This window comes from Cohnella baijiui (assembly GCF_020731285.1).
Classification (GTDB): Bacteria; Bacillota; Bacilli; order Paenibacillales; family Paenibacillaceae; genus Cohnella.
Map to the genome: position 1 here is coordinate 1 of NZ_JAJFOW010000007.1, position 224,916 is coordinate 224,916.

A 224,916-nucleotide genomic window follows, 5' to 3' on the forward strand; every position below is an offset into this window, starting at 1 on the left:
AAGCTGTTTCGGTGACATTTGCACGATATCCCCTTGGCTTAGGAGGCTGTTCTGGCGACATTCGCGCGATATCCCCTTGGCTCAGAAAGCTGTTTCGGTGACATTTGCACGATATCCCCTTGGCTTAGGAGGCTGTTCTGGCGACATTCGTGCGATATCCCCTTGGCTCAGGAAGCTGTTTTGGCGCCATTTGCAAGATATCCCCTTGGCTCAGGAGGCTGTTTTGGCGACATTTGCACAATATCCCCTTGGCTCAGGAAGCTGATCTGGTGACATTTGCACGATATCCCCTTGGCTCAGGGAACTGTTCTGGCTAAATTGGTACCCTGAGCGAAAGGGATAACGTCGCAAAGGGAGCGGAACACCTCGTGCTGAGTGAAAGGGATAGCGTCGCAAAGGGAGCGGAAGACCCCGATCCTGAGTGAGGGGGATAGTGTCAAAGGGAGTGGAACACGTCGTCCTGATCGAAAGGGATAACGTCGCAAAGGGAGCGGAACACCTCGATCCTGAGTGAAAGGGATAACGTCGTAAAGGGGGCAGAAGACCACGTTCCTGAGCGAGATTACGATAATCGCGACCGGGACGATCCTTGTGGCGCTCCCGATTGCAATCGTGATTCTGTTACTCCGGCGCTATCTCCTCTCCGGTTTGGAGACGGGGCTGCGAATGGTTGATCTCCCGACGTGCCGAAAGCCCCGCTCCTATGGTAGAATCGAACCTAGCGGCTTGCGAGCCGTCCGATCTGGCCAAAGGAGATATTCGTCATGGCAAGCAAATATTACGTCGTCTGGGAAGGCAAGCAGCCCGGCATCTATCGGAGCTGGCCGGAATGCCAAGCGCAGGTCAGCCAGCACGTAGACGCTAAATACAAATCCTTTCCGACGGAGTCCGAAGCCGAGCGGGCTTACCGCGAAGGATGGAAGAAGCATTGGGGCCAAGGCAAGAAAACGGGCGCCACACCGGCCGGCGGACGCGACGGGAAATCCGCGGCGGCGGGAAAGTCCCCGGCAGCGGCTTCCGCAGCGGAGATCGACTACGACAGCATCTCTGTGGACGTGGGAACTCGCGGCAATCCGGGCCCGGTCGAATACCGGGGCGTCGATACGCGGACGGGCGAAGTGATCTTTTCGTGCGGCCCCGTGAGCAAGGGGACGAACAATCTCGGCGAATTTCTCGCCATCGTGCACGCATTGGCTTACCTGTGCAAGCAGGGGAGCGCCAAGACCGTTTACAGCGACTCCCGCACCGCCCTCAAATGGGTGAAGCAAAAGGAAGTCGTCACCACGCTGCCGCGCGACGAATCGACGCGGGAGATCTGGTTGCTTGTCGACCGGGCGCTGAATTGGCTTCATGCGCATCCCTATCCGAACAAGGTGTTAAAATGGGAGACGGAGCGGTGGGGCGAAGTCAAAGCCGATTACGGCCGAAAATAAACCATCGTGCAAGATTTGTCACCCTGGGCATAAGCCCGTGGTGATTTTTCTCGGGCGGGAGAACGCGACGAGCGCAGCCGTCTTTGCCGCGGCAAGTCATCATTTCATCGATTTAGGTTACCTAAATGGCAGACCGACTGGCTCGAATGAAGTAGGAAGATGAAACATCAGCAAGGGGCAGGTATAGGGGAGGGCGTATGGATCCCCGGCGGTCGGCGCGTTTCAAGAGCCTTCCCGATACGCAATCAAAAAGGCCCTCGGCAGACGTCCCGTCTGCGGATGGGCCTTTTTCTTCCCGTATTCGGATGTATGCGAGCAGTCCGTACCGGCCAATGCGCGGCCCAAGTCGGGAAGCGCGTCCTCGGGACTCAGCTCAGGGTGGGCTCCGCCGGGCGGCGCTCGTTCATCGCTTGGCGGACCAGCTGCTGCTTGCGCCGGGAAACGGGCAGCCGGTTGTTCAAGCCGGGCCCTTCGCCGAAGCAGATGCAATCGCCTTCGATCTCGAGCACGCGATTTACGTTAACATAGCAATCGGACGAGATGCGCATGAACGCGGCATCTTGGGTAAGGCGGGTCGTTTCTTCGGCGGACATTCTCTTTTTGATGTTGTAATTCCGACCGTGGAAGCAGACCAATCCGTAAGCGCCTACGCGAAAGAAATAAGCCTCGTCGTGCGGCTCGAAGCTGTCGTACAAGCGCAATGCTACATCCATCTTTCCAAATCCCCCTCAGAAAGAAAGTTTGCTTGGTAGCGCTTTCATTATAACATAGTTCCTTGGAATCGCGAATGTTTTTTTTGTAGAAATGCACATCTTTTTTTGTAAACTCCACATTGACAATTATTTCTTGCTGGCTTAATTTTAGGTTATGTATTGCAAACGTTTGCAATTGGAGGAGACGGTGGGATGACGTGACGGGCGACCGAGACGACGAAGCGAGACGTGCGCCGCGCCCCGGCAGTCCTGACCTAGACATCGGCGGCGAAAACGGCAGCGTTCAAGAGGATGAATCGGGAAAAGCCGCGAGCGGCGGCGGAAACGACCGCAATGAGGAATGGTCGGATGCGGTCGCCGATGGAACGGGGCGGGCAGGAACTTCGGCAAATGCTGCCGACACTCCGGAAATCGCAGCGCAAGGTCATGAATCTTCCTGGGGTGTCGAGCCATGGGCGGAAGTCGGCATCAAAGCGATCGCGGAGACGCTCGGCATTTCGCCAAGCACCGTATCTCGCGCGCTGAACGGCAAATACGGCGTTCGGTCGCAGACGCGGGAGATGATCCTGGACAAAGCCAAGCAGCTCGGCTATGTTCCGAATCTGGGCGCCCAGCAGCTCGTCGGCAAGCGCAGCCGCCTCATCGGCTTGTTCCTGCCCGAGTTCGCCGGCGAGGCGAGCCAAGGCTTCATCGGGCTCATCCCCCCGCTCCAGCGGCTGCTTAACGAGCAGGGCCTGCACGCATTGATCTTTTCGATCCCGCACGCCGATTACGAACGGGGCCGATTCACGACATGCGTCATCTCGCGGGGGCTCGAAGGCTGCCTTTTGCTGTCCGGCTTTCCGGAGACGCACCCGATGATCGAGGAGGCGATCCGGCTGCGCGTCCCCTGCGTACACTTCGGCAACGCGATCGGTCCCCGGTGTTCTTCCGTCAGCTCGGACAACCGGGTAGGCGGCCTCCTTGCCGGACGATTGCTGCTGGAACTAGGTCACCGCCGCATCGGATTTATCGGCGGCCCGAAGGACTTGCGGATCAGCCGTGAGCGGCACGCCGGCTTTTTGGAAGCGTTCGGCGCTTTCGGACTTCAGTACGATCCCGCGTTGACGGCGAATGGCGACTTTTCCGGCCGCAGCGGTGCTGTGTGCGCCTCGGCGCTCTGGGACCGCAGCGGCGCGGGCGGGAGGCTGACGGCACTGTTCTGCGCCAACGATTTGATGGCCGCAGGCGCGATTATGGGGCTGGCGGAGCGTGGGATTCGCGTGCCGCGGGAGGTGTCGGTCATCGGCTACGACAACGATACGTTTTCCGCTTACTTGAACCCGCCGCTGACGACGGTGCATCACGATTCGGAGCCGATCGGACCAGTCGCGCTCCGGCTGCTGCTCGAAGTGCTCGAGGGAAAACCCGGCCGCCGCGTGACGCTGCTGCCGCAACTGATCGAACGCGCTTCGGCGGCTCGCATTCGGATTTGAATAGGAGAGGGGAGCAAGCCAGATGTCAGCTTTACAGACAGAACCGATTCTGCGAGCGGAGGGACTCGCGCGCAGCTTCGGGCGAGGCTCCGGCGCCGTCAAGGTGCTGAAGGGCGTCGACATCTCCATCCCGGCCGGACGGCTCATCGCCTTCAAGGGCCGTTCCGGGTCGGGCAAAACGACGCTGATCAACCTGCTCGGCGCGCTTGACCGGCCAACCGAAGGCTCCGTGACGTTCGCGGGGCGCGAAATGAGCGGGCTGTCGGACGGCGAGCGGGACACGATCCGGCGCAAGGAGATGGGCCTCATCTTCCAATCGTTCGCCTTGTTCCCGCTCATGTCCGCGTACGAAAACGTCGAATTCGTCCTGCGGATCAGCGGCTATCCCGCCAAAGACCGCAAGGACGCCGCGATCCGCGCGCTGGAGCAGGTCGGCCTCAAGCCCCGGATGCACCACCGTCCGTTCGAATTGTCGGGCGGCGAGCAGCAGCGGACCGCGATCGCCCGCGCGATCGCCCATCGGCCCAAGCTCGTGCTGGCCGACGAGCCGACGGCGGAGCTGGACTCGAAGACCGGGCTCCACATCATCAAGCTGTTTCGGGATCTCGTCCAGCAAAACGGCGTTTCGATCGTACTCACCACGCACGATCCGGCCATCATGGAGATCGTCGACCAAGTTTACGAACTGGAGGATGGACAAATTGTCTCAGCGCTCTAAACGCGTCGCCGCCGCGGCGCTCTCCATCGCGATCGGCGCGGCTCTCGCCGGATGCTCTCTGCTGCCCAAAGAAGAACCCGCCCTCGCGCCCCCGCTCGTCAAGCCGGCCAAGGAGAACTACCAGACCGTCAAGGTCCAGAAGGGCACGATCACCAACGCCATCACGCAGGTCGCGTCGTTCGAATCCGTACATACCGAAGTCGCCCAGTTTACCGGTACGGGAGGCCGCGTCGAGAAAATCCTGGTCAGGTCAGGCGACCAGGTCAAGAAAGGCGACCCGCTCGTCCAACTGGTCATGAACGACCTCGACCTGCAGGTGAAGGAGCAGGAGCTCGCCCTCGCGCGGGCGAAATACGCGCTGCGGCAGCAGCAAGGCAGCCATGGCGACGAGGATGCGCTCAAGATTGCGGGCCTTCAGGTGCAGGTGGAGCAAATCAAATACGACAGGTTGTACAGCCAATACAGCAACAAGTTCCTGAAGTCGGAAATGGAGGGCCAGGTCGTGTTCGTGGAGGATCTGAAGCCGGGCGATTACGTGGACACGTACCAGACACTCGTCGTCGTCGCGGATCCGACGCAACTGCAGCTCTCGGCCCGCGTCGACTCGGCCGACAGGGTGAAGGGCGTCGACGTCGGCTTCCCGGTCGAGGTGACGATCAACGACGGCGGCAAGCAGACCGCCCTCAAGGGCAAAGTCGTGCAGACGCCTTCGTCCGCGCCGCAGACGCTGAACAAGGATCTCGCGGAACGGTACAGCAAGACGCTGTACATCTCCGTCGACAAGCTGCCGGACAACGTCGAGATCGGGACGATGGCCGACATCAAGATTATCACCGAGCAAAAGGATAACGTCCTTAAAATCCCCCGCAGCGGGTTGCGGTCGTTCATGGGGCGCAACTTCGTCCGCGTGCTCGAAGACGGTAACAAGCTGCGCGAAATCGACGTGCAGCCGGGCATCTCGGCCTCGACGGAAGTGGAGATCGTGCAAGGACTCGCGGAAGGCGACAACGTCGTCCTGCAATAACGCAAACCGAATCAGGGAGGCTTTCCAGTGGCCTTATTCGTCATGATCCTGCGCAAAATGGTGCAGAACAAATGGCTCGTCATCAGCCTCTTCCTCGGGATGCTCATCTCCGTGGCGCTGGTGAGCAGCATGCCGATCTATTCGGAGGCGATCCTCTCCCGCATGCTCGTCAAGGAGCTGGAGACGATGCAAACGGAACGAAACGTCTATCCCGGCTCTTATTGGTCGAAGATCGCCTTCGACAACCAGACGACCGAACAGCGGCAGGCGATGCTTAAAGGACTCGACGATTTCATGCAAGGGCCGGCTGCATCGGGCTTCCATCTGCCCGTCCAGGCGGTCGTCCGGGAGCGGAGCACGCGCACCTTTACCGTGTTTCCCGAGAACGCCACCGACGAGGTCAAGAAAAACCAGAAGCGGACGGGCCGCTTCGCGACGGTCTCCGGCCTGCAGGACCATATCAAGCTGGTCGACGGCCGCATGCCCGCCAAGGAACCGGTGGACGGCGTCTACGAGGTGCTCGTCACCGAGAGCGGGCTGAACAACTTCCGGACGGTCCTCGGCAACATCCTCGACGTGGAGGACTCGAAAATTCAAGGCAAGATCAAAGTCAAGCCGGTCGGCGTGTTCGATAAGGCGTCGGACAACGACCCTTATTTCCGCGATCCCAGCCTGGGCGGGTTCAACAGCTCGATGCTCGTCGACGAGGCGCTGTTCGACCGCCAGTTCGTCGCGGCCGGGATCGTCCCGGTGACGACCGCAGGCTGGTACTTGCTGTTCGACTATTCGAAGATGGAGCTCCGGCTCGTCGACGATTACCTTCAGACGAGCAAGACGATCCAATCGGAAGTCAAGAAGCGCGTATCCGCGTTCCAGGTGGACTTCTCCGTCCCCGCGGAAAAGACAATTAATCAGTACTTGGACCGCGCCAAGCAGCTGCGCAAGCTGATGTGGTCGCTGAACGTGCCGGTGCTCATCATGCTCGGCTTCTATATGTTCATGGTCGCCAACCTGATCGCGAGCCGGCAGAAAAACGAGATCGCCGTCCTGCGCAGCCGCGGGGCCGCCCGCTGGCAGATCGTCGTCTCCTTCGCGGTGGAAGGGCTTCTGCTAAGCGGGATCGCACTGGCTGCCGGACCGCCTCTCGGCATGCTGCTCACCGAGGTGCTCGGCGCGTCGAACGGCTTTCTGTCCTTCGTTCAGCGCTCCGCGCTTCCGGTGCGCCTCACGGGGGAGTCGTACCGGTACGGAGCGGCGGCAGCCGCGGTGGCTTTTGTCATGCTGCTCGTGCCGGTGGCGCTCGCGACGCGCGCCACGATCGTCGGACACAAGCAGCAGATGGCCCGTTTGACCCGGATGCCGCTCTGGCACAAGCTGTTCCTCGACGTTATTGCGCTCGCACTCGCGATATACGGGCTGTATTCGTTCGACGCGCGCATGAAGGACCTGAAGAAGCTCGGCCTGTCGTCGGACGATTTGCGGATCGACCCGCTGCAGTTCGTCGTGCCCGCCCTCTTTATCGTCGGCGGAGGGCTGCTGCTTTTGCGGCTGTACCCGTACCTGCTGCGGCTCATCTACGCGATCGGCCGCAAATGGTGGAGCCCATCGATGTACGCCACGCTCATCCAGGTGGGGCGGTCGAACAGCCAGTACCAGTTTCTCATGGTGTTCCTCATCCTGACGATCGCGACCGGCGTCTTCAGCGCAAGCGCGGCACGGACGATCAACAACAACACGGAGGACCGGATCCGATACGGGAACGGCGCGGACTTCGTTCTAAAGACGGAATGGCCGAACGACAAGCCGATCGAAGCACCGGGCGGCATGGGGGGCATGGGAGGTCCTTCCCAAGCGAGCGCGCCGGTGCCGCAGACGATCCACTACCTGGAGCCGTCGTTCGAGCCGTACGAAAAGCTGCCGGGCGTCGAACAGGCGGCGAAAGTGTTCGTCAAGGACAAAGCGTCGTTCACGGCAGGTGAAGCCAGCGGCCTCGCGACGCTGGTCGGCATCGACACGGACGACTTCGGCAGGGCCGCCTGGTTCCGGGACGGACTGCTTCCGCACGGGCTGAACGACTACCTCAACCTGATCGCGGGCGATCCGAAGGCGGTGCTCGTCTCCAAATCGCTCGCGGACCAGAAGAAGGTGAAAGCCGGCGATACGATCTGGCTCGGATGGGAAGGCATCACCTCGCAGCCGTTCGTCATCTACGGCATCATCGAATACTTCCCGACGTTTAACCCGAATCCGCCGACCGGATCGGTCAGCGGGGGAGACGCCGAGTCCCAGTCGAACGCGCCGATGCTCGTCGTCGGACATTTGCCGCGCATCCAGTTCCAGCTCGGCCTCGAGCCGTACCAGGTATGGCTCAAGATGAAGCCGGGCTACGATCTGGCCGCCTTCTATCAGGCGATCCAGAAGAGCGATATCTCGCTGATGAGCCTCAAAAACACGACGTCCGACTGGAACAAGGCGAAGAACGATCCATTCCTCCTCGCGCTGAACGGCATTCTGACCCTCGGCTTCATCCTGTCGATCGTCGTCAGCTTCGTCGGCTTCCTGCTGTACTGGATCCTGTCGCTCCGCGGACGCACGCTGCAAAACGGCATCATGCGGGCCGTCGGCCTGTCCGTCCGCCACATGATCGGCATGCTCGTCATCGAGCAGCTGCTCACGTCGGGGGTCGCGGTCCTGATCGGCGTCATCGTTGGCAATCTGGCAAGCCGGCTTTACGTGCCGAATTTCCAGATCGCCTTCAATCCGAGCACGCTCGTGCCGCCGTTCCGGGTGCTGTTCGAGAACATGGACTTCGTCCGGCTGTACGCGACCGTCGGCGTCATGCTGCTCGCGGGCCTCGCCATCCTGGGCTACATGATCTCGCGCATCCGGATTCATCAAGCGCTGAAGCTGGGGGAGGACTGACCGATGATCCATTGCGACGGACTGGTCAAAATCTACAAGGCGGCGGACCTCGAGGTGTTCGCGCTGCAAGGGCTCGACCTGAACGTCGAGGACGGAGAGCTGATGGCGATCATCGGCAACAGCGGCAGCGGCAAATCGACGCTGCTCAACATGCTGGGCGGCCTCGACAAGCCCTCCGCAGGGACGCTCACCGTCGACGGCAAGGACATGCTGAAGATGACGGAGCGGGAGCTCGTACGCTACAAGCGGCAGAGCGTCGGCTTCGTCTGGCAGAACAACGCGCGCAACCTGATCCCGTACTTGACGGCGCTCGAAAACGTCGAGCTGCCGATCCTGCTGTCGGGCCGGCGCAAGCGGATGCGCGCGCTCGAGCTGCTGGAAGCGGTTGGGCTGATGCATCGGGCTCGCAACAAGCTCCACCAGCTGTCCGGCGGGGAGCAGCAGCGGGTCGCCATCGCGATCGCGCTCGCCAACCATCCGAAGCTGCTGCTCGCCGACGAGCCGACCGGATCGCTCGACTCCAAGATGGCCGACCAGATCCTCGATCTGTTCCGCGAGCTGAACCGCTCGCTCGGCATTACGATCGTCATCGTCACGCACGACCCGCATCTCGCTCGCAAGGTCGACCGGGTCGTCTCCATCCGCGACGGCAAAATCTCCTCCGAGATGCTGCGCAAAAAGTCGTACGCCGAAGAGCTGGAAGAGTTGGAGCGGGGGATCGCCCAGGAAGAGGAAACGCACGTGGAATATGCTATACTGGACAAAGCCGGACGCTTGCAGGTGCCCGCGGGCTATCTGGAGTCGATCGGCATTCAAAATACGAACAAAGTGAAAGTGGAGCTTGCGGAAGGGAAAATCGTGCTGACGGCCCCGGAGGAAGCTTCCTGATCGATTGCGGGGGGATGGCAGGATGGATTTGCGGTATCCGATCGGCGCGTTTGCGCACGAAGGGGACATTACCCCGGCGCAGCGGTCGCTCTGGATTCAAGACATCGCGGAACTGCCCGCGCGGCTGAACGAGGCGGTGCGGGGACTGGGAGACGCTCAGCTGGATACGCCTTACCGCGAAGGCGGCTGGACGGCGCGGCAAGTCGTGCACCATGTCGGCGACAGCCATATGAATAGCCTGATCCGCTTCAAGCTGGCGCTGACCGAAGACCTGCCGACGATTAAGCCGTACGAAGAGCAGCTGTGGGCGGAGCTGGCGGATACGCGGGCGCTGCCGATCGAGCCGTCGCTGACGCTCCTCGCCGCGCTGCATCTGCGCTGGGTCGCGCTGCTGGAATCGATGGGCGAGGCGGAATTCGCCCGTTCGTTTTACCACCCCGGCAGCGGCGAGACGATTCGCTTGGATCGCGCGCTAGGCACGTACGCTTGGCATGGCCGGCATCATACCGCGCATATTACGTCGCTGCGCGGCCGGATGGGCTGGTAAAAGCCCACCCGATCGGCGGCAGCCGTCCCGAACCGTCAGGCTTTTTCTGACGGCGGGACGGCTTTTTCATTTGGCGCCACAGCGGTTAAAATGAAGGGAACGAACTCGTAGCCGCCTTTTTTACTTGGGAGGGGCGAATCGAGTACAATGAAAGTCGGGCCGCTACGTTCCGGCGGCGTACCTTGGGTCCGCCTCGAACGGGACGGGCCCGGCCACAGGAAGGGAGCCGCATATGGACGGCGAATGGATTTGGACCCTGTCCGACATCATCTTGATCAATATCATCCTTAGCGGGGACAACGCGGTCGTCATCGCGCTGGCCAGCCGCAACTTGCCCGCTGATCATCAGAAAAAAGCGATCTTCTGGGGCACGTTCGGTGCCGTTTCGCTGCGCGTCGCGCTGACGTTCGTCGCCGTATGGCTGCTGAAGATCCCGCTCGTGCAGGCAGCGGGAGGCCTGCTCCTGCTGTACATAGCCTGGAAGCTGCTGCACGACGACCACGGCGGAGAGAACGTCCGGGGCGGCTCGACGCTGGCCGGCGCGGTCCGGACGATCGTCGTCGCGGACGTCGTCATGAGCCTGGACAACGTCGTGGCGGTGGCGGGCGCGGCCCGGGGCAACCTGGCGATGATTCTCGTCGGTCTCGCCGTCAGCGTGCCCCTCATCATCTGGTGCAGCCAGTTCCTTACGCGGTTGATGACGCGTTTTCCGATCCTCGTTTGGATCGGGGCGGGGCTGCTCGGATACTCCGCCGGCGAGATGCTGACTGGAGATCGGTATGCAGGCGAGCTGCTCGACGACGCGCTCGGAGACGTTTCCGAGGCGCTGCCGTTCGCGCTGGGCATCTTCTTCGTCGCGTATGGCGCGATAGCCGCGCTTTACGCCCGGCGCCACCTGCGCCGCAAACACAAATACTCACGCTGAACGCGTCATCGAAGGAGCGCATTACATTGAGCATGCCAGACGATATGCGGGAATGGGGCAAGATGCTGCTCACCTACAAGTTCGCATTGGACGAAGTGAGCACGAAGCTGAACATTTTGAACGAGGAACTTCATTTTATCCAAAATTACAACCCGATCGAACATATGAAGACGCGCATCAAATCCCCGGAGAGCATCCGGGACAAGCTGCTGCGCAAGGGAATGGACGTGACGATCGAAAACGCCCGGGCGCACATTCGGGACATCGCGGGCATCCGGGTCATCTGCTCGTTTTCCACGGACATCTACCGGATGGTCGAGATGATCAGCAAGCAGCACGACGTCGAGGTACTCGAAATCAAGGACTACGTCGCTTCGCCGAAGCCGAACGGCTACCAAAGCTTGCATCTCAACGTCCGGATACCCGTCTTTCTGACCGACCATCTGGAGCACGTACCCGTCGAAATTCAGATCCGGACGATCGCGATGGACTTCTGGGCGAGTCTGGAGCACAAAATCTACTACAAGTTCAACGAGCAGGTGCCGGGCGAGATCGGCAGCCAGCTGAAGGAAGCGGCGGATTTGATCTCCTCGCTGGACGAGCGTATGTTTTCGCTGAACGAGCAGGTGCAGAAATACCGGACCGACGAGGTCTAGATCACGATGGCTAGACGAGGGGAGTCGCCTATGCAGAGCAGGTATTCGGTGGACGAAGTGTGCGAAAAGTTCGGCGTAACCGCCCGGACCCTCCACTATTACGAGGAGATCGGGCTGCTTACGGACGTGCCGCGCACGGAAGGCGGTCACCGCTATTACGAAGGCCGTTCGCTCGCGCAGCTCGAGCAGGTCATCCGGATGAAGGAGCTGCTTGGCATCTCCCTGCAGGAGATCCGCATCCTCATGGAGATGGAGGACAAGCTCGAAGAGCTGCGCGAAGCGTATCGCCGGGGCCGGGAGCCGGAGGAGAAGACCGCGTTTCTTGACGAAGCGGCCCCGTTGCTGGAGGCGCAGATCGAGCGGATGTCCGCGCGGATCGCCAAGCTCGCCGAGCTGAAGGAAGGGTTCGAGCACCGGCTCGCCTGCGTCAACGAGCTGCGCGGCTGACGGGCGCGCCGCCGTTATTTTCTCATACGGAGCGGTAATATCCCATATGGCAACCGGCCTTTCGGCCCGATAAAATGAAAGCGTATGCGTCCGAACGGGCTGCACCACGACAATCGGATAGAAATGGGGAGACCATATGGGTAGCGGAGGTTCCGCCAGGAGACTGTGGTACCGCCGGCCGGCGGCGGACTGGGAGAAGGAGTCGCTGCCGCTCGGGAACGGACGGCTGGGCGCGATGGTGTTCGGCGGCATCGGGGAAGACCGGCTGTTGCTGAACGAGGATACGCTGTGGTCCGGCGAGCCGCGGCAGCTGAACGGGGACGCGGACGCGTTCGCCGCTTCGCTGGCCGAGGCCCGGCGGCTTGCGTTCGAAGGGCGGTACCGGCAGGCGCAGGACTTGGTCGAGCGCGATCTGCTCGGACCGTGGAACGAATCCTACATGCCGCTTGGCGCCTTGACGATGACCTGGCAGACGAACGGGGAGACGGAGGATTACGTCCGCGAGCTCGACCTCGATTCGGCGGTCGCGCGCGTGTCGTATCGCCAGGGCGGCGTCGATTACGTCAGGGAAGCGTTCATTTCGGCCCCGGATCAGGCGCTGATCGTCCGGCTGACCGCCGACCGCCCCGGCGCCCTGTCGCTCGGCATCGCCTTGGACAGCCTGCTGCGGCACGCGCCGGCGCCGTCCGACGAAGCCGCGCGCGTCTGGGGGATGGACGGGCGAAGTCCGATCCGCGTCAATCCGAATTACGTCGACGACGGCGATCCGGTCCTCTACGCGGAAGGTCGCGGGATGACGTTCGCCGTTCGCGTCGCCGTCGAGACACGCGGAGGCGCCGTCGCGATCGGGGACGGGCGCTGCGACGTCCGCTCGGCGGACGAGATCGTGCTGAAGCTCGCGGCGGCGACCAGCTTCGCGGGATACGACCAAGATCCCGCTTCGTCCGGCCGGGATCCGGGGCGCATCTGCGCCGAACGTCTGGCCGGACTCGCCGGTCGCCCTTACGAGGAGCTCCTCGCGCGCCATGTCGCCGACTACCGGGCGCTGTTCGAGCGGGTCGAGCTGCGGCTCGGCGCGCCGGACATCGCAGCGGAGCAGGCGGCCGTGCCGACGGACGAGCGTCTGCGCCGGGTGAAGGAAGGGTCCGAAGACCCCGCGCTGACGGCGCTGTATTTCGACTTCGGCCGATATCTGTTAATCGCGAGCTCCCGACCCGGCTCGCAGCCGGCCAATCTCCAGGGCATCTGGAGTCCGCTGCTGCGGCCGGCCTGGAGCAGCAACTGGACGGTCAACATCAACGCCGAAATGAACTATTGGCTCGCGGAATCTTGCGGCTTAAGCGAATGCCACGAGCCGCTGTTCGATCTGATCGACGACCTGCGCGAAGCCGGCGGCCGCGTGGCCGAGCGCCATTACGGGGCGCGCGGCTGGGCGGTCAACCACAACGTCGACCTGTGGCGCAACGCGAACGCCGTCGGCGGCAACGCGCAGTGGGCGTATTGGCCGATGGCGTCGGCGTGGCTTTGCTGGCATCTTTGGAACCGTTACGAGCATACGCTGGACGAGACGTTTTTGCGCGAGCGCGCGTATCCCGCGATGAAGGAAGCCGCGTTGTTTTACCTGGACTGGCTGGTGCGGGGGCCGGAAGGAGTGTGGGTGACCTGTCCTTCGACCTCGCCGGAGAACGACTTCCTCACGCCGGACGGCGAAGCCGCCAGCGTCAGCTATGCGTCGACGATGGACCTGACGCTCATCCGCGAGCTGTTCGGCCACGTCGCGGAGGCGTCCGAGCTGCTCGGGACGGATGCTGCGCTTCGGGAGGAGCTGGAAGCGCGGCTTCGGGAGCTGCCTCCTTTCCGGACGGGACGCCACGGGCAGCTGCAGGAGTGGATCCACGACTTCGAGGAGGCGGATCCGGGACATCGCCACGTCTCCCATCTGTACGGCCTTTACCCCGGCGATCAGTTCGTTACGGGCCGCGACGACGCGTTGGCGGAAGCGTGCAGGACATCGCTGCATCGTCGGCTCGCGAACGGCGGAGGCCATACGGGCTGGAGCTGCGCGTGGATCATCAATCTGTTCGCTCGGCTCGGCGACGGCGAAGCCGCCCACGACTACGTGTCGACGCTGCTTCGCAAGTCGACCTACGACAACCTTTGGGACGCGCATCCGCCGTTCCAGATCGACGGCAACTTCGGCGGCACGGCGGGCATCGCGGAAATGCTGCTCCAGAGCCACGGCGGGGAGCTGCGACTATTGCCCGCGCTGCCGGCGGCGTGGCCGGAAGGAAGCGCCGCCGGCTTGCGCGCCCGAGGCGGCTGGCAGGTCGAACTCGCGTGGCGCGACGGAACGCTGGCTTCCGCGGCGTTGACGTCGATCGCGGCGGAAGGGACGACCCGTCTCCGGGTCGCGTGGGCGGAGGCGTACGAGCTGCTCTGCGACGGGCGGCCGGCGGAAGGCGCGAGGATCGGCGAAGGCGTCGTCGAATGGCGGGCGGAGCCGTCGCGACGGTACGTCCTGCGACGGGTTTCGCCGGTCGGCGGCGAAGAATAGACTAGGGTCATAAAGGCTGAGGCGTCGAGCGGCGCGCAGCCTTTTTTCGTTCGGAGGCCCCTCCTAGTCTGGAGAGTTCTCTTCAAGCGTGTTATGATATCGCAATGACTTGGCCGCTGGTCGCATACATAGGCAAAGAGAGAGTCCAGGACTCCTACATAGGCGCATCGTCCGCCGAATCGGCGAAAGAAGGAGTTCAGGACTCCTACGTGGGAGCAATGTTAGCCGATTCGGGGTAAGAGGTAGTCCAGGGCTCCTTCATGGGTGCATCGCCTTCTTTTTGCGCACATGTGCAGGGTTTACGCAATCAAAATGGCAAAAGGCCCATGCACATTCGCATGGGCCTACTCGGATTCACGATTATCAGCTACATCGCATTGAATTATCGGCGCGCGGCGGCCGGCTCGATGCCGAGCGCCGCCAGCCGCGCGTCGAGCCGCGCCCGCAGCTCGACGCGCGCCGGCGACTCGACGAACGCGGCGTCGAGCGCCTGGCGCATCAAGTCCGCGAGCTCGGCCGCCGTGAAGCCGAACCGCTCGGCGAGCTCCCGGCATTCGCGCGTCATGTTCGTGCCGGACACGGTCGGATTGTCCGTGTTCACCGTGACGACAAGGCCGCGGTCGTAGTAATCCCGCAACGGGAAATCCGACCAGGACGCCACCGCCTTCGTCTGGATGTTGCTCGTCGGACACAGCTCGAGCGGAATGCGGCGCTCCCGGATCCACTCGAGCAGCTCCTGATCTTCGCGTAGGCGCACGCCATGGCCGATGCGTACCGCTCCGAGGCCGGCGACCGCTTCGCGAATACTGTCCGGGCCTGCGGCTTCGCCCGCGTGGATCGTAACCGGGAGACCGGCTTCGCGCGCCCGGGCGAACAACCCGCGGAATCCTACGGCGGGGAAGGCGCCCTCGTCTCCGGCCAGGTCTACGGCCACAAGCCCGCGGCCGTAATGGCGCAACGCGGCTTCGACGACCGGCAGGTTTGCCTCCTCCGAGTGGTGGCGCATGCAGACCGCGATCGCTCTCGCGACAGCCCCGGTCCTGCGCTCGCCTTGTTGAAGACCGGCGACGACCGCACCGATCGCGTCGTCCGCCGACAGGCCGCGCTTCGTATGGAGCAACGGGGCGAAGCGGACTTCGATGTAAAGGCAGTTGTGCGAGGCAGCCTGTTCGACAGCTTCGCGCGCGACCCGAGCAAGCGCTTCGCGCGTCTGCAAAAGCGGCAGTACGAAAGCGAACTTTGACAAATAATCCGGCAGGCTCGCGCACGATTCGTCTACCTGCATGTACGGCAGAAGCGAATCGGCGTCCTGGGCAGGCGAATCATATCCTTGCTCGGCGGCGAGCGCCAGCCACGTTTCCGGCTTGACGCAGCCGTCCAGATGCAGGTGCAGATCGACCTTCGGCAGTTTGAGCACCCAATCTTCCATGACGCTTGCCTCCTTTATCGGGAGCCCGCCGCGTCGTCGGGGGGCGTCTCCGTCAGCTTTTTTTCCATTTGGTCGCGATAAGACTCGGCAGCCGCGAGGCTGGCCCAACCCCGCTCCTCCAGGAACAAACGGTAGCGCAGGCGCTTCGCCGTCAGCTCGGCCCGCAAGCGGCTGCGGTCCCGCTCGTCGCTCGCGCAACCGATGAGGTCCTCCAACGTGACCATCTCCTTGCGCAGCTCCAGCTCCGGCGGCAGGGCGCCGGCGTTTTTCAACATTTTGAAGCCTAGGCGCAGTTCGTCCGGGACGGAGGCGAGCTCGTCCGGCGGCAAGGGCTTGCCCTTGCCGGGCAAATCGTCGAACGCGCCCTGCAGCTGAGCTTCGCGAATTCGCTGCTCGGCGATCGAGGCGGCGAAATGCATGCGACATCCGCTCCTTTCAGTCTTTTATAGATTGTAGCACGATTATTGCCTCGCGCAAGGAGGGAAACGGGAGGAACAAGCGCTAAAATGTCACGAAAAATAACATGCCGTAGCAATGATTGCGATTACAATAAAATCCTGTTGGAAGGCCCAGACAAAGTATTGATTTCTTTTGCGTTTTGATACACAATATGTTCAGCATAAGTCGTTTCAAGTTGATGCAGAATGTTAGATTGATGTAATTTGTTATGGCAAGGTACAATGGTTCGTTGGACAACTTGCCTTAGATCTCCCGAGGAGGGCCTTGTTTGAACGTCTATTTTAATCACGACGGGGGCGGCGACGATTTCGTCGCGCTGCTCCTGCTGCTGCAAATGCCCGATGTGAAGCTGACGGGCGTTTCCGTCATTCCGGCCGACGGCTATCTGGAGCCGTCCGTGCAGGCGAGCCGCAAGATCATCGACCGCTTCGGCCGGACGGACAAGCTCGATGTCGCCCGTTCGGATTCGCGCGGGAAGAACCCGTTCCCGCCCGCCTGGCGCATTATGTCCTTCTACGTCGACGCCCTGCCGATTCTGAACGAAGCTGAGCGCGTCATGACGCCGATCGCGGCTCTTCCGGCGCACCGCCATCTGATTCAAACGGTGCGGGAGACGGAAGGAAAGACGACGCTGGTCTTCACCGGGCCGCTGACCGACCTCGCCCGCGCGCTGGACGAAGCGCCCGATATCGAGGAGCGGATCGAGCGGCTTGTCTGGATGGGCGGCACGTTTCTGCCGAAGGGCAACGTCGAGGAGCCCGAGCACGACGGCACCGCCGAATGGAACGCCTACTGGGATCCGGAAGGCACGGCCCGCGTCTGGGCGAGCGGCATCCCGATCGATCTCGTCGCCCTGGAGAGCACCAATCGCGTGCCGCTTACGCTCGACGTTAGGGACGCCTGGGCCAAGCTCCGGCGCCACGCGGCGATCGATTTTATCGGTCAATGCTACGCGCTCGTTCCGCCTCTCGTATTCTTCGAGACGAATTCGACATATTATTTATGGGACGTGCTTACCGCGGCATTCGTCGGCAAGCCCGATCTCGTGAAGACGAAGACGGTGCGCAGCATCGTCCGGACGGACGGATTCGCCCAGGGCCGCACGCAGGTGGATCCGGACGGACGCCCGGTGAACCTGGTGTTCGACGTGGACCGAGACGGCTTCTTCGGATACATGACGGAGCTGCTGAAGCAAGCTTGACGACGGTTATCACGGAGCGCCGAAGCGGAAGCGGCGGCGCCCGTTGTGACAATTAGATGTTCGAACTTAACGAACACAAGGGGAGAGAACGTAACATGTACAAAAAAAGAATGAAGCCCGTCAGCGTGATGATGATCGTCATCATGGCCGCCATCCTGGTCCTGTCCGGCTGCGGCAAAAAAGCGAACAACGGCGGCGCAGGCGCTTCGGCCAGCCCGTCGGCCAGCGAATCCGCATCGCCTAGCGCGCCTGCTTCTCCGAGCGCGAGCGAGCCATCCAGTCCGGCTACCGGCGCAGGCAAAAAAGTCGGCATGGTCACCGACCTCGGCGGCGTCCACGACAAGTCGTTCAACCAACAAGCATGGGAAGCGCTCCAAAAGCTCAAAGAAGAAGACGGCGCATCCGTCAAATACCTAGAGAGCAAAAAGGACAGCGACTACATTCCGTTCCTGAGCAACTTCGTCAAAGACGGCTACGATCTGACGTGGGGGATCGGCTTCCTCTTCCAAGACGCGGCTACGCAGGTCGCCAAGCAAAACCCGAACGCCAAGTTCGCGCTCGTCGACACGAGCGTCGATCTGCCGAACGTCGAGTCCGTATTGTTTAAAGAAAACGAGGGCTCCTACCTGGTCGGCATCGTCGCCGGACTGACGACCAAGTCGAACAAGATCGGCTTCGTCGGCGGCATGAAGCTGCCGGTCATCCAGAAGTTCGAAGCGGGCTTCAAGGCGGGCGTCGCGGCCGTCAATCCGGACGCGAAGGTTACCGTGAACTACGTCGGCGATTTCAACAAGCCGGACCTCGGCAAACTGGCAGCCGCTTCGATGTACGACGCGGGCAACGATATCATCTTCGTCGCGGCCGGCGGCAGCGGCAACGGCGTCTTCACCGAAGCCAAGCAGCGCTTCAAATCGGGTAAGAAAGTATGGGTTATCGGGGTCGACAAGGACCAGTCGCTCGAATTCGGCAACGATGTCACGCTGACGTCGATGATGAAGAAAGTCGACGAAGCGGTCTACAAAGTATCCAAGGACGTGCTGAACGGGGAATTCCAAGGCGGCAAAGTCGTCGAGCTCGGCCTGGCCGAAGGCGGCGTCGGTCTGCCCAAGGACAACCCGAACGTCTCCGAGGATATTCTGAAAAAGGTCGATGAATATTCGCAGAAGATCATCAGCGGCGAGATCAAGGTTCCGACGACTCCGTAACCATCGCGCGCCGGCGTTCGAAGGGCGAGGCCGAAGGCCTTGCCCTTTCTTTGTGCCAGCCGTACGGAGGATTTCGCTCCTACCCCGTAGAATCATCAGAGGCAGGAGAGGAGATCCTACAGCCTTCATTTCGAACAGGAGCTGAATGAAATGGAACAATCGGTACCCGTTGTCGAACTGGCGGGGATCACGAAACGATTCCCCGGCATCGTCGCGAACGACGACATCAGCCTTGACCTCCGCAAAGGAGAGATCCACGCGCTGCTCGGAGAGAACGGGGCGGGCAAGTCGACGCTCATGAGCATCTTGTTCGGGCTGTACCAGCCGGACGAAGGGGAGATCCGCGTAAACGGCAAAGCCGTCAAAATCGACGGCGCGGGCAAAGCGATCGAACTGGGCATCGGCATGGTCCACCAGCACTTCAAGCTCGTCCAGCCGTTTACGGTCGCGGAGAACATCGTCCTCGGCGTAGAGCCGGTCCGGGGGCTGTCGATCCATCTGAAGCAAGCGAACGAAAAGGTGCGCGAGCTCAGCGCCCGATACGGCCTCAAGGTTGATCCGCTCGTCAAGGTGCAGGATATCTCGGTCGGGATGCAGCAGCGCGTCGAAATTCTGAAGACGCTGTATCGCGGAGCGGAGATTCTCATCTTCGACGAGCCTACTGCCGTCTTGACCGTACAGGAAATTCAGGAGCTGATGCAGATTTTGCGCCAGCTGGCCGGCGAGGGCAAGTCGATTATTCTCATTACGCACAAGCTGAAGGAAATCATGGAAGTGTCGGACCGGGTGACGATCATCCGACGGGGCAAAGTCGTCGGCACGGTTCGCACCGCCGAGACGAGCGAGAGCCAGCTGGCGGAAATGATGGTGGGCCGGCGCGTCTCGTTCGACGTAAACAAAGAGAAGCGGGAACCGGGGCCAGTCGTCCTCGAAGTGGAGAACCTCACCGTAGCCGGAGGAGAGCGCGGCACGCATGCGGTGGACGGCGTTTCCCTGCGCATTCGCGAAGGCGAGATTCTTGGCCTGGCCGGCGTCGACGGCAACGGCCAGCATGAACTGGTGGAGGCGCTTGCCGGCCTGCGGCCGGCGATCGGCGGCCGCATCGCGCTGAACGGTGCCGACGTGACCCGGCTGCCGACCAAGGCGCGCATCGAGGCGGGGCTGGCGAGCATCCCCGAGGACCGTCAGAAGCACGGGCTCGTCCTGGATTTCACGCTCAGCGAAAATATGGTTCTCGGCTCGACCGAGCGCCGGCGCTTTTTCGGCGGCGGTTTTTTGAAGGACAAAGAGATTGACGCCTACGCCAAAAAGCTGGTCGCGGACTTCGACGTCCGCTCGGCGGGCGTCCACAGCCGCGCCCGCTCGCTTTCCGGGGGCAACCAGCAAAAGGCGATCATCGCCCGCGAGCTGGAACGCCATCCGAAGCTGATCGTGGCGGTGCAGCCGACGCGCGGCCTCGATATCGGCGCCATCGAATTCGTTCACGAACGTCTGCTTCAGGCCCGGTCGGAGGGCAAGGCGATCCTGCTCATCTCCTACGAGCTGGACGAGCTGTACAAGCTCAGCGACCGGATCCAGGTCATCTCCGGCGGGCGGATCATGGGCGAGGTCGATCCGGAGCTGGGCGAGGACGACGACAAGATCGGCCTGATGATGGCCGGCCAAGCATCGAACGATCAAGGAGGCGGAGCAGCTTGAGCAAGTGGATCTCATCTCTGAATCAACCGACCGCGCTCGTCCCGGCCGTCGCGATCCTGTTCGGGCTCGTCTTCGGCGGCATCGTCATGCTGCTCGGCGGGTTCGATCCGATCGCCGCCTACGCCGCGCTCGTCCGCAAGGTGTTCGGCTCCTCGTACGACATCGGGGAGACGATCCGCACGATCACGCCGATCCTGTTCACGGGTCTTGCGGTCGGCTTCGCCTTCCGCGCGGGCGTGTTCAACATCGGCGCGGACGGACAATACATTATCGGCATGACGGCCGCCACCTTCGTCGGCATCAAGATCCACCTGCCGGCCTTCCTGCACGCGCCGCTGGCCGTGCTCGTCGGCATGATCTGCGGCGGGCTGTGGGGCGCGCTTTGCGGTTACTTGAAGGCCTATCGCGGCGTGCATGAGGTCATTTCGGCGATCATGCTCAACTGGATCGCCCTGTTTCTCTCCAACTATTTGCTGATGAAGTTCCTCGTCGAGGAAGGCCAGCAGAAGACGCCGAACATCGACGAGACGGCGTCCGTCTCGATCGGCTGGCTGTCGGAGGCGATGGGCGGCGCCCGGATGGACTGGGGGATCTGGATCGGTCTCATCAGCGTCGCGCTCTTCTACATCCTGCTCTGGCGGACCAAGCAAGGCTACGACCTGCGCGCGGTCGGCCATAACCCGGATGCGGCGCAGGCCGCGGGCATCAACGTCAAGACGACGTTTATGAAGACGATGATGATCTCCGGCATGTTCGCCGGGCTTGGCGGCGTCTTCTCCGTCCTCGGCGTGTTCCATTACCAGGTCGCGTCTGGCGCTTCCGAGGGCTACGGCTTCGACGGCATCGCCGTCGCGCTGCTCGGCGGCAACCATCCGGTGGGCATCCTGTTCGGGGCGATCCTGTTCGGCCTCCTCACCTACGGCTCGGCGGGCATGAACTTCGACGCCAACGTGCCGACGGAGATCGTCCGCATCGTCATCGGCAGCATCATCTTCTTCGTCGCTTCGCACAGCATCATTACGAAGCTGCTCAAGCCGATGCTCTCGCGTCGCTCGACGAACAAACGGAAGGGGGCGAGCGCGGATGGCAATGCTGGCTGATCTGATCAATTCGACGCTCGTCTTCTCCGCGGCGCTTATTTTCGCCGCATTGGGCGGCGTCTTCAGCGAACGCTCGGGCGTATTCAACATCGGCCTCGAAGGGATGATGACGGCCGGCGCATTCACGGCCGCGATCGGCACCTATTACGTGCAGGAGGCCGGGGGCTCCGGCGCCTCGCCGTGGATCGGCTTGCTGTGCGGCATCGGGGCCGGCACGCTGTTCGCGCTCCTGCACGCGTACGCAACCGTAACCGTCAAGGCGGATCAGACGATCGTCGGGGTCGTCATCAACATTTTGGCGCTGGCCGTCACCCTTTACCTCGTCAAGTTCATGTTCGAGGGGGCGGGGGACACGCCGCTGCTGGACGAGACCTTCTCGATGGCGGCGATTCCCGGCCTGGCGGACATTCCGTTCATCGGCCAAGCGTTCTTCAACAACTATCCGACGACCTATCTGGCGTACGTGCTCGTTCCGCTGAGCGCCTACCTGCTGTTCCGGACGCCGTTCGGCCTGCGCCTGCGCGCGGTCGGGGAGCATCCGGGCGCCGCGGACACGGTCGGCATCAACGTCACCAAATACCGGTATATCGGGGTGCTGATCAGCGGCGCACTCGCCGGATTGGGCGGCGCCACGATCGTGCTGACGACGACGAGCAACTTCGCGCACAACACGATTTCCGGGCAAGGCTTCATTGCCATCGCGGCGCTCATCTTCGGCCGTTGGAATCCGTACGGCGTCTTCGGCGCGGCGTTTTTCTTCGGCATGGCGCAGGCGGTCCGGATTTTCATCACGCAGTTCGAATTCGCGGCGCACATTCCGAACGAATTCCTTTATATGCTGCCGTACGTGCTGACGCTGCTCGTATTGGCCGGCGTCGTCGGTTCGGTCCGCGGACCGTCCGCGGCGGGCACGCCTTACGATCCATCCAAGCGATAGCGACCGCCGATTTCAGGCAAACGAACAAGACGCGCTCCGGCCGACCGGGGCGCGTCTTGCCGTTTCCGCCGGCGCCGACTTGAACATTTGCCCGGGGCTTGGTACGCTGTTGATACTTCGAGTAAGAGACGGAGCGTGGAGAAGACTCATGATTACCCGCACGGTTACGCCATCCGAGAGCGGCAAGCGGCTGCACCGCTACTTGCGCAATCTTATGCCGAACTTGCCGCTGGGGCAGATCTACAAGATGATCGACCAAGGGAAAGTCAAAATCAACGGCAAACGCAAAAATCAAAACTACGAGCTCGCCTCCGGCGACGAGCTGACGCTGTACCTCGAGGAGACACAGTACACCGAAGCCTCCATCGGGCAAAAAAAAGCCAAGTACGTCGGCGTCAATGCGAACATCGACGTCGTCTACGAGGACGACCAGCTGCTCGTCGCGGCAAAGCCGGCCGGCATGCTGACGCATCCCGACCAGACGGACCAGAAGGACACGCTCGTCAATCGGGTGCACGCTTATTTGTACAAGAAAGGCGAACTGGACAGCCCGATATTCATGCCGGCGACGGCTAACCGGCTGGACCGCAACACGAGCGGCCTCGTGCTCGTCGGCAAGACGGCGGGCATGCTGCATCAGCTCAATCAGTGGATTCAAAAACACGAGCTGGAGAAATATTACGTGACGATCGTCGAAGGCAAGCTCGTCGGCGAAGGGGAGCTAACCGGAGCGCTCGTTCGCGACGAGAAGGCGAACCGGACCCGGGTCGCCGGCGTGCGGGACGCGCAGGAAGACGCGAAGTCGGCGACGACGCGCTATCGGGCTTTGTCCAGCGAGAACGGGTATACGCTCGTCGAGGTGGAGCTCGTCAGCGGCCGGACGCACCAGATCCGCACGCATTTCCAGAGTATCGGCCACCCGCTGTTGGGCGACGTGAAGTATGGCGGCCGAATCTTCGCCGGCATCAACCACCAGCTGCTGCATGCCTGGCGCATCGTCCTGCCGGACGGCCGCGAGTTCCGCGCGCCGCTGCCGCCGCTTTTCCGCCGCACGTCGGACAAGCTCGACTTGCATGGCGTGTAACCTGCCGGCAACAGTGAAACGCAAAAAAAAGGGGTTGCCCCGCAAGAATGCTTCTTGCAGGGGCAACCCCTTTTTTGCATGACGCTGTCCGATCAGTCTCGTTAGAACAGGAAGGTATCCGGATCCGCCCCGAAGCGGCGGTCTTCGTTCAGCCCCTCGATCCGTCGAACCTCGTCTTCGGTCAGGCTGAAGTCGAACAGCTCGGCGTTCTCGGCGATCCGCCGCGGATTCGAGGACTTCGGAATCGTGACGACGCCTTGCTGCAGATCCCATCGCAGGACGATCTGGGCAGGCGTTTTGCCGTACTTGGCAGCCAGCTCCTGCAGAACGGGCTGATCCAGGTTCCCCTGCATGAGCGGGCTCCAAGCCTCGAGCTGGATGCCGTGATCCCGGCAATACGCGAGCGTGTCGCGTTGGGTGAGCAGCGGGTGGAATTCGATCTGGTTCACCATCGGGGCGAGGTCGCTGTGGCGGGCGAGCGTTTCGAGATGATGGACTTTGAAGTTGGACACGCCGATAGCCCGGACCTGGCCGTCCGCGTAGATCTTTTCGAGCGCCCGCCAAGTGTCGACGAATTTGTCCTTCCCCGGCCAATGGATCAGAAGCAGGTCGATGTAGTCGAGACCGAGGCGGCGCTTGCTCGCTTCGAACGCCGCGAGCGCTTGGTCGTAGCCCTGATCGTCGTTCCAGATCTTCGTCGTGACGAACAGCTCTTCCCGCGGGACGCCGCTTTCCTTGACGGCTTGGCCGACGCCCTCCTCGTTGCGGTAGATCATCGCGGTGTCGATGCTGCGGTAACCGGCGTCGATCGCGGCACGGACGGCGTTCACGACCTCCGCGTCGTTGCTCATTTTCCAGACGCCGAGACCGAGCCAGGGCATTTTTACGCCGTTTCGCAGCGTCGCTGCGGCTTGCAGGGATGTTGTCATGGGATCATCGCTCCTTGTCGGATGGGTTAAATGAACAAATCCAGCCATTCCTCGCGTTCGACGGGGCCGAAGTAGAAAGCGAGGTCGACGTCCGCCACCGCCGCCGCGATCGAGGCGCGATCGTAGCGCGCGCCGCGGAGGCGATCGGTCACGTCGGCGACTTCGCCCCGTCCGAAGAAGTCGCCGTAGACGGCCGCCTCGACGATCTTCCCTTCCTGCACGTTCAGCCGGACGTCGAAGGTGCCAGCCGCGAGGCGCTTCGCCTGGCGGACGTTAAACGCCGGAGACAGCCCGTAGTTCCATTCCCAGCTCCGGTACCGTTCGTCCGCCAGCCGGCGGACAGCCGCCCAGTCATCCTCGGTCAGCCGGTACTGCGGGACGGGAGAGGCGCCGGCGAAGATCGAGGCGAGCAGACGGGCTTTGAACGCGTCGATCGTCATCGGCTCGCGCAAAAATTCCGTGATATTCGCGACGCGGCTTCGGACGGACTTGGTCGCCTTCGATTCGAACTTGAGCGGATTGGCGTTCAACGCCGAAGAGACGTTTTCCATATGGGAGTCGAACAGCAGCGTGCCGTGGCTGAACATCCGGCCTTTGGTCGAGAACATGGCGTTGCCGGAAATTTTGCGTTCGCCGACCTGAATGTCGTTGCGGCCGGACAGCTCCGCCTCGACGCCCATTTCGCGCAGAGCCGCAACGACCGGTTCCGTGAATTTGCGGAAGTTGTGGAACGACTGGCCGTCGTCCTTCGTGATGAAGCTGAAGTTCAGGTTGCCGAGGTCGTGATAGACCGCGCCGCCGCCGGACAGCCGGCGAACGACCTGGATGTCGTGCTCCTCCACATACGACGCGTTGACCTCTTCGGCCGTGTTTTGATTTTTACCGATGATGATGGACGGACGGTTGATGTAGAACAGCAGGTAGGGCTCGTCGCCGGGCAGCCGGCGGAGCGTGTACTCCTCAAGCGCCAGGTTCAGCGCGGGATCGTGATTGTTGCCGTTGTCGATGAACAGCAAGTCGTTCTGGCCTCCTTCTACCGACGAGTCGAACATTCGGGGTTCGTTCTCTATTTTATGCCATTTGGGACGTGCGGACAAATTCGTCCAGTTCATATTCCGTTCATATTGGAAATGTAAAATAGAGCGCGTCGAAGGAACCCCGGCGGGTACGAGGGAGGATATGGAAATGTTTCTTGACGGCGTCCAGTATACTGAGTATACTCACAATACAAGCGCAAAGGAATGGAGATGAACCTTGGATGCTTAAGCTGTTTCGGCTGCTGAAGCCGTATCGCTGGCTGATCGCGCTCGTCATGGCGCTCATCCTGCTGCAGTCGCTTTCGGAACTGTATTTGCCGACGTTGATGGCGGATATCGTCAACATCGGGATTGTGGACCGTCAAGGCGACACGAACTATATTTTGAAAATCGGCGGATTTATGCTGCTGGTCACGCTGGGCGGGACGGCGGTGTCGATTCTCGCCAGCCTGTATTCGTCCAAAATCGCGGCGGGCTTCGGCCAAATCGCGCGGGCGAACGTTTTTTCCCAGGTCGAGAACTACTCGCTGCGCGAGTTCGACAAGATCGGTACCGCGTCGCTCATCACCCGGACGACGAACGACATCACCCAGGTGCAGCAAGTGCTGATCATGATGCTGCGGATGATGGTCATGGCGCCGATGATGTGCATCGGGGGCATCATTATGGCCGTGTCCAAGGACGCGACGCTGTCGCTCGTGCTCGTCGTGGCGATCCCGGTGCTGGTGCTCACGATCGTCGCGGTCGCGAGCAAGGGCATTCCGCTCTTCCGGGTTATCCAGAAGAAGCTGGACAAGCTGAATCTCGTGCTGCGGGAAAGCCTCACCGGCATCCGCGTCATTCGTTCGTTCAACCGGACGGAGCATGAGAAGAAGCGTTTCGTGGAGGCGAACAAGGATCTGACGGACACCTCGATCCGGGTCAATCAGATCATGGCCGCCCTCTGGCCGCTCATGATGCTGATCATGAACTTTTCCTCGATCGCCATCATTTGGTTCGGCGGCGAACGGATCGGCAGCGGCCATATGGCGGTCGGGGACTTGATGGCCTTCTTGCAATACGCCATGCAGATCATGTTCTCCATGCTGATGCTGTCGATGATGTTCGTCATGGTGCCGCGCGCTTCGGCTTCCGCCGTCCGGATCAACGAAGTGCTCGATCTGCCGCCGACGCTCGTCGACGCGCCTGACGCCCGGACGGAGATCGCGACGAGCGGACTGGTCGAATTCGACGACGTTACCTTCAGCTATCCCGGGGCCGAACAGCCGGCACTCTCCGGCATCACGTTTACGGCGCGTCCCGGCGAAGTGACGGCGATCATCGGAGGCACGGGCGCGGGCAAGTCGACGCTGCTCAATTTGATCCCGCGGTTTTACGACGCCGAGAGCGGCTCGGTCCGCATCGACGGCGTCGACGTGCGGGAACGCAAGCAGGAGGAGCTCCGCGCCCAGATTGGCCTCGTGCCGCAAAAAGCGGTGCTGTTCACCGGCACGATCGAGGACAACATCCGTTTCGGCAAGGAGGAGGCGACGGACGAAGAGATCCGGCATGCGGCCGATATCGCCCAGGCGACCGAGTTCATCTCGGGCATGGAAGACGGCTTCGCGTCGAGCATCGCCCAAGGCGGGACCAATGTGTCCGGCGGGCAGAAGCAGCGGCTCTCCATCGCCCGCGCGCTCGTACGGCGGCCGGACATTTATTTGTTCGACGACAGCTTCTCCGCGCTGGACTTCAAGACCGACGCCAAGCTGCGCGCGGCCTTGAAGGGCGAAACGCGGTCGTCGACCGTCATTATCGTCGCCCAGCGCGTCAGCACCGTCATGGATGCCGATCAGATCATCGTGCTGGACGAGGGACGCATCGCAGACATCGGCACGCATCACGAGCTGCTGAAATCTTCCGAGGTATATCGGGAGATCGTGTCTTCGCAGCTGTCGGAGGAGGAGATCGCATGAGCGGGCCATCGAACCAACAACGCGGGGCGGGCGGTCCGGGCAGAGGTCCGGGCGGCGGCGGCCCCGGCCGCGGTCCCGGCTTCGGTCCGCCGGGCATGATGGCGATGCCGGGACAGAAAGCCAAAAACTTCAAAGGCTCTTTCCGCCGGCTGCTGCAATATTTGAAGCCGTTCCGGTTCAAGCTGCTGGCCGTCTTCCTGACGGCGATCCTGAGCACCGTCTTCTCCATTCTGAGCCCGAAGATCATGGGCCATGCGACGACGTTGTTGTTCAAAGGCGTCGTAGCAAAAATGCAACATGTTCCGGGCGCCGCGATCGATTACCAGGGCATCTGGAACATCGTCGCGCTGTTGGCGGGCCTGTACCTGCTGAGCTCCGCGTTCGGGTACGTGCAGCAGTTCCTCATGGCGGGCGTCGCGCAGAAGACGGTCTACCGCCTGCGCAACGATGTGAACGACAAGCTGTCGCGGCTGCCGCTGAAGTTCTACGATTCCCGGACGCACGGCGAAATTCTGAGCCGCGTCGTCAACGACGTCGACAACATCAGCAACACGCTGCAGCAGAGCTTGACGCAACTCATCACCTCGGTCGTCACGCTGATCGGCGTCATCGTCATGATGCTGACGATCAGCCCGCTGCTGACGCTCATTCTCGTGCTGACGCTGCCGCTCAGCTTCCTCGTGATCAAGGCGATCGCGGGGCGGTCGCAAACGTACTTCAAAGGGCAGCAAAAGCATCTCGGCGAGCTGAACGGACATGTCGAGGAGATGTATACCGGGCACCAGATCGTTAAGGCGTTCGGCCACGAGAAAAAGGCGCTCGACAAGTTCGACACGATCAACAAGGAACTGTACGACGCCGGATGGCGGGCGCAGTTCGTGTCGGGCATCATCATGCCGCTCATGAGCCTCATCGGCAACATCGGCTACGTCGCGATCAGCGTCGTCGGCGGGGTGCTGGTGACGCGCGGCTCGATCAATATCGGGGACATCCAGGCGTTCATCCAGTATGCGCGACAGTTCACGATGCCGATCACGCAGACAGCGAACATCGCGAACATCATCCAGTCCACGATCGCTTCGGCAGAGCGGGTGTTCGAGCTGCTCGACGAGGAAGAGGAAGTGAAGGAAGCGAAGGAAGAGCTCGACTTGGCCCGCGCAAAAGGGAACGTGGCGTTCCGCGACGTCAGCTTCGGCTACAAGGCGGACGCGCCGCTGATCGAGCACATGAACATCGACGTGAAGGCCGGGCAGACGGTTGCCATCGTCGGACCGACGGGAGCGGGCAAGACGACGCTCGTCAACCTGCTCATGCGGTTCTACGAAGTGAACGACGGTGCGATTACCGTGGATGGCGTGGACATCACGCGGCTCAAGCGCGGCAATCTGCGCAGTCTGTTCGGAATGGTGCTGCAGGACACGTGGCTGTTCAACGGCACGATCCGGGACAATATCGCCTACGGTCGCGCCGGAGCGACGGAGGAGGAGATCGTCGAGGCGGCGCGCGCGGCGCACGCGGACCACTTTATCCGCACGCTGCCGGACGGGTACGACACGATCCTGAACGAGGAGGCGTCCAACCTCTCCCAAGGCCAGAAGCAGCTGCTCACGATCGCCCGCGCCATTCTGGCGGACCCGGCGATCCTCATCCTCGACGAAGCCACGAGCAGCGTCGATACACGAACCGAGGTGCAGATCCAAAAGGCGATGAACGCGCTCATGGAAAACCGCACGAGCTTCGTCATTGCGCACCGACTGTCTACGATTCGCGAGGCCGACCTGATCCTCGTCATGAACAAGGGCAGCGTCATCGAGAAGGGCACGCACGAAGAACTGCTGGCGCAGGAAGGATTTTATGCCGACCTGTACAACAGCCAGTTCTCCGACCGAGTCGCCCCGAACGCCGTTTAAGCGAAACCGCCGTCCGTCTCCGCAAGGAGGCGTGCGGCTTTTGTTTTTTGCGCTGCGGCGAGGCGTTCCGCTTTTCAAGGATGGGAACGCGGTGGTACACTGGTCACGTAGAGACCCGCCCGTCCGGCGGGTCGAGCTGCCGGGCCTTCGGCTCGGACAAGGGGGAAGAAGAAATGCGAACGGAAATGCTCCAAGCGCTGAAGCGGGAAAAGATCGTCGCCATCGTCCGGGGTATCTCGGATCGGCAGGCGGATGCCGTCGCCAAGGCGATGCATGACGGCGGCATTGCGTTTTTGGAAGTGACCTTGAATACGGAAGGCGCGCTCGGCATGATTTCCCGATTGCGCTCGGCGTACGAGGGGCGGATGCGTATCGGGGCGGGCACGGTGCTCGACTTGGGACAAGCCAAGGAAGCGGTCGCCGCCGGGGCCCAGTACCTCATTTCGCCGAACGTCGACGAAGAGGTCATTTACTACGGCGTCGAGCAGGGCGTCGACGTTTGGCCGGGCGCGATGACGCCGACGGAGATCGTGAACGCGTATAAAGCCGGCGCCTCGGCCGTCAAGCTGTTCCCGCTCGGGACGCTCGGGGTGAATTACCTCAAAGAGGTACGCGCCCCGCTCGACCACATTCCGCTGATCGCGACGGGCGGCGTCAACCTGCAGAACATCCGCACCGTCATCGAAGCGGGCGCGGTCGCCGTGGGACTGGGCAACAACCTGGTCAACAAAGCGTTGATCGAGGCGGGCGATTATGAAGGTCTGACGAAGCTGGCGTCCGACTTCGCGACCGAAGTCAAGCGCGCCTGAGCCCGCCGTTCGCAGCTTCCGGCGCAGCCGACCGGCATATACAAATAAGCCTGCTCCGCGATAAGCGGAGCAGGCCTTTTTGTATACGAAAACTCCCACTTCGACTGGGGGTTCAAGCTATGAGTAGTCATCCTTTGAACGCCATGATGATCGACTGAAGTTCAAAAGTATTCGATGATTAGAATACAATAGGCCCCCAGGGCGATAGATGATCGATTGTATTCGATTTTTAGCACACCATCCGCACCTTAGGGACTAAATGACGAAATGTAATCGATTTACCGTGTACAATCGCAATCAGCTAAAAGAAGATCAGAAGTCCGATCAATTCACGTTTGAAAGAACTGTTCGACCCGTTTGCGGGTGAGTCGGTGAAAAATGGCGTGTATTGAGGCCCCTTTTCAGGGGCTAGCCCGAGGCAACACGCGGTTGACAGTTCTACAGTTCGCCTTAGAGGCGCTTGCTAGCAGCATTGCCCTAATAGGGCTGATGGAAGCCACCGACTAAGCCGGTGGTTATGACTGGCATTCGCGTCTAGGCGGGCAACGATCGGCCAGACGGACGGCGCAGACCTCCACAGCTGCCGCCGATGTCAGCCTGTAAACGAGGGAGTCTCCTGTCGGCGCCAGAAGTCCGCAAAGCGGCCGTTCGACCGGAGCAGCTCCTGCGGACGTCCGAATTCGCGAATCTCCCCGTCCTCCAGGAAGGCGACGTAGTCGGCGTCCCGGATCGTGGAGAGCCGATGCGCGATGATGATCTTGGTGGCGTCACCGGCCCATTGCGAAAGGGTCGCCTGGAACAGCGCCTCGGTTTCCACATCCAAGGCGGAGGTGGGCTCGTCCAGAATCAAGATCGACGGCTTCCGCAAGATGGCGCGCGCAATGGCGATACGTTGCTTTTGTCCCTGGGACAGCTTGATGCCCTGCTCTCCGACCGGGGTCGCGAAGCCGTTGGGCAGCCGCTCGATGAATCCCAGCGACTGGGACAGCTCCGCCGCCCGTCGAAGCGCTTCAGGATCGGCATCGGACGCGCCGACGGCGATGTTGCCGGCGATCGTATCGTCGAATAGATAGACATCCTGGGCGACGGCCGCGAGGTGCTGGCGCAGGGAGTCAAGCGTGTATTCTCCAATGGCACGTCCGTTCAAGCGAATGGCGCCTCCGTCCGGCTCGTAAAAGCGGTACAGCAGCTTGACGATCGTGCTCTTGCCTCCGCCGCTCGGGCCGACAAGCGCAAGCGTCTTGCCGGCCGGAACGTCGAACGAGACGTTCCGCAGCACTTGGCGGTCAGACTCGTAGGCGAACGACACCCGATCGAACCGGATGCTCGCCGGCTGCGGGGCGAGCGCGATTCCCCGGTCGTCGTCCTCGGGCCGCCGCTCCATCAGCTCGAGCAGTTGCTCGGCGCCTGAGGAGACCCGCTGCAAGGAGCCGATAATGCCGACGATGCTCGCGAACGGCTCCGTCACCTTGTCGAGCAGCGCGAGGAAAGCGACGAGCGCCCCGGGGCCGATCTGACCCATCGCGATCAAGACCGCCCCCGCTCCCATGCCGACGAGGTAGCCGAGGCGCTCCGGGAGTACCCGAATCAGCTCGCGAAGCGCTTCCATTTTTTCGATCGAAATCCACAGCCGCGTCCCTTCCTCGCACACTTGTCCGAACTTCCCGATGACCGGCCGTTCCAGCCGGTTCATCTTGATCTCGCGAATGCCGCCCATCGCTTCGCCCATATGGCGGAACACCTCGCCGCCGTTCTCTTGCTCTTCGGCGATCAGCTGCTTGAACGCGCGGCGGCCGACCAGATTGCTGAGCACCTGCAGCGGTCCGATGCACAGCGCCGTCACGCCTAGCAACGGATTGACTGCGAATAAGTACACGCCGATCCCGAGGAAGGCGAAGGGGAGCGAGACGAGGCGGATGATGTCGAAGACGAGAAATTGCTTGAACACCTCGAGTTCGTTGAACAGCAAACGGTTGGCGTGAGCGCTGTGCCGGCCTTCGTGGTAGCCGAGCGAGAGGCGCAGCAGCCGATCGAGCGCCATTCGGCGCATCTCGAAAACGACCCGCGTGTTGACGATCTGATTGCAGACGCGGGAGAAGTAGTTCAGCGCGATGCCGAGCAGAACGAAGAGGAGGAGGGCCGCAATCAAGCCGATCAGCTCCGCGTTCGAGAGGGTCCGGTCCGTATTGTCGATGAGCCGCCGCGCCGTCTCGGCCAACAACAGGGAGACTGCTGTACCGCCGAGCTGAAGGAGCAGCACGAGTCCGTACAGATGCTTGTACCTTAAACACAGCCTCAAGAAAAAACGAAAGCCTTCGCGTTTCCATAACGACCGGATCGACCGGTTCGGTGGCATAGGCACGCTCCTGTCGTGGGAAGACACCCTGCTCCTTCCAAAGTTATCCAACATTATACGCGAACCGACCGATCTGTCAATCCCGATACCGAGGAAGAAAAGGCGACCCCGCATGCGCTGGGATCGCCTTGCTCTCACTTATATAGCTGCCGAAACTTCTCCGGCGGCAAGCCCGTCTTGCGCCGAAAGGTGGCGACGAAGTGACTCACATCGCGGAAGCCGACCTTGGCCGCGATCGACTTGACCGTTTCCTCGGGCGCAGCGATGAGCAGCTCCTTCGCTTTGCGGATGCGAAAGTGAACGAGGTAGCTGTAAGGCGATTGGGCGAACGTGCGCTGGAACAGCTCGTTCGTCGTGCTGGAGGGCATGCCGAGCACGGCCAGCATTTCGGAGAGGCCGATCTCCGGGTCGGCGTAATGACGGTCCATCCACGCAATCAAAGGACGAAGCTTCTCCGAAGCGTGAACGATCGAGGCTTGGTTATCGAAGCGGCCGTATTGGCGCAGCGTCAGCAAAAAACGGTAAGCGTCGGCGGAGCCGTTCAAGCCGAACAAATCGGAGTCCGACGCCATTCGTTCAAGCATCCCGTATACGAATCCGGCGAGCGGCGAGTCGGCCTCCCACTGGACGGCGCACGACTCCTGCAGGTCGAGCGCGCGCACCATCTCCGGCACGGCGGGGCCGCCGAACGTGAGGTAAGCCGTATGCCATCTGCCGCCTACGGGCGCGTAAGCGTGCGGGACGTGGGGCGAGAGCAGCAGACCGCTGCCTACGGGCAGAGCGTACGATTTGCCGGCGGCGGTGAACAACCCCTCTCCCTCTATCGTCTGCAGCCAGTGATAATACGGATAGCCCTCGGGGCGGGCCATGCGCCCCTCGTCCGGCATCGTGCCGATCGTCTCGACGAAAAGGGGGAGCCGGCGCTCCTGTCCCGGCGTCAGCGCGAAGCGGAGCAGGGAAGACATGCGTCATTCCTCCGATGATGTTTCGTTAGATTGTTATATTTCCATAGAGAATGTTTATATTTTACCGGAAAGTAGGCTCTATTAAAATAGAGATATCTTTATACGACAAGGAAGTGTCGGATCTTGATCAACGAGAAGCTCCCGAAGATTTGGTACGGCGGGGATTACAATCCTGAACAATGGGAAGCGGATACATGGGCCGAGGACGATCGCCTGTTCAAGCTGGCGGGCATCGACGTCGCGACGATCAACGTCTTCTCGTGGGCGCTGACTCAGCCGAGCGAGGAGGCGTACGATTTCGCCTTGCTGGACGAGACGATCGACCGCCTTCATGCGAACGGCGTTTCCGTCTGCCTGGCCACCGGAACGGGCGCACACCCGGCTTGGATGGCGAAACGCCATCCCGAGGTGACGCGCGTCGACTATCACGGCCGCAAGCGCAAGTTCGGCGGGCGTCACAACTCCTGTCCGAACAGTCCCGTATACCGGCATTACGCGCGGCTTCTCGCGGGCAAGCTGGCGGAGCGCTACAAAGATCATCCGGGGCTGCTGATTTGGCACGTTTCCAACGAGTACGGCGGATACTGCTACTGCGATAACTGCGCGGCCGCCTTCCGCGTTTGGCTGGAGCGGCGGTACGGCTCGCTCGAGGAGCTGAACCGCGCCTGGAACACCCGTTTCTGGGGCCATACGTTTTACGATTGGGACGAGATCGTGCCGCCGAACGAACTGAGCGAGGAGTGGGGCGGCAGCAATACGAACTTCCAGGGCATCTCGCTCGACTATCGGCGCTTTCAGTCCGCCAGCCTCCTCGACTGCTATAAGCTGGAGTACGACGCGATCAAAGCGCATACACCGCATGTGCCGGTCACGACGAACCTGATGGGCTTGTACCCGCAGCTGGACTACTTCGAATGGGCCAAGCATCTGGACGTCGTATCGTGGGACAACTATCCGTCGCTCACGACGCCCGTCAGTCTGACCGCGATGACGCACGATCTGATGCGCGGCCTGAAGCAGGGGCAGCCGTTTATGCTGATGGAGCAGACGCCGAGCCAACAGAACTGGCAGGCGTACAATTCGCTCAAACGGCCTGGCGTCATGCGGCTATGGAGCTACCAGGCCGTCGCGCGCGGCGCGGACACGGTGCTGTTCTTTCAGCTCCGCCGCTCGATCGGCGCCTGCGAGAAATACCACGGCGCGGTCATCGAACACGTCGGCCACGAGCATACCCGGGTATTTCGGGAAGCGGCCGCCCTCGGCACGGAGCTTGGGGCGCTGTCCGACCGACTGCTGGACGCCCGCTCGGCGGCGCGCGTCGCCATCGTCTTCGACTGGGAAAACCGGTGGGCGATCGAGCTTTCCAGCGGTCCGAGCGTCGCCCTGAACTACGTCGACGAGGTCCACAAATATTACGACGCGCTGTTCCGGCTGCGAATTCCGGTCGACATGGTCGGCGTCGAAGCCGATCTGAGCGGCTACGATATCGTAATCGCGCCCGTCCTGTACATGGTGAAGCCGGGGTTCGCTGCGAAGGCGGAGACGTTCACTGCGGCGGGCGGGACGTTCGTGACGACGTTCTTCAGCGGCATCGTCAACGAACGCGACATCGTCACGCTCGGCGGCTATCCGGGCGAGCTGCGCCGGCTTCTCGGCATCTGGGCCGAGGAGATCGACGCGCTGATGCCGGAGCAGCGCAACCGGATCGTGGTAAAGGGAGAACAGGGGGCGCTGCAAGGGACATACGAATGCGGCATCCTGTGCGATCTCATCCACGCCGAAGGCGCGGAAGTCGTCGCCGAATACGGCGACGACTTTTACCAAGGCATGCCGGCGGTCACGGTCAACCGATTCGGCCGCGGGGAAGCCTGGTACGTGGCGACGAGCCCGGACGCCGCGTTTCTGCGGGATTTCCTCGGCCGTCTTGCGGCCGGCAAAGGGCTGGAGCCGCTCGTGCGGGCGTCCGAAGGCGTCGAGGCGACGGTGCGGGTCAAGGAAGGGAAGCGGTACTTGTTCCTGCTGAACCACCTGCCCGAAGCCGCTACCGTGGAAGGCGTCGCGGAGGGCGTGGATCTGCTGACCGGGGAAACGGTCTCCGGCGCGCTCGCCGTGCCAGGACGGGGCGTTGCCATCGTCGCCCAAACGAACGCATAAAGATCGAATCGCAGACGGGATTTCAAACCGAAAGGAGCGAGTCGCTTGAGCAAGCGCAAATTCGTGTATACACCGCCGGAAAACGGCTATCCCGAATGGAATAACAATCCGGACATCTTTCAATTGAACCGCATGGACGCCCACGCGACGTTCATTACGCATGCCTCGCTGGAGGAGGCGCTCGCCGGCGAGCAGGAGAAGTCTTCGTCCTATATGTCCCTGAACGGGACCTGGAAGTTCTCTTGGGCGGAAAATCCCGACAAGAGGGTGCGGGGATTCGAATCGCCGGACTACGACTGCGGCGGTTGGGACGACATCCCCGTACCCGCCCACTGGCAAATGCACGGCTACGACTATCCGCAGTATACGAATATCCGGTATCCGTGGAGCGAGCGGGAGCCGATCGAGCCGCCGTTTGCCCCGACGGCGTACAACCCGGTCGGCGCGTACGTCCGTACGTTCGCCGTGCCTGCGGACTGGGCGGGCCAGCCGGTCTTCATCAGCTTTCAGGGCGTGGAATCCGCCTTCTACGTCTGGCTGAACGGAGAACTGGTCGGGTATAGCGAGGATACCTTTACGCCGGCGGACTTCGACCTGACGCCGTATTTGATCGAGGGGGAGAACAAGCTGGCCGTCGAGGTTTACCGCTGGTGCGACGCCAGCTGGCTCGAGGACCAGGACTTCTGGCGGCTGAGCGGCATTTTCCGGGAGGTTTACCTGTATACGGCGCCGGAGACGCACATTTACGACTTCGCCGTCAGGACCGATCTCGATGACGATTTCGCGGACGCGGACCTGCATGTGAAGCTGCGGCTCGACAATTATTTCGTCCGCGAGGCGGGCACGGTGACGGTTACCGGCGAGCTCTACGACGCAGACCGATTGCCGGTGCTTTCCCGTCCGCTCTCCATCGAGGCGGCGATCGGTACGGCGGAATCCGCCGAGGCGTCGGCTTCCGTTCGCGTGGATCGTCCGCTCAAATGGAGCGCGGAGCAGCCGAACCTGTACACCCTCGTGCTGACGCAGCGGAATGCCAAGGGAGAGACGACGCAGATCGTGAGCTGCAAGGTCGGCTTCCGGCGCTTCGAGATTGCGGAAGACGGGCTCATGCGGATCAACGGCGAACGCATCGTCTTCAAGGGCGTCAACCGGCACGAATTTTCCTGCGACACCGGTCGCGCGCTCGGGGTCGAGGAGATGGTGAAGGACATCCTGCTCATGAAGCAGCACAATATCAACGCGGTCCGAACGTCGCACTATCCGAATCACCCGAAGTGGTACGATCTGTGCGACGAATACGGCCTTTACGTCATCGACGAAACGAATCTCGAAACGCACGGGAGCTGGCAGTACGGCCAGTCGGAGGAGGACGAAGGCATGGCCGTGCCGGCAAGCAAGCCGGAGTGGACCGCCAACGTGATCGATCGGTGCAACTCGATGCTGCAGCGCGACAAAAACCATCCGTCCGTCGTCATCTGGTCGCTCGGCAACGAATCGTGGGGCGGCGACAACTTCGTCCGCATGCACGACTATTTGCGCGAGCAGGATCCGACCCGCGTCGTCCATTACGAAGGCGTCGTCCTCTGCCGCAAGTGGGAATCGGCGTCGGACGTGGAGAGCCAGATGTACACGCGGCCCGATGCGGTGGAGGCTTACGCCGCCGCCAATCCGGGACAGCCCCGCAAGCCGTTCGTTCTCTGCGAATACAGCCACGCGATGGGCAACTCCAACGGCAACCTGTTCAAATACACGGAGCTGTTCGACCGCTATCCGGTGCTGCAGGGCGGCTTTATCTGGGATTGGGTCGACCAGGCGATTCGCACGAAGCGGCCCGACGGACGCGTGTTTCTCGCGTACGGCGGCGACTTTGGCGAATCGCCGCACGACGGCAACTTCAGCGGCAACGGCCTGCTGTTCGCGGACCGGTCGGTAACGCCGAAGCTGCTGGAGACCAAAGCCTGCTATCAAAACATCCGTTTCCGCGCGGCGGACCAGCGCCGGGGACAGTTCGAGGTGACGAACGGCTTTTTGTTCACCGATCTGGAGGCGTTCGATCTCGTCTGGCGGACGACCGCGAACGGAACGCCTGTCCTGGAAGGGCGGACGACCGTTCAAGCTGCGCCGGGCGAGACCAAGCACGTCGACCTTTCCGCCGCTTTTCCGGCCGAAACCGTGCCCGGTGAAGAATACCTGATTGCGCTGAGCTTTGTCCTGCGGGAAGCCGCGTCATGGGCGGCCGCGGGGCACGAGATCGCCTTCGCGCAATTCGAGGTGCCGTTTGCGCATGCGCCCGCCGTCAGCGAGCAGCATCCGCAAGGCCCGGTGAAGGTGCGGGATCACGGCACGGAGTTGACCGTGGAAGGCGAACGGTTCGAAGTCCGGTTCGACAGCGGGACGGGCGACCTGGTTTCGTACAAGCTGGGCGGAGAAGAGCGTCTGCTGTCCGCGCCGCGGCCCAACTTCTGGCGGGCGTACACGGACAACGACAAAGGCTGCGGCCTGCATGAACGTTCCGCGACGTGGCGAGAGGCAGGCGCGGGACGCAAGCTGCGGAGCTTCGGCTGGGAGCGCACGCACGACGGCGCTTACGTCGTCGCGGATTTCGAGCTGCCGACGGAGCCCGTCTCCTCCTGCACGATGGCGTATCGGGTGCACGGCGACGGCACGGTCGACGTCGAGCTGCGCCTGCTGCCCGGCGAAGGGCTGCCCGACCTTCCCGAATACGGGGTGCTATTCGAGATGGCGAACGATTACGGGCGGATCGCCTGGTACGGCAAAGGCCCGCACGAGAACTATGCGGACCGGAACCGGGGTGCTCGCGTCGGTTTGTACGAAGGTTGGGTGAAGGAGCAAGTCACGCCCTATTTGCGTCCGCAGGAATCCGGCAACAAAACGGAGGTGCGGGCGGCGGCGGTCACGAACGCGTCCGGAGGCGGCTTGCGATTCGAGGCGGCGCCCCGGTTCGAGTTCAACGCCACGCCGTATTTGCCGCAGGAGCTCGAAGCTTACACGCACCAAGACCTGCTGCCCGAGCCTGCACGGACGGTCGTGCGGATCATCGGCAGGCAGATGGGCGTCGGCGGCGACGACAGCTGGGGGGCGCCTGTTCATCCGGAGTTCAGACTGTTCGCGAATCGGACGTACGCGCTCGCGTTCCGGATGAAAGCCGTTGAATAATTCCGCCCGAAAGACGGGAGAATATTCCTGTCTGGAGGTGGAAGGGACATGGCGAATCGCGAACAGATCGTGGCCGTCCGCAAAAACGGCGACGGCGACATCGTGGAGCTGAAGCTGTCGAACGGCCAGGTGGTCGACTATAAACAGGCCCAGCAGATGGCGAAGGACGACCAGATCGAAAACGTAAACGTCTTTCGCGGCAGGGACGGCGACGAGCATCTCCGCTCGGATCCGGACGGACGCGAAGACAATAACTTGGACAATCTGCCGACCTTCTGAGCAGGGCCGGCGGGGAAAAGGCTCTTTCGCGCGAACCTTCGCGCCGTAAGAGCCTTTTTGCCGTCCCTCCTCATGTTGTAAGTACAAGTTAGATAGAGAGTATATAGACTTCTATGTTTATAGAAGGGAAAATGAATCGATGCTTGAAAACCCTTACGACTTCTTGTAAACTAAAACCGATCTAGTGGTACGTACAAGTTAAGCGAACTTCTAGGAGGTTATCCCATGCTCCAAACGAAATCTTACGTCTTTTGGTTCGTAACCGGCAGCCAGCACCTGTACGGTCCCGAGACGCTGGAAGAAGTGAATGCGCATTCGGCGGAGATCGCCGCAGGGTTGAGCGAGGCGCTTCCCTATCCGACGCTGTTCAAGCCGGTCGTCACGACGTCGGACGAGATCCGCAAGGTCATTATGGCGGCGCAGGCGGACGAGACGTGTGCCGGGATTATCACCTGGATGCACACGTTTTCCCCGGCCAAGATGTGGATCTCCGGCCTGTCGGAGCTGCGCAAGCCGCTGCTTCATCTGCATACGCAGTACAATCGGGACATCCCTTGGGACACGATCGACATGGACTTCATGAACACGAACCAGGCCGCCCACGGCGACCGGGAATACGGCTTCATCGGGGCGCGGATGGGCATCGCCCGCAAAGTCGTCGTCGGCCATTGGCAGGATCCGGCCGTGCGGGAGCGGGTAAGCGCCTGGCAGCGCGTCGCGGCCGCCTATGCCGAGAGCCGCAGCCTCAGGGTCGTCCGCTTCGGCGACAACATGCGGCAGGTCGCCGTGACGGAGGGCGACAAGGTCGAAGCGGAGATCAAGTTCGGCTGGTCCGTCAACACGCATGGCGTCGGCGATCTGGCCGCCTTCGTGGATGCCGTCTCGGCGGACGAGGTGGAGCGCCTGTTGGGCGAATACGCCGAGCAGTACGAGATCGTCGAAGAGGGGCTTCGGCCGGGGCCGGTCCGGGACGCGATCGCCTACCAGGCGCGCCTGGAGATCGCGATCAAGCGGTTTCTGGAGGAAGGCGGGTTCTCGGCGTTCACGACGACGTTCGAGGACCTTCACGGCCTCGAGCAGTTGCCGGGGCTCGCCGTTCAACGGCTCATGGCCCAAGGCTACGGCTTCGCGGGCGAAGGCGACTGGAAGACGGCGGCGCTGACCCGGCTGATGAAGGTTATCGCGGGGGGTGTCGATACCTCCTTCATGGAAGACTATACGTACCATTTCGAGCCGGGTAACGAACAGGTGCTGGGCGCCCATATGCTGGAGGTGTGTCCGACGCTCGCCGCCTCGAAGCCCCGCATCGAGGTCCATCCGCTCGGCATCGGCGGCAAGGCGGACCCTGCGCGCCTTGTCTTCGACGGCAAAGGCGGTTCGGCTCTGAACGCTTCCCTCGTCGATATGGGCAGCCGCTTCCGCCTGATCGTAAACGAGGTGGAGGGCGTTCCCGTCGATCGGCCGATGCCGAAGCTGCCCGTCGCGCGCGTGCTCTGGAGGCCCCAGCCGTCATTGCAGACCGGTGCCGAGGCATGGATCCTCGCCGGTGGCGCGCACCACACCGTCTACTCGTTCGCGGTGACGACCGAGCAGCTGCTCGACTTCGCCGAGATGACGGCTATCGAAGCCGTCGTCATCGACCGCGATACGCGGATCCGCCAGCTAAAGAACGAACTGCGCTTCGGTCAAGTCGCCTGGGCGCATCGTTAACTACCGTTTTCTGCAGCAGGCTCTCTCCGGAGGGTCTGTTTTTTTTGCGTCTTTGGTCCTGTATGCTGCTCGAATGGTGTCGAACCTAACATCAACTTCCCTCACGAAGTGTATAAATGGGAAATGGGCGAATGTTTGAAAACTATTTTTGAAAATTCGGATGAAACCAACGACGTTTTGCTTTATAATGGGTGTTATATTGATGTAATTTGTAAGGAATAATGACAAATTGTTAACGCAGTGTTAAAAGCTTGACCGCACCGTTGTCGAAGGAGGCGTTCCCGGCATGACGGCCCCATTCTCGCACATTTCCCAGGAAGATCTGTATTTGTTTCATCGAGGCGAGCTGTTCCGTGCCTATCGTTCCTTCGGCGCGTTTCCGGCCGAAGAAGCGGGGCGGACCGGCGTCCGCTTCGGCGTCTGGGCGCCGAACGCCGGGGAAGTGCGGGTAGCCGGCGCTTTCAACGGCTGGGATGGCCGCGACCATCCGCTGACGGCGACCGGGTCGACTGGCGTCTGGCAGGGGTTTGTGCCCGGTCTGGGCGAAGGAGACCTGTACAAGTTCGAGCTCGTCGACGCCGCCGGCCGACGGTCGCTGAAGGCGGACCCGTTCGCCTTTCGCGCCGAGCTTCGGCCCGGCACCGCCTCGATTGTCGCCCGCTTGGACGGCTACGCATGGGGGGACGGCGTTTGGATGGAGCGGCGGGATCGCGTGCCGCCATACGAACGGCCCATGCTCGTCTATGAGACGCATCTCGGCTCGTGGCGGATCGACGGTCCGGAGCGGTTCCGGTCATACGACCGTCTCGCCGACGAGTTGGTCGATTACGCCGTTTCCATGGGGTACACCCACTTGGAGGTGCTGCCGCTCACGGAGCATCCGCTGGATTTGTCCTGGGGCTACCAGGCGACCGGTTATTATGCGCCCACCGCCCGGTACGGCCCGCCCGACGGGCTGAAGGCGCTCGTAGACCGCTGCCACCGAAGCGGCATCGGCATCCTGCTCGACTGGGTTCCCGGCCACTTTTGCAAGGACGATCACGGGCTGCGTCTGTTCGACGGCACGCCGCTGTTCGAACCTGCCGATCCGCGGCTCGCGGAGAAGCCGCTCTGGGGGACACTCGCCTTCGACTTCGCCAAGCCCCAGGTGCAGAGCTTTCTGATCTCCAACGCGCTGTACTGGCTCGACATCTTCCACTTCGACGGATTGCGGATAGATGCCGTCGCCAGCATGATCGACCTCCACTTCGACAAACCACCCGAAATGCATACGTTCAACCGTCACGGGGGCGCCGAGCATCTCGAGGCCCTTCAATTTCTCCGCAAGCTGAACGAGACGATTTTCCGGCATCATCCCGAAGCTCTGGTCGTTGCGGAAGACTCCTCGGCCTGGCCGTCCGTCACGGGACCGACGTACCTCGGCGGACTGGGGTTTAACTACAAATGGAACATGGGCTGGATGAACGACCTGCTTCACTACATGGAGACGCCGCCCGAACGACGCTCGGAACGGCACGACCTCGCCACGTTTTCCATGATGTACGCCTATAGCGAAAATTACGTCCTGCCGCTGTCCCATGATGAAGTCGTGCACGGTAAACGCTCGCTACTGAGCAAGATGCCCGGCTCGTACGAAGAGAAATTCGCCAACCTGCGCCTGTTCTTCGGCTACTGGATGACACACCCCGGCAAAAAGCTGCTGTTCATGGGCGGCGAGTTTGGCCAGTTCGACGAATGGAAGGATGCGGCGGAGCTGGACTGGATGCTGCTCGACTACCCGCAGCACGCCGCGATGCAGCGATACGTGCGCGATCTGAACGCGTTGTACGTGGCAGAGCCCGCCCTATGGCAGCGAGATCACACGCCCGACGGTTTCACTTGGCTCGACGCGGACAACGCCGCTCAGAGTGTGCTCAGCTTCGTCCGCCGGGCGAGCCGTCCGAAGCGCCACCTGGTGGCGGTCTGCAACTTCTCCGGCGTTCGCTACCCCGCGTTCCGGATCGGCGTCCCCGAAGGGAAGGACTACCTGCTTGCTTTGAACAGCGACGCCGCCGATTACGGCGGCGGAGGCGCGTGCGTCCCCCGGCGCTACAAGGCCGAACGGCACCCTTATCACGGACAGCCGTTCAGCATCGAGATCCCCTTACCCAGCTTGACGTTCCTGCTGCTGGAGCCGGATTCGGCTCTGGCCGACTAGCTTCGAAATCCCCATTCCACGAGAGAGCGAGGAGCGTTCATGAAGCAGCGCAGCGAATGCGTGGCCATGCTGTTGGCCGGCGGCGAAGGACGTCGCTTGGGCGTCCTGACCAAAGACCTTGCCAAACCTGCCGTCCACTTCGGCGGGAAGTATCGGATCATCGATTTTACCCTCAGCAATTGCGTCAACTCGGGCATCGATACGGTCGGCGTCCTCACCCAGTACCAGCCGCTCGTGCTGAACCAGTATCTTGGCATCGGCAGCCCGTGGGGGCTGGATCGGAGGGAAGGCGGCATGCACGTCCTGCCTCCCTACGTCCGGCAAAAAGGCGGCGTCTGGTACAAGGGAACGGCGAACGCGATCTATCAGAACCTCGGCTTCATCGAACGCTACGACCCCGAATACGTCCTCATCATTTCCGGCGACCACATTTACAAGATGGATTACGATCTCCTGCTCGACTCGCACAAGCGCAACCGCGCCGACGCCACGATCGCCGTTATCACCGTCCCCTGGGCCGACGCGAGCCGGTTCGGCATCCTGGGCGTTGACGAGGACGAGCGCGTGGTCGAATTCGCGGAAAAACCCAAGCAGCCGCAAAGCAACCTCGCTTCGATGGGCGTGTACCTATTTTCCTGGCCCGTGCTGCGGGAATCGCTCGTCCGCGACGAAGCGCAGGCTGGATCCTCCAACGACTTCGGCAAAGACGTCATCCCGGCGATGTTGCGCGAAGGCGCCAGGCTGTTCGCACATCGCTTCGAAGGCTATTGGAAGGACGTCGGGACCATCGAGAGTCTATGGCAGGCGAACATGGATCTGCTTGCGGATGAGCCGGCGCTCGACCTGAACGACCGGTCTTGGCGCATCTACTCCGTCAATCCGAACCGACCGGCGCATTATTTGTCCCCCCTCGCCAGCGTTCGCAATTCGCTCGTGAACGAAGGCTGCGTCGTCCAAGGCCGCGTGAACCGGTCGGTGCTGTTCCATGGCGTGCAGGTCGGAGAAGGCAGCGTCATTGAGGACGCCGTCATCATGCCGCGCGCCGTCATCGGAAGAAACGCGCGCATCGTCCGCGCGATCGTCGGCGAAGGAGCCGTCGTCGGGGATGGCTGCGCGATCGGTGCGCAGGACCAGGAAGACATCGCCGTCGTCGGCAGCGGCGACCGGATCGAAGCGGAACCGAGGCTGGAGGAGGCGAATCCCGCATGAAGCTGCCGCTCATGGGCGTTATCAATCTCATTCACGAGACCGAGGAGATCGGCACGCTGACGGCGAACCGCTGTCTGGCGACCGTACCGTTCGGAGGCCGCTACCGGCTCATCGACTTCACGCTGTCCTCGATGGTGAATTCGGGCATCCCCAAGGTCGCTGTATTCGCGCATACGAAATACCGCTCGCTGATGGACCATCTCGGGTCGGGGAGCAACTGGGACTTGCATCGCAAGCAAAGAGGCCTGTTCGTTCTGCCGCCCGCGATGGAGAGCCAGTCGGACTTCGGCAAAGGCGATCTGTACCACTTTTACCGGCACCGAGACTACTTCGCGCACAGTCCTTTCGATTATGTCGTCATCGCCCGCAGTCATATGGTGTGCAATCTCGATTTCGGGCGGGTGCTCGCCCATCACCGCGAGCGCGGCGCCGACGTCACGGTCGTCTGCAAGCGGTGGCCGGACGCCGCGACGGGGCTGACCCGCAAGGCGAAGCTGGATGCGGACGGCCGCGTCGTCGAGATGCAGGACCATTACGGGCGTCTCGCCACCGACGTGGTGTCGATGGAAATGTACGTGCTGCGCAAGGAACTGCTGCATGACCTGGTGGAAACGACGCTTGCGCAGGGCAAGGACCATTTCGTCAGCCATGCGATCCTGTCGCGCCTGCAGGAGCTGCACGTCGGCGCGTATATGCACGAAGGGGTGCTCGGCGTCGTCAACACCATCCCCGCGTTTTACCGGCATAACATGGAGCTGCTGCAGCCGGACGTCTGGAACGAGCTGTTCTTTTCGCCGGGACCGATCTATACCAAGGTAAAGGACGAACCGCCGACACGTTACCGGAGCGGCTCCGAGGCTTCGGGCTCGCTCATCGCGAACGGCTGCGAAATCGAGGGTACCGTTCAGGGGAGCATTTTGTTCCGGGGCGTGAAGGTGCGCAAAGGCGCGATCGTTCGGGGCAGCATCGTCATGCAAAACGGCGTCGTCGGGGCGGATGGCGTGCTGGAAAACTGCATTCTCGACAAGGAAGTCGAAATCCGGCCGCAGCAGCATTTGAAAGGGTCGGCGCACATGCCGTTTCTTGCCTTGAAGCGGAATGTTATTTAGCTGGCGTGAAGACGGAGAGGGGGTAACGCGATGAACGTCTGGTTCGCGGCTTCGGAAGCCGTCCCGCTCGCCAAAACGGGCGGGCTCGCGGACGTCGTCGGGGCGCTGCCGAAGGCGCTCGCCGCGCGCGGAGTGGACGTCACGGTGGTCATGCCCAAGTACGGGGGCATTCCGGAAGAATGGGTGCGGGAAATGAAGGACCGGGGTCATTTTTACGTGGCGATGGGGTGGCGCAGGCAGTATTGCGGCTTGCTCGAAACGGTGGCGGACGGCGTCCGTTTTCTGCTCGTGGACAACGAATATTACTTCAAACGCGGCTATTTGTACGGGTATGGAGACGAGGCGGAGCGGTTCGTCTTCTTCAGCTTCGCCGTCGCCGAGGCGCTGGCGCGCAGCGACCGGCTGCCGGACGTCGTGCACTGCCACGACTGGCAGACCGGGCTCGTCCCGTTTTTGCTGCGCACCCGCTACGCATACGACCCGGGCCTGCGGAACGTCCGGACCGTGTTCACCATCCACAATTTGCAGTATCAGGGCGTGTTCTCCCGGGGTCTCCTACAAGACCTGCTGTCGGCGGGGGACGATCTGCTGGGGGAGGACGGCATCGAGTTCTATGGCGCGGCCAGCTGTATGAAGGCAGGACTCATGTACGCGGACAAGCTGACGACCGTCAGTCCGACCTATGCGCGGGAGATCCAAACGCCCGAATACGGGGAAAAGCTGGACGGCGTCCTGCGGGCGCGGGCGGGGGATTTGGTCGGGATCGTGAACGGCATCGACACCGAGTCGTACGATCCGATGACCGATCCGTACGTGCGGGCGCCCTATCGGCAATCGTTGGCCAAGAAGCGGCTGAACAAGCCGGCGCTCCAGGAAGAGCTGGGCCTTCAAGTCGACGCCCGAACCCCGCTCGTCGGCATCGTTTCCCGGCTCGTTCGGCAGAAAGGGATGGATCTGATCGGGCAAGCGCTGCCCGAGCTGCTGCAAGAGCGGGTGCAGATCGCGGTGCTGGGAGCCGGAGATCCGGATTTCGAAGGGATGTTTCGCGATGCGATCGGCCGCTATCCCGGCCGCATCGCCGTCTGGTTCGGCTTCAACGAAGGGCTCGCCCGCCGCATTTACGCGGCATCCGATCTGTTCCTGATGCCTTCTCGGTTCGAGCCTTGCGGGCTGAGTCAGCTCATCTCGCTCCGGTACCGTACCGTGCCGATCGTCCGGGAGACCGGTGGGCTGTGCGATACGGTCGAAGCGTTCAATGAATACGAAGGGACGGGCAACGGCTTCAGCTTCGGTCCCGCGACCTCGCACGACCTGCTGTATACGGTGAGAAGAGCGCTCGCCTTCTACGAAGACGAAGAAGCCTGGGCACGGATCGTGGCGAACGGCACCAAGCGGGATTACGGCTGGGCGGCTTCCGCCAAGCAATACGAGCAGCTCTATCGAACGCTCGCTCAATAGGAGAGGATGGATTTCATGGCTCGGCATCTGGTCATCGGCAACGGCAAAATGCTCGTCAATTTGGACAACCGCTGCTTTCTGCGCGATCTTTACTTTCCGTATGTCGGGCAGTTGAACCATATCGGCGGCCAACCATGCCGCTTCGGCGTCTGGTGCAACGGCAAATTCGTCTGGCTGGACGATCCTGAGTGGACGATCGAACTTGGCTATATCGAGAATTCGATTGTGACGAACGTGACGGCCCGTCACGAGGGACTCGGGCTGGAGCTGTACATGAACGACGGCATCCACCAGCGGGAGTGCATTTACCTGAAGCGGGTCGTCGTACGAAACCTGACGTCCGATCCGAAGGATGTGCGTGTCTTCTTCCACCAGGACCTCATGATCGACGGCAACGAGGTCGGAGACACGGCGGCGTATTACCCGGCGAACCGCACGGTGTTCCACTACAAACGCTCTTCCTACTTCATGTTCAACGGACGATCGCAGACCGGCGGCATCCATCAATTCTCGACGGGGATCAAACGGTTCCATGCCGCGGAAGGGACGTGGCGGGACGCCGAAGACGGGGAATTGTCCGGCAACGCGATCGCCCAGGGGTCGGTGGACAGCACGGTGAGCTTCCGCGTCGAGCTGCCCGGCGGAAGCGAGAGCACTCTTTACTACTGGATGTCCGTCGGCAGCCGCCTGGAGGAAGTCAAAAGGCTGGATCAATACGTGCAGGAAAGCCACCCCGAAAAGCTGCTCAGCCGGATCGTCATCTACTGGAATCATTGGCTGACAAAGGTCGGCAGCCAGTTTCACTTCGGCGATCTCCCGGGCGAAGTGGTGCGGCTGTTCAAGCACAGCCTGCTGATCGTTCGGACGCAGATCGACGAGCGGGGTGCCATTCTGGCAGCCAACGACACGGATATTCTCCAATACAATCGCGACCACTACAGCTACATGTGGCCTCGGGACGGCGCCCTCATCGCGGACGCGATGTCGACCGCGGGCTATCATGGGACGATCGCGCCGTTTTTCGATTTTTGCGGCAAGGCGTTGTCCCCGGAGGGCTATCTGTACCACAAATACAACCCCGACGGCACCGTCGGCTCGAGCTGGCATCCCTATGTCGTCCAAGGCGCGTCCCGGCTTCCGATTCAGGAGGACGAGACCGCGCTCGTCCTGTTCGCGCTCTGGAAAGATTACGAACGCCACGGGGAAATCGAGCTGCCGCAGTCGCTGTACCCGTCCCTCGTCCGCAAAGCGGCTTCCTTCCTTTGCGACTACGTAGATCCGTCGCTTGGCTTGCCGCTGCCCAGCTACGATCTGTGGGAGGAGCGCTACGGCATCTGGACGTATACCGTTGCCTCGGTCTACGGGGGCTTGATGGGGGCCGCCTACTTCGCGGATCTGTTCGGCGACTACGAGCGCAGCGACCGGTACCGCAGCGTCGCGGAGCGGATGAAGTTAGGCATGCTAACGCATCTGTGGGACGAGGAGGCGGGGCGGTTCGCTCGCGGACTCGTTCAGCGGGACGGAGTGTGGGAGAAGGATCTGACGATCGAGAGCAGCCTGTTCGGCCTCTATGAATTCGGCGTGCTTCCGCCCGACGACGACCGCGTGGCGCGGACAATGCACGCGATCGAGCGCGGGTTGTCCGTTCATACGGATGTCGGAGGTGTCGCTAGATACACGAACGACTACTACTTCCAGCAAACCGGAGACGTCGAGCATGTGCCTGGCAACCCGTGGATCATCTGCACGCTTTGGGTGGCGGACTTTCAGATCGAGACGGCCCGAACGCTTGCCGACCTCGATCGCCCCCGGGCGACGCTGGAATCGATCGTCCGCCGGACGCTCGAAGGCGGCAATCTGCCGGAGCAGGTGCACCCGATGGACGGCGCGCCGCTGTCCGTCGCTCCGCTGACCTGGTCGCACGCCACCTACATCAAGACCGTTTGCCGCTATTTGCGCAAGCGCGAACAATTGGCATCCGGGCAGGGCGTGCATTAAAGGGGACCGCTCCAATTCGAATCGCACCCTCTTCCGTTGGCGGGAGAGGGTTTTTCGGCGTTTGCGCGATATCCCTTTCGCTCAGGTTGTTGGGCTAGTCCGCCGTAGTTGCTTGCGTGTCGATATCCCTCTCGCTCAGACGGCTGAATCGGTCATTGGACGGACCCATGCACGATATCCCGTTCGCTCAAGTCGTTTTACCGCGATATCCCTATTGCTCAGGACAAAGAAGGATCATCTGCCTCCCTTTTGCGCAATATCCCCTTCGTTCAGGTGAATTCGCAGCTGATGTTTTCGAGGATGGGTTGAAAAAACAAGCAAATGCCTCGTGGCTCTCCTATGTTTAGAAATCACTGTCCGTAAAGGTTCCGTCTCAGACGTGAGGATCATTTCCTGAGCGAAGGGGATATCGTCGTAAAGGGGATTGAGCCCCTCTGCGGAGGCGGTGCTGCGGGATTTCGCACTTGTGGAGGGAGGTGCGAAAAATGAGAACTGAGCGAAGGGGATATCGCCGTAAAGTCGTTTGAACCCTTTGGCGGGGATTGTGTCACGATACGTCGGACTGACGGAGCGAGGCGTGCGAAACTATACCTGAGCGAAGGGGATATCGTCGTAAAGCCGAGGGATTCATCTTCGGGCCGCAGGGAACTCCTACCAATTGCGCAAAAAAAAGCAGGGCCCGGCACGACGCGGGACCCTGCTTTTATTCGGGCGACCAGGCGGCGCCCGGACGATCTTTGGCTTCTTCGGCCATTTTGCGGCGGTACGCTTCGGGCGTGCAGCCGATCGCCGTTTTGAAATGGCGGCTGAAGTGGGCGAGGTGGGTGTAACCGACCGAATGAGCGACTTCCGTCACCGTGGCCTGAGGGTTCAACTTGAACTGAATCTTGGCTTGGTTCAGGCGGCGGTTGTACAGAAATTGAAAGACGGTCGAGCCGGTCACCTCTTTGAACAGGTTCGACAAATACGTCTTCGACAGATGGAGCGCGTCCGCAACATGATCAAGCGTCAGCGGCTCTTGATAGCGTTCTTCCAAAAAGCTGATGACTCGCTGGACGTGGCGCTCCCGTTCGCTGCGGTGAAGACGCTCGTCCCCCGAGGTTCCGCACCAGCCCTTGATCAGGTACAGCAGCTCCGCGAACCGGAGCGAAAATCTTTCGTAGGCATACGCTCCGCCGCTTTCTTCCGTCTGCGACCTGACAAGCGCATACAAGCGCCCCATCTCCGCCAACAGCCGCTCCGCTTCATCCTTGGCCACGTCCCGCAGCGGGAGCCGAACGTTGCGCAGCTCCTCGAAGGGCTGAAGCAGCGACTCGGCGGCGGCTTCGGGGACGACTGTCTTCACGTAAGCCGGATCGAAGTGGATGGTGGAGCGGATGTACGGCACATGGGGCGCCGGATTCGGGCAGTGCAGCGTCATCCCGTGCATCAGGATCAGATCGCCGGGCGAGAGCGTGATCAGCTTGTCGCCGATCAGGTAAGTGCACAGTCCTTCATGAAAATAATAGATTTCATAAAAGGGATGCGAGTGATAGGAGCCTGCGGCCATCGGGTGGTCGCTGCGGTGCCCCATTTCGATCGGACGATCCCATTGGATAAACGGAGGATTCGGCATGTTGTTCTCCCGCGGCCCGGCCGGACGTGCGCCGGGTCCCGAGAGTGATTGTACCATGCGCCGGACGGGAAATCAGCCCGTGACCCGCACGGCGTCCCGCTGCGCGATGAGGCACAGCTCGGCGGCCTTGAAGGCGTGCGCCTGCGTCATGGCGTTTTCCGTCCGATGCAGGCAATCCAGAATCAACTCGCCGAAAAACGGGTATCCGACTTGGCCGTCGACCGCGAAATGCCGCTCGCCCTCGTGATTGACCAAGTAGACGTGGTTGCCGGTGCGTTCGCGCGCCACGTCGATGTATTTGCGCAGCTCGATGTACCCGTCCGTGCCCAGGATGACGGTACGTCCGTCGCCCCAGGTGCCGAGTCCGTCGGGCGTCAGCCAGTCGACGCGGAAGTAGCCGGTCGCTCCGTTGTCGCCGATCAGCGTCGCGTCTCCGAAGTCTTCGAGTTCGGGAAACTCCGGCGAGCGATAGTTGCCGACCTTACTGTGCGCTACGCGCGCATCCCGGCAACCTGCGAAGTACAGGAACTGCTCGATCTGGTGGCTTCCGATGTCGCACAGGATGCCGCCGTACTTTTCCTTGCGGAAAAACCAGTCCGGCCGCCCGGTGCCGAGCCGATGAGGGCCGGTTCCCATCACCTGGACGACGCGGCCGATCGCGCCCTCCTGGATCAGCCGGCCTGCGTAGACCGCGCTCTCGACGTGCAGACGCTCGCTGTAGTAGACCATGTATTTGCGGCCGGTTTCCCGGACTTTATCCCTGGCGGCCTCGAGCTGGTCGAGGGTGGTGAACGGCGTTTTGTCGGTGAAGTAATCCTTGCCGCTGTCCATGACGCGAACGCCGAGCGGCCCGCGCTCGGACGGTACGGCAGCCGCCGCGACCAGACGGACTTCGGCATCTTCCAGGATCGTTTCGAGCGACGGTGCCGCTTGCGCCTGCGGGAATGTCCGACGGAAGGTTTCGACTTTGGCGGGATCGGGATCGTAGACCCATTTGAGCGTCGCACCGGCTTCGACGAGGCCGTTGCACTGGCCGTAAATATGGCCGTGATCGAGCGCCGTTGCCGCGAAGACGAACTCTCCCGGCCGGCAGACGGGCTCGGGCTTGTGGGAGACGGGCGCATAGCGCTGCCCGTCCCGGCTGCCGAACGTGGCGGAAGACAAGGGTTGTTCAGCCATGATTAGTTGCTCCTTCCGCGGGACGTATCGATCCGGCGCTGCAGCTCGGATTCGAACGCATCTTCGTCGAGCGGCAGATCGACCCAATCGTTCCGCCAAGCGGACAGATGCATCGCATTCGAGATGGAGAGGCCTCGTATGCCTTCGGCGCCCGGGGCAAGGAGCGGCTCGTCGCGCAGCAGCGCGTCGGTGAAGTTCTGGATGATCCCCGCGTGTTCGGGGCTCGGTCCCAGATCGGGAAATTCGATCTTCCAGTTCTCGGGACTGGCGAACGGCACCGTGTTCCGGGCGTTGAAGTCCGGCTCGGATTCGCGCAGGCGCCAAAAGGTGAGGCGGCCGTTCTCCACGACCAGCTTGCCGCGGTCGCCTGTCACTTCGTATCGGTTCGTCCCCGGGGTTTCGCCCGTCGTCGTGATAAAGACGCCGGTCGCCCCGTTGCCGTATTCGACGTAGGCGGTGACTTCGTCTTCGACCTCGATATCCCGATGCTTCCCGAAATGGCAGAACGCTCGGATCCGGGCAGGGAGCAGTCCGGTCGTCCACTGCCACAAATCCAACTGATGGGGGCATTGGTTAAGCAGCACGCCCCCGCCTTCGCCGGCCCACGTCGCCCGCCAGGAGCCCGAGTCGTAATACGCCTGCGGGCGATACCAGTCCGTGATGATCCAGTTCGTCCGGCGAATCTCGCCGATCTCTCCGGAGTCGATCAGGTCGCGCACTTTCAGGTAGAGCGGATTCATTCGCTGGTTGTACATGATGCCGAATTGACGGCCGCTGGCCGCCGCGGCTTCGTTCATCCGGCGCACCCGTCCGACGGAGACGCCGGCGGGTTTTTCGATGAGGACGTGCAGTCCGCGATCGAAGGCGGCGATCGCATCGGCCGGATGCTGAAAATGCGGCGTGGCAACGATGACCGCGTCGACGAGCCCGGAATCGAGGAGCGCCTCGGTCGTGTCGAAGACGGCCGTGTCCGGATATTGCGTCCGCAGCTCGGCGCGACGTTCCGGAGAGGCGTCGGTGACGGCGGTCGGGACGGCGCCGCGGATGGCGCCGGAAAGCAAGGTTTTCAAATGTCCGCTGCCCATGTTCCCGCAGCCGATCAAGCCGTATCGGATGGTTGTCATTGCAATTCTTCCTCCCATGTTCGCATTTGCCGGACAAAAGTTTGCATCATGTCGACGGAATCGTAGGTCCGGCTAAAGTCTTCGAGCCCGAGCCAGCCGTCGTAGCCGACGGCCTTGAGCGATGCCAGCACCTGCTTCCAGGGCACGATGCCGCTGGCGATCGGTCGCCAAACGCATTGCCAAGCGATCGGGTCCAACGGCGCTGGTTCGGCGCCCTGACCCTCGCCGCGAGCGTGGCGCGCATTCGGATGGGCATCGCCGTCCGGTCGGGCGAGCTCCCAGCCCGCGTTTTTCACGTGCACGTGCGCAAGATAGGGGCCGAGCATTTCCATGCCCATCCGAAAGTTTTCCATGCCCTCGTGAATCATGTTGCCGGGGTCGAACAAGACGCCGATCCGCTCCGCCGAATAGCGCGAGACGAGACGGTAAGCAGCGGAAGCGCTCGGAATGATGGTGCCGTGGTGGATTTCCACGAGCGCTTTGACGCCGTATTTCTCGGCGAGCGATTCAACCTCGTCCAGATAGTCGTACGCGGTGGCCAATTGACGGGGATAGCCGACCGCCGGATCGTATCCAGGCACGCCGACGCGGATCATTTCCGCGCCGAGCGAGCTTGCGAGCCGGAAGAGGCGCTCGGTGCCGGCCAAGTCTCCGCAGCTCAAATACGGGACCAAAGCGATCGAGCGCAGGCCGTGGCGCGCCGCCGCTTCCCGGATCCCGGCGATGTCCGCGTCCGTTGCATCCGGGTCGATGGTGCAGCGGTTGTTGCCCCAGAAGGATGGAGCCTCTGCGCGCAGTTCGGCCGGCGTCTCCCGGCATCGCCACTCGACGCCTTCGATGCCGGCCGCCTGTGCTTCCGCGCAGAGCGTTGCGGGATCGAGATCCGGCGTCGCCACGGTGAAGACGGAATATTTCATGCGGTGCTTCACTCCTTCGATTTGATCGAGATTAGGGCGTGTACGTATGGCGGGTGAGCCTTGTCGTTGAAGTCGAGGACATTGTATCATACGAAACTACGTCTGACGTAAACCGCATCCAAAGACTTAACTACAGTCAAACGATCAAGGCATCTTCCGATTATCGATCAAGCGAAGGTGCTCCGGGATGCAACTTTTTGTGCGGTGAACATGTATGTATGAAGGAGAGAAAAAGAACGGATCGGTCGATTCGGGTAACGGAGGCGGATGCGATGGAGCGGACGCAGTGGGACGAACAGCTGCAGCAGGGCAAACAAAAGATGCAGGAGAAGGCGCGATGGGAGCGTCGCGTCCGTGCGCTGCAGGACGAGGTCCGGAAGCAGGAGGAGACCGTTGCCGCCAGCCGCCGCCGGCTGAGCGAGGAAGAGGCCGACGTGGAACAGTTGAAGCACGCTTCGATCGCGCGGCTGTGGAGCCGGCTGACCGGCAAATGGGAGGAGCGGCTGGCGGCGGAAGAGCGGGAAGCGGCTGACGCTTGGCTCCAATACGATGCCGCCGAGGCCGCGCTGAAGGCGCTCAAGGAGGAAATGGCGGCGGCGCGAAGCCGGCTGGGCGACGTGATCGATGCGGATCTCGCCTACGAACGGTTGCTGGAGCAGCGAGAAACTTGGATCCGCGATCACGATCCGGACACCGACCGCGAACTGCGGCGCATTTCGGAGTCGCTCGGCGAGCTGCGTGCGCTTCGCAAGGAGCAGGACGAGGCCAAGCGGGCCGGTGAGAAGGCGGCCCGCGCGCTCGCCGCCGCCGAAGAGTGCCTGCGCTCCGCCCGAAACTGGGGTACCTACGATATGCTGGGCGGAGGCGTGATCGCGACGCACATCAAGCATAACCGCATCGACGAAGCGCGCGCCGACATGCACGAAGCGCAGCATGCGCTTCGAATGTTCGAGAAAGAGCTGCGAGATTTGCGGACGCAGGCGGGCTCGCCCGAAGTGGAGGTCGGCGGCTTTCTGACGTTCGCCGACTACTTCTTCGACGGCTTCCTCGCCGATTGGATCGTTCAAGGGCGCATCAACGACGCGCTGGAGCGGGTCCAGAGAGGAAGCGGAGAGGTGCGGCGGCAGCTCGATCGCGTGGCGAGAGAGCAAGCGAAGACGACGCAGGACATCTCGGAGCTGGAAGGGCGTTATCGGCGGCTGCTGGAGGACGGCCGATGAGCGCCGCCCGCCGTCCGTCCGCGACGCCGACCGCCGCTCCGGCGTTTTACGTCCTTTGCGGCATTTCGGTCCTGTGCGTCCTGCTGCTGATCGTTCGCGCCGATCGCGTCGGCTTCGAGAAATACGGTTTTTTGCTGTGGAACCTGTTCCTCGCCTGGCTCCCGCTGATCGTTTCGATGGCCGCTTCCGGCCTGGAACGCTTCGCGCGGGGGCGACGGCTAAGTGTCCTTCCGCTGCTCGCGCTCGGCGTCGCTTGGATGCTGCTCTTTCCGAATGCGCCGTACCTGACGACCGACCTGATGCACCTGATCGCGAATCCGCAATACACCTGGACCCAGGCTTCCCAATCGCTGCTCGTTTGGTATGATTTGATTATTTTTTTCGTCTTTGCCTGGTGCGGGCTGCTGCTCGGCTATTTGTCGATGCACCAATTTCACCGGGTGGTGGCGCGATATGCCGGCGAATGGTTCGGGTGGCTCTTCGTCGTCGGCGTTTCGTTCCTCGGCGGCTTCGGCGTGTATTTGGGGCGGGTCATCCGCCTGAACAGCTGGGACGTGCTGTTCAGCCCGTTCCGCCTCATCGACGGCGTTATGGCCGGTCTGGACGCGAACGGCGCCGTCTTCACCGCTTTGTTCGGCACGCTCATCCTCATCGTCTACCTGTCGCTGGCCTGCCTGCGTTCACTGGCCGGCCCTCGCGCGGAGCCCGGAACCGAATAAAGCAAAAAGCGCCTTGATTCGCCGCAGCGGCGAATCAAGGCGCTTTTTTTGAATGAAGATGACGGCGATTCGTGTTTAACGGTAAGCGGGCAGCCAGTCGCCGTGCGCTTCGATCAGATCATCGCAAAGCGAGACGATGTCGTCCATGGACAACTCGGCGGACGTGTGCGGATCGAGCAGGGCGGCGTGGTAGATATGCTCCTTCTTGCCCGTAATCGCCGCTTCGATCGTCAGCAGCTGCGTATTGATGTTGGTGCGGTTCAGCGCGGCGCACTGCGGCGGCAGATCGCCGACGTACGTAGGCGTAACGCCGCTCGCGTCGACGAGGCAGGGCACCTCGACGCATGCTTCGCGCGGCAGGTTCGTGATCAGTCCCGTATTCATGACGTTTCCGCCGATCTTGAACGGACGATTCGTCTCCATCGCCTCGAAAATATAGGAGGCGTATTCGTGGGTCCGCTCGTGCGATAGCTGCGTGTCGTTGACGAGGCTTTCGCGCATTTGCTTCCAGTTCGAAATCTGGTTGACGCAGCGGCGCGGATATTCGTCCAGCGGAATGTTGAAGCGCTCGATCAGCTCCGGATATTGACGCTTGATGAAGTACGGGTGGTATTCGGCGTTATGCTCCGACGATTCCGTGATATAGTAGCCGAATTTCAGCATGAGCTCCAGGCGGACCATGTCGGGATGCTTCTCCTGCTGCTTGGCGGCCGCGCGCCGCTTGATCTCCGGGTACAGGTCGACGCCGTCTTTGGTGACTTCGAGCAGCCACGCCATATGGTTGATGCCGGCGATCTTCGACTGGACGCCGGCAGTGTCCATGTCGATCGCTTTGAACAGGTCGTTCACACACACCTGTACGCTGTGACACAGGCCGACGGTGCGGACGCCGCCGTACGTGTTCATGACGTTGGTCAGCACGGCCATCGGGTTCGTATAATTCAGGAACCAGGCGTCCGGGCACACCTCTTGGATGTCGCGCGCGAAATCCAGCATGACCGGAATGGTACGCAGGTTGCGGAAGATGCCGCCGATGCCGACCGTGTCGGCGATCGTCTGGCGCAGGCCGTATTTCTTCGGCACTTCGAAATCCGTGATCGTGCAAGGGTCGTATCCGCCGACCTGAATGGCGTTCACGACGAATTTGGCGCCTCGCAGCGCTTCCTTCCGGTCGCTGTACGCGCGCACGCGGCACGTGCTGCCGCTCGTCGTCTTGAGGTTGTTTAGCATCCGCTCGGAGTCGGCGAGCCGCTCGGCGTCGATATCGAACAGCGCGAGCTCGAATCCTTGAAGCGCCGGGGTCAGCATGCAGTCGCCCAGGACGTTTTTGGCGAATACCGTGCTGCCGGCGCCGAGGAAAGTAATTTTGGACATGGGTCGATTCCTCCTTGAATTCCACTTGTATGAAGGCTTACCTGCGATTTAGAATAGATGAAAACGCTGCCTGTGCCTATGGACAGAAAAGAGCATTGCATGGAATTTTGTAGTCAGCCTTTGGCCGGCGACAGGAGAGGGGGGGATCGTCTGGAGTCGAGCTGGCTTATCGTCAATCCGCACCTGCGGGAAGGGGACGAGGCAACGGTTTTGTTTACGGGACGATCGCAGACGGCGCCCGACCACCGCGTAGGCCCGCAGGTGCTGGATTACGTGTTGATTCATACGGTGGAGGCCGGCAAAGGGTATTTCAAGTGCGGGGAGGAGGAATACGAGCTGGGGCCGGGAGACAGCTTTTTCATCTTGCCGGGGCCGCTGCATGCGTACCGGTCTGACGAGCGCGATCCATGGCGGTATCGGTGGATCGCCTGCCGGGGACCGGAGCTGGCGCGGTGGCAGCAGCGGGCTGGCGTCAGCGCGGAGCGTCCTGTCGTCTACGGCGCATGGGAGACGCTGCGTGCAATGGAAGCGGTAGCCGCAGCGTTCCGGGAGGGCGGCTGGACCGCCGATTGCGAGGCGTCCGGCTGGCTCCGGATCGCTTGGGCGGCCTGGATGAAGACGAACCGTCCGGAAGCGCCCGAGGCGTCTGGCGGCCGGGAAGAGGCGTCGGCCAGAGAGGCGGACCGCGCCGCCAGGTGGCTCCACGCACAGCTCGACCGTCCCGTCTCGATCGCGCAGATGGCGCGCGAGCTCGGCTATCACCGCACTCACCTGGCCAAGCTGTTTCGCCGGCACCGGGGCATGTCGCCGATCCGCTACCTGCAGAAGCTCCGCATGGAGCGCGCCGCGCTGCTGCTCCAAGAGGCGTTGTCGGTCGAGGAGGTCGCGGCTTCAGTCGGGTACGCAGACCCGCTTTACTTTTCCAAATCGTTCAAGAAGTGGATGGGCGTCACCCCGACCGACTACCGCAAGGGTCTTCGGTCCTAGGCTGAGGCGATCAACTTTCGCGTAAGATGAAGATGTGGGAACTTGTATGAGGCCGGTCTGATGAGTAAGATGATAATACGACGGAACCGTTCGCTCGGGTTTTCGTAAGGGATTGATAGAGGGATGAGGAGGCGGCTAGGATGAGCTTTTTCAAAAAATTCACGGAGACCGTCAGCAAAGGCGTATCTACAGCGACCGAAAAGGCGCAGCAGACGGTCGAAATCACGAAGATTCATTCTCAAATTTCCGGCAAGAAAAAAGAAATCGAGAAGCGGTTTTCCGATATCGGCGAAGCTGTCTACGAAGCCTACTTGCAGCACGATCTGTCCCGCGCCGAAGGGGAGATCATTCCGGCTTGCGAAGAGATCGCGCGCATCCGGCGCGAAATCGGCGGACTCGAAGACCGCATCCGCGCGCTTCGCAACGAAAAGGAATGCGCCTGCGGGCAGAAGGTCCCGTTCGATACCCGCTTTTGTCCGTCGTGCGGCAGTCCGTTCGCGGAGCCGGTGCCGGAAGAGCCGGCGCCCGCCGAGGAAGCGACGGACGAGGAGTCTCTAACGGCAGCGGATAAGGCGGAGGACGTCGCGCCAGCCGATCCGTTGGCGGTCGAAGCGTCGGAGGAGCCGTCGTCAGAGCCGGAGGCGGAGCCGGTTCACCTATGCGCGGCTTGTAGCGCAGAGCTGCCGGAAGATGCGCGGTTCTGCCAGACGTGCGGAGAACCGGTGTACCCTTGATTGGGAATTGAATGTAAAAAAAGCGTCTTTGCCTTCCCGAGGGAGGGCGAGGCGCTTTTTTTATTGCCAGAAGTGGTTGATTGAAAAGTGTGTGTAATGAAAAATGACACAAATGTGATTGATACCAACGTTAAATTGCGCTTGGGCGGTCACGGCCGGACATTTTTCTGCCTGTATTGAAAGAATATCTCTCTAAAATGTTATATAATATTACATATTGTATGACAAATTCGCGATTTTGATTTAAAATGTCATTATAGATGACGCAATTTAAACCAAGTGAGTCGATCCATCTTGCAAGGAGGGAAAATGATGGCTGCCATGCCCCGAAAAGAATCCCTGCCGGATAACCGTCCGGATCAAACGCGATTCACGGTTCGAGAATGGCTGGAGCTGCCGCCGTTTCAGGATGCCTCGCTCGTCGCGGGAGATCGGGGAGCGGACGCCGCCGTCGCGCGCGTTCGCTTGTTGGAGCCGCAGGACGCAGCCCGCTGGGCGCGATCCGGCGATTGGGTGCTGCTGACGGGAAGGGAGGAGCCCGAGCGGATCCGCCCGTTGCTCGCGGAATTGGCGAAGCAAGGTGTCGCAGCCGTCGGTCTACGGACGGGACGCGCTGGAGAACCGGAATGGCCGCAGGCCGCATTGGAGGATGCCGACGCCCTGGGGTTGCCGGTCGTCGTGCTGCCGCCCGACATGGCGCTCGCGGACGTCGTTCGCGCCGCGATGGAGCGGGCCGCCCCGATGGAGGACGCGCCGCTGGCGGAGCTGCAGAGCCGGATTCAGGCGATGACGAGGCTCTTGCTGGAGAGCAGCGGGCTGTTCGCTTTTCTGGATGCATTAGAGCGGATGCTGGGCAATCCGGTCGCCGTCGTGCAGGAAAACGATCAGATTTGGCTATCCGAGTCGCTGCGCGAAGCGGACCCTTCGTTCGGTACTCCATGGGCACAGGCGCACGCGTTCCGTCCCGTCGTCGGCCACGGCACGCGAGGAGGTTTTGCGACGCTGGCGAGCGGTTCTCGCGCGTACGGATGCCCGATCCCGTCCCGGCGGACAAAGGCGTCCTGCCTCGTCTTGATCGAGCGTCATGTCGACGTCGACTTACTGGCGATGCGGACCGTCGACCGCTTGTCCGCCCTGGTCGGCATGGAGTTGGCCAATGAGGAGGCGGTGCGGGAAGTCGAAGGCAAGTACCTGGAGCAGTTTCTGCAGGACTGGCTGTCCGGCAAAATCGTGGCGGCCGGCGACTGGCGTCTCCGTGCGGAAGTTTGCGGCTGCGAGCTGCCCGAGAACGCGCCGCTGTGCGCCGTTCTCGTCGGCATGTCGGAGCGCCATCCGACCGCCGATCGATTGCGCGAGCTCTCCCGCCGGCTCAGGACTGAGCGGTTCCGTTCGGTCGAAGTTCTGCTAGCAGCGCCCTTCGGCGGCGAGCTGGCGCTCATCGTCCCCGTTGCCGAAGCGGTCCGGGACGATCAGCAGGCTTCCGCCGTCGCACAGCTGCTCGAGCGCCTGCAGCCCGAGCTGCGTTCGCTGATCGGCGATCCGTCGCTCCGGCTGTTTGCCGGTCGTCCGGCGGACCGGCCCGAAACGCTCCCCGCGAGTTTGTCGCAGGCGAGGCGCGCCCGCCAAGTCGCGGAAGTGTGCGGCCTGCCGGGGGATCGCGTCGCCTACGATCGGCTCGGGGTGTACTCCTTGCTCTATCTCATTCCGTCGAGCGAGGAGCGGGAGCAATTTGTGGAGCGGTTCTCGCTGCCGCTGCAGCAAGCCGATCGCAAAGGAGGCGGGCGTCTCGTCGAAACGCTGGAAATGTTTTTCCGATGCAACGGCAATATCAAGCTGACTTCGGAAAAGCTTTACGCGCACTACAACACGGTCGTCTACCGGTTGGACAAAATTCAAAACATTCTCGGCATTTCGCTCGACGATCCGGAGGACCGGCTGCAATTGCAGCTGTCGCTCAAGCTCGGACACATTACCCCGAGCGGCAACTGAGCCTGGCGCCGCGTGCTCTCTTACGTTCAAAACATGCCAAAAACCTTGCAGCCGATCGGCTGCAAGGCTTTTTGGCGATGCAATTAGTAGATGGCGCGGAGAATAATGACCAGCAGAATGAAAAGAACGAGAACGAATGCTGCTCCGCCGCCATATCCACCGACATGACCGCAACCTACGCCTCCATAGCCTCCATAGCCACCAACGTATGCCATACCGGTAACCTCCCGTAAATGTGGTGTGGTGTGAGGTGCCTCACGGAATTAGTCTATGCGGGACAAGGGAGGGCAGTTTGTGCGGGCGCACAATCCGGCGCCGCCCATTTCAGGCGGATACCGGAGGGACGGGGGGAACCGGAGCGACCGGCACCGCGGGAAGGGTCGGTGAAATCGGCGTGACCGGAGGAGCCGAGGCGTTGAAATGGCGGATGTTGACGATGCGGGCTTCGCCAGTCAATGGGCCGCTGCAGCCAAATCGGGCGAGCGCCGAGTTCGACAAGGCGGTCACTTGAATGTCGCCGACCTCGATGAAGCTAGAATCGGCGGACGCTGAGAAGCTCACGTCTTGCCGTGGCATCGGCAGCAGGATGGGACGATAGAAAAGCGAGTAAGCGGTAAAGGGCAGCTCATTGCTTTCGAAGTTCGCGACGGCACGCTGAATCGCAAGTACCCGGTTGAACAGGTCGGTCCGGCCCTTAACATCCCCGAAATGCAGGATCGACGCTTGCGAGACGGTATTGATAAAGACGTCTTTGACCCTTGATTCGCGGCAGGAGAGGCTCATGGGCTTTGTTCCGCCGTCTCTTCGGGCAAACTCGGCAGCGGCGCGAGAGGACCGACGATGACGGACTCCGGCGGTGTATCGAAAAACGAAGAGAGTGTGATAGACTCCGTATCGCCGATCAAAAACGACGAGGAGCTCGAAACGCCGATGATCCGGATGGAACCGATGGCGACGGGGGCGTTGGTTACATGGAGCTGCATGGGGGGCATGTTATCCTCCTTCCGGCTTCATTCCTCTGCGATGGCGCAGATAAGAGTCGAAGGCCGCCAAAATATCCCGCTTCGTTTTTTGGACGACCGACAGATTCCACTGCCGCTTTTCCTCCTCCGTGCCCGTCTGCGGATAAGGAGCGGACCGGCCGTAATGGTGCACCCGCTCCTTCAACTGCGCCTTTACGTCCTGGATGACCGCGTGCATTTGTTCGGGCTCCAGCTCGACTTGATGCTGCGCGGACATCCGCAGCAGCTCATCCGGCCCGTTCTGGTCCATGAACGTCATCGCCTGCTGCTGCAGCGTTCCGATCTGTTCGCTCGTCTCGTCGGTCGGCGGTTGCGCGGGGATGCTCCACGTTCCGGGCAGCGGCGTCTCGAGGGAATCCACCTCACCTTGCTGCCCCTGCGGCGTGAGCCCGATATTGAGCGTGCCGTCGAGTCGACTCACCTTAAGCTGGTCGAAATGGTATTCCACATGAATCGGCGGTTTTTTCTGGAGCTCGTCAAGCTGCTTCTGCATGGCGTCGATTTGCGCGAGCGCGGTTTGCAGGCGCTGCTCCGTCTGCTGAAGCTGGCGAACGATATCGTTCCAGTCCGTCGGCCCTTGCGGCCATATCCAGGACGAATTCGTTGACATGGGCATCCGCTCCTTCGACGATCGCGCGAACAGGAAGAAGGCTGCCTGCGAGCCGCGCGATTAGCTCGGATTGGGCAGCGGGACAAGAGAGATGGGCTGCAGCCCGGTCGCTTCGATTTGCGCGGGCGTAAGCTGCGGTGCAGGACCGGTGTAGCCGCCCGTATTATACAGCTGAGACAGCGACTGAATGCTTCCCGCGCTGCCGATCTGCAGCACGGAGGAGTTCGAGACGGCCTCGACGCGAAGCTGTCCGATGGAGATCTGCTGATGAATATAATACTGAATCATATGATCCCGGAGTTGCCAATTTCGGTCGAAGAGGAATCGACGACATCGGGATCGTTCGTGTTCGTCGCGCTAATCGAGTTCGTGCGAGGGAAGTCCCCGGTCACGAACGATCCCGCGCCGGCGAACGTTTTCGTGCTGCTGACTGGCTTTACCTGCAAGGTGTCGCCGAAAAGCACGACCCCGCTCGAGCCCACGGTGATGACCTTGACGGCTCCGACGATGCTGGGCATGACGCAACGACTCCTTCTAGTGCAATCATGTTCCATTGTATGAAGGCGGGCGCCCAGAGGTTCCCGATCGGGACGCGAATCGGGCGGACACCGCCCGGGCGATTGGGGCATAGGATGAAGAAGAGCGCCGGTATCCGGCTTCGAAGGGGAGAAGAACATGTCTTTTTTCGACAGCGGCCCTTTGCCGAATTGGAAGGAAATCCAAAATTGGCTCGGCAAAGAGATCCCCTGGGATGTGGTGGAGAAATGGGACGAACAGAATGACGACTCGTGGCTGGAACAGATGGTTCGCAACTTCGTCTCCCCGCAGGGCGAACAGGCGCCGGACGCGAAACAAAAGACGAAGAAACACATGCCGATCATTCATTCTCCGTCCCCGCCGCGCGTCTCGCCGGATCTGATTAAAACCGCGAGGCACGTGATCTTGACCTTGAGACTGCCTTCGGAGGCCGATCTGCGGCCGATACGGTTGTACGCGGCACCGGATCGGGTTCGGCTGACCGGCCTGCCGGGCGGACGTTCGGAGACCGTGCGGATGCCGTGCCTGGTCTACGCCAAATCCGGGCGCGCCGAGTGGAAGAACGGACAGCTCCGCATCCGGTTCCGCAAGCGGCGCCGCGATCGCGAAGAAGTCGAATTGTTCATCCAGTCCTGATCCGTTATAATGCAATCAAGAGGCGCGCGCCGCTTCCGGCGGAACGGCGCGCGCGACGGATAAAGGAGGCTGACGTAGTGGAGCTCGTGGACGTTTCAAACGTATCGCCCGCGTTGTTCGTGACGGGGGTTGTTTTTATTTTGTTGATTGGCGGTTTGCTCAGCATGGGCGTCCTGCGGTTTTTTCAGGTGAAGAAACGCCAGGGGTGGTTCTTCATGAGCGGATCGGCGCTCTCGCTCGCCGCGATGGTGCTGATCGTCGACCGCTGGTTTAGCTAAAGGCGGCGCTAGGCGCCGTCCGCGGCATCGCATGTTTTGCCGTTTCGTTTCAAGAAGGGCCTCCATCTCCGCTTGGCCGCGGAGATGGAGGCCCTTTCTGTTCGTCATATGCAGCCGCCGATTCGACGGATTGTGAACATTTCATGTCGGATGCGGGGGGCAATCGCAACTTTTGTCGCCATTTTTCGTCTATCCCATCGTGTGTTCCCGCGCGAAGTCGCGGGGAACGGCTTCCTCATCCGATCGATCGGACTCATTCTATTATTTTTTTCCCAAAGCAAAGGAGAATCACCTGAATGGCATGGAATGCAAAGAAACAGCGCCTGCTGACGCTGCTCGCCGGCGCCTCGCTGCTCGCCGCGGCAGTCCCGCCGGTGCATGCGGAAGGCACGTACGATGCGACGTCAACCACGGGCAACATCCTCACGCTCACCGCCAACAAAGCCCAACTTACGCTGAACGGAGTCGTCTATCCCACGGCTCAACCGACAGCCGTCGTCGCCGGCGTAACCTATGCGCCGCTCAGCTCGTTGGCCGCGCGCTACGGCTACTCGGTCCGCTACGACGTCGGGACGAAGGAATCGATCGCCGTCCAGGGGACGACCGAAATTCGCATGAAGGCGGGCTCGACGACATTCTCGCTGAACGGCAAAAAAGTGGACGCGGCCGGCAAGTCGTACAATCAAAAAGGAAGTCTGATGATTCCGGTGCGGATGTGGTCCAATCTGACCGGTTCGAAGCTGTCGGTACCCACCAAAGGGCAAGTTACCCTCGCCTGGAGCACAGCGCCGACGGCTGACTTCAAGGTGGACCAGACCGAGATCTATGCCGGGCAAACCCAAGTGACGTACACCAGTCTCTCTCAATTTCCGGATAAGATCGTCGACGAGCGGTGGGAAGGCAATGAGGCGATGTTCGCCGAACCGGGGACGTACACGGTCACCCGCAGCGTCATGGACGCGACCTACGGCTGGAGCGCGCCTTATTCCATCACCGTTACCGTGCGTCCGCCGAACCAGCCTCCGCAAGCCACGTTCGCGACGGACAAAGAAATCTACAAGATCGGGGAGCCGATCCAATATACAGACCAATCGACGGACGACGAGAACGCGATCACGGGCACCGAATGGACGAACAAACGTCCGGCGTTTTTCACCGAAGGTCCGCAGACGATCTCCCTCAAGGTGACCGACCGCCACGGCGCCGTAGGCGAAATTAGCAAAACGATCACGATCACTTCCGAAGTCATGTATACCGAGGAGCAGTTCAACCAGCGTTTCACGCCGATCGGAGAAAAATATCCGATCGTCGGCGCCGACGTTCTGAAAATGCAGACCGTGCCTTATACATACACCGTCTCGGACCGCGCGCTGATCGCTTCGGACAGCCCGGAGGACTTCGACCGCGAAGGCGTTCTGTACCGGGATTCGATGATCGGGGACTTCCGCCTGTTCCTTTACCACCAGAACATCGGTACCGAACCGTTCAAGATCTACCTCGCCGCGACCAACGAGAGCGCCGTCCCCGCGACGGTGACGCTGGGCGCGCGCGGCCAGGCCGGCCCCGATAGCTTCGGCGCCTACACGGGCAAGGTGGCGGCCAGCCGCTACCTGATCTCGCAGGACAAAGGCGACACGACCGCGATCGCCCTCGCGCCGGGCGAGACCAAGCTGGTCGCCCAGGAGCTCGGCTCGCTGCCGCTGAAGCCGGGCCAAGTGTTCTCCGCCTACGCGGACCTGAACGCTTCCTCCGACGTGAAGTTCACGCTGTTCGCCGTCAAGAACGGCAAGGACCCGCTCGCCACGCTCGGTTCGCTGCCGGTGCTTCCGCGCGACGGCAAGCACATCCGCGGCACGTTCCACGGCGCGGACCGCGAAGTATCGATCGCCGAGCCGCTTGGCGCCGAGGCGCAACGGGTGCCGTTCGGCGACCACTCGATCGATCCCGCGTTGGACGGACGCGACATGCTGACTGGCCAGTTCGAAAACAACTGGGGCAACTTCGGCGTTGTCTACCATACGACGGTGCAGGTGAAGGCGAATACGCTCATCGCCGTCAACGCGCGGGGAGGCATCTACTCCGGCGTCTTTAAAGTAAACAATACGAGCGTGCTTGTCTCGAATACGAGCATGCTGCTCGATCCGAACGCGGTCTGCGTGCTTTACCGCACCGGTCCGAGCGACGAGACGGTCGACCTCTCGTTCTTGACGGCGCTCGGTTCCAACCTGCCGATGAACATCCTGTTCCTGCCGATCCGCTAAGCGAAAGCTGCCGCGGCTTGCCGTTATCGCCACCCCGGTCCGACATGCCACCCGCATGTGCGCCGGGGTGTTCGACTTTTTGCGGATGTGCGGCGCTAGTGGATCCCTTTTTTTCGGAAGTCGCCGCCTTGCACCTCGTAAACGGGCTCGACCGCGATGAACGCCCGCTGGTCGATGTCGTTCACTAGCGACCGCAGCTTGGCGAGTTCAAGCCGGGTGACGACGCAATAGATCATGAGCAGGTCTTCTTTCAAGAATCCGCCTTTGGCGTAAATGAAAGTGGTGGTACGTCCGAGCCGCTTGATAATCGCCTCCGAGATTTCCTCAAATTCGGTGGAGATGATAGTGACCGACTTGGATTCGTTGAGCCCCTCGACGACGATGTCGATCATCTTGAACGCGATATAGTAGGTGAAAATCGAATACATCGCGGAATCCCATCCGAACAAAAAGCCGGCGGCAATGAAGATGAACAGGTTGATGATCATAATGATCTGTCCGACCGACATCCTCACCTGCTGGGAGATGATGATGGCCACGATCTCCGTGCCGTCCAGCGAGCCCCCAAACCGCAGCACGAGCCCGATTCCCGTGCCGAGGATCAGCCCGCCGAACGCGAGCGCGAGCACCTTTTCCGTGGTAAAGGCGGGGACGTGATGGAGCAGCGCCGTCACGACGGACATGAGCGAAATCCCGTAAAGGCTCGACAAAGCGAACGTGCGTCCGACTTGCCGGAAGCCGAGCCAGAGAAAGGGCAGATTGATGACGAATAGAAAGAGGCCGAGCGGCCAACCGGACAGGTGCGATAAGATGATCGAGACACCGGTGATGCCGCCGTCGATCATCGCGTTCGGCACGATGAACAACTCCAGCGCCACGGCGGCCATGGCCGCGCCTACGGTGATGAACAGCAGCTTCAAGAGGGTGTGCCATCCGCTCGTTTTCTTGTGCGTTCTGGACAAGCCGACGCCTCCCTATTTGGGTATCCGGCAGTTTTTGCATGCGGCCTCCGATTTATGCGGCCGCGTGGTCGAAGCTCATTTGACGGAGAGCGCCGGATCGTTCATGATGAAGAGGTACGAGGATCAAAGGGGGGGCAGAACATGCTGCGCCAAGGCTTGCAGTTGCCCATTCGCTTTTACCGAAAGTTCATCTCGCCGCTGAAGCCGCCGACGTGCCGGTTCGCGCCGACTTGCTCGGCCTACGCCCTGGAAGCGCTCGAAGTGCATGGACCGCTCAAAGGGAGCTGCCTCGCCGTCGTCCGCATCTGCAAATGCCACCCGTTCCACCCCGGCGGCTTCGATCCGGTGCCTCCCCGGCGCGGCGCGGACGGGAAGGACGCGGATCCGGCTTGACATCGGCGGGCGTTGTCAGGTATATTTTGTACAATTCCGATCGCATCCGATCGAACCCATAACGAACCCCCTATGAAGGGATGAGTACGAAGAGAGGTCTATTTCAGAGAGCCGGGAAACGCTGAGAGCCGGCATAGACCGCCTTCCGAAGATGGTCCTGGAGGGATCGCCCGCGAGCCCGTTCCGCGCCGATGCGCAGGAGGCAAGCGATCGACGTCCGCCGGCGTTAACGGCCAGGCCGAGTCATCGGCCGCATGAGCCTTCCCCCGCGCGCGGGGCGAAGGGAAGTTGGGTGGTACCACGCGAGCTTTGCTCCCGTCCCATGAGGACGGGAGTTTTTTGCGTCATACAGAATGTATAAGTTTTACCCCTATCCATTTCTGTATGACCTCCGATAAAAACGTGCCGCCGTCCGGGAAGACGGCGAAGCCGTTTTTACTTGGTTTGACGACCGATATCTGAAGGAGATGAAGGGCATGACGGAACCGAACAAGACGTTTTATCTCACGACTCCGATCTACTATCCGAGCGACAAGCTGCACATCGGCCATGCGTATACGACGGTATCGGGCGACGCGATGGCGCGGTACAAGCGGCTGCGCGGCTTCGACGTCCGCTATCTGACCGGCACGGACGAGCACGGGCAAAAAATCGAGCGCAAGGCGAAGGACGCGGGCAAGTCGCCGCAGCAGTTCGTCGACGACATCGTAGTCGGTATCCAGGAACTGTGGCGCAAGCTGGAGATCACGAACGACGACTTCATCCGCACGACCGAGTCTCGGCATACCCGCGTCGTTCAGGCGATCTTCGCCAAGCTGCTGGAGCAAGGCGACATCTACAAAGGCGAATACGAGGGCTGGTACAGCATTCCGGACGAAGCCTTCTACACCGAGAAACAGCTCGCGGACGTCGTCCGGGGCGCGAACGGCGAGATCGTCAGCGCCAAGAGCCCCGACAGCGGTCATCCGGTCGAGCTCGTGAAGGAGGAGTCCTACTTCTTCCGGATGAGCAAGTACGCGGACCGGCTGCTGGCGTACTACGAAGAACACCCGGACTTCATCCAGCCGGAGTCGCGCAAGACCGAAATGATCAACAACTTCATCAAGCCGGGGCTCGAAGACCTCGCCGTCTCGCGGACGACGTTCAGTTGGGGCGTACCGGTGCCGGGCGATCCAAAGCACGTCATCTACGTGTGGATCGACGCCCTGTCGAACTACATTACCGCCCTCGGCTACGGCTCGGACGATCCTTCGCTGTATGACAAGTTCTGGCCGGCCGACGTCCATCTAATGAGCAAGGAAATCGTGCGGTTCCATACGATCTACTGGCCCATCATGCTGATGGCGCTGGACTTGCCGCTGCCGAAGAAGGTATTTGCCCACGGGTGGCTGCTCATGAAAGACGGCAAGATGTCCAAGTCCAAAGGCAACGTCGTGGACCCGGTCAAGCTGATCGACCGCTACGGACTGGACGCCGTCCGCTACTATTTGCTGCGCGAAGTGCCGTTCGGCGCGGACGGCACGTTTACGCCGGAAGGCTTTGTCGAGCGGATCAACTACGATCTGGCGAACGATCTGGGCAATCTGCTGAGCCGTACCGTTGCGATGATCGACAAATACTTCGAGGGCGCGATTCCGTCCGCTGCGGGCGGCGGGACGGCGTTCGACAGCGATCTGGAGCAGATGGCTGCCGCCACCGTCGATAAGGTGGAGCAGGCGCTCGAGAACATGGAGTTCTCCGTCGCGCTGTCCTCGCTGTGGGCGCTGGTCAGCCGCACGAACAAATACATCGACGAGACGCAGCCGTGGGCGCTTGCCAAAGACGAGGCCAACCGGCCTGCGCTGGCCGCGGTCATGGCGCACCTGGCCGAGAGCCTGCGCATCGTCTCCATCCTGCTTCAGCCGTTCCTGACCCATACGCCGAAGCGCATTTGGAGCCAGCTTGGTATCGCCGAAGGTTCGGCGACCGCCTGGGATAGCGTTCGCGCCTGGAGCGGCGCATTGGCCGGTTTCAAGGTATCCAAGGGCGAAGCGCTCTTCCCGCGCCTCGAGCTCGCGAGCGAGGTCGCCTGGATCGTAGACATCATGGGCGGGGGGGCCGCCCCGGCCGCGGCGGCGGAGACGGCCGGCCAGACGGCGCAGCCCGCGGCACCGATCCAAGCTCCCGCGGCTGCTGAAGCGGCCGATCGCAAAGACGAGATCAACATCGACGACTTCGCCAAAGTCGAGCTCCGCGTCGCCCAAGTCGTCGCCTGCGAGCCGATCCCGAAGGCGGATAAGCTGCTGAAGCTTCAGCTCGATCTCGGCTTCGAGATTCGCCAGGTCGTCTCGGGCATCGCGCTCCACTACAAGCCGGAGGAGCTCGTAGGCCGGAAGGTCATCTGCGTCGTCAATCTGAAGCCGGTGAAGCTGCGCGGCGAATGGTCGCACGGGATGATCCTGGCCGCCTCCCAGGACGGACAGCTGACGCTGTCCACCGTGCCGGACGGCATGCCGAACGGCGCGGTCGTTAAATAAGGGAAGGAACGAAAGCCTGCCGCTTGCGAGCGCGCGGGCTTTTTTTTCGTTCACGGTTCCTTGTTCGCTCGATCTGGGTGCGGCCATCCTATTGACAGGAGATAGAGAGGCGCGTATACTGCAATGCGTAATAAATACGATTAAGGCGAGGGAACGGAATGAACATGCGTAAGTGGACGGCCGGCTGCGCCGCGCTTCTGATCGCGGCCGGGCTGCTGGCTGCTTGCGGCGGCAAGCACGATGCGTCTGCCCCCGACAAGCTGAACGTGGTGACGACTTTTTATCCGATCTATTATTTGGCGACCGAGATCGGCGGCGAAGACGCGAACGTGGTCAACCTGATCCCGACGGGGGTCGAGCCGCACGATTGGACGCCGAAAAGCCGGGATTTGAATACAGCCTCCAAAGCCGAGTTGTTCCTCTATAACGGCGCCGGACTCGAAGGCTGGGTGGAGGGCTTTCTGCAAGGCGCCGGCAAGAAGGCGAAGACCCTCGAAGTGAGCAAGGGTATCGATCTCATCGACGCCGATGCCGAGGTAGTCGAAGATGAGCATGCCGACGGCCACAACCATGGCGATCTGCACGTCGATCCGCATACGTGGGTGAGCCCGAAGTCGATGCTCCGTATGGGCGAAAACGTGAAGGAAGCGTTCATGCAGGCGGACGAGGCCCACGGCGCCGATTACGAGCGCCGCTACGAGGCGCTGAAGGGCAAGCTGGGGGAGCTGGATCGCAAATACGCAGACAGCCTCGCCGGTGTGAGCAAGCGCGACATCGTCGTGTCCCACCAGGCATTCGGCTATCTGTGCCGGGACTACGGCCTTACCCAGACGGCCGTCATGGGCTTGTCCCCGGACGCCGAACCGCGCGCACAGGATCTGCTCAAGATCGCCCAGTTCGTAAAGGACAACGGCGTCAAGACGATTTTCTTCGAGGAGCTCGTCTCCGACCGGATCGCCAAGACGCTCGCCCAAGAGGCGAATGTCGGCACGATGGTGCTCAATCCCGTCGAAGGGCTCACGAGCGAGGAAGAGAAGGCCGGTGACGATTACGTGACACTTATGGAACGGAATTTGCAAAATCTGCTGAAGGCTTTACAATGAATAAGACGCAACGTTCGGAAATCGGGAGAGAGGAGGGACAACCATGGAGGAACGGCTTGAGCGGCCTGCGGTCGGCGGCGCGGCGGGATGCCATCGCGAAATCGTGACGCTCGACAAGGTCTCGTACGCGTACGGTTCGCAGCAGGTGCTCGACAACGTCATCTTCGGCGTGCAGGAGCGTGATTTCGTCGGACTGATCGGGTCGAACGGCGCCGGCAAAACGACGCTTCTGCGCATGATCGTCGGACTGACGAAGCCGCAGGGGGGCGAGATTCGGCTGTTCGGAACGCCGGCCGGCCGGTTCAAGGATTGGCATCTGATCGGCTACGTGCCGCAGCGCAATCACTTTAACCCGCTATTCCCGGCCACCGTCCGGGAGGTGGTGATGTCGGGGCTCTACGGGCGGCGCAAGCTGCTGCGCCGGCTTACCAAGGCCGACCTCGACCGCGCGGCGGACGCGCTCGATACGCTCGACATTCCCGACCTGGCGGACAAGCGCATCGGCGAGCTGTCCGGGGGACAGCAGCAGCGCGTCTTTCTCGCTCGGGCGCTGATCAACAACCCGAAGCTGCTCATCCTGGACGAGCCGACGGTCGGGATCGACAGCGAGACGCAGCTGAATTTTTTCCAGTTGATCAAGCATATGCATCAACATCACGACATGACGTTCCTCATGGTGTCCCACGACCTGGACATGATCCGCGGCTATCTCGGCGAGCGGCCAAAGGCATCGAGCGGCAAACTGTCGTTTTTCGTCCGGCATTCCCATGATCTCGAGGATTGCGCGGAGACGGATTTGGTGCACACCTTACGGAAAGAAGGCTAAGTCGGTTTGGATATATTGACGGCGGAATTTTTTCAGCGCGCGCTGATCGGCGGCGTGCTGATCGCGGTGACCGCGCCGCTCATGGGATTGTTCCTCGTGCTGCGGCGGCTGGCGATGATCGGAGACACGCTGTCGCACGTGAGCATCGCCGGCGTCGCGCTCGGCTTTTTGATCAACGTCTATCCGGTCGCCGTCGGCTTGGTCTTCGCGATCGCCGCCTCGTTCGGGATCGAAGCGCTTAGGCGCAAGTACCGGAGCTTCGCCGAGCTGTCCATCGCGATCATCATGTCGGGCGGGATCGCACTCGCGTCGATCCTGTTCACGTTGGGCAAAGGGTTTAACCTGAACGTCAATTCGTATTTGTTCGGCAGCATCTACACGCTCGACACGACCGATCTGATCGTCATCGGCGTCGTGACCGCGATCGTCCTGGCCGTCGTCCTGCTGCTCAAGAAAGAGCTGTTCCTGCTGACGTTCGACGAGGACGCGGCTTCGGTCAGCGGTCTTCCGGTCCGATACTTCAACATCCTGATCAGCATTCTGACGGCGCTCGTGATCAGCGCCTCGATCAAGATCGTCGGTGCACTGCTCGTTTCGGCGCTGCTCACGATTCCGGCCGCCTGCGGCCTGGCGCTCGCGCGGAGCTTTCGCCAAGCGGTCGTAATCGTCGTGGCGATCGGGGAGGTCGCGGTCATCGCCGGGCTGTGGATGGCCGGGTTGTGGAATCTCGCGCCGGGCGGCACGATCGTCCTGCTGCTGATCGTTATTTTGCTCGGGTCGCTGACGACGCGCGCCGCGCGCGTCTAGCGGCCCTCTCCGCCGTACATAGGGGAGTTCGAAATCGAAGGAGGGGTCCGCTCTGAGTCAGCTAAACGTCGGCATCGCCTTTTTCGCGGGGCTGGCTTCCTTTATCTCGCCGTGCTGTCTGCCGCTGTACCCGTCTTATCTTTCTTATATTACCGGCATCTCGGTCAGCCAGCTGAAAACGGACTCCAGCCGTGAAGTACGCGCCAAGACGATGGCGCACACGTTTTTCTTCATTCTCGGGTTTTCCTTCGTTTTTTTTACGCTGAGCTACACGGCCAACGCATTCGCCATGACGTTCCGCGAATACCAGGACGTCATTCGCCAGATATCGGCCATACTGATCGTCCTGATGGGACTGTTTTTACTCGGCATCTTCCAGCCGCAGCTCTTGCTGAAGGAGCGCAAGCTGAACGTAAGTTGGCGTCCGGCCGGCTACATCGGCTCGTTTATTTTCGGCGTCGGCTTTTCGGCGGGCTGGTCGCCGTGCGTCGGTCCGATTCTCGGCTCGATTTTGCTCATGGCCGCAAGCGAACCCGGCACTTGGGCTACGCTGACGGCCGCTTATTCGCTCGGATTCGGCGTTCCTTTTTTCGTACTGGCGTTTTTCCTCGGTTCGACGCGCTGGATTCTGAAGTACTCCAATCGGCTGATGAAGATCGGCGGCGCGCTCATGATCGTCATGGGTGTACTGCTGTTCACCGACCGCATGACGTACGTGACCATCTGGCTGAACTCGATTACGCCGAACTGGTTGAAGTTCTGATCGCGATCCAGACGATCGGCGCACCAAAGCCCGCCCCGCATTCGCAGCGGAAGGCGGGCTTTTTGCTCCTCGTGTACGACGGGGGAAGGGGGGACATCCGGGGCAGGCGGTTGGTTGATCTTCCCTTGGCGCGCTTGCCCTCGTCCCTTTCGGCGGTGTATGATACTAAGAGCAGTCAACGGTCGGGAAAGGGGAATACGCGGTGCCGACGCCAAGTATGGAAGATTATCTGGAGCGCATCTACCGTTTGATCGACGAGAAAGGGTATGCGCGGGTCTCGGATATCGCGGAAGGTCTGGAGGTTCATCCATCGTCCGTCACGAAGATGATCCAGAAGCTGGACAAGGACAATTACCTGATCTACGAGAAATATCGCGGTCTGGTATTGACCAACAAAGGAAAGAAAATCGGCAAGCGGCTGGTCGACCGTCATCATCTGCTGGAATCGTTCCTGCAGACGATCGGCGTCCAGGAGGAAAACATCTACAAAGACGTTGAAGGAATCGAACATCATCTGAGCTGGGACTCCATCACCTGCATCGAGACGCTCGTCGAATATTTCAACCGCGACGCTTCTCGCTCCGAAGAGTTGAAGCGCATCCGCGCGGAATTGGATACGGAATGAACAACGTCCGCCTGCGCGGGCGTTTTTTTATGTGCGGAAAATGAATGGCGCCACTCCCCACGGGTTTTGCGGGTGTTAAGGGAGGCGAACCCCGCATATGCATGGAGCGACACGACATGCGCGGGTGGGATGCGGGATGAAGGTAAACGGGGTTTTCGAGGGCGGGGGCGTCAGAGGCATCTCGCTCGCCGGAGCGGTGCGCGCGGCGGAGCTTGCCGGCGTATCGTTCCACCAGGTGGCGGGCACGTCGGCCGGAAGCATCGTGGCCGCCCTTACCGCCGCGGGCTATACGGCTACGGAAATGAGGGAGATTATCTCCGCCATGCCGTTCTCCAAGTTTTTGCAGCGCGCGCCGATCTTCAACGTCAAGGTGCTCGGGCCCGTCGTCCGGCTTTTTTTGCGAAAGGGGCTGTACGCCGGGGACGCGCTCCAGCTTTGGGCGTCGCAACTGCTGGCGGCCAAAGGCATTCGCACCTTCGGCGACCTGCCTCACTGCAAACTGCGGATCATCGCCTCCGACATCACGAACGGAAAGCTTCTCGTCCTGCCCGAAGACATCGCGGATTATGGGATCGATCCGATGCGCTTCAGCGTCGCCAAGGCGATCCGTATGAGCGCGAGCATTCCGTATTTCTTCGATCCGGTCATTATCCGTCAACCGATGAGGCCTCGATTGGGGAAGCGGCTGAGGCCCGAATTCGTCAAAATTTCCTATATTGTCGACGGAGGCCTGCTCAGCAACTTTCCGCTATGGGTGTTCAAACAGGACGAAGGAGAAGGCGGCTCGCTGCCGGTGCTCGGCTTTCAGATGGTCGGCCGGCCGAACCCGCGCGGACATCGGATCGGCGGGCCGTTCTCCATGTTTTACGCCATGTTCGAAACGATGCTGAGCGCTCACGACGAAAGGTATATCGAAAAGGACAACCGCATTCGCACGATCAAGATCCCGACGATGGGCGTTCGAACGACGGAGTTTCATCCGACTGCGGAACAGATGGAGGCGCTCTATCAATCCGGCTTCGAAGCCGGGCAATCCTACTTCGGCCGAATGGACCGCCGGACGTGCACCATCCCGCTGGATATCGAGCAGCCTCCGGAACGGCGCGGCGATGGGGCGGGACCGCGGGTGAACTTCAGGAAGTAACCTGTGCGTCGCGGTTCGTCCCCGCAACAATAAAGCGCCGCCCCGGGAGAGGGGCGGCGCTTGCGCCTGAAACGTTTAGTGATAAGGAGGCGGTTCGTCGTCGCGGTTTTTGTTGCCTTCGATGACGCGGAACGGCATCTGGCGGCGTCTCGGCTTGTCGGCTTCGGCGCGCGACTGCTGCCGCTTTCGGCTCTGGACGGCCGCGCGGTGATAGGCGGACCGGGACGAGCCGCCGCGGGCGAAGCGGGAGGGTGGGAATTTGTACAGCAGCCAGACGATCGCGATCAGGGCGACCGGAATGAGGAGACCAAGCGCTCCTTGTTGGATCTGCCCGAACAAACCGATGGCGATCAGGACGATCAGTACAACCAGGAAAGGGCTGATCCTTCTCTGCGTACCCATGTGGAACGCCTCCTTCATGTCAAAGTGAACGACCGGCCTACGAAACCTGAGCGCTGCGATCCAGCTCCCGCATCCGGTTGAACGATGCGATGGAAACCGCCACCTGGTCGTCGTTCGGCTCTTTGGTCGTCAACAGCTGAAGCCAAAGACCCGGGTAGCCGAGATAGCGGAGCACCGGAATATCCCGCAGCGCGTTGGTCCAACGGAGTACCTCGTACGAGATGCCGATGACGACGGGCAGCAGCACGATGCGCATCCAGATCCGCTCCCAGATGGTGTCCCAGGAGAAAATCGGAAACGAATAGAGAACGACGCCGACCAGGACTGTGAAAATGATGAAGCTGCTGCCGCAGCGGTAGTGCAGGCGCGTGAACTTCTGCACGTTGTCGACGGTCAGCTCGGCTCCCGCCTCGTAGGCGCTGATGACCTTGTGCTCGGCGCCGTGGTATTGGAACAACCGCTTCATGAGCGGCGTCTTCGAGATGAACCAAAGGTAAAAGAGCAGCAATGCGATCTTGATGGCGCCTTCAAGGAGGTTGTGCAATATTTTATTCGAGAATGCGTGTCCGAAGATCACGCTTTCCAAAAAAGCGGGCACGGAAACGAAAATTAATTTACCGACGACGAAGGAAAGCACCCCGACGACCGCGACACCCAGAATCATGGAGAGGCTCCACTTTTCCTTTTCCTTCTCCCCGGTTTTCTCCGCGCCTTCGGCATCCGATTCGTCCTCGGCGTACGCCTCTGCGGAGAAGTTCAAATGCTGCGAGCCTTTGGCGGCGGATTCGACGATGCCGACGATCCCCCGGACAAACGGAATTTTCTTGAGCGCCGTCAGCAATCCGTTTCGGGAGGGCTTCTTTGGCACCTCGTAAAACGCGATCTCTTGATTTTTCCGCCGTACGGCCGTCACGTGCACGCTTCGTCCGGCGAACATGACGCCCTCGATGACGGCTTGTCCCCCGTAAACGGCGGTTGATTGTTCTGCCACGCGATTCACCATCTCTCGTCAATCTCTGGAAGCCTAGGCCTCTAGTTACCCCTTATTTTACAGGATAAACATCCGATTTGCCACCGGTAGCGCCGGGCCAGCTCGCCTCCTGCCGATTAATTAGGATGCGGGGCGATCATACTATTGGAAATGCCGATTATCGGCCCGGGAGGAAGGAAATGCGATGGAGAAAAAGGAGCGCCAAAGCGGCGAAGCGCCCCGCACGATGCCCCCGGCCCTGTTCGTCCTGATCCTCGGCGTATGCGGCGGCGTCATCTGGGGTCTGGCGCGGTGGCTGGCCGTGGCGCTGAGTTTCACCAAGGTCCCGCAAGCGTTTTTGGCGGATCCGTGGATCAAACGGGCGTCGTTGAATACGTTCGGGTGGCATCTGGCGGGGCTCGGGATGTTCGTCCTCATGACCATCGTCGCCGCGTTTGTCTACTGGCTGCTGCTGGGCAAGCTAGCCGGTCCCTGGCCAGGCTTCTGGTTCGGACTGGCTTGGTGGGCGCTGCTGTTCGGGATCGGACCGGCGACGGGCGCGATTCCGCCACTGCGGACGATCGGGTGGAACAGTATCTTTTCAGAGCTGTGCCTGTACGTCGTCTGGGGTTTGTTTATCGGCTACAGCTACGCCTTCGAATTTCATGACGAGTCGGCCCGTGAACCGGCCAAGGCCGATTCCGGAGAGCAGCCGCAGCCCGCGTCCTGAGACGGCGAGGACAGTGGCCCGATCCCCGTCCGCTATGCTACAATAACGGATGAACATGACGCAGGATATGGCGGTCCCGGCACGTCCGTCGCCCCGGGACCGCCGTCGTCATCAGCGGAGGGGATCAGGGAATGCGAAGCATTCTAGTATTGAACGGGCCGAACCTGAACATGCTCGGCATCCGCGAGCCCGGCGTCTACGGCAGCTCGACGCTGCAGGACATCGAGACGCGGCTGCGGGCGGCGGGGGAGCGTCTGCAAGCGGAATTGCACTTTTTTCAATCGAACCACGAAGGCGCCTTGCTGGACGAGATCCATGCGGCATACGGACGCCGGGACGGCATCCTGATCAATCCGGGCGCGTTCACCCATACGAGCGTCGCGCTGCGGGACGGGATCGCGTCCGTCGGGCTGCCGGCCGTTGAGGTGCATCTGTCCAACGTCTACAAGCGCGAGCCGTTCCGGCACAAGTCGCTGACCGCGCCGGTCTGCGTCGGTCAGATCGCGGGCTTCGGCGCGCACGGGTACGAATTGGGGCTGGAGGCCCTGCTGCAGTACATAACCGATCAACAAGAGGCGCAACATCTAACACATGGGGGTGCGGGACATGCCGAATAATCGCGTACGGCGACTGAGAGAGCTGCTGTCGTCGCTCGGGGGAGAAGCCATTCTGATCACGAACGCCGTGAACCGCCGGTACTTGACCGGATTCACCGGGTCTTCCGGCGTCGTGCTCGTCACGGAGAGTCACGCGGCGCTGCTGACGGACTTCCGTTATCGGGAGCAGGCGCCTCAGCAGGCGGTCGGATTCGAAATCGTCGAACATGCGGCGGGCATTTACGCCACCGTGGCCGAGCTGCTCAAGAAATGGGGCGTCGCCAAGCTGCTCTTCGAAGATCAGCATGTGACGTTCGCCGCCTACACCTCCATCCGCGAGCAGCTTCAGCCGGTCGAGCTGATCCCCGCTGGGATGCCGGTCGAGCAGCTCCGGATGGTGAAGGACGAGGGAGAGATCGCCGTCATCCAGGATGCCGCGGACATCGCGGATCAGGCGTTCGCCCATATTCTCTCGCATCTGAAGCCGGGCGTTACCGAGCGCCAGATCGCGCTGGAGCTCGAATTTTTCATGAGGAGTCTGGGCGCTTCGGGGACGTCGTTCGAGACGATCGTGGCGTCCGGCGAGCGCTCGGCGATGCCGCACGGCGTGGCGAGCGACCGCGTCATCGGCAGCGGCGAGTTCGTCACGCTGGATTACGGAGCTTCCTATCAAGGGTACGTCTCCGACCTGACGCGGACGGTCGTCGTCGGACCCGCCAGCGACAAGCATCGCGAAATCTACGGGATCGTGCTCGAATCGCAGCTTTACGCGCTCGAGCATTTGAAGCCCGGCATGACGGGACGCGAAGGCGACGCCTTGACGAGAGATATCATCACGCGGTATGGTTATGGTGACCATTTTGGCCATGGGACGGGCCACGGCATCGGCATGGAGATCCATGAGGCGCCGAGACTGTCGCATCTGGCGGCCGACACGATTTTATCCCCCGGTCACGTCGTGACCGTCGAACCCGGCATTTATCTCCCCGGATTCGGCGGAGTAAGGATCGAGGACGACGTCGTGTTGACGGACACCGGGGTTAAAATACTTACGCATTCCCCGAAGGAACTGATCGTTCTGGAATAAGGGAAAGCCACGCTTCCACAGGAGGGAATTTTTGCAGTGATTTCCGTTAACGATTTTAAAACGGGTCTGACCATCGAAGTGGATGGAGACCTCTGCACCGTCATTGACTTTCAGCACGTCAAGCCGGGCAAAGGTGCGGCCTTCGTCCGCTCCAAGCTGAAAAACCTGCGCAACGGCAACGTCCTCGAAAAAACGTTCCGCGCGGGCGAGAACGTGACGCGGGCGCATGTTGAGAACCGTGCGGTGCAATATCTGTACAACTCGGGCTCCGAATATACGTTCATGGACAACGAAACCTACGACCAATTCACGTTGGACAAGAAGCAGCTCGAGTGGGAGATCAACTTCCTCAAAGAGAACATGACCGTGAACATCACGAGCTACCAAGGCGAGATCCTCGGCATCAACCTGCCGAACAACGTCGACCTGAAGGTCGTTGAGACCGAGCCGGGCATCAAAGGCAACACGGCGACCGGCGCCACGAAGAACGCTCGCCTCGAGACGGGCCACAACGTGCAAGTGCCGCTCTTCATTAACGAAGGCGACGTGCTGCTGATCGACACCCGCGAAGGCAAGTACATTTCTCGCGCTTAATCCAAGCGACGGCTAGGCAAGAGAGAGCCCCGTCCCGCCCCGAGCGGGAAGGGGCTCTTTGCGTTCCGCCCCAGAATGTTCCCTTTAAATACCTGCGTTTTTCTTCTCCGCCAACGATCCAAAAACGCAAGGGCCTTCTCTCTCGCCTTCTCTCTCGCCTTCCGATCTACCCGTCCGATGCCGAAACTGGATGAACCGTTTATTTTCTTGGTTTCTGGGTCTATGTACTTATGCTATAATATAATGCTGTATGCAGAGTTTTTGGTGAGGAGTGAAACCGCGTTGTCGTTAATCGTGATGAAATTCGGCGGCAGTTCCGTCGGCACCACGGAACGGATGCAGCGCGTGGCGCAGCGGATCGTAGAGAAAAAGCTGCAGGGCCACCGCGTCGTCGTCGTTGTGTCCGCCATGGGGGATACGACGGACGATCTGATCGACAAGTCCCTTGAGCTGAACGGCCAGCCGCCCGCCAGGGAAATGGATATGCTGCTCACGACGGGAGAGCAGATTTCCGTCGCGCTGCTGTCGATGACCATTCATAAACTGGGTCACGCCGCCAAGTCGTTTACCGGCTGGCAGGCGGGCATCGTGACCGAAGCGGTGCACGGGAAAGCCCGGATCTCCGATATTACGCCGACCCGCTTGTTCGCCGCGCTCGACGAGGGTAACGTCGCCATCGTCGCCGGCTTCCAGGGCATGACGGAAGACGGGGAGATTACGACGCTCGGCCGCGGAGGCTCGGATACGACGGCAGTCGCCCTCGCGGCGGCGCTGAAGGCGGACGTCTGCGAGATCTATACCGACGTAGACGGGGTGTATTCGACCGACCCCCGCGTCGTCAAGTGCGCGCGCAAGCTGGACGTCATCTCGTACGACGAGATGCTGGAACTGGCGAATCTGGGCGCGGCGGTGCTCCATCCGCGCGCCGTCGAATACGCGAAGCACTACAAGGTGAATCTCGTGGTTCGCTCGAGCTTCACGCAAAACGAAGGAACGCTCGTGAGGGAGGAAGCGGCAATGGAACAGGGAGTGGTCGTGAGCGGCATCGCTTTCGATAAAAACGTGGCGCGCATCAGCATTTTGGGCGTGCTGGACGAACCGGGCGTACTGGCCAACATTTTCGGCGCGCTGGCGAATGAAAGCATCGACGTCGACATCATCGTGCAAAGCGGCGTGTCGAACGGCAAGGCCGACTTCGCGTTCACCGTCTCGCTCGCGGACAGAGGCCGCGCGCTCGATGTGATTGAGAACGTGAGGGCGAAGGTGCCTTACGACGAAGCGACCTACGAAGAAGGGCTCGTCAAAGTATCCATCGTCGGCGCGGGCATGGTCTCGAATCCGGGCGTCGCCGCCAAAATGTTCGACGTTATCTCCAAAGCCGGCGTCAGCATCAAGATGGTCAGCACCTCGGAAATCAAGTGCTCGTGCGTCATCGCAGCCGAGCCGCTGCAGGACGTCGTGCGCGCGCTGCACACGGCATACGGCCTCGATACGGCCGATTCCGTCATTGTCGGCGGTCCGCAAGACCGCCGCTAATCGCAAACAGGGACTCCTATCGCCGCGCGGGCCGAAAGGCTTGCGCGGTTTTTTGCCGTCTGCCGCCGGGGCTTGGTCGTTCTACTTGCCGAGGAAGAAGTGGATCCCCTTCAAGATGACGACGGTGATCCCCGCTGCCATGAGCGGACCCACGGGCACGCCGCGCAAAAATACGATGCCCGCAATCGAGCCGATGACGAGGCCCACGATCATTTGTGGATCGGCCTTGAGCAGATCGAGGCCTTTGCCGTTCAAATACGCGGCGATGGTTCCCCCGATGAGCGCCACCCAGCCGATCCAGCTCGAAAACATGTTCATGACGTCCTTGACCTGAACTCTGCCCGCCGCGAACGGCACGAGCACGGCCATCGTTAGGAATAGCAGGCCAAGCTCCAGTCCGCGCCGCTCGATCGCGGGCAAATAGCGCTCCAGGTGAACGAGCTTCACGACGAGCAGCACGCAAGCGGCCGTCGTAATGATCGGAGAGCGGCCTATCAGCCCGATCACGATGAGCGCGACCAGCACCCAATCCCCGTTCATCGCACCGTACATCGTCGTTTCACTTCCCTTTTTCCGCGGATCGCCGCCGTTTCTTGTACATGCTACTACGATATGAGGACCGGCCTCCGGCTTAGAACGGACGCCTCCGATCCCCCGTCTGCGAATGGCGCCTCGGCACCGCGGACCCCATCTCGCGCGAAAGCCCGGAAGATCCGAAGATCCGCCGGGCTTTCCGCATTCGAACATCGATTTAAATCTCGTAATCCGCGACGATGGGGTGCATCCCGAACGTATCCGATCGCAATCCGCGTCGAAGCGTCTCCAGAGCGAACGCATCCTGAGGCGAAACGTTGCCCAAATTGACATCGGACCCGAGGGTCCGCAGCAGGTGCGCCTGCTGCTCCTTTTGCGGCGCTTCCCACATCAGCCTGGCCGTGTCCGGAATGCGGCGCACGATCTCCCGAAGTTCTTCCTCCCGGCAATTGCCCTCCTCGTCGAACAATCCGACCCCGACGCCGGATTCCCGCGCTTCGACCGTAACCGCTTCGGCGCCGCAGAGCAGATCCCGCTCCGCCGTACGGCACAAGTCGTCGAGCGAGATGCGCGAGCCGGACAGCTTTTTGCCGTATTCGGTAAAGACGCGGAAGCCATACTGTCCCGCCTGCCGAATCAGCGCGTCGCGCGTCCTCCGATCCATCGCGATCGTCCCGTCGGACACCTCGACGGCATCGAAGCCGAGCTCCAGCGCCGAGCGGAAGAAGGCGTCGATCACGTCCAGTCGGACGGCGGCCTCGAGCAGCGTTCCCCCCGGAAACGTGGCGATGCCGTGCTTCTGCGCGGAAGCGATCTTCTCCCGCAGCATCGGCAGCGGATAGAGCGGCGACGTGCCGAAGCCGAATTTGATCAAGTCGATGTAAGGGCTAGCCGTCGTCAGCAAGTCTTCAAAAGCGTTCGGACCGAGTCCTTTGTCCATGACCATCGTCCGTCCCGCTTCCCGGGGCTTCGGACGCCGGCTCTCGCTCGGATCGGACAAGAGCGGATGCCACTGCGATTCGATTTGGATATCCATGATCAGCGCTCCTTGTGAAAGGTACTGCATGATATGCAGGCGCCCATGGGCCGGTGCCCGGCGAATGCGAAGTCTCGCGGGCCGCGAAAAACGGCAAGTTGTCCGACAAGGACGCATAGAATAGACCGCAGACCAACGTGAGGATCGAGGAAGGAGGAAATCGCTTGGACAAAACGGTCTTCAGCATGGCGGTTCTGCGCCTGCTGTCGGGCAGCATCGAGCTGACCGCGGCGCTCGTCATGCTGAAGTTCAACGACGTGACCAAGGCGCTCGCCGTCAATTCCATGCTGGCGCTGGTAGGTCCGATGGTACTCATCGCCACGACGACGATCGGCCTGGTCGGCCTGTCGGACAAGCTGTCGCCCGCGAAGTTCGTGTGGGTGGCGGTCGGGGTCTCGTGTCTGCTCGTCGGCATTCTCAAAAAATAACGACTCTATCATTTTAAAAGCCGCCGGCGAGGCGCAAGAACGCGGAATGACGATTCTCTCATTATCGCAAAAATGCGGTCCAAGGAGTCATATTCAAGTCGTCCAAGCATACATATGAAACAGCTAAGACAGGACAACTTCCGGGAAGGGGGATCCCGATGCCGCTGGACCTGCTCGCCTTGCTGCCCGCCGAATTGCGCGCCGCCATCGAGCGATTGCCGGCTTTGCTGCTAGAGACGCTGGAAGAGATCCGCATTCGGGAGGGCCGTCCGCTCGAGATCGGATTCGGGGGCCGATTCGCCTTTGTACGGGCGGACGGCACCGTGTCGGACGACCCCCGTGCCGCCTACAGGCCCGACCGGGAAACGTGCCGGGCGCTGCTCGAAAGAGTGACCAACCATTCGTTATACGCGGTGGAAGAGGAGCTGAGGCGCGGATTCGTGACCGTCGCCGGCGGCCACCGCATCGGGCTCGCGGGCCGCACCGTGCTGGAGGGCGGCGCCGTCCGCCACCTGCGGGACGTCGCCAGCTTCAACGTCCGGATCGCCCGGGCGCGGACGGGCTGCGCGGCCGAACTGCTGCCGAACCTGCTCGATCGCGAAGCACGGACGGTCCGCCACGCGCTGATCGTCTCCGCCCCGCAGCAGGGGAAGACCACGATGCTTCGCGATCTGGCCCGCGCGATCAGCGCCGGCGACTGGCACCATCCGGCAGCGGCGGATTGGGGCGGGCGCAAGGTCGGCATCGTCGACGAGCGTTCCGAGATCGCGGCATGCGAGCGCGGGGTGCCGACGTTCGACCTCGGACCGCGCAGCGACGTGCTCGACGCCTGCCCGAAGGCCGAAGGCCTCATGATGCTCGTCCGATCAATGTCGCCGGAAGTCGTCGTGGTGGACGAGATCGGACGGCCGGAGGACGCGTACGCGCTGACCGAAGCGCTGCATGCCGGCGTCCGGGTGCTGGCGACGGCGCACGCGATCGATCTGGACGACGTGTTCGCGAGGCCCGTGCTCGCCCAACTGGCGCAAGAAGGCATGTTCAGCGCCTACGTCCTACTCTCCCGGTCGAACGGCCGGGTGCAGCATCGGATCTACTCGGCCGAGGAAGCGGCGGAGCTGAGGGGGCGCAAGGCGGGGAGGCGGACATGGGCCGGGCCGCGCGACGCGCCGTCGCCGCCGCCCGCACCGACCGTCGCGCAGCCGGACGAACCGGCCGGAACGCGATGGTCGATCAAGCCTCGTCAGCTGCCGCCGATCCGGTCGCCGGATGCCGAGGCGAAGGAGGAGAGCGGCCGTGCTTAAGCTGATCGGCGCAGCGCTGGTACTGTTCGCGGGGACGATGATCGGCTTCGTCCAGGCAGCTCGGTTCGCGGAGCGCCCTCGTCAGATCCGCCAACTCCTGCACGCCTTGCAGCGGATGGAGACGGAGATCGGATACGGGCAAACGCCGCTGCCCGAAGCCCTCGCCCGGATTGCCCAGGTGCTGCCGCCGCCTCTCGCGGGTCTGTTCGCGGGGACGGCCGCGTCGCTGCGGTCGGGCGGAGAGACGGTGCAGGCCTGCTGGGAGAAGACGTTCCGGGCGGGATGGTCCGCGACGGCGATGCGGGCCGCGGAACGCGACGCGATGCTTCGGCTCGGCGGAACGCTCGGCGCGAGCGGCCGGGAGGATCAATTAAAGCACCTGCGCCTGGCGATGCACCAGCTCCAAGCGGAAGAGTCGGCAGCGCGGGAAGATCAGCAGCGGTACGAGAAGCTGAGTCGAAGTCTGGGGGTGCTCGCGGCCGCCCTGGTCGTCATCCTCATGATGTAGTAGGGGGCCCGTATCCATGAACATCGACGTCAGCACCATTTTCCAAATCGCCGGCATCGGCATCATCGTCGCCATGATCCATACCGTGCTGAAACAGATGGGCAAAGAAGACATGGCACATTGGGTCACGGTCATCGGGTTCGTCGTCGTGCTGTTCATGGTGGTGCGACTGCTTAACGATTTGTTTCAAGAGATCAAGACGATTTTCTTGTTCCAGTAAGCGGGTGAGAAGGTGGACATTCTTCAGATCGTCGGCATCGGCCTGCTCACAACCGTTCTCATCCTCGTCATCCGCGAACAGAAGCCGATGTTCGCCTTCCTGCTCGCCGCCTTCTTCGGCGTCGCGGTCTTCCTCGCGCTGATCGGCAGGATTGAAGGGGTCGTCACGGTGCTCGAGGAGCTTGCGGACCGATCCGGTATCCAGACGGTGTACCTCAAGACGATGCTCAAGATTATCGGGATCGCCTACATCGCGGAATTCGGCGCGCAGATCGTGCGGGACGCCGGGATGGAGAGCGTCGCATCCAAGATTGAATTCGCCGGCAAGATGCTCATTCTCGTCATGGCGGTGCCGATTATCAGCGTCATCATCGAGACGGTGCTCGGCCTGCTGCCGGCGTGAACAAGAGCGGACAGGAGGGGGAGCGGATGAGTCGCCGGCTCTGGCAAGCGCGCGGATCGGGATGGCTGCCGTTCCTGCTGCTCATGTCGGCCATGCTGCTATCGCTGTTGCCGTCGCAGGTATTCGCCAGCGCACAGGACGCGCAGCGGGAGGCGGGCGCCGGCGGGAGCGGGACGTCCGTCTACGAAGCGCAGGTTGCGCCCGAAGCAACGCCGGGCGCGGAAGCGCAGGGCGGCCGGCTCGCCGGCGATCTGGCCGAACAGCAGTCGGGCGAGCTGGACATGACGCAGATCGAGCAGTTCTGGGATCGGCTGCGGAGCCAGTACGGCGGCTATTTCCCGGACGGCCAGGTGCCGGATCTCAAGGCGCTCATGTTTCCGCAGGGCCAGGGCTGGGAGATGAAGCACGCGCTCGTCGGCCTAGCCCGCTTCTTCCTGCATGAAGTGTTGTACAGCGGCAAGCTGCTCGTGACGATCGTCCTGCTCGCGATCTTTACGATGATCCTGGAGACGATGCAGAGCGCATTCGAGCGCAACGCGGTCAGCCGGGTGGCTTATGCGGTGGCCTACATGGTGCTGCTGATCATCGCCGTCAACAGCTTTCGCACGGCGACGACCTACGCGGCCGACGCGATCGGCAGCATGGTGCAGTTCATGCTCTCGATGGTGCCGCTCCTGCTGACGCTTCTCGCGAGTACCGGGGGCGTGACGACGGTGGCCGTGCTGCATCCGCTCATCGTGTTCATGATCCACACGATCGGCACGGTCATTCATCTGGTCGTCTTCCCACTGTTGTTCTTCTCGGCGGTGCTGCACCTGACCAGCACGATCTCCGACCGCTTCAAGCTGACGCAGCTCGCCAACCTGCTGCGCACCATATCCGTCGGACTGCTCGGCGGCATGCTCACCCTGTTCCTCGGGGTGCTCTCGATCCAGGGCGCGACGGGTGCCGTGGCTGACGGCATCGCGATGCGGACGGCCAAGTTCGTCACCGGCAACTTCGTCCCGGTCGTCGGCCGAATGTTCTCGGACGCGGCGGACACCGTCCTGTCGGCAAGCATGTTGGTGAAGAACGCCGTCGGCCTCGCCGGCGTCGCGATCCTGCTCTTTCTCTGCGCCTTCCCCGCGATCAAAGTCCTGACGCTGGCGCTGATCTACAACGTCTCGGCGGCGGTGCTGCAGCCGCTCGGCGACACGCCGATCGTGCAATGCCTGCAGACGATCGGCAAGACGCTCATCTACGTGTTCGCCGCGCTTGCATCGGTCGGGCTCATGTTCTTCCTCGCGGTCACGATCATCCTGACGGCGGGAAACGCGTCGCTCCTCATGCGATAGCGGGATCGGAGAGGGGGAAGCCGGCATGATGGTGGCGCTGTCCGGATGGCTCAAGCAGGTGGTGGCGGTCGTCCTGCTCGCTTCGCTGATCGACCTGCTTCTGCCGAACCGGGCGATGCAGCGGTACGTCCGCCTCGTCGCCGGCCTGTTCATCCTGCTGACGATCGCGGCGCCGATGCTGCAATGGATCAAAGGAGACTTCGGGGCGAAGCTCTCCGCGGGCATCGCCGCGGTCGAGCGGCAGCCGGACACGGCGCCGAACCAGCTCGCGCAGATCGAAGCGGATGCGGGAAGACTGCGGGCGTCCAGGGACGATCAGGCCTCACGGCTGGCCGCAGTCATGCTGGAAGGCGAGATCCGGACGACGGTCGAACAGGAAACCGGGCTTCGGGTCGACAAGGTGACGGTCGCGCTCGCCGGGCAACCGGACGGCGCCATGACGGCTACGGGTGTCACGGTCCAACTCGGCGATGCTCCTGCGGGGGCGGACGGCGGGAAGGGAAACGACGGTTCCGCCCCGGGCGAGATCCGACCGGTCGCGCCGATCCGGGTGGAACTGCCCGACATCGAGATCGGCGCGCCGGCAACGGACGGCGAAGCCGGACAGCCGGACGGGCGAGAGGCGGTTCCGGCGGCCTCGCAAACGGCGGAGCCGACCGAGGCGGATCAGGCCGAACGAAACCGCGTGGCGGCGATCGTCGCAGCCCGGTTCGGGATTCGGACGGACGCCATCAAGGTGACGCGGCCGGCGGCAGGCGACGCGTACTAACGACGGGAGGGGGTGTGCCATGGCGAAATGGCTGCAGCAATTGGAGGCGTTCATCGGAGGCGGTCCGGGCGGGCCGAAACGGGTCAAGGCGTTCCGCTGGCTTGTGCTTATCGGTTTGATCGGCGCCGTGCTCCTTCTCGTCGCGTCCTACTTGAACGTAAAGACCGTCGAGTCGCCGAACGGACCGAACACCAATCCGCCGCACGACTCGGATGGGCCGCCGCAGACGCAGGAGACAGCTTTCCTCGGTGCGGGAGACGGCAAAGACGATCCGTTCGCCGAGATCGAATCGCAGCTGGACAGCCGCTTGAAGGAAATGCTGGAGCATATCGTAGGCGTCGGCACCGTCGACGTGATGGTTACCGTGGAGTCGACGGAAGAGACCGTCGTTCAGCTGAATGAGAAAAAAACGCAGCAGATTACCGACGAGACGGACAAGAACGGGGCCAACCGCCACATTACGGATGTGACCTCGGACGGTCAAGTCGTCCTCTACGAAGTATCGGGAGGCAAATCTCCCATCGTCGTCAAGAAGATCAAACCCCGAATCCGCGGGGTGCTCATCGTGGCCAAAGGCGCGGACAACGCGACCGTGCGCCGAATGATCGCCGAAGCGATAGCAAGCGGGCTGGACGTTCCGATTCACCGGATCTCCGTCGTCCCGCGCAAGCTATAAGGTCCACCCATCCCAAACGCCTACATTAGGAGGTCAAATTGCGATGAACAACAAACGGCAAACGATCTGGCTCGTCTCGATGCTTTCTCTCATGGTGATTCTCTCGGCTTACTATCTGTTCACCGAAGACGCCCCCGCCGGCAAGCCTGTCGGCCAGGCGCAGCAGCAGGAGACGCTCGACCCGGACGCCGCCAAAGCATCCGGCAAGGTGAACGCGGACGGCATCGAGGTGACGGACGTGGATAGCCCGGACGGCGCGAACGCGCCCCAAACGAGCGGCGACGGCAAGGACGCCGCATCTTCGCCGGACGCGTCGGCCGCGCCGGACGCCGGGGCGAACGCGCCGGCTTCGCCTGACGCGAGCTCGAATCCGGCCGCTTCGCCGGAGTCGGGCAAGGACGCTGCCGCATCTCCCGAAAAAGACAAGGACGCATCGGCATCGCCGAACGCCGGCAAGGATGGCGGGTCCGCGCCCGCGGATCAAGAAGTGCTCAAAGGCATGACGAACCTGACGGGACGCGAATACTTCGACAACGCCCAACTGCAGCGGGAAATCAAAGTGTCCAAGCGCCTGGAAGAACTGAACGCGATCCTTGCCGCCACCTCCAAGGCGACGCCTGAGGAAGCGGCGGCGGCCATCGAGGAGCAAAGCCGGATCGACATGGTCGAGCAGCGCATCACGAGCCTCGAAGAGAAGCTTGTCGGCGACTATCCGAACGCGGTCGTCGAAGAGGACGACAACAACTACAAGATCGTCGTCCAGGCCGACAAACTCGAAGTCAAGCAAGCGGTGAAGATCGTTTCGCTCGCCACCAAGGAGCTCGACGTGACCCCGGACCGTATCTCCATCAAGTACATCCAATAAAGGCCGGACCGCGTCCCGAACCCGGATGCGGGGCGGAAGGAGCCGGCGCTGGCCGGCTCTTTCCATTTCGTTCGATTGTGTTATAATAAGTCCGTTATGGGTACGAACAAGCTTCGTTCGCATGGCCGCAAGCCGACGATTCGCCTCACGGCGTTCACGAATCGTCTCCGCCCGAAGGCGGTCCTGCAGGCGCAGCCGTTGCGCCGCCGCGCGCACGCGCGCGGATCACCGATAGCCAAGGAGTGTCCGACGAATGTTTAAATTGAGCGAAATCAAAGAACTAATCAAATTGGTTGACCAAACGTCCGTGCACGAGCTCGAGATCGAAAACGAAGGGGCGCGACTCGCGATCCGCAAGCCCGGCCGCACGGAAGTGGTAAACGTGCAGACCGCGCCGATCGCGCATACATATGTTCCTGCCGCCGCCCAAGCGCCCGCCGCGGCGCCTGCCGCTCCGGCGCCGGAAAGTGCGCCCGCCCCGGGCCCGGACCGCTCGGGTCTGCACCAGATCGTGTCGCCGATGGTCGGCACGTTCTACCGCGCGCCGTCGCCGGACGCCCCCTCGTTTGTCAACGCGGGCGACAAGGTGCACGAGAAAACCGTCGTGTGCATCCTCGAAGCGATGAAGCTGATGAACCCTCTGGAAGCGGAAGTGAAGGGCGAGGTCGTCGAGATCCTGGTCGAGAACGGCCAACTCGTCGAGTACGGCCAGCCGCTGTTCCTCGTCAAGCCGGAATAACCGCCGATGCGCCCGGGCCGCGGCTCGCCGCGCTCCGGGAGCCGGGGACAACTAAGGGGGACCTTTGCCTTGAACATTCACAAAATCCTGGTCGCCAACCGCGGCGAGATCGCCGTGCGCATCATCCGCGCCTGCCGCGAGCTGGGAATCTCGACGGTCGCGGTGTATTCCGAAGCCGACCGCGAGTCGCTCCACGTGCGTCTGGCCGACGAAGCCTACTGCATCGGACCGACCGCTTCCAAGGACAGTTATCTGAATTTGACCAACATCATGAGCGTTGCCACGCTGACCGAATGCGACGCCATCCACCCGGGCTACGGGTTTCTCTCTGAAAACGCCGATTTCGCGGACATCTGCGAAACGTGTCATATTACCTTCATCGGGCCGTCTTCGGAGGCGATCAGCCGCATGGGCGACAAATCGGTCGCGAAGCAAACGATGAAGGAAGCCGATGTGCCGGTCATTCCCGGCTCCGACGGCCTCGTGGAAGACCTCGACGAAGCGATCCGCGTCGCACGCGACATCGGGTATCCCGTCATCATCAAGGCGACGGCCGGCGGCGGCGGCCGCGGTATCCGACTCGCCGACGACGAAGAGATGTTGGTCCGCGAGATTACGACCGCCCAGCAGGAGGCGGAAAAGGCATTCGGCAATTCCGGCGTCTATCTGGAGAAATACTTGACGGGCATGAAGCACGTCGAAATCCAGATCATCGCCGACAAGCACGGCAACGTCTGCCATCTTGGCGAGCGGGATTGCTCCGTGCAGCGCCGCCGCCAAAAGCTCGTTGAAGAAGCGCCATGCCCGGTCATGACACCGGCGCTTCGCGAGCGGATGGGCCAGGCAGCCGTGCGCGCGGCCAAGGCGGTTCATTATGCCGGCGCCGGCACCATCGAGTTTTTGCTCGGTCCGGACGGCCAGTTCTACTTTATGGAGATGAACACCCGCATCCAGGTCGAGCATCCGGTGACCGAAATGATCACGGGCATCGACCTCATCAAGGAGATGATCTCCGTCGCCGAAGGGGCGCCGCTCTCCTTTACCCAGGATCAGGTCCGCTTCGACGGATGGGCGATCGAATGCCGCATCAACGCGGAAGACCCGGACCGCGGCTTCATGCCGTCCCCGGGCCGCATCGGCTTCTATTTGCCGCCGGGCGGTCCGGGCGTGCGCGTCGACAGCGCCGCCTATCCGCAGTACATGATCTCGCCTCATTACGATTCGATGATCGCCAAGCTGATCGTCTGGGGGCCGACGCGCGAAGAAGCGATCTCCCGTGCGCGCCGCGCGCTGAGCGAGTTTATGATCGAAGGCGTCAAGACGACGATTCCGTTCCACCTGAAGCTGCTCGATCATCCGATTTTCAACAAAGGAACGTTCGACATCAAATTCCTCGAGGAACACGACGTCAACGATCCGTACGGCGGCGAAATCGAAGCTTAAGCGGGACATTCCCGCAGTTTGTCATAATTCTTGGGCTTTGATATAGTAATAATAGTGTAAGAAAGCCTGGCCGACCCTGGCTTTGAACGCATGGAGGAGGTGGAATTTGACGAATGGAAACGATGGTGCCTGATTACGAACGGACCGACATGGGAACCATCCAGATCGCCCCTGAAGTCATCGAGATTATCGCCGGGCTCGCGACCGTTGAGGTGGAAGGCGTCGCCGGCATGAGCGGCGGCATCTCTTCCGGCATCGCCGAGCTGCTTGGGCGCAAGAACCTGTCCAAAGGCGTCAAGGTGGAAGTGGGTCAGCGGGAGGCGGCGATCGACGTGTCGATCATCGTGGAATACAGCCGGCGGATCCCCGAGATCGCGGCCGAGATCCAACGCAACGTCAAGCGCTCGATCGAGACGATGACCGGACTGCAGGTGGTCGAGGTGAACGTGCATATTCACGACGTCCACTTCAAAGCAGCCGAAAAAATCGAAGAAGACGAAACGCATACGCGTGTCCGATAACGTCGGCGTAGGCATCAGGCTTGCGCGCGTACGTCGCTTCCGACTCGCGGGTGCTGGCGCCGGGACGGCCTATCCTTTCGAGGGTAGGTCCTCTGGCGTTTTTTCGCAAGTCGGGGTTATTTGCGGTCATAGGACTGGAGGAGACACTCGCTCATGAACATGTTGGACAGGCTGCTCTTGTTTCTTTACAGCTTGATCATCGGAGCCGCGGCGGTCGTGGCCGTCGTCTTGGCGGCCGGCGGCTTCAACGTCGTTTGGCTGAAGGAAGTCGTGGACGATATTACGGGCGGCTACCGGCCGGCTCAGGCTGCCGTCATTGTCGGCGCCGTCGTGCTGTTCCTGATCAGCCTTCGCTTTTTCGTCGTCTCGTTCGGCCGCGGTCGCGGCGTCTCGCCTTCGATCAATCAGCGTACGGAGCACGGCGACATCCAAATCTCGGTCGAGACGGTCGAGAACTTGGCGCTAAAGGCCGCTTCGCGCTCCCGCGGTGTGAAGGATCTGCGCGCCCGCGTCCGCGTTGGCGAAGCGGGCCTCCATATCACGATCCGCGCGTTCGTTGACGGGGAGAGCGCCATTCCGACGCTGTCCGAGGACATGCAGCGCACGATCTCCGAGCAGATCGAGGAGACGACCGGCATTCCGGTTGCGGACGTATCGATTTTCATCGCTAACCTGACGCAAGCGCCGACCACGTTTAAGAGCCGCGTGGAATAGGGGGTAAGATCCACCTATGTGGAAAATTTGGTGGGAAACCTACGGAGGGCGAGCCGGCGGCGTGGCTGCGGGACTGCTGTGCGGACTTATTTATTTGATCAGCGGATTCTGGGATATGCTGTTCTGCGCGCTGCTCGTCGGGATCGGATACGGCATTGGCAAACATAAAGACGAAAAACGCGGGCCGCTCCTGCCTTGGGACCGGCTCGTCTCGTGGCTGACGGATCGTTGGCCGCCGTCTCGATGAACCTGGAGCAGCCTTCCCGCCAGGCGGACCCGTCCGCCTGCCCGCAACAGCGGGAGCGGGACGGCTCCCGCTTTTTTACGCGATTCCTCCGGGAGCGGCATTGGGCAGCGCCGGCCGCCGAACCGCGGAGCAAGACGAAGTCCTGGACAGGGACGATTAATACGACGCATCAATCGCAGGGCGAAACCACGACGATCCTCGGGAGGATTCATGAAACGCAGATTGGCTAGGGAAATTACGGTACAAAGCCTGTACCAAATGGAAATGAACGGCGTGGCCGCCCAGGAGGCGGTCGACACCGTTATGGAGGAAGCGCGCCACGACAACGAGATCGAAGCGGACGTCGGGGGACTTGCGGCGGTCGACGCCTTTACGCGCGATCTCGTGGCCGGGGTCGACGGCCGCAAGGAAGAGCTCGACCAAGCGCTGGCGGGCTATTTGACGGGATGGCAGGTCGACCGGTTGTCCCGCGTGGACCGGCAGATTTTGCGGCTTGCGGTTTACGAGATGAACTACCGCAAGGACGTGCCGCACAAGGTCGTCGTCAACGAAGCGATCGAGCTGGCCAAGCATTTCGGCACGGAAGAGTCCGGCAAATTCGTCAACGGCGTGCTCGGACGGCTCATTCGCGAACGCGGCGGCGAGGCCGCTTCGGCCGAAGAGACGGACTCGGACGCGGAAAAGGGGGATCCATCGTGAGCGCGCGGATCATCGACGGCAAACGCATCTCGGAAGAGATTCGGGAAGAGATCAAGCAGGAGGTCGAGCGGTTGCTGGCCCGGGACGTCCGTCCCGGACTCGCCGTCGTCCTGGTCGGAGAGGACGCCGCATCGCAGGTTTACGTGCGCAACAAAGCCAAGGCGTGCGACGACCTCGGCTTCTACTCCGAGGTGCACCGGCTGCCGGCTTCGACGACGCAGGACGAGCTGCTCGCCCTGATCGACCGGCTGAACGGACAAGCCTCCATCCACGGCATTCTCGTGCAGCTGCCGCTCCCGAAGCACATTCAGGAGAAGGCCGTCATCGACGCGATCGCCGTAGACAAGGACGTGGACGGCTTCCATCCGGTCAGCGTCGGCAATCTGATGATCGGCGACGACGCGCTGCTGCCGTGCACGCCGTCCGGCGTTATCGAGCTGCTGAAGCGGACAGGCAACGATCCGGCCGGCAAACACGCGGTCGTCATCGGCCGCAGCAACATCGTCGGCAAACCGGTGTCGATGCTGCTCCTCCGCGAAAACGCGACGGTCACGATGACGCACTCGCGCACGCCGAATTTGCCGGAAGTGGCGCGTCAAGCGGACATTCTCGTGGTGGCGGTGGGCGTGGCCCAACTGGTCAAGCGCGACTGGGTCAAGCCCGGCGCGGTCGTCGTCGACGTCGGGATGAACCGGCTGGACAACGGCAAGCTGTGCGGAGACGTGGACTATGACGACGTGGCGCCGGTTGCCGGGTGGATCACGCCCGTGCCGGGCGGCGTCGGTCCGATGACGATCACGATGCTCATGCAAAACACGCTGAAATCGGCCAAACGGACGCACGGCATCGCTTAACGTCGCAAGGAGGCGGGAACTATGGAGCAGCCTGCTCGCGTGCTTAGCATTCGCGATATTAACCGCTACATCAAGATGAAGCTTGAAGGCGACCAGCAGCTGCAAGACATCTGGCTGCGGGGCGAAATTTCGAACTTCACGCATCATTCCAGCGGACATATGTATTTTACGCTGAAGGACGAGAGCGGACGGCTCAAGAGCATCATGTTCGCTTCGCACAATCAGCGCCTGCCCTTCCGTCCGAAGGACGGCATGAAGGTGCTCGCACGGGGCGGCATCTCTGTCTACGAGCGGGACGGCCAGTACCAGTTTTACGTGACCGCGATGCAGCCCGACGGCGTCGGCAGCCTGTACCTCGCGTTCGAGCAACTCAAGCAAAGGCTTCAAACCGAAGGTTTGTTCGACGAAGCCGTCAAACGGCCGATTCCCCGCTATCCGCGGGCGATCGGCATCGTCACCTCGCCGACGGGCGCGGCGGTGCGCGACATCATCATCACGCTGCAGCGCCGCCATCCGGCCGTGCCGATCCTGCTGCACCCGGTCTCGGTGCAGGGCAAAACCGCCGCGCCGTCCATCGCCAAAGCGATCGCCACGATGAACAGGCTCGCCGAGGTGGACGTGCTCATCGTCGGACGCGGCGGGGGATCGCTCGAGGAGCTGTGGGCGTTTAACGAAGAGATCGTCGCCCGGGCGATCCGCGCGTCGGCGATTCCCGTCATCTCGGCGGTCGGGCACGAAACGGACTTTACGATCGCGGACTTCGTTGCGGACTTGCGGGCCGCGACGCCGACCGCGGCTGCCGAGCTGGCCGTGCCGCACCGGACCGAGCTGCGGCAAACGCTCGCCCATCTCGAGCAGCGCATGTCCAAGTCGCTCGGGCTTCAGCTTGGGCGAGCGCGGGAGCGCTATCAGCACGCGGTCCGCTCGCCGTACTTCACGCAGCCTAGGCGGGCGCTGCTGGCGCAAGCGGAGAGGCTCGACCGGCTGCGCGATCGGCTCCGCTACCGGGCGGACGGAGGCGTCGCCCGGGCGAAGGAGCGTTTGGCGCGGTTGGGCGGGCGGCTGTCCGCCGCCAATCCGTCCGAGCAGGTCGTCTATGCGAGGCGCCGCGCCGAGAACGCCATGCGCGCGCTGGAGCTGGCGATGCGCCGGACGCTCCGCGAACGGCAGAACGCCTTCGGATCGGCCGTTCGGCAGCTGGATGCGCTAAGTCCGCTCAAGGTGATGGCGAGAGGTTATAGCCTCGTTTATGACGAGCAGGAAAAAGCGTTGATCCGATCCATCCAAGAGGTGCAGCCGGGGGATCTGATCCGGGTGCGGCTCGCGGACGGCAAGCTGGATTGCCAGATATGGGGATTGCACGGGGAGGGAGAGCCAGGATGAGCGACAACGGGGAAACGACGCTCTCGTTCGAGGAAGCGATGGAGCGCCTGGAAGGCATCGTCGCGCGTCTCGAGAGCGGGGACGTGCCGCTCGAGACGGCGATCGAGCTGTATCAGGAGGGCATGGTCTTGTCGAAGCTCTGCGGCCAAAAGCTCGAACAAGTGGAGCGCCGCATCGAGATGCTGATCGAGGACGGGGACGGCTTGCAGCGCAAGCCTTTCGCGCCGCAGCGGGACGACAACGGCGCGGACAAAGGGGAGTAAATGTGACGGTGCAAACGGAAGAAGACGTGCGGGACATACGCGGCTATCTCGCCGATCGCGCAGCCCGCGTCGAAGCCGCGCTTCGGGATGCGGTGCCTGTCGGCTGGCGGTTGAACGAGACGCTGCGTGAAGCGATCATGTATTCGCTGACCGCCGGCGGCAAGCGACTGCGTCCGATTCTCGCGCTGGCCGCCGCCGAGGCGGTCGGCGGGGACGCGCGCGCCGAGGCGCGGGCCATGCCGTTCGCAGTGGCGGTCGAGATGGTGCATACGTATTCGCTCGTACACGACGACCTGCCGGCGATGGACAACGACGACTACCGTCGCGGACGGCCGACGAACCACAAAGTGTACGGGGAAGCGATGGCCATTCTCGCCGGCGACGGCCTGCTGACGCACGCCTTTCACGTCATCGCCCAGGCGACGACCCTGGGTGTGCCGGCCGATCGCGCGCTCTCGGTCGTTTCCGAGCTGGCCCGGTTCGCCGGACTGCCCGGAATGGTCGGCGGACAGGCGGACGACATGCAAGGGGAGCAAGGGATCACTTCATTGGAGCAGTTGGAACTTATCCATCTGCACAAGACGAGCGACCTGATCGCGTTTTCCTTGCGGGCGGGCGGCCATGCAGCTGGCGCGACGGAGCGGCAGCTGGCGGCGTTGGAGCGGTTCGGCCGGAACGTCGGGCTCGCCTTCCAGATCCAGGACGACGTCCTGGACGTGTCCGGAGACGAGTCCAAACTCGGCAAGCCGAAGGGCAGCGACGAGCGGCAAGGCAAGGTTACGTATCCGTACCTGATCGGCCTGGAAGAGAGCAGGCGTCGCGTTCGTCGCCTGACCGACGAAGCGATCGAAGCGGTCCGGACGGCTGAGCTGCCTCAGCCGGAGCGGCTCGTCCAACTCGCGCTCCATATGATGGCTCGCGACCATTGATCGACAATCCCGGCAAGCGCCCTTGCGAGGGCGCCGGCGCCTGCGGGCGCGCCGGGATTGTTTTTTTTCGCCCGAAATCCCGTATCGGCAGGCAAAGTCGAACAAAGTTCGCCAAAATTGGTAAGGAGTAGTCGTTTCGCTTGGGCTTTATTTTCAGATTATGATATAATAACGGTACTCCATCACGACGATCCGCCGCGACGCCCTTGTTGTCGCCTCGCGCGCCGGAGGCGTACGTCATTTTCGGGAAAGCGGGGAATCCCATTTGCTGCTCGATCGCATCCATAGCCCAACTGACTTGAAGCAGCTGTCCACGCCCGAGCTTCCGCAGTTGGCTCAAGAAATTCGGCAATTCCTGATCGAGAAGCTGTCGGTCACCGGCGGCCACCTGGCCCCCAATCTCGGGGTCGTGGAATTGACGCTAGCGCTCCATTACTTATACGACAGCCCCACGGACAAGTTCCTGTTCGACGTGGGGCATCAAGCATATGTCCACAAGATGCTGACCGGCCGAATGGACCGGTTCGACACGCTCCGCCAGAAGGACGGCCTGTGCGGCTTCGTAAAGCGGACGGAGAGCGAGCACGACGTCTGGGAAGCGGGACACAGCAGCACCTCCTTGTCCGCCGCGATGGGGATGGCGCTGGCGCGCGATCTGAAGGGCGAGCGCAACAAGGTCATCGCCGTCATCGGCGACGGCGCGCTGACCGGAGGGATGGCGCTCGAAGCATTGAACCATATCGGCCACGAAAAGCGCAAGCTGACGGTCGTGCTGAACGACAACGAGATGTCGATCGCGCCGAACGTCGGCGCTTTGCACAACTATCTGGGCAAGGTTCGCAGCGACAAGACGTACCGCAAGGCGAAGGATGAATTCGAATGGCTGCTCCGCAAGGTGCCGGCCATCGGCGGCCGACTGGCCAAAACCGCCGAGCGCCTGAAGGACAGCCTGAAGTACTTGGTCGTTCCGGGCATGCTGTTCGAGGAATTCGGGCTGAAATACTTCGGACCCGTCGACGGCCATGACGTCGACATGCTGATGGATACGTTGCGCCAGGCCGACAAGGTCAACGGGCCGGTGCTCGTTCACGTCCTGACGGTCAAGGGCAAAGGCTATTCGCCGGCCGAGGCCGACTCGCACAAGTGGCACGGCATCACCGGCTCCTACAAGATCGAATCCGGCCAGGTGCTCAAACCCGTCGGACCGCCGATGTACACGGAAGTGTTTGGCAACATGCTGATCGAGTTGGCCGAGAAGGATAAGCGGATCGTGGCCGTCACGCCGGCGATGCCGGGCGGCTCCGGATTGCTCGGCTTCGCCGAGCGCTTCCCGGACCGGATGTACGACGTCGGCATCGCGGAGCAGCACGCTGCCACGATGTCTGCCGCGCTCGCGATGGAAGGGATGAAGCCCGTCTTCGCGGTCTATTCCACCTTCCTGCAGCGCGCTTATGATCAAGTGGTGCACGACATTTGCCGGCACAATGCGAACGTTATTTTCGCCATCGACCGCGCCGGATTCGTCGGTGGCGACGGCGAGACGCACCAGGGCGTCTATGATATGGCGTTCCTCCGACATATCCCGAACATGGTGCTCATGATGCCGAAAGACGAAAACGAGCTCCGCCGCATGATGAAGACGGCTGCCGATTACGAGCAAGGCCCGATCGCCGTCCGCTATCCGCGCGAAGCGGGCGTCGGCGTGCCGCTTGACCAGGATCCGCAGCCGATCCCGATCGGCAAGTGGGAGACCGTCCGCGATGGCGAGTATGCGGCCATTCTGGCGATCGGACCGATGGTGCAGGTTGCCGAGGAGGCTGCCGAACTGCTCAAGCGCGATGGTCTGAACGTGCGGGTCGTGAACGCCCGCTTCGTCAAGCCGATCGATGAGGAGATGCTGATGAAGCTCGAGCAGGAGCGCATCCCGATGCTCGTCCTCGAAGAAGGCGCGGAGAGCGGCGGATTGGGCGGCGCCGTGCTGGAATTTTTCGCATTGCGGGATCTGCATCCCCCTGTCCGCATCGCGGGTGTGCCTGACCGCTTCATCGAGCACGCGAGCATCAAGGAGCAGCGCGCCGAAGTCGGATTGACGGCCGAGCACGTCGCCGGCGAGATTCGCGCCGCCGCCATCCTGAAGCGGCGCGCGACGGCGACCTAAGCGATGACCGCGACGGCCAAGGAGAGACTCGACGTGCTCCTCGTGGAGCAAGGCTATTACGAGAGCCGCGAGAAGGCCAAGGCCGCCATTATGGCCGGTCTGGTCTTCCTCGGCACCGAACGGGTGGACAAGGCGGGCACCAAGGTACCGCGCGACGCGGACCTCGTCGTCAAGGGCGCGCCCCATCCTTACGTCAGCAGAGGCGGGTTGAAGCTGGAGAAGGCGATCCGGCACTTCGGCCTCGATCTCGAAGGTGCTGTCATGCTCGATATCGGCGCCTCGACGGGCGGCTTCACCGATTGCGCCCTGCAGAACGGGGCGAAGCACGTCTACGCCATAGATGTCGGCTACAATCAGCTCGACTGGTCGCTGCGGCAGGACGAGCGGGTACGCGTCATGGAGCGGACGAACTTCCGGCACATGACGGCGGATCAGCTCGAAGGCCCCGCGCCCACTTTCGCGAGCATCGACGTCAGCTTTATTTCGCTGAAGCTGATCCTGCCCGCGCTCGCGCCGATGCTGCCTCGGGGAGGCGGCACGGTCGCGCTGATCAAGCCGCAATTCGAAGCCGGCCGGGAGCAGGTCGGCAAGTCCGGCGTCGTCCGGGATGCGGCAGTGCACCGTCAAGTGCTGCGCGAAGTGCTGCTTGCCGCAGCATCGCTCGGATTCGAGCTGGAAGGGCTGACTTTTTCCCCGATTACCGGCGGCGAAGGCAACATTGAATTCCTCGCCTATTGGCGGATCGGAGATTCGTCAGCCTTGGCGGATGACGCTTTCGACGTCCGTGCCGACGAAGTCGTCACGGAGGCCGCAAACGTCTTCCGCAAAAGTTAAGTCATACAAGCCATACGCTATTGTCCGGGCTGGCAGCCGTCCCCCGGAGCTGCCGAAGAACGGCCGGGTACGCGCCGGTTCGCATGCTTGGCGGCTCCGGTTTTTTGCGTCCGCCGACAGGAGAATGTCCCGTCCGCCGCGAACTAGGTTAGGACGAAGGGGGCGGGGGCATGGATCGGTTCGGGGATGGCCTGGTTTTCGTCATTGCGGTAGCCGCGATCGCCTGGTTGGCATGGCGCAGGTTCCGCCGTTGGCTGCACGAGCCGCCCAGTCTGCGGCTGCGCAGGCTGGCCCAGGCCGGCAACATCGTCGAACCCGACGAAGCGGTCGATTTTTTGCAGGAGCAAGGGTACCAGGTGTTGTCCGGCAAGCATCGGGTGCCGCTCGGGGTCATGGTAGACGACGGACCGGTGCAGACGACCCGGATTTATTTCGATTATTTCGTTTCCAAGGGAGACCAATTTTACCTGGTTCGGCTGGAGCGGTCGCGCCAACCGATCGACTGGACGGCGAGCGGCCTTCGGGAACGGCTGCTCCCATACGCGCTGCTGTTCCCGGAATGCGACGGCATCGTCGTGGCCGATCCGAAGGACCGGATGCTGCGCACGGTACGATTTCGAGTGGAGGATGAGAAGGAATGAAAGGGCAAAGGCAACGCAAAATCCGGGAGATGATCGGCGCCGGGGAGATCGAGACGCAAGAGGACCTAGTCGAAGCGCTGCGCAAACAAGGCTTTAACGTGACCCAAGCCACCGTTTCCAGAGACATCAAGGAGATGCACCTCATCAAAGTGCCGCTCGAAGACGGACGCTACAAATATTCGATGCCGCAGGATCAGCGCTACAATCCGACGGTGAAGCTGAAGCGCGCGCTGCTCGATCATTTCGTTAACGCCGAGGCGGCTGAAAATCTGGTCGTGGTCAAAGCGCTGCCGGGAACGGCGGGCACGATCGCCTCGCTCTTGGACAGCATGGAATGGGGCGAAATCGTCGGCACGATCGGGGGGGACGATACGATCCTGCTGATCTGCAGGACGAAGGCGCAAGCCGAGGCGGTCGCCGCCCGCTTTTACGACATTATCCGTTAATCGCCGGCCGTCATGGCTTCGATCGAGGAGGAATCCAAAGATGCTTCAGGAGCTGTCCATCCGCCATTTGGCCGTCATCGAACAGATTCGCATCGCATTTCATCGCGGTTTTCAGGTGCTTACCGGGGAAACGGGAGCGGGCAAGTCGATCGTCATCGACGCCCTTGGCCTCGTCGCCGGCGGTCGCGGGTCGGCGGACATGATCCGTCATGGCTGCGACCGCGCCGATATCGAAGCTGTTTTCGATCTGCCGGAGAGCCATCCGGTTTGGCAGACGTTGCAGAGGCTCGGTATTCAGGCCGATCCGCAGGAGGCGCTGATCGTCCGGCGCGAGCTGCAGGCGCAGGGCAAGTCCGCCGCGCGGATCAACGGCCAGCACGTCACGCTGGCGATGCTGCGCGAAGCGGGCGAGCATCTGGTCAACATTCACGGTCAGCACGAACACCAGTCGCTGCTTCGGACGGACCGCCATCTCGAATGGCTCGATTCGTTCGCCGGCGAGGCGATTCAGCCCCTGAAGGCGGCTTATCAGGATCAGTACCGCGAGTACGTCAATGTCAACCGCGAGCGCAGAGAGCTCGAGGAATTGACTCGGCAGCAAATGCAGATGCTCGATCTGTACCGGTATCAATTGGAGGAGATCGCCGAAGCGAAGCTGAAGCCTGGCGAGGACGAAGTGCTTGCAGAGGAGCGGCGCAAGCTTGCCCACGCGGAGAAGCTCGCGGACGCCGCTTCCGGCGCCTACGATCTGCTGTACGGCTCTAAAGGGATCTCCACGCTTTCCAAAGCGATCTCCCGTCTGGAGGAGATCGTAAAGGTGGACTCGCAGCGTCTGACACCGCTGCTCGAGCAGTTGCAGTCGGCTTATTACGCGGCGGAAGATGTCGCGTTCCAGCTGCGGGACTACCGCGACGAGATCGAATTCAATCCGGAGCGGCTCGCGGAAATCGAGCAGCGGCTGGATCTGCTGTTCGGGCTGAAGCGCAAATACGGTGAGAACGTCGAGGAAATACTCGCTTATCATGCCCGAATTCAGGCCGATACCGATCGTCTTGAGAACCGCGACGAGCGGCTTAAGGCATTGGCCGATCAAGAAGAACGTCTGCGCGAAGATCTTGAGGCGAAGGCGGAGCGGCTTTCGTCGATCCGGCGCGACGCCTCGCGGCAGTTGTCGCGGGCGATTGAAGCCGAGTTGAAGGATTTGCAGATGGAGCGCGCCGTGTTCGAGGTGAAGCTCGAGGCGGGTCCGATCGGACCGACCGGCGCCGACGCGGCCGAGTTTCTGCTGTCCACCAATCCCGGCGAACCGCCGAAGCCGCTCGCCCGCATCGCTTCGGGCGGGGAGATGTCGCGCGTCATGCTGGCGTTGAAGGCGATTTTCGCGCGAATCGATCAGATTCCGGTGCTCGTGTTCGACGAAGTCGACACCGGCGTAAGCGGCCGCGCCGCCCAGGCGGTCGCGGAGAAGCTGTCGCGCCTGTCGGGGCACTGCCAAGTGTTCGCCATCACGCATTTGCCGCAGGTGGCGTGCATGGCCGACGATCAGTACGAGATCCGCAAGCAAGTGACGGAGGACAGCCGTACGGCGACCTCCATCCGGGAACTCGGAAGAACGGAGCGCGTCGAAGAGCTCGCGCGGATGCTGGGCGGCGTGGAAGTGACGGACAAAACCAGACATCATGCGCAGGAAATGCTTTCGCTGGCGGAGCGTCAAAAAAACGCGTGCTGACGCGAAAAACGGTCGATCGAGGAATGTTTTCGGCAACATAAAACGGGAGGGGCACGGTTACCTTATAGGTACGTCGCCGGCGGTTCGAGATTGTGCCGGGGAAGTCTGTAGGGGAGCGTGAGATCTTGAACCGAAAGTCCTCTTTCCGTCGCAGGTTCGGTATCGTTCTGGTCTTATTTCTAATCGCTGCGGTGACGTCGGCTCCGATTCGGCATTTCGCGTCTTTCCCTCACGAGCTTCGGCTGTTCGAGGGCCAAGCCAAGCGCCTGGACTACGCGATGCCGGTTCATGCCCAAGGCAGTCTGGATCCGCAGGTAGCCGCGGTGAACGGCGCCGCTTCTTCCAAATTTCTGGTGGATTTGAATCGGCCGCTGTCGATCCAGCCCAAGCAAAGCGGCATGACCGAGCTCAAGCTTCGGTTGTTCGGCCGCATCCCGTTCAAAACGGTCAAGCTGCAAGTCATCCCCGACCTTCGGGTCATTCCGGGCGGTCAAACGATCGGCGTCAAGGTTCGAGCCGCCGGCATCATGGTCGTCGGCCATCATCTCGTTCAAACCGGCGCGGACTCACGGCTGTCTCCCGGCGAAGACGCCAAACTCAAGCTGGGCGATCTTATCGTATCCATTAACGGAACGGCGCTAAACGACGTCAAGAAGGTCGCGGGAATCGCCGAGCAGGCGGGCAAAACCGGCCGCCCGCTCAAACTGCTTGTTCAGCGGGGCAAATCCCGGTTCGAGACGTCGCTCATGCCCGCGTACGACAGGGAAGACAAAGCTTGGCGACTTGGCCTGTACATCCGAGACTCCGCCGCCGGCGTCGGCACCTTGACTTTTTACGCACCCGATCAAGGCGTATACGGCGCGCTAGGTCATGTCATTACCGACATGGACACGCAGACGCCCATCAGCATCGGGAGCGGCGAGATTTTGCAATCCAACGTCACATCGATTTCCAAAAGCCAGAGCGGAGAGCCGGGCGAGAAACGCGCCCAATTCGTCCGCGAGAGCAAGACGCTGGGCAACGTGGAGCGCAATACGGCTTTCGGCATTTTCGGGCAAATGAGCGAGCTTCCGGGACACGCGCTCAATCCCGAGCCCGTGCCGGTTTCGTTCGCCGAGGAGGTTGAGGAAGGGCCGGCCGAAATCTGGACGGTCGTGAACGGGCAAAAGGTCGAACGGTTCAGCATTCAAATCGTTCACGTATCCAAACAAACCTCTCCCGCAACCAAGGGTATGGTCATTCGCGTAACCGATCCGAAGCTGCTCGAGCGTACGGGCGGCATCGTTCAAGGCATGAGCGGCAGTCCGATTCTGCAAAAAGGCAAGCTGGTCGGCGCCGTGACGCACGTCTTCGTAAACGATCCGGCCTCCGGCTACGGCTGCTTCATCGAGTGGATGCTTCAAGATGCAGGCATTATGCTGAAGCCCGATCAGGTAACATCTAAGGCGGTTTAATCGCCTTAGATGTTCTTATTTTTCCGCAGCGATTTGATTCCATCCGATTATTTGTCGAATTAAAGCGAAATAAATCATGAATTGACGTAAATTTAATATTATATGCCATACGATCAAAAAAATAAAGAAATAAATTTTTCCTCGGAAGGAATTAGGTTCGGTTTGTCGAATTCGGATTAGCAGGGAAACGGTGAGCGTTTCTTAAACCATCTGAGCTGAGTGAGGGAGGATACAACTTTGCCGCGGATCGAAGTATTTCTAGCAGATGACAACCGTGAATTCACCAATTTGCTGTCCGAGTACATTGAAGAACAGGACGACATGACCGTCGTCGGGGTGGCTTACAACGGAGAGGAAGTCATCCGTCAGCTCGAAGAGAGCCGGCTCGTGCCGGATGTCATGATTTTGGATATCATCATGCCTCATCTGGACGGCCTTGGCGTGCTGGAGAAGCTGCGCGAGCTGAATCTGTCTCCCAGCCCCAAGATCATCATGCTCACCGCGTTCGGCCAGGAGAACATCACGCAGCGGGCGGTTCAGTTGGGGGCATCGTATTACATACTGAAGCCATTCGATATGGACGTGCTCGCCAACCGCATTCGGCAGCTGGCCGGCAGCAACGTCGTCACGACCAGCTCCAGCCCGGCTTCCGCTTCGATCTCCGGCGGCGGCTTGCGGTCCAATATCGTCCCGATCGGCAAGCCGAAAAATCTGGACGCCAACATCACGAGCATCATCCACGAGATCGGCGTTCCGGCCCATATCAAGGGCTACCAGTACCTTCGCGAAGCGATCACCATGGTGTACAACAACATCGAGATCCTCGGCGCCATCACCAAAACGCTGTACCCCGCCATCGCCGAGAAGTTCAAGACGACGCCTTCTCGCGTCGAGCGCGCCATCCGCCACGCGATCGAGGTCGCCTGGACGCGCGGCAACATCGACAGCATCAGCCACCTGTTCGGGTACACGATCAACATCGCCAAATCAAAGCCGACGAATAGCGAATTCATCGCGATGGTTGCGGACAAGCTGCGGATCGAGCACAAAGTGAGCTGAAAGAGGGAAACGTAACGTCATTTTAAATCTTGACAAGCAAAAACGGCTCCGCCGTCTTCAAGGAAGATGGCGGTACGTTCTTATCGGAGGTCATACAGAAATGGAAAGGGCTAAAACTTATCCATTCTGTATGACAAACAAACACCGCGCCTCTACGGTCTTTGCACCTGTAGGGGGGCGGTGTTTTACCATTTCGCTGCCGAATGGGGGAGAATCGAATGCGTCTCCTGCGACATCCTGGCGCCAGCTGGACACTGAGTCTGATCGCGACTCTGACCTACTTCATAACCGTTTTGTTGTTTCGAACGTCCCGAGTGCCCTTTTTGGACGGCGTCTTGCTGTTCCTGGCGTATTATGTGGCGTTTGGGCTGCTGTTCGGCTGGCTTCCTTACGTGCTTTATCGCAAGATGCGCCGCACCGCCGCGCGCGGGGTCGTGATCGCGGGTTTCCATTTGCTGTTTATCGTTCTGTTTCTTCAAGCGTTGGAGAATTTTCCGACAGGTCCTTTTCTATCCGGTCATGCGCCATGAGGAAGGACGGACGGGCGAAACGGGAACAATAATCATCGCGTATGTGCGCATGTAAGCCTTTCCGCAAATTCGCGGAAAGGCTTTTTTTGTCGCGCCGGTTCCGCTATGATGGGTGGGTGTGCCTCAAATGGGATCGATTAGGGGAAGGGGAACGGAACATGAGCAATGCCGTGACGAGAAGAATAGCCGATTTGGAACGATATTTGCCCGAACTGACGTTGCCGAGGGAACAAATCGACGCATACTGGGACGACGTGCTCGCAAAGGCGGCGGACAAGCCGCTCCGGGACCGGCGAACCGAAGTGGAGACGCCGTTTCCGCAGCTGCTCGCCTACCGCGTCGAATACGAGGGCTTTGACGATACCCGCATTCACGGGTGGTTCCTGCTGCCCCGGAGCATGGCCGGGCAGAAGCTGCCTTGCGTGGTCGTCTTTCACGGCTACACCGGCAGCAAGGGCTACCCGGAAGACTTTGCGGCGTTCGCTTTGATGGGCGTGGCGGTGTTCGCGGTCGATATCCGGGGCCAAGGCGGAGATACGGGCAACGGCCTGGCGCAATCCTACGGCATGACGCGGGGATGGATTACGCAGGGGATACTAGATAAGGAAACGTGCTACTACAAAGCGATCACGCTCGATGCGCTGAAGGCGCTGGAGTGGGCGGCCGCGCAGGACGAAGTCGACGAGACGCGCATCTGCGTGGACGGCGTGAGCCAGGGCGGCGGACTCGCCTTCATCTCGGCGGCGCTGTCGCCCGTGCCCGCGATCGCCGTGGCGCATATCCCGAACATGTGCCATATGGATTTCGGCATCCTGAATTCGACCAGTTCGCTGAGCGAGGCGGCGGAGTTTGTGCACCGGTTTCCGGATCGGCTCGAGACCGTCCTGGATACGTTAAGCTACTTCGACAATATGAATCTGGCGCATCGGATTCGGATTCCGCTGTTCGTCACCTGCGGCCTGAAGGACATGGTAACGATGCCCGAGACGATCTACGCGGCGTTTAATCGGGTGAACGCACCCAAGACGATTCGCCCGTATCCGTTTTCCGGACATACGGTCGGCGGGGATCAGAACCGGCAGGCGGCCGAATTTATTTCCGCTCATTTTTTTAATTTTTAGGTTAGCTTAAGGTAAAATGTCGAAAAACTGATATAGTGAAGAAATGAATGATAGGCGATACTGAGGAGGATTAAGAAGGAATGAGCGATTTGGAAAAAGACCCGAAATTCCCGGCATCTTCCGAGCCGGAATCGGCAGCGGACAAGCCGGAGGAAACGACGGCGGACAAGCTGCCCGAAACGGAAGTTCAAACGGACCGGGCGGAGGAGCCCGTTTTCGAACCCAATGAAGATCGAATCGTCGACGAGGTGCCCGAAGCGGCAGTCGGCGCGACTGCAGGGACAGCGGCCGCCGCTTCGGCTTCCAAGCCCGCCGCCGTCATCGTCCCTTGGGCGATCGCGGTCATCGCGGTCGTCGCCCTGGCTTTCGTCCTTGTCCGCGGCACGGGCGGCGGCGGGATGAACGAGGCCGTCGGCAAGCTGGACGGCAAGACGATCACGAAGTCGGAACTGTACGACGAGATGGAGAAACAGAACGGCAAGGAACAGCTCGCTTCGCTGCTCGACCAGTATATGACGCTGAAGCTGATCAAGCTGGAGGCCGACAAAGCCGGCGCCAAAGTCGGACAAGCCGACGTCGACAAGGAAATCGCCTCGATCAAGGAGAAGAACGGCTTCACCAGCGACGCGCAGCTGGAGTCGGCGCTGGCTTCCTCCGGCATGACGCTGGAGAGTTTCCGCGAGCAGATTCAGACGCAGGTCGAACTGCGCGCGGTATTCGAGAAGCGGACGGCGCCGAAGGAAGACGATCTGAAAGCCTACTACGAGAAGAACAAAGAAAACTTCGGCACGCCGGAAGAAGTGAAGGCGTCCCATATCCTGCTCGAGACAAAGGAAGAGGCTGAAGCGGTGTTGAAGCAGCTGAAAAGCGGCGGCGACTTCGCCAAGCTCGCCCAAGAGAAGTCGATCGATCCGGGCTCGAAGGACAACGGCGGCGACCTGGGCTTCTTCCCGAAAGGGCGCATGAACGAGCCATTCGAAACCGCCGCGTTCAACCTGAAAAAAGGCGAGATGAGCGGCGTCGTCGAATCTCCGAACGGCTACCATATCATCAAGTTGACCGACCGAAAGGAAGCAGCGATCCCGTCCTACGAAGAAGTGAAGAATGAAGTAAAAAACGCGTTCCTCGACGAAAAAATCAACGAAGGCGCGTCCGAATGGATCGACGAAGCGAAGAAAACCGCCGGCTATCAAAATTTGCTGAGCGACAAGCCCGAGCCGACCCCGGCCGCAAGCGAACCGGCTTCGCCGTCACCTTCCGCAACGGCCAAAGAATAAACGACCGATAATTGAACAAGAGGATGCCAATCCGAAGCCGCCGCAAGCTCCGACAAGGGGCGCGGCGGCTTTTTTTCGTTGAAATCAAGAGTGAGATTCATTATCATTTAGATGAGGATAAAGGGCATTCCGGTCTTCGCTTAGGAGGAACTGATCTTGTTACGCCGATTCGCATCGTTCTACAAGCCCTACAAGGGATTGTTTTATCTGGATTTCTGCTGCGCCGTCGCGGCCGCGCTGCTGGAGCTGGGTTTCCCGCTGGCGGTGAATAAAGTCGTGGACGAGCTGCTCCCCAGCAAGGACTGGCAGCTCATCCTGTGGGCTTGCGGAGGGCTGCTCGCCGTCTACCTGCTGAACACGTTCATGCAGTTCGTCGTGACATACTGGGGCCATATGCTCGGCATCAACATCGAGACGGACATGCGGAAAAAGCTGTTCGAGCACGTGCAGAAGCTGAGCTTCCGGTTTTTCGACAACAACAAAACCGGCCACCTGATGTCGCGCATGACAAACGACCTGATGGAAATCGGCGAGGTCGCCCACCACGGCCCGGAGGATGTCTTCATCGCGCTCATGACGCTGACGGGGGCGTTTGGCTTGATGGCGGCGATTCATTGGAAGCTGGCGCTCGTCACGTTCGCCACTGTTCCGGTGTTGATCGGGCTTTCGATTTACTTTAACGGCAAGATGACGCGCGCCATTCACAGAATGTACGCCGACATCGCGGACTTCAACGCCCGGATCGAGGACAACGTCGGCGGCATTCGCGTCGTGCAGGCGTTTTCGAACGAAGAACACGAGAAGACGCTGTTTCGCACGAACAACCAGCGCTTCCGGCAGGCGAAGCTGCTGGCCTACAAAATCATGGCCAAGAGCGGATCCCTCAGCTACATGCTCATGCGTCTCGTCTCGTTGATCGTCATGATCTGCGGGGCCTGGTTCGTCTTCCGGGGAGAGCTGCATTACGGAGAGTTCATCGGCTTCATTCTGCTGACCAATGTGCTGTTTCGACCGATCGAGAAGATCAACGCCGTCATCGAGACGTATCCCAAAGGCATTGCCGGCTTCAAACGGTACGTGGAGCTGATGGATACGGAGCCGGACGTGGCGGATGCGCCGGACGCGATCGAGGTCGAGGCGCTCCGGGGCGATATCCGCTACAAAGGCGTCTCCTTCGGCTACGAGGAGAACGTTCGGGCACTGCGGGGTATCGATCTGTCGATCCGGGCGGGAGAGACCGTCGCCTTCGTCGGCCCTTCGGGCGCCGGCAAGACGACGTTGTGCAGCTTGCTTCCGCGGTTTTACGAAGTGAGCGAGGGAGCTATTACGATCGACGGCATCGATATCCGCCGGATCAAGCTGTCTTCGCTTCGCAAGCAGATCGGCATCGTCCAGCAGGACGTCTTCTTGTTCGCGGGCACGATCCGCGAGAACATCGTTTACGGCAGGCTGGGCGCAAGCGACGGCGAGGTCTGGGAAGCCGCCAGGCGGGCGCGGCTCGACGACTTCATCCGTTCGCAGGCCCAAGGGCTCGATACGATCGTCGGCGAACGCGGGGTCAAGCTGTCCGGCGGCCAAAAGCAGCGGCTCGCGATTGCCCGCATGTTCCTGAAAAATCCGCCGATCCTCATCCTGGACGAAGCGACGTCGGCGCTCGACACGGAGACGGAGGCGGCGATCCAACAATCGCTGGCGGAGCTGTCGGAAGGACGGACGACGCTCGTCATCGCCCACCGGCTGGCGACGATCAAAAACGCCGACCGGATCGTCGTCGTGACGGAACGGGGCATCAGCGAGCAGGGGCGACATGAAGAGCTGCTGCGCGCGGGAGGGCTGTACAGCCGTCTCCATCAGGCGCAGTTCAGTGCGGCGGCGCGATAACGGACGAAGACGATCCGTTCGCCACCCATGCGGGAAAGCGGTGCGCTTTCCCGCTTTTTTTTCGTGTCGGCGAGGCTTAACAAATGTAAAGAAAATCTTAAGCTTTCTGAAGCTTGGCGCCGTCCGGAGGACAACCGGCTTTGGTTAGGCTATAGTAAAGTAAAGACCGCAGTGAGGAGAGCCATCCCTTGATCCGTAAAATTCTCATCGTAGACGACGATCGCGAAATCGCGAATTTGATCGATATTTATTTGAAAAACGAAGGCTACGCCACGGGGCAAGCCCACGACGGCGAGGAAGCGATTGGCCGGCTCGATCAAGAGTCGTTCGACCTCGTCGTGCTGGACGTCATGATGCCGAAAATGGACGGCCTCGAGGTGTGCAGACGCATCCGTGCGGAGCGGGAGATCCCGATTCTCATGGTGAGTGCGAAGGCCGAGGATATGGACAAAATATTGGGACTCATGACCGGCGCGGACGACTATCTGATCAAGCCGTTTAACCCGCTCGAGCTGCTGGCCCGCGTCAAGTCGCTGCTGCGCCGTTCCTATTTGTTCGGCCAGTCTGCCGGAAACGGGACCGCCGGGCCGGCTTCGTCCGAAGGCATCCTGACGGTCGGGCCGCTGCGGATCAACAAGTTGACGCATTCGGTCGAGGCGGCGGGCAATCCGATTCACCTCACCTCGACGGAGTTCGGCATCCTGTATCTGCTGGCCAGCAATCCGGGGCGGGTGTTCAGCGCGGAAGAGATCTTTCAGCAGGTGTGGCGGGAAAAATACTTCGAGTCCAACAACACCGTGATGGTCCACATCAGCAAGCTGCGGGACAAGCTCGAGCAGGAGCTCGGGGACAAGCTGATCGCCACGGTCTGGGGGGTAGGCTACAAAATTGACGCCTAATTACGCGGGCCGCATGTTGTGGCGGCTCATTTGGCAGATGATCTTGAGCTTCATGCTGGGGATGATCACGGCATCGATCTGTTTTGTCATGGCTACCCGCGTCGCGCATATGGGATCGGTCTATTACCGCCTCATTACCACGATCTACGATCTGTTCGGCCAGGCGGCGCTGTATTACGGCGGCAGCTTCTTTTTCGCCATCGTGTTCATGGGTCTGCTCAACTGGCCTCGCTTTCGCTACCAGCATGCGATCCTGAACGCCGTCGGCTATATCGCCGACGGAAATTTCGACGCCCGGGTTCCCCTTCGGGGAAGCAGTGAGCTGCGCGAGCTCGCGGAAGATACGAACCGTTTCGTCGAGCAGTTGAACCGGTCGCTGGCGGAAGAGCGCAAGGCCGAGCAAACGAAAAACGAGCTGATCACGAACGTTTCCCACGATCTGCGGACGCCGCTCACGTCCATTCTCGGCTATCTCGGGCTGGTCGAGCAGGACCGGTACCGGGACGAGGTCGAGCTGCGTCACTACATCTCGATCGCCTATCAGAAGTCCGAACGGATGCGGGTGCTGATCAACGACCTGTTCGAGTACACGCGCACGCGCCATGCGGCCCACACGCTCAAACCGGTGACCATCAACCTGACGGAAATGATGAAGCAGCTGCTGGAGCATCAGAGGATCCCGCTCGAGGACGCGGGCATGGAAGGATTTTTGCGCGCGACGGATACCGAGGTGACCGTCATGGGCGACCCGGCCAAGCTCGTGCGCGTCTTCGAAAACTTGATCGTCAACGCGATCACATACGGCAAGGAGGGGCGCAGGGTCGACATCGCCATCCACCGCTACCCGAAAGAGGCGGTCGTCGAAGTGGCGAATTACGGCGAGCCGATCCCTTCGACGGACCTGCCCTACATCTTCGACCGGTTTTACCGGGTGGACAAGTCGCGGACGGAGCACAGCGGCGGTTCCGGCCTCGGCCTCGCGATTGCGAAAAGCCTCGTCGAGCTGCACGGCGGCACGATTTCGGCGGACAGCGATACGATGCGCACCGTTTTCCGCGTCTCACTGCCTCTAATGAAGGCTGACGCCGCCTCCCCCAAGAACGGCGCGCCTGCCAAGGCGTAAGCGCATAACGCCTCCGCGGTCTTTCCGGACCGCCGGGGGCGTTTTTTTCCGGTCATACAGAATGTATAAGTTTTACCCCTATCCATTTCTATAAGACCTCCGATAAAAATGTGCCGCCTTCCGGGAAGACGGCGAAGCCGGTTTTACTTGGCGCGTTCGAACGTTTAACTTTTCTTAAGAAAAAACTGAGATCTTCTTTCGGTTCGCTTAAAGCCCGCACGATACAATGGCCCCATAGAGCTGAACGCAAAGGGGAACGGGAACATGGCTAAAGGAGTCGTGCTGGCGCTGCTGGCGGCATTTATCATCGGATGGAACACGGTCGGAGCGGGAAGGAGCTTGAAGCTCGAAGAGGGGATCGCGAACGAAACCTCGAAGAAGCTGGAGGCCAAGTCGGCCGTCATGCTCGACGTCGAGACGGGGGATTGGGTGTACGCGCAAAACGCGGACAAGCCGCTGCCGCCTGCCAGCATGTCGAAGCTGATGACCGAAACGATCGTGCTGGATAATATCGCCGCCGGCAAGCTGTCTTGGTCGGACGAGGTCGAGGTGAGCCGCTACGCTGCGAAAGTCGGAGGTTCGAACATGGGGCTGTCCGAAGGCCAGCGATTGTCGGTGGAAACGCTGTTCCGCGGAATGGCGGTCCATTCGGCGAACGACGCCTCGGTTGCGCTCGCCGAACATATCGCCGGCAGCGAGCGAGCTTTCGTGAAGCGGATGAACGCGAAGGCAAAGGAGATCGGGCTGTCCCGGCAGTCGCGTTTCGCGAACGCCACGGGGCTGTCGAGCGCGGACCTCGACGCCTTTGCAGAAGCCGCGAGCAAGGGCGAGACCGTCATGACGGCCAAGGACATGGCCAAGCTGGCACGTTATCTCGTCCGCACGTATCCGGACGTTTTGAAGTACACGCAGCAGCGGGAAACGCGGGGCTACGGGGCGCGGCAGGCGCTGAAGACGACGAACGAGATGCTGCCGGGACAGCGCTTCGGCACCGCCGGCAACGACGGGCTGAAGACGGGCTACACCGCCGCGGCGGGCTACTGCTTCACCGGATCTTTTCAAGTGGACGGACGGCGCTACGTCACGGTCGTCATGGGCACATCGTCCGCGGACGCGCGCTTCGACCAGACCCGCGCGCTGTTGGAGCTGGGACTGAGCGAAGGGAGGCGGGTTGCATGAACGCCATGACGTTCGAGGAGAAAATCGCCGTGCTGAAGACGTGGGAGGAAGAAGTGTACCGGATCGGTTACTTTTTGCTGGAAAACGAGTTCGACGCCGGCTTGGCGGCGGAGCGTGCGCTCTTCTCGCTATTCGGCGAGGAAGCGTTCTGGCGGGCCGGCCCCGAGGTGCGCGCGGACCGGGTCCGGCGGACGGCAATGTCAGAAGCGCTTCGTCGGAAGGGCGAAACGTATGCCGAGACGGTTCGCGCGCAACCGACCGCTTAGCGGATCGAGGAATCGCCGATAGTGCGGTCCATAATGAGCAGGTTAATAGATTAAATATTGCTTTGTGTTTTCAATTGAAGAGGAGTAGATACGAGTGCGTAAAAAGAAGGCGAAAGATCTAATGGTTGTGAGCGACGCTATTTGGGTAAAAAATGAGGTTGCAAAAATGTAACGGTTGCCTGCGAGCCTAATTCCCTTTTTTTCGTAGGCAGGGGGGCTGTTTCGTCCAAATAAGCGCGCATGCAACATGGTCAAACCTGTCATCCATCATGCGAGTGATTGTTAATATTCCTTAGATATTAAAAGAAAAATGACACTCCAAACTGTTGTCAGTTTGTGTGTCATTTTTTTCGTTTCATTTCGTTGTTTTGTACTCGAAAACGGAACCCGTTACGAGTGGATGAGGGTCGCCTTTTCCGCTATCGTTCGGGCGCGGGTTACAGTCGAATCGACAAAAGATTGGCTCCCGCTGCCGGCACGATGACGACGCCGTCTTCGCCGTCTTCGGCGGAGCCGCCTTCCACCGCCGCAACGTCGGGGACACCGCGGAGCGCCAGCCGCCAAGCGCCGGAAACGCCGCTCGTCTCGATCCGGAGGATGCCGTTTTCCAGGCGGCCGGAGACGGCGAAGCGCGCGTCGCCTCGTTCGTCCGGCACGGCCGCGGCGAACGAGGCGCCTTCCTTCGGCGCAAACAGATGGAACGTGACGTCGTCGGCATAGTCGTAATCCGGACGGGCATCCTCGCGGCCGACCGGGATCAGCGCGCCTTCGCGGACGAACAGCGGAAGGCTCATGTAGTCGTAGCGTTCATGGCGCCACGTGCCGCCTTCGACCCGCTCCCCGGTGAGGAAGTGCGTCCACGTGCCTTTCGGCAAATAGTAGGCGGATTCGCCCGTTTCGTTGAAGATCGGCGCGACGAGCAGGGAATCGCCCAGCATGTATTGTCGATCCAGATAGTCGCACGCGGCGTCTTCGCCGAATTCGAGCACCATCGCCCGCATCATCGGCAGCCCCTGCCGTGAAGCGACGGCCGCTTGGCCGAACAGATACGGCATGAGGCGAGCCTTCAGCTTCGTAAAGTGCCGGAGCACGTCCACCGCCTCCTCGTCGAACAGCCACGGTACCCGGTACGAGGTGCTGCCGTGCAGGCGGCTGTGGCTGGACAGCAGGCCGAATGCGACCCAACGCTTGTACAGATCCGGCGTCGCGCTCTGCTCGAACCCTCCGATGTCGTGACTCCAGAATCCGAAGCCCGACAAGCCGAGCGACAGTCCGCCGCGCAGGCTTTCCGCCATCGATTCGTACGTCGCTTCGCAGTCGCCGCCCCAATGGACCGGGAACTGCTGGCCGCCGGCCGTCGCGGAGCGGGCGAACAGCGCGGCTTGGCCGCGGCCGAGCTTCTCCTCTAGCACTTCAAAGACGACCTTGTTGTACAGCTGAGTATAGTAGTTGTGCATCTGCTGCGGGTCGGAGCCGTCATGATAGACGACGTCCGTGGGGATCCGCTCGCCGAAGTCGGTCTTGAACGAATCGACGCCCATGTCGACAAGGGCGCGAAGCTTGTCCCCGAACCAGCGGCAGGCGTCGGGATTGGTAAAGTCGACGACGCCCATGCCGTACTGCCACAGATCCCACTGCCAGACGCTGCCGTCCGGGCGCTTCAGCAGATAGCCGTTCTCCATCCCTTCGTCGAACAGCGGGGAACGCTGCGCGATGTAGGGATTGATCCAGACGCAGATTTTGAGACCCTTCGCCTTGAGGCGCGCGAGCATGCCCTGCGGGTCCGGGAAGACGCGCTCATCCCACGCAAAATCGCACCACTGGTACTCTTTCATCCAAAAGCAATCGAAATGGAAGACGGACAGCGGCAAATCGCGTGCAGCCATCCCGTCGATGAAACTGTTCACGGTCTCCTCGTCGTAATTCGTCGTGAAAGACGTCGTGAGCCACAGGCCGAACGTCCACGAAGGCGGCAGGGCGGGCTTGCCGGTCAGCGACGTATAGTTGGCTAGCACATCCTTAAGCGACGCGCCGCCGACGATCATATATTCGAGCCGCTCGCCCTCGACGCTGAATTGGGCCTTCGAAACTTTCTCCGAGGCGACCTCGAACGAGACGAGCTCCGGGTGGTTGACGAAAACGCCGTAGCCCCGGTTCGTCACGTAGAAAGGCACGTTTTTGTAAGCCTGCTCGGAAGCGGTGCCCCCGTCCTGGTTCCAGATGTCGACGGTTTGGCCGTTTTTGACAAACGCGGAGAAGCGCTCCCCGAGGCCGTAAACCGTCTCGCCGACCGCCAGGTCCAGCTGCTCGCGGAAGTGATGCCGCCCGTCCTCCGCTCGGACGAAGGCGGTCTGGCGGAAGCCGCTGCCGGTCAGCTTGCGGCCGTCGTACGCATAAGTGATCTTGAGCGGGTGGGCCTTGGCGATCGTGACGCTCGTCCTGCCGCTCGTCAGCGTGACCGACGCTTCATCCTCGCGGATGGAGACGTCGGAAGCGCCATCGGCCAGCAGCGGAAACGTATCCGGGGAAAGGCGCTTGCGCCCCTTGTGGTGATACAGCCGGACGCGGATGACGTCGGCCGTCGGCGAATCGAATTCCATCGTCGTGAGCGCCTCGTTGAGCGTGTTGCCCCGATGCTCCAGATGACGGTGCGGCGCGTAGACACGCAGCTTGCCGCCCGTCGTTTCGACGCTATGCACTTCGTACGGACTGAGCACCTCATAGCCTTTTCGCGTCATCCAGTAGCCGTCGCTGAATTTCATCCTTGATCCATCCCTTCGGAAATGATGATAGCGTTATCTTCTTTTCTTAGCATACCGATTGCGAACGCGCCGTTCTTGCATTATCATGCTCATTAATAACACGATTCTGCCATGGGTGATGGAATGGATACCAAACCTTTGAGAGAAAACCGCCAGCACGGCCAACCGGGCTTTCCCGTAGGTTTTTACCGGATGGAGCGCGCGTCCGGAGAGACGATATTGGACAACCATTGGCACGAGGAAATCGAATTTCTAACCGTGACGCGCGGCGAGGCGACGTTCCAGATCGGCCTGGACGACTACGAGGTGCGCGCCGGCGAAGCGATCTTCATCCCCGGCGGGGAGCTGCATGGCGGCTACCCGTTGAACGGGTCGCCCTGCACGTACGAGGCGGTCGTCTGCGATTTGGGCTGGCTGATCGGGAGCGGAGACCGGATCGGGAAGGCGTATTTGCAGCCGCTGCAGCGGGGGCTTATGGCGCTGCCGGCGTTTTGGACGGAGGAGGAGCCCTGGGGGAAGGCGGCCTTGGGGCGGCTTCGGGAGGTGCTCGCGCTCGAGGCGTCCGACGACCCGGCGCGCGAGCTGCGCGTCAAGATCGGGCTGCTCGCCCTGTTCGCCGACCTCATCTCGCACGGCCGGCTGCGGAGCCGGCATCCTGGCGAGCCAGCCGAGCGGCGCGCCGCGGAGCGGCTGAAGCATGTGCTGCTTTATATGGAGGAGCACTTTGCGCGCAAGTTGACGGTCCGGGAGCTGGCGGACGTCGCGGGGATGAGCGAGGGGCATTTCAGCCGGGTGTTCCGCTCGTACATGCGGCAGACGCCCGTCGCTTATTTGAACCGCTACCGCCTCCGGCATGCGGCTGGACGGCTGCTGGACTCGGACCTGCCGGTATCGGAAGTGGCGCTGGAGTCGGGTTTCGACAACTTCAGCTACTTTATCAAGCAGTTCCGCGCCGTCTACGGATGCACGCCGCGCGCCTACCGGAGCCGGCCGTGAAGAAGGGAAGTTTGGAGGGGGGCGTGGAGCGAGATTGCGAGAAGGGAGTAGCGGAAGGAAGGGTTCGCGGAGCGAGAGAGCGAGGAGGGGGGGGAGCGGTGGGAAGGGCTTGCGGTGCGAGAGAGCGAGGGCTCGCGCTGCCGGTTGGAGCAAAACGCTCCAGCTTCGGCCGGTAGCGCCGATGAAGCTTCCCGCGTTTCGTTGCCGCACCCATTTCCCACCACGCAAAAAAGACCTCCTTCTCCGCGTCTCGCGCGCGGAAAGCGAGGTCTTTCGTTCATCCGGGTGGTCCCCGTGACAGGCGCGCCCCCGAGGGGCCGCCTCATTCGCATGTCGATTACTCCGTCGGCTTGCCGCTTTCCTGGGCGCGCGGAGGCCGGGGTGGGCGCTTGGCGCGGAAGCGGGGGGAGACGTAATTGTGCTTGCGGTCGCGGAAAAAGATCCAGCCGCCGATAAATCCTACGCCGATCAGGAACAATACGAATCCGAGCACGAAATGCAGCCAGGCGAACTCCGGATTCGGGAGCTTCACGTTGCCGAGCTGCGCGAAATAGTCCCAGAGGGCGTCCTTCATCAGCAAAAAGCCGTAGGCGGCCATAACGCCGGGAATGACTAGCAGCAATACCGCGATCAGGCGCGAAACGACGAGCTTCAACGGACAGGTTCACCTTCCTCTCCTCTTCCTCTTATCATACCGATTTCGCCAAAAGATGTCCACGCCTCCGCCGGACGGCCGTCCGCTTTGTCCCGTTCCGCAAAAAAAGGTACAATAGTACCGTGAATCATACATAGGTACGATCGGAACAAGAAAGGCGGAGGAGCATACGATGCCAATCGAAGTCGATGTCGCCGTACTCGGCGGGGGACCCGGCGGCTATACGGCCGCGGTGCGCGCGGCGCAAGCCGGACGGAGCGTCGCCATCATCGAACAGGATAAACTAGGCGGGACATGCCTGCACCGCGGGTGCATCCCGAGCAAGTCGCTGCTTCGCAGCGCGGAGGTATACGCGGAAATCGGACAAGCCGCCTCTTACGGCATCCGGCTGCCGGACGGCGCGCCCGAAGTCGACTGGAGCCAGGTGACGCGCCGCAAGGACGACATCGTCGAGCAGCTCCATAAGGGCGTTCAGGCGCTGATGAAGATGAACAAAATCCAAGTGGTGCACGGCAACGGCCGCATCATCGGGCCGTCGATCTTCTCCCCGCGCAGCGGCGCGGTCGCGGTGCAGCTCGCGAACGACGAGTCGGATACCGTCGTGCCACGGCACCTCATCATCGCGACGGGCTCCCGCCCGCGCAAGCTGGAGGGACTTCCGTACGACGGCAAACGCGTCGTCACGAGCGACGAAGCGCTCGCCTGGACGACGCGCCCGGCTTCGATCGTCATCGTCGGCGGCGGCGTCATCGGCGTCGAGTGGGCGTCGATGCTCGCGGACTTCGGCACGGCCGTGACGCTCGTCGAGGCCGCGGACCGGCTCGTGCCGGGCGAGGACCGCGACGTCTCGGCGGAGTTGGCCAAGCAGCTGCAAAAGCGCGGCGTCAAGCTGTGGCTCGGCGCCAAGCTGGATGCGGCAAGCTGCGAGGCGGGTGACGTCGGCGTCGGCGTCACCGTGGAGGCGGGCGGCCGGACGGAGCGGCTCGCCGCCGAGCGGATGCTCGTGTCGGTGGGAAGGCAGGGCAACGTCGAGACGCTCGGCCTGGAAAATACCGACGTGAAAACAAGCGGAGGCTTCGTCTCCGTCAACCCGGCGACGCTGCAGACGAGCGAGCCGCACATCTACGCGATCGGCGACGTCATCGGCGGCGTCCAGCTCGCGCACGCCGCCATGCACGAGGCACACGTCGCGGTCGACCATCTGCTCGGCCGTCCGCAGCCGCGCGCCGCCGATCGGGACATTCCGCGCGCGATCTACTCCCGCCCCGAAGCGGCGTCGATCGGCTGGACAGAGGAGGCGGCCAAGGCGAACGGCTACGCCGTGCGCACGGCCAAGGTGCCGCTGCGCGTGCTCGGCAAGGCGCTTGTCCGCGGCGAAGCGGACGGCTTCGCCAAAGCGGTGGCCGACGCCGCGACCGGCGATTTGCTTGGCGTGCATCTCATCGGAGCGCACGCCACCGAGCTCATCGCCGAAGCGTCGCTGGCGAAGCTATTGGACGCGGTGCCGTGGGAGATCGGCCGCGCCATTCATCCGCATCCGACGCTGTCGGAAGCGATGCAGGAAGTGATGCAGGCGGTCGAAGGCGCCGCGGCGCACGGTTCGCAAGGATAGGCGCCTGCCTCCGGCGGCGCGCCGGAGGCCGGTTCGCCAAGGCGACGCGACGCAGAATCGGACAGGAACGACGGGCATGGGGACGCGGTCGAAGCGGCATCCATTATCCGTCGTTTCCTTTTGGGCTAGAAGGATGTATAATGGGTTCTAGGTGTTAGTATTAAGACCAGGTTTTAAAACTAAGTCAAAGCCAGGAGGGACGCGCCATGACCCGGAAAGGCTCCGTCCAGCAGCAGACGAGACACGCGCTGCTTGGATTAAGCGACGAAGACGTCGTTCAAATGTACGAAACGATGATGCTGGCCCGGCGATACGACGAGAGAGGGCAATTGCTGCAGCGCGCGGGGAAGGTGAACTTCCACATCTCCGGCATTACGCAGGAGCCGTCCCAGGTCGCGATGGCGTTCGCCATGGACCGCGAAAAGGACTACTTCCTGCCTTATTACCGGGACTACGGCTTCGTGTTGGCGGTCGGCATGACCGTCAAGGAGCTGATGCTGTCCCTGTTCGCCAAAGGCGAGGACCCGAACAGCGCCGGCCGCCAGATGCCGGGCCACTTCGGACACAAGCGGCTGCGCATCGTGACGGGCTCCAGCCCGGTCACGACGCAGGTGCCGCACGCGGTCGGCATCGCGCTCGCCGCGAAGATGAGAGGGGATCGCAGCGTCTCGCTCGTGTCGTTCGGCGAAGGTTCGAGCAACCAGGGCGATTTCCACGAGGGCTGCAATTTCGCCGGCGTGCACAAGCTTCCGGTCATCTTCGTCTGCCAAAACAACGGATACGCGATTTCGGTCCCGATGTCGAAGCAGACCGCCGGCCGCATCAGCGACCGCGCCATCGGCTACGGCTTCCCGGGCGTCCGCGTGGACGGCAACGATCCGCTCGAAGTGTACCGCGTGTTCAAAGAAGCGCATACGCGCGCGCTGAACGGAGAAGGACCGACGCTCGTTGAGGTGATGACGTACCGCGTGACGCCGCACTCCACCTCCGACAACGATTTGGCTTACCGAACGAAAGAAGAGGTCGAGGAGCACAAGGCGAAGGATGCCGTGCCGGCGTTCCGCGCCTATCTGACGGAACACGGCCTGTGGTCGGACGAGCGGGAGCAGGAGCTGCAATCCCGTCTGCGGGAGATCATCGACGAAGCGACGACGTACGCCGAGCGGGCGCCGTTCCAGCCGGTCGAGGACGCATTCCGGTACGTCTATGCCGAAAGTTCGGCTCAAAGGGAGGGACGCTGACGATGCCGGTCATGGAGTATATTGAAGCGATCCGCACCGCGATGAAGGAAGAGATGGAGCGGGACGACAGCGTATTCGTGCTGGGCGAGGACGTGGGCCTCAAAGGCGGCGTCTTTGGCACGACCAAAGGGCTGCAGCAGCAATTCGGCGAGTATCGCGCGCTCGACACGCCCCTCGCGGAATCCGCGATCGCGGGCGTCGCCATCGGCGCCGCGATGGTCGGGTTGAAGCCGATCGCGGAAATGCAATATTCGGATTTTATGTTCCCGGCGACCAACCAGATCATCAGCGAAGCCGCGAAAATCCGGTACCGTTCGAACAACGATTGGAGCTGCCCGGTCGTCATCCGCGCGCCGATCGGAGGCGGGGTGTTCGGCGGGCTGTATCACTCGCAATGTCCCGAATCGGTCTTTTTCGGAACGCCGGGGCTCAAGATCGTCGCGCCGGCCACGGCCTACGACGCCAAGGGACTGTTGATCTCGGCGATTCGCGACCCGGATCCGGTGATCTATTTCGAGAACAAAAAGTGCTACCGATTCGTCAGCGACGAAGTGCCCGAAGGCGATTACGCCGTGCCGATCGGCAAGGCCAACGTTATGCGCGAGGGCCGCGACATCACCGTCATCGGCTATAGCCTGCCGCTGCACTTCGCGATGCAGGCCGCCGAAGAGCTCTCCCAAGAGGAAGGGATCGAAGCGCACATCCTCGACCTGCGGACGATCCAGCCGCTCGACCGGGAAGCGATCCTCGAAGCGACGGCCAAGACGGGCAAGGTGCTGATCGTCCACGAGGACAACAAAACGGGCGGCGTCGGCGCCGAGGTGTCCGCGATCATCGCGGAGGAGCTGCTGTACGAGCTGGACGCACCGATCCGCCGTTTGTGCGGGCCGGACGTCCCGGCGATGCCGATCAATCCTCCGGGCGAAAAGCACTATATGCTGAACAAAGACAAATTAAAAGCCGCGATGCTGGAGCTGGCGCGCTACTGATCGGCGCCTGAAAGGAGCGGGAACGATGCCCAAGCAGTTGACTGAAATCATCATGCCGCAATTGGCGGAATCGCTCGTCACGGCGACGGTCGAACGATGGCTGAAGCAGCCTGGCGACAAGGTGGAGATGTATGAGCCCCTCTGCGAGCTCATCACCGAAAAAGTGAACGCGGAGCTCCCCTCCACCGCGCGCGGGGTGCTCGTGAAGATCCTGGTCGGCGAGGGGGAGACGATCGACGTCGGCGCCCCGATCTGCGTGATCGAGACGGAAGCCGCCGAAATGTACGCGGAAATCCCGGGCGGCGCGGCCGCCGCGGGACTGCCCGCGACCGAAGCGCAAGAAGCGCCGGAGCCCGTCCGGGCACCCGCAGCGGCGCCGACGCCCGCGGCGGACGATAACGCGCCGATGCGTCATCGGTTCTCCCCGGCGGTGCAGTCGCTGGCGGCCGAGCACCGGGTCGATCTGAGCCGCGTAAAGGGCACCGGCGCCGGCGGACGCATCACCCGCGCCGACGTGCTGGCGGCCGTCCAATCGGGCGCCGCCGGCTCGGCGGACCGCCCGTCCGCAGCCCCGGCAGCGCAAGCCGCGCCGACTGCGCCCGTCGCGCAGACGCAGGTGCAGGCCCAGGCCGCTCAGGTCGCGCCGATGGATCCGCGGTTGCCCGTCCGGTCGTCCGGCCTGCACCTGTCCGAATCGCCGCGCATCCCGTCCGTCGAGGTCGAAGGCCAGGAGCTGCCGGGACGCGGCGAATACATGATCGACGTCACGCCGATCCGCAACACGATCGCCAGCAAAATGCGGCAAAGCGTCACGGAAATTCCGCACGGCTGGATGATGATCGAGGTCGACGTGACGAACCTCGTCGTGCTGCGCAACAAGCTCAAGGAAGAGTTCATGAAGCGGGAAGGCATCAACCTGACGTATATGCCGTTCCTGTGCAAGGCGGCGGTCAGCGCGATCAAGGACTACCCGATCATGAACTCCGTCTGGGCGACGGACAAAATCATCGTGAAGCGCGAGATCAACCTGTCGCTCGCCGTCGGCACCGAAGATTCGGTCATTACGCCGGTCATCCGCAACGCCGACCAAAAGAGTATCGCCGGGCTCGCGCACGAGATCGACGATTTGGCCCGCCGCACGCGCGAAGGCAAGCTGAAGCTGAACGACCTGCAGGGCGGCACCTTCACCGTCAACAATACCGGCTCGTTCGGCTCCGTGCTGACCCAGCCGATCATCAACTATCCGCAAGCGGCGATCATGACGTTCGAATCGATCGTCAAGCGGCCGGTCGTCATCAACGACATGATCGGCGTGCGCTCGATGGTGAACCTGTGCCTGTCGCTCGACCACCGGATTCTCGACGGCGTCATCTGCGGAAGATTCCTGCAGCGGGTCAAAGAAAATCTCGAGAGCTACGGCTCGGACACGAAGCTGTACTAAGGCGAAGGCCGCCGGGTGACCGCCCGGCGGCCTTGTCCGTTCGCGCGGCGCGCGACCGCGTTGCGAGGGCGGATTCGATTGCGCTACAATAAAGGGTGGAATGGAGGCGAAGCGATGAAGACGCTACATACCGCCTATTTGTCGCGGATCGACTACGGGGAAGCTTGGGAGCTGCAAAAGTCGCTCATCCGGGAGATCGACGCCGAGGCGCGCGGAGACACGCTGCTCCTGCTGGAGCATCCGCCGACGTACACGCTGGGCACCGACCGCCATCCCGAGCATCTGCTGCTTGGACCCGAGGAGCTCGAACGGCGCGGCATCTCGGTATACGAGATCGACCGGGGCGGCGATATTACATACCACGGTCCCGGACAGCTGGTGGGGTATCCGCTGCTCTATCTGGAGGCGGCGGGATTGGACCTACATAAGTATCTGCGCGACCTGGAGGAAGCGATCATCGGCCTGCTGGCGGAATTCGGCCTGCAGGGCGGCCGCAAGCCGGAATATACGGGCGTGTGGATCGGGGATCGCAAGGTTGCCGCCATCGGCGTCAAATTCAACCGGGCGCGAACGCGGCGCGGCTTCGTGACGAGCCACGGCTTCGCGCTCAACGTGAAGCGCCGGGTCGCGCAGGACGGCTTTCAAGGCATCGTGCCGTGCGGCATCCAGGAGTACGGCGTGACCTCGATCGAAGCCGAAACCGGACTCGAACTGGACGTAGAGGCGATCGGGGAGCGGCTGCTGCCGCACTTCGAGCGGGTATTCGGCTATTCGGCCGTCAGTCCAACAGAGATCCGATCGACATCAGCAAGGTAGAGGCCAGCAGGGCGATCAGCATGACGTAGACGACGATTTTAAACCAGCGAGGTTGGTTCATCTGGATCATCCTTTGCTATCAAAGTAAGGGCAGTATCCTTCTTATTGTAACGCATTTCACATCCATATTCGAGGAGGCTTACCCATGATTCAAAAAGACCGGCTCATCGCCGAATTCATGGAACTGGTGCGCATCGACAGCGAGACGCGTCAAGAGCAGGAAATCAGCAAGGTGCTGAAGGCGAAATTCGGCGCGTTCGGACTGGAACTGTTCGAGGACGACGCGGCGGAGAAAACGGGCCACGGCGCGGGCAACCTGTTCGCTTGGCTGCCGGCCTCGCCGGGTCAAGAGGACGTTCCCGCCGTGCTGTTCACCTCCCACATGGACACGGTCGCTCCCGGCAAGGGCATCAAGCCCCGTTTGGACGACGACGGCTTCATTCGCAGCGACGGCACGACAATCCTCGGCAGCGACGACAAGGTCGGCCTCGCCGCGATGTTCGAAGCGCTGCGCGTTTTGAAAGAACATCAGCTGCCGCACGGACCGATCCAATTCGTCATCACCGTAGGCGAGGAATCCGGCTTGCTCGGCTCCCGCGCGATGGACGGGTCTCGTTTGCGGGCGAAGTTCGGCTACGCACTCGACTCGAACGGCAGCGTTGGCGAAATCGCCGTCTCCGCGCCGACGAACTCCCGGCAATTCATTACGATCCGCGGCAAGGCGGCGCACGCCGGCGTCAATCCGGAGAAGGGCATCAGCGCGATCCAGGTCGCCTCGAAGGCCGTTTCCCGCATGAAGCTGGGCCGCATCGACGAAGAGACGACCGCGAACATCGGTCGCTTCGAAGGCGGCGGCGAAGTGAACATCGTCGTCGATCAGATCAAGATCTTCGCGGAAGCGCGCAGCCGCGTGCAGGAGAAGATGGAGGCGCAGGTCGAATCGATGCGTCAGGCCGTCATCAGCGCCTGCGAGGAGTACGGCGCCGAATACGAATTCGAAAACGTGACGATCTATCCGGCGTACCACTACACCGAGGATGACGAAGTCGTTCAGGTCGCGAGCGAGGCCATCCGCGCGATCGGCCTGACGCCGAGCACGTTCGCCACCGGCGGCGGCAGCGACGCCAACATGTTCAACGGCAACGGCGTGCCGACCGTCAACCTGGCCGTCGGCTACGAAGAGATCCATACGACCAGCGAGCGGATTCGCGCCGACGACATCGTGAAGGTGGCGGAGCTCGTCGTCGCGATCGTCGCCGAGACGATCAAGCGCAAATAAGATTCGGCAAACGGAAAGACTGGCCGGCCCGTGCGAACGGGCGGAGCCAGTCTTTCTTTATTTTGCCTATTCGGGCTATCATGCAGCCCCAATCGTCCGTTCGTCTCGGGCGCGCCGGTTTAGGCTTGGGCTTCCGCGGCGGGCTGCTGCACGCCGTCCTTCGGGACGAAGACCGAACGGGCGCGGCCGATGGAGAGGGCGACGAGCACGCCCGCGATGGCGACGCAGAGCGCGAGGACGAAGCCGTGGTTCACGGCCGATCCGATCGCGTCCCGCAAATAGGCGAGCAGGTCGGGCGGCAGCTTGTCGGCGCCGCGGATGACGTTCTCCGGGTTGGCGAGCTTGCCGGCCTGATCTTCGGGCAGCCCGAACTTCGCGCCGGCTTGAGCGACCGAATCCTTCAGCCGGCCGTTCACGAGGACCGCCATGACGGAAGCGCCCAAGATGCCCCCGATGTTGCGCCAAAAGCCGACGACCGAGGACGAGATGCCGATGTACCGCTTGTCGACGCTCATCGCGACGGCGTTCTGCGCCATGCTCATGAGCGGACCGATCACGCCGAGGCCGAGCAGCACCATGATGCAGACGACCTGCCAAAACGGCGTGGCGGGGTTCATCCGCATGAGCAGGACGGAAGCGACGACGCCGAGCAGCATGTTGGTCGTCATGACCGTGCGGAACTTGAACTTCGAGATGAGGAACCCGGCCAGGATGGCGCCGCAGATGAGCGAGCCCATCATCGGGGTGAGGATGCCGTTGGAGTTCGCGCGCTTCAGCACGGCGACGGCATAGATCGGCAAGTACGTAATGGCCGAGAACATGATGACGCCCTGGCAAAAGCAGAGAATGCTCGTGCCCAGCACGACCCGATTGCGGAAGATGGATAGAGGCAGCATCGGCTCCGCGGCTCTCGATTCGACGAACAGAAACGCTGCTGTCGCTGCTGCGGCCAGCACGAACAGCAGGACGATCTGCCAGGAGCCCCAAGCGTAGTCTTTGCCGCCAAGCTCCAGCGCGAGCATCAGGGTGACGGTCGAGACGATGAGCAGAACGGCGCCCAAATAGTCGATCTTCGGCTTCTTTTCCGCACGCGACTCGCGCAGAGAGAAAAGCAGGACGAGGAACGAGGCGATGCCGATCGGCAGGTTCACATAGAAGCACCAACGCCAGGAGAAATGTTCCGAGATGAGCGTGCCGAGCTGCGGGCCGGCGACCGAGGAGAGGCCGAATACCGCGCCCATGACGCCGGACAGCTTCGCCGCCTGCTTCGGATCGTTGAACAGCGTAAAGATAATCGAGAACGAGATCGGGAAGACGGACCCCGAGCCGATCCCTTGGACAACGCGGAACCAGATGAGCTGATCGATGCTGGTGGCCATGCCGCAGAGGGCCGAGCCGACGAGGAACAGTCCGATGCCGATCAGGTAAAACCGCTTGCGTCCGAACAAGTCCGACAGCTTGCCGAAGATGAGCATCGTGCTCGTGGCTGCCAGCATGTAGGCGGTGAACACCCAGCTGATCCGGTCGAATCCGCCTACGTCGACGATCACCTTGTTGATGCAGGCCGAAACGATCGTGTTGTCCAGGGAGGCCATCAGCAGCCCCAGCGCCATGGCCAGGATGATCAGGCCCGTTTTTTGCGTCGATTTCATTTTTTATCCACTCCTAAAAAGCTTAATTATGGTTCGGAGGATCGTTCGATCTCCGCCAAGCCTTCTCTCAGGACGCGCAGCTTCGCCTCGCTCGACGCGATGCCGATCTGGGCGCACAGGAGCTGCGCGCGCGTCATCTGCGGCTCCCAGTCGGGCATTCCGTCTTGCAGCGCCCGGTACTCGGCTTCGGCTGCCGCGATTTCCTCGCGAATCCATTCGATCAGCGTCTCGCGGTCCTGATAATGGGCGAAAAAGAGGCGAATCAGGAAGTCCGAACGGTACGTGTCCTTTTCCATAGGCGATTCGAGATACGCCTTGAACCGCGCGCGGCCCGCTTCCGTAATGGCGTACACGTTTTTGTTCGGACGGTTGTCCTGCTCCACGCTTTCCTTGAGGATGTAGCCGAGGCTCTCCAGCTTGGCGAGGGTCGGATAGATCGTGCCGAAGCCGGCGTCGAAGAAAAAGGACAACGGCCTCTCGAACGTATTCTTGATCTCGTAGCCGGTCAGCGGACGCCGGTGCAGCAGCCCGAGGATCACGTCTTGACTGTTCATGGCCACAACTCCTTGGGGAACGGATTCGAATGATCTGATGTTATTGTATCGACATGATATATATCGTGTCAATATATAAAATGGGCGTTTCCTTCCATCGGTCCGCTCCCGTTACCGGTTATTACATTCACAAATATTGCAAAGTAAAATTTACAAAAAATAAAACCGTTGATATATTTAAGGCATGAACTCGGAAACACAGGGGGACCAGGGATGATCGGATTGAAGGAAATTGCGCAAATGGCGGACGTATCGATCTCGACCGTCTCCAACGTATTGAACGGCCGCAAGAACGTCGGGCAGAAGACGCGAGAGCGGGTGCTGCAGATTTGCGAGGAACAGGGATATATGCACGGGACGCCCGGAAAAAAAGAAAAACCGGCTGCAAACCGGACGATCGTCTTTATTTTTAGTGATTTCGATCGGGATTTTTATCTGAAAATTATTCAAGGTTTAAGCGATTGCTTGACCGAAAACGGCTATGATCTCGTCATTTGCACCAACCGTTCGAGCACGAACTTCCTGCGGGCGAGCTTCGCGAGCGGCGCGATCATCCTGGACGGCAGCATGGCTGACGATGTTGTCGCTTCGGCCGCCTCCGCGGAGCTGCCCATCGTGCTCATGGACCGGATCATCGACAACAAGCGGACGAACACGAGCAGCGTCCTCGTCGACAACTATCCGGTCATGAGCGAAATGGTGCAGGCGCTCGTGGACAAAGGATATCGAAAGTTCGGCTTTGTCGGGGGCCTCGGCTTTACGATGGACACCCGGGAGCGCTTTGCCGCCTTCACGGACACGCTCTCCCGCAACGGCATCGTCTTCGACCAGAAGCATTATTACCATGGCAACTATCGCGAAAACAGCGGCTATCAGGCGGCAAAGCTGATGCTTCTCAGCAACGATCTGCCGGAAATTCTCGTGTGCGCCAACGATAATATGGCCATCGGAGCCATCCGGGCCTACGAAGAAAACGGTCTCCGCGTACCGGAGGACATCGCGGTTACCGGGTTCGACGATTCGGACACGGCGTCCGTCGCCGGGCTGACGACGATCTCGATTCCCCGCTACGAGACCGGGTATTTGGCGGCCAAGCAGCTGCTCGAAATGATCCAGGGCACCGCGGGCAAATCGCCGTTCAAAATCGGCGCGGAGATCAAATGGCGGAAAAGCGTTCGTTAAAAAAATAGAAGCTGAAAACGCTTGATACATCAATGTTTTACTAAATATTTTACTAAAATCATAAGAAAGCGCGGTCAATTTATCATTGACAGCGCTTTTTTAATTGAATAATATGAGCTTGTGAACGGATATACTAAATTTCACTTTGAAACAGATTTTAAGGGGGAACGCGCTTTGAAAAAAGTAAAACAAGCAACGATTTTACTAACGGCTACGGCGATGGTGGGCATGCTGGCCGCCTGCGGCAGCGCTTCGAACAACAACAACCAGGCTTCCGGTTCGCCTTCGGCATCCGCGCCTTCGTCCGCCGCCCCTGAAAAGCTGAAGAAAATTTCGCTGTTCCAGTCCAAAGTCGAAATCGCGGAGCCGTTGGAAGCGCTCGCGAAAACGTACCAGAAAGAAACCGGCAACGAAGTCGAGGTATGGGGTTCGGCCGGCGACGCGTACGCCACCCAGCTTCAAGCCAAGCTCGCAGCCGGCGAAGGCCCGACGGTATTCAGCGTCGCGACCGGCGCCGAAGCCGATAAGTTCAAGTCCTACTATGCCGATTTGAGCGACGAGCCGTTCGCGAAGGATATCGCGAAGGACATGGCGCTCAAGGATGGCGACAAGATTGTCGGCGTGCCGTACGGGGTAGAAGGCTTCGGCCTCGTTTACAACAAAAGCATGGTCGATCCGAAAAACGTCACCGACCTCGCCAGCTTCACGCAGACGCTCGAGAAGATCAAGTCCGAAGGCAAAAACGGTCTGAGCCTGTCGCAGGAAGCTTACTTCCTGATCGGCCATATCATCAACACGCCGTTCGCGCTGCAGGCCGATCCGACGGGCTTCATCGAGAAGCTGAACAAGGGCGAAGTGAAGATGGCGGACACGAAGGAATTCCAAGAGTTCGCCAAGTTCATGGAAGCGATCCGGGCGAACACGACGAACCCGATGGAAGTGAAGTACGACTCGCAAATGGGCGATTTCGCGACCGGCAAAAACGCGATGGTCCACCAAGGCAACTGGAGCTACGGCATGCTGAAGGATTTCGGAGACCTGGGCTTCGACGTCGGCATGATGGGCTTGCCGCTGGCCGGCAACGACAAGATCGCCGTCGGCGTCGCCAGCAACTGGGTCGTCAACAGCAAGGCGGACGCCGACCAAGTGAAAGCGGCCAAGGCGTTCCTCAACTGGATGTTCACGAGCGACAGCGGCAAAAACGCGATCGTAAACGAGTTCAAGTTCATCCCGGCGATGACGAACATCGAAGCCGGCGAGCTGGACCCGCTCTCGCAAACGGTGTACGAAGCGACCAAAAACGGGCAAACGATTCCGTGGGCGCTCAACTACTTCCCGCAAGGCATCATCGTGAACGACCTGGCTCCGGCGACGCAGGCGTTCTTCCTGGACAAAAAGATGACCGGCGAACAGTTCCTGAAAAACCTGGATGCCGCATGGGCTAAAGGCGCCAAGTAATCCGCCGGATTCGGCGTCCGTTTCAACCAAACGAAAGCCTAACCCTTCTTTTCGAGGCGTTAGGTTTTCGTTTTATCTTCCGGAAAGCGGTGAATCGATGTGTCGAGACGAAACCGAAAAGAAAAAGCATGGTACGCGCTGTTCACGATGCCGCTGCTGCTCGTTTTCACGACGGTGGTCATCTTGCCTTTCCTCATCGGGATCGGCTATTCCTTCGTGAAATGGGACGGCATCCCCGCCAACCCGAAAGTGTTCGTCGGCTTCGACAATTATGTCGCGCTATTCAAGGACGACCGCTTCCTGACGTCGGCTTGGCACACGATCGCGTTTACGGTGCTCGCGCTCGTGCTCGTCAACGTGCTCGGGCTGCTCTTCTCGCTCCTCGTGACGTCGAAGCTCCGCGTCGGCAACGCGGCCCGCACGATGTTTTTCCTGCCGAACCTGATCGGGGGACTCATCCTGGGTTACATCTGGCAGTTCGTCTTCACGGACGCGTTCAAGTTCCTCGGGGAAAAGACGGGGCTTGATTCGATTTTCTTCAACTGGCTGATCGATCCGAAATTCGCCTTGTTCGCCATGGTCGTCGTCTTCACCTGGCAGATGGCGGGCTATACGATGATCATCTACATCGCGGGCATCCAAGGCATTCCGGACGAATTGAACGAGGCGGCCCGGGTGGACGGCGCCAATCTGTGGCACCGGCTGACGCGGATCGTCTTCCCGCTGCTCATGCCCTCCTTTACGATTTGTCTGTTCCTGACGCTGTCCGGCGCATTCAAAATATTTGACGTGAACCTGTCTCTGACCAAGGGCGGACCGAACAACGCGACCGAAATGTTCGCGATGAACATTTTTAACGAAATTTTCGGTTATGGACATTACGGACTCGGCCAAGCGAAGGCGATCGTCTTCTTCATCATCGTCGCCGCGGTTACGCTCACCCAGGTGATCATCACGAAGAAGAGGGAGGTCCAGTACTAATGAAGACAACGAGCCGCGTCGCGGGCAACGTCCTGCTCCTCTTGCTGTCGCTGGTCTTCCTGTCGCCGATCTATCTGATGCTCGTCAACTCCTTCAAGGACCGGGCGGAGCTGTACCGCAACGCGTTGGCGCTGCCGTCCTCCTTCAGCTTCCAGTACTATTCCAAAGCGATGGAGAAGATGGGCTTCCTGACCGCATTCGGCAACTCGCTGTACGTCACAATCATCTCCGTCGTGTTCGTTGTCGTGCTCGCTTCGATGACGGCCTGGATGCTCGTGCGCACCGACGACAGGCTGAGCCGCTTCATCTTCCTCCTGTTCGTCTCTACGATGCTCATCCCGTTCCAAACGCTGATGATGCCGCTGATGCAAGTCATGGACTGGATCCGGACGCATTTGCACATCCCAATGCTCAATACGAGGGAAGGGCTCATCTATATGAATGTGGGCTTCCATGCGAGTATGGCGGTGTTCCTGTATCACGGCTTCATCAAGTCCGTGCCGGTCGCGCTCGAAGAGGCCGCCACGCTCGACGGCTGCAGCAAGTTCGGCGTTTTCTGGCGGATCGTGTTCCCGATGCTGAAGACGATCACGATTACGGTCGCCATCCTCGACGTCATCGCGATGTGGAACGACTATCTGCTGCCGTCGCTGACGTTGTCGGACAAAGGGCTGCGGACGATCCCGCTGTCGACGTTCTATTTCTTCGGCGAGTTCACGATCCAGTGGAACCTAGCCATGGCCGGCCTGACGCTTACGATCATTCCGGTCGTCATCTTCTACGTCTTCGCGCAAAAATACATCATCAAAGGCATCGCCGCGGGCGCGGTGAAGTAACGCGCTCCCCTAGACGCCGACAAACAATCATTAACGGAGGGTATTCGCATTGGCGCCTTCAAATCCTACATGGTGGAAAGAATCCGTCGTCTATCAAGTATACTGGAGAAGCTTTTTCGACGCGGACGGGGACGGATACGGCGATTTGGAGGGCGTCATCCGCAAGCTCGATTATATCCGGGAGCTCGGGGTCGACGTCATCTGGCTCAATCCCGTCTATGAATCCCCCGACCGGGACAACGGCTATGATATATCAGACTACGAAGCGGTTATGCCCAAGGCCGGCACGATGGCCACGTGGGAGCGGCTGCTGGATGAGGTGCATCGGCGGGGAATGAAGCTGATCATGGACCTCGTCGTGAACCACACGTCGGACCGGCATCCCTGGTTTTTGGAGTCTCGTTCGTCCAAGGACAATCCGAAGCGGGACTGGTATATATGGAAGGAACCGCGGGACGGCGGACCTCCCAACAACTGGCGCTCCTACTTCGCGCCGTCGCCTTGGACGCAGGACGAAGAGACGGGGCAGTATTATTTCCACTCCTTCGCGTCCGAGCAGCCGGATCTGAACTGGCGCAATCCCGAGGTGCGAGAAGAGATTTACCGGATGATGTCGAGCTGGCTCGACAAGGGCATCGACGGCTTCCGGCTCGACGCGATCGCGCTGCTCGCCAAGCCCGACGGCTTCCCAGACGCGGAGCGGCCGGAGGACATCCGCTACTTGACGAACAATCCGGGGCTTCACGATTATTTGCGGGAAATGAACGAGCGGGTGCTTTCGCGCTACGACATCGTCACGGTCGGCGAGGCGGCGTTCGTTACCCCTGCGGAAGGCTTGAAGTTCGTCGGCGAAGACCGTCGCGAGCTGAACATGCTGTTCCACTTCGAAGTTTGCGACGAAATGGCGTCCTGGGACATGCGGCGCTTCAAAGACATTCAACGCAGATGGTACGAAGGGCTATGGGGCAAAGGCACGAACTCGCAGTTCCTGAACAACCACGACCACACGCGGCAGGTGACCCGTTACGGCAACGACGGGCGTTACCGGGTGCAGTCCGCCAAGCTGCTCGCGACGATGCTGCATACGCTGCCGGGCGTCCCCTACATTTACCAAGGTGAAGAAATCGGCATGACCGGCGTCCGCTTCGGGGCGATCGAGGACTACGACGACATCGCGATGCGCAACCGCTACGCCGAGGAAGTCGACAAAGGCGCCGACCCCGCGGAGACGCTCGCGCGGCTCGCGCCGCTCAGCCGCGACAACTCCCGGACGCCGATGCAATGGGACGGCTCGCCTAACGCCGGATTTACCGAAGGGAAGCCCTGGATCCGCGTCAATCCGAACTACGCCGACATCAACGCGGCAAAGGACTTGGCCGATCCGGATTCCGTCTATCGGTACTATCAATCGCTGATCTCCCTGCGCAGAACGCACGACGTCATGGTATACGGCGACTTCGCCGAATGGCCGGAGCGGAGAGGGGACGAGCATCTTTACGTCTACGAGCGCACGCTGGACGGGCGGCGCTGGCTGATTGTCCTCAACCACGGGGACGAGCCGGCCCGTCTGGATCGGCCGGAGCGTCTGCGCGGCCTGTCGCTGCGCCTGCTGTTGGCGAATTATCCGGCCGATCCCGCAGAAGGCGAAGACGCCATGCAGCTGCAGCCGCACGAAGCGAGAATCTACGAGGTCGAGACGAACCGGAACTAATCGAAACGCCCCCCGACGGCCAAACGGCCGAGCGGGGGGCGTTTTTGATATGTGCGGCCGTGTGCGCGAGGCGTTTGATCCGCGCCGAATCAGGATCGCGAGCGGATCTCCTGCCGCATGAATGCGACGTACGAGGCGGCGAACGACAGCGCCGTCTCGGCAACGATCGCCACGACCTGCGGCCAGACGAGCAGGAGGCTCTGGCCGAATGGCAGCGGCGCGTTCAGCGCCAGGTAAGCCTGGTCCTGGGTGATGAACGGATTCAGCGTACGCACGTCCGGCAGCAGCAGCGTCGACGCCGCTTCCTGGAACAGGTAAGCCGGCGAGAGGCGCTGCAGCAGCATGAGCCAATCCTGCTGGTGCATGACGGCGAGCGCGTCGGTCGGGTCTGAGGGTATGGTGACGTTGCCGACCAGGTTGATGATCATCCCATAGAAGACGAGGAAGAAAATCCAGACCGCGATGCCGCTGAGCGCCGACGTAGCCGCCTGACGAAACCGGACGGAAAACAGCAGCGACAGGTTAAGCCAGAGGCCGACGTAGACGGTTGTCACGAGCAGCGTCACGACGACGCGCCAGAACTCCTCCGGGGACGGCGGATAACCGATCGTAAAAAGACCCATGCCCATCACTAGAAAACCGAGCGAGAAAACGACGACGGCGATGAGGAGCAGTCCCGCGACGAACTTGGCGTTCAGAAAGTCGTCCCGGTGCACCGGCTGCGAAATGACCCGGCTCAGCGTGCCTTTGTTGCGCTCCGAATTGACGGCGTCGAAGCCGATCGCGATGCCGATCAGCGGCGCAAGGAACGACAGGAACGTCAAAAAGTTCGGCAGGGAACCGTCCGATTCGGTGAACATTTTCAGAAACAGAAACGAGTTCTCCGCATTCGTCTGGCCGTTCCCGCCCGCTCCGCCGCCGTTCTTGAGCGCGGTCACGGACGCGTAGATCGAGCCGACGCAGGCGAGCGTCACGATGCCTAGCAGGATGATGAACCGCCAGCTGCGGATGTGATCGCCGAATTCCTTTTGCACCATAATCCAAAACGGGGAGGGCGCCCGTCGACCGGCGGCGTCCGCCCCGTTTGAAGCGGGGGCGGAGCGGAGGGGGGATTTCGCGGCGCGATCGCGCAGCTTAGCCATCCACGCGCTCATGCGCGGCACCTCCTTCGAAATAGCGGTGGTAGATGTCGTCGAGTCCGGCTCGGACCGGACGCAAGCCGAGCAGCGGCGCCCCGTGTTCAACCACGGCGAGCGCCAGCGCCGACGTCAGCTCGACGTCGCTCGTCACCCGGTACGTGGAGACGCTGTTCGCGCCGGGAGAGAGGGCGTCCGAGGGGGACGTTTCGATGGAGATGACGCCGTCCATGCTGCCGATCCGCCCCGCGACGCTGCCGTCCGGGTCGCGGACGTCGACCTCGACCTCGAACCTCGTATCTCCATCGAGCTGGCGGGACAGCGACTCGATGTCGCCCGAGGCGATCAGCTTGCCGCCGACGAACAGCCCGACCCGGTCGCAGATCTGCTGAACCTGATGGAGGTGGTGCGACGACAGGAGGACGGTGAGGCCTTCGCTCCGGCTCAGCTCGCGGATGAGCAGGAGCAGCTCGCGCACCCCCTCGGGGTCGATACCTAGCGTCGGCTCGTCGAGAATGATGATTTCCGGACGCTTGATCAGCACGTCGGCGAGGCCGAGACGCTGCCGCATCCCCCGCGAGAACGCGCCGACCCGCTTGCCTGCCGCATGGGCAAGACCCACTTGCTGAAGCAGCAGCTCCGCGCGGTCCCGGGCCTCGGGCAGCGGGATGCGGTTCAGACGAGCGGTATAGATCAGGTTGTCGAGCGCGGACCGGTCCTCGTAAAAGCCGATATCGTCCGGCATATAGCCGACACGCCGCTTGACGAGCAGCGGCGAGCGCGTCGCGTCGATGCCGCAGACGCGCACCGTGCCGCTCGTCGGCTCGGTGAGGCCTAGCATCATCAGGATCGTCGTCGTCTTGCCCGCTCCGTTCGGACCGAGCAGGCCGTAAATCTCGCCGGGGCGAATCTTCAGGTCGAGGGCGTTCACCGCGGTGAATTCGCCGTACTGCTTCGTCAGCTTCGAAAGTTCGATAACCGCCGGCTCCACCTTATCGCCTCCCGTATTTGCGGAAGAGGCCGTAGATGCCCGCCAGCACGGCCAGAATGATCAACACCCCGATCCAGCCCCACAGCACCGACGATTTGACCGTGACGCGGATGGCGGCGTCCTTGGACTTCTCGGCGGATTGGGCGGTCATGCCGACGACGTAGTCGCCGGCCAGCGACTTGCCGGACGACTTGATCGTCGCGGTTACGGGCGCCGATTCGCCCGGCTTCAGCGAGCGAATCGTCTTCGGCTCGAACGTCACGTCCCAATCCGTCGGCGCCTGGCTCGTCAGGCTGACGTCGGTCAGCTCCGCGGAGCCGGTGTTTTGCACGACCATCTCCAGATGGCGCGTGCCGCCCGCGGTGACGTTCGCGCTAAGTCTTTGGTCGCTCGTCGTGAAGTCCAGGCTGTACGTTCCGGTGATCACCGCCTGCAGCTCGGCGTCCGCGCTCGTGCTGTTGTTGGCGGCGTGGATCTTGATCGCGTACGTGTCCGCGGTCGCCTTCTCCGCCGGCGTCAGATTGACCGTAATCGACTGGGAACCGTTCGGCTCGACGTCGACCGACGTAACGTTGTTGCCGCCGACCTGGAACTTGGCGTCCCAGCCGGCCGGAGCTTCGGCCGTCAGCGCGTACTGCTGCTTGGAGGCGGTACGGTTGTTCAGCGTCATGGCATAGGTGAACGTTGAATCCGTATGGCCTTGCATGTTGGGCTGCTCGGTCGTCAGCTCCGTCTTGTACGTGCCGCCTTCCGCCACATTCACTTGGAGCGGCAGCGCGCCGAAGACGCCCGCGTTCACCTTGAACGCGTACTCGCCCTTGCTCACCTCTAGCGGCACTTCCAGGCTGAGGTTCACCGATTGCGATTCCTTCGGCTTAACGGATACTTGGCGGATCGGATGGCCGCCCGCGGTGAGCTCCGCCTTCCAGCCGTGTCCGCCATCGTCGAAGCTCAGGTCGGCGCTTTGGATGTCGGAAGAGTCGTTGAGGAGCTCGATCTCGTAAGACAACGTCTCGCCCGGCGCGGCCGACAGGCTCGTGTAAGGCGTGTAGATCCGGGCGCCGGCCGCGAAGGACGTCGCCGCGAACGAGAGCAGTCCGACGAGGAGCGACAGCGTCAAGCCGACGCTCATTTTTTTGGCGAATCTGTGCATGGAACCCAAACCCTCCTTTGATTTTTTCACCGTGAATACGCAGGAGGTGGTCTTGCGGATTTAGGTTTGGCTGCCGCCGGCACATAAAAAATCGCTTAAAGGAAGCTTAAAGGAAGATAAAAACGCGCGCGGGGACATTCTCAAAGCGGACGGAATTTGCTATGACTTAAAGGAAGAAGCACGTTCGGAAGACGGAGGTTGGAGAAGCGATGAACACGGCCCGCCCATGCGTCAAAGAGGATCTCGTCCGCGAGCTTGCCGATATCGGCCAAGGTTCGCTCGAAGCGTTCGACCGGCTCTACGCGCGAGCCACGCCGCTGCTGCTCCCGATCGCCCGGAACCTGCTCGGCGACCGGATGGAAGCGGAGGACGTCTGCCACGATGTGCTGCTCGGGGTCATCCTGCATCCCGAGCGCTTCGATCCGTCCCGCGGATCGGTCGAAGCCTGGCTCGCCATACAGACGAAGAGCCGGTGTCTCGACCGCCTGCGCAAGCGCAAAAAAGTAGTCGTCGGCCATGCTTTGGAAGCCGGCTGGTCCGCCGAAGCGAACGGTGCCGCGCAGCCCGAGGCTGCGGTCGTCGCCCGCATCGATCAGGAGCTGCTGCGCGAAGCGATGGCCCAGCTTCCCGCGTCCCAGCGCGAGGTGCTGGCCGCATCGTACTTCGGCTCGCGGACGCTGCGGGAGCTCTCGGAGTCGTGGCAGGTGCCGCTCGGAACGGTGAAGTCCCGCATGCGCTATGGCTTGGCGCATCTGCGCAAGACTCTCCTGCGGCTCGGATGGGAGGATGCGAGCGGAGGCGAACGTCATGGCGGAATGTGAACGGGGGGTCCCGGAGGAACGATGGATCGACTGGCATCGCGGCCGGCTGCCGGAGCGGGAGGCGGCCGCGATGGCACGCCATCGTGCCGAGTGCGCATGCTGCCGCGAGCGCTGGGTGCTGTGGGGCCGGCTGCTCGCGGATGCCGAGCGCGCGCCGGAGGATCGGGGACTGGCGCCGTGGCGCAGGTGGCTGCTGCGGACGCGTTTGCGGCTTCGCCGGCGCGGTCCAAGGGAAGGGAAAAGCCGGCTGCTCGTCGCCGGCGGCGTCGGCGTCGCGTTTGCCGCGCTCGCGGTGCTGCTCGTCGCCTCGCTGCGCGGCGGGGAAACGGGACAAGCGGATCCCATGAAGTACGCGCATGCGTTTGCCCCGCAGGGCATCGCCGTGATGGCGCGGCCGGACACGATCGCGTACGTGCTGGATGACGGCGGCGACCCTTCTGCCGGCTTCGGTGCAGGCATCGGTCCGGGGCATGCGAACGGGACCGCATGGGTGAACGGCCGGACGCAGGAGGTATTCGTCCTCATCCGGGGGCTGCTGCCGAGCCGGGAACGGGACGTGCAGGCATGGGCCGAATATGCCGGCAAGCGGGAAAATCTCGGCGTGCTCGAATTCCACGAGCGGCAGGCCCATCTTTACGCGCGCAATCGTCATCCCGTACCGTGGGAGTCGCTGGCGCTTTCGATCGAACCGAAGGGCGGCAGCGCCCAGCCGACCTCGCCGGAGACCGTCATCGCCACCCTCCGTCAGAACGGGCGGTGATGGACACCGATTGTTTCCTCGATCCAAAGACGCGTCGCGCGGCCGGGCGCAGAGCACCGAAACGACGCGCCTCGGTCTTGCGCAAGCTGAGCGGAATCAGGTGCGCGGCAGGGTCCGGGGCGTCGTGCCGGTCCGCTTCGGCAGCACGTCGGCGAGACGCGCGCAGTCGCCGGCGCGTTTCCGCTCCTGGCGCAGCGCCTGCCGAATTTCCCAAGCTTTGCCCACCCACCGGATGCGGCCGTCCGCCGCATAGCGCTTCAACATCGCCGTTTCCTCCTTCGTCCGCCCTTGCCCGCGCAAGGGCGGCGCTTGCATTGGGGCGGACAAGCCTTTATCTTGTACCTATGCGGTTGATGGCATGAACATGACGGGAGGAAACGAGCATGCACGATTTTCGATCGAAGAATCACCCTTTTTACGAAAAAACGCTCGAGACGAAGCCGATCTTCGAAGGTCGGATGATCTCGCTGCAGGTCGATACGGTAAAGCTGCCGAACGGAGGCACGGCGACGAGGGAGATCGTGCGCCATCCCGGAGCGGTGGCGGTGCTCGCGCTCTTGGACGGCAAGATGCTCGTCGTGGAACAGTTCCGCAAGGCGCTGGAGCGCGTGCAGGTGGAAATCCCGGCGGGCAAGCTCGATCCCGGCGAAGCGCCGGAGCAGGCAGCGCTTCGCGAGCTGGAAGAGGAGACCGGCTATCGGGCGCGGAACATCCGGCACGTGCAGACGTTCTCGACGTCTCCCGGGTTCGCCGAGGAACTTATCCATCTCTATTTCGCGGACGATCTGGAGCAAGGCGAAGAGCATCTCGACGAGGAGGAGTTCCTGACCTGTGAGGCGATCACGCCGGAGCAGGCGGATGAATACATCCGCGAGGGACGCATCTTCGACGCCAAGACGCTGCTGGCCGTCCATCTGTGGCGCGAGTTTCGGCAGGCCGATGAGCGCCGATAAACGGGAGCCCGCGCTGCGGCCGATCTTTGCGGATCTGCACGTCCATATCGGCAGCAGCGGAGCGGGCGAGCCCGTCAAGATCAGCGCCAGTCGGCAATTGACGTTCCAGGCGATCGCCGAGGAGGCTTCCGCGCGCAAGGGGATCGCGCTGGTCGGCGTCATCGATTGCCATTCTCCCGCCGTGCAGACCGACATCGACCGGCTGCTCGACACGGGCGAAATGACGGAGGAGCCGGACGGCGGCATCCGCTATCGGCGGACCGTCATCTTGCCCGGCGGCGAGATCGAAGTGCGGGAGCCGGGCGGCGGGCCGTTCCATTTGCTCGCATTTCTCCCGACGCTCGCCGCGATGCGGGAATGGACGGCCTGGATGCGTCCGCGGATGAAAAACGTCAATCTCAGCTCGCAGCGAATCCGGGCGACGGCGCGTGAGCTGCAGGACGAGCTGCTCGGCCGGGGCGGACTGCTGATTCCCGCCCACGTCTTCACGCCCCATCGCGGGCTGCTCGGTTGCTCGGCCGACCGTTTGTCCGAGCGGCTCGACCCGGACGGCATCGCCGCGATCGAGCTCGGTCTGAGCGCGGACAGCGCGATGGCGGGCCATCTGTCCGAACTGGACCACTATGCGTTTTTGACGAATTCGGACGCGCATTCGGCAGGGATGATCGGCAGGGAGTGCAACGAGCTGCTGCTCGCCGAGCCGACGTTCGCCGAGCTGGCGAAGGCTCTGCGGGGTGAAGGCGGGCGGAGAGTGGCGGCGAACCTGGGATTGCATCCGAAGCTCGGCAAATACCATACAACCTACTGTTCGTCGTGCCGCCGCGCGCTGCCCCCCGACGCCGAGGACGCCGCCGCGTGCCCGGGCTGCGGCAGCGAGCGCCTCGTGCGAGGCGTGGCGGGGCGGGTGGCGCAGCTGGCGGACCGCGAGAAGCCGTTCTGGCCGCCGCATCGCCCTCCCTACCGGCATCAGGTGCCGCTGTCCTTCTTTCCGGGCATCGGTCCTCGCATGCGCGAGCGGATGCTCGGAGAGCTGGGCACCGAGATGGAGATCCTTCATCGATTAAGCCGGGACGCGATCGCGAGCACGGCGGGCGAAAAGCTCGCGGACGCGATCGTCGCCGCCCGGGAGGGACGGCTGCTGTTCTCGGCGGGGAGCGGCGGCGCGTACGGGCGTATCGAAACGAATCCGGGCGTATAGCGTCAACCGATCAAGCGGGAAGAATACGGAAGACTTGATCCGCATACACATAGGCAAGTCCCATTCGAGTCGAATGGGCGCGCATGCCATGCGGACAAGGAGGGACGGCCGTGAACGCTCGCCCTTGGAACCTGGGAGCCCGGGACAATCTGAATCTATACGTATTCGTCGGCGTGCTGCTGGTCGTCGGGGCGATTTTCGGCGCGCTGCTCGTGAACGCCCTGACGCTGGAGCAGCAGCAGGATTTGGCGAGCAATCTCGGAAAGTACCTCGCGAGCGCCGGACAGCCGGACAAGCTTCTGCCGGGGGAAGCGTTCCGGGACAGCTTCTTTCTTTACGCCAAGTGGCTCGCCTTGATCTGGCTGCTCGGACTGTCGGTGATCGGGCTGCCCCTTGTCCTCGTGCTCGATTTTTTGAAGGGCGTGCTGCTCGGATTCGCCGTCGGACTCATCGTCCGCCATTTGGCCTGGAAGGGCGTCCTCGTAGCGCTGGCAGCCGTAGCCCCGCAAAATTTGCTCGTCGTGCCCGCTTTGATGATGGCGAGCGTGTCCGCGGCGCGGTTCGCTTCCTTTATCGCCCGGGAGCGGCTGTTCCGGCAAAAGGGACGGCTCATGCCTCCTTTCGTCGCACATACGTCGTCCGCCGCCGCCATGCTCGTCGTGCTGGCGGTCGCCGCGCTTTTCGAAGCTTACGTCTCGCCGCTGCTGCTGGAGCGGGTGTCCGGCATCGCCGCCCAAGCCGAGTGGACGGCGATATTTGCTAGATTCTAGCAAGTCCGGCCGACAAGGTTTGACTTCCTAAAGGCCCTCCCCCTATAATAAAATCAAGTGCGCCGTTCGGCCGGAGGGGGGAGACTATGGAAGCCCGCATTGAGAAAGTGAAACAGCAATTGCAGTCGCAGGGCTACAAGCTGACCCCGCAGCGTGAAGCGACGGTCCGGGTGCTCCTCGAGAACGAGGAAGACCACTTGAGCGCGGAAGACGTCTTCATGCTCGTGAAGGACATCGCGCCCGAGATTGGGCTCGCGACCGTATACCGCACTTTGGAGCTGCTGAGCGAGATGCACATCGTCGAGAAGCTGAACTTCGGCGATGGGGTAGCCCGATACGATCTGCGGACGGATACGAACAAGCATCACCATCATCACCTGATTTGCGTCCAGTGCGGCACCATGTCCGAGATCATGGAGGACTGGCTGGTTCCGCTGGAAGAGCGCCTGGAGCGGGAGTACGGATTTACGGTGCTCGATCACCGACTCGACTTCCAAGGCATCTGCGCCAAGTGCAAAGCCAAGGCGGAGGCCGCCAATGTGCAAGACCCGTCTGCGTCCTCCTCCGTCACATAAATGACCGTTAAAGAAGGATGCCGCTCCGAGCCGTACGGCCGGGGCGGCATCCTTCTTTTTGCGCTTGGCGCAACTGCGCCCGTCGGTTTCGACGAGTCAGAGCAGCGCGCGGATGCGGCTCTCGATTTTTTCCGGCGTTACGGTAGGGGCGAAACGTTTGACGACGCGGCCCTGGCGGTCGACGAGAAACTTGGTGAAGTTCCACTTGATGCGCTTGGAGCCGAGGAAGCCGGGCGCGTCTTTGGTCAGCCGCCGAAAGAGAGGATGCGCCTCGGGACCGTTCACGTCGATCTTCGCGTGCAGAGGGAACGAGACGCCGTGGTTGAGCTCGCACGCCTCGGCAATTTCCGCGTCGTTGCCGGGCTCCTGGTTCGCGAATTGGTTGCTGGGGAAGCCTAACACCGTAAATCCCCGTTCGCCGTATTCGTCGTATAGCTTTTGCAGGCCTTTAAATTGCGGGGCGAAGCCGCATTTCGTCGCCGTGTTGACGATGAGAAGCACCTTGCCCGCATAGTCGGACAGCTTGTGCCGGTCTCCGCGGATGGTGGTAACTTCGATATCGTAGATGGACATGACCGATCCTCCCCTTCGATTGCGCTCAATTCGATTGTATGCAATTAAAAAGATGGCGTCAAGCGCTTGACTTGAGGTCGGCGGTTGTATAGAATTGCCCTTGATTCAATTGTACACAATTTAATGGTTGCGGCGGAAAGGAGGGCGATCGATGGAGAGAGACGAGGCGCTGAAGCTGGAAAACCAGATCTGCTTTGCCATCTACGCTTGCGCCCGGGAGATTACGAAGCTTTACCATCCCGTCCTCAAAGAGCTTGGGCTTACCTACACCCAGTACATTGCGATGCTGGCGCTCTGGGAGCGGGACCGCGTGACCGTCAAGGAGCTCGGCGAACGGCTGTATCTGGATTCCGGGACGCTCACGCCGCTGCTCAAGAAGCTCGAGTCGCTTGGCTACGTCCTGCGCGCCCGCGATCGCAGCGACGAACGCCAGCTGCTGATCGAAGTGACGGAAGCGGGCCGGGCGCTGAAGGAGAAGGCGTTCGACGTTCCCGAAAAGGTATTTTGCCGAACCGGCTTGCCGACCGGCGAGCTGGTTGAAATCCGCGAGAAGATGACAGAGCTGATCCGATCGATCCATCCGGCGGAGCAAACGCCCGCCAGTCCCCATTAAAAGGAGGAGTCTAACCATGTCCGTTTACGATTATTCCGCGCGATCCATCAAGGGTGAACCCGTCAGTCTGTCCGCGTATCGCGGCAAAGTGCTCGTCATCGTGAACACCGCAAGCAAATGCGGCTTTACGCCCCAATACGAAGGGCTCGAAGCGCTTTATCAGCAATATCGCGACCAAGGGCTCGAGATTTTAGGCTTTCCGTGCGATCAATTCGGCGGTCAGGAGCCGGGCAGCGATGCCGAGGTGGAGGCGTTTTGCAAGCTGAACTACGGCGTTACGTTTCCGCTGTTCGAGAAGACGCTCGTCCGCGGTCCCGAAGCGGCTCCGCTTTTCCACTATTTGACGGACCAGGCGCCGTTCGAGGGCTTCGATACGCAGACGCCGGGAGGCGCAAAAATGCAGGCGTTTCTGCAGGAAAAGCTGCCTGAGTACTACGAAGGCGACGGCATCAAGTGGAACTTCACGAAATTTCTCGTGGACCGCGAAGGACGCGTCGTCGGACGATTCGAATCGACCGTCGACCCGGCGTCCTTGTCCTCCCGCATCGAGGCGCTGCTTTAAGTCAGGGTCTGCCCGCTTGCTAAAGCACCTTCGCGCCAACCGTCTCCGTACGTTTCGGAGGCGGTTGGTTTCGTTTGGGCGAGGCGAGAGGCGCGCGGCGAGAATAGCGGCCTGGCATGAACGCTCATCCCCGGACATACGGTGGTTATGAAGGACAAGACCGGAGGGGAGCGCCCATGAACGAACAACCGCCCAACAAATGGTGGGAGCGCCTGCAGTTCACCCTGCTCTTTATCGTGCTGACGGTGCTGGTCCACCATCTGTATGGCTGGATGCAGTCCGTCCTGACGCCGATCGATCCGTATCGCGTGCCGGAGGGCAGAGCCGCGAAAGTGTTTCAGGCCGGCGACCCGGACGCGCGATCCGTCTCGCCGGGGGATCGGCTGAAGCTCTTTTATTGGCTCGGCGAGTGATCGTCCCGGGAGGAGATGGGGCAGTCGGCGTGGAAATCATTACGGCGGGCGTTTCGGCGCCCGCCGCGCCTGCCGCAGGAAGACGGACAGGCCCAAGCAAGCTTGAAAGGAAACGCGAGACATGAACGAAGCGATCGGGCGGTTTATCGCCCATCTCGGAGAAGCCAAGCGGCTATCTCCGCACACGCTGGACGGCTATCGCCGCGATCTGGCGGATCTGGCGAATTGGCTGGCGGACCAAGGGGTCGCGCAGCCGGACGGGGTGCGCCCCTATCATCTGAGCGCATACGCGCAGCAGCTGCGCAAGCTGGGCCGTTCGCCCGCGACGATCTCCCGCCGCATCGTCTCGATCCGCGCCTGGTTCCAATATTTGCAGGCGGCCGGAGAGGCGGGCGCCAATCCCGCGCTGACGCTCGAAGCGCCGCGGCTCGAGCGCCAGCCGCCGCAGGCAATGCCGCTCGCGGACGTGGAACGGCTGCTTGAAGCCCCCGATACAGGGACACCGGCCGGCGTCCGGGACCGCGCCATGCTGGAGCTGCTGTACGCGACGGGAATGCGCGTGAGCGAGCTCGTCTCGCTGGACCGGACCGACGTGAGGACGGCGCTCGGCATCGTCGCTTGCCGCGGCGCCGCCGGCAAGGAGCGGCTCATTCCGATCGGTTCCTTGTGCGGCGAATGGATGATAAAATACGAAGAAGAGGCGCGTCCGGCGCTGCTTGCGGACAAGCCGGATCCGGACGCGCTCTTCGTGAACCATCTCGGCCGGCGGATGACGCGACAGGGCTGTTGGAAACTGTTAAAAAAGCATGCGCAAGCCGCCGGCATCGCGGCGGAAGTGACGCCGCATACGCTGCGCCATTCGTTTGCCGTTCACCTGCTGGAAGGCGGCGCGGATCCGCGGTCCGTCCAGGAAATGATGGGCCATGCGGATTTGTCCGCCACGATGGTCTATCAGCCGATGGCGAAGCCGAGGCTGAAAGATGTCTACGCGCAAGCCCACCCGCGATCCCGGCGGCCATCGCCGACCGGGGACCGCTAACCGAGGAGGACCGTTTATGCCGAAAGGCCGCATCATCACCATTGTGCTTGACAGCGTCGGCATCGGGGAGCTGCCCGACGCCGACGCTTACGGAGACGCGGGCGCCCATACGCTCGGTCATATCGCCGGGAGCGTCCCGGATTTCGATCTGCCGAACCTGCGCAAGCTGGGACTCGCGAATATTGCCCCGATCGGCGACTGGCAGCCCGAAGCTTCACCTGGCGCTTACTACGGCAAAATGGCCGAAGCGTCGGTGGGCAAAGATACGATGACGGGACATTGGGAGCTCATGGGACTGAAGATCGACACGCCCTTCCGGACGTTTCCGGCCGGGTTCCCGGACGCGCTCCTTTCGGCCTTCGAGGCGGAGACGGGCCGGTCCGTCATCGGCAACAAAGCCGCTTCAGGCACCGAAATATTGGACGAGCTCGGCGAAGAGCAGATGCGCAGCGGCGCGTGGATCGTCTATACGTCCGCCGACAGCGTATTTCAAATCGCGGCGCACGAGGACGTCATTCCGCTCGAAGAGCTGTACCAGGCCTGCCGCATTGCGCGCCGGCTGACGATGCAGGAGGCGTTTTCGGTCGGGCGCGTCATCGCGCGCCCATACGTCGGCAATCCCGGCGCCTTCGCGCGGACGCCGAACCGCCACGACTACGCCGTGAAGCCCCCGCAGCCGACCGTGCTCAACGCGCTGAAGCGCGCGGGCAGCGAGGTCGTGGCCGTAGGCAAGATCAACGACATTTTCAGCGGCGAGGGCATCACCAAGGCCATTCCGACAAAGAGCAACGCGGACGGGATCGCGGCCACGCTCCGGGAGATGGAGCGAGACTTCGGCGGGCTCGTGTTCACGAACCTCGTCGACTTCGATTCGCTTTACGGCCACCGCCGCGATCCGGTCGGATATGCCCGCGCGCTGGAGGAATTCGACCGCGCCGTACCGGCGCTGCTGGAGCGGCTCCGGCCGGACGACCTGCTTATCGTCACCGCCGATCACGGCAACGATCCGACGCATGCCGGAACGGACCATACGCGGGAGTACGTGCCGCTGCTCGTCGCCGGACCCGGCCTCCGGTCGCCGGGCGGTCTGGGCGTGCGCGGCACCTTTGCGGATGTCGCCGCGACGATCGCGGAACGGTTGGAAGCGTCGAAGCCCGCCCATGGCGAATCGATGCTCGGTTTATTGAAATAAGACAGGGAGAGGATAAGATGATCTACCAATCCAAAGCCGTCATCGAAGAAGCGGCCGACTATATCGCGAGCAAGACCGACGTCCGTCCCGAGATCGGCATGATCCTCGGATCGGGCCTCGGGGTGCTCGGGGACGATCTGGAAAACGCGGTGACGATTTCGTATGCGGACATTCCTCATTTCCCCGTTTCGACGGTCGAAGGCCACGCGGGAGAGCTCGTTCTGGGCCGTCTGCAGGGCCGGGACGTCGCCTTGATGCGGGGGCGGTTCCACATGTACGAAGGGTACGAGCCTGAGCGCACCGCGCTGCCCGTTCGCGTCATGAAGCAGCTCGGCATCCGGACGCTGTTCGTCACCAACGCGGCCGGCGGCGTGAACCTCGATTACCGGCCGGGCGATCTGATGATCATCTCCGACCATCTGAACCTCACCGGACGCAATCCGCTCGTCGGGCCGAACGACAACGCCTTGGGCGTGCGTTTCCCCGACATGTCGGACGCGTACGCGCGCCGTCTCCGGACGATCGCCAAGGATACGGCGGCGGAGCTCGGCATTCCGGTACAGGAAGGGGTCTACGCGGGCTTGCTCGGCCCCAACTACGAGACGCCGGCCGAGATTCGCATGCTGCGGGTCATCGGCGCGGACGCGGTAGGCATGTCGACCGTCTCGGAGGTGCTTGTGGCGCGCCACGCCGGAATCGAGGTGCTGGGCATCTCGTGCATCAGCAATATGGCCGCGGGCATCCTGGACCAACCGCTGTCCCACGAAGAAGTAATGGAGACGACCGAGCGTGTGAAGCAGCGGTTTCTGCAGCTCGTGACGGCGCTGCTGCCGAAGCTGTAAAGACCGGCGACGTTCGTACTTGGAGTCGCATCAGGTTGATGCGACGTCGGTAGAGGGCGGGCGCCGGCGATCTCGTTTGGGGAATTGGGCGGCAGGAAACCGAACGCATAACAAACGCAAATCGTGCAAAGCGAGCATCAATAGCGAAAATGGAATCGGAATCGGAGGTTTAACCCATGCGCATGGTGGATTTGATCCGCAAGAAAAGGCACGGCGGAGAGCTCGAGGAGCGGGAGATCCGGTTCGTGATCGACGGGCTCGTCAACGGCGCAGTTCCGGATTATCAGATGGCCGCCTGGGCGATGGCCGTTTGCTTCGTCGGCATGACCGACCGCGAGACGGCGGCGCTGACGATGGCGATGGCCGAGTCGGGCGATACGGTCGATCTGTCCGAGATCGCCGGGATCAAGGTCGACAAGCACAGCACCGGCGGCGTCGGCGACAAGACGACGCTGATCGTCGCACCGCTCGTCGCCGCCTGCGGCGTCCCCGTCGCCAAGATGAGCGGACGGGGGCTCGGCCACACCGGCGGGACGGTGGACAAGCTCGAGTCGATCGCGGGCTTTCATACCGAGCTGGGGCGCGAAGCGTTTTTCAAGCAAGTCAACGAGATCGGCGTGGCGGTCATCGGGCAGAGCGGCAACATCGCTCCAGCCGACAAAAAGCTGTACGCGCTTCGCGACGTGACCGGGACGGTCGAGTCGGTGCCGCTGATCGCCAGCTCCGTCATGAGCAAGAAGATCGCCGCCGGCGCGGATGCCATCCTGCTCGACGTCAAATTCGGCAGCGGCGCCTTCATGAAGACCGCAGAAGAGGCCAAGACGCTGGCCGAAGCGATGGTCGCCATCGGTTCGCAGGTCGGCAGGCGGACGGTCGCGGTCATCAGCGACATGGATCAGCCGCTCGGCCGAACCGTCGGCAATGCGCTCGAGGTGCGCGAAGCGATCGAGGTGCTTCGCGGCGAAGGGCCGGACGACCTGCGCGAGCTGTGCCTCGTGCTGGGGAGCCATATGCTCGTGCTCGGCGGCCGGGCGGAGAGCGCCGAGGCGGCGCGTGCGCGGCTTGAGGAGGCGATCGCTTCCGGCGCGGCGCTGCGCAAGTTCGCCGACCTGCTCGCCGCGCAAGGCGGCGATCCCGCGGTCGCGCACGATCCGGCGCTGCTGCCGCAGGCGGAGCTGCGCATTCCGGTGCGGGCCGCCGGCGCCGGCTTTGTCGCTGCGATCGACGCCGAGCGGATCGGGCTCGCGGCGATGCTTCTCGGCGCGGGGCGCGCCGAGAAGGACGACGCGATCGACTACGCGGTCGGCCTCGAGCTGGTCGCCAAGCTCGGCGACGCCGTGGAGGCGGGCGACACGCTCGCCGTCCTCTACGCCCGCGCAGACGACGCCAAGGCGCAGGAGTCCGCCGAGTCGGTGCTGGCGGCCTACCGGCTGGCCTCAGGGCGTCCAGCGCCGCAGCCGCTGCTGCACGGGATCGTGGGGGCTGAATAGCGGCCCTTTTCTGCTAAGTCGCGGTCGCGTATAATGGTTTTAAGCATATCAGCAGTCCGCGCGTGAAGCACACGCCGCCATTCTCCGAAGTCCGGGGATGGCGGCGTTTTTATTTTGGGGATCAAGGGAGGCGTGTAGCAAGTTTGAAAAGGAATTCGAAGCTTTTTGGGAGCAGCAGGTGCGGTCGGCCAGCGGACAACGGTTGGAGATGCTGCAGCGGGATTTGACGGGAACGAGAAAGCTTCTGGAGACGGTCATCCTGCCGGTATTCGGAACGTTCGACGGCTTGTTTTTGGAATACGAGATGATGAGCCTCTCCGGCGTCCGATTGTATGGGGACATCTTCCATCCGAAGTTGAGGACGGTGTTCGAGGAGGAGCACTTTGTCACGCATGCGGAAAAAATCACGAGAGATCGGTTTGCCTTCGAACGCGCGCGAGCGAGATCGGTCGCCACGCTGGGGTTGATTTATTTTCCTTACAGCCGGGACGAGCTAGAGAAGAAAGCAGAGTTTTGCCAGCGGAACCTTTATGAGCTCGTCGGCCGAGTCGGTCATGTGTCGGGTATGGGCCTAAGCCGTCTTCCCGTTTACGAACGAGAAGTGCTCAGAATGGCGTTGTTTCATCGGGACTGTTTTCAAATCGCCGACGTGAAGGAGTGGCTGCAGTTGCAGCATGAAGCTTCCAGAAGTGTTCTTCGAGCTTTGGAGGCCAAGGCATTCATAGAACCGTGGGGTGGGGGAGCCAAGAGGTGCCACGCGTTTCGAATTACAGAGAAGGCTGTTCACCTCTTAAACGGAAAATAGACGATTGGGATGGGGGCAAGGTGCGAAGTGAAAGTGATAACAAAAGCGGATCAACTCCCGAGTAACTCACTACCAAAGTACCGGCAGCGCTCAATGTTATGCGGAAAAACCGAATAACTCGCGTAAATGAGGCGTGGGACGGAGGAGATGTGCGGAAAATCCGAATAACTCAAAGCCAAAGTACGGACGCTGCACGGAGTTATGCGGAAAAACCGAATAACTCGCGGAAATGAGGCGCGGGACGGTGGGAGATGTGCGGAAAAACCGAGTAACTCAAAGACAAAGTACCGACGCTGCACGGAGTTATCCGGAGTTATGCGGAAAAACCGAATAACTCGCGGAAATGAGGCGCGGGACGGTGGGAGATGTGCGGAAAAACCGAGTAACTCGCGTAAAAGTGGCCTGGGAAGAGGGAGATGTGCGGAAAAACCGAGTAACTCAAAGCCAAAGTACCGACGCTGCACGGAGTTATGCGGAATAACCGAATAACTCGCATAAATGAGGCGCGGGACGAGGGAGATGTGCGGAAAAATCGAGTAACTCAAAGCCGAAGTACGGACGCTGCACGGAGTTATGCGGAAAAACCGAATAACTCGCATAAATGAGGCGTGGGACGGGGGAGATGTGCGGAAAAACCGAGTAACTCAAAGCCGAAGTACCGACGCTGCGGGGAGTTATGCGGAGAAACCGAGTAACTAACGTAAATAAGGTGTGGTACGGCGGAGTTGTGCGGAAAAGGCGCACGGTGCCGAAAAACAGCCGCTTCCCCAACCGCGCCGAGTGCTAGCCGCTTTCCCGGCGGCTTGGAATATTTTCCTGCGGCGTAGGGCAGACTGTAGCGAAGATGACGACATCAGGCCTCGCTTAGGCCAGCAGGAGGGAACCCGAGCTTGAACCACTATCGAAGCCGCTTGGTCCGCGGATTGACGGCGGCGGCGTGCGCGGCCGCGCTGATGCTGCCGTTCTCGGCCGTCTGGGCGCAGGAGGGGGCTGGAGGCAAAGCCGCCGGACCGCAGACCGACATGGCCGCGAACGCCCGCTCCGCGATCTTGATCGATGCCGACAGCGGCACGGTCATCTATGAGAAAAACAGCCACTCGGCGCTGCCGCCAGCCAGCATTACGAAAATCATGACGATGCTGCTCGTCATGGAAGCGATCGCCGACGGCCGCCTCAAGCTGGACGACAAGGTGCAGACGAGCGAATACGCCGCTTCGATGGGCGGTTCGCAGATCTTCCTGGAGCCGGGCGAGGAGATGACCGTCCATGACTTGCTGAAGGGCGTCGCGATGGCGTCCGGCAACGACGCTTCGGTCGCGCTCGCGGAGAAGCTGGCCGGCAGCGAGGCGGAATTCGTCAGGCTGATGAACCAGCGCGGGGCCGAGCTCGGCATGAAGGACACGAAGTTCTTCAACTGCAACGGCCTTCCGGTCGCAGGCCACGTCTCGTCCGCCCACGACATCGCCGTCATGTCCCGGGAGCTGCTGAAGCACCCGGAGATCACCAAGTACACCGGCGCTTATCAGGACTACCTGCGCAAGGACACGCCGAAGCCGTTTTGGCTCGTGAACACGAACAAGCTCGTGCGCTTCTACCAGGGCGCCGACGGCCTCAAGACCGGCTTCACCAGCGAAGCGAAGTTCTGCCTGTCGGCGACCGCGCGGCGCGACAACCTGCGGGTCATCGCCGTCGTCATGGGCGAGCCGAACACGAAGACGCGCAACGCCGAAGTGTCGAAGCTGTTCGACTACGCGTTCGCCCAATTCACGAACGTGTCGATCTACAAGACCGGCGACACGATCGGCACGCTGAAGGTGTCCAAGGGCGCGGCCGAAAAGCTCCCGATCGTGGCCAAGCATCCGTACAGCGTCCTCGTCCGCAAAGGCGAGGCCGGCAAGAACATCCGCCACGAGCTGAAGCTGTACGACAAGGTGACCGCGCCGGTCAAGGCCGGACAGCCGGTCGGCAAGCTGACCGTTTACAAGGGCAATGAGCTGTTGACGGAATTTCCGATCGAAGCGCCGTCCCACGTGGATCGCGCCGGCTACTGGAAGCTGTTCAAACGTTCGACCAGCAAGCTGTTCCTCGCTGACTGATTCGGCCGAAGCAAGGCGGTTCGACGGGGTTTTCGTCGCCGCCTCTTTGCCGTATTTTGTCGTGAGGACAGGGCTAGCTTCTAGTTTTGTCGGGGGGCAGGAATGATTTGCGAGCTCGTAGAATTGAATGTTCTACCACAAAATGAGCTCGCACTGGAGGGAAAGCGGCATGGGATTGCAAGTGGAACTGGAGCAGCACCGCAACGTGCTCGTTGTACGCTTGAAGGGAGAACTGGACCACCACACTGCGGATATCGTCCGTTTTAAGATGGAAGACGCGATCCTGAGAGGCCGCTGCGATCATGTCGTGCTGAGCCTCAAAGAACTGCAATTCATGGACAGTTCGGGGCTTGGCGTCGTTCTCGGCCGGTACAAGCTGGTCAAGAGCCGCGGCGGCAAAATGGTCGTGTGCGACGCGCACGCAAGCGTGAAGCGCCTCTTCGAGCTGTCGGGCCTGTACAAGATTCTCTCTTTCTATGACACGGAACGTTCGGCGCTAGCCGGTCTGGAGGTCGTATCATGAGCCGAGGCAACTTCATGAGGCTGTCGTTCGCCAGCCTGTCCGAAAACGAGGCGTTCGCACGGGTGGCTGTCGCCGCCTTCGTCTCCCAGCTTGATCCGACGATGGAGCAGTTGAACGACATCAAGACGGTCGTCTCCGAAGCGGTCACGAACGCGATCATCCACGGTTACGAGAATCGCGAGGACGGCGTCGTCCATCTCGAAGCCGAGATCGCGGGAGACACGGTGTCGATCTCGATCCAGGACGAAGGCAGAGGCATCGAGGATCTGGATCTGGCGCGCCAGCCGCTGTTCACCTCCCGGCCGGAGCTGGAGCGCTCCGGGATGGGCTTTACGATCATGGAAAACTTCATGGACGAGTTTGACGTGACGAGCGTTCCGAACGAAGGTACCCGGCTTCGCATGAAGAAGCGGATCGAATCCAAAAAGGCATTGTTCAACTAATACCGCGGCAGGGGTTGGGGGCATGGAAATCGAATGGAAGCGATCGTCGCCGCCGGGGTATCTGGACGACGCGGAGGTCAAGCGGCTGATCGCGCTTAGCCAATCGGGCGACAGCACCGCGCGGGATACGCTCGTCTCGAGCAACATCCGCCTGGTCTGGTCGGTGGTCCAGCGGTTTGCGAATCGCGGCTACGACGCCGAGGATCTGTTCCAGATCGGGTGCATCGGCTTGCTCAAGTCCGTCGACAAGTTTGATCTGTCCTATGAAGTCAAGTTTTCCACGTACGCGGTGCCGATGATCATCGGCGAGATTCAAAGATTTCTGCGCGACGACGGCACGCTCAAGGTCAGCCGTTCGCTGAAAGAGATGGCCAACCGTGTGCGCAAGGTGAAGGATGAGCTCTCCAAGCGCCTCGGTCGTCAGCCGACGATCGGCGAGGTCGCGGAAGAGGTCGGAGCGACGCCCGAAGAAATCGTATTCGCCCAGGAGGCGAACAAGCCGCCGACCTCGATCCACGAGACGGTGTTCGAGAACGACGGCGACCCGATCACGCTGATGGACCAGATCGCCGACGATTCGCAGGAGAAGTGGTTCGACAAGCTGGCGCTCACGCAAGCGATTCAGGGATTGTCCGACCGGGAGCGGCTGATCGTGTATCTCCGGTACTTCCGGGATCAGACGCAGTCGGAGGTGGCCAGCCGCCTCGGCATCTCGCAGGTGCAGGTCAGCCGTCTGGAGAAGAAGATTCTGCAAAACATCAAAGACCAGATCGCGCAGTGAGTCCCAGGCTCACCGACGCGGTTCGCGTTCGCGCCTGCGGCCGCAAGCCCCCGCTCCCTTGGAGCGGACGGGCTGCGGCCGCGGGCGTTTGTTTCGTTTGCGGAGATACGCGAAGATAGCGGCCGGATTTCCAACCGGGCGCCGCAAGCGAGTACGGACCGCCCGTTTGTCCCATACTACAGGAAACGTTCGCCTGGAGGTGAAGCGGATGGAATCAACGGACGTCGTGTACGTTCGCCTTCATCGGCGCGTCGTCGTGGAACCGGCGGCAGAGGTGCGCCTCGGCGATATCGCCGCGCTCGTGACGGAGCCAATGCTGGCGCGCAAGCTGGCGCAGCTGCCGTTGCGGCAAATCCGCCCGTCCGACGGCAATCTGCTCTTGGTGGACATGCTGCAGGTCATCCGCCGCATCCGAGAAGCGGCACCGTGGGCGACGATCGAAACGTTCGGCGAGCCGCACGTTTTGCTGGAGGTGTCCAAGGCGAAGCGCATCAAGCCGCGTTGGGCATTGCTGGTCGCGGCATGGCTGCTGCTGTTTTTCGGTTCGGGGATGGCGATCCTGAACTTTCACGCCGATGTCAACATGCCGGAGGTACAGCGCCGCATCGTGGAATTGCTGACCGGACGCACAGAGCGGCACCCCTGGCTGTTCGAAATCCCGTATTCGCTGGGGCTGGGGATCGGCATGCTGCTGTTCTTCAACCGGGTGTTCCGGAAACGGCTCAACGACGAGCCGAACCCGCTCGAGGTGGAGATGTTCATGTACCAGGAAAACGTGAACCACTACGTGATCACGGAGGAATACCGCAAAAAGATCGGAGAGCCGGAGGGAGCGGAACGTGATTGAACTGCTCGGCGGCGCCTGCGTGGTGATGGCAGGGCTGGCGGGAGGATTCTCGGTCGGCAGCGCGTTCGTCGCGCTGCTCATCGTGCTCGACCTCGTCCCGCGGCTCGTACAGCTGACGCGAGCGTATCGTCGTTCGGTCATCTTCGAGTCGGCCTTGCTCTGCGGCGTCCTGTATTGGAGCTGCGCCGACCTGTTCGGATGGATCGTCTCGATGCAGGCTGGATGGCTCGTCATTCCTTCGTTGTTCCAGGGCGTCTTTGTCGGGATGTTTGCCGCCGCGCTGACCGAAGTGCTGAACGTCATCCCCATTGTGGCCAAGCGGCTGCGGCTGAGCCCGTATCTGTTCGCGCTGCTCATCGCCATGGTGCTCGGCAAAGTCGTCGGCTCGCTCGTCGATTGGCTCTTGCTTCAACCGAAATGACAGGAGGAATGCCGCATGAACACGACCGAACACGGAAGCATGGACTTGACGGAGCCGAAGGCGCCTCCTCCGGATCCGTCTTCGCGCGAGGACCATTCGGAAATCGGGGGCAAGGCCGTTAAGCGCGGCGGGGCTCGCCATTCGTCCGGCGCCGGGCAAGCGGGCGGCGAAGAAGAAACCGGCGTTAAGCGAGGGCCGAAAGACGCAGACCGAAAAGCGGACGACAAGATCGCCCCCCGGCTGGAGGATTGGCTCGACCAGCTGCGCGACCGTCTCGGCCTCGAAACGAACTTCGACGTTCAGGTTCGTCAAATGACGTTCGGAGAACGCAAAACGGCGCTGCTCACGCTCTCCTGCCTGGTGAAGGACGCGGCGCTGACGGAGATGCTGAAGCGGCTGTCCTTCCTCGAGCCGGGCAATCTCGACCGGAACGCGCTGGAAAGCTTCTTCACGCACTATATCCCGATGGCGCAAATCCGCCGCAGCGATTCGTTCGACGAGATGATCAACGACGTGCTGATGGGGAACGCGGCGTTCTACGTAGACGGCGAACCCGGCGTGCTGCTGTTCGACGCCAAGGAATATCCGGGACGCACCCCGGAGGAACCCGCGCTGGAGAAAGTCGTCCGGGGCAGCAAAGACGGCTTTACCGAAAACATCCTCACGAACGTGGGGCTTATCCGCCGCCGGCTGCGCGACGCGAACCTGCGATTCGAGATTTTGAAGGTCGGAGACCGGACGAGGACCGACGTCGCCATCGCCTATCTGAACGATATCGCCGACCAGGAGCTGGTGGAGTCCGTGCGGGACAAGATCAAAGCCGTCAAAATCGACGGCATCCCGCTCGGCGACAAACAGCTCGAGGAGATGACGGTCAAGGCCGACTGGAATCCGTTTCCCCTCGTGCGCTACTCGGAGCGGCCGGACGTCGTTTCGGCGCATCTGCTGGACGGCAGCGTGACCGTAATCGTGGACACGTCCCCGAGCGTCATCTTGCTGCCGACCACCTACTTCGACCTCGTGCAGCACGCAGAGGAAAACCGGCAAAGCCCGTTCATCGGCACCTATTTGCGTTGGGTCCGGTATTTCGGGATCCTTGCCTCGATGTTTTTGCTGCCGCTCTGGTACATGTACGCCCAGACGCCCCATCTGCGACCGCACTGGCTTTGGTTCCTCGGTGCGGAAAAGACGGGGGATCTGCCGCTGATCCTGCAGTTTCTTCTCGTGGAAGTCGGGGTCGACCTCATGCGGCTCGCTGCCGTGCATACGCCTTCCCCGCTCGTCACGGCGATGTCGCTCGTCTCCGCCATCCTGATCGGGGACATCGCCGTCAAGACCGGGCTGTTCATTAACGAAGTCATTCTGTACATGGCGGTGGCGGCGATCGGGATGTTCGCCACGCCGAGCTACGAGCTGGGACTCGCGAACCGGATCGTGAGGCTGGCTCTTCTGGTGGCGGTGTCTCTGTTCCAGATGCCGGGCTTCATCGTCTGCGCGACGGCGATTTTCGTCGGACTCGTGATGGTTCGCTCGTACAACGCCCCTTACATGTGGCCATTGCTGCCGTTTAACGGAGCCGCGCTCGTGAACGTCATCCTCCGCCGCCCGCTTCCGCGCAACCAAAAGCGACCGGCGCTGAACCGCCCCAAGCAAAACCGAAAACAACCGGTATGACGGCTCTCCGGCGGCATAATGCAAATGTTTTGGCGATTCCTCCATTTCCCCGGCGGGCGATATCGGCTATACTCAGGGTAATCTATTTTATCCCGGGACCGGGCTTCCGCTCGTGTCGATCCGAATCCTGCCAAAGGGGAATCGTATATGTATTTGCATGGTACCAGTCGGATTAACGAAAAAAATCACCTTGAGATCGGCGGTTGCGACGTCACCGATCTGGCGCGCGATTTCGGAACGCCGCTGTATATCGTCGACGAAGCGCTTGTGCGCCAGCGCGCGCGCGAATACGTGGATGCCTTCCGCGCCACGGGGCTGAAATTCCAGGTCGCCTACGCGTCCAAAGCCTTCTGCGTCATGGCCATGTGCCGCGTCGCCGAAGAGGAGGGCATGAGCCTCGACGTCGTCTCCGACGGCGAGCTTTACACCGCGCTGCAAGCCGGCTTCCCAGCCGAGCGCATCCACTTCCACGGCAACAACAAGACGCCCGAGGAGATCGAGATGGCGCTCCGCGCGAATATCGGCTGCTTTGTCGTCGACAACTTCGTCGAGCTGAGCCTTCTGAACGCCTTGGCCGCCGAACACGGCAAGACGGTGAATATCCTGCTCCGCGTCACGCCGGGCGTCGAAGCCCATACGCACGACTATATCTCGACCGGCCAGCAAGACTCGAAATTCGGCTTCGACATCAGCAACGGCACCGCCTTCCGCGCCGTCGAAGAAGCGATCAAGCAGCCGCAGCTCAAGCTGCTCGGCGTCCACTCCCATATCGGCTCGCAGATTTTCGAAGTCGAAGGCTTTCGTATGGCCGTCGAAAAGGTCGCCGCCTTCTCCATCGAGATCCGCGAAAAGCTGGACAAGACGTTCACGGTCATCAACCTGGGCGGAGGCTTCGGCATCCGCTACGTCGAAGGCGACTCCCCGCTGCCCGTCGGTACTTACGTAAAGGCAATCACTGACGCGATCATCTCGTCGTTCACCGCGGCCGAATACCCGCTGCCCGAAATTTGGGTCGAGCCGGGCCGCAGCATCGTCGGCGACGCCGGTACGACGCTGTACACGATCGGGACGAGCAAAGACATTCCGGGCGTGCGCAAGTATATCGCCGTCGACGGCGGCATGACCGACAACCCGCGCCCTGCGCTTTACGAGTCCAAGTACGAAGCCGTGCTGGCCAACCGCGCGAACGACGCCGCCAAGGAAATCGTCTCCGTCGCCGGCAAATGCTGCGAGAGCGGCGACATGCTCATCTGGGACCTGAACCTGCCGCCGGTCGAGACAGGCGATCTGCTGGCCGTCTTCTGTACGGGCGCCTACAACTACGCGATGGCGAGCAACTACAACCGCATTCGCCGCCCGGCCGTAGTCTTCGTAAAGGACGGTCAGGCCGACCTGGTCGTCGCCCGCGAGTCGTTCGAGAACATCGTCGGCAACGACGTCATTCCCGAGCGCCTGCGCAAGCAGCCGGTCGCCAAGTAAGCTTCGTCACGCGTCGATCAAGGCCGCCCGGCCGGACAAGCAGCCGGGCGGCTTTTCCATTCGCGCGAAAATGTAGTATGATAAGACGAGTTCCGACGAAGGAAAAGGAGTGGACCCAATGAGCAAACAAGCGACCATCAAACTCGCGGACGGCAACGAAGTCGTCATCGAGCTCTTCGACAAAGACGCCCCGAACACGGTGGCGAACTTCGAGAAGCTGGCGAATACCGGCTTCTACGACAACCTGACGTTCCATCGCGTCATCCCGGGCTTCGTCGCCCAAGGCGGCTGCCCGAACGGCAACGGCTCCGGCGGTCCGGGCTACGAGATCGACTGCGAGATCAACCCCAACAAGCACGAACGGGGCGCGCTGGCGATGGCCCACCGCGGTCCGAACACGGGCGGCAGCCAGTTCTACATCGTATACTCCCCGCAGCCTCACCTGGACGGCGTGCACACCGTATTCGGCAAAGTCGTTTCCGGGATGGAGCATGTCGACAAGCTGCGCGGCGGCGACCGTTTCGAGAAGATCGTCGTCAACGAACAAGCGTAATCGACGCTTCAAGCAGGGAAAGCCCTCTCAGGACCTCCGTGACCGCCCTCCGGGCGGCGAACGGAGGTTTATTGCCGTTTGGGGGAGGGGCAGGCGGACTCGCGGAGGAGGCCAAGCCCTAGCCGGTTTCGCCGTTCTTCCGGCTCGCGTCGGGATGACGGTTGTCGGACGTCGGATCGGGACAGTCGGGACAGCTAATCCGAGCGCGCGGGTCTGAATTTGCTTGCAATTTTCATATTACGGTGGTAAACTTTCACTCAACGATTCAGGTCGGCGACAACGCCCGGCCCGAACGTTAGGAAATCTAGCAGCTTACCTTCGGGGCGGGGTGCAATTCCCCACCGGCGGTGATCGGCATTCCGCCCGCAAGCGGAACAGCCGTCAGTCCGTGACCCGTCTTCGCGCTACCGGCCTGCCGGAGAGCGAGGCGGTGGACCCGGTGCGAATCCGGGACCGACAGTGACAGTCTGGATGGGAGAAGGAAGCGCAGCGCGGCTCTAGCCGCGTCTTTCGTGCTAGCCATAGGTGCGCATGCCGCGCGGTACGGCGATAGGCCATTCTGCATGTTCTTTTTTTCACGAACATTGGATGGGCGATCCGGAGCCGCGTCGTCTTGGCCGTCCCTTTCGTTGCAGGTCCAATGGCCTGCCGGGGGGGACGGTCGCCTCGGACATCCGCGTTCCGCCCTTGTTTTCGGGCGGCGGCGAGGGTTAGGCTTGCGTTTGCCTCGGAAGCATGTCGGACGTACGCTATAGTTCTGTTTCACGCTGTGCATCAACCCCGGGGAGCTTTGGCGCCCGGGGTTTTTTATCGTGAATGGCCGGAAAGGGGAGGCGAGCCGAATGGAACTGCTGAACGACGAATTTTACATGCGGCTGGCCCTGAATGCGGCTCAAGGCGCCGCCGGCCAGACGGGCATCAATCCGACGGTCGGCTGCGTGCTCGTCAAAAATGGCCGAATCGTCGGCATCGGCGCGCATCTGCGGCGGGGCGAAGCCCATGCCGAAGTGCACGCGGTCCGCATGGCCGGCGAAGAGGCACGCGGCGCGACGGCCTATGTCACGCTGGAGCCGTGCAGCCATCACGGCCGAACCCCGCCCTGCTGCGATCTGCTCATCGAGAAAGGGATCGCACGCGTCGTCGTCGCGACGACCGACCCGAATCCGCTCGTCTCCGGCCGCGGTGTCGCCCGGCTGCGGGCACACGGGATCGAGGTCGAAGTCGGCTTGCTGGGGGAAGCGTCGAGGGCGCTCAACGAGTCGTTCAACCGATTTATCGCGACCGGCTTGCCGTTCGTCACGGTGAAGACGGCGGTTACGCTGGACGGCCGAATCGCGACGCGAACCGGACACAGTCGATGGATCACGGGGCCGGCCGCCCGGGAGGCGGTCCATACGCTGCGGCATCGGCACAACGCGATCATGATCGGCGTCGGGACCGTCCTTGCGGACGACCCGGAGCTGACGACCCGGCTGTCGGTGCCGGGCCTCCATCCCGCACGCGTCATCGTCGACTCCTCTCTGCGCTTGCCGACGGACGCTCGTGTCCTGAACGGCGCGGCTCCGACGATCGTGCTGACGACATCGAGGGCAGAGCCTGCCCGGGCGGAGGCGCTGCGGGCGAACGGGGCCGAGGTCGTTCCTTGCGGCGACGGTCCGCGCGTCGATCTCCGGGCGGGGCTTGCCGCGCTTGGCGAACGCGGGATCGGGTCGGTGCTCGTCGAAGGCGGCGGCGTCCTGAACGGCGCGCTGCTCGAAGCGGGACTCGTCGACAAAATCATGCTGTTCTACGCCGCTAAAATCGCGGGTGACGGTGCGCCGTCGGCTTTCTCCCTGCAAGGTCCCGAGACGATGGGCGAGGCGGTCCGGCTGCGCGTAGGCGGCATCGAACGGTTCGGGGAAGATTGGTGCGTCACCGCGTATCCCCCGAAAGGAGAGGAGGAAGCGGATGCTTCAACCATTTCCATGGAAACGGGAGGGAGAGCCGATGTTCACGGGGCTCATTGAAGAAGTCGGCGTCCTCCGCCGGGCATATAGCCGAGGCGAAGCGATGATCCTTACGATCGCTGCGTCCAAGGTGCTGGAGGATGCGAAGCTGGGGGACAGCATTTCCGTTAACGGCGTCTGCTTGACGGTCGTCGCGGTTGACGGCACTTCGTTCGCCGCGGACGTCATGCCGCAGACGTACCGGCATACGAACCTGAGCGAGCTGAGGCCGGGAGACGCCGTCAATCTGGAGCGGGCCATGCAGGCGGGCGGCCGGTTCGGAGGCCATCTCGTCCAGGGGCACGTCGACGGAACGGCCGTCATCGTTTCCCGAACGAAGGACGCCAACGCCGTCGTGTTCACCGTAAGGCCGCACCGGGCGGAGCTGCTCCGCCACGTCGTGCCTCAAGGCTCGATCACCTTGGACGGCATCAGCCTGACCGTCATCGGCACGGACCAGGCGGCCGGAACGCTGAGCGTTTCGATCATCCCGCACACGCTGCGCGAGACCGCGCTGCAAGCCAAGCACCCGGGGGATTCGATCAACGTCGAGTGCGACATTCTGGGCAAATACGTCGATCATCTCTTAAGCCGGCGGGAGGCTGACGCTTCCCGCACCGGCGGCGCCGGAGGTTTGACCGAGGCGAAGCTGCGCGAATACGGATTTTAATCGAGGGAGGCGTCAAACATGGAAGAGATTCGGTTCAATACGATTGAAGAAGCGGTCGCCGACCTGAAGCAAGGGAAAATGGTCCTCGTCGTCGACGACGAGGACCGGGAGAACGAAGGGGATCTCGTCATTCTCGCCGAGAAGGCGACGCCGGAAGCGATCAACTTCATGATCACCGAGGCCCGGGGGCTCGTCTGCGTCCCGATTACGCCCGAACGCGCAGATCAGCTTGACCTGCCGCCGATGGTCAGTCACAATACGGATTATCACGGCACGGCGTTCACCGTGTCCGTCGACCACGTGTCGACGACGACCGGCATTTCGGCCTACGAGCGATCGATGACGGTCAAAGGGCTCATCGACTCGCAGTCCGGCGCGGCCGACTTCCGCCGGCCCGGCCATATTTTCCCGCTCGTCGCGAAACCGGGCGGCGTGCTCCGACGGTCGGGACATACCGAAGCCGCGGTCGACCTGGCGCGGCTGAGCGGCTCCGAGCCCGCGGCCGTCATCTGCGAAGTGATCAAGGAAGACGGCACGATGGCGCGCCTGCCCGACCTGACGCAGTTCGCCGCGCTGCACGGCCTGAAGCTGATTTCGATCCAGGATCTGATCCGCTACCGCAACGCGCAGGAGAAGCTCGTCCAGCGCGAAGTCGCCGTCCGGATGCCGACCGATTTCGGCACGTTCGAGGCGGTCGCCTATACGAATGAGGTGGACGGCAAGGAGCACGTCGCCTTTGTCAAAGGCGAGATCGACGGCTCGAAGCCGGTTCTCGTGCGCGTCCATTCCGAATGCCTGACGGGCGACGTTTTCCACTCGCACCGGTGCGACTGCGGACCGCAGCTCGAAGCGGCGCTGAGGCAGATCGACGAGGCGGGGAGCGGCATCCTGCTGTACATGCGCCAGGAAGGCCGGGGTATCGGCCTCATCAACAAATTGCGCGCCTACAAGCTGCAGGAGCAGGGATTGGACACCGTCGAAGCGAATATCAAACTGGGGTTCGCTCCCGACCTGCGGGACTACGGCATCGGCGCGCAGATCCTGCGGGATCTCGGCGTCCGCCAAATCCGTCTGCTGACGAACAACCCGCGCAAGATCAAGGGTCTGCAAGGCTACGGCCTCGAGGTGGTCGAACGCGTGCCGATCCAGATGACCGAGAAGGAAGACAACAAGCGGTACCTGCGCACGAAGAAGGCGAAGCTCGGGCATATGCTGACGTTCGCCGAGGATTCGCAGCCTCAGGACCGCGTGCTCGAGCAAGTCGAACAAAACGAACAACTAGGCGCAGTGCCGGAGAGAGGATGAACGAAATGGCGTTTGTATATGAAGGGAATTTAGTATCGCAAGGATTGAAATACGGGGTCGTCGTCGGCCGTTTCAACGAATTTATCAGCTCCAAGCTGCTGAGCGGGGCGCTGGACGCGTTCAAGCGCCACGGCGCGGAAGACAACGAAGTCGAAATCGCCTGGGTGCCGGGTGCCTTCGAAATTCCGCTGATCGCGCAAAAAATGGCCGAAAGCGGCAAGTATGATGCCGTCATCACGCTGGGCGCCGTCATCCGCGGCTCGACGCCGCACTTCGACTACGTCTGCAACGAAGCCGCCAAAGGCGTCGCCGCCGTCGGTCTGAAAACGGGCGTGCCAACGATTTTCGGCGTTCTCACGGTGGACAGCATCGAGCAAGCGATCGAACGCGCCGGCACGAAGGCCGGCAACAAAGGCTGGGAGGCCGCCGCGACCGCGATCGAGATGGCCAACCTGACCCGCGCGCTCAAAGACTGATCCGGCCGCGGGAGGCGGGAGACGCGTCCCGCAGCGACAGCCGAGCAGCGCAGGGAAAGGGTGAACGGTCATCGGCGCAACGGTGCTATACAAGCTGGAAACTTTCGAGGGGCCGCTCGATCTGCTTCTCCATCTGATCGACAAAGCGGAGATCGATATCCAGGACATCTCGATCAGCGACATCACGGACCAATATATCGCCTACCTGGATGCGATGCAGGAGCTGGAGCTGGACGTCACGAGCGAGTTTCTCGTCATGGCGGCCACGCTCCTGTCGATGAAGAGCCGGCAGCTGCTGCCGAAGCCGCCGGCGACGGACGAGCCCTGGCTGACCGAAGACGTGGACGACGGCATCGATCCGCGCGAAGAGCTCATCCGCAAGCTGATCGAGTACCGCAAGTACAAGGCGATCGCCAGCCAGCTGCGCGAGCACGAGTTCGAGCGCAGCCAGGTCTTCACACGGGAGCCATCGGATCTCGGGCCTTACGTGCCGGACGTGGAGCAAAATCCGGTGGAAGGCCTCCACGTGGACGACCTCGTTCGGGCCTTCCGCAAGGCGCTGCGACGGGTCGCGGGCCGCAACCGGATCGCCGCGATCCAGCGGGATGAAATTTCGGTCAAAGACCGCATCCGGGAGATCATGGCCGTCCTGAAGGAAAGAGCCGGATTCGGCGAGCCGAAAGTGCTGTTCTCGCAGATCGTCGGCGACGTCATGGACCGCAACGACATCGTCGCGACGTTTCTGGCGATATTGGAATTGATGAAGCGCAGGTGGGTGACCTGCCATCAAAATCAACTGTTCGACGAGATCGTATTGACGTGGACGGGAAGGGAGGCCGACGACGATGGATTATTCGACCTTGAAGTCGGTACTTGAGGGACTGCTGTTCGTGGCGGGCGACGAGGGGCTGAACGTCAAGACGATCGCGGAGGTCGTCGGGATGGACGCGGACGTCGTCGCCGACGTGCTGAGGGATCTGAAGGACGACTTCGCGAGAGACGGGCGGGGCATCCGCATCGCGGAGGTCGCCGGCGGCTACCGGCTGACGACGGCGCCCGAGCACGCCCCGTACTTCGAGAAGCTGGCCTATTCGCCGGCACGGTCGTCGCTCTCCCAGGCCGCCCTCGAGACGCTCTCGATCGTCGCGTACCGGCAGCCTATCACCCGGATCGACATCGAGGAGATCCGGGGCGTCAAGTCGGATCGCGCCATTCATACGCTGGTAGCCAAAGATCTGATCGAAGAGGTCGGCCGCGCCGAGCAGATCGGACGTCCCATTCTGTACGGCACGACCAAGGCGTTCCTCGACTACTTCGGGCTGGCCGACATCGGACAGCTGCCAGATCCGATCGTTTCGGAGGACGACGACGAGATGGAGGAGCGGACCCGGATGCTTTTCGAGCGGATCGAAGGCAGACAGCTCTCAATGGACGATCTGGACCGCGTAATGGAAACGAACTGAAGCGCAGGCAACAGAATGAAGCGAAGCGAGAAGGCCATACTACTCCCAGGCGAAAGGCGGGAGTGGTATGGCTTTTTGGATTGGGGGAACGGCGGTCGCGATCATCGCGCTGCTGGCGATGGCGGCATGCATGTCGTATGTGCGCGTTCGCATCCGGTATTCGCGAAGCGGGAAGCAGGATCAGCTCGTCCTCGCGGTGCGCGCCTTGTATGGCATCGTCCAGTTGCAGAAGGAGATCCCCTCGATCATGATTCGCGGGATGAATATCGTCTACCAGGAGCGCCAGAAGAAGGCCACACCCGGCTCCGGCGAAGACGAACCAAGCAAAAGCAGGCGCAAAATCAATCTTTCGACCATCCGCCGCAAGCGCCGTGCCGCCAGGATCGTGATGCGGTCGACGCGGCGCTTCAAGGCGTGGGCACTGTCGTTTCTCCGTCGGGTGGAATGCACGAGATGGCGCCTCGACGTGCGGATCGGGACTGGCGACGCCGCGCTCACCGGCGTGGCGGCCGGACTGTTCTGGACCGCGATGGGCGCTGCAGTGGGCGTCGCAGGACGTTTTATCCGGCTGCGGACCCATCCCCACGGCCGCGTGGAGCCGAATTTCAAGGAGGCGGAATTTGCCGTCGTTTGGGAAGCGGACTTTCGCATTCGCGCCGGAGGGGCGCTGCTCTCCATGCTGCGCCTCGGCTTCCGGACTGTCCACGCTCGAACGGCGCTGCGCGCCTGGCGCAGTTGGATGTCGCCGCCGGAACATGCGTAAAGACGCGAACCCTGATCGTTCCGACGTACATAGCTCCCGTCCGTTCCGGGCAAGCTAGAGGATGCAAATCAATCTTCCTTCATGTCAAGCGTGAAACAACAAGGAGGCGCAAGCACGATGTCCGAGCATCCGATTCAAGGCTTAATGCAAACGGCGATGGAAAATATCAAGGAAATGGTGGATGTCAATACGATCGTCGGCGAACCGGTCCAAACGCCCGACGGCAGCGTCATTCTGCCGATCTCCAAGGTGGGCTTCGGCTTCGCGGCGGGGGGCAGCGAATTTCAAGGCATGATGGACGATCACCAGAACGAAGGGTCGGATCAGCACAATGCCAGCGTTCAATTGCCGTTCGGCGGCGGCAGCGGCGGCGGCGTCTCGATCAGCCCGATCGCCTTCCTGGTCGTCGGCACGCAAGGCGTCAAAGTCGTGCCGTTGGACAATCAGACCCACCTGATCGAGCGTCTGATCGATATGGCGCCGCAATGGGTCGACAAAATCCAGACGATGCTGCAGCGCCCGGGCCATATCCGCGAGACGGATTCCACCCTTTCGGCGAAGACATCCGTGAACTCGCACGAATCTTCGCGCGGATCTTCGCACGGATCCTCGCACTGACGGCAAATGCCGGCCGCAAGGCCGGTTTTTTTCGTTGCCCGCGACGCAGGAGCTGAGAATATCCATCGTTCTTTTTTCATACTTAGGGACATGCCCACATAAGATGGTAGCAAGCGCTCAACGCGCAACGCTAGGAGGAACTCGAATTGAACGCATCCGCCAAATCCTTCCGATCGATCGGGCTGCTTTGCGCCGCCGCGATCTCGCTGCTATGGACCTCCTTGGCTTGGCCCGGAATCGCCGCCGCGGCTCCGGCTGCGCCCGTCACGCACGCGAAAGCGACGGCGGTCATCGACGTTACGTCCGGCCGGATTTTGTTCAGCGACCACGGAGACGACCGCATGCTCATCGCCAGTCTGACGAAGATCATGACGGCGATCGTGGCGATCGAGCACGGCAAGCTGAAAGACGTCGTGAAGATCAGCTCCCGCGCGGCCGGGGTGGAAGGTTCATCGATTTATTTGAAGGCCGGAGAGAAAATGACGCTGCAGGACCTGCTCTACGGTCTCATGCTGCGTTCGGGAAACGACGCCGCGACGGCGATTGCGGAGCATGTCGGCGGCTCCGTGGACGGCTTCGCGTATTTGATGAACCGCAAGGCCGAAGAGATCGGCTTGACGAACAGTCATTTCGTCAATCCGTCCGGTCTCGATCATAAGGACCACTATTCCTCCGCGAACGACCTGGCCAAACTGACGGCATACGCGATGCATAACGACACCTTCCGCGAAATCGTGAAGACGAAAGAAAAAAAGGCGGACGGCCGCGATTACGAATGGCTGAACAAAAATAAAATGCTGCGTTTCTACGAAGGGGCGGACGGCGTCAAGACGGGCTATACGAAGCAAGCCCTGCGATGCCTGGTCAGCTCCGCCACCCGGTACGGTCAGCAGATCGTAGTCGTCACGCTGAACGATGGGGACGACTGGGCGGATCATCAGCGACTGCTCGATTACGGCTTCGCCAACTATCCGCTGCAGGAGGTCGTCGGTTCGGACGAGGGCGTCGCCGGCTACCCGTTCCGCACCGCTTCGGCGTTCCGGTACCCGTTCGCCGCCGGCGAACGCGACCAGGTACGCATTCATTTGACGCCTTATGCGAGCGGCGGCGTCGATTACGCGTTGGGCTATCGCGGCAAGCTGACGTTCCGTCTGGACGGGCAGACGCTGGGGAGCGTGCTCCTGCTGCCGCAAGCCGCAAAGGACAGCGCCGGACAAACGCCCGAAGCGCCGACAATGGCGGAGCCGTCCCCGGCGCCGCATTTGACCTTCGCGGAAGCGCTGCGCCGCTCGATCCGGTTCGTCCTGTCATTCGGTTGAAGCGTTCGCTCCGCGCAAACCAAGGGGAAGGAGGCGATCCGCATGGTCAATTGGATCTGGCTCGGCATGATCGTGTTCAGCGTGGCGTTCGCCGTCGCGACCGGTCGGGTCGATCAGGTGACGGAGGCCGCCTTCAGCGGCGCGCAGACCGGCGTCACCGTCTGCTTCGGCCTGATCAGCATCCTCGTGTTCTGGATGGGGCTGATGCGCATCGCCGAAGTATCGGGCCTCGTGCTTAAACTGTCCCGGCTGCTGGCGCCCGTCGTCCGCTGGCTGTTTCCCGATGTGCCGAAGGATCATCCCGCGCTCGGGTTCATCTTGTCCAATATGAGCGCCAATCTGCTCGGCCTCGGCAATGCTGCGACGCCCATGGGGATACGGGCGATGCAGGAGCTGCAAAAGCTGAATCCGCACCCGGAGACAGCGACGCCGGCGATGTGCACGCTCCTCGCGCTCAACACGGCGAGCATCACCCTGATCCCGACGACGTTGATCGCGATCCGCATGAACTTCGGCTCTGCATCCCCGGCCGACATTATCGCGCCGACGCTGCTCGCGACAGCCATCTCCACGGGCGCGGCGATCATCGCCGACAGGTGGTACCGGCGCCGTTCCGGCGATCCGCCCGCCGCGCTGCCGCGACCGACCGAGACCGCCGGCGTCGCACCGCCGAAAGGGGCGTAGCGGATGGTGGCCGCGCTGCACGCCCTCTCCACCTGGGCGATCCCCATGTTCATCGTCCTCATCCCTCTGTATGCGGCATTTCGCAAAGTCCCGGTGTACGAGACGTTCGTGGACGGCGCGAAGGACGGCTTCTCGACGGCCATCGGCATCATCCCGCATCTGGTCGGCATGCTGACGGCGATCAGCATGTTCCGGGCCTCCGGCGCGATGGATATGCTGGTCGCCGCGGCCAAGCCGCTGTTCGCGCGGCTGGGCGTTCCCGGCGACGTGCTGCCGCTCGGCCTGCTTCGCCCGATCACGGGCGCCGGCTCGCTCGCCTTCGCCACCGACCTGATCAAGGCGCACGGCCCCGACTCGTTCATCGGCCGCATCGCCTCCACGATCCAGGGCAGTACGGACACGACGCTCTACGTGCTTACCGTCTACTTCGGCGCGATCGGCATCCGCAACGCCCGCTACGCGCTCAAGGTCGGACTTTTTTCCGACGCGGTCGGATTTTTCGCCGCGGTGTTCGCCTGCTGGTTGCTGTACTAAGCGAAAAGCACAATTCTATTCGATATTTCGAATACGAAAGCCGCAATCCCGCCGAAAAGCACGTTTCTATTCGATTTTTCGAATACGAAAGCCGCTATCCCGCCGAAAAGCATTATTCTATTCGATTTTTCGAATACGAATGAATACGAATGCCCGCTTTCCCGTGAAAAGCACGATTCGATTTCGATATTCTCCATCTAGCTTTTCGAGGGATACGGCCAGCCGCCGGGCGGGCCGTATTCCTTTTTGCCGTCGTCGGCAAGGGCCGAGGGCTTCAGGTTGTGAAAACCTTTCCGACGGAGTATGATGAGGGGTGAGGTGAACGACCAGTGGAACGATTGCAGAAGATTCTTGCCCATGCCGGAGTCGCTTCGCGGCGCAAATGCGAAGAATTGATTCAAAGCGGCAAAGTGACCGTGAACGACGAGGTCGTCCGCGAGCTCGGCGTCAAGGCCGATCCCGCCAAAGACGTCATCGCGGTCAACGGCAAGCGGATTCGTACGGAAGACAAACTGTATTTGTTGTTTAACAAGCCGAAAGGCGTCATTACGAGCGTGCACGACGAAAAAGGCCGCAGCGTCGTGACCGATTATTTAAAAGGCGTCAAAGAGCGCGTCTATCCGGTCGGCCGGCTGGATTACGATACGGAAGGACTGCTGCTGCTCACCAACGACGGCGAGCTGGCGAACCTGCTCACGCACCCCCGGCACCACGTGCCGAAGACGTACCATGCGACCGTCGAGAAGGTGCCGCACGGCGCTGCCCTGGAAAAGCTTCAAAAGGGCATCAAGCTCGAGGACGGCATAACCGCGCCGGCCGAGGTCGAATATCACGACGTCGACCCGGAGGGCAAGATGGCCACGATCGCCATCACGATCCGCGAAGGCCGCAACCGGCAGGTTCGGCGCATGTTCGAGGCGATCCATCATCCCGTCGTCCGGCTGAAGCGGGTATCGTTCGGCGGCCTGACGCTGGACAACCTCCAACGCGGCAAATACCGCAAGCTCAGCGAGCAGGAGGTCAAGCTGCTGCGCGAGGCCGCCGAGCAGGCGGGAAGCGGTACTTAGTACCCCTATGTCACACAATGTTCAAACCGGCGGTCGGGGCGATTGTCTCCGGCCCCGGTATTTTCGTTATAATGGTAAAAAAGCGGTTGGTGGTGAAACAGTGAAGCGTTATCGGAAGCCGATCCAATACCTCATTCTGGCGGCCGTCCTCCTGATCGGAGGATATGCGATCGGCCAGTCCTTTTTTACGTCCAAGACCGTGCTCTCGTCCGGTAATGCCGCCCCCGAATTCGAGCTACTCGGACTCGACGGCCAAGTTCACGACCTGGCCTCCTACAAGGGAAAACCGCTCGTGCTCAACTTCTGGGGCTCCTTCTGCCCGCCCTGCCGGGACGAAATGCCCGCGCTTCAGGCCCAGTACGACAAGTGGAAGGATCAAGGGCTGCAGCTGGTCGGCATCAACCTCAGCGAGGATCGCGTCAGCGTAGGCAGCTTTATCCGGTCGTACGGGGTGAAGTTTCCGATTCTGCTCGACAAAAACAAGAAGACGGAGCGGAAATACGGGCTCAAGGAATACCCGACCACCTTCTTCATTACGGCGGACGGCAAAATCCAGGACATCGTCATCGGGGGACCGATGAGCGAAGAGACGATCAGCGCGCGAATCGAACGATTGTTCGCTTCCGGGCAATAAGGATGGGAGGCAGCGGGGGTTGATACAGAACACCAAGTGCGAATGCGGACACCAGAACCCGCTCGGCACCGTCTTGTGCGAATCGTGCGGCAAACCTCTCGTCGAGGACCTGCCGCTCGACACGCCGCTCGAGATGAGGTACGACGGGGCGGCCCGCCGCTCGCAAAAAGCGAACCCGGCGCTGATCGACCGGGTATGGAATTTCTTTTCCTCGGTCAAGATCGCGGTCTACCTGATCATCATTACACTGATCGGCGCGGCGATTGGCACGATCTACCCGCAGGAAAGCACGTTCATCAATTTGGACGACGCGGGATCGTATTACAAAGATACTTACGGCACGTGGGGCACGATTTATCACGCGCTCGGCTTGTCGCGGACTTATCAATCGTGGTGGTTCATCGGACTGCTTGTCATGATCGGCACGTCGCTTGTCGTCTGCAGCCTGGACCGGGTGCTTCCGCTGTACAAAGCGCTCGCCAAGCAGCAGGTGCGCAAGCACCTCACGTTCATCACCCGTCAGCAAACGGTCTACTCGGCACCGCTCGTTGAGGAGCCGGATCGCTGGATCGAACAGTTTTCCAAGCAATTGAAGCGCAAGCGCTACAAAGTGTGGACGGACGGATCGGCGCTGCTCGCCGAGAAAAACCGGTTCAGCCGGTGGGGGCCGTATATCAACCACATTGGTCTCATCATCTTCCTGCTCGCCGTCCTCGGGCGCAGCGTCCCGGCGTGGCATATGGACAAGTATATCGGCATCGACGAGCATCAGACCGTCCAGATCCCGAATACGAATTACTACGTCAAAAACGAGAAATTCACCGTCGAGTACTACAAGGACGAGGAGCTTCCGGACAAGCTGAAAGGCACGAACCGGGCCAAGTTGTATCAGACGCAAGCCAAGCTCTATGCATGTACGAAATACTGCAACGATGATCCGATTCACGAGCCGGAGCTAAAGGAGGTCGAATCCCACCCCATCGAGGTCAATTCGCCCTTGTCCTACAAAGGACTCAGCCTCTATCAGTACAACTACGAGGAACGCATCCGGCTGATCGAAGTGAAGCCGATGCTCGAGGATGCGAAGACGGGCAAGTCGTACGGACCGTTCGATCTGCCGATGAGCGATCCGCCGCCCGCCGTCGAGGCCGGGCCGTACAAGCTGACGCTATCGGCCGTCTTCCCGGACTTCGGCCTGGACGCCGAAGGGCGTCCGATGACGAAGACGCGGGACCCGAACAATCCGGCCTTCGTGTTCGTGATCACGGGTCCGGATCTTCCCGACAAAGGCGAGATGTACATCTACTTCCCGATGCCGAGCGGAGACGACAAAGCCGTTCAGCAGCAAATCAACGACAGCTTCCGCAAGCTCGGCAGCAACTCCGGTCGCTTTTCGTTCCAGGTCGGCAAGATGGAAAACGTCAGCTTCTCGCAGTACACGACGTACCTTAACGTGCGCGTCGACCGGGCGATGCCGTATGTCTGGGTCGGGGCGACCATCTCGATGATCGGCCTCGTCATGGGCTTCTACTGGCAGCACCGCCGCATCTGGCTCCGCATCGACGACGGCCAGCTCACACTGGGCGCACATACGAATAAAAACACGTACGGCATTCGCAACGAAGTGGCGTCGGCGCTCGGCAAATGCGGCGTCGCCGTCGATCCGAAGGCGCTCGATAACAGGAGGAGTTCAAGTTGAATAGGTGGCTCGACATTAGCAGCACGGCGTTCATCATCGCATTCGTTCTCTACTGCGCCTCGTTTATTTTTTACGCGGTCGCCGTCGGGGGCAAGCGGTGGAGCAACCGGGAACCCGCGGCGCACAATCGCCGCTGGGGCCGGATCGCGTTCGTGACCGCCATTCTGGGCTGGATTGCCCATCTCGTCTTCTTCTTCACCCGCTGGGCGGGAGGCGGACATATCCCGACCAGCAACATGTACGAGTTTATGACGTTCCTGGCGATGGCTATCATGTTCGCGTTCATCATCGTCCATCTCATTTACAAAAACAACCTGCTCGGCGCGTTCGCGCTGCCGCTGGTCGTCATCATCGTCGCTTACGCCTCCGTCTTCCCGTCCGAGGTACAACCGCTTATCCCGGCGCTGAACAACTACTGGCTCAAGATTCACGTCACGACGGCCGCGACGGGAGAAGCGTTCTTCGCCGTCGGCTTCGCCGCGGCGCTCGTCCAGCTGCTCCGCGTCGTCGACTTTTCCCGCACCGACAAAGCCGGCCGCCGCGAGCAGCGGTGGACGGAGTTCGTCCTGTTCTTCATGGTCGTCATCGTCGGCTTCCTGGTCGCCGTGTTCGGCTTCCGCGCGGCCGGCTACGAGGCGAAGTTCCAGCAGGAGTCCGTCACGATCGACCAGCAGGGCGCCGAGCATTCCAAAGTTCAAACGGTCGAATACGGACTGCCGCCGATCGTCAAACCTTATAACAGCGAAAAGCTCTCGATGGACACCTTTATCGGGATGAAGGAACCGCTGTTCGAAGCGCCGTCCTGGATGAACGGCGTCAACGCGGGACGCAAACTGAACACCGTCATCTGGTCGATCATCTCCGGCATCCTTATCTACGCCGTACTGCGGCTCCTCGCGCGCAAGCCGATCGCGGCCCGCATTCATCCGCATCTGACCGATATCGATCCGGAGGACCTGGACGAAATCAGCTACCGCGCGATCGCGATCGGCTTCCCGATCTTTACGCTAGGCGCGCTCATCTTCGCGATGATCTGGGCGCAGATCGCCTGGTCGCGGTTCTGGGGCTGGGATCCGAAGGAAGTTTGGGCGCTCATCACATGGCTGTTCTACAGCGCCTACCTCCACCTGCGTCTGTCCCGCGGCTGGCAGGGCACCCGGTCGGCATGGCTGGCCGTCATCGGCTTCCTGGTCGTCCTGTTCACCCTTATCGGGGTCAATCTCGTCATCGCCGGCTTGCACTCGTACGCGGGCGTCTGATCGACGGTCCGTCCGAGCCGAAGCACTGCCGAATCCGATCATGGAAAGGGGTCTTCAAGCATGAATCAAGGTAACCGCATCCTGGTCGTCGACGACGAAGAACGCATCCGCCGTCTGCTTCGGATGTATCTGGAAAAGGAAGGCTACGCCATCGAAGAAGCGGAGGACGGCGAGACCGCCCTCCGCCTGGCGCAGCAAGAGGAGTTCGACCTCATCGTGCTCGATCTGATGCTCCCGGGCATCGACGGCATGGAGGTTTGCGCGCGCCTGCGCCAAACGAAGGCGACGCCGATTCTCATGCTGACGGCGAAAGGCGAGGAGGTCAATCGGGTGCAGGGCTTTGAGGTCGGCGCCGACGACTATGTCGTCAAGCCGTTCAGCCCGCGCGAGGTGATCTTCCGGATCAAGGCGATCCTGCGGCGCTCGTCGGCGACGGCGTTCCTTTCCAAAGAGCTGAATACTAGCAATAACATCGTGTTCCCGCACCTGGTCATCGAACACGACGCGCACCGCGTGACGGCGGGAGGCCAAGAGGTCAACCTGACGCCCAAGGAATACGAGCTGCTTCATTATCTAGCCAGCTCTCCGGACAAAGTGTTCTCCCGCGAGGATCTGTTGAAGGACGTCTGGAACTACGATTTCTTCGGCGACTTGCGGACCGTGGACACGCATGTCAAGCGGCTCCGCGAAAAGCTGAACCGCGTCTCTTCCGAAGCCGCTTCGATGATCACAACGGTGTGGGGCGTCGGCTACAAGCTCGAGGTGGCCAAGTAAGCCATGGCGATCTGGAGAACGGTCGTCGGCAAGATGTGGCTTACGATCATGCTGCTCGTCGCGGTCGTCATCTCGACGGTCGGACTGTTTCTGCTAAAGGTCGTCGACGTGACGCTGACCGACTCGCTGGTGAAGATCAAGCACTTGTTCATCTACGCGGGCGCGGTCGGGTTTCTGCTGACGACGTTCTTCGCCTTCTTCCTGCTGACGAAGATCACGCAGCCGCTGCGAGAGATGAAGGAAGCGGCCGACCGCGTCGCCCAAGGAGAGTATTCGACGCGGCTTGCCATCCGGTCCTCGGACGAGATTGGGGAGCTGGCCAATACGTTTAACCAGATGGCGTCGGAGCTGGATGCGCTCATCCGCGATATCCAGCACGAGCGCGATCAGCTGAACAGCGTGCTGCGCAGCATGACCGACGCCGTCCTGCTGTTCGACGCGGAGGGCAAGGTCAAGCTTACAAATCCGCAGGGGGAGCACCTCCTCGACGTCTGGCAGTCGGTCGACTGGCAGGATGAAGAGGCGGGGGGCAGCCAGGATCAGGTGCCCGGGCCGCTTCGCGAAACTTACGACACCGTCATCGCCAAAGGCCAGGAGTATTCGGGCAAGCTTCACGTGCAGAACGGCGTTTGGTCCGTCGTCCTGTCCCCGCTCGCCTCGAACGAAGATGAGGGCGTGCGCGGCGCCGTCGCCGTCCTGCGCGACGTGACGGAGGAGTATCGGGTCGACAAGATGCGCAAAGACTTTGTCGCGAACGTGTCCCACGAGATCCGAACGCCGCTCTCGATGGTGCAGGGCTACAGCGAAGCGCTGCTGGACGATATCGCCGCATCCCCCGAAGAGCGCAAAGCGCTCGTCCAGGTCATCCACGACGAATCGCTGCGCATGGGCCGGCTGGTCAAAGATCTGCTCGATCTCGCGCGCATGGAAGCCGGCTACATGGAGATGACGCTGCAGGAGGTGGATGTGAACGCACTGCTCGGCCGCGTCTATCGCAAATATGCGGCGATGGCGAAGGACCGCGGCATCGAGCTGCGGCGCGTCGGCGAAGAGGAGGGGCTGAAGCTCGCTTCGGCCGACGCCGACCGGCTCGAGCAGGTGCTCACGAACCTGCTCGACAACGCGTTCCGCCATACCCCGGCGGGCGCCGGGATTACGATCGGCGCCCGCCGCGTGGCCGGCCCGAAAGGAGAACAGCTCGAAATGACGATTGCCGACGAAGGCCAGGGCATCCCCGCCGAAGATCTGCCTTACATTTTCGAGCGCTTCTACAAGGCCGACAAGGCGCGCAAGCGCGACTCCAAGGTGGGCACCGGGCTTGGCCTCGCGATCGTCAAAAATCTCGTCGAGGCGCACGGCGGGACGATCTCGGCGGCCAGCACGCTCGGCGAGGGCACGACCTTCATGCTTCGTCTTCCGACGGGCGCCGCCTGATACGGAACGGCTTTCGAAGCCGTCGGCATCGGGAAGACTTCCGGCCGGTAGCCTGATCGATGCGAGCAGCCGCTAGTCTGTCTACGAAAACGAAAAACCTCCGTCTGCCGAATCGGTGACGGAGGTTTTTCGCGTTGCGAACGTTCATATGGCGGATTAGAGCAATTGAATTTCCTTGGCAGTCGTGAGATCGGGCAGATCCGCGACCAGCTGCTGCACTTCCTTCGGCACCGCTTTGTCGACGCCCAGCACCATGATGGCGGCGCCGCCGACGATCTTCCGGCCGACCTGCATCGTGGCGATGTTCACGTCGTTGCTGCCGAGCAGCGTGCCGACGCGGCCGATGATGCCCGGCTTGTCGTGGTGCGAGATGAGCAGGATATGGCCTTGCGGCTCGACGTCTACCGGGAACTTGTCGATCTGGGTGACGCGCGGTCCGAAGCCGTTCAGCAGGGCGCCGGCAACCATGCGCTCTTCGCGGCCGGTGCGGAGCGTAACGGACACTAGGTTCGTGAAGCCTTTGGACGCCTGAGACTTGTTCACGACGATATTCACTTCGCGCGTCTTCGCCAGGTGCATCGCGTTAACGGCGTTGACCTGATCGGAGCCGAGATGATGGGCTAGCACGCCCTGAACGACGTAGCGGGTGAGCGGATTCGTGTCGACGTCCGCCAGTTCGCCGGCGTAGCTGACGACGATTTCCTTGACCGGGCCTTCCGCGATCTGGGCGACGAAGCTGCCGAGCTTGCGGCCGAGCGTGAAGTAGGGTTCGAGCTTCGACAGAACGTCCGCAGGGACGGGGGGCATGTTGACGGCGTTCTTGTAAGGCTCGTTGCGCAAAATGTGCAGCAGCTGCTCGGAGACGTCGATGGCGACGTTCTCCTGGGCCTCGATGGTCGAAGCGCCTAGGTGAGGGGTGACGATGACTTTCGGATGCTTCAGGAACGGATGGTCCGGCGCCGGCGGCTCTTCCTCGAAGACGTCGAACGCGGCGCCCGCGACGACGCCCGCGTCGATCGCTTCGATGAGCGCCTGCTCGTCGATGATGCCGCCGCGCGCGCAGTTCACGATGCGAACGCCGGGCTTGATGCGAGCGAACTGGTCCTTGCCGATCATATGGCGCGTCTCCGGCGTGAGCGGCGTATGCACGGTGATAAAGTCCGCTTCGCGCACGACGTCGTCCACGGTCGCCAGCTTCACGCCGAGCTTCTCCGCGCGCTCTTCCGTCAGGAACGGATCATAGCCGAGCACCTTCATGCCGAACGCTTTGGCGCGGGCCGCGACTTCGCTGCCGATCCGGCCCATGCCGAGCACGCCCAGCACTTTGTTGCGAAGCTCGACGCCGACGAACGACTTGCGGTCCCAGACGCCGCCGATGGTTTTGGCGTAGGCTTGGGGGATATGGCGGGCAAGCGCCATCATCATGGCGAACGTATGCTCGCAGGTGGTGATCGTATTGCCGTCCGGCGCGTTGATGACGATAATCCCGCGCCGCGTCGCCGCGTCGAGATCGATGTTGTCCACGCCGACGCCGGCCCGGCCGATGACCTTAAGCTGCTTGCCCGCGTTCATGATGCGCTCGGTGACGCGGGTCTGGCTCCGCACGAGAAGCGCGTCGTACTCGCCGATGATCGCGACCAGCTCGTCTTCGGAAAGGCCGGTCTTCTTGTCGATGGCGATGTCCGAAGCTTCGACCAGCAGCGAAATGCCCAAATCGCTGATCGGATCCGATACCAATACTTTAAACATGGTTATCCCCCTACTGAACCGGAATATAGAAAACACCCCCATCCCCCGCGGCCCGCATCGGGACCAACAGTGCATGGAGGGTGACTTCGCAAGAGCTAACTTTTCCTATTTTAAAGCACAAGGACAGACAATTCAATGAGCAAAACGGGACGACTTGGCGAAAAAGGACCGGTCAGCCGTTGTCGGAATAGAAAAAGGGCAGCTGCGGCAGCGTCTGCTTGGCGTACAAGCGGGACTTCAGCGAGAGGAAGTCGCCCGACCGCACCGCATCCGTGCCGGTAAGCATGTCCGCGATCGAGCCCATGGAGTGCTGCTTCATCCGCTCCGCCTGGCCGGATTGGATGAACTGGTCGATGCGCGCCGTCAAATCCTGCGGCATGAAATCGTACACTTCGCGGTTGGACGCCATGTACTCCGCGGAAACGATGTTCTTCACGAGGAGAGGCAGGTTCTTCCAGGTCGAATTGGGGATGACCTTGGGAATGGCGTATGCATCCGGGATGTCCAAGTTGACCGTGGCGCCCCATTTCAGCATGGCTTCATAATACTGCTTTTGGGCGGAAAGCTGCTCGCTCAGCGCTTCCTTGTAATAGGCGTCGGCGTTCAGCTTGTCGAACAGGGTCGCGGCGGTGCCGTCGTTGGCCGCGGCGGCCAGCTTGGAAAAGCTGCTCGCATACAGCTTCAGGCTCTTCAGGTAGCTGTCCTGAGCGCCGCTGAGCAGCGGGGAGGAGCCGGAGACGTAGCCGACTTTGGCGGACTCGTATTTGGCGGTGGCGCGCTTGGCGAGCGCGTTCAGCGCGGCCGAGCGATCTGCCGTGCCGTCGGACTGCCACTGCTGGCGCGCGGCCGACCATTCGTTCATAAATTCACGATAGGGCAAAAATACGGTATGATAGAAGGACACGAGGTCCTGCTGCGAATACGCGCTCAGCTTCACTTGCGTCGCGTTTGCCGTTTTGATCGACGCCTCGTGGCGGGCGTTGGCCTTATCCGAACCTACCTTCACGCCGTAGAAAAAAGCTCCCACCGCTACGACGAGCAGGAATAAAAAACCTAGCGCAAACATGAGATCAGTTCGAGACAGACGCTTCTCCATCGGTTACTCCTCTTTACTGGGCGATTTGGGTGTCGTAAATGGTAGTCCTAGTATAGAAAAATAATAAGCAAACGTACATACAAAAATATCCAGGGACCGAGGGAACATGAGAAAATTCGACATTCGAAATATCAAGATCCGCCAGGTATCCGTTGATCAGATGAACGACCGGATGCTGTTGATGAATTTGTACGCGACGCAGGCTATTACTTTCATTATCGGTTTGTTGTGGGTGATTTTTCAGGGGCGCAGCGCGATTAATTTGTTTGCCTTGCCAAGCGGCTGGACCTTCCTGTACGCCGGCATCGGAATGGCCGTTGCCGTCTTGATTGTGGACCTCTCGGTTTCCCGCTGGATTCCCGAGGAGGCCATGGAGGATGGCGGGGTCAACGAGCGAATCTTCCGAACGCGTCCGGTCTGGCATATCGCGGTTATCGCGGCGGTCGTCAGCGTGTGTGAGGAATTGCTGTTTCGGGGAGCCGTCCAGCACGCTTTCGGTCCGTATTGGACCAGCATCCTGTTCGCCGCCATTCACGTCCGGTATTTGCGGCATTGGGTGCCGACCGGCATGGTCTTCGCGATCAGCTACGGCTTGGGGTGGCTCATGATTTGGACCGGCACGATCTGGGCGCCGATCCTGGCGCATTTTTTGGTCGATCTGATCATGGGTCTGATTATTCGGTTTCGGAGGGAAGAGCAGTCATGAAAGAAAGCGACCATTCCTCGGTATGGGAGCGGTTCGTCGAAGCGAAGCGCCACGCGCTGCAGGAGCCCGAATCCGCCGAGGCGGACGGACCTCCGCTGACGCTCGAGGAGCTGGAGAAGGCGATCGAAGAAGCGGCCGCCGCCTCCGGCATCCCCGAGACGGGCATGCCGCCGAGGGCGACGGTCCACCCGACGAGCAGGCGCGCCTGGAGCAAATGGTTTTACCGGCTGCTCGTCGTGCTGTTCGTCGCGCTGATCGTGCTGCTCTTCCGGTGGGGTCAACAACTGTACCAGGGCAATTCGTAATCGCGCCTGCCGCGCTTCTCGTCGGAGTGCCCCCGCGCGCCAAACAAAACGGGAGACCCGCGTCATTGCGGATCTCCCGTTTCCAGTTCGATGGCGGACGGATCGACAAACGAATAGCCTTTCTGCTCGAGCGCGTCGAGCAGCCGGTCCAGCGCTTCGCCCGTCCAGGGAAGCTCGTGCATGAGAATGTTGCTGCCCGGACGGAGCTGCTTCAGAACGTTGTCGATGACGGCCTGCGGCTTGTCTTGGGTTTTGCTGCCGAGCGCCCAATCCAACGATCCGTTCGACCATGTCATGAAGAGCAGGTCGTGCTTTTTGGCGATTGCGTGAACGTCGGGATTGGCGGAAGCGTTGGGCGGCCGGAAGAAGGCGGGCGTCTTGCCGGTAACCTCCTTGACGATCGTCTGCACGCGTCCGATCTGATCTTCGATGGTGTCGGCTTTTTCCTTGCCCAATTGGATATGATCCCAGCTATGATTGCCGATCGTCTGCCCGCGATCGTCGATCAGCTTCAGCAGCTCGGGGTGCGCCTTTACCCGGTAACCGTTAACGAAGAAGATTGCTTTGGCGTTGTGCTTGTCCAGCGTATCGAGCAGCGGGAGAAGCGTCTTTTCCGATTTGGGGCCGTCGTCGAACGTCAGAAGGACGACCTTGCTTTCCGAGGCTGATTTGTCGATCGGGACGATGTCGTACACTTTATTCATTCGGTAAGCTTTGGCGGTCCCGGATGGCGACGGCGAAGCGTCCGGCGTCGGGGAAGGCGTGGCCTCCGGCGCCTTGGCGGAGGAAGCGGGCGGCGAAGAGGCGGTTCCGGCCGGCGTGCCTGACGTGCCGGTAGATGCCGTCTCCGGCGTCCCGCCCCCGCAGGCCGACAAGGTCAGCATCAGCGCGGCCGCCGCGATGGCGGCGCGGGTGGGGATTTTCATGGCGACTGTCCTCCCGTGCGGTCTGGGTTCCATCCGATTGTAACATACCCGCCACGGGCGCGTACAAATCTTCTTCCTGAATTTGAGTGGGAATGTAGACCCGACAGGCGGCCACACTAAAGCTGTTATCCCCCACGCATTCATCACGGGACAGGAGGAGGTGTTCACATGAAGATCGGAACATTCATCGCCGGCGGCCTGGCCGGCGCGGCGCTCGTCATGCTCATGCGTCGCGGCCGGATGCCGATGATGGCCGGCCAAGTCGGCCGGATGCTGAAGCACCGGATGAGCGACATGAAGGAAGGTGCGGTCGGCAGGATGATGAACATGGGCTGGAGCGACACCGGCGAGAGCCGGCACCGCGAAAGTTCCCGCCGCGAAAGCCATCGCGCTTCCTCGGAACGCGGCGGGCTGGCGGAAGTCGCGCATCTGGCCTCCCAGGACGCCTCGGTGAAGCGGGAAGTCAACGACATCCTGGACCAAAGCGGCCAGCATTCCATTTGACCTGCGCAATAAAAAGCGACGGCGCGCCTTCTTCCGGCAAAGGGAGGGAAGCGTGCCGTTTTTTTGCGTTTGTGGGTTTTCCCTAGTGCATTTCGAGGGTAGAAGTGATAACATGTTATAAAGCACATTTCAATCACACATTATATGCTGCGTCATACGCTGTTATCACCCATCGTGTGCAGAAGGGAGGATCCTGTCATGAGGATGGAGCGGCTTAGCCAAGACAAGATTAGGATTTTCCTGACCTTCGACGATCTGTCGGAACGTGGAATCCAGAAGGAAGACATGTGGCGGGAAATTCCCAAAGTGCATGAGCTGTTCAGCGAGATGATGGATCAAGCCTACAGCGAACTCGGCTTCGACGCTTCGGGACCGCTTGCGGTCGAAGTGTTCGCGATGCCTGCGCAGGGGATGGTCGTCATCGTGACGCGCGGCAAGATGGAGCGCGACGCGGACGCCTCTTCGGAGGAGGAGCTGGACGAAGACGTTTACGAAATGGAAGTCACGCTTGAGCAAAGCGAGGCCATCATATATCGGTTCAGAGACATCGAGGACGCCATCGGCGCGGCCAAGATGCTCACCGGGCGGCTGTCCGACGAAGGCAGAATGTACCGCTATCAGAACCACTGGATTTTGTGCTTTGATCCGACCGCAGGTTCGGATAACGTAGCCGACAACGCGCTGATCGCCGTATTGGCCGAGTATGGAGAGGCCACGTCGGTCACGCCGGCCGTTCTCGAGGAATACGGTCAGATCATCATTCCAACGAACGCCGTCAAAGTGCTCTCCGAGCACTTCGCTTGACCGGATGGAGACGGCTGCAGCCGGCTTGCCGGCCTGTCCCCCAGACATTTCGCACGGTCGTCGACGAAGCGTCCGCTTCGCGTAGACTGGGCGGAATGTCTTTTTTTGCTGAGGCGGCGAGGAAGTTGTTCCCTAAAGGATGCTAGCCGGGGCTCGCCGATGTATAATGGGGGAAGGAAGGAGGTGGACGGCGGATGCTCATCTTTTCGATATTGGCGGCTGCGATCGCCCCGGGCGTCGCGTTGCTTGCGTATTTCTACTGGAAAGACCGCTACGATGCCGAGCCGCTGCCGATGGTCCTCAAGATGTTTTTGACGGGCGTCCTGATCGTCCTTCCGATCATGATCGTGCAGCGCGGGCTGATGATCTGGCTGGGCGATTCGCCCTTCGCGTTTTCCTTCATCATCTCCGCGGGCGTCGAAGAATTTTTCAAGTGGTTCGTGCTGTACCACATCATTTACAACCATACCGAATTCGACGAGCCGTACGACGGCATCGTATACGCGACGGCCGTGTCGCTGGGCTTCGCAACCCTGGAGAACGTCATGTACGCCTTCGGCGAGCCTGCGACTTTCGGCACGCTGCTCATCCGGGCGCTTCTTCCCGTATCCGGTCACGCCTTGTTCGGCGTTTTCATGGGCTACTTCATGGGCCGCGCCAAGTTTCGGGAAGGACCGAAGGTACGTCTGTTCCTTTGGATCTCGTTTTTGTTCCCTTTGTTTTGGCACGGCTTGTACGATTTTATCATGCAGTCGGTGCCGCGCTCGTGGATCTGGCTCATCGTCCCGTTCATGTGCATGCTCTGGTACCGCGGCATCCGTTACGTCAACCGGGCCAACGCCGTTTCTCCTTTTCGCCTGCTGAAGCGGGAGGAAGAGGTTAAATCCTGACAGATCGGTTCATACTGAATAGCAACAAGCGCTACGAATGGATGATGACGATCATGCGGGTAAAAGTGACGATCCGGTGCAACCGCTGCGGGGAAAAGTTCGTCCTGCGGGGACGGAAAGAACGCGGCCGCGTCGATACCGGATTCAAGATGTGCCTGTGCAACAACAGCGACGACTTCGAGATCGAAGAAGGCGAAGCCTGACCCGTTCGCCAAGCGGGAACGAATATCCGAAAGCCGCGCATAAAGCCGGTCCCATCTACCCAAACTAACGGCAAACCGCAGTCTGGGAATGAAAGGGGCCGGCTTTTCATGTACAAACGGTTAAGCGCAGTGTTGTTTCCCATCGCCGCGTTGATGTTCGTAGGCGCGATCGTGTGGGGTTATCAGGAGCATCAGGAGAAGAACGCCATTTTGATCAAGGCGGAAAACCAGTATCAGCGGGCGTTCCACGATTTGACGACGCATATGAGCGGATTGCAGGACCAACTGGGACGCGCGCTCGCCGTGAACGCGACGTCCCACGGCATGCAGCGCAAAGGACTCGTGAACGTCTGGCGGCTTACCAGTCAGGCGCAAAACGAGATCAACCAGCTTCCGCTGGCGATGCTGCCCTTCAACAAGGCCGAGGACTTTCTGTCCCGCATCGCGGATTTCGCATACCGGACATCCGTGCGGGATTTGACGAAGCAGCCGCTCACAGACGGCGAGCTGAAGACGATGAAGTCGCTTTACACGAAGTCTTCCGACATTAACCGGGATCTCGGCAAGGTGCAGGACGCCGTCCTTTCCGACCATCTGCGCTGGATGGACGTAGAAGTGGCCATGGCGCATACCGATTCGCAGCACGACAATTCGATCATCGACGGCTTCAAGGCGGTGGACAAAAAAATCGGCGCTTATCCGGAAACCGACTGGGGTCCTTCCTCGATGTCGACGAGCCGGAAACGCTCGGTGAAGATGCTGTCCGGCCAGGACGCCTCGCCGGAGGAGATCAAGCGCAAGGCGCTCGAATTCGCCGGAACGACGATCCATTCGGGCGACGGCGGCGACGTCAGAGTCGTGGAGAACGGCGCAAAGACCGACAATCCGAGCTATACCGCCACCCTTCGCGGTCCGAAGGGCGAGAACATCCAGATGGACTATACGCGCAAGGGCGGACAGCTGCTCTCGTTCATGAACCCGCGGGACGTCACGGAGCGCAAGCTGGACGTCGGCGCCGCCCGGGAGCGCGCGGCTCAGTTCCTGGACAGCCACGGCTACGCCGGCATGACGCCCGTTACCTATGACGAATACGATCACGTATCGGTGTTCACCTTTGTCGGTATGCAGGACGATGTGCGCATCTATCCCGACAAAGTAACGGTGCGTATCGCGCTCGACAACGGCGAAGCCGTCGGTCTGCAGGCTGCCGATCACGTGTACCGGCCGAAATCGCTGTCCGTCGGCAAGCCGAAGATCGCGCGCGGCGAAGCGGAGAAGGCGCTGAACACTGATTTCAAAATCCAGTCGTACCATCTTTCGATCATCGAGAACGAGGAAAAGAAAGAAGTGCTCTGCCACGAGTTCACGGGCCGCATCAACGGGAGCCAGTACCGGATTTACGTCAACGCGGATACGGGCCTCGAAGAGACGATCGAGCAAATTCCGGAGCACGCGAAGGCGATCCTCCGCTGACACAAACCGAGCGAACCGCCGTTGTCGCCATTTGGCGAACGGCGGTTCTTTTTGTGGTTCTCAAGGAACCGGTCTTGGTATATGATGGTGTTGCGGACCTAGTTCATTCCGACATCCCGCCATGATTTGGAGGATCTCCCGGTTGCTTCCCAAAATTAACCAGACCTTGTTCATCCAACCGTTCGCGCCGTCCGAGCCGGATCCGGGACTCGCCCCTACGCTGCGCTCCAGGCTCGCCGACATGGACGAGTCTTCCTTGCATTTGGAAATTCCGCTGGACGAAAGAGCCGGCCGACTGCGCCGCCTGGAGGTTGGAGAAGGGCTGAGCCTGACTTACTTCACCTCCGAAGGGGTCCGTCATCAATTCGTTACCGAAGTCGTCGGCTTCCGTCGGGAGACTGTCCCGCTCGTAACCGTTCGCAAGCCGTCGCCCGAGGAGATTACGCGCGAGCAGCGGCGGAACTTTCTGCGCGTCGAAGCCCAGTTGGAGCTGGCCGTACGGCTAGGCGACCGGCTTCGCTTCACCGCGCTGACCGAGGACGTCGGCGGCGGCGGGCTGTCCTTTCGCTGCGACCGCAAATGGCCGCTCACGCCGAATACGGCGGCGAATTGTTGGCTACTCTTGTCCTATCGGGACGGAAGCGTGTCGCACGCCCAATTCGAAGGCGAGGTCGTCCGCGTCGTCCCCGCCGAGCCGCACCATCTTGTCGTCATGATGCGGTTCAAGGATATTCAGGACAACGACCAGCAGAAGATTATCCGCTACTGCTTCGAGCGCCAGTTGGACATGCGCAAGGACTGAGGGGGATGGCGCTTCGCGGACGCGTCCGACGGAGGCGAGCATTGAAAAACGATGCCAAAGCATCAGAAGCCGGATAGGACAGAATACCTGCGCATCGCAGATCAAGTCGGACGCCGTCTGCTGCAGGCCGCGGCGGCGCTGGCGATCGCGCTGGTGCTGGCCCAGGCGGCGCTCCACATCCCTATGCTCCGGCATTTGCTGACCGTTGTCGATTCGTGGGAGGGGATCCCGTATCGGACAGGATGAGCGCGCGCTTATCCTGTCTTTGGTTTTTGCATATGCGGGCATGCTGTGGTATAATTTTCTCATTCGCGTGCAGGCTGAGCCTGCCTGCTTTTTTCTTAACGGTAGTTGATTAGGAGGCTCTTTTTCAGCAGATGAATCAGCAATCGACCCACCGAATCAACATCGCGATCGACGGTCCGGCAGGCGCGGGCAAGAGCACGGTCGCCAGACACGTGGCCAGCCGGCTCCATTATATTTACGTAGATACCGGAGCGATGTACCGGGCAGTGACAAGCATCGCCCTAGATCGCGGATTGTCGCCTGACGACGAAGCGGGCATCGGGCAACTGGCCCATGCGCTCGATCTCGCACTTTCGCCGGGCGAGGGAGGACAGAAGGTGATTGCCGACGGGGTCGACGTCACCGCGCGAATCCGCACTCACGAGGTCAACCGCAACGTTTCCCGCGTCTCCGCGATCGGGGCGGTGCGGAGCCGGATGGCCGATCTGCAGCGTCGGATGGCGCAGGCCAAAGGCGTCGTGATGGACGGCAGAGATATCGGAACGCACGTCCTGCCCGATGCGGAACTGAAGGTGTTTTTGACCGCTTCGCCGCGGGAGCGGGCGCTTCGCCGCTATCGCGAGCTTGGAGAGGGCGCCGGCGTCACGCTCGAGCAGCTGGAGCGCGACATCGCCGAGCGGGACCGCATGGACCGGGAACGGGACATCGCGCCGCTGGTGCAAGCGCCGGACGCTAGGCTGATCGACTCGACGGGACGTTCGATCGAGGAGGTCGTGGACGAGATCGTCGCTTGGGGACTCGCTGCGGCCAGCACGATTTCAGCGGGGGAGACGTAGACGATGCTGTACCGGTTCGCCAGAACGATCTTATTGGCCTTATTCAAGCTGATCTTCCGATTCGAGGCGAGAGGCGTCGAGCATATTCCCCGCGAAGGCGGCGTCGTCCTCTGCAGCAATCACAAAAGCGTGCTCGATCCGATCACAATGGGCATCGCGGCGAGGCGCGAGGTTCACTTCATGGCCAAGGCCGAGCTGTTCGACATCCCGCTCTTCGGCGGCCTGATCCGCAAGGTCGGGGCATTCCCCGTCAAGCGAGGCGGCGTCAGCAAGGAAACGATCCGCATGGCGGTCAACCTGCTGAGGGACGGCGAGGTCATGGGAATCTTCCCGACGGGCACGCGCAACCAGGCCGTCGGCCTCGGCAAGCGCGGAGCCGTCAGCATGGCGTTTCGCGGAGGCGCCGCGATCGTGCCGGTTGCGATCGTAGGGAGCTACCGCCCGTTTCGCAAGATGATGGCCGTGTACGGCGCGCCGCTGGATTTGCGTACATACGCGGAGAGCGGAACGTCCGAGGACATGGAAGCGGCGACCGAGATCGTCATGTCGCGCATTCGCGAGATGCAGGAGACCGGCAAACCGACGCGTTAATGCGCGCATCAAAGGCGCATCCTGCGTGGCATACTAGAGGCATTATATGGTATGGCGGTTCGAAGATGATTTAAACCCCGCTGCGCGGGTTTAAATAAAGTTGGGGTAGAATTGAGGAGGTTATTTTCATGTCTGAAGAAATCAAAGTCCAGGAATCGGCTGCTGCCGACTCGGTAAGCCAAGAAGCGCTGGAGAACGTTGTTTCCTTGAAAAAGGGCGATACTGTCAAGGGGACGATCGTCAAGATCGAGGATAACCAAGCATTCGTCAGCCTTGGATATAAATACGACGGCGTCATTCCGCTTCGCGAGCTGTCCTCCGTCAACTTGGAGAACGCGGCCGACGCGGTCCAAGTCGGCCAGGAAGTCGAAGCCAAAGTCGTCAGCATCAACGACGAAAAGGCGAGCCTCGTCCTCTCCAAACGCCAAATCGACTCCACGCGCGCTTGGGACGATCTCCAAGCCAAATTTGACAACGGCGAAGCGTTCGAAGTAACCGTCGCCGACGTCGTCAAAGGCGGTCTGGTCGTCGACGTGGGCGCTCGCGGCTTCATCCCCGCGTCCATGGTCGAGCGCCACTTCGTCGAAGACTTCTCCGGTTACAAAGGCCGCACGCTCCGCGTGAAGGTGAAAGAGCTCGACCGCGAGAACAATAAGGTCATCCTGTCCGCGAAGGAAGTGCTCGAAGCCGAGTACGAAGCGCAAAAGCAATCCATTATGGCATCCCTGGAAATTGGCCAGGTCATCGAAGGCACCGTTCAGCGTCTGACGCCGTTCGGCGCATTCGTCGACATCGGCGGCATCGACGGTCTCGTTCACGTTTCCGAGATCGCCTGGTCGCACGTCGCGCATCCGGCCGACGTCGTATCCGAAGGCCAAAGCGTGAAGGTGAAGGTCCTCAAAGTCGATCCTTCGATCGGCAAGATCAGCCTGAGCATCAAGGCCGCCCAACCGGGCCCTTGGGAATCGGCCGCCGGCCAATTCCACACCGGCGACATCGTTACCGGCACGGTTAAGCGCCTCGTCAGCTTCGGCGCGTTCGTCGAGATCGCTCCGGGCGTCGAAGGTCTGGTGCATATTTCCCAGATCGCGCATCGCCACGTGGCGACTCCGCACGAAGTGCTGAAGGAAGGCCAAGAAGTTCAAGCGAAAGTGCTGGACTTCAACCCGGCCGAGAAACGCGTTTCCCTCTCCATCAAGGAAACCGAAGAAGCGCCTCCTCAAGCAGAGCGCGCGCCGCGTTCGTCCCGCGCGCCTCGCGAAGAGACGAATCTGCCGGCACCGGAAAGCATGAGCTTCACGCTGGGCGAGAAGTTCGGCGACAAGCTGAGCAAGTTCAAGTAAGCCGCGAAACGCGATTGCGCAAGCCCCTCGATTTCGATCGAGGGGCTTTTTGCCGTTTCAGGCAAGGGGATGCCTGCCTCCGTTACCTGCGCATACTAAGGACGATCGCGCGGAGAGGAGGGGGCGTTCATGGCGCCGGGGTATATCGCGTGCTGCTTCTGGGCGGCGGCCGTAATCTTGTGGTTCAGCGGCTGGCGAGCCGAGTTGGCCGGCCGGCTGTCGGGAAAGACGGCCATATGGTTTTTGGCCGGGTGGCCCTTGTTGGCGGGCACCCCCGTTTTCCTCATGGGATGGCGAATCGACGGCAGCCTGCTTTGGTCCGCCGTACTGTTCGTCTTCCTAAGTTTCGGCTTGGACGTCGTGCGGTTATGGACGGCGATCGCCGCCGGCGTGCTCGTAGGGGCGATCGCCTTGTTCCTTCAAAAGCTCAGTGCCATCATTCCGCCGCTGTCCGCTGTCGACGCATTGTGGGCGAGCGCGCTTATCGTCGGCACGGTGAGCGCGGTTTTCCTGCGCCGTGCAGGCGAGCAACTGGCGGGGCTCACCGTCGGGCTGTTGTTGGCCGCCGCCGCCGTAGCTTGGCTGGACGGCCGCTCGTTCGAGTCCCGACGGCTGGGCGATCCGTCTTATCCTGATCTTTGGTGGATGTCGTACGCCGTCATTCGTTTGGAGACGTACGCTGCCGCGCAATGGAAAGAGATTCGCGCGTGGTCCGATCGCAAGGGAGGACAAAGACATTGAGAATCCATACGTTTGTCGAGCACCCGGACTTGGTTGGCGTGGCGCTCGGAACCGCCTTCGGCGTATTTACCCGCGTTTTGATGCTGAGGAGCGATTACCGCCAATACCCGGCTTATCCGCACGGCCGCATCATCCATCTCGCGCTCGGATTGATCGCGGGCGCGCTGGGCTCCGTGGCCGTGCCGGCCTTGTTCAACAAGGATTACACCGCTATCACGTTTCTGTCCCTCGCTGCGCAGCAGTTCCGCGAGGTGCGGAACATGGAGCGCAACACGCTCACGGCCATCGACCGTCAAGAGCTGGTGCCGCGAGGCGCCACCTACATCGAAGGCATTTCCGTCGTGTTCGAAGGGCGCAATTACTTGGCGATCTTTACTGCTTTTATGACCAGCTTGGTCGTCACGGTGACGAACGGCTACTGGGGCTCGGCGGTCGGTCTAGTGTGCATGCTGGCTGTCCTTCGGTTGATGAAGGGAAAGACGATCAAGGAAATCGCGCGGGTGGAACGTATACCTGTCCGGGTCGATGGACCGAATATTTATGTGGGCGGTATCTATATCATGAACGTTGGAGTAGGAGTAGATCAACAAGTCATCGCGGAAGAGGCGATGGGCTTCGTCCTGACCCCGAAAAACGGCGACGCGCGCGTGACGCTGGCCAACATGGGGCAGAGGCAGGCCATCCTGCACGATGTATCCACCCGGCTTGGCGTCTACCGGGACGACGGGGAGCCGTCGCTGCTGCCGATGGCGAAGCTGGAGCTCTCCACGGGCAAACTCGGCGTGCTGATCCTCCCCCGGGAAAAAGATCCCGACAAAGCGATGAAGGCGATGTCGGACGTGCCGCTGCTGGAATCGGCCGTTCGCATGCCGACCGAAGCCAACCGGACGAAAGGAGACGTGCAGCATGGCTAGGATCGTGGCGGTCATCGCATCGGAGCGGCAGCAGGTCGCGGGCGGCGCGCCCATTTTTATCGCGGACGATTCCGCCGAGCTGCAGAGATTGGCGAATCTTGCCGAGAAGATTCTCGACTGCAATGCCCATCAATTGTCGGAGAAAGTGTATATTCTTGTCGATCACCACGCGGTCGACTAGTTCCCAAGCCGGGTTTGTTATCCATCTTAAGAATGGTTAGCCAAGCCGATGTATTTTTGTTATGATGAAGCTTGTGAATATTCAAGGGTTTCTAAACTAAGGAGTGAAAGTATGGCAAGACCTGTCATCGCCATCGTAGGTCGACCAAACGTTGGGAAGTCTACGATTTTCAATCGCATTATCGGCGACCGTCTAGCCATCGTGGAGGACAAGCCAGGCATTACGCGGGACCGGATCTACGGCACCGGCGAATGGAGCGGCCGCACGTTCAGCGTCATCGACACCGGCGGCATCGAGATCGACGGGGAGGACGGGATCATGCGTCTCGTGCGCATGCAGGCTGAGCTCGCGATCGAGGAAGCCGACGTCATCGTGTTCATGGTCGATGCCAAAGCGGGCGTGACGAACGCGGACGAAGAAGTGGCGCAGATGCTGTTCCGCTCGGGCAAGCCCGTCGTCGTCGCCGTCAACAAAGTGGACAACCTTCAACGGATGGACGATATTTACGAATTTTACAGCCTCGGCTTCGGCGACCCGATCCCGCTGTCGGGCTCTCACGGCATCGGGATCGGCGACCTGCTCGAGGCGTGCGTCGAGAAGCTTCCCGCCGGCGACGAACAGGATTACGACGACGACGTCATCAAGGTCGCGCTCATCGGCCGGCCGAACGTCGGCAAGTCGTCGCTGGTCAACGCGATTCTGGGCGAGGAGCGCGTCATCGTGAGCGAAATCGCGGGCACGACCCGGGACGCGATCGACACGCCGTTCGAGAAGGATGGGCAAAAATACGTTCTCATCGACACGGCCGGGATGCGCAAACGCGGCAAAGTGTACGAAACGACGGAAAAGTACAGCGTCATGCGCTCGATGAAGGCGATCGAGCGGGCGGACGTCGTGCTCGTCGTCATCAACGGCGAGGAAGGCATCATCGAGCAGGACAAGCACATCGCCGGCTACGCGCACGAGTTGGGCAAAGCGTCCGTCTTCGTCGTCAACAAGTGGGACGCGGTCGAGAAGGACGACAAGACGATGCAGCAATTTACGAACACGATTCGGGATCATTTCCTGTTCATGTCGTACGCGCCGATCGTTTTCCTGTCCGCGCTTACCAAATCCCGTCTGCACCGCCTGTTCCCGGTCATCGACCGTGTCGCGGAGCAGCACGCGATGCGCATCTCGACGCATCTGCTGAACGACGTGATCGCCGACGCGGTCGCGATTACGCCTCCGCCGACGGACAAGGGACGGCGACTGCGCGTCAACTACGCGACGCAGGTATCCGTAAAGCCGCCGACCATTCTTGTTTTCGTGAATGATCCGGAGCTCATGCATTTCTCGTACGAACGCTATTTGGAAAACAAAATTCGCGCCGCATTCGACTTCGAAGGGACGCCGCTCCGGCTGTTCACCCGCCGCAAGTCCGATCAGGAATAGGAGAGAACGGACGTGCTCGCTCCCATCATCGCCATCGTAATCAGTTATTTGATCGGCTCCATCTCGTTCAGCATTTTGTTCGCCCGGTGGATTCGCAAAATCGATATCCGCCAACACGGCAGCGGCAACGCCGGCGCCACGAACACATTGCGCGTGCTCGGCAAAGGGCCCGCGCTGGCCGTCTTCCTGCTGGATATCGCCAAAGGCGTCGTCTCCGTCGTTCTCGGCTGGCTGCTGATCGGCGACCAAGGGGACTGGGTCCCCGTCGCGTGCGGTCTCGCGGCCATCGCCGGGCACAACTGGCCGATCTTTTTCCGCTTCAAGGGCGGCAAGGGCATCGCCACGACGATCGGCGCGATGATCTGCCTTGCGCCGGTGCCGGTCGTCATCGCCGGCGTCGTTGCGATCGCTTCGATCGCGCTCACCCGCTACGTCTCGCTCGGATCGATGATTTTTGCCGTGCTGGTACCGATTATTCTATTGATCGGAGGCAGCGGACAGGCCGTCTTTTGGGGCGCGGTCGTCGTCGCCGTGCTCGCCGTTCTTCGCCATCGCAAAAATATCGTCAAGCTGGCCAAGGGAACGGAGAACAAGCTCGGCGGCAAAAAGGGGGAGCCCCATGGCATCTAAGCAAATCGCCGTTCTCGTCGCGGGCAGCTGGGGAACCGCGCTCGCCCGCGTCCTCGCGGACAACGGCCACGCCGTGACGTTGTGGACGCGCAATCCCGCCCAGGCCGACGAGATCAATCGCTTGCGCCGCAATCAAAAGTTTTTGCCGGGTGCGGAACTGCCTGAATCGCTTGCGGCTACGAGCGACCTTGCTGCGGCCGTTCGCGAGGCGGATGCGGTTCTGTTCGTCGCGCCTTCGGCGGCGATGCGGGAGGTGGCCCATGCGGCCGCGCCGCACCTTCGCCCGGATACGCTCGTCGTTCATGCAACCAAAGGCTTCGAGATCGACACCCTGAAGCGAATGTCGACCGTCCTTTCCGAGGAGCTGAATCGCCCGGCCGAGGAGATCGTCGTGCTCTCCGGTCCGAGCCACGCCGAAGAAGTCATCGTCCGCCATCCGACGACGGTCGTCGTCGCCTCGCGCGACATCCGATTCGCCGAAGCCGCCCAGGATCTATTCATGAACGACACCTACTTCCGCGTCTATACGAATCCCGATATCGTCGGGGTCGAGACAGCCGGCGCCATCAAGAACATCATCGCGCTCGGCGCCGGCCTTTCCGACGGCCTCGGCTTCGGCGACAACGCCAAGGCGGCGCTCATCACGCGCGGACTGGCCGAGATCGGCCGACTTGGCGCCGCAATGGGGGCGAGCCCGCTCACCTTCGCCGGACTGGCCGGCGTCGGCGACCTCATCGGCACGTGCACGAGCCGCCATAGCCGCAACTGGCGGGCGGGCTCCCTGCTCGGCCAGGGCTACGGGCTGGACGAGGCGCTGGAACGCGTCGGCATGGTTGTCGAAGGCGTCCGCACGACGAAGGCGGCCGCCGAGCTCGCCGTCTCGCACGACGTCGACATGCCGATCACGAAGGAGCTGTACGCCGTTCTCTTCGAAGGCAAGCCGCCGGTGCAAGCGGTCGAAGCGCTGATGGGCCGCGTGCGTACCCACGAGCTCGAAGAGGCCGCCGCTTTTCCGCCCGAAGGCTGATGGTTCCGTTTCCTTTGCCGACGGAATCCGAACGCGATTCCCCAAGTCCGCTAGCCCACACCGACGTAGCCTTTTCCACATAGGATACAAGGCAACCACGCGGAGGAGGGGAAGCATGGACAAGAAGCTATCCAAAGACATTCTGAACACCGTCACCAAAAAGACGGGCAAAACGGTCTCGGAATCGTCCTTGAAAAAAATCGCATCCAAAGTATCGCCCGAAACGCTGCAAAGCGAAACGCAGATCCGCCAGCTGATCAAGCAAGTGTCCGCCACCGCCGGCGTTCCGGTCACGGAAGAGACCGTGAAGGAGATTGTCAGCGCGATCAAGCGAAGCGGCATGAACATGAACAGCCTTGAAGGACTCATGAAAATGATGATGAAAAAATAATAGACGGATTTTTCGTCCTCTCCGTGCAGGGAGAGGATTTTTGTTTTCATGTCGAAACAATGGTATAATATGTACCGTTTTGTAGGCAGTACTGGGGGAAAGGGCGTCGTTATCCGAAATGGATCCTATGATGAAGATGTGGGTGTCGTTCGTCGGCATCGGCCTCATGGTGCTATCCGCCGTGCTCATTATGGTGACGCGGACGAAGACGAAGGGCTGGCTGCGCTTCGTGTTGTCTTTGGTCGCGTTTGTCATGTTGCTGGTCGGCATGGTTTGCGGACTTATTTCCATTATATGATGGATCGACGGGGGAGACGGCATGATCACGTTAACGGGAAAGACCCTCACCCGCGAGGTCGAGCCGAAGGTCGGCGCCACGCTGCTGCAGCTCGCGCAGGAAGCGGGCGTGGATTGGCTGTTCAATTGCTCGAGAGGTACTTGCGCGAGATGCCGCTGCTTGATCCGCGAAGGCGCCGAGCGGTTGGAGGAAGCGACCGACGCGGAGTGGGACCGGCTCGGTCCGGACGAGCTGGACGAAGGCTTCCGTCTTGGCTGCCAGGCGAAGATCGCGTCGCCCGGACGCATCTCGGCCGTCAATCGGACTTATTTTTAACGGACAAGCAGGTGAGCGCATGAGCGAGTCGTCACCGGAGCGGGCGCTTGTCCGCCTTGCGGATCTCGCGGCGGAGATCGGCGTGCCGTGGCTCGTTGGCGGCAGCGTCGGACTTCGCCTCCGTGGCGGGCGACTGGACCGGCCGCCACGGGATCTGGACCTTTATGCCGACGCGGACGACGCGATCCGGCTGCATGACCGGCTTCGCCCGTATGCGACGGACGAGCCGGCGTGGAGCGAGACGGAACGGTACCGCTCGCTTCTGTCCCATTACCGGCTCGAAGGCGTCTCGGTCGAGCTGGTCGGGGATTTTTCCGTTCGCGCGCGCGATTCCGTCTATCGGACGGAGGTGCGCCGGACGCTGAACGGGATGGGAGAAACGTACGTCCTTGAAGGCCGGGCGTTGACGCTTATCCCGCTCGGACACGAGCTGATCTTCAATCTGCTCCGGGAGCGGGCGGACCGCGCGGAGACGGCGGCCGCGCTCATCCGGGAGGCGCCGGAGCGGCATCTGCAAGCGCTCCGGCGCCTGCTGGACCAGACCGGCCAGACGATCTCGCCGGCGGTTCGCTCGGAAGCGCTCGTGCTGGCGGGCGTCGCCGCGGCGGCGGGGGACGACGGGGGGGAAGACGGCATATGAGTGCGCGAGGCATGTGCCGGGTGACATTCCGGCCGGACGAACGCTCGATCGACGTGCGTCCGGGCACGACGCTGCTGGATGCGGCAAGACGGGCCAAGGCGCCGGTCCGCACGCGCTGCGGCGGCGTCGCCGGCTGCCTGATGTGCAAGGTGGCGGTTGACGCGGCGAGCGCCGATTCGCTCTCCGAGCCCACGGCCGCCGAGCGGCACAAGCTCGGACCGTTGTTGGACGAGGGGGTGCGGCTTTCCTGCCAGGCGAAGGTAAAGGGCGATGTGACGGTGACGGTGCCGGAAGACCCGCTCAAAGCCGCGATTCGCAAAAAGCTCGCCGAGCAGCAGGCCGACGACGAATGGTGGTGATGCGGGAGGATGAACGAGTTGTTGACGCTACGAAAGAAGGCAGGCCGCCTGATCCGCACGGCCGCACTGGCATTTATCGCGCTGGCGGTCGTGCCGCTGTCCGGCTGTCTTTATCCGGACGACCAGACGCCGGGCAGCCGGGCTTCCGCGCGGGAAGCCGTGCAAGCCGTGCAGGAGGCGGTCCAGCGCTACCAGCAGGATACGGGCGTGCTGCCGATCCTGAACGCGGATGAAGGCACGCCGCGCTACGAAAAGTTCAAGATCGATTTTCCCAAAATGAAGCGGATGGGCTATCTGTCTACCCTGCCGAAGCTGGCGTTCGAAAACGGCGGGAGCAACCAGTTCCTGATCGTCGACGAAGAGACGAATCCGACTGTGAAGCTGCTCGATATCACCGTCTACCAGGGCGTCGGCGAAGTGCAGGCCAAAGTCAAAAGCTATCAGCAGCGCAACGGCGGGCAGCTCCCGGCCGGCGAGGAGGCGTATCCGGGCTTTCATTACGTCGACTACAAGAAGCTGGCTTTTCGAGAGCCGAAGCTGAAGAGCATGTACAGCGGCCGGCCGCTCAGCCTCATCGTCGACGACGAAGGCCGCGTGTACGCCGATTACGGGATCGACCTGACCCAGTCTATCGAAAAAGCGGGCGCGACGCCCGGCGCGGACGAGGATTTGCGCGGGCGCCTGGCAGGCGAATCGTACTACGTGCCGGTCAAAAGCCCCGTCTATCGCTGGGTGAACGGAACGGTCGCCGCGGCGCCCGAATCTACCTGATATGCTTCTCTCTCTCTCTCAATTCGAGCCGCTCCCGTCTGGGGGCGGCTCTTTTGCGTGCTCTGCGAGATAACCGACATAGGAGAGGTTCGCCGTTCATATGATCATTGGGATGGTGGAAACGCCGGGAACGGGCGCGAATAAAATGCGGGTTCGGCGTCATATTCCGGACTTTCGCACATACAATGATACCAGTCCAAGTTCGTGTACGAGTTCCGTCGCGCTGGCGGATCACGCAGGCTTCGCGATTACGAAGGGGAGGGAATCTCAGTGGAAAAAGTGGACATTTTCAAAGATATCGCCGAACGCACGGGCGGCGATATCTACCTCGGGGTCGTCGGCGCCGTCCGGACGGGCAAATCGACCTTCATCAAGCGGTTCGTGGAGACGGTGGTGCTCCCGAACATCACCCATGAAGCGGATCGCGTCCGGGCGATCGACGAGCTGCCGCAAAGCGCGGCGGGCCGCACGATCATGACGACGGAGCCGAAATTCGTCCCGAACAATGCCGTTCAAATTAAAGTCGCCGACGGGCTGGAGGTCAACGTCCGGCTCGTCGATTGCGTAGGATATGCCGTTGAAGGCGCCAAGGGATACGAGGATGAGAACGGTCCCCGCATGATCACGACGCCCTGGTTCGAGGAGGCGATCCCGTTCCAGGAAGCGGCCGAGATCGGTACCCGCAAAGTCATCCAGGAGCACTCCACGCTCGGCGTCGTCGTCACGACGGACGGCTCCATCGCGGAAATTCCGCGCAGCGCCTACGTGGACGCCGAGGAGCGGGTCATCCAGGAGCTCAAGGAAGTCGGCAAGCCGTTCGTGCTTGTCATCAACTCCGCTCGCCCGAAGAGCGAGGAGGCGCTCGCGCTGCGCGCCGAGCTCGCCGCCAAGTACGACATTCCGGCCATCACGCTCAGCGTCGCCACGATGGGCGAAGATGAAGTGCTCGGGGTCTTGCGCGAAGTGCTCTACGAATTCCCGGTGCACGAAGTAAACGTCAATCTCCCGAGCTGGGTCATGGTGCTCCAGGAACAGCACTGGCTGCGGTCGAGCTACGAGAACTCGGTCCGCGATACGGTCAAAGACATCCGCCGTCTGCGCGACGTCGACCGGGTCGTCTCGCAGTTCCTCGAGTACAACTTTGTCGCCCGCGCCGGATTGAGCGGCCTCAACATGGGGCAGGGCGTGGCCGAGATCGATCTGTACGCGCCGGACGAATTGTACGACAAAATCTTGCAGGAGGTCGTCGGCACCGAGATTCGCGGCAAGGACCATCTGCTGCAGCTCATGCAGGAGTTCGCCCACGCGAAGCGCGAATACGACCGGTTCGCCGAAGCGCTCGAGATGGTCAAGACGACCGGATACGGCATCGCGGCGCCGTCGCTCGCGGAGATGCAGCTCGACGAGCCCGAGCTCATCCGCCAAGGCTCCCGCTTCGGCGTCCGCCTGAAGGCGACTGCGCCGTCGATCCACATGATCCGCGTCGACGTCGAGTCCGAATTCGCGCCGATCATCGGGACCGAAAAGCAAAGCGAGGAGCTCGTCCGCTACCTCATGCAGGACTTCGAAAAGGATCCGATCAAGATTTGGGATTCCGACATCTTCGGACGGTCGCTCCATTCGATCGTGCGCGAAGGCATCCAGGGCAAGATCGCGATGATGCCGGACAACGCGCGCTACAAGCTCCAAGAAACGCTCGGCCGCATCATCAACGAAGGCTCCGGCGGCTTGATCGCCATCATTCTCTGACCGGTCCCGCAAACGTTCAATAAGAGCCCGCTCCGCACAGCCATGAGGCTGCGGGGGCGGGCTTTTCATTATTTTAACGCTGGAAAGCGGGCGCGCGTTTGTCAAATGAATGAACATGCGAAAAGCAACTTGAACATTCGACAAATTTCGCCTAAACTATTGTCTAGCGTCTTGCAGGAAATGAAATACTTTAAAACCAATTGACATAGTAGGAAATTGGATTTATAGTTGACGTTAGCATTTCATAGACAAGGTTTGATAGGGGAGGCCATTTTTCACATGAACAAACGTATTCGATTCGGCACCTGGCTCGCATTGGCGCTTGCGCTGGTGCTGGCGCTCGGCGCCTGCGGCAACAAGCCGTCCAGCAACGGCGGAGCGAACGAAGGCGCAGGTCCATCCGCGTCGGCATCCGCCTCGGAGCCGACCGCCGGAGCGGACAATCCGCTCAAAGGCAAGAATATCGCCCTCATTATGCGTCTGAACACCGGCACGTTCTCCGCCCAATACGTGGACGGGGTTAAAAAGCAAGTCGAGAAGTTCGGCGGCAAGCTGACGGTCATTCCGTCCGACAACAAGCTGGACGTCATGGCGTCCAACCTCGACGCGGCCGTCAACCAAAAGTACGACGGCATCTTGCTCGACCACGGCGACGCGGGCGCGCTCACGGGCGGCGTGCAAAAGGCGCTGGCGGCAGGGATCCCGGTTGTCGCATTCGACTCCGGCATCACGCTGGACGGCGTCACGAGCATCGCGCAGAACGACCAGAAAATGGCCGAGCAGACGCTCGAAGCGCTGGCGTCCGACGCCGGCGGCAAGGGCAGTATCGTGAAGATCTGGGTCGCCGGCTTCCCGCCGATGGAATCCCGTCAGATCGCGTACAAGGCGTTTCAGGACAAGTTCAAGGACATCAAGGAAATCGCGGCGTTCGGCACGGCTGACGGCGCACAGCTGGATGCGCAAACGAAGACCGAAGCCATCCTGAAGCAGTATCCGGAAAAAGGCAGCATCACGGCCATCTGGGCGGCTTGGGACGAATTCGCGAAAGGCGCCGCCAACGCGATCAAGCAGGCGGGCCGCGACGAGATCAAAGTATACGGCATCGACCTGAGCGACGAGGACCTCGCCATGATCCAGGATCCGTCGAGCCCGTGGGTCGCTTCGGCGGCGGTCGATCCGGCTTCGATCGGCCAAGTGCAAGTGCGTTACCTGTACCAAAAGATCCACGGCGACCAAACGCCGGCAACGGTACAGCTCGACTCCGTTTACGTCAGCCGCGACGCGCTGCCGACGGACAAGAAAGTGACGACGGCAGACCTGTCCGAGTACGTCAAAGGCTGGGGCGCGAGCGACCAAGGCGTCACAGACTATCTGACAGAGCTTGAGCAAGCCGTCGCAGGAAAGTAAGGTCCTACAGACGAGCACGGCGCGGTGAAATCGACCGCGCCGTTTGCTGCTGTCTTAGGACACGCTAAATATCGGAGGGGGATGCGAATGAACAGCGCCAACGAACTCGCCATGACCGGGATTGCGAAGTCGTTCGCGGGCGTGCCCGCGCTGCACGGCGTCGACTTCGCGGTGGACGGCGGCCAGGTGCACGCGCTGCTCGGCGCCAACGGCGCCGGCAAAAGCACGCTGATGAAGATTTTGTCCGGCGCTTACGCTTCGGACGGGGGCGAGATCCGGATCAACGGCGAAGCCGTCCCGATGCGGTCGCCCGCCGATGCCAAGCGGGCGGGCATCCAATGCGTCTACCAGGAGGTCGACACGTCGCTCGTCGCGCAGCTGTCCGTCGCCGAGAACATCATGCTCGACCGCTTGGCGTCTTCGGAAGGGCGTGCGTGGCTGCGCTGGGGAAGCCTATACCGCGAGGCTGAGGAGGCGCTCGCCCGCATCGGCTCCCGCATTTCCGTCCGCAAGCGCGCCGGTGACCTGACGCTCGCCGAAAAGCAAATCGTGCTCCTCGCACGGCTGCTCGTCGAGAAGGCGAAGTTCGTTATCCTGGACGAGCCGACCGCGCCGCTCAGTCTCGAGGAAGCGGACCGGCTGTTCGGGATGATGGACGAGCTGAAGAAAGAAGGCATCGGCATCGTCTTTATCTCGCATCGGCTGCCCGAGGTGCTGCGCGTCAGCGACCGCATTACCGTCATGCGCGACGGGCGGATCGTGCTGAGCGAGTCCGCGGATCAGGTACAGCAGGGGGGCATCGTCCGAGCCATGCTCGGGCGCAGCTTCGAGGAGGAATATCCGAAGGCCGACGTGCCGATCGGCGGCACGCTCCTCGAGGTCAAGGATCTCGCGGCGGGCCGCCGGGTCCGCGGCGTCGATCTGACCGTCCGCGCGGGCGAAGTCGTCGCCGTCGTTGGCCTGGTCGGCGCCGGCAAGACCGAGCTGTCCCGCCTGCTGTTCGGAGCCGATCCGGCGGAACGCGGCGAAGTCGTCCTGAACGGCAAGCGGAGCTCGGCGAACGCGCCGGCCGACGCCATCCGGGACGGGATCGTCCTCGTGCCGGAAGAGCGGCGCAAGGAAGGCATCCTCGTCAGTGCGTCCGTTCTGCACAACCTGAGCTTGCCGATTCTGCGGTCGATCAGCCGCTTCGGCTTCATTTCCGGCTCGGGCGAGCGCGGCCACGCGGCCGACCTCATCGGCCGTCTGGGCATCAAGACGGCGTCGTCCGGCCAGCTGACCGGCTTTTTGAGCGGCGGCAACCAGCAAAAGGTCGCGATCGGCAAGTGGATGCGAACGGACGCGGACGTCTTCCTGTTCGACGAGCCGACCAAAGGGGTCGACGTCGGCGCCAAGAGGGACATCTTCCGCATCATCGGCGAGCTGGCCGGGCAAGGCAAGGGGATCGTCTATTTGACCTGCGAGTTCGCCGAGGCGCTCGGGCTGGCGGACCGGATCCTGGTCATGTGCGATGGCCGGATCGTCAAACAATTCGCCCGCGGCGAAGCGACGCAGGAAGACCTGCTCCTGTACGCCAGCGCGGGCCGGGAGGAACTGGCGTGAACAATAAAGTGCTGCAATTCTCGTTCAAATACGGCGCGCTCGTCTTCATCGGACTCGTGCTGCTCTTTTTCTCGCTGTACAACGAATACTTTTTCACGTACGGCAACTTGATGGACATTTTGCGCTCCATCTCGATCCTGACGTTCGTCGCCATCGGCGTGACGATCTCGCTTACCGTCGACGGGTTCGACCTGTCCGTCGGTTCGACCGTTTCCCTCACGACGGTGACGACCGCCACGATGATGATCTGGTACGAGATGCCGCTCGTCGTCGTCATCGTCGTCCCGCTCGTCGTCGGTGCATTGATCGGGCTGCTGAACGCCTTCTTGATCGTCAAAGTGCGCATTCCCGACCTGCTCGCGACGCTTGCGGTCATGTATATCATCAGCGGCATCCACAAGACGTACACGAAGGGCTACTCGATCTACAACAACATGCAGTTCCAGGACGGGACGAAAGCGCCCGGCGTCATGAATCCGGACTTCCTGTGGATCGGCCAGGGCAAGCTGCTTGGCGTGCCGTTTCCGGTCATCCTCATGGTGATCGCCGTCATCGGCGCACATATCTTCTTCAAGTACACCCGCTTCGGGCGGCAGACGACGATGACGGGCGGCAACGAAGAGGCGGCCCGGCTGTCCGGCGTCCGCGTCAAGCGGATCCGGACGTGGGCGTACGTCGCTTCCGGCGTCTTCGCGGCGATCGGAGGCATCCTCTACACCGCGCGCGTCGGCTCCGGCCAAATCGACGCGGGGGCGCCGATGCTCATGGACGCCGTCGCGGCCGTCTTCGTCGGCTATTCCGTGTTCGGGGCCGGCCGGCCGAACGTCATCGGCACGTTCGTCGGCGCCGTGCTGACCGGCATTCTCATTAACGGACTGACGATGCTGCACGTCCAATACTACACAACGGACATCATCAAAGGCGCGGTGCTCGTCCTGGCGCTGGCTGTCACGTTTATCCATCTCAGCCGCCGCAAAGCGTGAGCGCGGGCGTCAAACCTCGCGCCCCGCTTGAAACTCCGCGGTCTTCCTGTGTATAATTTCTGATGAAACGGATAAACAGATAACAAGCTAGTTTCCGTTAGTGGGGAGGTGAATGCATTGAACAAGACCGAACTGATCGCCAAAGTGTCCGAGTTGACCGACCTGTCGAAGAAGGACGCCACGCAAGCGGTGGACGCCGTCTTCGACGTCATCTCCGAAGCGCTCCAAAACGGCGACAAGGTGCAGCTCGTCGGCTTCGGCAACTTCGAAGTTCGCGAACGCTCCGCGCGCAAAGGCCGCAACCCGCAAACGGGCGTCGAGATCGAGATCCCGGCCGGCAAAATCCCCGCGTTCAAACCGGGCAAAGCACTGAAGGAAGGCATCAAATAAAATGAAATTTGCTTGATTTTGTGGTGGTCGATGGGTTGCGGTCCCATTTCCGTCTGTGCTATAATCACTCTCGTACTCTTTCGGGACGTAGCACAGTCTGGTAGCGCGCACCCTTGGGGTGGGTGAGGTCGTGGGTTCGAATCCCGCCGTTCCGACCATTACATACGCATGACGAGACTGCTTTTTCGAGACGATGTCCCGGAGAAGCAGTTTTTGTTTGACAGGCGATCTTCATTTCCCTCATGATGGAGCCAATAGAGGAGGCGGATACGATGGAATACTCGATCTCGGGCCAAGCGGAATATATCGTCATCAAGGCCAAGGAGAGCGGAGTAAACGTGATCGGCTTGACCCGCGGGACCGATACCCGGTTTCACCATACGGAGAAGCTCGACCGCGGCGAGGTGCTGATCGCTCAATTCACCGATCACACATCCGCGATCAAGATCCGGGGCAAGGCGACGGTCATGACGAAGTACGGCGTCGTCGAGACCGACGTCTAACACGCCGAACCGTCCGGGAGGCGGACTCGATCCGGGTGCAGGCATAGCCTGCCTTTTTCTTTTGTAGAATAAGAGAAAGACCTGTCCGGAAGAGGAGAATGCCTCATGAAGATTGGCTTTCGCCCTATCGTCCTGATCGCGGCCAGCGCGCTGGCGATCGTCCTGCTCGGGCACCTGCCCGCGCTGGAGCGTCACACGCAGGATCACCGCGCGTCTGCGTCCGTCTTCGCGCCGCTGCGCGTCGAGAAACTGTCGAGCGACATCCTCGTCGACGCGATGGTGTCGCTGCCTTTGAACGAACGGCTGACGAGAGTCGGGTGGGACCACGACATCCTGACCGTCGACCTGTCGCTGTCCGCGAACGACGCCTCGCCAAAGGACCTGTGGAAGGACGCCGCCGAGCTCGTCCGGCTGTCGTTCGGCGCCATGCCGAACGTCCGGCAGCTGCTCCTTCGCATTTACCTCGAATCCGACGGCAAGCGAGCGCTGCTCGCCTCGGGCGATTCCCGCGCGTCGGACTGGCCGGATGGCCTCGCGTCCTCGGTCAAAGCGGACCCGGACGGCGCGCGGCCGGATTGGGCGCTCCATCTTAGACTGAACTGGACCGCGGCCGGCGAGCGATGGCTCGGAAATTTTGCAAATTGATGAAATCGGCGGCCGTCTTATGCGGTCGCTTTGCGGTTATGTTATAATATAATCATCCAAGCGCGTAAGACGGATTCGCCGTCGGTAGGACGTGCGGACCGCCGCGGGCATGGTTCGAAAGCAGCACGTTCCCGAGAGGCGCGCGCAGGAGTGCGTTAGGCGCTGCTTGGTAACTTCGGAGGCTGAACGATGACACGTAACCGTATTGCACAAATGGCCCAAAAATATATGGAGCACGACATGATCGCTCGGCATACCGACCTGCCGGCGTTCCCGGACGGCCGCGTCCGCCTGCTGAACGCGGTGCTCGCGCACCAACCCGCGGCGGCGCCGCAGCGCGAGCTGTTTTCGCTCGTGACGGCGCTCGTGCAGATGGGTCTCGATACCCACGATCTGGTCAAAAACGACGTCTCCGGCGAAAAGGCGGGCACAATCCAGATGCGCGCCAGGCAGCTCAAGGTGCTGGCAGGGGACTATTTCAGCGGCCGCTTCTATCATCTCCTCGCGCAAGCCGGCCAGATCGACATGATCCGACGCCTCAGCGAAGCGGTGTGCGACGTCAACCGGATCAAGATCGCGCTCTACGGCAAGATGAAGCAAATGCGGCTGAACGCCGAAGAATATTTGACCCATGGGGCGGAGCTCAGATCTGGCTTGTTCTTGTCTTTCGGCCATCTGATGGGCGGCCTCTATTCCCGGTTGTGGCCGGAGCTGCTGGAGCGTTTCAGCCGTTGTGAGGTGCTGATGCAGGAGCTGATGCGGCTTGAGACGCCGGACCGGTTGAACGAGAGCTGGGGCGTCTGGCACATTTTGCAGGAGGGCTCCGAGGAAGACCGTAAAGCGCTGGCCGCGCGGGCCGAAGATACCGGCTTCGTCGGCCATCTGATGGAGAAGTACGCGATCGCCGATCTGCTGGGCGGCATGCTCCGCCAGTCGGCGGGTCAGCTCCAGGTGCTGCTGCAGCGCCTGCCCTCGGATAAACTGGCCAAGGAGCTGCAGGCGCTCGTCGAGCCGTTCTTCAAAGGAACCGCGCTCGTGCCCGCCGCGGCGATCAAGGAGTTGGGATGACGAACATGAACGCTAGATCAGACAAAAGCCACGTTCATTCCGTCTTCGAGAGCATCGCGCCGAAGTACGACTTGATGAACGATATTTTAAGCTTTCGCAGGCACAAGGCATGGCGCAACTTCACAATGAAAAAGATGGACGTCAAGCCCGGACAAACCTCGCTCGACTTGTGCTGCGGCACCTGCGACTGGACGATCGCGCTCGCGAAGGCCAGCGGGGGGAAGACGGTCGGCCTGGACTTCAGCGCGAACATGCTGACTGTCGGACAAGCCAAGCTCGACCGACTCGGGCTTGCCTCGCAGATCGAGCTGGTGCAAGGCAACGCAATGGAGCTGCCTTTTCCGGACAATTCGTTCGATTATGTCACGATCGGCTTCGGCCTCCGCAACGTGCCGGACATCGCACAGGTGCTGCGGGAGATGAAGCGGGTCGTGAAGCCGGGCGGCAAGGTCGTTTGCCTGGAGCTGTCCAAGCCGACCTGGCAGCCGTTTAAGGGACTTTATTATTTTTACTTCGAGAAGCTGCTGCCGCTGCTCGGCAAATGGCTCGTGCGCAAGTACGAGCAGTACCGCTGGCTCCCGGAATCGCTGGCCGTATTCCCGGATCTGGCCGCGCTCGCCGAGATGTTCCGCGGGGCCGGTCTGCGCAACGTTCGCGCATACCCTCTGACCGGAGGGGTCGCGGCGCTGCACATCGGAACAAAGGGGTACGACGGAGCATGATTCGCAAACTTAAAATATTTTTTGAAATGATCAAATTCGAACATACGCTGTTCGCGCTGCCGTTCGCGTACGTCGGTACGATTTTGGGCGCGGTGACGGAAAATCACGCGCTGCCTACATGGGCCCAATGCGGCTGGATCCTGCTGGCCATGATCGGCGCCCGCACGGCGGCCATGAGCCTGAACCGGCTCATCGACAAGGCGATCGACGCCCGTAATCCGCGCACGGCGAACCGGGCGATGCCCGCGGGCTTGCTGGGCACCGCCGAAGTCGTCCTCTTCATCGTCGTCTCGTTCGGCCTGCTGTTCTGGGCCGCTTCGCAGCTGAACCGGCTGGCGCTGGAATTGATGCCGATCGCCGTCTTCATGACGGTTTTTTATTCGTACACCAAGCGCTTCACTTGGGCATGCCATCTCGTATTGGGACTCACGCTCGGCCTCGCGCCGCTCGGCGGATGGGTCGCCGTGACGGGCACCGTCTCGCCGGCGGCCTTCGTGCTGTTTTTGACGGTCGCGCTTTGGTCGGCGGGCTTCGATATCATCTACGCCTGCCAGGACGTCGACTTCGACCGCAAGGAAGGGCTGCACTCGATTCCGGCGCGATTCGGTATCGCGCGCGCCCTCGGCATCGCCAGAACGATGCACGCGGTCACGCTCGTCGGCTTTATTCTGCTGCTTGCGCTGACCGATCTGAGCTGGTGGTATCTCATCGGGACGATCGCCGCCGGCGCGCTGCTCTTCTACGAGCACCGCCTCGTCAGCCCGAACGACCTCAGCAAGCTGAATGCAGCCTTCTTCACGATGAACGGGGTGCTGAGCGCGGTCGTATTCGTGTTTACGTTCATTGATCTCGTGGTGGTGAGATCGTGGTGAGCCTCGCGGCCGCACCTCGCCGCTGGGTCGTCGGGATTACGGGAGCGAGCGGGGCGACCTACGGCGTCACGCTTTGCCGCGAGCTGCTCGCCGCGGGGATCGAGGTTCACCTAGTCGTTTCCGAAGCCGGCTGGCGCGTCTTGAAGGAGGAACTCGGCTGGGACGCGACCAAACGTGCCGACACGCTGCGTCGCGAGCTCGAGGAAGGACCGGGCAAGCTTGTTCATCACCCGCTTGGCGACATCGGCGCCGCCATCGCCAGCGGTTCGTTCCGCTGCGAAGGGATGGTCGTCGTGCCGTGCTCGATGGGCACGCTCGCCGCGATCGCGCACGGCACGTCGGACAACCTGATCGCGCGCGCCGCCGATGTGACGATGAAGGAGGGGCGGCCGCTGCTGCTCGTTCCCCGGGAGACGCCGCTGAACGCGATCCACCTGGAGAACATGCTGAAGCTCGCCCGTCTGGGCGTACGCATCGTTCCGGCGATGCCGGCCTTCTACCAAGGCCCGCAGACGCTGCAGGACGCCGTCCGTTTCCTGGTCGGCAAAGTCATGGACAACATGGGCATCGCACACAACTTGTACATCAGATGGGGAGAGAGCTATGAAGACTGACGGGAGCGGGTCGATTCGCATCGGCAGAATCGATTACACCAACGTCTGGCCCGTGTTCCATCATTTCGATCCGACGCGGCTGAATGTGGAGGCGGAGGTTGATCTGGACGTGCCGGCCGCGTTGAACCGGAAGCTTCGCGAAGGCGAGATCGACATCGCCGCGATTTCTTCGTTCGCTTACGGACAATCCTGCCGCGACTATTTGTTGCTGCCGGACCTGTCCGTCAGCGCAAAGGACCGGGTGCAGTCGATCTTGTTGTTCGCCAAAAAGCCGCTCGAGGAAGCGTTGAACGGTAAAATCGCGATGACGACGACTTCGGCCACCTCGGTAAACCTGCTGAAGATCATCGCGGAAACGTTCTACGGCGCGCATCCGCAATACGAGACCGCAGAGCCGGACCTCGAAGCCATGCTGGAGCGCGCCGACGCCGCACTGCTCATCGGCGATCACGCGATCCGCGCTTCCTGGACCGACCACGGATGCCGGGTGCTGGATCTGGGCGAAGAATGGCGCCGCAGGACGGGGCTCGGCATGACCTTCGCGGTCTGGGCGGTCCGCCGCGAAGCGGCCGCCTCGCGGCCGGAGGCGGTGAGGGCTGTATTCGAAGCGCTGACCGCTTCGAAACGCCGGTCTCTCGAAGATCTTCGGCCGGTGGTCGCGCAGGCGATGCGGCAAATCGGGGGCGACGCCGCTTACTGGACGTCTTACTTCCGTGGTCTCGCTTACGATTTCGGGCCGGCTGAACGGGAGGGCCTCTCCCATTATTTCCGATATGCGCACGAGCTCGGGGTGCTTGCTTCACCCGCGGAGATCGCCGAATGGACGCCTGCCGGCGGCCGCGAAGCGGCGGCTTCGGACGTCCCCGGAGAACACATCCTACCGAAGGTGAATCTATGAAGTTTATTCAACTCTACGCCTCCCTGAAGTCCGACCTCCAGACGATCGAAGACGCGCTCGCGCAGAGCGTGGCGTCGGATCTGCCGCTGCTGAACGACTCGGCGCTGCACCTCTTGAAAGCGGGCGGCAAACGGCTGCGCCCGGTGTTCGTCCTGCTCGCCGGCAAATTCGGCCAATACTCGGTCGATCAGTTGAAGCGCGTAGCCGTGCCGCTCGAGCTGATCCACATGGCGTCCCTCGTGCACGACGACGTGATCGACGACGCCGACACCCGGCGCGGCCAACCTACGGTCAAAGCGAAGTGGGACAACCGGATCGCGATGTTCACGGGCGATTACCTCCATGGCAAGTCGCTCGTCGTCGCCACGGAGCTCGAGCATCCGCGCATCCATCAAATCCTTTCGAGCGCGATCGTGCAGATGTGCATCGGGGAAATGGAGCAGATCCGCGATTTTTTCAACGTGAATCAAAGTGAGCGCAACTACTTGCTCCGCATCCGACGCAAGACGGCGCTCCTCATCGCGATCAGCTGCCAGCTGGGCGCGCTCGCGTCGGGCGTGCCGGAGCGCCAGGCGAATATTCTGTACAGGTACGGGTATAACGTAGGGATGTTATTCCAAATTACCGACGATTTGCTCGACTTGTGCGGCACGGAGAAGGAGATCGGCAAGCCGCCGGGCAGCGACCTGCGGCAGGGAAACATTACGCTGCCGGTGCTGTACGCACTCCAAGACGAGCGGGAACGCGAGCCGCTGCTCGCGGAGATCGCGCGCATCCGCGAAAGCGACGGCGCCGCCGATTCGGCTGCAGCCGTGCGCCTCGTCCGGGGCAGCTCCGGCATCCGCCGGTCGGAAGCGCTCGCGGAGCGCTACCTGGCCAAAGCGCTGCGCGTGCTGGAGGACCTGCCCGCCATCCCCGCGCGCAAGAATCTTGCCGATATCGCGAGGTTTGTGGCGCAAAGAAGTTATTGAGATCGCCTTTTGTGGTAAAATGGGGAAAACAGCCTATCACACGGGCATGGACCGAAAAGGGGGATCTTCATGGAACGGACTTACTTGATGGTGAAGCCCGACGGCGTAGAACGCGGACTGATCGGGGAAATGGTCGGCCGGCTCGAGCGCAAGGGCTTGAAGCTCGTCGGCGCCAAGCTGATGCGGGTGACGCCGGAGCTGGCGGCTCGCCACTACGCGGAGCATCACGGCAAAGATTTTTACGATCGGCTGATCGTCTTCATCACCTCCGGACCCGTCTTCGCCATGGTGTGGGAGGGCGACCAAGCCGTCGCCGCCGCGCGCCAGCTGATCGGCAAGACGAACGGCCTCGAAGCCGCGCCCGGCACGATTCGCGGGGACTTTGCCTTACATACGAACTACAACCTCATTCACGGCTCGGACTCCCACGAAAACGCGGAGCGAGAGATCGGCATCTTCTTCGCCGAGCACGAGCTCGTGTCCTACGACAAAGCGATCCAGGTGTGGATCTAATCGGCCGCCGGTCGGCGGCTGGGAGGGGCTAGCGAGAGAATGAAGGATTGGGGAACCCAAACGGCGGCTTCTGCGGAAGACGAGGATTTCGCCCGCTTCGTCGCCAACGTGCGGCGAGCGACGTCGATCGACCTGTCGCAATACAAAGAAACGCAAATGCGCAGGCGACTCACGACGCTGCGGCTTAAGCACGGCTACGCCGATTTTGCCGCCTATTTCGCCGCGATGATGGACGATCCGCGGCTGCGGAACGAATTTTTGGACCGGATGACGATCAACGTCTCCGAGTTTTGGCGCAATCCGAACCGGTGGCGGGTGCTCATGGAGCAGTTCCTGCCCCCGATGATCGCGGACTCGCCCCGTCTTTCGGTGTGGAGCGCCGCCTGCTCGACGGGCGAAGAGCCTTATACGCTGGCGATGATCCTGGATTCGCTGGGTGCGCTCTCCACCTCGACGATCCTCGCGACCGACCTCGACGAAGGCGTGCTCGCGAAGGCGAAGCTCGGCCGCTACGTCGAGCGCTCGCTTCGCGAAGTGCCGCGCCCCTACGTAGACAAATATTTCCGCGAGGATCGCGGCGACTTCGAGGTGGACGAACGGCTGCGGCGGGCGATCCGCTTCCAAAAGCAGAATCTGCTGCTCGATCCGTTCGGCGAACGGTACGATCTGATCGTCTGCCGCAACGTGATGATCTATTTCACCGAAGAGGCGAAGCAGCTGCTGTATCAAAAGTTTTCCCGGGCTTTGAAGCCGGGCGGGCTGCTGTTCGTCGGCAGCACGGAGCAGATCTTCTCTCCCGGACAATACGGATTGGAATCCGCCGATACGTTTTTCTACCGCAAGACGGTATGAGCCTTCCCCTTTGGCGCGATACTAGGGCTAACCTATTCCGCGGAGGGTGACATGGACAAGCGCAAAGTGATCGCCGCCTACCGGTTCGGACTGATTTCCGCGCAGGAGTGCGCGCAAATTCTCGGTCTCGACAATCCGTCGCTGCTCGGCTCTTGCCTCCTGAGAGACGAAGCCGAGATCCTGCCGGACCCGGGGGCCGTCGCCGGCGGCGATGCGACCGCGGCCATGGCGGCGGATCCGTACCGGGACCGACGGAGACTGACCTTTTTGGAGTCTTAAACGACACGCGTTCGCCAAGCAAGAGCCCGTCCGTCTGCGACGGGCTCTTTTCTTGTCAAACGCTTTAACGCTGTACTATAATGTGCAAAGATAGGATCGGGTGCCAGACGCGAGAGGGAGGAACCACATTGAGTTTACGTTACTTGACCGCGGGAGAGACGCACGGCCCGCAGCTGACTGCGATCATCGAAGGGTTGCCCAGCAATCTGACGATCGACTTCGAAGCATTGAATTTTCAACTGCAGCGCCGCCAGAAGGGCCACGGCCGCGGCCGTCGCATGCAGATCGAACAAGATACGGCGCAAATCGTAGGCGGGGTGCGCCACGGCCGCACGACAGGGGCGCCCGTCGCGGTTGTCGTCGCCAACAACGACTGGAAGCACTGGACGTCGGTCATGAACGTCGAGCCGATCGAAGGCGGCGACGAAGCCAAGCGCCGCGTCCATCGCCCGCGTCCCGGCCATGCGGATCTGAACGGCGGCATCAAGTACGAGCTGCATGACCTGCGCAACGTGCTGGAGCGCTCCAGCGCCCGCGAGACCGCCATTCGCGTCGCCGTCGGCGCCATCGCGCGCCAGTTCCTCGCGAACTTCGGCATCCGGGTCGCGGGTCACGTCGTCTCGATCGGCGGGATCGTCGCGCCGGCGCCGAATCTGCCGATCGACGAGCTGATCGAGCGGACGGAGGCTTCTCCGGTGCGCGTCGTCGACGCCGAGACAGAGCAGCGCATGATCGCACTCATCGATCAGACCAAGACGGACGGCGATTCGATCGGCGGGGTCGTCGAGTGCATCGTGACCGGTCTGCCGATCGGTCTCGGCAGCCACGTGCAGTGGGACCGCAAGCTGGACGGGCGCATCGCGCAGGCCGTCGTTTCGATCAACGCGTTCAAGGGCGTCGAAATCGGCATCGGCTTCGAAGCGGCGAACCAGCCGGGCTCCAAAGTGCATGACGAGATTCTGTATACGGAGGAGCGTGGCTATCACCGCGCCTCCAATCGCCTGGGCGGCTTTGAAGGCGGCATGACCAACGGCGAGCCGATCGTCGTGCGCGGCGTCATGAAGCCGATCCCGACGCTGTACAAGCCGCTGCAGAGCGTCGATATCGACACGAAGGAAGCGTTCAGCGCGCAAGTGGAACGTTCGGACGCTTGCGCGGTTCCCGCCGCCAGCGTCGTCATGGAGAGCGTCGTCGTGTGGGAAGTCGCCAAGGCGTTTCTCGAGAAGTTCGGCGGAGACTCCATGGAGGAGATCAAGGCGAATTACGAGAACTACCTGAAGCAAGTGGCGGCGTACTGATGGCGGGGGAACGGGAGATCCGGGAGCTGTCGGTCGACTTGGGGGAACGATCGTACCCGATTTATATCGGGTCGGGATTGCTGGAGCGGATTGGCGCGATTTTCCTTGAGCGCGGCTTGCCCGCGAGGTCGCCGCTATTGCTCGTCACCGACGCTTCGATCGCGGGCCGCTACGCGGGCGTTGTCGAACGCTCGCTCCGCGATGCGGGCTATGCGGTATCGCGCGCCGTGGTGCCGTCCGGCGAGTCGTCGAAGTCGCTCGCGCAGTTCGACGACCTGGTCACGGCCGCGCTGGAGGCGGGACTCGACCGCCGGTCGACGGTACTCGCCTTGGGCGGAGGTGTCGTCGGCGATCTGGCGGGCTTCGTCGCCGCGTCCTACATGCGCGGTGTCCGCTTCGTGCAGATCCCGACGACGATCCTGGCGCACGACAGCAGCGTCGGCGGCAAAGTCGCGGTCAATCACCGCCTGGCCAAAAACATTATCGGCGCCTTCCATCAGCCCGAGTTCGTGCTGTACGACATTGACACGCTGAGGACGCTGCCGATGCGGGAAGTCCGGTCGGGCCTGTCCGAAGTCGTGAAGCACGGCCTCATCTGGGACGCGTCGTTCGTCGGTTGGTGCGACGAGAACGCCGATCGGCTGCTGGCACTTGATCCGGACGCGCTCGGCCATGCGCTCTACGAGGGCTGCAAGGTCAAGGCGGCCGTCGTCTCCCAGGACGAGCGTGAGAATGACCTGCGCGCCATCCTGAATCTCGGCCATACGATCGGCCACGCCCTCGAAGCGGTCGGCCGATACGGCGAGCTGCTGCACGGCGAGGCGATCGCGATCGGCATGGTCGGTTCGGCACGCCTCGCCGCGCGCTTCGGCTACGCCGCCGATATCGCCGAGACGACCGAGCGGCTGTTCCGCAAGGTCGGTCTCCCGGTCCGGATTCCGACCGGCTACGATACGGAAGCGATCATGAAGGCGATGCTCCACGACAAGAAGTTCAAGGAAGGGCAGATGGTTTTCGTCGTGCCGAAGGCGATCGGCACAGTCGAGATCCGCAACGACGTTCCCGCCGCATGGGTGCGGGAGATCGTCGAAGGACTGAAAGAGGAGGCCGGGGAACGGTGAAGGTAAGGGGAATCCGGGGCGCCATCACGGTGGACGCCAACGAAGAACAGCAAATCCTGGACGCGACGCTCGAGGTGCTGCGGGCCATCGTTGAGGAGAACCGCGTCGAGCCCGAGGACATCTGCAGCCTGTTCATCACGGTGACGCAGGACCTCGACGCGACGTTCCCGGCGCGTGCGATCCGCCAGATGGCGGGGTGGGAGCTCGTGCCGCTCATGTGCTCGGTCGAGATCCCGGTCAAAGGCGGGCTAGAGAAGTGCGTCCGGCTGATGGTGCTTGTCAATACCGACGCATCGCAATCCGAGATCCGGCACGTCTACCTCGGCGACGCGCGCAAGCTGCGTCCCGATCTGACGGCATCCGGCGCGGATGTGCAGTCCTGACCGCTAGTTGCGCAAACGCATAGGATAGACGGGAAGGCGGCGAAGTGCCCGACGCATCGGCATCGGGCGCGCTTCGCCTGACCGTCCGTTAAATGGCTCCCCGGGTGGGGAGCTTTTTGCGCGGTCAAGCTTCTCCGAAGAGCGCAATAATGTTCCTACGGAGGGATGCGGCAGCTGCCAGGAGGGGCGATGGGCGGTTACCACACATCCGGCCGAACTTGCTTGTTCCAACCCTTCCGGTCGATCTCTCTCTACCGCTTCACGGTTCGTATCTCCCGGCTGCACCGCTCACGCCTGATTTAGCTGCATTCGTACATCTAATTTCCCTAAAAAAGGGGCTCAATGGCCAACTAGTTGCATTCGTACATCTAATTCTGGCGGTTGTTCCGGTTTCGCGCCTTTTCGTGCCTTTTAGTTGTACTTTTGCAATTAATGAAGGGTTGAGAGGCGATTTCGCTGAAATTAGTTGTACGTTTGCATTAAACCGGTCCAGCGTGCCTCAGACGAACTTATCGCGATTCACATACTGCCGTAACAATACTCCCCGCATACGATCGCCAACTACACTGCCACAAACATACTTCGCCTACATTATGACACCAACACACCGACACCAACACACCGACACCAACACACCGACACCAACACACCGACACCAACACACCGGCACCAACAAACCGTCACCAACTACCACCGCCAATCCAACATACCGACGAATGCGTTGGACCTGGCGTCGCGCGATCTGCTTCTCCAGATCGTGATGTAGATGCACAAACCGCACCTCGATGCACCGGCAGTTCTGCTCCAGCTTAGTTTCGCCCGCGCAAAGTGGTAAGAGTTGGAGCCAATGGCTCCGACAGGAGACGTAGCGCTCTTTTCCTCCTCACCCGTTGACGCTGTCCGTTTACGGATGCTATAGTAAGTTTATTACTTGGCGCGGAACCGTCGGCCGGAGGGACGACGACTTACGCGCGAGTGAGTCGAGCAGAGATGAGATGAGCGGAGTGCCGTACGCGGCCGCGCAGGATTCGCGCGGCAGGGCGCAGACGGCGAGGCACGCGAGCCGACGACGGATGTCGTTTGGGCTGCGGTTTGCTATTCCCTTATCTAAGACAGCATCTCTGCGGACGCAGAGGTGCTTTTTTTATGGCTTCGCTTTGCTCGAGCTTGCAGGGCAGCCTGCCGCCACGCTCGCGGCCGGCATCGGCAAGACCGCATCCCGGTGCGGCTTGGAGAGGGGAGATTATCGAAATGGAACAGCGCGCGCAGGAGCTTCAGGAAGTGATTCGCCTGGCCGGACAATATAATGTCATTCCCGTCGTACGGAGGCTGCTGGCCGATACCGAGACGCCGATCCGCGTCTTTCAGCAGCTGAGCAGGGAAGGGAGGGCCTTCCTGCTGGAGAGCGTGGAAGGCGGCATCAAATGGGCGAGGTACTCGTTCATCGGGACCGACCCGTTTCTCGTGCTGAAGCTGAAAAAAGGAAACGTGACGGTAGAGGAGGGCGGGGCCAGTCAGTCGTTCGCCACGAACGATCCGCTGAAGCTCCTGCGGGAGCGGCTGCGGCAATACCGCAGCCCCGCGCTGCCGGAGCTGCCGCCTTTTACCGGCGGGGCCATCGGATTTTTCGGCTATGATCTGCTGCAGTACTACGAGCGCAAGCTGCCCGCGCACCGTCACGACGACCTGCAAATGGACGACATGCAGTTCATGTTCTGCGACCGCGTTGTCGTGTTCGACCACTTCAAGCAGCAGGTGCTCGTCGTGGGCAACGTTCACGTCCCCGAAGGAGCGACGGACGAAGTCATTGCCGAGGCGTACGAACGCGCTTGCGAAGGGATCGAAGATACGATCCGGCGCATGCGCCAGCCGCTGCCGCAGCCGCCCGTCGCGAACGGAACGCCGCCTTCCGATCCGGAGCTCGGCGACGTGCGCTCCAACCTGACCCGCGAGCAATTCATCGACAACGTGCACCAGGCCAAGGAGTACATCCGCGCGGGCGACATTTTCCAAGTGGTGCTTTCCCAACGGTTCCATATCGAAACGGAAGTCGATCCGCTGCACGTGTACCGGATGCTTCGCACGATGAACCCGTCGCCGTACATGTACGTGCTGAAATTCGAGGACGAGGTCATTGTCGGCGCTTCGCCGGAGCTGCTCGTCAAGGTCGACGGGGAGCGCGTCGAGACCCGTCCGATCGCCGGCACGCGGCCGCGCGGCCGGACGCCGGAAGAGGATCTCGCGTACGAGCGGGAGCTGCTGGCCGACGAGAAAGAACGCGCCGAGCACGTGATGCTCGTGGATCTGGGTCGCAACGATCTCGGACGCGTGTCCGAGTACGGCTCGGTAAAGTGCGATTCGTACATGGAGATCGAGCGATACTCCCACGTCATGCACATCGTCTCCAACGTCACGGGCAAATTGGCCCCGGACAAGACGTTTTTCGACGCTTTCCTGTCCTGTCTGCCGGCGGGCACGGTATCCGGAGCGCCGAAGCTGCGGGCGATGGAGATCATCTCCGAGCTCGAGCACGAAGCGCGGGGCGCCTACGCGGGCGCGATCGGCTACTTCGGCTTTTCCGGCAATATGGATACGTGCATCACGATCCGGACGATCGTCTTCAAGAACGGCAAAGCCTACGTTCAAGCGGGCGCCGGCATCGTCTGGGATTCGGTGCCCGAGAGCGAGTACGAGGAGACCGTCAACAAGGCCAAGGGATGCCTGAAAGCGATCCGCGCGGCCGAAGCGGTATTCGGCGTTTCCGCGGACCGCTCGCAGCGACTGGTCGTGGCGGGGGACCGCCGGACGAACCTGGATTACGATTGAGGAAAAGGGAGGAATCGGCGATGAGCGTATTGGAAGCGAGCATGACGATGCCGCAGGCGTTGTCCAAGCTGATGGACGGGCACGACCTGTTGCGGGAGGAAGCCCAAGCCGTCATGAATTTGATCATGAAGGGGGAAGCGACCCCGGCGCAGATCGGCGGGATCGTCGTCGCGCTGCGCCTGAAGGGCGAGTCCGTCGACGAAATCACCGGCTTCGCGGAAGCGATGCGCTCCTTTTCCGGCAAACTTCGCACGGCGAATGAGGACTTGCTCGATACGTGCGGGACAGGCGGCTCCGGTATCCACAAATTCAACATCTCGACCTCGTCCGCCATCATCGCGGCCGCGGCGGGGGTTCGCGTCGCCAAGCACGGCAATCGCGCCATGTCCGGCAAAGCCGGCAGCGCCGACGTGCTCGAAGCGCTCGGCGTCCATATTGAGCTTACTGCGGAACAAGCGTCCGCGTGCCTCGACCGCACCGGCATCTGCTTTATGTTCGCGCAGCTGTATCACCCGGCCTTGAAGCATGCGGCGGCGCCGCGCAAGGAGCTGGGCGTCCGGACGATCTTCAATATGCTCGGGCCGCTGGCCAACCCGGCCAATGCCGACCGCCAGCTCATGGGGCTGTACGACCGGACGCGCACGGCGACGGTCGCCCAGGTGCTCGGGCGGCTCGGCCTGCGGCGGGCGATGGTCGTCGGCAGCCACGACGGCCTGGACGAGATCAGCATTTCCGCGCCGACACAAGTGTCCGAACTGAAGGACGGCGTCGTGACGACATACGATATAACGCCGGAAGCGCTCGGCTTGACGACCGCGCCGCTCGGCGAGGTACGTGGCGGAGACGCGGCGGAAAACGCGGCCATCATCCGGCGCGTGTTCGATGGAGAGATGGGCGCCTACCGCGACGTCGTGCTTGCGAACGCGGGCGCCTGCATCTACGTCGCCGGACGCGCGGAGACGCTGGCGGACGGCGTCAAGCGGGCGGCCGAGACGATCGATAACGGAGCCGCGAAGGACAAACTGCAACAATGGATTGCAACGACGGGAGAAGTGAGCCATGTTTCTTGATCGCATCGTCGCTACCAAGCGGGAGGAAGTGGAACGGCTGAATTCGACGCTGGACCTCGGCGCGGCCGAACGGAAGATCGCCGAAATGGAGCCCTGCCGCGGGTTCGAGCGTGCGCTGACCGAGGGGAATCGGAACCGCCCGATCGGACTGATCGCCGAGGTGAAGAAGGCTAGTCCATCCAAGGGACTGATCCGTACGGACTTTCATCCCGTCCTGCTGGCGCAAGCATACGAGAAAGCCGGCACGGATTGCATCTCCGTGCTGACGGACGTAGACTATTTTCAGGGCAGCAACGACTACCTGATGCAAGTGAAGCAAGGCGTAAAGGTGCCGCTGCTCCGCAAGGACTTTACGATCGATGAACGCCAGATTTACGAAGCCCGTCTGATCGGAGCGGACGCCGTGCTCCTAATCGCCGCCATTCTGAGCAAGACGCAGCTCGAAGGGTACCATCGTCTGGCACGCGAACTCGGACTCGACGTCCTCGTCGAGGTGCATAACCGCCCCGAGCTCGAGACGGTGCTCGACATCGGCACTGCGACGCTGATCGGCGTCAACAATCGCGACCTGCATACGTTCGCGACCGATCTCTCCGTCACCGAGCAACTCGTTTCGCTTATGCCCTCGGGCGTGACGGCGGTTAGCGAAAGCGCACTCGGCTCGCCGGCCGACATCGATTACGTGCGCCGGGCCGGCGCGCAAGCCGTGCTCATCGGCGAGCATTTCATGCGCCAGCCGGACGTGGGCGTGGCGATCGGCGCCTTGCTCGGGCCGGTCGCGAAAGAAGGCGCGAGCCAATGAAGTCCCCAGACGCCCCCCTCGTCAAGATCTGCGGCATCCGGGACGCGGCGACGTTGCTGGCCATGGACGGATTGCCGGTCGACTACATCGGCTTCGTCTTTGCCGAGAGCCGCCGCCGGGTGACGCCGGCGCAAGCCGCAGAGCTGCTCGCGGCCGCCCGGCAGACGAGAATGTCGGGCGGCCTCCCGCCGCGCGCGGTCGGCGTCTTCGTCGATCCGACGATGGAGACGCTGGCCGATACGCTCGGGACGGTCCCCCTCGACGCGGTGCAGCTCCACGGCAAGGAGACGCCGGATTTCGCGCGCGAAGTGCGGGACCGGTTCGGCGTCGAGGTGTGGCGGGCGCTGCCCGTGGCAGAGGCGGATGAAGCCGGGGAGGACGGCTGCGCCGGTCCCTCGCGCCTTGCGGCTTACCGCGGCGCCGCGTCCGCCATCCTGCTCGATACGGCGGGCGGCGGTACGGGCCGCACGTTCCGCTGGGATATGATTCCGGCCTATCGCGCCCAGGCGGAAGCGCTCGGTCTCCGGTTGTTCGTCGCCGGCGGCCTGCATCCCGGCAACGTGGGCGAACTGATGGAAGCGTACGCGCCGCATGGCGTTGATATTTCGAGCGGCGTAGAGACGGACGGCACGAAGGATCCCGCCAAAATCGCCGCATTTACGGAAAGGGTGAAGAGACAGCCATGACGCAAACGACCCAAGTGCCCGACGCGAACGGCCGATTCGGCACGTTCGGGGGCCGCTACGTACCCGAGACGCTCATGAATGCGCTGCACGAGCTCGAAGAGGCTTACAACCGATACAAGGACGATCCCGACTTTCTCGCGGAAGTCCGCTATTTGCTGAAGCAATATTCCGGCCGTCCGACGCCGCTTTATTTCGCCGAACGGCTGACGGCCCATCTCGGCGGCGCGAAGATCTACCTGAAGCGGGAGGATCTGAACCATACCGGCGCGCACAAGATCAACAACACGATCGGACAAGCGGTGCTCGCCAAGCGGATGGGAAAGAAAAAAATCATCGCCGAAACCGGCGCGGGCCAGCATGGCGTCGCGTCGGCGACCGTCGCCGCCCTGCTCGGCCTCGAATGCAAAGTGTTCATGGGCGAAGAGGACACGAAGCGGCAGCAGCTGAACGTATTCCGCATGAAGCTGCTCGGATCCGACGTCGTCCCGGTCACGTCGGGCACGCGCACGCTGAAGGATGCCTGCAACGAGACGCTGCGATACTGGGTGTCCCACGTGGACGACACGTATTACATTCTCGGATCCGTAACCGGTCCGCACCCGTATCCGATGATGGTTAGAGACTTCCAGCGCGTCATCGGACTGGAGACGAAGGATCAGATTCTCGAAGCCGAAGGCCGTCTTCCCGACGTCATCGTCGCGGCGGTCGGCGGCGGCAGCAACGCGATGGGCATCTTCCATCCGTTCGTGGACGATGCGTCCGTCCGTCTGATCGGCGTCGAAGCCGCCGGACGCGGCGTCGAAACCGACAAGCATGCGGCCACGATGACGAAGGGGCGTCCCGGCGTCTTCCAAGGATCGATGAGCTATGTGCTTCAGGATGAAGGAGGCCAGGTGCAGGAGGCGCATTCGATCTCCGCCGGTCTCGATTATCCGGGCATCGGACCGGAGCATGCATTCCTGAAGGATGCGAAACGGGCGGAATACGTGCCGGTCACGGACGCGGAAGCGCTCGAGGCGCTGCAGCTGCTGTCGCGTCAGGAAGGCATCATCCCGGCGCTGGAGTCCGCGCACGCTGTCGCGCACACGCTGAAGCTGGCGCCGACGCTGCCGAAGGACGCGATCGTCGTCATCAACCTGTCCGGGCGCGGCGACAAAGACGTCGAGTCGATCATGGGGTATTTGGGGAGGGAAGCGGAATGAGCACGACGACCGTCAACGCCATCGACGAAACCTTCGCGGCGCTGAAGGCGCGCGGAGAAAGCGCGCTGATCCCGTTCCTCACGATGGGCGATCCCGATCTGGAAACGTCCGTCGCGCTCGTTCAGGCGGCGGAAGCCGCCGGCGCGAGCATGATCGAGTTGGGTGTTCCGTATTCCGATCCGCTCGCAGACGGGCCGGTCATCCAGCGCGCGTCGGAGCGGGCTTTGAAGAACCGAATCGGTCTTATCGACTGTATGGGCGTCGCTTCGGAAGCCCGCCGCCGCGGCGTCCGTATGCCCTTTATCCTGTTCACCTATTTCAATCCGACCCTTCAGCTCGGCCTGGAGCGGTTTTTCGCCTTGCTGCAGGAGCACGGCTTCAGCGGCGTCATCATCCCAGATCTGCCGCTCGAGGAAGATGGAGAGGTGCGCGCGATCGCGGAGCGGACCGGCATTCACCTCATTCCGCTCGTCGCCCCGACGTCGGAGGCGCGCGTCGAACGAATCGCCTCGAAGGCGCGCGGCTTCGTCTACTGCGTATCGTCGCTCGGCGTGACCGGGGTTCGGTCCTCGTTCCACGACGGCATCGATTCGTTCCTTGCGACCGTGCGCCACGCGGCGAGCGTGCCGATTTGCGTCGGCTTCGGCATCTCGACGCGGGAGCAGGCCGAGCGCTTCGCAGGCGCAGCGGATGGCGTCATCGTCGGCAGCGCTATCGTCCGCAAGGTCGAGGAAGTGCTGCCTGCGCTGACCAGCGGAGACGACGCGCGCAAGGGAGAAGGCTTGGAGGCGGTTCGGGCGTTCATCGCGGACCTCAAGCCGCGCGCCGGGGGATAATTCCCTGGGCGCTTTCGCCCTTTGACTCTGTACAGCGTCTATCGGATGTGTCACAATAGGAGCGTGTTGTTCTGAAACGGAGCGGCGACGCTCCGTTTTTTATTGATTCCCGGGACCGCCGCGGCGGGCGCCGTTCTCGCCGTCCGTCCCGGGATCGCGGCAGCGTCCCCGCCGGCGGCGCGGAGCCGATTCCAACCCAGTTTTCATTCGCCAGGAGGTCATCCGATCATGCAACCCAAACCGAATATCGTCCATCTGCCGGTCTACCAGCCGGGCAAGCCGATCGAAGAAGTCAAGCGCGAGCTGGGACTGACGGAGGTCATCAAGCTCGCTTCCAACGAGAATCCGTTCGGCAGCTCTCCGCGCGCGATCGAAGCGATCCGCGGCGAGCTCGATCAGATCAGTATCTATCCGGACGGCGCAGCGGTCGAGCTGACGAACGCGCTGGCGGAGCGCTTCGGCGTCCAGCCGGACCAGATCATCTTCGGGGCAGGCTCCGACGAGGTCATTTTGATGATTGCGCGGGCGTACCTGCAGCCGGGCGACGAGACGATCATGGCCGATCAGACGTTCCCGCAATACAAGCACAACGTCGAGATCGAAAACGGCGTATGCGTCGAGGTGCCGCTGAAGGAAGGGACACACGATCTGTACGGCATGCTGGAGAAGGTGAACGACAAGACGAAAATCGTCTGGATCTGCAACCCGAACAATCCGACCGGAACGATCGTGACGGCCGACGAGCTAGAATGGTTCCTCTCCAAGGTGCCGCCGCGCGTCATGGTCGTGCTGGACGAAGCCTACTGCGAATATATCGATGACCCCTCGTACCCCGACGGTTTCGCGCTGCTGCGCAAATATCCGAACGTCGTGCTGCTTCGCACGTTCTCCAAGATCTACGGACTGGCTTCGCTGCGCATCGGCTACGGCGTCGGCCGACCTGAAGTCGTTAAAGCGATCAATCAGGTTCGCGAGCCGTTCAATACGTCTCGCTTCGGCCAAGCAGCCGCCCTGGCCGCGCTCGGCGACGACGCGTTCATCGACCATTGCCGCGAAGCCAACCGCGAAGGTCTGGCCGCGCTGCGTGCCGCTTTCGACCGCCTGGGGCTGTTCGCTTTCCCGGCGTACGGCAACTTCATCATGGTCGACGTCCGCCGGCCGTCGCAAGACGTCTTCCAGGCGCTGCTGCGCAAAGGGGTCATCATCCGCGCCGGACATCGCCACTACCCGACGTACATCCGCATCACCGTAGGCAGCGCCGAGCAAAACGCGAAAGTCATCGCCGCGCTCGAAGCCGTGCTGCAGGAAGTGCCGGTGCAGGTATAACGATGGGCGCAGAGGCAAACGGTTTTCCATCCCGACAAGCAACCCCTCATGAAACGACCCGCATCGCCATCTTCGGCGTGGGGCTGATCGGCGGTTCGCTCGCTCTTTGCTGGAAGGGCAAGCCCGGCATTCGCGTGGTCGGCCATTCGGTGCGGCAATCGTCGGTGGACAAATATTTATCCCTTGGGGTCGTCGACGAGGCGACCACATCGCTCGAAGAGGCTGCGTCGGACGCCGATCTGATCGTTCTGTGCGTGCCCGTCGGCATGCTGGACGAATATCTGGACCGCGTCGCTGCACTGCCGCTCAAGCCGGGCTGCATCATTACGGACGTAGGCAGCACCAAAGCATCGGTCGTCCGCTACGCCGAGCGGCTCAAGCTGCAAGGAGCGACGTTCATCGGAGGGCACCCGATGGCGGGCTCCGAGCGCTCCGGTGTCGAAGCGGCGACGCCCGATCTGTTCGAAAACGCCTATTACGTGCTGACGCCGACCGGAGATACGCCGAACGCGGCGCTCGCCAAGCTGGAGGAACTGTTGCGCTGGACCCGCGCCAACGTCGTCAAGACGAACGCGACGCTTCACGACGACATCGTCGGCGCGATCAGCCATCTGCCGCACGTCATCGCGGTTGCGCTGGTGAACCAGATCGCCAGGTACAACGAGACGAACGGCCTGTACCGGAGCCTCGCGGCTGGGGGCTTTCGCGACATCACCCGCATTGCCTCGAGCGATCCGGGCATTTGGCGGGACATCCTGCTGAACAACCGCGAGGTGCTGCTGAAGCTGCTCGGCGATTGGCGCGAGGAGATCGAAGGCTTCGAGCGGCTGCTCTCGGCCGAGGACGGCGAAGGCATCGCGGATCGGTTCCGCCAGGCCGGCGAGTTCCGCAGCCATTTGCCCGAGCGCCGCAAAGGGATGATCACGTCGCTGCACGAGTGCTACGTCGATGTACCCGACCAGCCCGGCATCGTCGGGCGAATCGCGACTGAGCTCGGCCAGGCGCGGATCAATTTGAGCAACCTGCACATCATCGAGAGCCGCGAGGACGTCCCCGGCGTTTTACGCCTTTCGTTCCGGCATGCCGAGGACCTCGAGCGTGCGGTTGCCCTGCTTCAGTCCCTGCATTATTCCGTCTATTTTTAACAGGATCGCTCGGCGGTCGTCTTCTCCAGAGGGAGGACGGCCGCTTTTTTTGCATGCGATAACGTTGTTCGTTGGAGGTTGGGGAGGGCAGGGGACATGGAATGCGAAAAAATCGAACAACATCAAAATATTTAGCGTTATAATGGCCATTTGATTGCAAAAAATCGAATACAAGCATTCTTTTAGGCGGGATTGTGCTTCTTTATATTCGAAAAATCGAATAGACTGGCACAAAGTGACTGCAAATCAAGCAGCCTTCAACGGGGGAAATATGCGATTGCCGTATGTTTGCAAAAAAAAACCACCCGCAAGGGTGGCAGCACGCGAGGTGCTCAATTGGATAGGAGTGGAGAGAAACCATACTGTACTTTTATTATATGTATCCGTTTTCATTTTGTCAATAAGCGTTTACATTATTTTTAACCGGAAATATTTGAGAAATATCTGCGCCGTACCGCCTGTCCTTTTGCCTTTTTGCACGGATGGTTTCTGTCTGTATGACGCGCGCTCGCCGCGCCGCATAGGAAATGGATTCCGGGCCCCGTTGCATTTTGAGAAAATTTTAAGCGAGTTTTAACTATTCACATCTCCCCGATATGTTACAATAGCAATGGTTTATGTAAAATACTGGGGACCTTCTTACATATGCTGCGCACACGCGCAACTTTTTCGTTTAGCGCCGGTATAACCATAGGACCGGCCGCGAACGTTCACCCTGAAAGGTGGAGGTCGCGTTACATGATGACCGATTCTCAACTGATTCGGGAAATCAAAGACGGCAACGTGGAGATGTATTCCACGCTGATGAGCAAATATCAAAAAAAGATCTTATCCTTCATTTATCATATGCTTCGCAGCGCCAAGCTGGAGCTGCTGGCGGAAGACCTTTGCTCCGAGACGTTCTACAAAGCATACCGAAGCCTCCATTCGTTTCGGGAAGTCGATGCGTCTTTTTCGACGTGGCTTTACACGATCGCCCGCAACACCGTGTTGAGCGAGCTGCGCAAGCAGAAGGCGGCGCATCTTTCGCTGGACGATATGACCTACATACCCGCAGCGCCCGCCGAGGCCGCGCCCGAGCAGGCGCTGCTCCGCAGCGAGAAAGTCTCGATGGTCCGGGACGCGATCAACAATTTGCCGGAGAAGCAGCGTTCCGCGCTGATCCTGCGGGAATACGACGGACTGGACTATCAAGAGATCGCCAACATTCTCGGCCAGACCGTGAGCGCCGTCAAGTCGCTGCTGTTCCGGGCGCGGGCGAGCGTAAAGACGCAGTTGGAATCGTATGTGCAAGAGCCGGAATCGGTGCTGATGAAGGAGTACGAGGAGTTGAAGACGCGATGAGATCAGCTTGCGATCGGATACAGGACCGACTCGCGGATTATTGGGACTTGCCGGAGGACGCGCCCGATCGGCGGGAAGTCGACGAGCACCTCAAGGGATGCACCGCCTGCGCGGAGGAATTCCGGCTGTGGGAGGAGAGCTTTGCGCTCATTCGCGAGCTGCCGGACGCCTACCCGCCCGAGGAGGAAGCGATCGCCGCCGCCGAAGTGAACCGCAGCGTCATGAACCGGATTTACGCCGAGGAGCACTGGCTGCTCCCCGCGTCTCGCCGGGCCTACGCCTTTACCGGCGCTTTCCGCGTCCGGGTGGCGAGTTTGCTGGCGGCGCTGCTCGCGGTGTTCGGCTGCGGGTTCCTCTATTCGCTGTACGACCGCTCTTCGGCCAACAATCACGCGTTGACGGGCGTCATGGAGACGGCGAACGCGCTTACCGACCGTTCCGGCAGCCAGCTGTTCATCGACGTTCCGGTCGCAAGCCTGAGCGATCCGATCGTGCTTCGCGTTTCTCCCGCCATGCCCGAATATTGGATCGCGCTCTCCCTGCTCGGCGTCGTCATGACGCTGCTCATCCTGAACTGGTTTACCCGGGTGCGCGCATGAGCGGAAAGATGCGGCTCGGATGGGTACGTCACGGCGTCACCTCCTGGAACCAGGCAGGCAAAATTCAAGGCACGACCGACATCCCCCTCAGCGCGGAGGGCGAACAGCAGGCAACGCTTCTTGCCGATCGGTTGACGCGCGAGCCGGCCGTTTGGGACGGCGTCGTCAGCAGCGACCTCAAGCGCGCCAGCAAAACGGCCGCGATTTTGGCGGAACGGCTTCAGGTGCCACTGCTCCTGGACGAACGGCTGCGAGAGCGCAGCTTCGGCTCCGCCGAAGGGACGACCGAAGCGGAGCGTCTCGCCCGCTGGGGCGCGGATTGGCGCAGCCAGGTGCCGGATCAGGAGACGAACGAGCAGGTGCGGACCCGCGGTCTCGCCTTCGTCGAAGCATTTTCGGCGCGGCATGCCGGGGAGAGCTGGCTCGCCGTCACGCACGGCAGCTTTCTGGCGCAGATGCTGCAAGCGCTGCGGACCGGCGTGGACGATCGGCACATCGCGAATCTGTCGCTGACGATTCTTGAGCGCGAAGGCTCGGTCTGGGTGCCGGTACTGCACAATTGTACGGCCCATCTCCGATAAAGACGAACGAACGGACGCTTGCCGCTTGCGGCAAGCTTTTTTTGTTTACCTTCGTTCGACGGGATTCAGGGCTGCCGGTCGCGTTGGCTGCCAACGGGCAGACACCTATGAGTCGGACCCAGTGGATCGACGTTTCAACTTATGCGAATAATCGAATACGATCCTGCTTTTCGCGGCAAATAGCGCTTTTAGATTCGAAAAATCGAATCTATATCTGTCTTTTCGCGAGAAAAAGGGGCATTGGATGCAGAAATTTTGCAAACAAAGTGACATCCTTTGCTTGTTCTCCTGCAACTGCGTCCTTGATGTAACGATATGACGATTTCTTTCAACGTGAGGTCGTGTGAAGTGCAAGAGGATGGTTCACCACGGGAATGGCACTCGCCAAAAAGGCGCAAAAAGGCACCCACCTTTTGTAGTCAACGACAATCCCACATTTTTTTATCGTCGTGCCTAATTTAGTTGTGTTACCAATACAGGATACGCTTTGGCTTTAGTCGCTTAGGATGCTTGCGCG

General features: G+C 61.6%; 227 protein-coding genes, 1 tRNA gene and 1 riboswitch. Of the genes, 192 read left to right on the forward strand and 36 right to left on the reverse strand.

Annotation, left to right across the window (positions count from 1 at the left end; genetic code table 11):
* Positions 1-764: 764 nt before the first annotated feature.
* Positions 765-1,433 carry a ribonuclease H gene (rnhA, locus tag LKX83_RS09525; protein WP_227881951.1) on the forward strand — a complete coding sequence of 223 codons (669 nt, stop codon included), beginning with the start codon at positions 765-767 and terminating at the stop codon, positions 1,431-1,433.
* Between the two features lie 368 nt (positions 1,434-1,801).
* Here rnhA and LKX83_RS09530 read toward each other — a convergent pair whose 3' ends face one another.
* Positions 1,802-2,146: a LytTR family DNA-binding domain-containing protein gene (locus LKX83_RS09530; RefSeq protein WP_227881952.1), complete on the reverse strand. Its 345-nt coding sequence runs from the start codon at positions 2,144-2,146 to the stop codon at positions 1,802-1,804.
* Positions 2,147-2,343: 197 nt separating this feature from the next.
* Here LKX83_RS09530 and LKX83_RS09535 point away from each other — a divergent pair, with 197 nt between their 5' ends.
* From LKX83_RS09535 to LKX83_RS09580, 10 genes are all read left to right on the forward strand, one after another.
* Positions 2,344-3,621 (forward strand): LacI family DNA-binding transcriptional regulator, encoded by a 1,278-nt coding sequence (locus tag LKX83_RS09535; RefSeq protein WP_227881953.1) that lies wholly within the window; start codon positions 2,344-2,346, stop codon positions 3,619-3,621.
* 22 nt (positions 3,622-3,643) lie between these two features.
* Positions 3,644-4,339, forward strand: a complete 696-nt coding sequence (locus LKX83_RS09540; protein ID WP_227881954.1) for an ABC transporter ATP-binding protein — start codon at positions 3,644-3,646, stop codon at positions 4,337-4,339.
* A complete protein-coding gene (locus tag LKX83_RS09545; RefSeq protein WP_227881955.1) occupies positions 4,323-5,363 on the forward strand; it encodes an efflux RND transporter periplasmic adaptor subunit in 1,041 nt (346 codons plus the stop codon). Before LKX83_RS09540 ends, LKX83_RS09545 begins: the two co-directional genes overlap by 17 nt.
* A 27-nt stretch (positions 5,364-5,390) precedes the next feature.
* Positions 5,391-8,285, forward strand: a complete 2,895-nt coding sequence (locus tag LKX83_RS09550) for an ABC transporter permease (protein ID WP_227881956.1) — start codon at positions 5,391-5,393, stop codon at positions 8,283-8,285.
* A 3-nt stretch (positions 8,286-8,288) separates the two neighbouring features.
* A complete protein-coding gene (locus LKX83_RS09555; protein WP_227881957.1) occupies positions 8,289-9,173 on the forward strand; it encodes an ABC transporter ATP-binding protein in 885 nt (294 codons plus the stop codon).
* A 22-nt stretch (positions 9,174-9,195) separates the two neighbouring features.
* The gene (locus LKX83_RS09560; protein WP_227881958.1) at positions 9,196-9,720 is read left to right on the forward strand and encodes a YfiT family bacillithiol transferase; all 525 of its coding nucleotides are present in this window, start codon (positions 9,196-9,198) and stop codon (positions 9,718-9,720) included.
* A 232-nt stretch (positions 9,721-9,952) separates the two neighbouring features.
* Entirely contained in the window at positions 9,953-10,645 is a 693-nt protein-coding gene (locus LKX83_RS09565; protein ID WP_227881959.1) for a TerC family protein, read from the forward strand.
* A 32-nt stretch (positions 10,646-10,677) separates the two neighbouring features.
* Positions 10,678-11,301, forward strand: a complete 624-nt coding sequence (locus tag LKX83_RS09570) for a GTP pyrophosphokinase (protein ID WP_227882155.1) — start codon at positions 10,678-10,680, stop codon at positions 11,299-11,301.
* 30 nt (positions 11,302-11,331) lie between these two features.
* Positions 11,332-11,748, forward strand: a complete 417-nt coding sequence (locus tag LKX83_RS09575) for a MerR family transcriptional regulator (RefSeq protein ID WP_227881960.1) — start codon at positions 11,332-11,334, stop codon at positions 11,746-11,748.
* A gap of 136 nt (positions 11,749-11,884) precedes the next feature.
* Positions 11,885-14,302 carry a glycoside hydrolase family 95 protein gene (locus tag LKX83_RS09580; RefSeq protein ID WP_227881961.1) on the forward strand — a complete coding sequence of 806 codons (2,418 nt, stop codon included), beginning with the start codon at positions 11,885-11,887 and terminating at the stop codon, positions 14,300-14,302.
* A 382-nt stretch (positions 14,303-14,684) separates the two neighbouring features.
* Here the strand turns inward: LKX83_RS09580 and add are convergent, their stop codons facing one another.
* Together add and LKX83_RS09590 are read right to left on the reverse strand one after the other, a co-directional pair.
* On the reverse strand, positions 14,685-15,731 hold the full coding sequence (add, locus tag LKX83_RS09585; RefSeq protein ID WP_227881962.1) for an adenosine deaminase: 1,047 nt from the start codon (positions 15,729-15,731) through the stop codon (positions 14,685-14,687).
* Between the two features lie 14 nt (positions 15,732-15,745).
* Positions 15,746-16,150 (reverse strand): DnaJ family domain-containing protein, encoded by a 405-nt coding sequence (locus LKX83_RS09590; protein ID WP_227881963.1) that lies wholly within the window; start codon positions 16,148-16,150, stop codon positions 15,746-15,748.
* Positions 16,151-16,458: 308 nt separating this feature from the next.
* Here LKX83_RS09590 and LKX83_RS09595 point away from each other — a divergent pair, with 308 nt between their 5' ends.
* From LKX83_RS09595 to LKX83_RS09620, 6 genes are all read left to right on the forward strand, one after another.
* Positions 16,459-17,391: a nucleoside hydrolase gene (locus LKX83_RS09595; protein WP_227881964.1), complete on the forward strand. Its 933-nt coding sequence runs from the start codon at positions 16,459-16,461 to the stop codon at positions 17,389-17,391.
* Between the two features lie 95 nt (positions 17,392-17,486).
* Positions 17,487-18,596 (forward strand): BMP family lipoprotein, encoded by a 1,110-nt coding sequence (locus tag LKX83_RS09600; RefSeq protein ID WP_370639055.1) that lies wholly within the window; start codon positions 17,487-17,489, stop codon positions 18,594-18,596.
* 150 nt (positions 18,597-18,746) lie between these two features.
* On the forward strand, positions 18,747-20,294 hold the full coding sequence (locus LKX83_RS09605) for an ABC transporter ATP-binding protein (protein WP_227881965.1): 1,548 nt from the start codon (positions 18,747-18,749) through the stop codon (positions 20,292-20,294).
* On the forward strand, positions 20,291-21,394 hold the full coding sequence (locus LKX83_RS09610; RefSeq protein ID WP_227881966.1) for an ABC transporter permease: 1,104 nt from the start codon (positions 20,291-20,293) through the stop codon (positions 21,392-21,394). Before LKX83_RS09605 ends, LKX83_RS09610 begins: the two co-directional genes overlap by 4 nt.
* Complete coding sequence (locus tag LKX83_RS09615; protein ID WP_227881967.1) at positions 21,378-22,331, forward strand: ABC transporter permease; 954 nt, start codon at positions 21,378-21,380, stop codon at positions 22,329-22,331. Before LKX83_RS09610 ends, LKX83_RS09615 begins: the two co-directional genes overlap by 17 nt.
* A gap of 148 nt (positions 22,332-22,479) precedes the next feature.
* Positions 22,480-23,415: an RluA family pseudouridine synthase gene (locus LKX83_RS09620; protein ID WP_227881968.1), complete on the forward strand. Its 936-nt coding sequence runs from the start codon at positions 22,480-22,482 to the stop codon at positions 23,413-23,415.
* Positions 23,416-23,516: 101 nt separating this feature from the next.
* Here LKX83_RS09620 and LKX83_RS09625 read toward each other — a convergent pair whose 3' ends face one another.
* Together LKX83_RS09625 and LKX83_RS09630 are read right to left on the reverse strand one after the other, a co-directional pair.
* Entirely contained in the window at positions 23,517-24,344 is an 828-nt protein-coding gene (locus tag LKX83_RS09625; protein WP_227881969.1) for an aldo/keto reductase, read from the reverse strand.
* Between the two features lie 26 nt (positions 24,345-24,370).
* Entirely contained in the window at positions 24,371-25,360 is a 990-nt protein-coding gene (locus tag LKX83_RS09630) for a lipoate--protein ligase (RefSeq protein ID WP_227881970.1), read from the reverse strand.
* 242 nt (positions 25,361-25,602) lie between these two features.
* On the opposite strand from LKX83_RS09630, the gene LKX83_RS09635 reads away from it, so the two are divergent.
* From LKX83_RS09635 to LKX83_RS09645, 3 genes are all read left to right on the forward strand, one after another.
* Positions 25,603-27,336 (forward strand): ABC transporter ATP-binding protein, encoded by a 1,734-nt coding sequence (locus LKX83_RS09635; RefSeq protein ID WP_227881971.1) that lies wholly within the window; start codon positions 25,603-25,605, stop codon positions 27,334-27,336.
* Complete coding sequence (locus LKX83_RS09640; RefSeq protein ID WP_304518315.1) at positions 27,333-29,246, forward strand: ABC transporter ATP-binding protein; 1,914 nt, start codon at positions 27,333-27,335, stop codon at positions 29,244-29,246. Before LKX83_RS09635 ends, LKX83_RS09640 begins: the two co-directional genes overlap by 4 nt.
* A gap of 173 nt (positions 29,247-29,419) precedes the next feature.
* Positions 29,420-30,055: a bifunctional 4-hydroxy-2-oxoglutarate aldolase/2-dehydro-3-deoxy-phosphogluconate aldolase gene (locus LKX83_RS09645; protein WP_227881972.1), complete on the forward strand. Its 636-nt coding sequence runs from the start codon at positions 29,420-29,422 to the stop codon at positions 30,053-30,055.
* Positions 30,056-30,647: 592 nt separating this feature from the next.
* Here the strand turns inward: LKX83_RS09645 and LKX83_RS09650 are convergent.
* Together LKX83_RS09650 and LKX83_RS09655 are read right to left on the reverse strand one after the other, a co-directional pair.
* Positions 30,648-32,411, reverse strand: coding sequence for an ABC transporter ATP-binding protein (locus LKX83_RS09650; protein ID WP_227881973.1), 1,764 nt, complete (start codon positions 32,409-32,411; stop codon positions 30,648-30,650).
* Between the two features lie 134 nt (positions 32,412-32,545).
* Positions 32,546-33,376 (reverse strand): AraC family transcriptional regulator, encoded by an 831-nt coding sequence (locus tag LKX83_RS09655; protein ID WP_227881974.1) that lies wholly within the window; start codon positions 33,374-33,376, stop codon positions 32,546-32,548.
* Positions 33,377-33,499: 123 nt separating this feature from the next.
* On the opposite strand from LKX83_RS09655, the gene LKX83_RS09660 reads away from it, so the two are divergent.
* The 9 genes from LKX83_RS09660 to LKX83_RS09700 all read left to right on the forward strand — a co-directional run bounded on the left by LKX83_RS09660 (position 33,500) and on the right by LKX83_RS09700 (position 48,667).
* Positions 33,500-35,530 (forward strand): beta-galactosidase, encoded by a 2,031-nt coding sequence (locus LKX83_RS09660; RefSeq protein WP_227881975.1) that lies wholly within the window; start codon positions 33,500-33,502, stop codon positions 35,528-35,530.
* Between the two features lie 45 nt (positions 35,531-35,575).
* Positions 35,576-38,707, forward strand: coding sequence for a beta-galactosidase, LacZ type (lacZ, locus tag LKX83_RS09665; protein WP_227881976.1), 3,132 nt, complete (start codon positions 35,576-35,578; stop codon positions 38,705-38,707).
* Between the two features lie 48 nt (positions 38,708-38,755).
* Complete coding sequence (locus tag LKX83_RS09670) at positions 38,756-38,986, forward strand: DUF3892 domain-containing protein (RefSeq protein ID WP_227881977.1); 231 nt, start codon at positions 38,756-38,758, stop codon at positions 38,984-38,986.
* Positions 38,987-39,211: 225 nt separating this feature from the next.
* The gene (araA, locus tag LKX83_RS09675) at positions 39,212-40,696 is read left to right on the forward strand and encodes an L-arabinose isomerase (RefSeq protein WP_227881978.1); all 1,485 of its coding nucleotides are present in this window, start codon (positions 39,212-39,214) and stop codon (positions 40,694-40,696) included.
* Between the two features lie 286 nt (positions 40,697-40,982).
* Positions 40,983-42,893, forward strand: a complete 1,911-nt coding sequence (gene glgB, locus LKX83_RS09680; RefSeq protein WP_227881979.1) for a 1,4-alpha-glucan branching protein GlgB — start codon at positions 40,983-40,985, stop codon at positions 42,891-42,893.
* A 39-nt stretch (positions 42,894-42,932) separates the two neighbouring features.
* Positions 42,933-44,102 carry a glucose-1-phosphate adenylyltransferase gene (locus LKX83_RS09685; protein WP_227881980.1) on the forward strand — a complete coding sequence of 390 codons (1,170 nt, stop codon included), beginning with the start codon at positions 42,933-42,935 and terminating at the stop codon, positions 44,100-44,102.
* Positions 44,099-45,211 carry a glucose-1-phosphate adenylyltransferase subunit GlgD gene (gene glgD / locus LKX83_RS09690; RefSeq protein WP_227881981.1) on the forward strand — a complete coding sequence of 371 codons (1,113 nt, stop codon included), beginning with the start codon at positions 44,099-44,101 and terminating at the stop codon, positions 45,209-45,211. Before LKX83_RS09685 ends, glgD begins: the two co-directional genes overlap by 4 nt.
* 30 nt (positions 45,212-45,241) lie before the next feature.
* Entirely contained in the window at positions 45,242-46,669 is a 1,428-nt protein-coding gene (glgA, locus tag LKX83_RS09695) for a glycogen synthase GlgA (protein WP_227881982.1), read from the forward strand.
* A gap of 15 nt (positions 46,670-46,684) precedes the next feature.
* Positions 46,685-48,667 carry a glycoside hydrolase family 15 protein gene (locus LKX83_RS09700; RefSeq protein ID WP_227881983.1) on the forward strand — a complete coding sequence of 661 codons (1,983 nt, stop codon included), beginning with the start codon at positions 46,685-46,687 and terminating at the stop codon, positions 48,665-48,667.
* A gap of 703 nt (positions 48,668-49,370) precedes the next feature.
* Here the strand turns inward: LKX83_RS09700 and LKX83_RS09705 are convergent.
* The 4 genes from LKX83_RS09705 to LKX83_RS09720 all read right to left on the reverse strand — a co-directional run bounded on the left by LKX83_RS09705 (position 49,371) and on the right by LKX83_RS09720 (position 53,502).
* On the reverse strand, positions 49,371-50,282 hold the full coding sequence (locus tag LKX83_RS09705; RefSeq protein WP_227881984.1) for an AraC family transcriptional regulator: 912 nt from the start codon (positions 50,280-50,282) through the stop codon (positions 49,371-49,373).
* 72 nt (positions 50,283-50,354) lie between these two features.
* Positions 50,355-51,461: a Gfo/Idh/MocA family protein gene (locus LKX83_RS09710; protein ID WP_227881985.1), complete on the reverse strand. Its 1,107-nt coding sequence runs from the start codon at positions 51,459-51,461 to the stop codon at positions 50,355-50,357.
* A 2-nt stretch (positions 51,462-51,463) separates the two neighbouring features.
* Positions 51,464-52,585: a Gfo/Idh/MocA family protein gene (locus LKX83_RS09715; RefSeq protein ID WP_227881986.1), complete on the reverse strand. Its 1,122-nt coding sequence runs from the start codon at positions 52,583-52,585 to the stop codon at positions 51,464-51,466.
* Positions 52,582-53,502 carry a sugar phosphate isomerase/epimerase family protein gene (locus tag LKX83_RS09720; RefSeq protein WP_227881987.1) on the reverse strand — a complete coding sequence of 307 codons (921 nt, stop codon included), beginning with the start codon at positions 53,500-53,502 and terminating at the stop codon, positions 52,582-52,584. Before LKX83_RS09720 ends, LKX83_RS09715 begins: the two co-directional genes overlap by 4 nt.
* Before the next feature lie 218 nt (positions 53,503-53,720).
* Between LKX83_RS09720 and LKX83_RS09725 the strand changes: the two genes are divergently transcribed.
* Together LKX83_RS09725 and LKX83_RS09730 are read left to right on the forward strand one after the other, a co-directional pair.
* Complete coding sequence (locus LKX83_RS09725) at positions 53,721-54,722, forward strand: hypothetical protein (protein ID WP_227881988.1); 1,002 nt, start codon at positions 53,721-53,723, stop codon at positions 54,720-54,722.
* Positions 54,719-55,441, forward strand: a complete 723-nt coding sequence (locus LKX83_RS09730) for a DUF1361 domain-containing protein (RefSeq protein ID WP_227881989.1) — start codon at positions 54,719-54,721, stop codon at positions 55,439-55,441. The genes LKX83_RS09725 and LKX83_RS09730 overlap by 4 nt, the downstream gene beginning before the upstream one ends.
* A 75-nt stretch (positions 55,442-55,516) precedes the next feature.
* Here LKX83_RS09730 and melA read toward each other — a convergent pair whose 3' ends face one another.
* On the reverse strand, positions 55,517-56,815 hold the full coding sequence (gene melA, locus LKX83_RS09735; RefSeq protein ID WP_227881990.1) for an alpha-glucosidase/alpha-galactosidase: 1,299 nt from the start codon (positions 56,813-56,815) through the stop codon (positions 55,517-55,519).
* Positions 56,816-56,914: 99 nt separating this feature from the next.
* On the opposite strand from melA, the gene LKX83_RS09740 reads away from it, so the two are divergent.
* From LKX83_RS09740 to LKX83_RS09750, 3 genes are all read left to right on the forward strand, one after another.
* On the forward strand, positions 56,915-57,802 hold the full coding sequence (locus tag LKX83_RS09740) for an AraC family transcriptional regulator (protein WP_227881991.1): 888 nt from the start codon (positions 56,915-56,917) through the stop codon (positions 57,800-57,802).
* 140 nt (positions 57,803-57,942) lie between these two features.
* A complete protein-coding gene (locus tag LKX83_RS09745; protein ID WP_227881992.1) occupies positions 57,943-58,536 on the forward strand; it encodes a zinc ribbon domain-containing protein in 594 nt (197 codons plus the stop codon).
* Positions 58,537-58,848: 312 nt separating this feature from the next.
* Positions 58,849-60,525 carry a PucR family transcriptional regulator gene (locus LKX83_RS09750; protein ID WP_227881993.1) on the forward strand — a complete coding sequence of 559 codons (1,677 nt, stop codon included), beginning with the start codon at positions 58,849-58,851 and terminating at the stop codon, positions 60,523-60,525.
* 83 nt (positions 60,526-60,608) lie between these two features.
* On the opposite strand, the gene LKX83_RS09755 is transcribed toward LKX83_RS09750, so the two are convergent.
* The 6 genes from LKX83_RS09755 to LKX83_RS09780 all read right to left on the reverse strand — a co-directional run bounded on the left by LKX83_RS09755 (position 60,609) and on the right by LKX83_RS09780 (position 62,675).
* Positions 60,609-60,740: a sporulation protein YjcZ gene (locus LKX83_RS09755; RefSeq protein WP_227881994.1), complete on the reverse strand. Its 132-nt coding sequence runs from the start codon at positions 60,738-60,740 to the stop codon at positions 60,609-60,611.
* Positions 60,741-60,849: 109 nt separating this feature from the next.
* Positions 60,850-61,308, reverse strand: a complete 459-nt coding sequence (locus LKX83_RS09760) for a spore germination protein GerPE (RefSeq protein WP_227881995.1) — start codon at positions 61,306-61,308, stop codon at positions 60,850-60,852.
* A complete protein-coding gene (locus tag LKX83_RS09765; protein ID WP_227882158.1) occupies positions 61,305-61,508 on the reverse strand; it encodes a spore gernimation protein GerPD in 204 nt (67 codons plus the stop codon). Before LKX83_RS09765 ends, LKX83_RS09760 begins: the two co-directional genes overlap by 4 nt.
* Positions 61,509-61,518: 10 nt before the next feature.
* Positions 61,519-62,157, reverse strand: coding sequence for a spore germination protein GerPC (gene gerPC / locus LKX83_RS09770; protein ID WP_227881996.1), 639 nt, complete (start codon positions 62,155-62,157; stop codon positions 61,519-61,521).
* Between the two features lie 60 nt (positions 62,158-62,217).
* Positions 62,218-62,442 (reverse strand): spore germination protein GerPB, encoded by a 225-nt coding sequence (locus LKX83_RS09775; protein ID WP_227882159.1) that lies wholly within the window; start codon positions 62,440-62,442, stop codon positions 62,218-62,220.
* Positions 62,442-62,675 (reverse strand): spore germination protein, encoded by a 234-nt coding sequence (locus LKX83_RS09780; protein ID WP_227881997.1) that lies wholly within the window; start codon positions 62,673-62,675, stop codon positions 62,442-62,444. The genes LKX83_RS09775 and LKX83_RS09780 overlap by 1 nt, the downstream gene beginning before the upstream one ends.
* 157 nt (positions 62,676-62,832) lie before the next feature.
* On the opposite strand from LKX83_RS09780, the gene LKX83_RS09785 reads away from it, so the two are divergent.
* The 3 genes from LKX83_RS09785 to LKX83_RS09795 all read left to right on the forward strand — a co-directional run bounded on the left by LKX83_RS09785 (position 62,833) and on the right by LKX83_RS09795 (position 65,869).
* On the forward strand, positions 62,833-63,330 hold the full coding sequence (locus LKX83_RS09785; RefSeq protein WP_227881998.1) for a hypothetical protein: 498 nt from the start codon (positions 62,833-62,835) through the stop codon (positions 63,328-63,330).
* Between the two features lie 77 nt (positions 63,331-63,407).
* Positions 63,408-63,608, forward strand: a complete 201-nt coding sequence (locus tag LKX83_RS09790) for a hypothetical protein (protein WP_227881999.1) — start codon at positions 63,408-63,410, stop codon at positions 63,606-63,608.
* A 296-nt stretch (positions 63,609-63,904) separates the two neighbouring features.
* The gene (locus LKX83_RS09795) at positions 63,905-65,869 is read left to right on the forward strand and encodes a stalk domain-containing protein (protein WP_227882000.1); all 1,965 of its coding nucleotides are present in this window, start codon (positions 63,905-63,907) and stop codon (positions 65,867-65,869) included.
* A 95-nt stretch (positions 65,870-65,964) separates the two neighbouring features.
* On the opposite strand, the gene LKX83_RS09800 is transcribed toward LKX83_RS09795, so the two are convergent.
* Positions 65,965-66,831, reverse strand: a complete 867-nt coding sequence (locus LKX83_RS09800) for a YitT family protein (protein WP_227882001.1) — start codon at positions 66,829-66,831, stop codon at positions 65,965-65,967.
* A gap of 141 nt (positions 66,832-66,972) precedes the next feature.
* On the opposite strand from LKX83_RS09800, the gene yidD reads away from it, so the two are divergent.
* The 8 genes from yidD to LKX83_RS09840 all read left to right on the forward strand — a co-directional run bounded on the left by yidD (position 66,973) and on the right by LKX83_RS09840 (position 75,008).
* Positions 66,973-67,224: a membrane protein insertion efficiency factor YidD gene (gene yidD, locus LKX83_RS09805; RefSeq protein WP_227882002.1), complete on the forward strand. Its 252-nt coding sequence runs from the start codon at positions 66,973-66,975 to the stop codon at positions 67,222-67,224.
* A 476-nt stretch (positions 67,225-67,700) separates the two neighbouring features.
* A complete protein-coding gene (gene metG, locus LKX83_RS09810; protein WP_370639056.1) occupies positions 67,701-69,740 on the forward strand; it encodes a methionine--tRNA ligase in 2,040 nt (679 codons plus the stop codon).
* 158 nt (positions 69,741-69,898) lie between these two features.
* The gene (locus LKX83_RS09815) at positions 69,899-70,843 is read left to right on the forward strand and encodes a metal ABC transporter solute-binding protein, Zn/Mn family (protein WP_227882003.1); all 945 of its coding nucleotides are present in this window, start codon (positions 69,899-69,901) and stop codon (positions 70,841-70,843) included.
* 43 nt (positions 70,844-70,886) lie between these two features.
* A complete protein-coding gene (locus tag LKX83_RS09820; RefSeq protein ID WP_227882004.1) occupies positions 70,887-71,669 on the forward strand; it encodes a metal ABC transporter ATP-binding protein in 783 nt (260 codons plus the stop codon).
* A 6-nt stretch (positions 71,670-71,675) separates the two neighbouring features.
* On the forward strand, positions 71,676-72,476 hold the full coding sequence (locus LKX83_RS09825; RefSeq protein ID WP_227882005.1) for a metal ABC transporter permease: 801 nt from the start codon (positions 71,676-71,678) through the stop codon (positions 72,474-72,476).
* A gap of 52 nt (positions 72,477-72,528) precedes the next feature.
* On the forward strand, positions 72,529-73,239 hold the full coding sequence (locus LKX83_RS09830) for a cytochrome c biogenesis CcdA family protein (RefSeq protein ID WP_227882161.1): 711 nt from the start codon (positions 72,529-72,531) through the stop codon (positions 73,237-73,239).
* A gap of 202 nt (positions 73,240-73,441) precedes the next feature.
* A complete protein-coding gene (gene mntR / locus LKX83_RS09835; RefSeq protein ID WP_227882006.1) occupies positions 73,442-73,864 on the forward strand; it encodes a transcriptional regulator MntR in 423 nt (140 codons plus the stop codon).
* Positions 73,865-74,000: 136 nt separating this feature from the next.
* Positions 74,001-75,008: a patatin-like phospholipase family protein gene (locus LKX83_RS09840; RefSeq protein ID WP_227882007.1), complete on the forward strand. Its 1,008-nt coding sequence runs from the start codon at positions 74,001-74,003 to the stop codon at positions 75,006-75,008.
* Positions 75,009-75,083: 75 nt separating this feature from the next.
* Here the strand turns inward: LKX83_RS09840 and LKX83_RS09845 are convergent, their stop codons facing one another.
* Positions 75,084-75,410 (reverse strand): hypothetical protein, encoded by a 327-nt coding sequence (locus LKX83_RS09845; protein ID WP_227882008.1) that lies wholly within the window; start codon positions 75,408-75,410, stop codon positions 75,084-75,086.
* 37 nt (positions 75,411-75,447) lie between these two features.
* Positions 75,448-76,401 (reverse strand): DUF1385 domain-containing protein, encoded by a 954-nt coding sequence (locus LKX83_RS09850; RefSeq protein WP_227882009.1) that lies wholly within the window; start codon positions 76,399-76,401, stop codon positions 75,448-75,450.
* Positions 76,402-76,585: 184 nt separating this feature from the next.
* Between LKX83_RS09850 and LKX83_RS09855 the strand changes: the two genes are divergently transcribed.
* The 5 genes from LKX83_RS09855 (at position 76,586) to LKX83_RS09875 (ending at position 80,923) form a co-directional block, all read left to right on the forward strand.
* Positions 76,586-77,110 (forward strand): YqhR family membrane protein, encoded by a 525-nt coding sequence (locus LKX83_RS09855; RefSeq protein ID WP_227882010.1) that lies wholly within the window; start codon positions 76,586-76,588, stop codon positions 77,108-77,110.
* Between the two features lie 131 nt (positions 77,111-77,241).
* On the forward strand, positions 77,242-77,727 hold the full coding sequence (gene aroQ, locus LKX83_RS09860) for a type II 3-dehydroquinate dehydratase (protein ID WP_227882011.1): 486 nt from the start codon (positions 77,242-77,244) through the stop codon (positions 77,725-77,727).
* Positions 77,717-78,793, forward strand: coding sequence for a M24 family metallopeptidase (locus tag LKX83_RS09865; protein ID WP_227882012.1), 1,077 nt, complete (start codon positions 77,717-77,719; stop codon positions 78,791-78,793). The genes aroQ and LKX83_RS09865 overlap by 11 nt, the downstream gene beginning before the upstream one ends.
* A 36-nt stretch (positions 78,794-78,829) precedes the next feature.
* Positions 78,830-79,387, forward strand: a complete 558-nt coding sequence (gene efp / locus LKX83_RS09870) for an elongation factor P (protein ID WP_227882013.1) — start codon at positions 78,830-78,832, stop codon at positions 79,385-79,387.
* A gap of 282 nt (positions 79,388-79,669) precedes the next feature.
* Entirely contained in the window at positions 79,670-80,923 is a 1,254-nt protein-coding gene (locus tag LKX83_RS09875; protein WP_227882014.1) for an aspartate kinase, read from the forward strand.
* A gap of 81 nt (positions 80,924-81,004) precedes the next feature.
* Here LKX83_RS09875 and LKX83_RS09880 read toward each other — a convergent pair whose 3' ends face one another.
* Together LKX83_RS09880 and comA are read right to left on the reverse strand one after the other, a co-directional pair.
* On the reverse strand, positions 81,005-81,463 hold the full coding sequence (locus LKX83_RS09880) for a DUF441 domain-containing protein (RefSeq protein ID WP_227882162.1): 459 nt from the start codon (positions 81,461-81,463) through the stop codon (positions 81,005-81,007).
* A 211-nt stretch (positions 81,464-81,674) separates the two neighbouring features.
* Entirely contained in the window at positions 81,675-82,493 is an 819-nt protein-coding gene (gene comA / locus LKX83_RS09885; protein ID WP_227882015.1) for a phosphosulfolactate synthase, read from the reverse strand.
* Positions 82,494-82,657: 164 nt separating this feature from the next.
* On the opposite strand from comA, the gene LKX83_RS09890 reads away from it, so the two are divergent.
* The 35 genes from LKX83_RS09890 to LKX83_RS10060 all read left to right on the forward strand — a co-directional run bounded on the left by LKX83_RS09890 (position 82,658) and on the right by LKX83_RS10060 (position 113,385).
* Entirely contained in the window at positions 82,658-82,921 is a 264-nt protein-coding gene (locus LKX83_RS09890; protein WP_227882016.1) for a YqhV family protein, read from the forward strand.
* Between the two features lie 158 nt (positions 82,922-83,079).
* The gene (gene spoIIIAA, locus LKX83_RS09895; RefSeq protein WP_227882017.1) at positions 83,080-84,222 is read left to right on the forward strand and encodes a stage III sporulation protein AA; all 1,143 of its coding nucleotides are present in this window, start codon (positions 83,080-83,082) and stop codon (positions 84,220-84,222) included.
* A complete protein-coding gene (spoIIIAB, locus tag LKX83_RS09900; protein WP_227882018.1) occupies positions 84,215-84,730 on the forward strand; it encodes a stage III sporulation protein SpoIIIAB in 516 nt (171 codons plus the stop codon). The genes spoIIIAA and spoIIIAB overlap by 8 nt, the downstream gene beginning before the upstream one ends.
* Before the next feature lie 16 nt (positions 84,731-84,746).
* Positions 84,747-84,950, forward strand: a complete 204-nt coding sequence (gene spoIIIAC, locus LKX83_RS09905) for a stage III sporulation protein AC (RefSeq protein WP_019007235.1) — start codon at positions 84,747-84,749, stop codon at positions 84,948-84,950.
* A gap of 12 nt (positions 84,951-84,962) precedes the next feature.
* Entirely contained in the window at positions 84,963-85,352 is a 390-nt protein-coding gene (gene spoIIIAD, locus LKX83_RS09910; protein WP_227882019.1) for a stage III sporulation protein AD, read from the forward strand.
* Between the two features lie 26 nt (positions 85,353-85,378).
* Complete coding sequence (gene spoIIIAE, locus LKX83_RS09915) at positions 85,379-86,686, forward strand: stage III sporulation protein AE (protein ID WP_227882020.1); 1,308 nt, start codon at positions 85,379-85,381, stop codon at positions 86,684-86,686.
* A gap of 25 nt (positions 86,687-86,711) precedes the next feature.
* Positions 86,712-87,455, forward strand: a complete 744-nt coding sequence (locus LKX83_RS09920) for a stage III sporulation protein AF (protein WP_227882021.1) — start codon at positions 86,712-86,714, stop codon at positions 87,453-87,455.
* A gap of 19 nt (positions 87,456-87,474) precedes the next feature.
* Positions 87,475-88,131, forward strand: a complete 657-nt coding sequence (spoIIIAG, locus tag LKX83_RS09925; protein ID WP_227882022.1) for a stage III sporulation protein AG — start codon at positions 87,475-87,477, stop codon at positions 88,129-88,131.
* A 43-nt stretch (positions 88,132-88,174) separates the two neighbouring features.
* On the forward strand, positions 88,175-88,996 hold the full coding sequence (locus tag LKX83_RS09930; protein WP_227882023.1) for a SpoIIIAH-like family protein: 822 nt from the start codon (positions 88,175-88,177) through the stop codon (positions 88,994-88,996).
* Positions 88,997-89,249: 253 nt separating this feature from the next.
* Positions 89,250-89,735 carry an acetyl-CoA carboxylase biotin carboxyl carrier protein gene (gene accB / locus LKX83_RS09935; protein ID WP_227882024.1) on the forward strand — a complete coding sequence of 162 codons (486 nt, stop codon included), beginning with the start codon at positions 89,250-89,252 and terminating at the stop codon, positions 89,733-89,735.
* 69 nt (positions 89,736-89,804) lie between these two features.
* Positions 89,805-91,178 (forward strand): acetyl-CoA carboxylase biotin carboxylase subunit, encoded by a 1,374-nt coding sequence (gene accC / locus LKX83_RS09940; RefSeq protein ID WP_227882025.1) that lies wholly within the window; start codon positions 89,805-89,807, stop codon positions 91,176-91,178.
* A gap of 113 nt (positions 91,179-91,291) precedes the next feature.
* Positions 91,292-91,699, forward strand: coding sequence for an Asp23/Gls24 family envelope stress response protein (locus LKX83_RS09945; RefSeq protein ID WP_227882026.1), 408 nt, complete (start codon positions 91,292-91,294; stop codon positions 91,697-91,699).
* 153 nt (positions 91,700-91,852) lie between these two features.
* Positions 91,853-92,413, forward strand: coding sequence for an alkaline shock response membrane anchor protein AmaP (amaP, locus tag LKX83_RS09950; protein ID WP_227882027.1), 561 nt, complete (start codon positions 91,853-91,855; stop codon positions 92,411-92,413).
* 16 nt (positions 92,414-92,429) lie between these two features.
* On the forward strand, positions 92,430-92,660 hold the full coding sequence (locus tag LKX83_RS09955) for a DUF2273 domain-containing protein (protein WP_227882028.1): 231 nt from the start codon (positions 92,430-92,432) through the stop codon (positions 92,658-92,660).
* Entirely contained in the window at positions 92,627-92,890 is a 264-nt protein-coding gene (locus LKX83_RS09960) for a hypothetical protein (protein ID WP_227882029.1), read from the forward strand. Before LKX83_RS09955 ends, LKX83_RS09960 begins: the two co-directional genes overlap by 34 nt.
* The gene (gene nusB, locus LKX83_RS09965; RefSeq protein WP_227882030.1) at positions 92,871-93,359 is read left to right on the forward strand and encodes a transcription antitermination factor NusB; all 489 of its coding nucleotides are present in this window, start codon (positions 92,871-92,873) and stop codon (positions 93,357-93,359) included. The genes LKX83_RS09960 and nusB overlap by 20 nt, the downstream gene beginning before the upstream one ends.
* Positions 93,356-94,213, forward strand: coding sequence for a bifunctional methylenetetrahydrofolate dehydrogenase/methenyltetrahydrofolate cyclohydrolase FolD (gene folD, locus LKX83_RS09970; RefSeq protein ID WP_227882031.1), 858 nt, complete (start codon positions 93,356-93,358; stop codon positions 94,211-94,213). Before nusB ends, folD begins: the two co-directional genes overlap by 4 nt.
* 21 nt (positions 94,214-94,234) lie before the next feature.
* Positions 94,235-95,596 (forward strand): exodeoxyribonuclease VII large subunit, encoded by a 1,362-nt coding sequence (gene xseA / locus LKX83_RS09975; RefSeq protein WP_227882032.1) that lies wholly within the window; start codon positions 94,235-94,237, stop codon positions 95,594-95,596.
* On the forward strand, positions 95,593-95,859 hold the full coding sequence (xseB, locus tag LKX83_RS09980) for an exodeoxyribonuclease VII small subunit (RefSeq protein WP_227882033.1): 267 nt from the start codon (positions 95,593-95,595) through the stop codon (positions 95,857-95,859). The genes xseA and xseB overlap by 4 nt, the downstream gene beginning before the upstream one ends.
* Positions 95,860-95,861: 2 nt before the next feature.
* Positions 95,862-96,788 carry a polyprenyl synthetase family protein gene (locus LKX83_RS09985; RefSeq protein WP_370639057.1) on the forward strand — a complete coding sequence of 309 codons (927 nt, stop codon included), beginning with the start codon at positions 95,862-95,864 and terminating at the stop codon, positions 96,786-96,788.
* 265 nt (positions 96,789-97,053) lie between these two features.
* Complete coding sequence (gene dxs / locus LKX83_RS09990) at positions 97,054-98,946, forward strand: 1-deoxy-D-xylulose-5-phosphate synthase (protein WP_227882034.1); 1,893 nt, start codon at positions 97,054-97,056, stop codon at positions 98,944-98,946.
* Positions 98,947-98,949: 3 nt separating this feature from the next.
* Positions 98,950-99,780 carry a TlyA family RNA methyltransferase gene (locus tag LKX83_RS09995; RefSeq protein ID WP_227882035.1) on the forward strand — a complete coding sequence of 277 codons (831 nt, stop codon included), beginning with the start codon at positions 98,950-98,952 and terminating at the stop codon, positions 99,778-99,780.
* Positions 99,781-99,950: 170 nt separating this feature from the next.
* The gene (locus LKX83_RS10000) at positions 99,951-100,421 is read left to right on the forward strand and encodes a hypothetical protein (protein WP_227882036.1); all 471 of its coding nucleotides are present in this window, start codon (positions 99,951-99,953) and stop codon (positions 100,419-100,421) included.
* Positions 100,418-100,867, forward strand: a complete 450-nt coding sequence (ahrC, locus tag LKX83_RS10005) for a transcriptional regulator AhrC/ArgR (protein ID WP_227882037.1) — start codon at positions 100,418-100,420, stop codon at positions 100,865-100,867. Before LKX83_RS10000 ends, ahrC begins: the two co-directional genes overlap by 4 nt.
* Before the next feature lie 40 nt (positions 100,868-100,907).
* Positions 100,908-102,596 (forward strand): DNA repair protein RecN, encoded by a 1,689-nt coding sequence (gene recN, locus LKX83_RS10010; protein WP_227882038.1) that lies wholly within the window; start codon positions 100,908-100,910, stop codon positions 102,594-102,596.
* A gap of 125 nt (positions 102,597-102,721) precedes the next feature.
* On the forward strand, positions 102,722-104,050 hold the full coding sequence (gene spoIVB, locus LKX83_RS10015; RefSeq protein WP_227882039.1) for a SpoIVB peptidase: 1,329 nt from the start codon (positions 102,722-102,724) through the stop codon (positions 104,048-104,050).
* 237 nt (positions 104,051-104,287) lie between these two features.
* Positions 104,288-105,109: a sporulation transcription factor Spo0A gene (gene spo0A / locus LKX83_RS10020; protein ID WP_227882040.1), complete on the forward strand. Its 822-nt coding sequence runs from the start codon at positions 104,288-104,290 to the stop codon at positions 105,107-105,109.
* Between the two features lie 218 nt (positions 105,110-105,327).
* Positions 105,328-105,639 carry a hypothetical protein gene (locus LKX83_RS10025; RefSeq protein ID WP_227882041.1) on the forward strand — a complete coding sequence of 104 codons (312 nt, stop codon included), beginning with the start codon at positions 105,328-105,330 and terminating at the stop codon, positions 105,637-105,639.
* Between the two features lie 158 nt (positions 105,640-105,797).
* Positions 105,798-106,760 (forward strand): acetylxylan esterase, encoded by a 963-nt coding sequence (locus tag LKX83_RS10030; RefSeq protein WP_227882042.1) that lies wholly within the window; start codon positions 105,798-105,800, stop codon positions 106,758-106,760.
* A gap of 80 nt (positions 106,761-106,840) precedes the next feature.
* Complete coding sequence (locus LKX83_RS10035) at positions 106,841-108,037, forward strand: peptidylprolyl isomerase (protein ID WP_227882043.1); 1,197 nt, start codon at positions 106,841-106,843, stop codon at positions 108,035-108,037.
* Positions 108,038-108,193: 156 nt separating this feature from the next.
* Positions 108,194-109,918 (forward strand): ABC transporter ATP-binding protein, encoded by a 1,725-nt coding sequence (locus LKX83_RS10040; protein WP_227882044.1) that lies wholly within the window; start codon positions 108,194-108,196, stop codon positions 109,916-109,918.
* Between the two features lie 191 nt (positions 109,919-110,109).
* On the forward strand, positions 110,110-110,817 hold the full coding sequence (locus LKX83_RS10045) for a response regulator transcription factor (protein WP_227882164.1): 708 nt from the start codon (positions 110,110-110,112) through the stop codon (positions 110,815-110,817).
* Entirely contained in the window at positions 110,807-111,940 is a 1,134-nt protein-coding gene (locus tag LKX83_RS10050; protein ID WP_227882045.1) for a sensor histidine kinase, read from the forward strand. The genes LKX83_RS10045 and LKX83_RS10050 overlap by 11 nt, the downstream gene beginning before the upstream one ends.
* A gap of 264 nt (positions 111,941-112,204) precedes the next feature.
* Positions 112,205-113,119, forward strand: a complete 915-nt coding sequence (locus LKX83_RS10055; protein WP_227882046.1) for a D-alanyl-D-alanine carboxypeptidase family protein — start codon at positions 112,205-112,207, stop codon at positions 113,117-113,119.
* Positions 113,116-113,385, forward strand: coding sequence for a hypothetical protein (locus tag LKX83_RS10060; RefSeq protein WP_227882047.1), 270 nt, complete (start codon positions 113,116-113,118; stop codon positions 113,383-113,385). The genes LKX83_RS10055 and LKX83_RS10060 overlap by 4 nt, the downstream gene beginning before the upstream one ends.
* 437 nt (positions 113,386-113,822) lie before the next feature.
* On the opposite strand, the gene yicI is transcribed toward LKX83_RS10060, so the two are convergent.
* Positions 113,823-116,147, reverse strand: coding sequence for an alpha-xylosidase (gene yicI, locus LKX83_RS10065; protein ID WP_227882048.1), 2,325 nt, complete (start codon positions 116,145-116,147; stop codon positions 113,823-113,825).
* 138 nt (positions 116,148-116,285) lie between these two features.
* Here yicI and LKX83_RS10070 point away from each other — a divergent pair, with 138 nt between their 5' ends.
* Positions 116,286-117,143 (forward strand): AraC family transcriptional regulator, encoded by an 858-nt coding sequence (locus LKX83_RS10070; RefSeq protein WP_227882049.1) that lies wholly within the window; start codon positions 116,286-116,288, stop codon positions 117,141-117,143.
* A gap of 337 nt (positions 117,144-117,480) precedes the next feature.
* On the opposite strand, the gene LKX83_RS10075 is transcribed toward LKX83_RS10070, so the two are convergent.
* The gene (locus LKX83_RS10075; RefSeq protein WP_227882050.1) at positions 117,481-117,798 is read right to left on the reverse strand and encodes a DUF2627 domain-containing protein; all 318 of its coding nucleotides are present in this window, start codon (positions 117,796-117,798) and stop codon (positions 117,481-117,483) included.
* A 172-nt stretch (positions 117,799-117,970) separates the two neighbouring features.
* Between LKX83_RS10075 and lpdA the strand changes: the two genes are divergently transcribed.
* The 5 genes from lpdA (at position 117,971) to lipB (ending at position 123,897) form a co-directional block, all read left to right on the forward strand.
* Positions 117,971-119,410, forward strand: a complete 1,440-nt coding sequence (gene lpdA / locus LKX83_RS10080) for a dihydrolipoyl dehydrogenase (protein WP_227882051.1) — start codon at positions 117,971-117,973, stop codon at positions 119,408-119,410.
* Positions 119,411-119,616: 206 nt separating this feature from the next.
* Complete coding sequence (locus tag LKX83_RS10085) at positions 119,617-120,651, forward strand: thiamine pyrophosphate-dependent dehydrogenase E1 component subunit alpha (RefSeq protein WP_227882052.1); 1,035 nt, start codon at positions 119,617-119,619, stop codon at positions 120,649-120,651.
* Between the two features lie 2 nt (positions 120,652-120,653).
* Positions 120,654-121,640, forward strand: a complete 987-nt coding sequence (locus LKX83_RS10090) for an alpha-ketoacid dehydrogenase subunit beta (protein ID WP_227882053.1) — start codon at positions 120,654-120,656, stop codon at positions 121,638-121,640.
* 25 nt (positions 121,641-121,665) lie between these two features.
* Positions 121,666-123,081, forward strand: coding sequence for a dihydrolipoamide acetyltransferase family protein (locus LKX83_RS10095; RefSeq protein ID WP_227882054.1), 1,416 nt, complete (start codon positions 121,666-121,668; stop codon positions 123,079-123,081).
* 114 nt (positions 123,082-123,195) lie between these two features.
* Entirely contained in the window at positions 123,196-123,897 is a 702-nt protein-coding gene (gene lipB / locus LKX83_RS10100) for a lipoyl(octanoyl) transferase LipB (protein WP_227882055.1), read from the forward strand.
* Here the strand turns inward: lipB and prli42 are convergent.
* Positions 123,860-123,958 carry a stressosome-associated protein Prli42 gene (prli42, locus tag LKX83_RS10105; RefSeq protein WP_227882056.1) on the reverse strand — a complete coding sequence of 33 codons (99 nt, stop codon included), beginning with the start codon at positions 123,956-123,958 and terminating at the stop codon, positions 123,860-123,862. The two genes, lipB and prli42, sit on opposite strands and share 38 nt — an antisense overlap.
* 84 nt (positions 123,959-124,042) lie before the next feature.
* On the opposite strand from prli42, the gene LKX83_RS10110 reads away from it, so the two are divergent.
* Entirely contained in the window at positions 124,043-125,176 is a 1,134-nt protein-coding gene (locus LKX83_RS10110) for a M20/M25/M40 family metallo-hydrolase (RefSeq protein WP_227882057.1), read from the forward strand.
* Positions 125,177-125,295: 119 nt separating this feature from the next.
* Here the strand turns inward: LKX83_RS10110 and LKX83_RS10115 are convergent, their stop codons facing one another.
* Both LKX83_RS10115 and LKX83_RS10120 read right to left on the reverse strand, forming a co-directional pair.
* On the reverse strand, positions 125,296-126,828 hold the full coding sequence (locus tag LKX83_RS10115) for an MDR family MFS transporter (protein WP_227882058.1): 1,533 nt from the start codon (positions 126,826-126,828) through the stop codon (positions 125,296-125,298).
* A gap of 26 nt (positions 126,829-126,854) precedes the next feature.
* On the reverse strand, positions 126,855-127,382 hold the full coding sequence (locus tag LKX83_RS10120; RefSeq protein WP_227882059.1) for a PadR family transcriptional regulator: 528 nt from the start codon (positions 127,380-127,382) through the stop codon (positions 126,855-126,857).
* Positions 127,383-127,595: 213 nt separating this feature from the next.
* Here LKX83_RS10120 and LKX83_RS10125 point away from each other — a divergent pair, with 213 nt between their 5' ends.
* From LKX83_RS10125 to LKX83_RS10145, 5 genes are all read left to right on the forward strand, one after another.
* Complete coding sequence (locus tag LKX83_RS10125) at positions 127,596-128,564, forward strand: LacI family DNA-binding transcriptional regulator (protein WP_227882060.1); 969 nt, start codon at positions 127,596-127,598, stop codon at positions 128,562-128,564.
* 174 nt (positions 128,565-128,738) lie between these two features.
* Positions 128,739-130,022 carry a sugar ABC transporter substrate-binding protein gene (locus tag LKX83_RS10130; RefSeq protein ID WP_227882061.1) on the forward strand — a complete coding sequence of 428 codons (1,284 nt, stop codon included), beginning with the start codon at positions 128,739-128,741 and terminating at the stop codon, positions 130,020-130,022.
* 147 nt (positions 130,023-130,169) lie between these two features.
* A complete protein-coding gene (locus tag LKX83_RS10135) occupies positions 130,170-131,003 on the forward strand; it encodes a carbohydrate ABC transporter permease (protein WP_227882165.1) in 834 nt (277 codons plus the stop codon).
* Positions 131,003-131,839 carry a carbohydrate ABC transporter permease gene (locus LKX83_RS10140; RefSeq protein ID WP_227882062.1) on the forward strand — a complete coding sequence of 279 codons (837 nt, stop codon included), beginning with the start codon at positions 131,003-131,005 and terminating at the stop codon, positions 131,837-131,839. Before LKX83_RS10135 ends, LKX83_RS10140 begins: the two co-directional genes overlap by 1 nt.
* A 49-nt stretch (positions 131,840-131,888) precedes the next feature.
* The gene (locus LKX83_RS10145; protein ID WP_227882063.1) at positions 131,889-133,550 is read left to right on the forward strand and encodes an alpha-glucosidase; all 1,662 of its coding nucleotides are present in this window, start codon (positions 131,889-131,891) and stop codon (positions 133,548-133,550) included.
* A gap of 89 nt (positions 133,551-133,639) precedes the next feature.
* On the opposite strand, the gene LKX83_RS10150 is transcribed toward LKX83_RS10145, so the two are convergent.
* From LKX83_RS10150 to LKX83_RS10160, 3 genes are read right to left on the reverse strand one after another with little or no spacing between them, the layout of a single operon-like run.
* On the reverse strand, positions 133,640-134,704 hold the full coding sequence (locus tag LKX83_RS10150; RefSeq protein WP_227882064.1) for an ABC transporter permease: 1,065 nt from the start codon (positions 134,702-134,704) through the stop codon (positions 133,640-133,642).
* Positions 134,685-135,677 (reverse strand): ABC transporter ATP-binding protein, encoded by a 993-nt coding sequence (locus tag LKX83_RS10155; protein WP_227882065.1) that lies wholly within the window; start codon positions 135,675-135,677, stop codon positions 134,685-134,687. Before LKX83_RS10155 ends, LKX83_RS10150 begins: the two co-directional genes overlap by 20 nt.
* Before the next feature lies 1 nt (position 135,678).
* Positions 135,679-136,830 carry a COG1470 family protein gene (locus LKX83_RS10160; protein WP_227882066.1) on the reverse strand — a complete coding sequence of 384 codons (1,152 nt, stop codon included), beginning with the start codon at positions 136,828-136,830 and terminating at the stop codon, positions 135,679-135,681.
* 209 nt (positions 136,831-137,039) lie between these two features.
* On the opposite strand from LKX83_RS10160, the gene LKX83_RS10165 reads away from it, so the two are divergent.
* Both LKX83_RS10165 and LKX83_RS10170 read left to right on the forward strand, forming a co-directional pair.
* The gene (locus LKX83_RS10165) at positions 137,040-137,651 is read left to right on the forward strand and encodes an RNA polymerase sigma factor (RefSeq protein WP_227882067.1); all 612 of its coding nucleotides are present in this window, start codon (positions 137,040-137,042) and stop codon (positions 137,649-137,651) included.
* Entirely contained in the window at positions 137,638-138,411 is a 774-nt protein-coding gene (locus LKX83_RS10170) for an anti-sigma factor (RefSeq protein WP_227882068.1), read from the forward strand. Before LKX83_RS10165 ends, LKX83_RS10170 begins: the two co-directional genes overlap by 14 nt.
* Positions 138,412-138,507: 96 nt before the next feature.
* Here LKX83_RS10170 and mciZ read toward each other — a convergent pair whose 3' ends face one another.
* Positions 138,508-138,675 (reverse strand): Z-ring formation inhibitor MciZ, encoded by a 168-nt coding sequence (mciZ, locus tag LKX83_RS10175; protein ID WP_227882069.1) that lies wholly within the window; start codon positions 138,673-138,675, stop codon positions 138,508-138,510.
* A gap of 119 nt (positions 138,676-138,794) precedes the next feature.
* Between mciZ and LKX83_RS10180 the strand changes: the two genes are divergently transcribed.
* The 4 genes from LKX83_RS10180 to fur all read left to right on the forward strand — a co-directional run bounded on the left by LKX83_RS10180 (position 138,795) and on the right by fur (position 141,907).
* Entirely contained in the window at positions 138,795-139,364 is a 570-nt protein-coding gene (locus LKX83_RS10180) for an NUDIX domain-containing protein (protein WP_227882070.1), read from the forward strand.
* Positions 139,351-140,562, forward strand: coding sequence for an endonuclease Q family protein (locus tag LKX83_RS10185; protein ID WP_227882071.1), 1,212 nt, complete (start codon positions 139,351-139,353; stop codon positions 140,560-140,562). Before LKX83_RS10180 ends, LKX83_RS10185 begins: the two co-directional genes overlap by 14 nt.
* Before the next feature lie 110 nt (positions 140,563-140,672).
* Entirely contained in the window at positions 140,673-141,332 is a 660-nt protein-coding gene (spoIIM, locus tag LKX83_RS10190; RefSeq protein ID WP_227882072.1) for a stage II sporulation protein M, read from the forward strand.
* 86 nt (positions 141,333-141,418) lie between these two features.
* Positions 141,419-141,907, forward strand: a complete 489-nt coding sequence (gene fur, locus LKX83_RS10195) for a ferric iron uptake transcriptional regulator (protein ID WP_227882073.1) — start codon at positions 141,419-141,421, stop codon at positions 141,905-141,907.
* Between the two features lie 96 nt (positions 141,908-142,003).
* Here the strand turns inward: fur and LKX83_RS10200 are convergent, their stop codons facing one another.
* Positions 142,004-142,480, reverse strand: coding sequence for a glutathione peroxidase (locus LKX83_RS10200; protein WP_227882074.1), 477 nt, complete (start codon positions 142,478-142,480; stop codon positions 142,004-142,006).
* A gap of 151 nt (positions 142,481-142,631) precedes the next feature.
* Here LKX83_RS10200 and LKX83_RS10205 point away from each other — a divergent pair, with 151 nt between their 5' ends.
* From LKX83_RS10205 to LKX83_RS10370, 34 genes are all read left to right on the forward strand, one after another.
* Positions 142,632-143,093 (forward strand): MarR family winged helix-turn-helix transcriptional regulator, encoded by a 462-nt coding sequence (locus LKX83_RS10205; protein ID WP_227882075.1) that lies wholly within the window; start codon positions 142,632-142,634, stop codon positions 143,091-143,093.
* 16 nt (positions 143,094-143,109) lie between these two features.
* A complete protein-coding gene (locus LKX83_RS10210) occupies positions 143,110-143,655 on the forward strand; it encodes a glutathione peroxidase (RefSeq protein WP_227882076.1) in 546 nt (181 codons plus the stop codon).
* Between the two features lie 176 nt (positions 143,656-143,831).
* Entirely contained in the window at positions 143,832-144,068 is a 237-nt protein-coding gene (locus LKX83_RS10215; RefSeq protein WP_227882077.1) for a DUF4227 family protein, read from the forward strand.
* Between the two features lie 121 nt (positions 144,069-144,189).
* On the forward strand, positions 144,190-145,107 hold the full coding sequence (locus LKX83_RS10220; RefSeq protein WP_227882078.1) for a site-specific tyrosine recombinase: 918 nt from the start codon (positions 144,190-144,192) through the stop codon (positions 145,105-145,107).
* A 16-nt stretch (positions 145,108-145,123) separates the two neighbouring features.
* Positions 145,124-146,299, forward strand: coding sequence for a phosphopentomutase (locus LKX83_RS10225; RefSeq protein ID WP_227882079.1), 1,176 nt, complete (start codon positions 145,124-145,126; stop codon positions 146,297-146,299).
* Positions 146,300-146,316: 17 nt separating this feature from the next.
* Positions 146,317-147,141 carry a purine-nucleoside phosphorylase gene (locus LKX83_RS10230; protein WP_227882080.1) on the forward strand — a complete coding sequence of 275 codons (825 nt, stop codon included), beginning with the start codon at positions 146,317-146,319 and terminating at the stop codon, positions 147,139-147,141.
* A 176-nt stretch (positions 147,142-147,317) separates the two neighbouring features.
* Positions 147,318-148,631: a pyrimidine-nucleoside phosphorylase gene (locus LKX83_RS10235; protein WP_227882081.1), complete on the forward strand. Its 1,314-nt coding sequence runs from the start codon at positions 147,318-147,320 to the stop codon at positions 148,629-148,631.
* 97 nt (positions 148,632-148,728) lie between these two features.
* Positions 148,729-149,436, forward strand: a complete 708-nt coding sequence (locus LKX83_RS10240) for a hypothetical protein (RefSeq protein ID WP_227882082.1) — start codon at positions 148,729-148,731, stop codon at positions 149,434-149,436.
* Between the two features lie 953 nt (positions 149,437-150,389).
* Positions 150,390-151,532, forward strand: a complete 1,143-nt coding sequence (locus LKX83_RS10245) for a D-alanyl-D-alanine carboxypeptidase family protein (RefSeq protein ID WP_227882166.1) — start codon at positions 150,390-150,392, stop codon at positions 151,530-151,532.
* A gap of 169 nt (positions 151,533-151,701) precedes the next feature.
* A complete protein-coding gene (spoIIAA, locus tag LKX83_RS10250) occupies positions 151,702-152,055 on the forward strand; it encodes an anti-sigma F factor antagonist (RefSeq protein ID WP_185672059.1) in 354 nt (117 codons plus the stop codon).
* Positions 152,052-152,498 (forward strand): anti-sigma F factor, encoded by a 447-nt coding sequence (spoIIAB, locus tag LKX83_RS10255; protein WP_227882083.1) that lies wholly within the window; start codon positions 152,052-152,054, stop codon positions 152,496-152,498. Before spoIIAA ends, spoIIAB begins: the two co-directional genes overlap by 4 nt.
* 22 nt (positions 152,499-152,520) lie before the next feature.
* Positions 152,521-153,279 carry an RNA polymerase sporulation sigma factor SigF gene (gene sigF, locus LKX83_RS10260; RefSeq protein WP_227882084.1) on the forward strand — a complete coding sequence of 253 codons (759 nt, stop codon included), beginning with the start codon at positions 152,521-152,523 and terminating at the stop codon, positions 153,277-153,279.
* Between the two features lie 208 nt (positions 153,280-153,487).
* Positions 153,488-154,126: a stage V sporulation protein AA gene (locus LKX83_RS10265; protein WP_227882085.1), complete on the forward strand. Its 639-nt coding sequence runs from the start codon at positions 153,488-153,490 to the stop codon at positions 154,124-154,126.
* Positions 154,119-154,547 carry a stage V sporulation protein AB gene (locus LKX83_RS10270; RefSeq protein WP_370639058.1) on the forward strand — a complete coding sequence of 143 codons (429 nt, stop codon included), beginning with the start codon at positions 154,119-154,121 and terminating at the stop codon, positions 154,545-154,547. Before LKX83_RS10265 ends, LKX83_RS10270 begins: the two co-directional genes overlap by 8 nt.
* Positions 154,548-154,562: 15 nt before the next feature.
* On the forward strand, positions 154,563-156,221 hold the full coding sequence (locus LKX83_RS10275; protein WP_227882086.1) for a spore germination protein: 1,659 nt from the start codon (positions 154,563-154,565) through the stop codon (positions 156,219-156,221).
* Positions 156,222-156,368: 147 nt separating this feature from the next.
* Complete coding sequence (lysA, locus tag LKX83_RS10280; protein ID WP_227882087.1) at positions 156,369-157,700, forward strand: diaminopimelate decarboxylase; 1,332 nt, start codon at positions 156,369-156,371, stop codon at positions 157,698-157,700.
* Positions 157,701-157,818: 118 nt separating this feature from the next.
* Positions 157,819-158,253, forward strand: a complete 435-nt coding sequence (locus LKX83_RS10285; RefSeq protein WP_227882088.1) for a peptidylprolyl isomerase — start codon at positions 157,819-157,821, stop codon at positions 158,251-158,253.
* Positions 158,254-158,563: 310 nt separating this feature from the next.
* A riboswitch (FMN riboswitch) is annotated at positions 158,564-158,740 on the forward strand.
* Between the two features lie 355 nt (positions 158,741-159,095).
* A complete protein-coding gene (gene ribD / locus LKX83_RS10290; RefSeq protein WP_227882089.1) occupies positions 159,096-160,259 on the forward strand; it encodes a bifunctional diaminohydroxyphosphoribosylaminopyrimidine deaminase/5-amino-6-(5-phosphoribosylamino)uracil reductase RibD in 1,164 nt (387 codons plus the stop codon).
* Positions 160,240-160,908 carry a riboflavin synthase gene (gene ribE, locus LKX83_RS10295; RefSeq protein ID WP_227882090.1) on the forward strand — a complete coding sequence of 223 codons (669 nt, stop codon included), beginning with the start codon at positions 160,240-160,242 and terminating at the stop codon, positions 160,906-160,908. The genes ribD and ribE overlap by 20 nt, the downstream gene beginning before the upstream one ends.
* Positions 160,909-160,926: 18 nt before the next feature.
* A complete protein-coding gene (locus tag LKX83_RS10300) occupies positions 160,927-162,213 on the forward strand; it encodes a bifunctional 3,4-dihydroxy-2-butanone-4-phosphate synthase/GTP cyclohydrolase II (RefSeq protein WP_227882091.1) in 1,287 nt (428 codons plus the stop codon).
* 5 nt (positions 162,214-162,218) lie between these two features.
* Positions 162,219-162,689, forward strand: coding sequence for a 6,7-dimethyl-8-ribityllumazine synthase (ribH, locus tag LKX83_RS10305; protein ID WP_304518320.1), 471 nt, complete (start codon positions 162,219-162,221; stop codon positions 162,687-162,689).
* An 82-nt stretch (positions 162,690-162,771) separates the two neighbouring features.
* Positions 162,772-163,566 carry a segregation and condensation protein A gene (locus LKX83_RS10310; RefSeq protein ID WP_227882093.1) on the forward strand — a complete coding sequence of 265 codons (795 nt, stop codon included), beginning with the start codon at positions 162,772-162,774 and terminating at the stop codon, positions 163,564-163,566.
* Positions 163,535-164,152, forward strand: coding sequence for an SMC-Scp complex subunit ScpB (gene scpB, locus LKX83_RS10315; protein WP_227882094.1), 618 nt, complete (start codon positions 163,535-163,537; stop codon positions 164,150-164,152). The genes LKX83_RS10310 and scpB overlap by 32 nt, the downstream gene beginning before the upstream one ends.
* A gap of 67 nt (positions 164,153-164,219) precedes the next feature.
* Positions 164,220-164,915, forward strand: coding sequence for a DUF2953 domain-containing protein (locus LKX83_RS10320; protein ID WP_227882095.1), 696 nt, complete (start codon positions 164,220-164,222; stop codon positions 164,913-164,915).
* Positions 164,916-165,032: 117 nt separating this feature from the next.
* Complete coding sequence (ytfJ, locus tag LKX83_RS10325; RefSeq protein ID WP_227882096.1) at positions 165,033-165,533, forward strand: GerW family sporulation protein; 501 nt, start codon at positions 165,033-165,035, stop codon at positions 165,531-165,533.
* 206 nt (positions 165,534-165,739) lie between these two features.
* Positions 165,740-166,852 (forward strand): D-alanyl-D-alanine carboxypeptidase family protein, encoded by a 1,113-nt coding sequence (locus LKX83_RS10330; RefSeq protein WP_465249331.1) that lies wholly within the window; start codon positions 165,740-165,742, stop codon positions 166,850-166,852.
* Positions 166,853-166,894: 42 nt separating this feature from the next.
* Complete coding sequence (locus LKX83_RS10335; RefSeq protein ID WP_227882097.1) at positions 166,895-167,536, forward strand: nucleoside recognition domain-containing protein; 642 nt, start codon at positions 166,895-166,897, stop codon at positions 167,534-167,536.
* Positions 167,537-167,539: 3 nt separating this feature from the next.
* Complete coding sequence (locus LKX83_RS10340) at positions 167,540-168,070, forward strand: spore maturation protein (RefSeq protein ID WP_255654461.1); 531 nt, start codon at positions 167,540-167,542, stop codon at positions 168,068-168,070.
* Positions 168,071-168,399: 329 nt separating this feature from the next.
* A complete protein-coding gene (locus tag LKX83_RS10345; protein ID WP_227882098.1) occupies positions 168,400-169,137 on the forward strand; it encodes a pseudouridine synthase in 738 nt (245 codons plus the stop codon).
* Between the two features lie 100 nt (positions 169,138-169,237).
* On the forward strand, positions 169,238-169,771 hold the full coding sequence (locus tag LKX83_RS10350) for a redoxin domain-containing protein (protein WP_227882099.1): 534 nt from the start codon (positions 169,238-169,240) through the stop codon (positions 169,769-169,771).
* A gap of 19 nt (positions 169,772-169,790) precedes the next feature.
* Positions 169,791-171,470, forward strand: a complete 1,680-nt coding sequence (gene resB / locus LKX83_RS10355; RefSeq protein WP_227882100.1) for a cytochrome c biogenesis protein ResB — start codon at positions 169,791-169,793, stop codon at positions 171,468-171,470.
* On the forward strand, positions 171,467-172,729 hold the full coding sequence (gene ccsA / locus LKX83_RS10360) for a cytochrome c biogenesis protein CcsA (protein ID WP_227882101.1): 1,263 nt from the start codon (positions 171,467-171,469) through the stop codon (positions 172,727-172,729). The genes resB and ccsA overlap by 4 nt, the downstream gene beginning before the upstream one ends.
* Before the next feature lie 60 nt (positions 172,730-172,789).
* Positions 172,790-173,503 carry a response regulator transcription factor gene (locus LKX83_RS10365; protein ID WP_227882102.1) on the forward strand — a complete coding sequence of 238 codons (714 nt, stop codon included), beginning with the start codon at positions 172,790-172,792 and terminating at the stop codon, positions 173,501-173,503.
* A 3-nt stretch (positions 173,504-173,506) separates the two neighbouring features.
* Entirely contained in the window at positions 173,507-174,937 is a 1,431-nt protein-coding gene (locus LKX83_RS10370) for a HAMP domain-containing sensor histidine kinase (protein WP_227882103.1), read from the forward strand.
* A 156-nt stretch (positions 174,938-175,093) separates the two neighbouring features.
* Here the strand turns inward: LKX83_RS10370 and serA are convergent, their stop codons facing one another.
* Together serA and LKX83_RS10380 are read right to left on the reverse strand one after the other, a co-directional pair.
* Complete coding sequence (gene serA / locus LKX83_RS10375) at positions 175,094-176,686, reverse strand: phosphoglycerate dehydrogenase (RefSeq protein WP_227882104.1); 1,593 nt, start codon at positions 176,684-176,686, stop codon at positions 175,094-175,096.
* A gap of 172 nt (positions 176,687-176,858) precedes the next feature.
* Positions 176,859-177,782: a hypothetical protein gene (locus LKX83_RS10380; protein ID WP_227882105.1), complete on the reverse strand. Its 924-nt coding sequence runs from the start codon at positions 177,780-177,782 to the stop codon at positions 176,859-176,861.
* 106 nt (positions 177,783-177,888) lie between these two features.
* On the opposite strand from LKX83_RS10380, the gene LKX83_RS10385 reads away from it, so the two are divergent.
* The gene (locus LKX83_RS10385; RefSeq protein ID WP_227882106.1) at positions 177,889-178,488 is read left to right on the forward strand and encodes a CPBP family intramembrane glutamic endopeptidase; all 600 of its coding nucleotides are present in this window, start codon (positions 177,889-177,891) and stop codon (positions 178,486-178,488) included.
* A complete protein-coding gene (locus LKX83_RS10390; protein WP_227882107.1) occupies positions 178,485-178,793 on the forward strand; it encodes a hypothetical protein in 309 nt (102 codons plus the stop codon). Before LKX83_RS10385 ends, LKX83_RS10390 begins: the two co-directional genes overlap by 4 nt.
* Positions 178,794-178,855: 62 nt before the next feature.
* On the opposite strand, the gene LKX83_RS10395 is transcribed toward LKX83_RS10390, so the two are convergent.
* Positions 178,856-179,719, reverse strand: coding sequence for a polysaccharide deacetylase family protein (locus tag LKX83_RS10395; RefSeq protein ID WP_227882108.1), 864 nt, complete (start codon positions 179,717-179,719; stop codon positions 178,856-178,858).
* 168 nt (positions 179,720-179,887) lie between these two features.
* Here LKX83_RS10395 and LKX83_RS10400 point away from each other — a divergent pair, with 168 nt between their 5' ends.
* The 53 genes from LKX83_RS10400 (at position 179,888) to LKX83_RS10660 (ending at position 224,399) form a co-directional block, all read left to right on the forward strand.
* A complete protein-coding gene (locus LKX83_RS10400; RefSeq protein WP_227882109.1) occupies positions 179,888-180,223 on the forward strand; it encodes a hypothetical protein in 336 nt (111 codons plus the stop codon).
* A gap of 198 nt (positions 180,224-180,421) precedes the next feature.
* The gene (locus LKX83_RS10405; protein ID WP_227882110.1) at positions 180,422-181,027 is read left to right on the forward strand and encodes a genetic competence negative regulator; all 606 of its coding nucleotides are present in this window, start codon (positions 180,422-180,424) and stop codon (positions 181,025-181,027) included.
* A gap of 194 nt (positions 181,028-181,221) precedes the next feature.
* Complete coding sequence (gene prsW / locus LKX83_RS10410; protein ID WP_227882111.1) at positions 181,222-181,917, forward strand: glutamic-type intramembrane protease PrsW; 696 nt, start codon at positions 181,222-181,224, stop codon at positions 181,915-181,917.
* Positions 181,918-181,970: 53 nt separating this feature from the next.
* Complete coding sequence (locus tag LKX83_RS10415; protein ID WP_227882173.1) at positions 181,971-182,120, forward strand: hypothetical protein; 150 nt, start codon at positions 181,971-181,973, stop codon at positions 182,118-182,120.
* Between the two features lie 108 nt (positions 182,121-182,228).
* On the forward strand, positions 182,229-183,593 hold the full coding sequence (ypeB, locus tag LKX83_RS10420; protein WP_227882112.1) for a germination protein YpeB: 1,365 nt from the start codon (positions 182,229-182,231) through the stop codon (positions 183,591-183,593).
* A 142-nt stretch (positions 183,594-183,735) separates the two neighbouring features.
* Positions 183,736-184,395 carry a flagellar brake protein gene (locus tag LKX83_RS10425; protein WP_227882113.1) on the forward strand — a complete coding sequence of 220 codons (660 nt, stop codon included), beginning with the start codon at positions 183,736-183,738 and terminating at the stop codon, positions 184,393-184,395.
* Positions 184,396-184,446: 51 nt separating this feature from the next.
* Complete coding sequence (locus LKX83_RS10430; RefSeq protein ID WP_227882114.1) at positions 184,447-184,641, forward strand: hypothetical protein; 195 nt, start codon at positions 184,447-184,449, stop codon at positions 184,639-184,641.
* A gap of 131 nt (positions 184,642-184,772) precedes the next feature.
* A complete protein-coding gene (gene cmk, locus LKX83_RS10435) occupies positions 184,773-185,477 on the forward strand; it encodes a (d)CMP kinase (RefSeq protein ID WP_227882115.1) in 705 nt (234 codons plus the stop codon).
* 3 nt (positions 185,478-185,480) lie between these two features.
* A complete protein-coding gene (locus LKX83_RS10440; RefSeq protein WP_227882116.1) occupies positions 185,481-186,068 on the forward strand; it encodes a lysophospholipid acyltransferase family protein in 588 nt (195 codons plus the stop codon).
* A gap of 128 nt (positions 186,069-186,196) precedes the next feature.
* A complete protein-coding gene (gene rpsA, locus LKX83_RS10445) occupies positions 186,197-187,411 on the forward strand; it encodes a 30S ribosomal protein S1 (RefSeq protein ID WP_227882117.1) in 1,215 nt (404 codons plus the stop codon).
* A 129-nt stretch (positions 187,412-187,540) separates the two neighbouring features.
* Positions 187,541-188,152 (forward strand): hypothetical protein, encoded by a 612-nt coding sequence (locus tag LKX83_RS10450; protein WP_227882118.1) that lies wholly within the window; start codon positions 187,541-187,543, stop codon positions 188,150-188,152.
* Positions 188,149-189,066, forward strand: a complete 918-nt coding sequence (locus LKX83_RS10455; RefSeq protein WP_255654462.1) for a YIEGIA family protein — start codon at positions 188,149-188,151, stop codon at positions 189,064-189,066. Before LKX83_RS10450 ends, LKX83_RS10455 begins: the two co-directional genes overlap by 4 nt.
* Entirely contained in the window at positions 189,059-189,247 is a 189-nt protein-coding gene (locus LKX83_RS10460) for a capping complex subunit for YIEGIA (protein WP_227882119.1), read from the forward strand. The genes LKX83_RS10455 and LKX83_RS10460 overlap by 8 nt, the downstream gene beginning before the upstream one ends.
* A 111-nt stretch (positions 189,248-189,358) precedes the next feature.
* Complete coding sequence (der, locus tag LKX83_RS10465; protein ID WP_227882120.1) at positions 189,359-190,681, forward strand: ribosome biogenesis GTPase Der; 1,323 nt, start codon at positions 189,359-189,361, stop codon at positions 190,679-190,681.
* Positions 190,682-190,693: 12 nt separating this feature from the next.
* Positions 190,694-191,311, forward strand: a complete 618-nt coding sequence (plsY, locus tag LKX83_RS10470) for a glycerol-3-phosphate 1-O-acyltransferase PlsY (protein ID WP_227882121.1) — start codon at positions 190,694-190,696, stop codon at positions 191,309-191,311.
* Positions 191,301-192,338 carry an NAD(P)H-dependent glycerol-3-phosphate dehydrogenase gene (locus LKX83_RS10475; protein WP_227882122.1) on the forward strand — a complete coding sequence of 346 codons (1,038 nt, stop codon included), beginning with the start codon at positions 191,301-191,303 and terminating at the stop codon, positions 192,336-192,338. The genes plsY and LKX83_RS10475 overlap by 11 nt, the downstream gene beginning before the upstream one ends.
* 115 nt (positions 192,339-192,453) lie before the next feature.
* Positions 192,454-192,729 carry a stage VI sporulation protein F gene (locus LKX83_RS10480; RefSeq protein WP_227882123.1) on the forward strand — a complete coding sequence of 92 codons (276 nt, stop codon included), beginning with the start codon at positions 192,454-192,456 and terminating at the stop codon, positions 192,727-192,729.
* A gap of 118 nt (positions 192,730-192,847) precedes the next feature.
* Positions 192,848-193,027: a DUF2768 family protein gene (locus LKX83_RS10485; RefSeq protein ID WP_227882124.1), complete on the forward strand. Its 180-nt coding sequence runs from the start codon at positions 192,848-192,850 to the stop codon at positions 193,025-193,027.
* A 21-nt stretch (positions 193,028-193,048) separates the two neighbouring features.
* Positions 193,049-193,342: a 2Fe-2S iron-sulfur cluster-binding protein gene (locus LKX83_RS10490; protein ID WP_227882125.1), complete on the forward strand. Its 294-nt coding sequence runs from the start codon at positions 193,049-193,051 to the stop codon at positions 193,340-193,342.
* Positions 193,343-193,361: 19 nt separating this feature from the next.
* The gene (locus tag LKX83_RS10495; RefSeq protein ID WP_227882126.1) at positions 193,362-193,982 is read left to right on the forward strand and encodes a nucleotidyltransferase domain-containing protein; all 621 of its coding nucleotides are present in this window, start codon (positions 193,362-193,364) and stop codon (positions 193,980-193,982) included.
* Complete coding sequence (locus LKX83_RS10500; protein ID WP_227882127.1) at positions 193,979-194,341, forward strand: 2Fe-2S iron-sulfur cluster-binding protein; 363 nt, start codon at positions 193,979-193,981, stop codon at positions 194,339-194,341. The genes LKX83_RS10495 and LKX83_RS10500 overlap by 4 nt, the downstream gene beginning before the upstream one ends.
* A gap of 18 nt (positions 194,342-194,359) precedes the next feature.
* Positions 194,360-195,112, forward strand: coding sequence for a hypothetical protein (locus LKX83_RS10505; protein WP_227882128.1), 753 nt, complete (start codon positions 194,360-194,362; stop codon positions 195,110-195,112).
* A 270-nt stretch (positions 195,113-195,382) separates the two neighbouring features.
* Positions 195,383-196,861, forward strand: coding sequence for a stage IV sporulation protein A (spoIVA, locus tag LKX83_RS10510; protein ID WP_227882129.1), 1,479 nt, complete (start codon positions 195,383-195,385; stop codon positions 196,859-196,861).
* 279 nt (positions 196,862-197,140) lie between these two features.
* Complete coding sequence (locus LKX83_RS10515) at positions 197,141-198,268, forward strand: sugar ABC transporter substrate-binding protein (protein ID WP_227882130.1); 1,128 nt, start codon at positions 197,141-197,143, stop codon at positions 198,266-198,268.
* Positions 198,269-198,349: 81 nt separating this feature from the next.
* Positions 198,350-199,870, forward strand: a complete 1,521-nt coding sequence (locus LKX83_RS10520) for a sugar ABC transporter ATP-binding protein (protein WP_227882131.1) — start codon at positions 198,350-198,352, stop codon at positions 199,868-199,870.
* The gene (locus LKX83_RS10525; RefSeq protein ID WP_227882132.1) at positions 199,867-200,853 is read left to right on the forward strand and encodes an ABC transporter permease; all 987 of its coding nucleotides are present in this window, start codon (positions 199,867-199,869) and stop codon (positions 200,851-200,853) included. The genes LKX83_RS10520 and LKX83_RS10525 overlap by 4 nt, the downstream gene beginning before the upstream one ends.
* 108 nt (positions 200,854-200,961) lie before the next feature.
* Entirely contained in the window at positions 200,962-201,243 is a 282-nt protein-coding gene (locus tag LKX83_RS10530; RefSeq protein WP_465249330.1) for an HU family DNA-binding protein, read from the forward strand.
* An 81-nt stretch (positions 201,244-201,324) separates the two neighbouring features.
* A tRNA-Pro gene (locus tag LKX83_RS10535) sits at positions 201,325-201,401 on the forward strand.
* A gap of 114 nt (positions 201,402-201,515) precedes the next feature.
* On the forward strand, positions 201,516-201,746 hold the full coding sequence (gene mtrB, locus LKX83_RS10540; RefSeq protein ID WP_227882133.1) for a trp RNA-binding attenuation protein MtrB: 231 nt from the start codon (positions 201,516-201,518) through the stop codon (positions 201,744-201,746).
* A 105-nt stretch (positions 201,747-201,851) separates the two neighbouring features.
* The gene (locus LKX83_RS10545) at positions 201,852-202,391 is read left to right on the forward strand and encodes a hypothetical protein (protein WP_227882134.1); all 540 of its coding nucleotides are present in this window, start codon (positions 201,852-201,854) and stop codon (positions 202,389-202,391) included.
* 189 nt (positions 202,392-202,580) lie between these two features.
* Positions 202,581-203,459 carry a heptaprenyl diphosphate synthase component 1 gene (locus tag LKX83_RS10550; RefSeq protein WP_227882135.1) on the forward strand — a complete coding sequence of 293 codons (879 nt, stop codon included), beginning with the start codon at positions 202,581-202,583 and terminating at the stop codon, positions 203,457-203,459.
* 5 nt (positions 203,460-203,464) lie between these two features.
* Positions 203,465-204,181: a demethylmenaquinone methyltransferase gene (locus LKX83_RS10555; RefSeq protein ID WP_370639060.1), complete on the forward strand. Its 717-nt coding sequence runs from the start codon at positions 203,465-203,467 to the stop codon at positions 204,179-204,181.
* Entirely contained in the window at positions 204,178-205,053 is an 876-nt protein-coding gene (locus LKX83_RS10560) for a UbiA-like polyprenyltransferase (RefSeq protein WP_227882137.1), read from the forward strand. The genes LKX83_RS10555 and LKX83_RS10560 overlap by 4 nt, the downstream gene beginning before the upstream one ends.
* Entirely contained in the window at positions 205,050-205,667 is a 618-nt protein-coding gene (locus LKX83_RS10565) for a UbiX family flavin prenyltransferase (RefSeq protein WP_227882171.1), read from the forward strand. The genes LKX83_RS10560 and LKX83_RS10565 overlap by 4 nt, the downstream gene beginning before the upstream one ends.
* Positions 205,657-206,565 (forward strand): menaquinone biosynthesis protein, encoded by a 909-nt coding sequence (locus LKX83_RS10570; RefSeq protein ID WP_227882138.1) that lies wholly within the window; start codon positions 205,657-205,659, stop codon positions 206,563-206,565. Before LKX83_RS10565 ends, LKX83_RS10570 begins: the two co-directional genes overlap by 11 nt.
* Complete coding sequence (locus LKX83_RS10575; protein ID WP_227882139.1) at positions 206,562-207,536, forward strand: polyprenyl synthetase family protein; 975 nt, start codon at positions 206,562-206,564, stop codon at positions 207,534-207,536. Before LKX83_RS10570 ends, LKX83_RS10575 begins: the two co-directional genes overlap by 4 nt.
* 69 nt (positions 207,537-207,605) lie before the next feature.
* Positions 207,606-208,049, forward strand: a complete 444-nt coding sequence (ndk, locus tag LKX83_RS10580) for a nucleoside-diphosphate kinase (RefSeq protein WP_227882140.1) — start codon at positions 207,606-207,608, stop codon at positions 208,047-208,049.
* A gap of 39 nt (positions 208,050-208,088) precedes the next feature.
* A complete protein-coding gene (locus LKX83_RS10585; RefSeq protein WP_227882141.1) occupies positions 208,089-208,901 on the forward strand; it encodes a CheR family methyltransferase in 813 nt (270 codons plus the stop codon).
* A 51-nt stretch (positions 208,902-208,952) separates the two neighbouring features.
* Complete coding sequence (locus tag LKX83_RS10590; protein ID WP_227882174.1) at positions 208,953-209,180, forward strand: hypothetical protein; 228 nt, start codon at positions 208,953-208,955, stop codon at positions 209,178-209,180.
* Positions 209,181-209,308: 128 nt separating this feature from the next.
* Positions 209,309-210,478, forward strand: coding sequence for a chorismate synthase (gene aroC, locus LKX83_RS10595; protein ID WP_304518323.1), 1,170 nt, complete (start codon positions 209,309-209,311; stop codon positions 210,476-210,478).
* A complete protein-coding gene (gene aroB, locus LKX83_RS10600; protein WP_227882143.1) occupies positions 210,478-211,599 on the forward strand; it encodes a 3-dehydroquinate synthase in 1,122 nt (373 codons plus the stop codon). The genes aroC and aroB overlap by 1 nt, the downstream gene beginning before the upstream one ends.
* The gene (aroH, locus tag LKX83_RS10605; RefSeq protein ID WP_227882144.1) at positions 211,596-211,982 is read left to right on the forward strand and encodes a chorismate mutase; all 387 of its coding nucleotides are present in this window, start codon (positions 211,596-211,598) and stop codon (positions 211,980-211,982) included. The genes aroB and aroH overlap by 4 nt, the downstream gene beginning before the upstream one ends.
* Before the next feature lie 1,251 nt (positions 211,983-213,233).
* Entirely contained in the window at positions 213,234-214,808 is a 1,575-nt protein-coding gene (trpE, locus tag LKX83_RS10610; RefSeq protein ID WP_227882145.1) for an anthranilate synthase component I, read from the forward strand.
* Between the two features lie 20 nt (positions 214,809-214,828).
* Positions 214,829-215,878, forward strand: a complete 1,050-nt coding sequence (gene trpD, locus LKX83_RS10615; RefSeq protein WP_227882146.1) for an anthranilate phosphoribosyltransferase — start codon at positions 214,829-214,831, stop codon at positions 215,876-215,878.
* Complete coding sequence (gene trpC / locus LKX83_RS10620) at positions 215,868-216,680, forward strand: indole-3-glycerol phosphate synthase TrpC (protein WP_227882147.1); 813 nt, start codon at positions 215,868-215,870, stop codon at positions 216,678-216,680. The genes trpD and trpC overlap by 11 nt, the downstream gene beginning before the upstream one ends.
* Positions 216,677-217,366, forward strand: coding sequence for a phosphoribosylanthranilate isomerase (locus LKX83_RS10625; protein ID WP_227882148.1), 690 nt, complete (start codon positions 216,677-216,679; stop codon positions 217,364-217,366). Before trpC ends, LKX83_RS10625 begins: the two co-directional genes overlap by 4 nt.
* Positions 217,363-218,568 (forward strand): tryptophan synthase subunit beta, encoded by a 1,206-nt coding sequence (trpB, locus tag LKX83_RS10630; protein ID WP_227882149.1) that lies wholly within the window; start codon positions 217,363-217,365, stop codon positions 218,566-218,568. The genes LKX83_RS10625 and trpB overlap by 4 nt, the downstream gene beginning before the upstream one ends.
* Positions 218,565-219,404 (forward strand): tryptophan synthase subunit alpha, encoded by an 840-nt coding sequence (gene trpA / locus LKX83_RS10635; protein ID WP_227882150.1) that lies wholly within the window; start codon positions 218,565-218,567, stop codon positions 219,402-219,404. Before trpB ends, trpA begins: the two co-directional genes overlap by 4 nt.
* 228 nt (positions 219,405-219,632) lie before the next feature.
* Positions 219,633-220,730 carry a histidinol-phosphate transaminase gene (gene hisC, locus LKX83_RS10640; RefSeq protein WP_227882151.1) on the forward strand — a complete coding sequence of 366 codons (1,098 nt, stop codon included), beginning with the start codon at positions 219,633-219,635 and terminating at the stop codon, positions 220,728-220,730.
* A 2-nt stretch (positions 220,731-220,732) separates the two neighbouring features.
* The gene (locus tag LKX83_RS10645) at positions 220,733-221,875 is read left to right on the forward strand and encodes a prephenate dehydrogenase (RefSeq protein WP_227882152.1); all 1,143 of its coding nucleotides are present in this window, start codon (positions 220,733-220,735) and stop codon (positions 221,873-221,875) included.
* 741 nt (positions 221,876-222,616) lie between these two features.
* Complete coding sequence (locus LKX83_RS10650; protein WP_227882172.1) at positions 222,617-223,219, forward strand: RNA polymerase sigma factor; 603 nt, start codon at positions 222,617-222,619, stop codon at positions 223,217-223,219.
* Positions 223,216-223,818 carry an anti-sigma factor family protein gene (locus LKX83_RS10655; protein WP_227882153.1) on the forward strand — a complete coding sequence of 201 codons (603 nt, stop codon included), beginning with the start codon at positions 223,216-223,218 and terminating at the stop codon, positions 223,816-223,818. Before LKX83_RS10650 ends, LKX83_RS10655 begins: the two co-directional genes overlap by 4 nt.
* Positions 223,815-224,399 (forward strand): histidine phosphatase family protein, encoded by a 585-nt coding sequence (locus LKX83_RS10660; RefSeq protein WP_227882154.1) that lies wholly within the window; start codon positions 223,815-223,817, stop codon positions 224,397-224,399. Before LKX83_RS10655 ends, LKX83_RS10660 begins: the two co-directional genes overlap by 4 nt.
* Positions 224,400-224,916 lie beyond the last annotated feature (517 nt).

Excerpts from the sequence above, each read along its gene's own strand:
- LKX83_RS10550 (WP_227882135.1), top strand. The coding sequence starts at position 202,581 with ATGACACGTAACCGTATTGCACAAATGGCCCAAAAATATATGGAGCAC.
- LKX83_RS09645 (WP_227881972.1), top strand. The coding sequence starts at position 29,420 with ATGCGAACGGAAATGCTCCAAGCGCTGAAGCGGGAAAAGATCGTCGCC.
- LKX83_RS10575 (WP_227882139.1), top strand. The coding sequence starts at position 206,562 with ATGAAGTTTATTCAACTCTACGCCTCCCTGAAGTCCGACCTCCAGACG.
- LKX83_RS09945 (WP_227882026.1), top strand. The coding sequence starts at position 91,292 with ATGGAAACGATGGTGCCTGATTACGAACGGACCGACATGGGAACCATC.
- LKX83_RS10545 (WP_227882134.1), top strand. The coding sequence starts at position 201,852 with ATGAAGATTGGCTTTCGCCCTATCGTCCTGATCGCGGCCAGCGCGCTG.
- LKX83_RS10025 (WP_227882041.1), top strand. The coding sequence starts at position 105,328 with ATGCGTCTCCTGCGACATCCTGGCGCCAGCTGGACACTGAGTCTGATC.
- araA (WP_227881978.1), top strand. The coding sequence starts at position 39,212 with ATGCTCCAAACGAAATCTTACGTCTTTTGGTTCGTAACCGGCAGCCAG.
- LKX83_RS10200 (WP_227882074.1), bottom strand. The coding sequence starts at position 142,480 with ATGTCCATCTACGATATCGAAGTTACCACCATCCGCGGAGACCGGCAC.
- LKX83_RS10405 (WP_227882110.1), top strand. The coding sequence starts at position 180,422 with ATGAGGATGGAGCGGCTTAGCCAAGACAAGATTAGGATTTTCCTGACC.
- aroQ (WP_227882011.1), top strand. The coding sequence starts at position 77,242 with ATGCGAAGCATTCTAGTATTGAACGGGCCGAACCTGAACATGCTCGGC.
- ahrC (WP_227882037.1), top strand. The coding sequence starts at position 100,418 with ATGAAAGGGCAAAGGCAACGCAAAATCCGGGAGATGATCGGCGCCGGG.
- LKX83_RS10230 (WP_227882080.1), top strand. The coding sequence starts at position 146,317 with ATGATCTACCAATCCAAAGCCGTCATCGAAGAAGCGGCCGACTATATC.
- LKX83_RS10035 (WP_227882043.1), top strand. The coding sequence starts at position 106,841 with ATGAGCGATTTGGAAAAAGACCCGAAATTCCCGGCATCTTCCGAGCCG.
- LKX83_RS09705 (WP_227881984.1), bottom strand. The coding sequence starts at position 50,282 with ATGCCGAATCCTCCGTTTATCCAATGGGATCGTCCGATCGAAATGGGG.
- der (WP_227882120.1), top strand. The coding sequence starts at position 189,359 with ATGGCAAGACCTGTCATCGCCATCGTAGGTCGACCAAACGTTGGGAAG.
- LKX83_RS10515 (WP_227882130.1), top strand. The coding sequence starts at position 197,141 with ATGAACAAACGTATTCGATTCGGCACCTGGCTCGCATTGGCGCTTGCG.
- LKX83_RS09820 (WP_227882004.1), top strand. The coding sequence starts at position 70,887 with ATGGAGGAACGGCTTGAGCGGCCTGCGGTCGGCGGCGCGGCGGGATGC.
- LKX83_RS09815 (WP_227882003.1), top strand. The coding sequence starts at position 69,899 with ATGAACATGCGTAAGTGGACGGCCGGCTGCGCCGCGCTTCTGATCGCG.
- trpD (WP_227882146.1), top strand. The coding sequence starts at position 214,829 with ATGAGCGTATTGGAAGCGAGCATGACGATGCCGCAGGCGTTGTCCAAG.
- LKX83_RS09920 (WP_227882021.1), top strand. The coding sequence starts at position 86,712 with ATGATGGTGGCGCTGTCCGGATGGCTCAAGCAGGTGGTGGCGGTCGTC.
- LKX83_RS10480 (WP_227882123.1), top strand. The coding sequence starts at position 192,454 with ATGGACAAGAAGCTATCCAAAGACATTCTGAACACCGTCACCAAAAAG.
- LKX83_RS09635 (WP_227881971.1), top strand. The coding sequence starts at position 25,603 with ATGCTTAAGCTGTTTCGGCTGCTGAAGCCGTATCGCTGGCTGATCGCG.
- LKX83_RS10055 (WP_227882046.1), top strand. The coding sequence starts at position 112,205 with ATGGCTAAAGGAGTCGTGCTGGCGCTGCTGGCGGCATTTATCATCGGA.
- LKX83_RS09955 (WP_227882028.1), top strand. The coding sequence starts at position 92,430 with ATGTGGAAAATTTGGTGGGAAACCTACGGAGGGCGAGCCGGCGGCGTG.
- LKX83_RS10030 (WP_227882042.1), top strand. The coding sequence starts at position 105,798 with ATGAGCAATGCCGTGACGAGAAGAATAGCCGATTTGGAACGATATTTG.
- LKX83_RS10170 (WP_227882068.1), top strand. The coding sequence starts at position 137,638 with ATGGCGGAATGTGAACGGGGGGTCCCGGAGGAACGATGGATCGACTGG.
- LKX83_RS10415 (WP_227882173.1), top strand. The coding sequence starts at position 181,971 with ATGCGGGTAAAAGTGACGATCCGGTGCAACCGCTGCGGGGAAAAGTTC.
- LKX83_RS10110 (WP_227882057.1), top strand. The coding sequence starts at position 124,043 with ATGATTCAAAAAGACCGGCTCATCGCCGAATTCATGGAACTGGTGCGC.
- LKX83_RS09880 (WP_227882162.1), bottom strand. The coding sequence starts at position 81,463 with ATGAACGGGGATTGGGTGCTGGTCGCGCTCATCGTGATCGGGCTGATA.
- prli42 (WP_227882056.1), bottom strand. The coding sequence starts at position 123,958 with ATGAACCAACCTCGCTGGTTTAAAATCGTCGTCTACGTCATGCTGATC.
- LKX83_RS10090 (WP_227882053.1), top strand. The coding sequence starts at position 120,654 with ATGCCGGTCATGGAGTATATTGAAGCGATCCGCACCGCGATGAAGGAA.
- spoIIAB (WP_227882083.1), top strand. The coding sequence starts at position 152,052 with ATGAGCCGAGGCAACTTCATGAGGCTGTCGTTCGCCAGCCTGTCCGAA.
- LKX83_RS09855 (WP_227882010.1), top strand. The coding sequence starts at position 76,586 with ATGGAGAAAAAGGAGCGCCAAAGCGGCGAAGCGCCCCGCACGATGCCC.
- LKX83_RS09765 (WP_227882158.1), bottom strand. The coding sequence starts at position 61,508 with ATGCAGCTCCATGTAACCAACGCCCCCGTCGCCATCGGTTCCATCCGG.
- LKX83_RS09740 (WP_227881991.1), top strand. The coding sequence starts at position 56,915 with ATGGAATTTTGTAGTCAGCCTTTGGCCGGCGACAGGAGAGGGGGGGAT.
- LKX83_RS10585 (WP_227882141.1), top strand. The coding sequence starts at position 208,089 with ATGAAGGATTGGGGAACCCAAACGGCGGCTTCTGCGGAAGACGAGGAT.
- LKX83_RS10140 (WP_227882062.1), top strand. The coding sequence starts at position 131,003 with ATGAAGACAACGAGCCGCGTCGCGGGCAACGTCCTGCTCCTCTTGCTG.
- LKX83_RS09615 (WP_227881967.1), top strand. The coding sequence starts at position 21,378 with ATGGCAATGCTGGCTGATCTGATCAATTCGACGCTCGTCTTCTCCGCG.
- LKX83_RS10430 (WP_227882114.1), top strand. The coding sequence starts at position 184,447 with ATGCCAAAGCATCAGAAGCCGGATAGGACAGAATACCTGCGCATCGCA.
- prsW (WP_227882111.1), top strand. The coding sequence starts at position 181,222 with ATGCTCATCTTTTCGATATTGGCGGCTGCGATCGCCCCGGGCGTCGCG.
- LKX83_RS09725 (WP_227881988.1), top strand. The coding sequence starts at position 53,721 with ATGAAGGAGAGAAAAAGAACGGATCGGTCGATTCGGGTAACGGAGGCG.
- LKX83_RS09840 (WP_227882007.1), top strand. The coding sequence starts at position 74,001 with ATGAAGGTAAACGGGGTTTTCGAGGGCGGGGGCGTCAGAGGCATCTCG.
- LKX83_RS10500 (WP_227882127.1), top strand. The coding sequence starts at position 193,979 with ATGAGTGCGCGAGGCATGTGCCGGGTGACATTCCGGCCGGACGAACGC.
- LKX83_RS09755 (WP_227881994.1), bottom strand. The coding sequence starts at position 60,740 with ATGGCATACGTTGGTGGCTATGGAGGCTATGGAGGCGTAGGTTGCGGT.
- LKX83_RS10380 (WP_227882105.1), bottom strand. The coding sequence starts at position 177,782 with ATGGAGAAGCGTCTGTCTCGAACTGATCTCATGTTTGCGCTAGGTTTT.
- LKX83_RS09590 (WP_227881963.1), bottom strand. The coding sequence starts at position 16,150 with ATGCATTTCGCCGCCTCGATCGCCGAGCAGCGAATTCGCGAAGCTCAG.
- LKX83_RS09655 (WP_227881974.1), bottom strand. The coding sequence starts at position 33,376 with ATGTCTTCCCTGCTCCGCTTCGCGCTGACGCCGGGACAGGAGCGCCGG.
- LKX83_RS10400 (WP_227882109.1), top strand. The coding sequence starts at position 179,888 with ATGAAGATCGGAACATTCATCGCCGGCGGCCTGGCCGGCGCGGCGCTC.
- LKX83_RS10490 (WP_227882125.1), top strand. The coding sequence starts at position 193,049 with ATGATCACGTTAACGGGAAAGACCCTCACCCGCGAGGTCGAGCCGAAG.
- LKX83_RS09530 (WP_227881952.1), bottom strand. The coding sequence starts at position 2,146 with ATGGATGTAGCATTGCGCTTGTACGACAGCTTCGAGCCGCACGACGAG.
- LKX83_RS10555 (WP_370639060.1), top strand. The coding sequence starts at position 203,465 with ATGAACGCTAGATCAGACAAAAGCCACGTTCATTCCGTCTTCGAGAGC.
- ribH (WP_304518320.1), top strand. The coding sequence starts at position 162,219 with ATGGCGTTTGTATATGAAGGGAATTTAGTATCGCAAGGATTGAAATAC.
- LKX83_RS10165 (WP_227882067.1), top strand. The coding sequence starts at position 137,040 with ATGAACACGGCCCGCCCATGCGTCAAAGAGGATCTCGTCCGCGAGCTT.
- LKX83_RS10120 (WP_227882059.1), bottom strand. The coding sequence starts at position 127,382 with ATGAACAGTCAAGACGTGATCCTCGGGCTGCTGCACCGGCGTCCGCTG.
- spoIIIAE (WP_227882020.1), top strand. The coding sequence starts at position 85,379 with ATGAGTCGCCGGCTCTGGCAAGCGCGCGGATCGGGATGGCTGCCGTTC.
- LKX83_RS10370 (WP_227882103.1), top strand. The coding sequence starts at position 173,507 with ATGGCGATCTGGAGAACGGTCGTCGGCAAGATGTGGCTTACGATCATG.
- spoIIIAA (WP_227882017.1), top strand. The coding sequence starts at position 83,080 with ATGCCGCTGGACCTGCTCGCCTTGCTGCCCGCCGAATTGCGCGCCGCC.
- LKX83_RS09845 (WP_227882008.1), bottom strand. The coding sequence starts at position 75,410 with ATGGGTACGCAGAGAAGGATCAGCCCTTTCCTGGTTGTACTGATCGTC.
- LKX83_RS10590 (WP_227882174.1), top strand. The coding sequence starts at position 208,953 with ATGGACAAGCGCAAAGTGATCGCCGCCTACCGGTTCGGACTGATTTCC.
- trpC (WP_227882147.1), top strand. The coding sequence starts at position 215,868 with ATGTTTCTTGATCGCATCGTCGCTACCAAGCGGGAGGAAGTGGAACGG.
- LKX83_RS09620 (WP_227881968.1), top strand. The coding sequence starts at position 22,480 with ATGATTACCCGCACGGTTACGCCATCCGAGAGCGGCAAGCGGCTGCAC.
- LKX83_RS10235 (WP_227882081.1), top strand. The coding sequence starts at position 147,318 with ATGCGCATGGTGGATTTGATCCGCAAGAAAAGGCACGGCGGAGAGCTC.
- LKX83_RS10275 (WP_227882086.1), top strand. The coding sequence starts at position 154,563 with ATGAACACGACCGAACACGGAAGCATGGACTTGACGGAGCCGAAGGCG.
- LKX83_RS10385 (WP_227882106.1), top strand. The coding sequence starts at position 177,889 with ATGAGAAAATTCGACATTCGAAATATCAAGATCCGCCAGGTATCCGTT.
- LKX83_RS10150 (WP_227882064.1), bottom strand. The coding sequence starts at position 134,704 with ATGAGCGCGTGGATGGCTAAGCTGCGCGATCGCGCCGCGAAATCCCCC.
- aroB (WP_227882143.1), top strand. The coding sequence starts at position 210,478 with ATGGCGGGGGAACGGGAGATCCGGGAGCTGTCGGTCGACTTGGGGGAA.
- lpdA (WP_227882051.1), top strand. The coding sequence starts at position 117,971 with ATGCCAATCGAAGTCGATGTCGCCGTACTCGGCGGGGGACCCGGCGGC.
- LKX83_RS10645 (WP_227882152.1), top strand. The coding sequence starts at position 220,733 with ATGGGCGCAGAGGCAAACGGTTTTCCATCCCGACAAGCAACCCCTCAT.
- LKX83_RS10485 (WP_227882124.1), top strand. The coding sequence starts at position 192,848 with ATGGATCCTATGATGAAGATGTGGGTGTCGTTCGTCGGCATCGGCCTC.
- LKX83_RS09640 (WP_304518315.1), top strand. The coding sequence starts at position 27,333 with ATGAGCGGGCCATCGAACCAACAACGCGGGGCGGGCGGTCCGGGCAGA.
- LKX83_RS09720 (WP_227881987.1), bottom strand. The coding sequence starts at position 53,502 with ATGAAATATTCCGTCTTCACCGTGGCGACGCCGGATCTCGATCCCGCA.
- LKX83_RS09560 (WP_227881958.1), top strand. The coding sequence starts at position 9,196 with ATGGATTTGCGGTATCCGATCGGCGCGTTTGCGCACGAAGGGGACATT.
- metG (WP_370639056.1), top strand. The coding sequence starts at position 67,701 with ATGACGGAACCGAACAAGACGTTTTATCTCACGACTCCGATCTACTAT.
- LKX83_RS10285 (WP_227882088.1), top strand. The coding sequence starts at position 157,819 with ATGAGCAAACAAGCGACCATCAAACTCGCGGACGGCAACGAAGTCGTC.
- melA (WP_227881990.1), bottom strand. The coding sequence starts at position 56,815 with ATGTCCAAAATTACTTTCCTCGGCGCCGGCAGCACGGTATTCGCCAAA.
- LKX83_RS10125 (WP_227882060.1), top strand. The coding sequence starts at position 127,596 with ATGATCGGATTGAAGGAAATTGCGCAAATGGCGGACGTATCGATCTCG.
- LKX83_RS09580 (WP_227881961.1), top strand. The coding sequence starts at position 11,885 with ATGGGTAGCGGAGGTTCCGCCAGGAGACTGTGGTACCGCCGGCCGGCG.
- LKX83_RS09865 (WP_227882012.1), top strand. The coding sequence starts at position 77,717 with ATGCCGAATAATCGCGTACGGCGACTGAGAGAGCTGCTGTCGTCGCTC.
- LKX83_RS09650 (WP_227881973.1), bottom strand. The coding sequence starts at position 32,411 with ATGCCACCGAACCGGTCGATCCGGTCGTTATGGAAACGCGAAGGCTTT.
- LKX83_RS10475 (WP_227882122.1), top strand. The coding sequence starts at position 191,301 with ATGGCATCTAAGCAAATCGCCGTTCTCGTCGCGGGCAGCTGGGGAACC.
- LKX83_RS10215 (WP_227882077.1), top strand. The coding sequence starts at position 143,832 with ATGAACGAACAACCGCCCAACAAATGGTGGGAGCGCCTGCAGTTCACC.
- accB (WP_227882024.1), top strand. The coding sequence starts at position 89,250 with ATGTTTAAATTGAGCGAAATCAAAGAACTAATCAAATTGGTTGACCAA.
- glgA (WP_227881982.1), top strand. The coding sequence starts at position 45,242 with ATGAACGTCTGGTTCGCGGCTTCGGAAGCCGTCCCGCTCGCCAAAACG.
- sigF (WP_227882084.1), top strand. The coding sequence starts at position 152,521 with ATGGAAATCGAATGGAAGCGATCGTCGCCGCCGGGGTATCTGGACGAC.
- trpE (WP_227882145.1), top strand. The coding sequence starts at position 213,234 with ATGGAACAGCGCGCGCAGGAGCTTCAGGAAGTGATTCGCCTGGCCGGA.
- spoIIAA (WP_185672059.1), top strand. The coding sequence starts at position 151,702 with ATGGGATTGCAAGTGGAACTGGAGCAGCACCGCAACGTGCTCGTTGTA.
- LKX83_RS10205 (WP_227882075.1), top strand. The coding sequence starts at position 142,632 with ATGGAGAGAGACGAGGCGCTGAAGCTGGAAAACCAGATCTGCTTTGCC.
- LKX83_RS09795 (WP_227882000.1), top strand. The coding sequence starts at position 63,905 with ATGGCATGGAATGCAAAGAAACAGCGCCTGCTGACGCTGCTCGCCGGC.
- LKX83_RS10560 (WP_227882137.1), top strand. The coding sequence starts at position 204,178 with ATGATTCGCAAACTTAAAATATTTTTTGAAATGATCAAATTCGAACAT.
- LKX83_RS09760 (WP_227881995.1), bottom strand. The coding sequence starts at position 61,308 with ATGAGCCTCTCCTGCCGCGAATCAAGGGTCAAAGACGTCTTTATCAAT.
- serA (WP_227882104.1), bottom strand. The coding sequence starts at position 176,686 with ATGTTTAAAGTATTGGTATCGGATCCGATCAGCGATTTGGGCATTTCG.
- LKX83_RS09700 (WP_227881983.1), top strand. The coding sequence starts at position 46,685 with ATGGCTCGGCATCTGGTCATCGGCAACGGCAAAATGCTCGTCAATTTG.
- LKX83_RS10335 (WP_227882097.1), top strand. The coding sequence starts at position 166,895 with ATGGTCAATTGGATCTGGCTCGGCATGATCGTGTTCAGCGTGGCGTTC.
- mciZ (WP_227882069.1), bottom strand. The coding sequence starts at position 138,675 with ATGTTGAAGCGCTATGCGGCGGACGGCCGCATCCGGTGGGTGGGCAAA.
- rnhA (WP_227881951.1), top strand. The coding sequence starts at position 765 with ATGGCAAGCAAATATTACGTCGTCTGGGAAGGCAAGCAGCCCGGCATC.
- LKX83_RS09715 (WP_227881986.1), bottom strand. The coding sequence starts at position 52,585 with ATGACAACCATCCGATACGGCTTGATCGGCTGCGGGAACATGGGCAGC.
- trpA (WP_227882150.1), top strand. The coding sequence starts at position 218,565 with ATGAGCACGACGACCGTCAACGCCATCGACGAAACCTTCGCGGCGCTG.
- mtrB (WP_227882133.1), top strand. The coding sequence starts at position 201,516 with ATGGAATACTCGATCTCGGGCCAAGCGGAATATATCGTCATCAAGGCC.
- spoIIIAG (WP_227882022.1), top strand. The coding sequence starts at position 87,475 with ATGGCGAAATGGCTGCAGCAATTGGAGGCGTTCATCGGAGGCGGTCCG.
- lipB (WP_227882055.1), top strand. The coding sequence starts at position 123,196 with ATGAAGACGCTACATACCGCCTATTTGTCGCGGATCGACTACGGGGAA.
- LKX83_RS10185 (WP_227882071.1), top strand. The coding sequence starts at position 139,351 with ATGAGCGCCGATAAACGGGAGCCCGCGCTGCGGCCGATCTTTGCGGAT.
- xseB (WP_227882033.1), top strand. The coding sequence starts at position 95,593 with ATGAGCGACAACGGGGAAACGACGCTCTCGTTCGAGGAAGCGATGGAG.
- LKX83_RS09605 (WP_227881965.1), top strand. The coding sequence starts at position 18,747 with ATGGAACAATCGGTACCCGTTGTCGAACTGGCGGGGATCACGAAACGA.
- LKX83_RS10390 (WP_227882107.1), top strand. The coding sequence starts at position 178,485 with ATGAAAGAAAGCGACCATTCCTCGGTATGGGAGCGGTTCGTCGAAGCG.
- cmk (WP_227882115.1), top strand. The coding sequence starts at position 184,773 with ATGAATCAGCAATCGACCCACCGAATCAACATCGCGATCGACGGTCCG.
- LKX83_RS10085 (WP_227882052.1), top strand. The coding sequence starts at position 119,617 with ATGACCCGGAAAGGCTCCGTCCAGCAGCAGACGAGACACGCGCTGCTT.
- LKX83_RS10060 (WP_227882047.1), top strand. The coding sequence starts at position 113,116 with ATGAACGCCATGACGTTCGAGGAGAAAATCGCCGTGCTGAAGACGTGG.
- ytfJ (WP_227882096.1), top strand. The coding sequence starts at position 165,033 with ATGTCCGAGCATCCGATTCAAGGCTTAATGCAAACGGCGATGGAAAAT.
- LKX83_RS09785 (WP_227881998.1), top strand. The coding sequence starts at position 62,833 with ATGTCTTTTTTCGACAGCGGCCCTTTGCCGAATTGGAAGGAAATCCAA.
- LKX83_RS09730 (WP_227881989.1), top strand. The coding sequence starts at position 54,719 with ATGAGCGCCGCCCGCCGTCCGTCCGCGACGCCGACCGCCGCTCCGGCG.
- LKX83_RS10095 (WP_227882054.1), top strand. The coding sequence starts at position 121,666 with ATGCCCAAGCAGTTGACTGAAATCATCATGCCGCAATTGGCGGAATCG.
- glgD (WP_227881981.1), top strand. The coding sequence starts at position 44,099 with ATGAAGCTGCCGCTCATGGGCGTTATCAATCTCATTCACGAGACCGAG.
- LKX83_RS09555 (WP_227881957.1), top strand. The coding sequence starts at position 8,289 with ATGATCCATTGCGACGGACTGGTCAAAATCTACAAGGCGGCGGACCTC.
- LKX83_RS10340 (WP_255654461.1), top strand. The coding sequence starts at position 167,540 with ATGGTGGCCGCGCTGCACGCCCTCTCCACCTGGGCGATCCCCATGTTC.
- LKX83_RS10000 (WP_227882036.1), top strand. The coding sequence starts at position 99,951 with ATGGATCGGTTCGGGGATGGCCTGGTTTTCGTCATTGCGGTAGCCGCG.
- LKX83_RS09780 (WP_227881997.1), bottom strand. The coding sequence starts at position 62,675 with ATGCCCAGCATCGTCGGAGCCGTCAAGGTCATCACCGTGGGCTCGAGC.
- lysA (WP_227882087.1), top strand. The coding sequence starts at position 156,369 with ATGTATTTGCATGGTACCAGTCGGATTAACGAAAAAAATCACCTTGAG.
- LKX83_RS09565 (WP_227881959.1), top strand. The coding sequence starts at position 9,953 with ATGGACGGCGAATGGATTTGGACCCTGTCCGACATCATCTTGATCAAT.
- scpB (WP_227882094.1), top strand. The coding sequence starts at position 163,535 with ATGGATTATTCGACCTTGAAGTCGGTACTTGAGGGACTGCTGTTCGTG.
- LKX83_RS10210 (WP_227882076.1), top strand. The coding sequence starts at position 143,110 with ATGTCCGTTTACGATTATTCCGCGCGATCCATCAAGGGTGAACCCGTC.
- yicI (WP_227882048.1), bottom strand. The coding sequence starts at position 116,147 with ATGAAATTCAGCGACGGCTACTGGATGACGCGAAAAGGCTATGAGGTG.
- LKX83_RS10320 (WP_227882095.1), top strand. The coding sequence starts at position 164,220 with ATGGCTTTTTGGATTGGGGGAACGGCGGTCGCGATCATCGCGCTGCTG.
- LKX83_RS10570 (WP_227882138.1), top strand. The coding sequence starts at position 205,657 with ATGAAGACTGACGGGAGCGGGTCGATTCGCATCGGCAGAATCGATTAC.
- LKX83_RS09710 (WP_227881985.1), bottom strand. The coding sequence starts at position 51,461 with ATGGCTGAACAACCCTTGTCTTCCGCCACGTTCGGCAGCCGGGACGGG.
- ypeB (WP_227882112.1), top strand. The coding sequence starts at position 182,229 with ATGTACAAACGGTTAAGCGCAGTGTTGTTTCCCATCGCCGCGTTGATG.
- trpB (WP_227882149.1), top strand. The coding sequence starts at position 217,363 with ATGACGCAAACGACCCAAGTGCCCGACGCGAACGGCCGATTCGGCACG.
- LKX83_RS10440 (WP_227882116.1), top strand. The coding sequence starts at position 185,481 with ATGCTGTACCGGTTCGCCAGAACGATCTTATTGGCCTTATTCAAGCTG.
- spoIIIAC (WP_019007235.1), top strand. The coding sequence starts at position 84,747 with ATGAACATCGACGTCAGCACCATTTTCCAAATCGCCGGCATCGGCATC.
- LKX83_RS09685 (WP_227881980.1), top strand. The coding sequence starts at position 42,933 with ATGAAGCAGCGCAGCGAATGCGTGGCCATGCTGTTGGCCGGCGGCGAA.
- LKX83_RS09570 (WP_227882155.1), top strand. The coding sequence starts at position 10,678 with ATGCCAGACGATATGCGGGAATGGGGCAAGATGCTGCTCACCTACAAG.
- LKX83_RS09930 (WP_227882023.1), top strand. The coding sequence starts at position 88,175 with ATGAACAACAAACGGCAAACGATCTGGCTCGTCTCGATGCTTTCTCTC.
- LKX83_RS09670 (WP_227881977.1), top strand. The coding sequence starts at position 38,756 with ATGGCGAATCGCGAACAGATCGTGGCCGTCCGCAAAAACGGCGACGGC.
- LKX83_RS10180 (WP_227882070.1), top strand. The coding sequence starts at position 138,795 with ATGCACGATTTTCGATCGAAGAATCACCCTTTTTACGAAAAAACGCTC.
- LKX83_RS10245 (WP_227882166.1), top strand. The coding sequence starts at position 150,390 with ATGCTGCCGTTCTCGGCCGTCTGGGCGCAGGAGGGGGCTGGAGGCAAA.
- LKX83_RS10520 (WP_227882131.1), top strand. The coding sequence starts at position 198,350 with ATGCGAATGAACAGCGCCAACGAACTCGCCATGACCGGGATTGCGAAG.
- LKX83_RS10265 (WP_227882085.1), top strand. The coding sequence starts at position 153,488 with ATGGAATCAACGGACGTCGTGTACGTTCGCCTTCATCGGCGCGTCGTC.
- ribD (WP_227882089.1), top strand. The coding sequence starts at position 159,096 with ATGGAACTGCTGAACGACGAATTTTACATGCGGCTGGCCCTGAATGCG.
- LKX83_RS10655 (WP_227882153.1), top strand. The coding sequence starts at position 223,216 with ATGAGATCAGCTTGCGATCGGATACAGGACCGACTCGCGGATTATTGG.
- LKX83_RS10300 (WP_227882091.1), top strand. The coding sequence starts at position 160,927 with ATGGAAGAGATTCGGTTCAATACGATTGAAGAAGCGGTCGCCGACCTG.
- hisC (WP_227882151.1), top strand. The coding sequence starts at position 219,633 with ATGCAACCCAAACCGAATATCGTCCATCTGCCGGTCTACCAGCCGGGC.
- LKX83_RS10395 (WP_227882108.1), bottom strand. The coding sequence starts at position 179,719 with ATGAAAATCCCCACCCGCGCCGCCATCGCGGCGGCCGCGCTGATGCTG.
- LKX83_RS09745 (WP_227881992.1), top strand. The coding sequence starts at position 57,943 with ATGAGCTTTTTCAAAAAATTCACGGAGACCGTCAGCAAAGGCGTATCT.
- LKX83_RS10450 (WP_227882118.1), top strand. The coding sequence starts at position 187,541 with ATGGCGCCGGGGTATATCGCGTGCTGCTTCTGGGCGGCGGCCGTAATC.
- LKX83_RS10495 (WP_227882126.1), top strand. The coding sequence starts at position 193,362 with ATGAGCGAGTCGTCACCGGAGCGGGCGCTTGTCCGCCTTGCGGATCTC.
- LKX83_RS10135 (WP_227882165.1), top strand. The coding sequence starts at position 130,170 with ATGCCGCTGCTGCTCGTTTTCACGACGGTGGTCATCTTGCCTTTCCTC.
- LKX83_RS10625 (WP_227882148.1), top strand. The coding sequence starts at position 216,677 with ATGAAGTCCCCAGACGCCCCCCTCGTCAAGATCTGCGGCATCCGGGAC.
- LKX83_RS10225 (WP_227882079.1), top strand. The coding sequence starts at position 145,124 with ATGCCGAAAGGCCGCATCATCACCATTGTGCTTGACAGCGTCGGCATC.
- LKX83_RS10460 (WP_227882119.1), top strand. The coding sequence starts at position 189,059 with ATGGCTAGGATCGTGGCGGTCATCGCATCGGAGCGGCAGCAGGTCGCG.
- LKX83_RS09625 (WP_227881969.1), bottom strand. The coding sequence starts at position 24,344 with ATGACAACATCCCTGCAAGCCGCAGCGACGCTGCGAAACGGCGTAAAA.
- amaP (WP_227882027.1), top strand. The coding sequence starts at position 91,853 with ATGAACATGTTGGACAGGCTGCTCTTGTTTCTTTACAGCTTGATCATC.
- LKX83_RS10650 (WP_227882172.1), top strand. The coding sequence starts at position 222,617 with ATGACCGATTCTCAACTGATTCGGGAAATCAAAGACGGCAACGTGGAG.
- rpsA (WP_227882117.1), top strand. The coding sequence starts at position 186,197 with ATGTCTGAAGAAATCAAAGTCCAGGAATCGGCTGCTGCCGACTCGGTA.
- LKX83_RS10240 (WP_227882082.1), top strand. The coding sequence starts at position 148,729 with ATGGCGGCGTTTTTATTTTGGGGATCAAGGGAGGCGTGTAGCAAGTTT.
- LKX83_RS09995 (WP_227882035.1), top strand. The coding sequence starts at position 98,950 with ATGACCGCGACGGCCAAGGAGAGACTCGACGTGCTCCTCGTGGAGCAA.
- LKX83_RS09750 (WP_227881993.1), top strand. The coding sequence starts at position 58,849 with ATGGCTGCCATGCCCCGAAAAGAATCCCTGCCGGATAACCGTCCGGAT.
- LKX83_RS10660 (WP_227882154.1), top strand. The coding sequence starts at position 223,815 with ATGAGCGGAAAGATGCGGCTCGGATGGGTACGTCACGGCGTCACCTCC.
- LKX83_RS10365 (WP_227882102.1), top strand. The coding sequence starts at position 172,790 with ATGAATCAAGGTAACCGCATCCTGGTCGTCGACGACGAAGAACGCATC.
- xseA (WP_227882032.1), top strand. The coding sequence starts at position 94,235 with ATGGAGCAGCCTGCTCGCGTGCTTAGCATTCGCGATATTAACCGCTAC.
- LKX83_RS10115 (WP_227882058.1), bottom strand. The coding sequence starts at position 126,828 with ATGAAATCGACGCAAAAAACGGGCCTGATCATCCTGGCCATGGCGCTG.
- LKX83_RS09600 (WP_370639055.1), top strand. The coding sequence starts at position 17,487 with ATGTACAAAAAAAGAATGAAGCCCGTCAGCGTGATGATGATCGTCATC.
- glgB (WP_227881979.1), top strand. The coding sequence starts at position 40,983 with ATGACGGCCCCATTCTCGCACATTTCCCAGGAAGATCTGTATTTGTTT.
- LKX83_RS10220 (WP_227882078.1), top strand. The coding sequence starts at position 144,190 with ATGAACGAAGCGATCGGGCGGTTTATCGCCCATCTCGGAGAAGCCAAG.
- ribE (WP_227882090.1), top strand. The coding sequence starts at position 160,240 with ATGTTCACGGGGCTCATTGAAGAAGTCGGCGTCCTCCGCCGGGCATAT.
- add (WP_227881962.1), bottom strand. The coding sequence starts at position 15,731 with ATGGAAGATTGGGTGCTCAAACTGCCGAAGGTCGATCTGCACCTGCAT.
- ndk (WP_227882140.1), top strand. The coding sequence starts at position 207,606 with ATGGAACGGACTTACTTGATGGTGAAGCCCGACGGCGTAGAACGCGGA.
- gerPC (WP_227881996.1), bottom strand. The coding sequence starts at position 62,157 with ATGTCAACGAATTCGTCCTGGATATGGCCGCAAGGGCCGACGGACTGG.
- comA (WP_227882015.1), bottom strand. The coding sequence starts at position 82,493 with ATGGATATCCAAATCGAATCGCAGTGGCATCCGCTCTTGTCCGATCCG.
- LKX83_RS09540 (WP_227881954.1), top strand. The coding sequence starts at position 3,644 with ATGTCAGCTTTACAGACAGAACCGATTCTGCGAGCGGAGGGACTCGCG.
- yidD (WP_227882002.1), top strand. The coding sequence starts at position 66,973 with ATGCTGCGCCAAGGCTTGCAGTTGCCCATTCGCTTTTACCGAAAGTTC.
- LKX83_RS09575 (WP_227881960.1), top strand. The coding sequence starts at position 11,332 with ATGCAGAGCAGGTATTCGGTGGACGAAGTGTGCGAAAAGTTCGGCGTA.
- LKX83_RS10160 (WP_227882066.1), bottom strand. The coding sequence starts at position 136,830 with ATGCACAGATTCGCCAAAAAAATGAGCGTCGGCTTGACGCTGTCGCTC.
- recN (WP_227882038.1), top strand. The coding sequence starts at position 100,908 with ATGCTTCAGGAGCTGTCCATCCGCCATTTGGCCGTCATCGAACAGATT.
- nusB (WP_227882030.1), top strand. The coding sequence starts at position 92,871 with ATGAAACGCAGATTGGCTAGGGAAATTACGGTACAAAGCCTGTACCAA.
- fur (WP_227882073.1), top strand. The coding sequence starts at position 141,419 with ATGGAAGCCCGCATTGAGAAAGTGAAACAGCAATTGCAGTCGCAGGGC.